Origin of the sequence: Leptospira ainazelensis, from assembly GCF_016918785.1 — a bacterium.
Taxonomy (GTDB): domain Bacteria; phylum Spirochaetota; class Leptospiria; order Leptospirales; family Leptospiraceae; genus Leptospira; species Leptospira ainazelensis.
Genome location: NZ_JAFFPT010000072.1, coordinates 115,344 through 340,916 on the forward strand (window position 1 = coordinate 115,344; position 225,573 = coordinate 340,916).

Sequence of the window (225,573 nt, forward strand, 5' to 3'; positions counted from 1 at the left end):
TCCGCATCTGGATCAGGTCGGGGCGGATCGCCTTCCAAAAGGTGTTTTTCATAACTTCTCGAAACGGCTTTGGAAACGAAGATGGGATCTCTAATCGAGTCGTTACTTTCTTGTTTTCGTTTTTGATCCTCCTGCGGTGACGTCGAATAAATTTTGATCGCGATGAACGAAATCTAAAAATCTTTGGTAATCCTAAGAGCAGATTTTAGAATTTCCGATTTTGGATCCAATGAACAATATGCAATTTAAAAGATTTTCTATCGAAGGCCCCGTTCTTATCGAACCGAAGGTCTACGGAGACGAAAGAGGTTTTTTCTTCGAGTCCTTCAAAAAATCGGCCTTCGAAAACGAAAACATTCCTACCGATTTCCAACAGGACAATCACTCTCGATCCGCTCGCGGGGTCTTGAGAGGGATGCACTTTCAAATTCCTCCATTCGAACAAGGAAAACTCGTACGTGTGGTTCGAGGTAGAGTCATCGACGTCATCATAGACATTCGCAAAGGTTCTCCCACTTTCGGTCAGTGGATTTCAGCGGATCTATCCGAAGAAAATAAGAATATCTTTTGGGTTCCGCCCGGATTCGCCCACGGATTCATCACGTTGGAAGACAACTCCGATTTTCTCTATAAGGTAACTCAAGAATACAACCCTCAAAAGGAAATCGGAATCCGATGGGACGACCCGGATATCGGAGTTCCTTGGAGGAATTGGCTTCCGAACGTGGATCTTATCATTTCGAAAAGGGATCAGGAAACTCCTTTGCTCGCCGATTTTCAGACTCCATTCGTATATTAGAATATGATATTTTACTCAGGTAAGAACGGCCAGTTGGGTTGGGAATTGGCGAAACGTCTCGAAACGAACGGGTTTCCATCGAAAGGATTCGGAAGGGAAGAATGGGATCTTTCCGATTTGGACGCGATCGATCCGATTCTTTCTCAAAATCCAAAGATACTCGTTCATTGCGGCGCTTATACCGCCGTTGACAAGGCGGAAACCGAGAAGGAAGCCGCGTTTCGGATCAATTCTTTAGCGGTTAAAAAAATTGCGGAAGAATGTTTTAAAAGAAAGATTCATTTGATTCATATCTCCACCGATTTTGTTTTCGATGCAAACTCGGAAACCGTCGATGATTCGATTCGATTTTGGAAAACGAATTCTCCTCTTTCACCGAAGGGAGTTTACGGAGTTTCTAAGGCGGAAGGGGAGAGCTGGATTCGTCGGGTGTTTCAGGATTCTTCTTTTGCAAATATCGTTCGAACGAGTTGGGTTTATTCGGCTCACGGGAGCAATTTTCCGAAAACCATTTTGCGGCTTTTGGGAGATTCCAATCGTCCCGAATTGAAGGTGATCGAGGATCAGCTTGGTAGGCCGACCTGGGCCGGAAGACTTGCGGACTTTATAATATTCTTAATTGAGGAAAAGTTGAAAGGAAACACCTTTCCTCAAACCTTGCATTTTTCCAATTCCGGAATTGCTAGCTGGTTTGATTTTGCGGTTTCCGTGAGAGATTTGGGACTTTCACTTTCCCTTATCGACACGGTCAAACCGGTCCTTCCGATTCCGACTGAAAACTATCCGACTCCGGCGCCTAGACCGCGTTATTCGATTTTGGATTTAGAAGAAACAAGAAATCTGTTCGGACCGATTCCCCACTGGAGAGAAGACCTGGAACTTTGTCTCAAAGAGATTGTTTCGAGTTCTGGAAATAAAACATGAAAAATATTTTAGTCACGGGCGGAGCCGGTTTTATCGGCTCCAATTTTGTTCATCAGATTTTGGATGAAACGAAAAATTACCGCGTTTTCGTTTTGGATAAACTGACCTATGCGGGTAATCTAAAAAGTTTGGATCGTTGGAAGAACGATCCAAGATTTACCTTTATCAAAGCGGATATCGCCGTTAAGGAAGAAGTCTTCTCCATCTTCGAAAAACACAGTTTCGATTACGTTGCTCACTTTGCGGCGGAAAGTCATGTGGATCGTTCGATCTTAGGTCCGGAGGAGTTTATCAAAACTAACGTCCTCGGAACGTTTTATCTTTTGGACGCCGCCAGATTACAATGGAAAGATCGATTTGAAGGTAAGAAATTTCTCCACGTCTCAACGGACGAAGTCTTTGGGACGTTAGGCGAAACCGGTTTTTTTACGGAAGAAACCCCGTATGCTCCCAATTCTCCTTACTCCGCTTCCAAGGCCGGTTCCGATCATATAGTTCGATCCTATTTCCACACCTATCATATGCCCGTGGTCACGACGAATTGTTCCAATAACTACGGTCCTTATCATTTTCCTGAAAAATTAATTCCTCTTATGATTCTAAACTGCCTTCATTCCAAACCTTTGCCGGTTTATGGAGATGGAAAAAATATTCGAGATTGGTTATATGTTAAGGATCACTGCTCCGCTCTGAGCGCCGCGCTTTTTAACGGAGTTCCCGGCGAAACTTATAACATCGGGACGCGGAACGAGAAAAAAAATATCGATATCGTTCAGTCCATTTGTTCGATTATGGACGAGTTGCATCCTTCAGGGGCGCCTCATTCCCAATTGATTCAGTATGTAAAGGATAGACCCGGGCACGATTTTCGTTATGCGATCGATCCTTCAAAGATCGAAAAGGAACTCGGATGGAAACCAAAGTCTAGCTTTGAATCCGCACTTCGGGAGACGATTCAATGGTATTTGGGCAATGAATCTTGGTGGAAGGAGATTCTTTCCGGCGAGTATAAAGAATATTATCAAAATCAATACGAGACACGTTAAATGAAATCTAGAAAAGGGATCATTCTTGCCGGCGGATCCGGCACAAGACTTTATCCGGTGACTCACGTCATTTCCAAACAACTTCTTCCGGTTTATGATAAACCGATGATCTATTATCCGCTCACAACTTTGATGTTGGCGGGTATAAGAGAAATTTTAATCATATCAACTCCGCAAGCGACTCCGATGTATAAAGAACTTTTGGGCGACGGAAAACGCTGGGGTCTTGAAATCGAATACGCAGTTCAACCGGATCCGGGCGGACTTGCACAAGCCTATCTCATCGGAGAGAATTTTGTAAAGGGTCATCCTTCAGTTTTGATCCTGGGAGATAATATTTATTTCGGTCACGAACTCTCCGAACTCTTAGGGGACGCTTCCAAAAAAGAATCCGGGTCTACCGTTTTTGCGTATCCGGTTCATGATCCTGAAAGATACGGAGTGGTTGAATTTGATTCCGATCGACGCGCGATTTCCATCGAAGAAAAGCCGGTAAAACCTAAGTCAAGTTATGCGGTCACAGGATTATATTTTTACGACGAACAAGCGGTCGATATCGCAAAATCCATCAAACCTTCTCCGAGGGGAGAATTGGAAATCACCGATGTCAATCGAGTTTATCTAGAAAGAGGGACGTTAAACGTTCAAGTGATGGGTCGGGGATATGCGTGGCTCGACACGGGAACTCACGAATCGCTTTTAGAGGCGTCCGTTTTTATCGAGACGATCGAAAAACGTCAAGGTCTAAAGGTTGCTTGTCCCGAAGAAATCGCCTTTCGGAAAGGTTTTATCAACGCTTCCCAATTGGAAGAACTGATTTCTCCATTAAAGAAAAACGCATACGGACAATATTTGATCAAAATTCTCAGCGAAAAGTTTTACTAAACGATTCTCAAAATAGAGTAAAACAAAAAGTTTTCGAATGTGTCCGTGAATTTTTTCTAAAATTCAGTTTGTTCGGTTTTTTCGTTTTACGTTATTCTTTCTATGACATATTACAAGATTCTAACAATCACATACAATTCTGAAAAGTATATCGAAGCTCTGGATCGATCCATGCAGCTTCCGCCTAACTGGAACTGGGTGATTTGGGACAATGATTCTCAGGATTATACCGCGCGAATTCTTTCCAACATAACAAAGAGACAACAAAGATACGTTCATATACACGATCAGAATCTCGGATTTGCGGGAGGAAATAACGAAGCGAGTAAGATTGCTCCTAGATCGGAATGGATTCTTCTGATCAATCCGGATTCAAGATTGGATTCGGATTTTTTTAAACAGTGTGAAAGTACCTTAGAAACCAAAGGAAAGGAATACTCGATTTTTTCTTTTCTAATGTTACAAGAAAAACAAGGGGATCTTGTGGACGGAGCGGGGGATGTTTATCACGTTTCAGGCGCGGCTTGGAGACGAGGTTATAAACAAAAACTTTCCGAAGAGTATTTAAAAGAACAGGAAATTTTTTCGGCCTGCGGCGGTGCGATGGCGATCAAAACGGATCTCTGGGAAAAACTCGGAGGTTTTGATTCCGACTTTTTTTGTTATATGGAGGACGTCGATCTCAGTTTTCGAGCGAGGCTTCTCGGAGAACGTGTTCTTTTTACTCCCAACATAAAGGTTTTTCATCACGGTTTCGGTTCCACAAAGGAAAAAAGTTCCTTTTCGTTGTATTTCGGATTACGCAACGCGTTGATCGTCTTTTGGAAGAATATGCCTTTATCCTTTTTGTTTCGTTTTGCGTTTCATCACTTTCTTTTTTTTTCCGTCAGTATCGTCTTTCATTCCTTCTTTACGAGTCCGAAAATTTTGTTAGTTCCTTTTGGTTTTTTGCGATTGATTCCGGGTTTGATTCTAAAACGAATTCGATTTCGGAAGAATCGTAACGTTCCATCGAGCGATCTTCTTCAGTGGATGAGCCGGGATCTATTGGCGCCTTTTCGAAAAAAATAAATATGCCAAAATCCTTTGCGCCGCTCGCGATCATCGTAACCTTCAATCCGGAAATCCCATCCACTTTTGAAAATATTCGAAATCTAAATTCCAACGCCGTACCGGTTTTGGTAGTAGACAACGGATCAAAAAATATCTCGGAGATTCGTTCCAAAATTCAAAAGCCGAATTCTATTTTTTCGAATGAAAAGAATTTGGGACTCGCTCTTGCCCTCAACAAGGGGATCGATTTTGCAAAGGAAAACTTTTACTCTCACGTTTGGTTGTTCGATCAGGATAGTCTTCTAAAAAGCGAGGCGATCGACTTTTTTCTCAGAGCCGTAAAAAAGGAAGAAAATCAAACGGTGCGGGGAAAAAAGGTCGGATCCTTTGGACCTAATATCTTTGATACAATCAAAAATCGTAATATATACGGAATTGAAGACGATAGAATAGGACTTGTAGAAACTTCGGTTATCATCACTTCCGGAAGTTTTTATCCGCTCGATGTTTTAAACGACGTGGGTTCGATCGACGAATCTTTTTTTATCGATTACTTGGATTACGAATGGTGTTTTAGGGCCGCGGACAAGGGTTATATTCATTGTGTAGTCTGTAACGCGAATATGCGTCATTCGATCGGAAACCGATCCAAAAGAATTTTCGGTTTGTTCTCAGTTTCCGTTCATTCTCCCTTTCGCTGGTATTTTTTATTTCGAAACGGAATTCTTATCTGCAGAATGTCGCATATTCCACTTCGGTTTAAATTTGAGGTCTTGTTCAAAACGGGTTTTCGTTTTTGGATTCTTCCATTTTTGTCCGATTCGATATTTCAAACGTATCGTCATATTCTTTGGGGAATTTTCGACGGAATCACCGGCAAAAAATCTTCTTTTTATAAGAATCTCGTATCAAAGAATTAATGAATGAGGATCGTATTTTGATTTCCGGACTTACCGTTTCCATCGTAATTTATAAACCGAATTTGAACGTATTAAAGGAATCTTTGGATTCTCTTATACAATCGATTCTCTATCAGAGTTTGGAAGGATCCGAAAGATTGGAATTTTATCTGGATCTCATTGATAATTCCCCTTTGCGTGTGGACGGAGCGGCGAAAATTTTAGAAGAGCTTCAGTCAAAAAAAGAATTAAAAAAGACAAAACTCCATTTTCGATATCTGCATTTTCCGGAAAACCTAGGTTACGGAGCCGCTAACAATCGTTCTATTTTAGAATCGAAAACAAAGTTTCATCTTGTTTTAAATCCGGACATCAAGATGATTCCCGAGACGATCGAACTTTGTGTTCGTTATCTGAAAGAAAATCCGAGCTGCGACGCGGTGGTCCCTGCGGTTTTGAATTGGGAAAGTTTCGGGAAAGAACCCGATTTCGGCGATTTACAATTTTTAGTGAAATCCTATCCGACGGTTTTTGTCTTGTTTTTGAGGTCGTTTGCTCCCCGTTTTTTAAGAAGAATTTTTTACAAAAGTTTGGATTCTTATGATCTGAGAGAAAAGGATTGGCGGTTGACACAACGTTCGGTTCCGTTGGTGAGCGGTTGTTTTATCTTTGCAAAAACGGATTCGCTTCAGAAGATTCACGGGTTTGACGAGACATTCTTTTTGTATTTCGAAGATTTCGATTTATCTATGCGTTTAAATAGAAAAGACTATTTTCCGGAAGTGAGGATATACCACAAAGGCGGGAACTCTTCTAAAAAAGGTTTTTTGCATATTCGGCTTTTTGCAACTTCTGCGTTTCGTTTTTTTCGGAAGTTCGGTTGGAAGTGGATCTGAAGTTGTTCGGACTTTCCCTTTTTAAAATCGTCAGGAATCATTTGTGAAACAGAAACCGCTCCCGATTCTTATGATGCTCCTTAGTATGGGAGCGTTATTTTTTGTTCAGCTGCAGCTTGGAATTCCGTTTCCGGTTTCCGTGATGATCAGCATCTTTACTCTTGCGGCTCTTTTTTGGGTTACGGAACCGATTCCCGGGTATGCGACTTCTATTCTCATTTTATTTTTAGAAATCATCTTCTTTGCAAACCCGCTCGGTCTTCCGCTTTTCAAATTTACTCAAGGTAAGAATCCGGCTCCCTCCGTCTTTTTGTCCGCGATCGCCGATTCATCGATCATTCTTTTTTTAGGCGGCTTTGTACTCGCGAAAGCTTGTGTAAAAACATGTTTGGATCGTTTTCTTGCCAATCGAGTGATTCGAAGGTTCGGGACGAAGAGTAGTCAGGTTCTCCTCGGTTTTATGTTTACTACCGGTTTTATTTCGATGTGGATGAGCAACACCGCGACTACGTCGATGATGATTGCGTTGTCTTTTCCTCTCTTTCAAATTTTGCCGGAAAAGGAGCCCTTTCGTAAAGCGCTCCTTTTGGGAATTCCTTTTGCCGCGAACATAGGAGGTGTGGGAACTCCCATCGGTTCTCCTCCGAATATCATCGCGATGAGCCTTTTGAAACAGCAAGGGATTTCGGTTTCCTTCGGCGTCTGGATGTTGTTCGCCGTCCCGTTAGTCGTCATTCTCATTCTTTTTGCATGGTTTCTCCTTTTGAAACTTTTTCCGGAAAAGGGATCCTTGGACTTGGTCGTCGAGTTTCCGGAACCGGAGGGCGGCTCGGGTTCCTATTCTTTTAGGACTACCGCGCTTATCTTTTTGGGAACCGTGATCCTTTGGTTTACCGAAAATTTACACGGGATCCCGGCCGGCGTAGTAGCGCTTTTGCCCTTAATTCTTTTTCCAACCTTCGGGATTTTAAACGAGAAAGATATAAACTCTTTGGAATGGTCAGTCCTTCTTTTAATCGCGGGAGGAATCGCGATCGGAGTCGGTTTACAACAGAGCGGAATGAGTTTTTGGTTTTCGGAGATTCTGAAACCAATTACAAAACCTGAATATGCGATTAGCGTATTGTTTCTTCTTTGTATTCTTTCGCTTCTTCTCAGCACCTTTATGTCGAATACTGCGGCGACCAATCTTCTGGTACCGTTTGCATTCCCTCTTTCGGTCATAATTCTTCCCGGATCGCAGGCTTATCTTTTGGAAGTCTGTCTTGGGATCGCTTTATCCGCTTCCCTTGCGATGTCGCTTCCCGTGAGCACTCCTCCCAATGCGATCGCTTACGCGGTAGGCGGTTTTGAAATCAGGGATATGATCAAGGCGGGATTACCCGTAGGTCTTTTCGGATTAGCGCTGACTCTGATCGGATATTTTATATTTCTCTAATATAGTCTTCGGTCCTCATTCTTCTCCCGCAGCAAGGGACTTTCGTCGTCCCCGGTTAACACTTTTTACTTCAAAGTATTTTTTTTAAAGAATCTTATTTTTTTGCTTGCGGAAAGCCATATTTATGGCACCGTAAATATGTGAAAACGACATTGGAAATTCCGGACTCTCTTTATAAACAGGCAAAAATCAAAGCCGCGGAACGAGGAGTTTCGATGAGGGTCTTAATCATTACCGCATTGGAGCACAACTTAAAAATGGAAGAAGAATACGCTAAGATCAAAGCCGCCGAAAAATTCGAATCCAATCGTTATGGATGGCCCGTTCTCCCAAAACAAAAAGGAATCAAGGTCACAAACGAATTGATCAATCAGCTCAAAGAAGAGGAGGGTTAGAATGGCTTATCTTTTGGATGTGAACGTTTTGATCGCTCTCAGCGACGCCAATCATACGTTCCATGGCGCGGCCTGGGATTGGTTCGACCGGAAATCGAGGACGGGTTGGGCCACTTGTCCCATCACTCAGAACGCGCTTGTAAGAATTTTGAGCAACACTTCTTATCCTGGAAGTCCGGGCGGAGTCGAGATCGTTTCGGAAATTCTTCATTCTCTCTTAAAAGTAAAAGGTCATAAATTTGTTCCCGATAGTATCTCGATCAATTCTCCTTTATTGTTTTTAAAATTCGGCTTTGTAAGTTCCAAACAGCTCACCGACGTTTATCTATTGGCTCTGTGCGTGCATCATAAGTTAAAGTTCGCAACCTTTGATTCTAAGATTCCTTTTCGCGCCGTAGAAAGCGGAAAGGATCATCTCGAAGTCATTGCAGCTTAAGCGATCAATGGAAGAATCCTTTAAGGATCTCCCGGTTCTGCATTTCAAGAATCAGAGAGAGTGGGATCGGTGGTTAAGGAAAAATCATACGAGAGGAACCGGGATCTGGATCCAACTCGCAAAGAAAGAATCTAAAATTCCTTCTTTGACGTATGCGGAGGCGCTGGATGTTGCGCTTTGTTACGGGTGGATCGACAGTCAAAAACAAAAATACGACGACTCTTATTGGCTTCAAAAGTTTAGCATACGCGGTCCGAAAAGCATCTGGTCTAAAATCAATCGAGAAAAGGCGGAAACTCTGATTTTAGAAAAAAGAATGAAAGCCTCCGGTCTTCAGGCCGTCGAATCCGCGAAAAAGGACGGTCGTTGGGAAGCGGCCTATGATTCTCAGAGTAAGATCGAGGTTCCGAAGGATTTTGAAAAACTTCTGAAAAAGAATCCGGACGCAAAGAAATTTTTTGAAAGTTTAGATTCGGCGAATCGATACGCGATTTTGTTTCGACTTCATCATACAAAAAAAGAAGACACAAGAATCAAGAAGATGGAGCAGTGGATCGAGATGTTCAAGCGGAAAGAGACGATTCACAATCCGACGAAAAAATAAATTTTCCTTTGGATCCTCTTTGAATCCCATCTCATCCCGAGTTGATTCTCAAAAAAAGATCTTTCCAAACTCGAGTCAGGAGAATATTTTACCTTCAGTGTCCTTTTTCATTCTTCAGATTCGAAAACTATTTATTTCCACGCTCCTCTTGATTTTTTCTTCCTGTCTTCTTCCGGAAACGATGGATTCCATTTCCAAAGAGGAAACTTCGGAAACACCTTCCGCGCTCGCGCTTCTCCAAGACAAACTCGATTCCGTCCTGCATCCGGAACACAACCGAGATCCGGAACTTCTTAAGGTTCTTGCGGGCGGCGACGTTATGTTCAATTGGGGAATTCGGGATACGATCGCCAAACACGGGGAGATCGCTCCGGTGGAAGGTTTGAAAACTCTTTTTGGTGAAGCCGATTTCAGAATGGTGAATCTTGAAACCCCTGTCGTTGCCTCCAAAACCGAAGAATCAAAAAAAGCATACGTCTTTACGGCGCATGAAAAGGATATGGAGTCTCTCAAATTCTTAGGTGTGGACCTGGTCTTTTTAGGAAACAATCATTCCTTTGACCACGGAAGTCAGGGGATGACGGAAACACTCGATATATTAAAGAAAAATCATATTCTAAACATCGGCGCAGGGAAAAAAATTCCTGAAGTTTTCGGACCCTTGAGTTTGAGTCAAAAAGGAACCGATCTTCGAATTCACTCCGTCACTGCAATCGCCGAACCGGCTCACTACGCAACGGTTTCAAAGGTCGGGGTCGCGCCGTTTTCGCTTCCTTCTCTACAAGCATCCTTTTTTGAAAGAAGAGGTCGATCGGGAGCGACTGTCCCTCCCGTAAGAATCGTTTCTCTTCACTGGGGAGTGGAATATTCTCCCTTTCCAACCGTCGATCAAAGAAAGATCGCTCACGCACTCATCGATTCGGGGGTAAAGATTGTCATCGGACATCATCCTCATATCCCGCAAGGAATCGAGCTTTACAGAGGAGGGGTGATTCTTTATTCTCTGGGCAATCTCATTTTTGGAAGTAGGAACTCTTACCTTAACCACAATCTGATCGCGATTCTCCATATCCGGAAGAATGTCCTGGAAATGGTCGAACTCGTTCCGATCTTCGGGAAATTCCAAAAAGAGGATCATAAAATTCGTCCCGTAACCGGGAAGGAAGCAAAAGAATTCCTCCAAGAGATCGCGGTTCTTTCGGGCGAACTCGGGACTGAACTCCGTGTGGAAGAAGAAAGAGCATTTCTGGACCTCCGACCCAATTCTCCCTTGACCCCTGGCTTTAAACGCAAAAAATAGGATAAATTATCGGTTCTTCTGCTCGTCGCGTTCCGCAGGCGGGCTTTAACCATAGGGGAAACAATTGAGAAACTACGAACTCACCACCATCACACGTGTGAGCTCTCGGGAAGCCGCAAAAACTGAGGTTCAAGAAACCTTGGGCAAACATTCCGTGAGCATCACTTCCGACGAAGATTGGGGCCAAAGAAAACTCTGGCATCCGATCAAACACGAAGAGCAGGGCATCTTCCATCACTACAAGTGTAGCGCTTCCCCGGAAGCGATCGCAAAAGTGGAAAAGGATTTTCTAATCAACCAGAACATTCTTCGTTCCATGGTTGTCCGTCTCAATGGCTAATGATATCAATAGAGTGACTCTGGTCGGCCGCCTAACGCGGGACCCTGAGTTCAAATCGATCAACGGGACTTCTCTCGTAAACTTCTCCCTGGCCAACGGCCGGACCTATGTGTCTAACGGTGAGAAGAGAGAAGAGTCTCATTTTTTCGATTGTGAAGTCTGGGGAAAACCGGCAGATATCATTCAACAGTATTGCAAAAAAGGCAAACAGATAGCGATTGAAGGACGACTGAAGCAGGACACTTGGGAAACTCCCGAAGGAAAAAAAGCGTCTCGGATTCGAATCGTAGTGGAGAATTTCCAACTACTCGGTTCCAGAGACGATTCTTCTTCCTCTCCGAGAGAATCATCCCCTTCTTCCGGAGGAAATTCTTATCCATCCTCTCCGGAATACTACAGCCCTGCACCGGATGGTGACGACGACATACCGTTTTAATGAGGAACACTTATGAGTGAGAATGATATAAAAGAAGAACGATCTGAAAGATCGGAACCGAGTAGCGAATCTTCCGGAGAAATGGAAGGAAAGCCGCAGAGAAAACAGAATAAATACAAGAAGAAGGTTTGCCGTTTTACTGCGGACCCGGAACTTGCAAAACAAATCAATTATAAGAATATCGAACTCTTAGAAAGATTTATCACCAACCGTGGTAAAATCATTCCAAGAAGAATCACAGGAACCAGCGCTCGTTACCAAAGAGTTCTCGCGCGTGAAATCCGCAAAGCAAGAAGCATCGGTCTTCTTCCTTACAAGGTTAACTGAGGTACCAACATGAGAGTGATCTTACAAAAAGACGTTATCAATCTCGGGGACGCAGGCGACCTGAAAGAAGTTGCTGACGGTTACGCAAGAAATTTCCTTTTCCCGAAAAAACTCGCGGTTCGCGCGAACGAAGGAAATACAAAGGCGGCTCTTCACCAGAAAAAACTGGGAGAGCTCAAACGTGAAAAACGCAAAAAAGCGATGGAAGGTTATTCCTCCAACATCAACGGTAAGGAATACGATATCGTAGTCAAAACCGGCGGCGGAGACAAACTTTTCGGAGCGGTGACTCCTATGGACATTGCTTCCCTTTTGAAAAAAGACGGAATCGAACTCGATAAAAGAAAAATCGAGATCGCGGAGCCTATCCGCAGTCTGGGATCTTATAAGATCAAAATTCGCCTTGCAGAAGGAATCCAGCCTGTCATTACGCTTCACGTAAAAAAAGAAGAAGTGTAATTCTTCTTTAAAAGGGACGATGCAGTCCGACTCTTTATACGAACCGGAATCCGAAAGAGCCTTCTTAGGATTCCTTCTTCTCAAAGGAGCGGACAACCTCATCGATGTTCCCGTGGCTCCGGAAGACTTTTATGTGGATCTCCACAGACGAGTCTACCGGGCGATTACGGATCTGGTTGATAAACGAATCACGATCGATCCCGTTTCAGTCCTCAACTTTCTCAAAGAAAATTCACTTCTCAAAGACGAAGAAAAAGAATTCAATTATATCTATTCTCTCTATCGGGATACGGTCGTCACTCAACCGCTTCCATACTATGCGACTCGGATCAAACGATTCTCAGAGCGGAGAATGTATGCGAAGATTCTCCAGGATTCTTTGGAACTCATCCGAAAAGAACCCGGAGACAACGAATCCGTCTTCAACACGGTCGAGAAAAATCTCACAGAAATTTCCAGAAGTATAGACGCGAAGGGTTTATTGCCCGTGTCTTCGGACAAGGTAGCTCTTTCCGATTATATCATGGAGATCATGAAGAATCGGGGACAGATCACCGGTCTTCGAACCAACTTCACGAAGTTAGACGAGGCGACCTCAGGTCTTAAGGAACACGAGCTCATGATTCTCGCGGCTCGTCCCGGTAACGGCAAAACGACGTTCGCGCTCAACATCGCGTCTAACGTTGCGCTCGTCTACAATCAGCCCGTCGTCATCTTCTCTTTGGAGATGAGCCGGATCGAACTTCTTCTCAAAATGGTCTGCGCGGATTCTCAAGTGGAATCCATGAAACTCAAAAAATCCGAGCTCACTCGTGCGGACGCTCCCAAACTTTTGGAATCGATCGTGCGTGTTACTTCGGCTCCGATTTATATCGACGATTCCGGCGGTCTGACCATCGACGACTTTAAAGGCCGAGTGCGGAAACTTCTGACAACCGAAAAAATCGGCCTGATCGTCGTGGATTATCTCCAGCTCATGAGTGATCCGAAAAGTAAGGACGGAGGCCGTCAACAAGAGGTCTCCTCGATTTCCCGTTCCCTCAAACAGATGGCGAAAGAAGCGAGATGTCCGATCATAGCCCTTTCTCAGATGTCGCGGGCGGTGGAACAAAGATCCAAGGATCAAAAGCCCCAGCTTTCCGACTTACGGGAATCGGGCGCCATCGAGCAGGATGCCGACATCGTTTCCTTTATCTATCGTGAAGAAAAGGTAAAGGCCGACGACGAGATCACTCCCGAGATGCGAGGCAAGGCTGAGATCATCATCGCAAAAAACCGTTCCGGTCCTATCGGTTCTTTTCATCTTGCTTTCCGACCCGAGCTCAGCAGATTTGATAATATAGATTAGTTCTTATCTCATTCGATCAATACAACAGGAAATAGAAATCATTGGAACACTGGATTCAGGAAAATTATAACAAACGCTCTTGGGCGGGAGAATTGAACGAGTCTCTGGAAGGAAAAAAAATCGTTCTCTACGGTTGGTCGTTTCGATTCCGCGATCAGGGCGGCGTGATCTTTATCGATCTTCGGGATAGAACCGGAATCATTCAGGTTGTTGCTCGCAAAGAACTCTTAGGAGACGCTTTTACTCTGGCGGAAAGGGTCCGTTCTGAATACGTGATCGCCGTGGAAGGAACTCTCAAAAAAAGGGACTCAGAATCCATCAATCCAAGAATGCCGACCGGGACCATTGAAGTAGTTCTGGATAAATTATCGATTTTGAATGCGGCCAAAACTCCTCCGTTTTCTTTGGATGAGTTTGACGATATCTCCGAAGAACTCCGACTCAAATATCGTTATCTGGATTTTAGAAGAGAAGAATTGAAAAATCGCATGCTCAAACGTCACGAGTTCGTATTCGCAATTCGTAATTATCTCAACAAACGCAAGTTTGTCGAAATTGAAACCCCGATTCTAAACAAATCCACTCCGGAAGGTGCGAGGGACTTTCTTGTTCCTTCCCGTCTCAATCCGAATCAATTTTATGCGCTTCCTCAGTCTCCTCAGATCTTCAAACAGATTTTGATGGTGGGGGGAATGGAGCGTTACTTTCAGATCGTGAAATGTTTTCGAGACGAAGACTTGCGCGCGGACAGACAACCCGAGTTTACGCAGTTGGATATGGAATTCTCCTTTGTAAGTCAGGAAGAAATTCTCGCGGAGATGGAAGGCCTGATCTCGAACGTTTATAAAGAAGTTTTTAATATTCCACTTTCGACTCCTTTTGCAAGAATGACTTATAAAACCGCGATGGAAGAATACGGTTCCGATAAACCCGATCTTCGTTTTGGTATGAAACTCGTGAACGTTTCCGAAATCGTAAAGGACTGCGACTTCAACGTATTCTCCGGAGCCGTTAAAGGCGGAGGAACCGTTAAGGTGGTTTGTGTTCCGGGAGGCTCTACGATTTCCAGAAAAGAAATCGAAGACTATACCGCGTGGCTGAACCGGGATTACAAAGCCAAAGGCCTCGCGTATATGAAACACGGCGCAGAAGGTCTCGAATCCACGATCACAAAACGTTTTAAAAAAGAAGAATTGGAAGCAATTTCCAAAGCCTGCGGTTCGAAAGAAGGGGATATGCTCTTTTTCGGAGCCGACGAATCGGATATCGTCAATCATTCGTTAGGCGCTCTTCGTCTCAAACTTTCCGAAAGATTTGAAACTCCGAAAGAAGGGGATATCAACATCACTTGGATCGTGGACTTTCCTATGTTCGAATGGAACAAAGACCACAAACGTTGGGACGCATTGCATCACCCGTTTACTTCTCCATCGGACGAAAGTATTCCGTTTTTTGAATCTATGGAAAGTCTCCAAAAAAACGCGGGCAACGCGACGGCAAAAGCATACGACCTCGTCATGAACGGAGTCGAAATCGGTGGAGGTTCGATCCGGATCCATTCCCGAGATATTCAAAATCAGGTCTTTCGAGTTCTCGGAATCGAAGAAGAAGAGGCGAAGGAAAAATTCGGATTTTTACTCGAAGCGCTCGAATACGGGGCCCCACCTCACGGCGGTTTGGCGTTCGGAATCGATCGTATTATGATGCTTCTCACCGGTGGAAAATCGATCCGAGACGTGATTGCATTCCCAAAAACCCAAAAAGGACTTTGTTTGATGAGCGAATGCCCTTCTCCTGTGGAAGAAAAACAACTCCAGGAACTAAAAATCAAACTGGTTAAGGTATAAATTTATTTCCTCGCGCAAAGAACAGTTTAATTTCGAAAACCAAGACTTATACCGTAAGATCTGCGGGATCAACGACGAAGGGGTTAGGATTCTTGAAAAACAACTCGAGATGGATATCATTCCCAGAGGGAACGGTTTTCAGATAGAAGGTGATTCCGCAAAGGTGGATTTTGCGCTCGATTTTTTTAAAAAACTCGAGGCGAATTACCGCGAACGCCCGGATAGAGATTTTACCGATTCATTCGATTTTGCTTATATTCTAAAAGACGCAGGTAAGGAACTCCGCAAAAAAAAAGTCTGGGAAACCGACACCGATCGGACGATGCCTTGGAAACCGTCCGAAAAAATTCTCACCACATATCGCGGAAAACATATCTTCCCGAGAACCAGAAATCAGGAAAATTATTTCCGTTCCTTTCAAGACAATCTGATCACGTTTGCACTCGGTCCTGCGGGAACGGGGAAGACGTTTCTTTCCGTGGCGACCGCGTGTAGATTCTTACAAAGCGGAACGATCGATAAGATCATTCTTACAAGACCTGCGGTCGAAGCGGGGGAGAATCTCGGATTCTTACCCGGAGATCTGAACCAAAAGGTGGACCCTTATCTTCGTCCGGTCTACGACGCCTTGAACGAATGTATCGGCGCCGAAAAAACACAGGAATACATCTCTCTTACAAAGATCGAAATCGCTCCCGTCGCGTTTATGCGCGGAAGAACTCTTTCCAATGCGTTTATCATTTTGGACGAGGCTCAAAACTGCACACTCGCACAGTTGAAGATGATTATGACTCGTCTGGGCCGTAATTCCCGCATGTGTATCTCCGGAGATTCCACTCAGATCGACTTGGATCACGGTCGTTCGGGACTCGAAAAAGTAGTGACTTTATTCAAAAACACGGATCAAATTGGAATGGTGTTTTTCGGGAAAGAAGATATTACCAGACACCCGCTCGTGGAAGTAATCGTTCGCAAGTTCGAGGAGTTGTAATCGTATGCCCAGTCCGGGAAATCTGATCGAGTCCGCTATGGCTTGGATAACGGACACTTTGACTCGGGTCCGTCCGATTCTTTTTGTTCGAAGGCTTCAGGTTGTTTTGGTTGTTATCACCTTATTTATGGTGACCTGGATGCTCGCGATTCCTTTTTTTGGTCAGGACAAGATGGATCTTTCTCCGGACGGTCTTTATTCGGAAGGAAAAACCGCTCCCGAAAAAATCGTTTCCGCAAAAGACATCGTCTACGAAGACGAAGACAAGACCAAGGCTAAAAAACTCGCCGCTTATCAATCCGCACCTTTTGTTTTTGATCGCGACTACGGAGCGCTTCAAGAATTTATCAACAAAGCCATCCAAGAGGATATGGAGAATTTTCGTTCCTTTAAACCGAGCGTGGAAGGAAAAGCTTATCCCGAACTCTTAAACGTAATTCCAAGATGGAAGAATCGTTCCAAAGAAGAGATCGAACTTCTGTACAAAACTCCGGGCAAGGGAAAACTCAAGGATCTTGTTCAACAGTATTCTAATTTAGTATTTTCTTCTTTTTGTATATTGAGGGACTTGCCTCCGGACTACGCTACTTTGAAGTCTTCGGGCGCGAGGGTCCGTAATCAGGGAATCAAAGAACAAATCTCGAATTTGGAAGGAGCTTATATCATTCCGAGATCGTATTTGTATCGGGATCCGGATACGGTGAACGTTCTGACGAGGATGGCTCAGGAAAAACTCTCCCGGATGGATTCTGCGGTGCTTCCTGTGGTTCAAAAAATTTCACTGAGTTATATCTATTCCAATCCTTCCTGTTCGTACAACGAAGAGGAAACTCTCGCTCTTAAAAAATTCGCTTCGGATCGCGCGGAACCGATCAATTCGAGAATTCTCGGGGGAGACGTTATCGTAAAGTCCGGAGAAATCATCACACCGGAAATATTCAAAAAACTGCAGATTGTAAACACGTATGCGACGCGCGCGAATATCGCCTCGATCATTTCGATTCTTCTGATACAGACGGTGTTCGTAGTTATCATTTATTTTTTCTTAAAAAAATACAATCCAAAACGACTCAACGACGTTTCGAGTAACGTGATCGTTTTCTCCCTGATCTGGTTTTTGGTTTTGAGTTGTACGATCGCTTCGAGAATTTTCTTTAACTTCGAGACAAAATACGACACGATCTTTTATTTCGCATTGTTTGTTCCGGTCGGAATGGTTTGCCTGATTATAAGTTTTATCTACGACGAACAACTTTCGATCGCGATCGGATTTTATCTTTCCTTCTTTGTTTTTATGGCTTCGCATTACAATCCGACTTCGTTTATGCTCGGTTTTGTTTCTTGTATCGTTTCCGCGAGTTACGGGAGAAACCTAAAAAAACGAATCGATTTTATCAAGGCGGGTTTGTACATCGCGGGCGTTCAGATTATCATCGCTTCGAGCGGTTATCTTTTTGATTCCAGAAACTATTGGGTTGCGATTCCGAGCGGTTCTTGGCTCAAGGATTTGGTTGAATCCAATATTTTTAAGTTATACGTTCTATGTTTGATCAACGGGTTTGCTTGTTCCACCGCGGCGCAGTTTTTACTTCCGATCTACGAATACCTTTTTAACGTTCCGACCCGTTTTAAATTGTTGGAATTGGCGGATACGGGACATCCGCTTTTGCAGGACCTTCTTACAAAAGCCCCCTCGACTTACACGCATACGTTTATGGTAGCCGCGCTTTCCGAAAGGGCTTGTCAGAATTTGGATCTGGATTGGCTTCTTACAAGAGTGGGGGTTTACTTCCACGATATCGGCAAAATTCCGAACGCGGGCTTTTTTGTGGAGAATCAACACTTGATTCCCAAAAAGGAGAATATCGATAAGAATAATCCGGCGCTCGCCGCAAAAATCGTCATCGATCACGTGTTAGACGGAATCGAGATGGCCAAAAAAGCTAGACTTCCCAGAGAGGTGATCGACTTTATTCCGGAACACCACGGGACTTCTACGATGGCGTTCTTTTATCACAAAGCTCTTTCGGAACTTTCTCCGACTCAAAAGAAAAAACTCCGGAAAGAGGATTTTCAATATCCGGGTCCAAAGCCTCAGAGAAAGGAAACCGCGATCGTGATGATTGCGGATTCTTTGGAAGCGGCGTCTCGCTCCTTAGATGAGATTACTCCGGAATCATTGGATAATTTGATCACAAAGATCATCAGTATCAAACTCGCGGAAAATCAATTGGACGAATGCGGACTGACGCTCGGAGATCTCGAGGTCATCAAAGCTTCTTTCAAAGAAGTGCTTTTATCGAGCCTACATTCGAGACCGAAGTATCCGAGTATGGAAGCGACCAAAGCGTTGGAAAAGAAAAATCCTCTGAGTGCGTCCTCAAATGGTCATAAGAATTCGAAAACCACGGTTCCGGGGAAAGGAAACTGATCACCGACCTTATTTCCGTATCGAACGACTACGGATTGATTTCTTGGTGGAACGAAGAAGAAGTCCTTCAGAACTGTAAAATTCTATTTCGAAAAGAACTCGGAAATTCTTCCTGTGAAATGAGTCTTTTGATGATCAACGATTCCGACATGAAGGAAATCAATCTTCTTCGAAGGGGAAAGGACAAAACCACGGACGTTCTTTCGTTTCCTTTGGAATTCGATTTTTCTCCTCTGAGCGCGGTTTTGCAACAAAGGAAGAAAAAACCCCATTCTTCTCTACCTCCGATTGCGTTAGGCGAAATCGTGATCTCGTTTGACACCCTTAAAAAACAGGCCGAGGAAATCGGACATTCTGAAAAGGACGAATTCTATCGGCTGCTCGTTCACGGTTTTTTACATCTCCTCGGATACGATCACGAAAGAGGAGAGGAAGAAGAAAAAATCATGAAGGAAAAGGAAGACGAATGTCTGGACATTCTCCAGGATCTCTAAGAAAAATGCGAGGGATCGTCCTGGAATCCAGAGAGATTCCGGGGGGAGACGCGGTCATTCGTTTGTTACCGGAAGAAGGGATGGTGGAAAACTTTCGCGTTCGAGGAATTCGAAAAAGCAAAACGAGACCGATCGCTTCGGTGGAACCCGGTTCTTTTACGAGTGTGGATTATTACAACGCAAGAAATCAGCAAGAGACACATAACGTAAAAGAGATCGCGCTCTTAAATCGTTTCGATCGAGCCAAAGCGGGTTATCTCGGAATGGTTCTCGTTTCTTATCTTGTGGAACTCGCTTCTTCTTTTACTCCGGACGGCGCCGAACATCCCGGTGAGTTTCGCCTTCTTTCGGGGGCTCTGGAAGAATTGGAGGAGAATGGTCCTTCGATCCTGATTCTTCCGTTTGTAAAACTTCGCCTTCTCGTTTCGGGCGGTTTTCTTTCCAAGGAACTTCTCTGTCATTCTTGTGGAACTCCTTTGAAGGAGATGACTTCGGTCACTCTTCAGGCTTCTCCTTTGGAACTCGTCTGCGGGAATTGTCTTCATTCGAACGAAAACGATCTAGGACTTGTGCAATGGATTCAAACTTTTTTGATGCTTCGTTTCCGAGATTTGAAGGAAAGAAAAATCGCTGTTGAAACAATCCTCGACCTCGACAGAATTTGCAATCGGATGTTGGAACCGATCCTTCGAAGGAAACTCAAATCGACCGCCACACTTTACGAAGCTTTGGGAGAGAATCTTGGAAAATTTAATTAAGACAGTTTTGTTGTTCTTCTATTTTTCGATCCTTTTGTTCCTCGTGGTCTTGGATATTCGCTGGGATCAAAAAAGCCCGGTTTCGATTCCGGTTCGGGCGGAAAGAGAGGAGGGAGGAAAACGATCAATACTTGTTTCCATGCTGGAAGTCAAAAAGATGGTATTTCAGGAACTGGAAATCAGTTGGGAAAATTCTAAAAAGAAGAATGTTTTTTACGAAAGGAAATGATTGTAACCGATTCTTTTCAAATTATGTTTTAAACAAAAAAATGGATGCGAAGAATACGATGAGAACGAGGAATTATTGTCGGAGTTCCGACAATCTTCAGGGGAGACTTGTACTTGCAAAGATTTGGTTTTTCTGATAGAGAAAAGTCCTTCGATTTTTTCCCGCGAGCCCACCTCCTCCACCCGATGAGGGCGGGGGCGCGCGACCTTCACGGAGGTTTGTCGTTGTTACGACAGTTTTTTTTAAAGATCCGGTTCACTTTTGCGTAAAGATATGGAAAAGCGGGTGGGGCAGATTTTTACAAGAAGATTGTCGTATTTCCGACTAATCGATTCTCAAATCGAAAGCGTGCTGACGAATAGAGTAAACCTTCTCTTTACAAAGAGAACGACAACGATCGCCCTTTTACAATGGACTTTTCGAATCATTCTTAACGCTTCCGTTTCGTTCCGGAAGAACTATCCGAGCCGGCTTCCTACCTCTGTCATATACTTTACGGATCACTCTTAAATGAAAGAAAATGAAACTCTAAAACAAATCGTATTAAAAGTTCTGGAGGAAGGGGTAAACGAAGTCACGGCTTCGTTTGCGGATCTCGACCGGAGCTCACTAAAAATCAAGATCGAGTATTCCAGAGACGAAAAGTTCGGAGATTATTCCACCTCATTCGCATTAGAAAATTCTAAAATACTCAAGAAGAATCCGGTTCAGGTTTCACAGGACCTCGTCTCCGCTCTTCAAAAAAGAACGGACCTCTTTGAAACGGTCGACTTTACACCCCCCGGATTTGTAAATTTTAGAATCCTTCCATCCTTTCTTTTGAGGTTTGTCGAATCTTCGATTCTTTCCGGAAATTATTATCCGCAGGTAAATCATCCTCTCAAGATCAACTTAGAGTTTGTTTCCGCCAATCCTACCGGACCTTTGAACATCGTTTCCGCGAGGGCCGCCGCCATGGGAGACGCGATGGCGTCCCTTTTAAAAGCGATCGGTCACAAGGTAGATAAAGAATTTTATATCAACGACTACGGAAATCAGGTTTTTTTACTCGGCGTTTCGACTCTCGTTCGGATTCGGGAACTCAAAGGAGAATCTTCCTCGATACAAGAGGCGGAAGATACGACACCCATCGAAACGATTCTGGAAAAGAATATTCTTCCCGCAGAAGGATATCGTGGAGAATACATTAAGGATATTGCAAGTTCTCTTTTGCAGGACGCGACTAAATCCCCTCGGATAGAATCTCTTTTAAAAGAAAAGAAATACCGAGAACTCGCGGAACTTTGTTCCGTTTGGACCGTCGAAAACAATCTTATCTGGCAAAGAAAGGATTTGGACGCCTTTGGCGTAGAGTTTGACAACTATTTCAGCGAAAAAACCCTCCACGACGCGAACAAGGTTTTAACCGTGATGAAAGATCTGGAGAATTCAGGAAAGATCTTTGAAGAAGACGGTAAAAAAGTCTTTCGTTCCACGGAATACGGAGACGACAAAGATCGTGTCGTGGTCCGAGATGATGGTCGACCGACTTATCTGCTCGCAGATATCGCTTATCATAAAAATAAGATCGAAAGAGGATACGATCGTATCATCGATATCTGGGGACCGGATCATCACGGATATATCGCAAGACTTTCCGGTGCGATTCAATCTTTAAACTATCCGAAGGAAAATTTCAAAGTAATCATCGCGCAACAAGTCAATCTTCTTGAATCCGGTCAAAAGGTGAAGATGAGTAAACGTGCGGGCTCCTTTCAAACGATGAGCGATCTCATCGGCTTTCTGGGTAAACACGGCAAAGACGTCGGACGTTACTTTTTTGTGATGCGTTCTCTTGACGCTCCTCTGGATTTTGATCTGGATCTCGCAAAAGATGAATCGGATAAGAACCCTGTTTTCTATCTTCAATATGCGCACGCGAGAATCTGTTCCATCTTTCGAGAAGTAGGAAACGAAACCTCGGCTGAAGAGGCTATGAAACTCGAAATGTCCGAAGAAAGAAAAAGGCTTCTTTTTTGGATCGCAAGATATCCCGAAGAAATATTAGATTCTGCGAATGCAATGGAGCCTCATCGTGTGACCAATTATCTCCAGAGTTTTGCGAAAGCTTTTACGAGTTTTTACCTCGGAAAGAATAATCGTTTAAAGGATGCAACTCCGGAGGTGCGTTTGGGACTCGCGAGAATCTGTTTAGCGTCTAAAAATATTCTTTTTCAAGGACTTTCTCTCATCGGAGTTTCGGCCCCGGAGAGAATGGATAAGGAATCCTAATTGTCCGAACCGAAAATCATAGTTCTTTCCACGGGTTCCGAATTGACGAGCGGCAGGAGTCAAGATACGAATTCTTCCTGGATCGCAAACGAACTCTTTGGGATCGGTTTTTCCGTCTTTAAGTTCGTCGTTCTTCCCGACGACCCGATTGTCTTACAAGAAGAGATCGGAAATCTCGCGAAAGAAGCGACAAAAGAAAGACCCGTATTGATGATTATGACCGGCGGACTTGGGCCCACCGACGACGATTATACATTAGAAATTGCTTGTAAACTCGCGGGGGTGACTTCCGTCGAGAGTCCCGTCGCGAGGCAAAGAATTGAAGCCTTCTACCGCCTTAGAGGAAGAAATTTTGAGGAAGCGATGCAAACTTCGATCCGTCAGATCTCGGTTCCTGAAACTTCAATCGTCTTAAACAACAAGGTCGGAATTGCTCCCGGTTTTATTTTAAAACTCGGCGAGCATACGACCTTGTCTTGTATGCCCGGCGTTCCGGGTGAGATGACCGAAATGTTTCGGGAAGAGTTGTCCCCTTGGATTTCGAAAACTTTTTCCGCGAAGAAACTTCATTCAGGTTTTCGTTTTCTCTGGTGGATGAGCGAATCTCTCTTTCAAAAAGAATTTATTTCTAAGGAAGAATCGATCACAAACGGATCGGTAGTTTGGGGGGTTGCCGCAAAACGCGGTTATATCCGGGTGAGTTTTCAGTCCGGGAATCGAAGTTTCGTGGATTCTCTTTTAGAAAAACTCGATCAAGTATACGGAGCCAAGTCGACCCCCGACGTATTCGAGGAACTTCCGAATATTCTCAGCGAAAAAAAAATCACAGTCGGCACTGCGGAAAGTTGTACGGGAGGTTTGATCGCAAAAACTTTTACGGATCGAGCCGGCGCTTCGGCCTATTTTATGGGCGGAGTTGTCTCCTACGACAACAGCGTCAAAGCGGGAATTCTCGGAGTGCAACAAAGAACGTTAGACAACTTTGGCGCCGTGAGCCGGGAAACCGCCAAAGAAATGGCGGAAGGCGCTCTAAAAGCATTGAACACTGATTATACGATCAGCGTCACCGGAATCGCCGGGCCGGGAGGCGGAACCGCACAAAAAAAAGTAGGACTGGTTTATTTCGGAATCGCTCAAAAAAACGGAGAGACTGAAATTTACGAACACTACTTTCCGTTTCCAAGGGCGTCGTTTCGCGAATACGCAGCCCATACCGGATTGTATTTATTATACGACTTATTGAAGAGGAAAGGATGAAACTTCTACCGATTGCAGGATTTAGCGTTTTCTTTACGATATTATTCTTTTACGGATTCGGAAATCAGTATCAGGGCGCGGTGGGAATTCAGAAAGTCTGGGCTTTTTCAAAATCGGCTCACGCGGGAATGGCTCCCGATTCCCGCTTTGAGTGGAATCCTGACGAAAGTCTGAACGGCTATAAATACGAGAATTCTTATTATACCATTCAAAGTTCGAACGGGATCGCGTTAGACGACACAAAGAGAATCGAGTATCCTCTGAACACGAAAGGATATCTGGAATATAAAAAGATCGGCGCTGAAGTGAATTTTTATTCCCCTTCGGGAGAGATCCTCTGGACAAAGGAGTACAGAAGTTATCCGAGAATTTCCCCTTCCGGAAATCTGGTTTTACTCGTCGCGGGAGATCACAATCAGGTGATTCTTTCCGATATCAACGGAAACGAAACCGGCGTTAAAAAAATCGACGGTAGGTTTTTGACCGACTATTCTTTTGCTCCGGATTCTAAGATCAGCGGCGTTCTTTTTTCCGGCGGTGAGTTGTTTGTACTGGATTCCAAGGGTGGAATCCTTTTTAAAAAGGAATTGGGTTCCGAAAAAAATCCTGTCTTCGCGAAAAGTTTTTCTCTTTCTCCTGACGGAAAAAAGACCGCGATTCATCTTTTAAAAGCTAACAAGGACTGGATTCTTGTTTTGGATGCGAAAGGGGAGGAAGAAACCTCTTACGAATTGGATTCTATCTATCCTCATAAGATCTATTTGGCGATTTCGAATACGGGCGAAGTTTTGGTTTCCGCACCGGATAAAGTTTCCTTTTACGATGCAAGCGGTGAGAAGGGATTGGAAGTAAAACGAACTTCCGGCACGGGCGTCTATCAATCCGTTTTTCACAACGGCAACTGGTTCGCCGCTGAATTGAATTCCGAAATTCTTTTTTTGGATGATCGAGGGAAAATTTTAAAAAAGGAAAAAATCAAATCTTCCGATCTTCCTGGACGATTTTTTCCCTCCGGCAAAAACGGCTCCGTAGTTTTGGAAACAGGAAAAGAGCTCTTTCTTTATAGAAATTTATAATATTCTTATGTTCTGAATTTTTTTATCTCTTCCGAAATAACGCCGTTTGTAAAAATGATTTACGGGGAACTTCCGGTCCGTTTTGAGATAACGTCGTCGCTGTGAATTCTAATTTTTGGGTCGTTGTCGTTTTTATCGGTTCAGAAAACCTTTGAGGTTTAAAAAGAGGCGAAAGGTTTTTTAGTAAGATCCGCAATCTTCCCGGAAGAACTTTTTGACTTCAGACCTCGTAAATCGATAAAGACTTGTAACTTTTGTTTCCTTGTTTATCCAAAAGCGCGATGATCTCGGTCCTTTTGTCCTTTTCGATGTTAAAAATCAACTGATCAGAAATTTCACGACAGATATAAAGACCTCTTCCATGCGAATCCGCGAGACCCGGGGGAAAACCGGTGGTTTCATCCACGGTAATATGACGATCGAGTCTTTTTAAAATTTCCTTTTTATCCAGAGAACCGAAATGATCCCGGATCACGATGATAAACGTGTTGTCCGCGATTCCGTATCCGATTTCAAAAAAATCGGATTCCGCGAGTTGAATGTTCTCCAAAGGAATCACGAGATCCCGGGAAGGGAGTTCGTATTGATATTTATAATTTCCCTTGGAATCTCTCGGTGCGCGAATCATCGCGTTAGACGTAAGCTCTTCTAAGATCTGATTGATCGCGTTCGGAGCTCCCTTTTCCACGAGAAATTTCGCGATCCGGTTGCAGAGAAAATTTCTCTGTTCGTCCGAATAGATTCTTTTGTAGACGATACTTTCCAGTTGTGGCACCGAAAATTCCCTGTCTTCCGTTTCGGATTCTTGAATGATAAAATCGGGGCCGAAGTATTTTTCCACTCCGAAGATGTCTTTTGTGAGAAGTTTGTGGACCATCACCGAGATCAGTTTGATATCCAGAAAAGAATATTTCGGAATGATGTTCCAGATTCCGTGTTTGTATGCGAAGTTGATGTAGTCGTTGATATTGTATGCGGTCATCAACGTATAAAGAACCTGAGGGAATTCATGTTGGATCGTTTTGATCAGATCGAGTCCAGTTTTGCCGGGCATCCGTATATCGGTGATCACGAGATGAATTTCTTCGTTTTTAAGAATTCGGACCGCTTCGTCGTAGTTCTCCGCGTCAAAAACCCGGTATTTTCCGGTAAGAAGATCTTTGATCGCTTCTCGAATCGAATGTATGTCTTCTACGATTAGGATATTGTGCATCAGGAAGAATATCCGTTGTTCTGAGTGAAGGGTAGTGAGACCCGGAAACGGGTTTTCCTTTCGAACGATCGTACCGACAATTCACCGCCGTGTTCTCTTACGATCGAATGACAGATGGAAAGTCCGAGTCCGGTTCCGATCCCGGTCTTATTCTTCGTAAAAAACGGAGAAAAGATCTTATCGATGAGATTGTCCGGAATTCCACCGGCGTTGTCTTCCACGATGATGTGGACCATGTTTCTGGTCTTTCTTACTTCCACGCGGATTTTTCCTTCTCCATAATCAAAGGCTTGGAGAGAATTCTTAAAAAGATTGATAAAGAGGCGTTCCATCTTGACCGGATTGAACTGAAACGTAGTCCCCGGCTCGCAGAGAATTTCCCAAGTGATGTTTTTTGACAAAACCGGATATACCCAGACCACGTTTTCTTTTGCTTTTTGGATCGTCTCGTAAATGTCCGCTGTCGTCGTTACGAGTTTGTCGGGTTTTGCAAAGCTGATGATGTCCGAAACGATCATTGCGGCCCGCGTTAGATCCTCTTTCATCATATCCAGACGTTTTTTGAAAAAGTCAGGATCGATGGAAGTGAGATTGTTTAGGAGACTTTGTAACGTTAGACTCATTCCCGTAAGAGGATTGTTGAGTTCGTGTGCGACCCCCGAGATAAAGATCCCTAAGGAAGCAAGGTTTCGAATTCTAAGATTCTCCTCTTCCTTTTCTTTGATTCTCGTGATATTGCTTACCTTTTCCAAAACGGAACCGATGATTCCGTCTTTCTCGATCGGATAAAAATCCAGATAAAGAGTTTCCTTTTGTCCTCTTACCGAATGAAAGATCTCCCGATTGACGTCGGATTTCGGATATTCAAAGTATGGATTGAAGTTTTCTTCACCCGTCTTCATGTCTTTCATCGGACAGTAAGGACAGACCTCGTTTCGACTGTAGAGAACCTCGTAGCATTTTTTCCCTATAATGGAGGAAAACGACGATTGACCGGAAAATTCGAGCGTGGATCGATTGACCCTCCGAATACGAAAACCCGGATCGATCAATACCAATGGCTCGGTAATCCCATCCAGAATGGACTGTAGTTCACCGGCTCTTTCTAAGAGATTTTCCTGCAACGAGGACATGAAGATTCAATATTGTAGAGAATCTTTAAAAGTTTGCAGTAACTTTTTTTTATTTTTTGCAGATTCTTGGTTCTGCATTTCATGAAGCCTCAGAACTTGTACGAGAAAATCTTCCAGGAGCTTTAAATAAAATTCCTGTTTAAATGCCGATCGTTCTCGGTTGTTTCCTTCATCGGGTAGGAATTGAATCGGGTAACGCATCTCTTTGCCGTTCCGATTGGATTCCACAAGAATGTCGTCCACGTTCTGATCCAGAGGAGTTTCGTCGACGAGGCGTATGACGGTAATGTCGGATCCGTCCGCATTCTCCGCTCTGACTTCCGTTATGACTCGGGAAAGAGTGGTCCCCGTAAATTCCAGAAGAATCGATTTGCTTTCCGCTCTTTCGATTCCACTTCTTCCTTCCGAGATGGAATGTTTTGTGACCTTGATTCCCTTTCGATTTGGAAAGTTTCCTAAAAAAGAGATGAAGGTCCCGTTGGGAACGGAATCGATTCTTTCCAATTTGATGAGTTCTCTCGCGACTCCGAGGTCTTCGTAGATTCGTAAGATTCTTCGATTGAGAATCGATGCGGTATCGGAGGTGCCCGCCTTTTTGTGATCGTCCGCTTCAGAGAATAGAGAGAACGTTACAATGAAATTGAGAAGGAATAGGAGGAAGGGTAAGAAAAAATTTCCGCTCAGAGAAGAATGAACTTTCGTTCCGGATTCTTCTCTGATTGAATTTTGTTTAAAATTAAGGAGTAGTTGCAGGCGCTGAAGGAGCCGCGTTCGGAGCTGGAGTCGTAGTAGGTGTATTGTTTTCACTTTTGGTCTCCTCTGGAGGTGCGGTCAGAGTCGGTGCGGTTTCCGGCATCAGCTTATCTTCTTTTTTCGCAAAGAGAAAGGAAAGAAAAAGAGAAAGAATGATAAAGAGGATCGCCGTAACTCGGGTAGCCTTTGTAAGAACGTCGGCGGTCGAAGAACCGAAAACGGATTGGCTGGAGCCTCCGCCTAACAGTCCTCCGCCCTTGCCGGTTTGAATCATAACGAGTAAAACCAGAAAGAGAGAAACAACAACGAATAATGTAAGAATGACTCCGTTTAACATATCAGTTCCTGAAAAAAAATTGAATCCTTTGCCAGATTATGAAGCCGCAGAGGAGTGACAATTAAAATACTCTTCTCTGGCCGCTTCTCAATGCGGTTTCAGCCGGTTTTAGAAAAGTCCCGCGTAAGACTCGATCTTCTGGCTGGCCCCGCCCACGAGTCCTCCGTCGATATCTTTTTCCTTTAAGAGCGCGGTTACGTTGTCCGGCTTAACGGATCCGCCATAGAGAATCGAAAGGGATTCTGCAACTCCGGAAGCTCCCACAAAAAGGCCCGCGACTTCTTTGCGGATAAACGCGTGCACTTCCTGAGCCTGAGCCGGAGTCGCGACTTTTCCGGTTCCGATCGCCCAAACCGGTTCGTAGGCAAGAATCAGATTCGAGAAGGAGTTGCTTTCGATTCCTTTTAAGCCTTCTTTCACTTGAGAAGAGATGACCTCAAAGGTTTTTCCGGATTCTCTTTCGGCCAAGGTTTCCCCGACACAGTAGAGGGCCGTAAATCCGTTCTTTAAGAGAAAGTGAATCTTTTCGTTACAGAAGGAACTGGATTCTCCCAAAAACTGTCTTCTTTCGGAATGTCCGATCATAACGACCTTGATTCCCAGTTCGCGAAGTTGTTCCGGAGAAGTTTCTCCCGTAAACGCGGCGAGTCCGGATGGATAGGCGTTCTGAGCTCCTACGACGACTCCGGTTCCTTCGAGAATTCTTGCTACTCCCGCCAAGTGAAGTGTGGAAGGGAATACCATCGGGATTCTATCCTTTGCGACGGTCGGAATTTTTTCCTTGATCGATTGTGCTAAAGTTGTGGCTTCCTTTTCGGAAAGATTCATTTTCCAATTTCCGGCGATCACTGTCTTGCGCATGGTTTCCTCATTGATGATGATTTCGTGAAAGATGGGAAGAGTTTGTACGAAAGCCGATTGGCTTCAAGGACTTTTTAGGAGAATGGAAAACGTCCTCGGGTGCTGTCGCCAACGAATCCGTTTCTCGTCAATGATCGGCCTCCGCAGACTTCGCCTCCGCTTTCTACGGTAGCGAATGAAAGATCATCACTTCCAGTAAAGGGTTATATAAAGTTTCCAGTCTTCATTCGGAGGCGGCCATATCCGTACCCACAAGTGAACTGAATCTTTATAAGAATTTGTCGTAACAACGACAATCTTCCGTGAAACGAAATCCCCGCCCGATTTTCGGGTGGAGGGGCGGGTGGTGGAAAACTCCGGGCGACTTTTCTCTATCAGAAAATTCTACTTTTTGCAAGTAAAAAGTCTCGAATGTAGGAACTCCTAGATTTGGGACCCTCCTTGATTCTAAATAGTTTGTTTAACTTGGGATATCCTCCCGAGCTCGGGGTGCTTTCGGGATATTCGATCCAAGGTGGTAGTATTTCAAACTGAGATCGACTTTCGTTCATCGAGGTTTTGGGTGATTTGTGCGGTTGTGGAATATTAGCTGAAAATAAAAAAAAACCGGAACAGGTTTTACGATCTGCATCCGGTTTTTGTGCGAAGGTTTTTGAAATTTATTCGGATTCTTTTTTCTTGAGAGCTTCTACGCCTGGAAGTTTTCTTCCTTCCATAAATTCAAGAGAGGCGCCGCCGCCGGTCGAGATATGAGTGATCTTATCCGCAACCCCGGCTTTGTTGATCGCCGCGATGGAATCTCCTCCGCCCACAACGGTCTTCGCTTTAGACTTTGCGATCGCTTTGGCAAGGGCCATTGTGCCGTTCGCAAATTTATCCATTTCAAAAACTCCCATAGGGCCGTTCCAGAAAATGGTTCCCGCGTTTTTGATGATCTTTTCGTAATTGGAGACGGTTTTAGAACCGATGTCCATTCCCATCCATCCGTCCAAGATTCCCATCTTATCCACGGACTTCGTCTTCGCTTTGTCGCTGAACGAATCCGCGATGATATGATCCACCGGAAGTTGAAGATCGACTCCGGCCACTCCAGCTTTTTCGATCAGTTGAAACGCCTGCACTTCGAATTCTTTTTCCACGAGTGAGTTTCCTACGGGAACCGCTCTGGATTTTAAAAATGTGTAAGCCATTCCTCCTCCGATCAGAAGGTGATTGACCTTATCAAAAAGATTCGTAAGAACCTTGATCTTGGAAGAAACCTTAGATCCTCCGATGATCGCGACAAAGGGTCGAGCCGGTCTCGAAAGAAGGGCCGAAAGTTCTACGATTTCTTTGTGCATCAAAAGTCCCGCATAAGAAGGGAGAAGATGTGCAATTCCTTCCGTGGAAGCGTGAGCTCTGTGAGCCGCGCCGAATGCGTCGTTTACATAGACGTCAGCGAGGAGCGCGAGTTTTTTGGAAAAACCCGATTCGTTCTCTTCCTCTTCTTTGTGAAAACGGACGTTCTCTATGACGAGGATTTCCCCGTCTTTTAATTCTTTGGATAACTTTACGACGTCGTCTCCGATCACGTTCTTAGAAAAAAGGACGTTCGTCTTTACGAGTTCTTTGAAAGTTTCCACAACGGGAGCCATGGAGAATTCGGGATTCACTTGGCCTTTGGGTCTTCCTAAGTGACTCGCGATGATGACACGGGCTCCTTTTTTGAGGAGGAGCTCGATGGTCGGGAGGGTTTTTTCAATTCTGGTTTTGTCGGTGACTTTTCCGTTCTCGATCGGAACGTTGAAGTCCACTCGCAAGAAAACACGTTTTCCGGCGAGGTCGACGTTTTCGAGTCTTGGCAATTCCATGAATTAACCTTTCTTCGCCATGAAGCGGATAAGATCGAGAACTCGGTTCGCATATCCCATCTCGTTGTCATACCAAGAAACCAATTTGAAAAATCTAGAATTCAATTCGATACAAGCGTCCATGTCGAAGATGGAAGAAAGTGTGGAACTTACGAAGTCGTTGGAAACCACCATGTCTTCGGTATAACCGAGAATTCCTTTCATAGGGCCTTCGGAAGCCGCTTTCATCTTCGCGGAAATTTCTTTCAATGAAGTTTCTTTTGTGGTTCTTACGGTTAAGTCCACGACGGAAACGTCCGGAGTCGGAACCCGGAAAGACATTCCTGTGAGTTTTCCGTTTACTTCCGGAATACAAAGTCCTACCGCTTTTGCGGCTCCGGTGGAAGCTGGAATGATGTTTTGCATCGCTCCTCTTCCTCCGCGGAAGTCCTTTTTAGAAGGTCCGTCTACGGTCGGTTGAGTCGCGGTCGTTGCGTGAATCGTGGTCATCAGACCTTCTTCGATTCCGAAGTTGTCGAGCACCACCTTTGTGATCGGAGCGAGACAGTTTGTAGTACAGGACGCGTTAGACACGATGTGATCCGTAGCCGCGTTGTATTTGTCGTTGTTTACTCCCATTACGAAAGTAGGAATGTCCTTGTCCTTAGCGGGAGCGGAGATCACCACTTTTTTTGCTCCGGCCTTGAGGTGTTTTTCGGATCCGACTCTGTCGGTAAAAAGGCCGGTGGATTCGATCACAAAGTCCACTTTCAAATCTTTCCACGGAAGTTTTTCGGGATCTCTTTCCGAAACGCAGAGAATTTTTTTTCCGTCGACGATGAGTTCTTTGTCTGTATGTTCTACGGTTCCTTGAAATCTTCCGTGAGTGGAATCGTATTTGAGTAGATAGGCGAGGTTATCAGGAGTAACTAAATCATTGATTGCGACAAATTCCAGATTCGGGTCTTTGATTCCTGCACGGAAAGCAAGTCTTCCGATTCTTCCAAATCCGTTGATGGCTATTCTTGTCATTTTCTTCCCTTTGTTGTTTAGATTTATTCAAGATCTCCCGCTTCCGACAAACGTCGGATGGGAGAATTTTTAAGATTTGATTACAGTATTTTCCCGGAACATTCTCTTGAAAATCCGTTTTTTCAAGAGAAAACGGAGGGATTTTTAAAAATAAGCGTCCAGAATTTCCTGAAGCATCGTTTCGGTGAGCGGTTTGGTTTTGAAGTCGGAGAGAATTCCGAACTCCCTCGCTTTTGCCCGATCATCCGGATTGTCCGAGGTTGTGAGCATAACAACGACGATCTTTCCCTGGAGTTCTTCGGGAAGAAGATCGTATTCCTCGAGGAATTCCCAGCCGTTCATTCCGGGCATGTTGATGTCTAAAAAAACCAGATCGGGTCGAGGATCGTGATTCGTAGCCCTTTCTTTGAGATACTGAAGAGCGGATTCTCCCGATTGTTTTGCGATCACTTGGTCGGCAAAGTTTCCCTTTCGGATGACCCGCTCGTGAAAGAAATTATCCGAATTGTTGTCGTCGATGAGAAGGATACAACTGACTTTTTTGTTCATATTCTTAAATTAGGAATCGTAAAATAAAAAGTGCTCCCGAGATTTGGAGTCGATTCGACCCAGATCGTTCCCCCGTGCAATTCCACGATTTTTTTGCAATTGGCAAGACCGATCCCATGACCGTCGTATTCGGAATCGCCGTGAAGTCTCTGAAATATAAAGAATATACGATCAAAGTATTTGGAGTCGATCCCAATTCCGTTGTCTTGGAATGAAAATTGCCAGAGTTCACCTTTCTGCGCGACTCGAATTCGAATTTCGGGTGTAGAATCCTTTTTTGCAAATTTGATAGCATTGACGATTAGGTTCTGCAGAAGTTGTCTGAATTCTACTTCGTAGACCTTGAGAGAAGGGAGATTGTCTTTTACGATCTTGGCTTTAGTCTGGAGAATCAAACTTTCCAGATCCATTCTGACTTCTTCGAACAAAACGTTGCAATCCACTTCGATGAGTTTTCTATCTCTTCCGATTCTGGAATACATCAAAAGAGCTTTTACAAGGGCGCTCATTCTTTTTGTGGCGAAGTCGATCGTTTTGAGATGATCGTGCGCTGAAGCGTCTAACGTTTTTCCGTAGTCTTCCTGGAGAATCTGGATATAATTCGATACGGTGCGGAGAGGTTCCTGTAAATCGTGGGAGGCCAGATAAGCAAATTGTTCCAATTCCTTGTTTTTTGCTTCGAGCTCGTTCTTTCGGATGAGTGTGGTTTCCTGGATCTTCCGTTCGGTGATATCGATGATCGATGCAAGAACCATCAAACCTTCGTCGGTGTCGATCGGATTGAGTCCGATTTCGACTTGGATTTCGGTTCCATCCTTTCTCAGGGCAAAAAGATCTCTTCCCACGCCCATAGAACGAACCGAAGGTTCCGAAAAAAATCGTTTTCTATGATCCGGGTGTTCGATTCGAAAACGTTTTGGGAGAAGAATTTCGAGTTTTTGTCCGATCAATTCCTTTCTTTGGTAGTCGAAAAGTCTTTCGGCTTGTTCGTTGACCAACGAGATCGTTCCTTCCTGATTTACAAGAACCATCGCGTTGGGAGCCGATTCTACGACGAGGCGAAATCGGTCTTCGGCTTTTTTACGTTCCGTGATGTCGATGATGGAGGCAAGGACCAAGGTTCCGTCCGCAGTCGCGACCGGATTGAGTCCGATTTCGATCGGGAATTCGGCGCCGTCCTTTTTCAAACCGAAAAGATCTCTTCCGGCTCCCATCGGTCGGACTTGCGGCGAATGAAAGAAAGAATTTCTGAAATCGGGATGTCGACTCCGATAACGGGAAGGAATCAGTTCTTCCACGATTCTTCCGATGAGTTCGGTCCTGGGATAACCGAAAAGTTTTTCCGTCTGCCCGTTGATAAAAACGATCTTTCCTTCTTTGTTTACAAGTAGAATCGCGTTCGGTGTGGATTCCACCATCATTTGAAAGGTAAGCTCGGAAAGTTTCATCATTTATAATGTGCAAGGGAGAAAGTATTTTGATTCGCTTTTGAATTTTTGCATATAACAAAAAAGAAAAGAATGTACAATTCCACAGACGAAAAAAATCGTTTATCAAAAAAAGATAAAATACCAGAAATTTCCGAAGTCAAATCTTAAAATAGAAAGGATCCATATATTCAAGAATTCTACATTAGAATTTAAAGTTTCTTCCGATTTGTTCGAATTGAGATCGTAAATTCGGGGAAAAGGTCTTGTAAAAAAGGCTTGATAACCGGGCTTTGTCCGCCTGCCGTCGGGATTTTATACGATTTTTATTTTTTTAGAAAAACGAAAACTGGCTTTTTTAGAGGGTTTTTTCCCGAAGAGAATTTTTTTTTTGCAGATAAAAAGTCTCGGGTGTAGGAGCTCTTACAAAAATTTTGATTGGGATCCTTGTCGATTCCAAAGCCTTTTTTCAACTCGTGGATAAGGTTATGCCACTCTGGGAATCGTTTGAGAGAAATGGAAAGATCCTCGGGTTCCGGTATTGGGGGGAAATACATCCGGCTTTAGTTGGGATGTTTTCAGAGAAAAATTTTTGAAGAAGAAAAATCGCGGGAAAAAGGAGTTCCCACATTTCTTGTCTTAGGAGGCGTTAGAACGCTTTTCCCAGAATATTTTCGATCGGGATCGGGCCGAAGTCTCTGGAATCGGAGCAAGAATCCCGGTTGTCGCAGAGGAGAAAGTAGTCTCTGTCTTTGAGAATGAGAGGTTCCGAGTTGTCTCTTCCTGAAAAACTGGAAGGGAAAGGTCCGCGTTTGTCCTCAAATTGAAGAGTATATCCCGAACCGGATCCTAAATTCTCCTCCGGATTGTTGTTTCTGAGAAGAATCTTATTTTTCATTTGAACTGTTTCTCCCGGTTTTCCCGCGATCCGAGAGAAGACAACCTTTCCTTCTTGTGTAGGATGTCTTACAAGAACCAGATCTCCGAGGTAGAGATTGGAACGATCCACAAAACGGGAAAAATACTTTCGAGTACCGGGAGGATGGCCGGGGAGCATGTCTCGATTCTCCAGAACAAATGGAAAGATAAAGAAGAATCGAATGAGGAAGGCGATCGTTGCTCCTAAAAAAAGACCGATCCCCGCTTGTTTGAGGAGGGACTTTATCTTTTCTCTTCTTTCTTTTTCCTGATTCGAGGAACTGCGGCTCATGCGTGCATTCTTTTCTTTCGAAGAATGGGGTCAAAAGAAAATCTTTTTTTTAGACTTGTTTTGAAGACTTCCGAAGAAAGTCCTGGAAAAGGGAAGAAAAAAAAGAGAGGAAGTCGATGAAGTCAAACTATCAGATTTTAGAATACATGGGAAAAAAACCGCAGATCGACGAGTCTGTTTTTTTGGCGCCGGGTTCCCAGGTAGTCGGAGACGTTGTGATAGGAAAGAATTCTTCGATCTGGTTTCAGACATTGGTGAGAGGGGATGTGAATTATATTCGGATTGGGGAGAATGTGAACATTCAAGATCTCACCGTGATTCACGTTGCGAGGGATGTTTATCCGGTGGAGATCGGAAACAACGTCTCGATCGGACATAGGGCGACGATTCACGGCTGCAAACTGAAAGACAATTCCTTTGTGGGGATGTGCGCAACGTTGATGGACGATGTTGAAGTCGGTGAATTCGCTTTTATCGGCGCCGGCGCTCTTGTGACGCCCGGAAAAAAAATTCCTCCCGGAGTTTTGGTGATGGGTTCTCCCGGAAAGATCATCCGAGATATCACTGAAAAAGAAAGAGAAATCATCACGAGAACAACCGGAAATTATATCAAATACAAAGAGAACTATCTTCAAGATCCTTATTATTCAAGAGCTTAAAAAAAAGAATAAGAAAGAGGATAGAGAATGTTTAAGAATGAAGAGGCTCTTAAAAAGGAATTTGTCGGAACTCCGACGATCTCCTGTGAACGCCGGGGGCCCCACCCTGATTGGGTGGAGGAGGCGGGCTCGTGGGAAAAAATCGGGCGACTTCCTTCTACCACAAAATCTCCCTTTTTTCAAGAAGAATTCTCCACCTCCATTCTTGTCGGAACACCGACGATCTCCTGTGAACGCCGAGGCCCCCACCCTGATTGGGTGGAGGAGGCGGGCTCGCGGGAAAAAATCGGGCGACATCTCTCTACCACCAAATCTCCCTTTTTTCAAGAAGAATTCTCCACCTCCATTCTTGTCGGAACTCCGACAAAACCTTCTTTAAAAGAAAGGAACCTCCCATGAATACAAATCAACTTCCCGGAGTTTATATCCGAGGAACCGGGGTCATCGGATGGCCTCTCTCTTCACTTCTCTTGATTCTTCAGGAAAAACTAAAACGATTCCGAGTTTATATCGAACCCTTTCGGCTAAAAGAATCGGAAATACCTGCAATTCTTTCCCTTGTAGAAAAGGGAGCGTTTGTCGTCGAAACTAGCGAAAACAACGTCTCAAAGTATTTCCCGGATTTTATCAAAAGGGAAGAGGCGCTTTCCCGATCTCTTGTTCTCTGCGACTGCTCGCCCTCGGGAGTGGCCGATTCTAGAATTCAGGAATACAATACATCAGAATATTCTAATATTAGAATGTTTATAGCACAGGGAAGCGAACACAAGTTCGGCCCTCAGTTTATGTATCCCGATACAAGGGAATCTCTGGAAAGAAAACTTCCAAAGATGATTCACGTCTCGACCTGCAACACACACACGCTCGCTGGCTCTCTTCGTTTATTAACGGAAGAGTCTCCGAAAGAATTGGAGTCGATCCTGGAGGAAGCTGACTTTCTCGTCATTCGTCGAGACGCTGATATGGCAAAGGACGATCCGCACGTTACGGGACCACTCTTCGTAAAACCGGAGGCGGAATGGGGAACTCATCACAGCCGATTGTTAAACGAACTCTATTCTCAAATCGGAATCAAGGTTCCTCTGACGTCGTCTTCCGTAACGATCAATTCTCCTTATATGCATTTGGTTCGTTTTCGTTTTCGTCTCAAAAAAAGTCTGAAAAAAGAGATCGTCCTAAAAAGATTGCGGAACGATCCCTATCTTTCTACAACGAATCTAATTTCCACCAATTCGATTTTTTCTTCCGGAAGGGACCGGGGACTTTATGGAAGAATTTTCTCTCACGCGGTGATTCCTCTCGGATCCCTGGAGATTCTGGAGAAAGAAATTCGAGGATACGCCGCAACACCGGGCGATTCAAACGTCCACATTTCGACAATCTATGCCGTATTCAAAGCCCTCGAGATAGAATTTGGACCGACTGCGGAATCCTTTCTCCAGAGCGTTGTTCTTCAAGAAATCTGAGATTTTCCGAGAAAAGTAGGAACTCATACTTTTCCCGAAACGAGAATGTCAAAAATCCCGTCCTTTTGTAAAAGGAATCCTCTGAAAAGGATTTTTTTACTTGAATACATTTGTTATATTGAAATAAATGTCTAATATAACAACATCTAAACTCAAAGAACCCTTGGAAGAGGCAGGAAAACAGAAATGAAAGCTAAGAGTATTTTAGAAACAATCGGAAACACACCACACGTAAAAATCAATCGCTTGTATGACACAAAAAGCGAAATCTATGTAAAATTAGAAAGATCGAATCCAGGCGGATCCATCAAAGATCGTATCGCACTTTCGATGATCGAAGACGCGGAAAAAACCGGAAAACTCACAAAAGACAGTATCATCGTAGAACCAACCTCCGGAAACACCGGAATCGGATTGGCGCTTGTCGCAGCCGTTAAGGGATATAAACTTCTTTTAGTAATGCCCGAATCGATGAGCATCGAAAGAAGAAGAATCATGGCGGCTTACGGAGCTGAGTTCGAACTTACTCCGAGAGAAAAAGGAATGCCGGGTGCGATCGAAAAAGCAAAACAAATCGTTGCGGAAAATCCAAAAGCTTGGATGCCTCAGCAGTTTGAAAACGACGCCAACATCCAAGTGCACGTGGAAACCACCGCGCAAGAAATCTTAAAAGACTTTCCGGAAGGATTGGATTTCGTGATCACCGGGGTGGGAACCGGAGGACATATCACAGGTGTTGCTCAAGTTCTAAAACAAAAATTCCCAAAACTAAAAGTATTCGCAGTAGAACCCGAAGCGTCTCCCGTAATCTCCGGAGGAAAGCCCGGGCCGCACCCGATTCAAGGGATCGGAGCGGGATTCATTCCTAAAAATCTTCACACGGATCTTTTGGACGGAGTCATTCAAGTCAGCAAAGACGAAGCCTTCCAATACGCGCAAAGAGCCGCCAAAGAAGAAGGGATTTTTATCGGGGTTTCTTCCGGAGCATCACTGGCTGCGGTTGCAAAAAAACTTCCTGAAATTCCGGAAGGTTCTAAGGTTCTGACTTTCTCTTATGATACGGGAGAAAGATATCTTTCGATCGAAGGATTATTCCCGGTTCCATCCAACGCCTAAGAATTTTCGGCTTCAGTTTTTTTAGTTTTATAAACCCCGAGTCGTTAAGACCCGGGGTTTTTTATTTCTCTTGGATTCGATTTTTGGAATACGATATTTTGAAAGAATTTGTTTTCAAAAAAAAACTTCTTATCGGAATTTCCATTTTTAGAATTTCGAAAAACCTTCCCTCAATCGATTGGATGCGACTCAGAAATCCGTCTGAAACTTTTTTTTAACGGAACCCAGGCCGGTATTTTCGAATCCCTTCCCTTTTTTTGTTTTGGAATCATCATCGAATGGATGTCAAAAGGATCTCTTGAGAGATGCTTTTGAACCGTTCTGTTTTTTTTCTACTTCGGATTAAAAATAAATTTTTTAAAGGGAAGATAGAATCTTCTCTGAACAAGCGTTTATGAGAGATTCAAAAGGTTTGATAGCAAAGGAATTAAGAAGAATTCTTCTTGCCTCATGTTCTCGATTCCACAAATTGCGGCTATGTGGAACCGATATGCGATATACGACCGGATTCAAAAATTAGATCCGGAAAAGGATTCTCATAAAATCTCTTTTCTTTCCGGGAGTTATGATTTTCCAAGGGACATCGAAATCTCTTTAGCATTAGCATTTTTTAAAACGTTTGCGATTCCTTCTATTGCAAAGATTTTGGATGAGACAAAACAATTCGAAAAATTCGGACAAAAAAGATACGACGACACCGCGATTCTTTTGGGAGAATTTTTAGAAAACGGAACCGAGTCTGAAAACGGAAGAGCCGCAATTCGAAGACTCAATCAAATCCATAAAAAGTATCCGATTTCCAATCAGGACTTTCTCTATACACTGAGCACCTTTATCTATGAACCGGTCCGTTGGAATTTTCGTTTTGGATGGAGAAGGGGCTCTGAAAAAGAGAAACTCGCGAACTTCCATATGTGGAAGAACGTGGGAAGACTTATGAATATCAAGGATCTTCCGGATGACTACGAACGGTTCGAAATCTGGAATCGCAAATTTGAAAACGAACACTTCAAACGAACTCCCGAAAGCGAACGTCTCGGTCGGGCTACGCTTCAGATCCTTGCGGGAAGGATTCCAAAAGTTCCGGGGATTCGTATGATTCTTTTTCATGGTTTATTCAGTCTGATGGAAGCTCCTCTTCGAGACGCGATGGGATTTCCAAAACCGATTCGATGGATCGAACTCGTCACGATCGCGGTATTTAAGACGCGCGCCTTGATTTTGAGAACGATTTGGCCTCCTAGAAAAAAACCGTTTCTTGTGACGAAGCGGAAAAACCCGACTTACAAAAACGGATATTTGATTGAAAACCTCGGACCGGGTTAGAATCTAAAACTCCGTGTCCTATCTCCTTATCGTCGAATCTCCCTCAAAAGCGAAAACTATCTCCGGTTATTTGGGAAAAGAATATAAGATTCTCGCGACGCTCGGTCACGTCGCGGATCTTCCCAAGACCACGCTCGGAGTCGATCTCAAAAATCGTTTTGAACCGGAATATACGATTCTTCCCGGGAAAAAAAAGGTAGTCTCGGAAATTATCAAGGCGGCTAAAGATTCGGACAAGATCTTTCTTGCAACGGATCCGGATCGGGAAGGCGAGTTTATCAGCTCTTATATCCGAGATCGTCTCAAAAAAAAATCGAACGTCTTTCGGATTCGATTTTCCGAAATTACTAAAAATTCGATTCTCACCGCTATCGAACATCCGGCTCAGGTCCAAGAATCTCTCGTTAACGCTCAAAAAACTAGAAGAATCGGAGATCGTCTGATCGGATATTTTATCAGTCCGGTTCTCTGGAAAGAAATCGGTCCCGGACTTTCCGCCGGAAGGGTTCAATCCGTCGCGTTAAAATGGATTTGCGATCGGGAAGAGGAAATTCGAAACTTTAAAACGGAAGTATATTATAATATTCTGATTCATGCAGAGGATAAAAAAGGACTGGAAGCCACTTTTCAAAGAACGGGAGAACGGATTTTTTCAAAGGAAAAGGCGGATTCTATTCTTTCCCGAATTCAAAATGAGAAGAATCTAAAGATCTCCGATAAAAAAGAATCCAAGGGTAAAAATTTCCCGCCCCCTCCGTTTCAGACGGCGAGTCTGCAACAGGAAGCGTTTCGAAGATTTCAGTTTTCCTCCAAAAAAACGATGAGTATCGCGCAGAAATTATACGAGGGGATCGACCTTGGAAACGGAAAAAGAGAAGGGCTTATCACGTATATGCGAAGCGACTCCACGCGTCTGGGGCCCGAGTTTGTTTCTCAAACCCAAAGTTGGATTTTTTCCAATTTAGGAAAGGAATTTCAAGATTCCACGGTTAAGATCCGCAAATCAACGCGCAAAATTCAGGATGCTCACGAAGCCGTCCGAATCACTAACGTCTCTCTGACACCGGAGAACGCAAAAAGAATTCTTACCAAAGAAGAATCCTCGCTTTACGAACTCATCTGGAAACGAAGCGTAGGATCGCTTCTTCCTCCGGAAGAGTTTATAAAAACTGAATATTCTATTCTTTCCGCGGGCGAGACGTTTCGACTTGAAACAAAAAAAACGATTTTTCCGGGGTTTAAAATTCTCGGCGAATCGGAAACAAAACCGATTCCGGTTTGGGAAAAGGGGGAAAAAGTTTTAGTACTGAAGGCGGAGGCGGAAATAAAACAGACAGAACCTCCTCCTCGTTATTCGGAAGGTTCCTTAGTCGCCAAACTCGAAAAAGAGGGAATAGGACGTCCTTCCACGTATGCGACCGTCGCTGAAACATTGCTCAAAAGAAAGTATATCGATCAGGATAAAAAATTCTTCCTTCCTCTTCCTTTGGGTGATAAGGTGAATTTTTTTCTTCAATCGAGTTTTGGAGAACTTTTCCGCGAAAAATTCACCGCCGAACTCGAGTCGGATCTGGATAAGATCGAACAAAACGAATCGGATTCTTTCGAAATATTAAACCGACTTTGGTCGGCGCTTCAAACTCAGATTGAAAGTAGTAAAAAAACTTCCGGTGTAGTCCGCAATGGTTGGAAAGAAATTCGGGAAAAGAAAAAGGAAACCGGCTGGGGAATTTGTCCGCTCTGTAAGAAAGGGGTTCTTCAAAAAAGGAAAACTTCAAAAAAAAAGGAATTCTATCAGTGTAATCGATTTCCGGAATGTGAGTATGTAAGTTACGAGCTTCCAAATCCAGCGGATACTTCTTTTTGAGATCGTTTTTTTAAATAAAACATTAAGTTTTTATAAAATTCTTTTGAAAGAGCCGTGTTCGTTATTCTTTTAGTCCGAACTTTTTTTCCATCAAATTCTTGAGTTCGTTTAAATCCTTTAGAACCCAGCTTGTGTCCTCTTCGAATTTTTCAGAGCTCATCTCCGGAGTTTTGAAAAGAGAAAATAGAACTTCGCTTCCGTCCGCGTTCGGAAGAATTCTCATAGGATTGCGGATCCGTTCTCCCGTCGGAAAGATCACGGTGTGATCCAGGATTCCGAATTCATTCGATGGCGTAAAAGCAGCTTTGAGTTTTCCCTGGGGAGCTTCTATGATCCATTCTCCATCGTTTCCGGGTGAAATGGATTTGCAGAGTCCCGAGGCCCATTCCGGGAAGTTTCGCGGATCGGAAAGATATTTGTAAACGTTCTCCCAAGAAGCTTGGATAGAGACGCCGATATGTTTTGTTTCTAAAAGCCGGGACATCTTGGTTTTTCCTCGTTTTGTTTTTTGATAAGAATTTGAATTCGAATCCCAAAAACGCGAAAGCAAATTCCAAGATTTGAAATCGAAATGAATCGTTTTTATCCGTTCCTTTGCGGTATGACCGACCAGGTTCCGTTGATTCTTCTTACTTGTAAGGACAGGTCGTAGAGTTCTTTCAAATGTATTTCACTGAAGGTTTCTTCGATTTTTCCGAATGTCAAAACTTTTCCTTCTTTTAATAAGACCGCTTGTGTATAGAATTCCGGAATTTCCTCCGGTCTGTGTGTGATGTAGAGAGAAGTGAATTTTCTCCGAGAATGATAACGTTTTAGAAATCTTAAAAAATCCTCTCGCGCGGTCAGATCCAAAGAGGAGCAGGGTTCGTCCAGAATCAAAAGATCAGGCTCGCTTACAAGACTTCTTAAAAATAGAATCTTTTTCTTTTCACCCGATGAGAGCGTAACGTAGAGCTGATCTTTTTTTGCGATTAGGTCCGATTCCTCAAGAATCCGAAGCGCTTTTGTTTCTTCCTCGGGACTCGGATCTCTGTAGTATCCGATGGTATGAAAGAGTCCGGTCAATACTACGTCAAAGACGGTAAGTTTTCTTTGAAGCGCGTTCTCTTGTTGGGAAGCGTCCAAAATCCCGATTCTTTTTCTCAACTCCTGGACGATCGTCTCTCCGTAGGTTTCGTGAAAAAGTCGAATGTTTCCGGAACTGGCCCAGATCATTCCGTAGATGAGATTTACAAGCGTACTTTTTCCGGCTCCGTTTCTTCCCAGAAGAACACAGTGTTCGTTTTCAAAAATTTGAAAACTGACTTTGTCTAAGATCGTCTTTCCGGCGGGTTTATAACTGACTTCTTCGACTGAAAGTAAAGGATCCGATTTCAAACGTCCTTAGTTCTCCATTCTCGCGATGTTGTAGAGCTTTCGGAGTTTTTCGCAAGTTTCTTCGAAGATCTTTTTATCGGTCAGATCGTATTTCTGAAGTATGGTTTCGTCTATCGTGAAAAAGGAAGCCTTCTTATCGATACAATCCACCATCATGTTCGCGAGATAGACGAGTTCGACTAAGTCGTGATAGACGCTTCCCATCGCCATAAAGGGTCTGTGATGAAATTCTATCATCTGCACGAGATCGGGAGGGAAATCCCATTTTTTTGCGAGAAGTCCTCCCAAGGTCGGATGGGAAATTCCGATCGAGATTTCTTCCAAGATCGTCGAACTTCCGAAGTCCCTGTCTTTTTGATAATTGGATAATTTGATAAATAGTTTTTGGTCCAAGGAAAGAAGAATGAACTTTCCGAGATCGTGCAAAAGAGCGCCTGCCGCGGCAATATCGGCGACTCTGGTCATTCCTCCTCTGCCCGCGATATGACGGATAAAAAAACTGCACATGTTGGAATGATTCCAAACCTCTTGCAGTTTCGCATAACGTCCATCCATGATCTTTCGAACTCCGGAAACATAAAGAAGATTGCGGACGTTTTTGAGTCCTACGACCTTGACCGCTTGTACGATCGTGTTGACCTTGTTTCTACTCGCAAATCCCGCGGAATTGGAAAGTTTTAGAAGATCCACGCTCAAGGCCGGATTTTTTTCGATCTCGTTTGCAATGATGGAAAGATCCGAATCCGGATTGTTGCAGAGAGAGATGATACGGGTAAGAGTATTGGGAAGAGGAGGGAGCCCTTCGATTTCCGCTAAAATTCTTTCTTTGAGTTTGGTTGTGATATCGATAGGAACGATCTGCTGCGGAACTACGAGGGTCGCTCTAGTGAGTTTTCCGTCGGTGTCCACTTTGAATTTATCCGATCCGATTCCTGAGTTTTTTAAAAGCAGTTGGATGAGAACCAGACCAAGTCCTGCGCTTTCCTGAGAATCGGAGATATCCATAAAAGCGTCGGAAAGATCGTTGTATTTTTTTGCGGACTCGATTCTTTTTTTGATCCTTTCGGTTTCTTGAGGAAGAAGCGCGGCGTCGTTCTCCACGAGAATCGCGAGGCTGTTGTTGATCATTTTTGCGCGGAGATGAATCTGAAAATTACTGTTGATCAGACTTTCCTTTTGGTCGTCCCAATGATGTGTGATCTCCTGTTGAAATGTTCTCATTCCCTTTGCATATTGATCCGCGTTGTGAATATCCAGATTTTTTTTTAGGAAAAAAATTCTTTTGGCGTTCGCTTTGTTCGCGTTCATTAGAATTTCTTTTAGAATCGTAGAAATAACTTCGGTTAAAAAAAGCCTGTCGATCTTTCCGAGAATATTAAGCAATAAATTATAGAGCTGTTGATGGTCCTCTTCCGATACGAATTTGTATTCGATATCTATGTCCTTTCCGTTGAGAAGAGTGTCTGTGAGTTCCGGTATATTGAGCATCGATTGGCCTTTCTCTTTGCAATTTTTTGACGAATCCGAAATAAATCCAGTCTTTCCGGAAAACATTGTCCGGGGTCGGATTTATTCTTTCCTTCGTATCCGAGGAAAGTTGGGGGATAGAAATGGTGTTGATCCGAGAAACAGAAAACGAAATCGAGCAACAATTGCGTTATTTTTTAGAGGAGAAATTGGAAGGAATCTTAGAAGAAGCCAGAAAGGTGAAAAAACGGCGTCAGGAGGTCCTACATGGAGAAAAATCGGGGGACTTGGCTGTAAGGAAGTCCCCTTTCGAAGAAAACGCGGAAAAGGGACAATTGATGCTTTGGGAAGAGGAAGTCGCCCAATCAATGCGAACATAATAAAAAGAATGGACATTGGAAATGCATATTCTTAGAATTGAACCAATGGACAATAGCTTCTTTTCAGAAAGCGAAAACGGCCAGGGTTTCCCCGTAAAAAGGGACATTCTCGATATCATGGACTCGTACCGGTACATGAATTCTTCGTACTTCTTCGATTTTCTTTCAGACGGGCGCTGGGATCACGGAACTGGTTGGATTGAAAAGAATATGAGCGGAGCGGATTGGTCTACCAGATATGTCCCAGAGAGCATCGAACGTTATAAGAAGCAGACAAAACGTTCCAGAAAATCCCTCTAAAGAGGGTTCTTTCGTTTTCGGAGTCATTTAAGATCGGGTTTGTCCGCGTCCTTTTTCCAAGAAGGCCGAAATTTTTAAGGTGATTTCCATTCTTTTTATTTGAACCCGTTTTCTAAAAATGCCTATATAGAGTGACCAACAGTTATTTGTCGTAGCTCCGACAACTCTTCCGTGAAAGTCTCGCGCCCCGCCCTGAACTTGGGTGGAGGGGAGCGGTGGCGGGAAAAATCGGGAGATTTTGCTCTATCAGAAAATTACGCTTTTTGCAAGTAACAAATCTCCGTTCCCAATTGTCGGAACTCCTACAACTCTTCCGTGAAAGTCGCGCGCCCCGCCCTGAACTTGGGTGGAGGGGAGCGGTGGCGGGAAAAATCGGGAGATTTTCCTATATCGCAGAATTATAATTTTGCAAGAAATATTCTCTCTCGCGGTTGTAGGAGTTCATACAAAAAGTCATACGGGGATCCTTCTTCATTCTAAATTACTTTTAAACTTGTGGGTAAGGTTATGCTGAATTTGGGTGGATTAACTCAATGCAACGCTCTCTAAGGATCGCGTTGCAGGGAAAACTTCGGGAGACTTTTCTCTATCACAAAATCACTTTTTTTGCAAGTAACAAATCTCCGTTCCCAATTGTCGGAACTCCGACAGCCCTTCTTCAGATAATACAATTTTCATTCTCAGCCGCATGATAAATCGAAAGAATGGACGCCGTTTTAGTAGTGCTTTATCGATTGTTTTTGATTTCGATTTTTTTTTGAATCTTCTCATGGAACCAACGGAAACAAAATAAGAGCACGCCGGGGTTACCATAGATTTTAGCGGTTTATAAACTTTCTAACGACACCTCTTTGCTACATTTTGATTGGAGTTCCTACACTCTTCTGAAATTCAACGCTTCCATTGGCGCTCGACAGCTTTTGGAACCAAACTCTCCGTACAAAAGTTTTCCGAATTCTGTACGGGACTATAAGTCCGTTTAGAATTTTTTCTTTTTACTAATTTGTCGGAAGGGTGGAAAAAAGATTTTTAAGAAGGATGAAAATTTGGGTTTGGGAAACGAGCTTTCGGGCGGCGACTTCCGCCCGAAAAGAAATTCTCAATTGAGGAGTTTGATTCCGCTTACGTCCATAAATCTTCTATAGACGAGCTTGTTTTTCTCTTTTAAAGGATTGAAGATCAAAATCACTACTTTGTTGTAACTTACGTAACCGGGTCTGTATTCGGTATAGTGGTGAGACATCAGAGTCGTTTTGTATTTCGCGTTGTAAATCGTGTATGTGTGTTTGTTCAAAGAATCGTGAGATTGTTTCTTTTTTTCCTCTTCGGTCTGATCCACAAAATTGCTGAGTAAGACTTGATCCTTTTTCGGACCTTGTTCTCCAAAGATCGTAAACTCCAAAGCGTTTTCCGGATGATTGGTAAGATACGTGACGATTTCCGTAAGAGCAGGGATTCCCATCTTTACGGTTTCTCCTTTCGCGATCTTATCATCGTATTCTTTTTTAACCTTATTGAATCTTTCTTCTCCCCAAACCGCTTTTGGTTCGAGTTTCTGAGGCATTAGGTTTTGGAAATTGATCACCAAGGTGTTGTTTTCGGAATCGTATCCTCTCCATTTTGGAAAAGGAACAAGTTCTCTTTTTTCTGCGCTTACGGAAGAGGTTTCGTTTACCGCAATGATATAAGCTGAAAACTTTGCGGGTTCAAAGTCCCGGTTTTCCAGTTCTACCATCACGTCCAGAAATTCTCCCTTTCCGTTATCGGAATGTCTGCGGAAGAAAGAGATATTCTTCACGGCGAGACGTTCGTCGTAGAAGGAGAGGGGATAGTAGTCTGTTCCTCCGTCCTTTTTGTTCGGATCGGGTTTTTCTGCGTTCTGGCTATAGGATGACTGACCAAGGAAAAGAAGTAGCAGGCAAACAGAGATTCTCAAAAAAGATTTCATAGTTATTCTGGTCCGATGGAATTCTTACTAATTTATATCGGTCTCTACGAGCCGGAAATTAGGTTCGGAAAGTCGTTTTTTGCAAAAATTACCGTTTCCGGTTATTTTCGTCAACGTGAACTACTTTTGGGGAGTAATTAGAGGGAAGTTCTTTCTCTTCCACTTGAGCGTAGGTGATGATGATGACCTTGTCACCCTTCATTCCGAGTCTGGCGGCCGCTCCATTCAGACAAATATCGCCCGAACCGCGTTTTCCTTCGATGATGTAAGTCTCGAAGCGGGCTCCGTTGTTTACGTTTACGACGGAAACCTTCTCATAGACCCGCATTCCAGCCGCGTCCACAAGATCCATATCCACGGTCAGACTTCCCTCATAGTTCAGGTCCGCGTCTGTTACCGTAGCCCGGTGGATTTTACCTTTCATTACGGTTATTTGCATCTTAGGGTCCCGTTATTCACTAAATAGTACCTTAAAAATTTTACCGGAGATATTTAAAAGCGTTTTCCGCTTAAAAAAGTGAATTTTGGTATTCAAGGTATCCATGCTAAATGGAATTTCCGCAAAAAGTGGGGAAATGATGTAGTTTTCGTAGAGATTGGGATAGACCCGATTCTCATCGTAGACCGCATTCTTAAAATTCTCCAAAATCTTGCGAATGATTCGTTTTTCCTGTCGATTCAAATCTACCGCTTCCTCTCCGGGTTCTCCCGTCCAAACGATCTGAAATCCTGAGATTCCCTTTTCCGTCAGTCTGGGTTTGATATCTATTAGACCGTTTTTTCTCAAATGAAGCAACGCAGATTGAAAATCTAAGGCGCAGGGAGAATCCTCCAAATGGATATAAGTCTGGTTTGTGATCAACTTTGCGTTTTTTTGAAAGTAAACCCCATCCGCGTAGTAGATGAGCTTGGAAAGGGACAAACGATCCCTTCCATTCTGGGATTTTTGGAGGATAAAAGAGATGACTTCTAAAAGTTTTTCCATATAAAGAATCTTGTGAGAATGATCGAACTGAAAGGAGAATTTCCATACCTTCGTTATGTGGAATTGCAGGAAAAATTTCGCCGATTTCGGAAAGAATGTGTTCTGTTTTTAGAACACGGTCCCACGATCACCGGCGGAATCAATTATAATCTTGAGAATCTCCTCTTAGGAAAAGAATTTCTGGAATCCCAAGGGATCGCGGTTCATTTTATCCAGAGGGGCGGGGATTTTACCGCCCACGAACCCGGTCAACTCGTGATCTATTCCCATGTGGATTTGAAAAAACGAAATCTTTCCATCCGTTCCTTTCTGGAGAATTTTTTGGGCGCTCTCCAGGACGCCGCGCTGAAAACCTGGGACTTGGCTCTTGTCTCCGATCCGGATTCTCCCGGGCTCTATCTTCAATCCGATCCTTCGAAAAAGATCTGTTCGATCGGTGTAAACTTTAAGTCCTTTTTTACGAGTTACGGAGTCGCCTTTAACTTGAACAACGATTTTCGGGCGTTTCGTTGTATCCATCCTTGCGGTCGAAACTGGATGGACATGACGAGCGTCGAAACGTTGGGTTTGGACTCGGGAATTTCGAAACGGAGTCAATTTCTTTCCGAGGTTCGAAAAAATCTGAATTCCTTTCTTCTTTCTTCAGAAAACGCGGTTTCTCTCTGAAAAACGCCCGTTCTCCTATTTTATCCTCAAGAGAATGCCTCTTTTCTTCCGATTGATGAAAGAGAGGTCGGAAGCGTGAAGATTTTCAAAAGTATATTCTATTTTCTTTTATTGCTGATCGTCTGCGAAGCGGTCGCGCTCGGCGCCGTGGCCTGGTCGTTTTTAGAATCTTCCCTGGCTTCTTTCGAACTCTTAAAGATCGGCTCCGATAACAGAGCCCGCGATACGTTAGGCACTCTTGCAAAGGCCGCGGAAAACTCGGGCGTGGATCGTAACTACGAAGATATGAATTTCGTTTTTAATAGAATGACGAAGTTGTCCGAAAAAGACACCGACGGTTATACGATCAAAGAACTTTTTTTAACCACCGATTCCGGAATCGTCCTCGCTCATTCCAATCCGGAATATCTCCAGGAAGATCTGAAAAAGAGAAAACCCGTGACTCTTTATCAAGACGCGCTCTATACAAGGGCCTTTCGTCTTCGCAAATGGCAGATCGGAATTCCGGTCCTTATGGGTGAAAAAAAAGAAGTCGTCGCAAAGAGCGGATTCTTTTCCAAACTCGGTGGATACTTTCCCGAGATCAACGAACCCGAAATTCTTCTTTCCGCTGCCGTATATCATCCCATCAAACTCGATCGGGTCGCCGCGATTCATATGGTATATGACCGCGGAAACTTCCGGACCTTTGTTTCCAAACAAACCGAACTTTTGGAATGGTTGGTTCGAAACTATTCTCTCATTGCGCTCGGCGCGGCTTTATTCTTAGAATTTGTTTATCTTCTTTTGACCTTGGGCAATTCCACAAGACAATCGGTTCCCGATTTGAGTTCGAGACCCCTCGTGGAAAAGGTCTCTCATTCTTCCGAGATCAACGTTCCGGTTCTTGCGAGAAAGTCCAGTCCTCTGGATTCTCTTCCGATTCCCGGAAGTCTGGGAAATACGACCGCGAGAATTGAAGAAGTCGCGTCCGTTCCGATTTCCGAAACTCCCGTTTTAACCGCGTCTCCGATTTCGAACACGCAGGTTGCTTCCGTTGTCTCAGAACCGGCCTCTGCACCGCAGGTAGCTTCCGTTGTCTCGGAGTCGATTTCCTCACCTCAGGTTGCTTCCGCAGTCGCACAACCGATCGAACCTTCGCCCGTTACAAACGCTCCGCTTTCTCACTCGGAACCCGCGATTACGACGGTTCAACCGACCATCGTCGCTTCCAAAGAGGAAGTTTTGGACGCGATCTACCTAGGATAAGATAAAAACGTGGAAATCCGATCCAGACTTTCCGGGAACATTCTCAAACTCAAACTGAAGGGAAAACTCGACGTTTCGAGCGCGGAGGATTTTTATTCTTATCTAAAATCGAAATGGGAAGAAGGAATCCGGAAATTTTTATTTTCCTGCGAAGAACTCGAATATATCGAAGCCGAAGGAATCAGCGTTCTTGCTCGTTTCGAGAATTTTTTAAAAAACAGGGGAGCTTCCTCCGCCTATTGCGCGTTTAACGAAGAATGCAAAACGTTACTCAGCTTTCTGGGTTTTGGTAAGACGATTTCCTTTTTCGAAGATCCTTCCCGTGCGGAAGAATATCTTTCCCTGATCAAAATCCAAGATCAGAGAACTTCAAAAAAAGAATCTTCTCCGATTTCCCGGATCAAAAGAAACGAAACGATTCAGTTTTATTCTTCGGCCTCTCCCGGGTCTTCCCGTTCCGGTTTTGGCGGTTCTCATTCCGTCTATATTCCCGAAATTCAGACCGTTCCCGAATTGGAGGTTTCTTCTTCCGAGATTCCGGAGACCGAGCCGAAAGAAGTTTTGACTTCGGGTTCGACGAAACAAGATCCGTCTCAAGCGGTGGCGCATTCTTCTTCTAAACCTTCTCCGATCCTTTCCAAGACGGAAGAATCGAACGTTGTTTCGGAGTCCTTATCTTCGCCTTATTCCGCGAAATCGGCTTTGGATAAAGCCATTGAAACCGAGAAACGTTTTCCAAAACGGATCATCTATTGCGGAGCTTGTAGCAGCAGGATTCGGGTTTCCAAGCCGGGAAGATACCAATGTCCGGCCTGTCAGATTCAGTTTGACCTAAATGCCATGGGCGGAGTTCGATACCTAGAAAAACTTCTAGGAAATCTTTAGTTGTCCAACGCCGCCTCGCGAAGTATCGCGCTTTCGTTTTATACGTTTTTATCCAGAATCCTCGGTCTTGTGAGAGATCATTTTATGGCCGTTTCTTTCGGAACCGGTATGGTCGCCTCCGCGTTTTCGGTCGCTTATCGTTTGCCCAACATGTTTCGGAATCTTTTGGCGGAAGGAACCCTTTCCCAATCTTTTATGCCGCTTTACGCCGAGTCCGGAAAAATCAGCGAAGAAGAAGCCAAGTTTATGAGCGGCGCCGTTCTTTCGTTTTTATTCTTTATTCTTTCGCTTCTTGTAGGAGTGATGTTTTTTTTCTCGCCTATTTTTCTTCCGTTTCTCGTGGGAGGAACTCCAGAATATTCTAATTTAGTAATAGAGCTGACCTATATCCTCTTTTTTCTGATCGTCACAGCCAGTCTTTCCGCGATCTTTATGGCGATTTCGAATTCCAAAAACCGTTTTTTTGTTCCTTCCCTTTCTCCGATCATTTTGAACCTGAGTTATCTTTTTGTATTTATCGGTTTGTTTCCTTTTATCAACGATCTTCACGACCGAGTGATTGTTCTTTGTTCGGCGATCGTTACGGGTGGGCTTTTGCAGTTTCTCGTTCAGGCCTGGTTTGTCTGGAAAAAAGGGGATATGCCGAAGATCAACTGGAACTGGAAACATCCCGCGATCCGAAAGATTTTTCGTTTGATGCTGCCCGCGGCCCTCGGAGGAGGTTTTTATCAACTGAGTCTTCTCGTGGATATCTTTCTCGCCAATTGGGTTCAGAACCACAACCCGGGTTTGGGTGCGGTCGTGAGTTTGGATTACGCGCAGAGACTCGTTCAACTTCCTACTGGGATCATAGGAGTCGCTTTGGCGACGACAATTCTTCCCGCGCTTCTTCAATCCTTGAAAAACGAACAGTGGTCCGAGGTGGGAACGGAATTGTCGGCGGCGCTTGAGTTTGCGATCTTTCTTACGGTTCCTGCGGCGATCGGAATGTCTCTTTTATCCGGATCCATTTTGGATTCCATTTACTTCGGCGGGAAGTGGGATCATCTCGCGACCCACACGGCCGTGTTGCCATTGATTTTTTATTCGATCGCGATTCCTTTTTTTAGCATCAATAAGATTTTAATTTCTTCCTATTATGCGTTCCAAGACACAAAAACCCCTTTGAAGATTCAGTCCGCATCCTTTACGATCAATATCGTATTGAATCTTTCTCTTGTCTGGTTTTTAAAACACTCGGCGATCGCACTCGCATCGGCGATATCGGCATCGATCACCTTTATTTTATTGGGATCCCTTCTCAAAAAACACAGGGTCGAATTTCCTTGGCTTTCACTTTTGAAAAAAATTTCCAAGATGGTCGTGCCGTTTTTTCTTTTGGGAACTTATCTGATCTTTCACAATTTATTCTTATATTCTTCCATTCTAAACTATTTGGAAGAAGGGGGAGTGAGTTACGCGCAGGCTTCCAGGATCAATCTTTGTATCGTAATTATTCCTGCTATGGCGCTTTTTTTTATTTCGAGTCTCGTTTTTAGAGTGGAAGGGATATACCTCTTGGTGGGAAGGTTTCGTAAAAAACACAGGATCGCCTAACAAAGTTGGAATGAAGTTTACGATTCACGTAAAACCGAACTCAAAAAAAGTCTTTCTTAGAAAAGAGGAGGACGGTTCCATAACGATTGCGGTTCGTGAACCGGCTTTGGAAGGAAAAGCAAATCAAGCCGTCATCGAAGCGCTTTCGGAAGAATGGAAAGTTCCGAAAAAAAAGATTCGAATTCTCTCGGGTGAAAAAGGCAAACGAAAGACGGTAGAAATTGATCTGTAAAACGTCGATCCGACTCAATACAATGAGAAATTATTTACGGCACGTCCAAAATCTCTATTATACTCTATCAGAAAGATCAATCTGCAAGAACCCGTTCCAGTTTTGGTACAGGTTTGTATTTCTTCTATTCCTATTTTTAGCCCCGTCCTTTCTTTGGTCCCAAACGGAAGATCCTTTCGACGAACTGGTCCGCGAGAAAAAGGAGATTTTCGGAAGTGAAAAGGAAGAAAAATATCCGTTGCGCGCCGGATTTGTGGATTGGGAGCGCTGGGAAGGACACAGTTCGATTCACTTTTTCTGGTTTGTTCGATATACTGATTACCCGAAATTTAAACAATTTAGAATATTCCCTTTTTATAATTCTCTGGAAGCGAAAGCGGGTAACGCCTCTAAAAGTTATCTTTTTCCGTTTTATAGTTATCGGAGCGTAAATCTGGAAGGGGTCGAAGAGAACACTTTTTTTTCTCCGCTTTACTACCGGCATAGGGTCGAACCGTCCGGAGGAGGTTCCGGGTATCGAGAGTCCACGAGATTTTTTTGGGTAGGATTTAACTCAAGTTCATCGGGACCGGGGTTTGAAAAAAGTTTTTCGATGTTTCCCGGTTTTTTTCCCTTGATCGCGAGGGAGAATGAATTGATCAACGGAGTCAGATCGACTTCGACGGTGATTCTTCCCTTGCTCTTTTTCAACAAGGAGTCTTCGGAAGAATCCAAAACGACTCTGACCCTGTTTCAGTGGGGGCACGATTTGGAAAAAAGATTTTTCCGATTTTTACCTTTGATTTATTATTCGACCCAAAAAGTAAGAGAGGACTATTCGTTTACTTTTTTTCCCTTTTATCATCAATCCAGATCGAATCGCGAATCCAAGAAGTTCTCGATCTATTCTCCGATTTGGTTTCAAGACGAGGAAAAAACGAGCGACTCATATTTTGAATATTCTTTTAGTCCGATCGGTTGGTACAAATCAAAGTCGATTTCTCTACGTTCGGAAACTACGAAGTTTTTATTTCTTCCTTTGGCTTTGTACTTACAGGAAGACGGCGAAAATTACAAAATCAGAAACTTTCTTATCTTTCAGTGGGGAAAGGATAAGGACTGGAGTTATTTTCGGGTTTTGCCCTTGGTCTATTGGTCCGGAAGTAAAAATCAACCCGATTCCAGTTTCACCGTTTTTCCGATCGTCTTTTACAAAGAAAATTCTCATTTCAGCATATTTCCCTTGTATCACCACAACTACAACGGAGAAGAGTTTACACAGTTTATTTTTCCTCTGCTCTATTATCGCAAGGACGCAAAGGAATATTCCGAAAATTTTTTGATCAATACGTATTGGAAGACTGACAAAGAGGGATTGTCCGCACTTACGGTCTTTCCGTTTTACTTTTCCTGGATGGATCGCGACAAGTCCGTAAGCCGGGCCGGACCTCTTTTTTATCAGTATCGATCCGAAGAAGTCTATCACGATTACTATTTGAATACGTATTTCAAACGAGAACGGGGAAAAGGTTTGACCGAGTTGATCAGCGCTCCTTTTCTTTTTTACAAAAAGAATTCTTATCTTACCGTTTTACCTTTGTATCATCACAGCTATGACGGAGATAATTTTACGCAGCTCTCACTTTTACCCGTTCCGATATATCGACATACTCGCGGAAAAGAATCGGAGACATTGGTTTTAAATACTTATTGGAGTAAGGATACAAAGGGAGAATACCTTTCGTCCTTTGTCTTTCCGTTTTACTTTCATAAAAAGAATTCTTATCTTGCGATGCCATTACTTCTTTTTTTCCAGAACGGATCCCAAACTGAAAAAATAACCATTGCCCCTTTTTATTATAAATACTATTCCGCGACCGAAGACGAATTGTTTATACTCGGCTACCACGAATACGGTTCGAAAGATTCTTCCTTTCAAAGGTTTTATCCGTTCTATTATTCTTCGGAATCGAAAACCGGGGATTCCTTTTTGGGTCTAGCGGGTTTGTATTATCGCTGGAAGGATCCTACGGGTGAGACGACTACAAGAACCATTCTTCCGTTACACTACTATCAAAAAAATGAATATAATCTCTGGTTGCCTTTTTATGCTCGATTCGGCGGGGAAGATCGGGATTACGTTTCCTTGAGTCCGATTCACTTTCGACTTCGTTCTCCGAACGTGGATCGAGACTGGATTTTGCTCTATTATTCTTCCGAAAACAGAGAGGAAAAAACAAGTTCGAATTTTGTCGCACCGTTTTATTGGCAATGGAAGAATCCGGATTCGAGAGGAGATATTTTTCTTCCCGCCTATCTCAAATACTACGAGAAGAATAAAAATCTGGAACTCTACTTTGGCGGCGTTTCGATCTCCCAAACTGGAGGTAAGTTTGACGCTTCTTTGAAATCTGGCGAATCGGGAAAAGAATTCTACGTCGATTTGGATTACGCGTTTATTTATAATCTTTTTAGCGTTTCCCTGCGTAAGGAACTTTCCAATCCTCTTACGTTTTTTGGCGATGAAAAAAAAGAGGAACCGGTTCCGGTTTCTCCGCAGGTGAAGAATCAAAAAGGTCGCGATACAAAAAAGGAAGTTCGAATCGCGGTCGTGGGGGAAGAGAAAGAACCGAATTCGCCGAAAGAAACTTCGAACTTTGTTTCTTATAAAAAATTAGCGAGAGAAAATTCAAGAAATTATTTCGGTTGGGAAGCGTTATTCGGAATCGCGAGCTATCAATCCGGAGACGATAAAAAACACTTTCGAATTCTTCCGCTCGGTTGGTTTACTTGGGGAAAAAACAATGAAGACAAAATTTTCGCGTTTCCGCTTCCTTTGCCGACTTTTTGGGGAACCATCGGGGACGAATCCTATCGGGTTGTGTTTCCTCTTTACGCCGAACAAAAAAAAGGGGCGGACTTTGTCCGTTCTTTCGGAATTTTTCTTTTTGTTACGGAACAGGATAAGGATCGAAAGGAATATTCAGTTCTCTGGCCTCTGATCCGTTATTCAAAGTCGAAAGAGGAAGTCGCTTATCGTTTTTTTCCGTTCTTTGCTCATAAGGAATCGGCCTCCTCTTTGGAAACAAAAAGTATCTTCTTTTACCGTTCGAAGGAAAAGACGGGAACTTATGAACATTCTTCCTTTCACGGGATTTTATTTCCTTTCTATCAGGCTTCCGAAGATTACAACCATTCGAACGGGAACAACAACGGCTCCGGTTACAGTTTGTTCTTTCCGTTCTATTTTAGAAACTACGAAGATCGTTCGGTCTCCGGAAATCCCGTTTTGACCGAGAGAAATCTTTATACTCCTCTTTTTCTATATTCTTCCAGCGAAGACGTCTCCTTAAAAAGAAAAAGTTCCTCTTTTTTAAGCCCTTTATATTACAGCCGATCAAACGAAGAAATCGTATTCGATAAACCGAATGTTTCCGAACTGAACTTTTTGCTTCCGGTTCCTTTTGTTTTGTGGGGGAGGGAGAATGACGAAAGATATCGTTTTGTTTTGGGTCATTACAGTTCTTCCTCGTTAGACGCTTCTTCCTGGAATTTTCTTCTCCTCACGGGGGCATCGAAGCTGAAACAAGGAGAGAAAGAAGAAGTCTCCTCTTTTTATGTCTTTCCTTTTTATTTCGGCAAAAGAATCAACGAAGGCGAGGATTGGAAGTTTAAGTCGGATACAGTACCTTTCTTTTATTCCGCGAAACGGACTCCGGATTCTTACGACGCGACGTTCGCGTTGATCTTTCATTATAGAAAGAATTCTCTGACTCAAGAGGAAAGGCTTCTTCTTCCTCCGTTTATTTATTACGAAAAGGAAAGAACCCCTTTCGGGCAGATCGATTCCACCGTGTATTCGCTTTTGTATGTTCACAAGAGTTTGAAGCAGGGAAGTTCAAAACTCATAGATTCTAACGATAATACCTTCTATACGATCTTTCCGATCCCTCTTTTTTATACCTATGAAAATGTGAAGGAAAACGGAACCAGGACCGAGACAAACGGTTGGACTTGGATGTTTTTGGCGAACGTAGAACAGAAAAATTTTCCGATTCTTAAAAAGCAAACTTTCGAATTTAAGATGTTTCTCGGTCTTTTAGGAGGTTATTCTTCGGAAGTCGAACCGAACAAAAGCAAACGTTCTTGGAATGTCTCCTTATTCTTTTTTCGAAAGACGGAACAGGAAAACGGAAATCAAATCTATTCTTCCAGTATGATTCCGATTCTTTATTCGAACGAAGTGACTCCGACTTCCTCCGAAACGAATTTTTTGCTTATCGCCGGAAGTAGAACCGATCAAAAAAACGGGCTCAAACGTTTTATGTTTCTTCCTTTTTGGTATCAAAAAGAAGAGGTCACTCGAAAGGGTTACGTGGATTACACAACTTTTACTCCCGTTTTCTTTCAGACAAAATCCGTTCAGGAAGGTAATGGCTCAAATCTTTACGTGAATCGATTTTATCCGATTCTTCCTTTGCCCTTGCTCCATACGTTTGAGGAACGTATTCGCGAGGACAAAGTAAAAAAGGACGTTTGGGGTTTTGACTGGTTGTTTTTAGCGAACTATAAAAACACACAGTATCTTCATAACGGATCCGAATCCGTTTCTTTTAAAGCGGCGCTTGCACTTTTCGGATATGAGAAAAATGGAATGGAGGAAGAACACGAAACGAGCTCGTATCTGTTTCCTCTTTTCTTTTACAAAAGTTCCGATCACAAGGACTACGATTATTACCGTTGGATCGTTCCGATCGTAAGTTATCGGAGTTTTAACGAAAGACAGGGAAAAATCCGTTCCCACACAAATCTGTTCGGAATTCTTCTGAATTACAAACGCGACGACGAGGTCGGAAGCAAAAGTTTGTATCTATTTCCCTCGTTTTATTATTCCAGCGAAAGAAACGGAGGTGAAAAAACGTTTCTTTTGTTTCCTCTTGTTTACACTTCCTTTAACGAAGGAAATGAATATTCATTTTTCTTAATGGGATACTATCAGGGAAGAAACACTACGAGCAATCGTTATAATTTTCTTTATCTTGTGGACATTGAATCCTCGTTGTCGGAACAAAGAAGAGAGTTGTCCTTGTTTTTAGGCGCATTTCATTCCGAATTTAAAAAAGATAGAACCCGCTGGTCCGTACTCGGCGGGATTTTAGCGGGATACGAGTCGACTCCTCAGCTGACGGATTGGAACTTTCTTTGGATTCATTATCTCAATTCTCCCCAGGAAAGAATTCAGAACTTTCTTCCGATCTATCGATACAGCGAAACCGAAGAAGGTTATTCCTTTTTACTTCCGCCGGCTCTTACCTATCATTCGAAAGATAGGGACGGCTCTCTCACGTTAGGCGGCTTTGGACTCGTTTATTACAACAACCGTTCCGAAATTTACAAAGAGGAATCGACAAAGGTTTTGGGAGGACTTTTTTACTTTTCCGAAACGAAAGCGGAACGGGGTTTTAGAAATCGGGGAATCTTCGGTTTTCCGGCGATCGGGGGCCTTATCTGGAATCATGAATACGAGACCCAGACCGGATATGAGAAAACTTCCTTTTTTAAATTTATTTATAGCAGAACTAGGACGGCGAAGGGAGTGACCTACAGCCGAGTTCTCGGAGTAGATTGGGTTCGAGTATTTGGGGGAGGAAGTAGTCCGGAAAAAACGGATTAGACCGCCGGGAAAGGGGCATGACCTTACCCACAAAGTGAACTGAACCTTTAAATGAATTTGTCGTAACTACGACAATCCTCCGTGAAACGAAATCCCCGCCCAAATTTCGGGTGGAGGGGCGGGATGGTGGAAAACTCGGACGACTTTGCTCTATCAGAAAATCATTATTTTGCAAGTAAAAAATCTCAATTGTAGGAACTCCTACAAAAATTAAAATTGGGATCCCCTGATTCGAATTCGCTTTCTTAACTTGTGGGTAAGGTTATGGGAAACAGGAATCCGCTATTCAAACTCCGTTTTGTTTCCAATTGATTCCGATGATCGAGATATCGTCCTGTTTTGCGACTCCGGATAAGAATTTTTCCTGTTCGCTTAACAAAGAGTCGATTCCTTCTCGAAGCGGTTTGGAATCCATAGAGTGAATGATTTTTTCGACTCTGTCTTCGCCGAATTCCTCTTTCTCACTGTTCCACTGTTCAACAAGTCCGTCCGTAAAAAGTACAAGTTTGGAATCCGGTCTGATTTTGATTTCGTTTGACGTGTATTCCGTTTTAGAGATGGCTCCGACGATTCGTCCCGTTTTTTCCAGTTTTACGATTTTGTCCCCGAAAATCAGATATTGAGGAATATGACCTGCGGACGCGTAACGAACGTTTCCGGAATTCGTATCGATATCGAGCACGATACAAGTGAAGAATTGATTCAAATTTTTGAATGTATTTAGAAATTCGTTGTTTAGGTGATACAAAATTTCAGTGACGCTGTAAATTCCCCGTTTGAGGGATTCGTAGATGGCTTTAATCGCCATAGTGATTAGGGCGGCTTGTATTCCGTGACCGGTCGCGTCCGCAAGGAAAAATCGGGTCAGTCCGGGACGTAGTTCCATGATGTCGAAAAAATCCCCTCCGACTTCGCTCAGTGGCAGATAACGTATGATAATCTCAAGTTCCCCGATGGTTCTATCTTTTTGAGAGATGATTCCCGACTGGATTTTTTTTGCCGTCGAAAGATCGTTTTGAATCAGATTGAGGTTCTCTTCGAGTTGTTTTGTGAGCATCTCCTTTTCTTTGATGTTCATCCGGATTCTTCCCAAAACGGAGTTGTATCGTTCGGCGATCTGACCGACTTCAGTGAAAGGTTCGATGGAAAGATCCTTGCTGAGATCACCCGTTCTTTTTTGATACTCCATCTCGAGAAAAAGATCTATGAGTTCGGTAGTGGCCCTGTGTTCGGTATAGTTCAGACCTTTTTGTTCGTTCAGTTCGGAAACTCGAAACTTAAAAAAACGATTGGTCAAACCGAGGATGAGATAACTCAATCCGAAGGCAAGAGCGCAACAAGTTAGAATTCCGATACCTTGCACTTGGATCTGTTCCCACCGTGTGAGGCCGGTTCCCAAAACTTCCAGATTTCCAAACAAACCGACAGCGATCGTTCCCCAAACCCCTGCGGCGAGATGTACGGGGATGGCTCCGACCGCGTCGTCGATTTGCAGTCTATCCAAAAGAGTTCTCGTTTCATACATGATGATACCCGCGACAAAACCGATAAAGACCGAATCTATGGAATTGACCGCGTGACAGGATGCGGTGATCGCGACAAGACCGGCTAACGCTCCGTTTAGGGGAAGAGTCGCCTCCGCATACTGAAGCCGGATCCATCCATAGATAAGGGAAGCCGCCATACCGCTCGCGGCGGCGAACATCGTGTTGACGATGATCTTGGGTACGGAGGCAGTGAACGCTAACGTGCTTCCTCCGTTAAAGCCGATCCATCCGAGCCAAAGAATCAGAGTTCCAAGCATCGCAAGAGGAAGGTTGTGTCCCGTGATATAACGAACCGATCCGTCGGCTCCGTATCTTCCGGAACGATTGCCTAGGAGGAGCATCGCCGCGAGTCCCACCCAACCCCCGACGCTGTGAACGACCGTCGAACCGGCGAAATCGACAAAACCCATTTTACCGAGCCAACCCGTTGCGGTTTCCCAGTTGAGTAGATCCTTTCCCCAAACCCAATGACCGAAGATCGGATAAATAATTGCCGAGATAACAATCGTGACTACTATATAAGCGCCGAATTTCATACGTTCGGCGACGGCTCCCGAAACGATTGTCGCCGCCGTACCGCAAAACATGAGTTGAAACAAAAAGAAGACCGCTATTTCAGGATGCGCCGTTGAAAATTCGGGAAAGAAAGAATCGGATCCGATAAAACCTAAGGAACTCGTTCCAAACATAAGACCGAATCCTACGGAGTAGAAGATGAGAGTCGCGATTCCGAAATCGGTGATGTTTTTGATGGCGACATTGATCGAGTTTTTAGTCCGCGTAAGTCCGGATTCAAGACAAAGAAAACCCGCCTGCATAAAAAAAACAAGTCCGGATGAAAGGATGATCCAAAGTATGTCGAAATTTGTCTTAGGCATCTGCGTCTTTTGTCTTTCAGACGAATAAAGTTTGCAAGAATCATTTTATGATTTTCGTTTTTACTAATAATTCTTAACTTTTTAAAGTTTGTAAGAACGTTATGCTATGCTTATAAATGAGGCATTCTGATTTTTATAGAATCAGAAACGTCAGTTTTAGGGCTGTTATTCCTACGGCCCTAAAAGGCTCGGTGGATTGAAGAGCCTGCCGGTTTTCGGAGAGATAAACGGACGAAAGTTTCAAATTTGAGAAAAGAATATTCATAAATTGTGAAATAGAAAATTAAACTGTCGATTTTTCAGTTTTTGTTTTTTGCAAAACTGAGATTATTTTTATTCGGAAATACTCGTTTTTAATAAAAGCAATTGCAGAACCGGAATAAAGGGGCGATTCTTAGGCGATTTAAGGCCAACGTAAAAAAAGAAAAAAGCGGGAGATACAATGAAGATCGGAATCCTAAAAGAAATCAAAATCGCGGAAAATCGGGTGAGTATGATCCCTGCGGGTGTTGAAATTCTAAAACACCATGGACATACGGTTTTTGTGGAGAAAGACGCGGGTTTGAACAGCGGATTTCCCGATTCGGAATATGTAGAACACGGGGCTGAGATTCTTTCCGATCGAACCGATATATTCGAAAAATCGGATATGCTCCTTCACGTAAAAGAACCTCAGCCTTCCGAATATTCCCTCCTAAGAGAGAATCAAATTTTATTTACCTATTTACATTTAGCAGCTTCCAAAGAACTGACTCTCGCGCTTATGAAAACGAATTCGATCTTTGTTGCTTATGAAACGATTCAGAAACAAGACGGCTCTCTACCGCTTTTGATTCCAATGAGCGAGATCGCGGGAAGAATGGCGGCACAGGAAGGAGCTAAATATTTGGAGATGATCCACGGAGGGAGCGGGGTTCTTTTGGGTGGAGTTCCCGGCGTAGAACCGGGAGTTGTACTTGTGATCGGAGGAGGGATCGTGGGCGCCAACGCAGCCAAGATCGCGGCCGGCCTGGGGGCGCGGGTTTATATTTTGGATACGAGCGCGGATAGACTTCGATATCTTTCCGAGATCATGCCGAGCAATTGTATTCCTCTTGCTTCTAGTCCTTCCAAAATCCGAGAGCTTTTAAGAATTGCGGACGTAGTCATCGGTTCCGTTTTGTATCCCGGCGCAAAAGCGCCGAGACTTGTCACCCGAGAACATCTTAAAACGATGAAGAAGGGATCAGTTTTGATCGACGTCGCAATCGATCAAGGAGGATGTTTTGAAACTTCGGTTCCGACCACTCACGAAGATCCGATTTATCTCGTGGACGGAATCATCCATTATTCCGTCGCGAATATGCCGGGGGCCGTTCCAAAAACTTCGACCCTCGCTCTTACAAGTGCGACACTTCCTTATGTATTAGAAATTGCGAATTTAGGATGGAAGCAGGCCGCGATCGACTCCGAAGCGATTCGAAAGGGGCTTAATATTGTTTTGGGTAGAATCACCTATCGGGCGGTTTCGGAAGCGTTCGGAATGGAATATACCGAAGTCGATTCCATACTTGGATCTTAGTCTTGATTCTCTCCTAATGTGGAACCCGTCATCGGAAGAAGGCCGAAATCGGTTGCTTTTTTGACCAACTCGGCTCGATTGTGAACATTCAATTTTTTGTATATATTCTTAACGTGGTGTTGGATCGTATATTTGCTTACTCTTAAAAATTCCGCGACACGATTGATCGTTTTTCCCGTCACCATGTGATCTAAAATTTCCTTTTCCTTTTTGGTCAACTTGACTCCGTCGGCCGCTTTTTTGAGTTTAAAACTGTTTAGAACGCGGAACGCGATCGTGGGAGTGATGATGGCCCCGCCGCGTAACACGGTATCGATGACTTCTATAATATCTTTTAACTCGGATTTTAGAATGTAACCGATCGCTCCGTATCGAAGGGAATTGTAGATGAGTTCGTCGGAGTTCATGTTACTCAGCATAATTTTGTTGATACCGGGATCTCTTTCGGAAAGTTTTGCCGCGAGATCGACCCCTGTCATTCCAGGAAGAAGAATGTCTAAGAAGATGATGTCTAACGTTCTTCCTTTGGGATCCTTCCAATAGGTTTCCGCCGATTCCCAGTGAAGGATTTCATCCACATGGGGGACGGATTCTAACACTTTTAGAATTTGGTCTTTATAATTTTCGTCGTTTTCTACGATTCCGATTTTGATATTCTTAGCTTCCATGTTCTTCCTTAATTCTACGTTTGAAATCAGATCGTTAAAAAACGATTCGCGCTGATTCGGAGTCCGATCGAATATATGTTTTGTAAAAGCGCCATTTCCATTTTACCCTCGAGTTTGGCGATTCTTTCGATCAGGTTTTCGGTCCCGCGACCGGATCGATTGTTGGCGAGTTTGTAGCCTGATGCCGAACTCATATTCATAAGGATCTCCTTATCCTTGAGTGAAAAATTCCAATTAGAGATTCCTTTTCCGTATTTGAGATCGTTATTCGTCACTTCGTTTATAATTCCAAAAAACTCCATCAAACTCGCTTCGTCCTTATGCGAATCGAAAACCGCCAGGAGTTCGTCTTCGCATTGAAAATCGATTTCTCTACCTGCGTCGGAATAACGTCTGAGAAGAACGAGGTTTACACCCGTGATAAAATTTTCGGAAACAAGATTGAGATCCTCTATCTTCAGCATCTGTTCGCGTAACATTCCGATGGATTGATTTACGGTTCCGTGAATTTTCTCAAAAAGATGCCGATCCGGTTCGATCGATCCGCTTAGAAGTTCTTCGGAAAGAAATTTCAAATCGATCAACTTGGCTCCGAGGTGGTCGTGAAGATCGATATTAATCTTTTGTCTTACCTGCTGGATTGCTTCCCGTTTTTCGTTTTCCTGTTCGATTCGATCCTTGTGTGCCTGGACCAATTGGAGAAGATTGTTTACACGATTCATCAGCTGTTCAAAGTCGAAGGGTTTTACTAAATAGTCGTTCGCGCCGGCGTTTAAGGCAGCAATGAGATCGCTGTCCCTGTTTTTCGCCGAAACCATAAGGATCGGCAATTCGATCGGACTCCATCTTGCGCGGATTTTTCTCGCGACTTCCAACCCCGAAAGTCGCGGCATCATCACGTCCAAGATCACCGCTTGAAAATCGGAATCTTGATTCAAAAGTTCTAATGCGTCTATTCCGCTCTGAACCACGTGGCATTCCATATTTCGGAGAGATAGATAGTTCTGAATCACTTCCAAGTTTACCGGTTCGTCGTCTACTACTAGAATTCTGATCTTATCGTTTTGATCCTTTTTTTTCCATGGAGATTCTTCGGTTAAAGCCGCCTCCGGTTGTAAAGGCAGATTAGGGTTCTGATTTATTTCCTTTTTTTGAGAAAGGGGAGCGTCCTTACAAATCGGAATCGTAAAGTAAAATCGGGAACCTTTGTCGATCGTGGATTCCACCTCCAATTCCCCTCCGTGTAAGGCGACAAGGGCTCGGCTGATCGTAAGTCCTAAACCGGTCCCTCCGGCGTTACCTACGTCCCCGGATTGAACTCTTTCAAAAAATTCGAATATTCGTTTTTGTTGATTTTCCGGAATTCCGATTCCGGTGTCGCTTACGCTGATTTGGGCCGTATTGTCGTCGAGCTGTACTGCGCTTATGGTGATCGTTCCCGATTCCGTAAACTTGATCGCGTTTCCGATCAAGTTCTGTAGAATTTGCTGGAGTCGATTTTCATCCGCAAAAAGCGGAGGAAAATCCGGTTCTATTTCGTTTAACAAAAGTATCTTGGAAACATCCACGTTGACACGATTTAAGTCCAAAGTGAAGTCGGCGGCTTGTTTACCGTCCACGGGGATTTTTCTGAGATTAAGATCGCTGTGTTTGAGTTTGGAAAAATCCTGTATGTCGTTTACCAAACTGGAAAGTCTTTCTCCGCTGGAGACGATCATTCCGAGTTGTCTTTCCACAAAGACGGAAAGTTCGCCGCCTGCACCTCTTTTTAAGGAATCCGCGATTCCTATGATACCTTGGAGGGGAGTTCTAAGTTCGTGTGATGTGGTCGCTAAAAATTCGTCTTTGAGTTTGTCCAAGGATATCAATCGATCGTTGGACGTTTGTAGATCGGCGCTCAGTTTTTGAGAAAGATAATAAGAAATCGCGAACTGTTTGGAAATGATAAATGCTTGTGCGATAAAAAAGATCGAGATCCCGTAAGAGATAAAATAGGAAGTGTTGATGACCATATTCGCATAAAGAAGATCATTGATGATGATGAGAAAGAGTAGAATACAAATTAAAAAACCGATCCACGCCCCGACACGTTTGTTTCTAATCGCTCGGATCAACACATAGACCATGTAAACGCATTCTATAAACACGAAAAAACTAAAGAAGGGTAAGGTTTTGGAATAAAACGCCAAATCCGTAACGAGGACGATTCCCGATAAAAAGGAAAAGACCGCGACAAAGGTGTAAGCCGCTTTTTTATGAAACTCGTTTGGAAACATGGATCGTAAAAAAAGAGCTAAGATAAAGCCGCCGATATAAACGGATAACAATTCCAATCGATAGCTGAGAGTAAAATCAAAGTTTGGAAGAAGTTTAAATAAAAGACGTTCTCCGGTTAATACGATCCTTACGATCGCAACAAGTCCGATTAGAGTGAAATAAAAATGTGAAAGTTCTCGGCGTAAAAGGGAAAAAAGACTGAAGTGATAGAGGACTCCGATAAAAAGCCCACCCGTAATAAAAAGGTCCAACCAGATCGTTCTTTCTCGAAGCGTGGATAACTCTTCGTGTTTTCCGATCAAGACCTTTGCCCAAACCCCGCCTTTAGAATGCGCAAAGTTGGAAACCTCGATGACGATTTCGTTTTTTTTACCCAAGTTGATCGGAGCGCTGACTGCGGGACGATATAAAGGATGGCTCTTCTCTGCGGTAACTCCCACGGTTCCGCTGGAAAGCACTTTAACTCCGTTCACATAAAGATTGTAAGCCGTTGCGGCCTCGAGCATCTTAATCGCAATATCGGTTTGCGGGTTTTCTAAAAGGATACACATCCGGTATGTCGCATAACCGAAGCCGGAATAATTTTTTCCATCCTTGGAGTAGCTTGTCCAAGAATCCGGAACGTTGACTAATTCGGGCGGTTGTATTTTTTTCCCGTCTTTAGAGTCTTCTGAATCTTTGATTTCCGAATAGAGTCGATTCCAATAAAATTCCCATTCTCCGTCCAAACTCAGACGACCCTTGGAGCCGAAATTCCAATCCGATTTTAGATCCAAAACTCCTTTGGATACTTTCGGCGGTTTATTCGTAAATAGAATTCTATCGCAGGATACAAAGAATACAAAGAATAGAATCAAAGATCGAAGTAATTGGCGCATTCTATTCCTGATAGGAAACATACGGAATGTCTTAAAGAAAGAATCGAATTCAGGAAACCATTTTCTTGGTTTCGCTCGTAATTCCGAATCCGAAAGGCTTCATTCTCTCGAGTTCGTTTTAGCATAATAAACCGAATTACAATTTTGGAAAGTGTATCCGATCTCAAAAACCACACGTTTGAGGGATAAGAGAGCTAAGACGGTTTCAAAAGTAGGCAAAAAGAAGGGAGAATTTTCGGTTATAAAAGAAGCGGTGCGACTTCGGATCGGAAGAATTGAGATCGTAAAAAGGTTTTTTCACTTCCTTCCGGATTGCAATTCTAAGGGATCCATGTTCCACTGGAAACAGGATGCCAAAAGTAGATCCGCCCGTTCTCCATCTTTCCGACGTCATCGAAGAAAAGATAGAACCGCTTTTTTACGCGGGACGTTTGGAAGATTTACCTCCCAGCTTTCGGGAGTATGATAGCTCGCATCGACATACATACTTCGCGCTTTTCTTTTTTTTGGAAGGGAGCGGATTTCATACGATCGACTTTCAAGAATATACGATCGATGCCGACTCGCTTTTCTTTTTAAAACCGGGCCAGGTGCATTCTTGGAAATTTACGAAACCGGTAAGAGGGTTTGCATTTAAGGTTTCTCCCGAGTTTTTCGCGGATCAAGGGGAGAATGTTTCCTTACTTCGAGAATATCCCTTTTTTCAATTTGCACAAAGTTCTCCAAAAATTAGAATTAACGATTCATTACGATTGAGGTCGGATTTTGAAAGACTCATCGAAGAAAAAGATTCACGTTCGGAGAAAAAAATGCTTTTGATTCTTTCGCAAGTGATTCTTCTCCAAACCAAAAAGGAATACGATTCTCAACAGGCCGATGAGATTCTTCCCGATTCCACGATCATACTTTTTCAAAAACTTTTAGAAGAGAATTTCTTAAAGGAAAGAAATACTTCCTATTATTCCGGAAAGATCGGAATCGCTTCTAACACATTGAATCGAATCTGTCACGAAGAACTGGGTAAGTCCGCGAAGTCTGTGATCCACGAACGGATTTTACTCGAGATCAAACGTCTTCTCTTACATTCGAATTTGAATATTACACAAATCTCATGGGAATTGGGTTTTGCGGATAACTCATATTTCAGCCGGTATTTCAAATTGCAAACCGGGATTTCTCCGGAAAAATTTAGAGACTCAGGACGAAAAACACAATAGAATATCGAATCCGTCCATTTACATTTTCGTTTTCATTTTTTATAGTTTCCGTATCTTAAAGGAGATGGAAATGATCGAAAAATTTTTTCAGACGGATTCGAGTTGGATCCTTACTTTCGTGAGAATTGCGCTTGGAGTCGTGATACTTCCGCACGGTCTTCAAAAATTGTTAGGATGGTTCGGCGGATTCGGATTCGGCGCGACGATGGCTTTTTTTCAGTCGCAAGGAATTCCTTCCGCGATCGCGTTACTCGTCATCTTAGCGGAATCCTTCGGCGCGCTCGGATTGATCCTCGGATTTGCGACCAAACTTTCGGCTTTCGGAATCGGACTTACGATGATAGGCGCCGCAGTTTTTGTTAGAGCCAACGGATTTTTTATGAATTGGTTCAATACACAAGCCGGAGAAGGATTTGAATATCATATTCTTGCAGCCGCGATGGCGTTCGTTCTTCTGATCGGAGGCGGAGGAGCGTTGTCCTTGGATGCTCTGATCGGCGAAAAAATTAGATGAGAGCGAAAGTTTAAAAAAACGATTCCGGGCGGAGCGATTCTACCCGGAATACGGGTTTGATACGATCTCTTTTTTTCTGGACTGGCTTTAGCGTGTTCCCCGTTATCTTTCGGAAGGAATCATTGAAGGAAGATTTTGAATTGAAACCTACAAAATAACAGATGGAAAGAATATCCTGCCCGGAAGAGATAGGAACCAAACAGCCGATCGGAATGCCGGTCGCACCCCATCCTTGGTGTGCGAAAAACGCTTCGGAAGTTGACGACTTGGTCGAGTATATTCTAACTCTCTAAAGTATTTAAAAAGGATTCGATCGAACCCAAGGTCTCGGTTGAATCCTTTTTTCCGTAAATAGGTTGAAATCGATTTTTTAAAGAGGTCGGTTTTGGATTTCTATTCTTGTCTCGCCAAATTGACGATATCGGAGACCTCGATCGTATTCTTCTTATATCCTTTTTTAACTACGCCTAACATCGCCTGTCCTAATTCCGCAAGGGTTGTGACTTGTTTTGGAAAAAAAAGTCGAAGCGCAGGATAAGCCCAGCTAAAATATTTATAGTATGGGAGAGTATTTTTTAATCCAGGGGTGGGGTGCATATATCCCGGTCTAAAATTAAAAACCGCTTTAAAGCCGACTTTCAAAAGGTCGTTTTCAGTTTTTCCTTTCACCCTCGCCCACATAACCTTTCCCTTTTCGGTGGTGTCGGTTCCGGCTCCGGATACGTAACAAAACGTCAGATCGGAACTTTGTTTTAAAAGAGTCTTTGCAAAGTGTAAAGTCAGATCGTGCGAAATTTTATGATACTGTTCCTCATTGAGTCCGATCGAACTTACTCCAAGACAAAAAAAACAGGCATCGTATCCTTTTAGTCGAGGTTCAATGGGAGAAAGATCAAAGAAGTCTTCAAGAACGATCTCTTGGATCTTAGGATGTGTAAAACCTCCGGGTTTTCTTTGGATCAAAAGTATGGATTCTACGTCGTCGTCTTGGAGGCATTCGTGCAAAACGCCTTCTCCCACCATTCCGGTCGCGCCGGTGATGATCGTTTTTATTTTCATGTTCAATCCTTTGAATATTCCATTTTATCAATCTAGTTGAGTAGAACGTATCGGATCTTGCGCCGCCGTTTTCCAGGGAAGATTCGGCCACCAACGGGAAAGATCTTTGTTTGTATCGGGTTCAAAACTTTGGCCGGGTTTCGGAGTAAGAACGTTTACGTTCAATTCCTTTGCCTTAACGAGAACTCTTTCGATCGGCTCCGTCCATCCGTGGGCCGCGAGTTCGAAAAGGGCCCAATGAACCGGCAACAAATTTTTTCCTTTGACCATCCGGTGAGCGATAACGGCTTGTTCCGGTCCGATATGCCAGTCGGGCCACGCCCGGTTGTATTGTCCTACTTCGATCATCGTAAGATCAAAGGGACCGCATGTATCGCCGATCTCTTTCATCGCGGGAAATAAACCAGTATCTCCCGAATAATATAATCGATGTTTGGCGCCTATAAGAGCATAACCCGCCCAAAGGTGTTTGTCCTTGTCGAAAAGAATTCTGCCGGAAGCGTGTCTTGCGGGGGTCGCGACGATTCTCAGGTCTCGGATTTGAACGGATTCCCACCAGTCCAGTTCTATAATCTTAGAATCTTCGATTCCCCAACGTAAAAGATGTTGTCCGACTCCGAGCGGGACGATAAACGTCGTACCTTTTTCGTTCAATGCAAGAATTGTTTTGTAATCCAGGTGGTCATAGTGATCGTGCGAAATCACCACGGCGTCGATTTTCGGAAGATTTTCGAAAGCCAAGGGAGGAGCATACCAGCGTTTCGGACCCGCCCAAGTCAACGGAGAAGGGCGGTCCGACCAAATCGGATCCGTAAGAATTTTATAACCGTCTATTTCGACTAACGTGGAAGAGTGTCCGAACCAGGTGACCCTAAGTCCGCTGGCAGGTTCGATTTGATAAAGATCGGGATCCGGTTTGTCTATATTAAGATTTTCGAACGGACTTGAAAATTCACTTTTACGAAATAGGGTAAGTAGACTTTCGGAGATATGGTTTACCAACGGCTGAGGATTTACAAACTGACCGTCCCTCCAGTGGGGAGAGGTTTTTTCCCTCTCGTTTGAGGCGGTCAAACTCATACAAGTGTAAACGCTAAAGACAAAGGTTGAGGAAATTGTAACGATGGAAATCCACCGGATCGCTTTTAGAATTTTGATCACTTTTTTATTTTTTTTCATAACGATTCCCCAGTGGTGTACATAAAATTCGAACGGCGACGTTGATTCCTTCTTTGAATTCGGCGCGGGAACCGGAAGAGTGTTTTAATCCGATCGAAGTCCGGTTGAGAGTTTCTACGAGATCCTTAACTTTCAAACCCGCCGCTGAATAGAAAGATTTTAAGTCCGATTCCTGGATTGTTTTCCCGATCCCTTTTAAAAACCTTTCTTCGTATTCGTAGATCGTAGGGCCGACCAGATTTTTACCGGCTTCCACAAGATCGGAAGCGCCCGAAGCGAGCATTCCTACGTATTGTCCCATCCAAGCGTCGAAGGCCGAGGCGATCCTTTCTTCTATCGAAAGCTCGTTGTCGTTTAATATTTTTTTCGCCGCATCCAAGGAGTTTTGCAGAGTATTTTGAACTACGGCCCGAAAGAGATCTTCTTTTGTCGCGAAGTGGAGATAGAGACCTTGTCTGGATACATCCGCCGCTCTCGCCACCTCGTCCATAGAGGTTTTACGAAACCCGTATTTAAAAAATACCAGTAGCGCGGAATTGAGTATTTCAGTTTTTCTATCGATCGATTCGGTCGGCTTTGGGCCCATTTGTCAAACTTTACAAAATAGACATTAGTTGTCAAGTTGATTTCAGGATTCTACCCGAAGTATCCTGGTTCGATTTTGAAAAGCCGGTTTTCTAAAATAAAAGGTTTCACCGCAATTTTATCAGCGGTGCGCCATCATTCGATTTTTTTTAGCCCATCTTTCCGGAATCAGAAGAAGGCGGTCTTGTTTTGGGATCTCGTTTTTTTTTCGAGCTTCGAATTCTCACAAAAGGAAGGGACCGAATACAATACCTCTTTTAGGGAATGGAAGAAATCGGGGGAAGGAAGGAACGCGACCACAAAGGCGGTCGCTACGAATTCCAAGTTATCGAGAGAATTTTTTCTTTTTGGAAGATTTGTTTTTTGTAATTTGACGGGTCGCAGGTTTGACGAGTTTTTTATCCGAAGGAGATTTTTTTTGAATCGTTTGTTTTTTACTAAACCGTTTCAAAAGAAAGGCGCCGATCTCTTCTCCCTTTTTCATTCCTAAGTCCACGGTTTCCTTGAGTTTGGATCCGTTTGTTGTGACGAGCGTCACGGGCAATTGATTCTCCGGAGAGATCATGTGAATCTGAATTCCTTTCGGAGGTTTTTGTGCGACTTCGCGGGCGATATTAAAATGGTGATGATGCCAACGGCTCATCAAACGCGCCATCTTCCAATCCTTCGGGAAGGACAAAAAACTCGTAAGAAATCCGAATGGAGGAGACACTTTTTCAACGGGAGAATTTAAGACAATCGTAATGTCTGTATAACCGGCTTCGATCAAGTCTTCCAAGGGAAGAGGATTGAGAACTGCCGCGTCCGAATAGAGGGTTCCGTCCACTCTGTGTTTTCCTCTGGTGGCTATCGGAAGAGAAGTAGCCGCTTTCAAAAGATCGAATATGTTTGAAGTCGTGGCCCTCACGTATTCGATACTTCTCGTGTGAAGGTTGCTCACTGCGATTCTGAATTCAGGAAGACCGAATTTTTCAAAGTTCTCGGCGGGAAGGGGATACTTTTGTCCGAAAAGATCGTCCACAAGATATTCCTGATCCAAAAACGTTTTTCCTCGAAAAGGATGAAACGGAGAGATGAGTTTACGGCCGGCCAATTCGAAATACCAAATCGCGAGAGTTTTTAAACTTTTTTCAGGCTCCGGTTTCGGCATCGTAACGTAGTAGGCCGCGGAACACGCTCCCGAGGAAACTGCGACAACGAGGTCGAAATACTTAGGGGAAAGAATCGTATGCAAAGAATGTAATGCTCCTCCTGCGAAAGCGCCTTTCATACCTCCGCCTTCGACGAGGAGGGCCCGTTTGTTACCTTTTGCGAGAGGGATTCTCATACTGCGGAACCTACCGCGACGGATTCCGATTCTTCGTCGTTTTCGCTCGCACCTTTTTTGTAAATGAAAGGATAGGTCAGATTGGTAAGAGTTGCGATGTCGTGCATACGTTCGTGTAAGAATTCTTCCGGATCCTGATTGGGATGGAGATGTTTTAATTCTCCGATTCGAATCGTAAGTTTTGTTCTTCTTAAAAAACCTCTCGGTTCGTAGTCCAAACCCAGACATAGAACCGGAAGCGGGGCTTCCGGTTTTCCGACGATAAATCGAAACGCGCCCGCTCTTCCTCTTCCCATTTTGTAAGGTACGGTCGTCTGTTCCGGAAAGATCACTAACATATTACCGTTATATAATACTTTTCGAGCGAAGAGAAGATCCTTTTTGCTCTTACGGGGTTCCAGTCGGTTTAACGGAATTCCTCCGCATTTTAGAAAGAAATCAAAGAAGATAGGAGCGGCCATAGAATCTTTCATAACCGCCCAGATACTCCAGCGGACCTTATAGAGGGCTTTGGAAAGACCCAAGGGAATATCGTCGTTTCTCTGGTGTTTGGCGAGGACCAAAACGGTTCCGTCTTTGGGAACGTTATGAAGTCCGTGGACTTCGGCTTTGTAAAAAAGACTTCCGTAGAATCTACCGAACCAATCTAAAATTCTTCGAACCCGATACGAACTTCCCGGGTGCAAACCCGGTTCCGCATCGGGGGCCTTGTATTTTTTATGCGATCGTTTTTCGTTTGGTGAGGAATTTGCTGATTTCATACTTTAAATAAGAGCCACACTGTCAGAGTAGGTTGCAAAAAAAAGAACATTGTTCGTTACGAATCCGAGATTTTTACGGAACGGAAGACTCGTATTTTTACGGTCCTTCCGTTCGAGGCATATCCTTACCCGCAAAGTTCTTTGAATCTTAAGAAAAATCTGTCGTAACAACGACAGTCCTCCGTAAAAGGAAAGCCCCGCGCTTGAGTTTTTTGGGCGGGGGGTCCGGGAGATTTTCCTATATCAGAGAATTATAACGTTGCAAGGAATATTCTCTCTCAGAGCTTTTGTAGGAACTCTTACAGAAAGTAATACTGGGATCCTTCTTCATTCGAAATCGCTTTTTTAACTTGTGGGTAAGGATATGGTTAGAGGTCGTGAATTTGAGCAAAAAGGGCGAGGATCTTTCCTTTTCTATCAGTTTGCGGATCTAAAAGAAAAGATCGCGGCCTCTTGGGAATTTTCGAAAAAACGATGACTTTCGGTTTTAACGATCGAACGTATATACGGCTCCGGAATTCACGGCAGCGTCGTCGTCTGTTGCGGCGTTAGGTGGAGTATTCGGAGCGAAGAAGTTGAGAACCTGCGAACTGTCTTCCCCGCTCGCGCCGATTACGATACATTCGTTCGAGACTCCGACTGCGGTCCCAAATGAGTCCCCGGTTCCACCCACATTCTCCGCGTTAGGCGCTTTGAGAAAGGAGCGTAAATTCCAGCCGGAATCCGATCTGTGAAAAACATACGCGGCTCCGGCATTCGTAACGGTGTCATCATCGGTCGCAGACGTCGGAAAGGCGGAGGGCGAGTTTAGAACCGAAGAAGACGCGCCGTCTTCTCCCCCGGCTCCTACGACGATGATATCTCCCAAGATCGCGACGTTGAGTCCAAAACCATCCCCAACGCCGGCGAAATTTTCCGCGTTAGGCGCCTTTAAATAACTTTCCCAAGACCAAGTCGAACCGGAACGGACAAAGACATAGGCCGCGCCGGCGCCGGTTGCTCCGTCGTTGTCACCCGCTGGAGTCAGACTTGGACCTAACACATTGACCACACTTCCTTGGTTGCTGTCTTCTCCGCTGGCGCCGACTACGATACGATTTCCCGAGATCGCAACGCTGACTCCAAATTGATCATTACTTTCCGTGTTCGGAGCTTTTAAGTAAGCCTCCCAGGCCCAGTTTCCTCCGTTTTTGCGGAAAACATAAACAGCCCCTGCTCCAGTGGCAGAATCATTGTCGCCTGCAGGTGTGAGACCAGGACTAGGCGCGTTGGAAACGGAAGTCTGATTGCTCCTTTCTGATTTAGCAGCGACGGCAATCGTATTTGAATCTTCTGATATAGAAACGCTCGAACCGAAATTATCCCCGGCTTCCGCATTGGGAGCTTTGAGATAGGCCTCAAAAGCCCAGGTGGTTCCCGTCCTCGCGAATACATAAGCCGCTCCTGAATCCGAGGCATTGGTATTACTCACCGGAACCGCAGGAGCATTTGTGACGGAAGTCTGATCGTTATCTTCAAAGATGGCGCCGACAACCGCTGTGTCACCTGAGACGGCCACGCTGATTCCAAATTGAATCGTGCTACCGGACGTTGGGGCCTTTAGATACGCTTCCAATCCCCAAGTGTTTCCCGTTCTACGGAAAATATAGGCGGCTCCGCTGTTTGCCGCGCTGTCATTGTCGCCGGCCGGAGTGAGACCTGTAAAAGGTGCATTCGTGACCGTTGTTTGATTGCTATCCTCTGCGATGGCTCCGACGATAATCGTATCTCCGGAAATGGCGACACTCGTTCCAAAAGCGTCGCTTATTTCTGGATTGGGGGCTTTGAGATACGCCTCGAGAACCCAAGAAGTCCCAACACGACGAAAAACATAAGCCGCTCCGGAACTCGAAGTTCCGTCGTTGTCGGTTGCGGAATCCAAAACAGGGCCTGGAAAGTTGGTGACCGTTGTCTGATTGCTATCCTCACTTTGCGCTCCTATCACCATCGTGTCTCCGGAAATTGCCACCCTGGATCCAAAACCATCCCCATTCCCTCCGAAGTTTTCCGCATTGGGAGATTTGAGATACGAACCCCAAAAAGAATTCAAGGCTTGGATCGTGATATCGATGGACGTACTCGTAGAACCGTTTTCGTTTGCCGCGGTGAGTGTATAAGAAGTGGAACCTTGTGCGGTTGTCGGAATTCCTGAAATTTCTCCGGTGTTTGGATTCAAAGATAAACCGTTCGGAAGCGCCGGGCTGATGGAGAATGTTGTAGGATTTCCAGTAGAAGTAGGTTGAAGCGCGGTGATCGAAACATTCTTTACAAACGTGAGAGAAGAGTTTGAAAAACTTAAACTTGGAAGAAGCGGGTCTTCCGTCGGCAATGGACGCGAACCCGAGATCGGATTTCCCAGTAAAACAAGAGTATCGTTTGTGGATTGATCGGGAAGACAAGCGGAAGTAAGGATTCCGAAAACACAACCGACCAAAAAAAAAGATAAGAATGACGAACCACAAACTCTTTCTTTCATCCGATTCCCTTCCTTAATTTTAAACAAGAACATTTCTTATGGAAAGATTTGGCTCTTGTTGTTTGCATAGAATACGAAATTCGAGACAAAATTACAGCCTGAGTTATAATCTATAAATTCCTTCCTTATAAGCCTTCCCGATGTTTGGCAAAATTCTGCGGTTTTCCATAAATTTTAACACAAAGCCTTGAATAAAGGCATCCTTTGAGGAATAGGAAGAAACTTGGATGTGGAATGGAAATAGGAAAAATCAATTCCAAAAAAACGATCGAGTTCAAAAAAGAAAACAAGAACTAAAAATACGATCTAAAAACGTTCTGATATATAAATAAAATATAATATACTTCCGTAGACGATTGCGAGAATATTCAATAGGACAAAAAGAAGAATCACTTTGAATTTTAGCAATGGATTGAACGCTCAGGACAATCAACGTACAAAACCCGAATTCTTTACAGCAAATTTTGATTCTTCCCAATCACATTTTTTGATTCGATACGATGTTTTGAAGGTAATAAGGTTCTTTTCCCAAAACCGGGACAGAACCTTGCAGTTTGATCTTTCTAATAAAGTAAAATTGAGTTTTGAGACGGCTGAAAGATTTTGAATTGTGATTCTCATCTTTGAAACGTTCAAAGATTCAAAAATCGATTCAGAGCAAATCGATTCCGAATTTTTTTAAAAGAAGCGCAAAACTCCAATAGAGGAGCAGGGTTGATACGATCGAGGTTTGGAGCGCGGACCGGAAACCGATCGATTGGTGGATTTTCGGAAAGAAAAGGCGGATAGATTTCGAGAACCCGGGATACCATCCATCCAATCTTTCCGTTATAAAAAATAATCCTTATATTCAAAAAATCTGTTGATTTTGAAACGGAGTAAGCGTTTAGTCTTTGGCTCCGCTCTTTTATGAGAGCGGGTTTTGAACAAAACGGTTCTTGTCCAAGCGTAATCGCGCTGAGACAAACTGAAATCCTATTCACCGAGAGTAATTATGGACTTACGAGAATTGATTCATTCCAAGGTTTCACCTGGAAGAAGAATGCGGGCGGTTATCGTAATCGTCGCGATCTCTTTTTTGATCATCCTTGTCGACTTGATCGGGAGGAGTGATTGGATCCAAGACCTAAGGGCGAAAGTGGAATTGTATGATCTAACTCAGAGAAAGATCGAATTCTGTAAAACTTCCTTTTTGATCACCGACGAATCTAGATATACGTTTCATTCTTCCGTTTTAAAATCCTTCCCTGAAACTACGTTTCAAAATCTGGAAAAAGTCGAAGGACTCGATTCGAAAACGATCGATTCGTTTCTTACCTGTCTCGAAGCGCAGTTCGTCAACGTGATGAGTTTGAGTTCCGATCAGAGAGTTTATTCCGCAGAAACAAAACTTTCCAGCTTTGTCTGCGATCGATTTTTTTGCTCCGAAGAGCAGAAATTCTCACCAACAAGAAGGTCTTTTCTTGCGGAACTCTGCAAACTCGAACAGGGAAAATGCGAAGAATGGAAAGAAAATTTACATTCTTTTCAAAAAGGAAACGGAAGAGAATATAAGGTTTCTTCCTCCGTCGCATATCTTTATCTCAACGACTATTACAACTACGACAATTGGATCGTAAAGTTATGGAATGCGATTCTCAATTCTTCGAATCTTTTTAGAGTTCTTTGGAACGATATCTTTCTTTTTGCATTGATCGGAGCTTTTGTGGTTTGTATTCTCGCGTCGATCATCTTACTTTTGGGTTTTTTAAAACTGATTTTTTCCTTTCTTTTCGGAGAACACGGGATCTTGGATTTGGATCTTATGTTTATAGAATGGATCAACACCAGTATCAAAAAGATCGCGGGAGGAGATACGGAGATCAGCAAGTATTTTCAAATCGTTTCGCTTCTTCTTGCGATCGGCGTAGGAGGTTATCGGATCAACGAGGGGGTCAGTCAAACCGACCAAGAACACACAAAGTTAAACAACGACGCGCGTCTATTCGAGGTACAGAGAAAGTTGTATTTGGAACATCGATTTCTTTTGGGTTGCAGATCCTTTCTTTCGGATAAGAATTCTTCCATCGTCGATAAGTTGTATGATAAGATCGTCTTTACTAACGATTCTTACAATGACTCTCGGGAACTCTTTCAAAACGGCGCAGAGTTTGCAAAGGATCTAAAGGAAATTCAAGAACCGGAAATCGCAAAGGATCTAAAAGAATCCGGCGTTCATCTCGCAAACGGGGAATGTTCGGTAAACGCGCTTCGCGCTTCCTTTCAAAAACTTAGAACAATCATCGAATACGAAAACAACGTCCTCAATCTAAAAGTTAACGTGGATTCTCAAAACGACAAAAACGGAAACATACTCAAAGGAACGATCCGCAAAGGTTTGGAAGGTGCGAACAAGATCGCGGAAGAAGGATGAGATTTTTTTGCATGTTTTGGAAAGGACGCGGGTTCGAAAGGAAAAGGAACTCCGAATCGGTTTCATGACAAATGTCAGTTTTTTCTTTTGAAATAACGATTTGTTTTCGTATCCGGTTTATCCTTTGTGGAATACAATGAGTTGGAATCGTTTCCAAGTTTGAAAAGGTGTGTGATTCATCAAAATGAACAAAACATTGGTTTTTATAAAATTGATTTTGACTTCTCGCTGGGGAAGAACGGCTTCGATCGGAGTTTTTGCGGCCATTCTTATTTTTGGATCCTATCTCGTTTTTCGGGAAAAAAGAACTGAAATCGCTCCGAAGATCGGCCCGATCGTAGAACTTGTTTATTCTTTAGGAACTGTAAAATCCGATCGGGTGTATCATCTCAAACTCGGAGTTACGTCTTCGATTCGTAAGATCTTTGTAAAGGAAGGGGAAGTGGTGCGGGAAGGGCAGGAACTTTTGATTTCGGATTCCGGAACCGGTTTTCGCGCTCCCTTTTCCGGTACGGTTACTTCGCTTCCGTTTCAAGAGGGAGAAGTTGTGATGCCGGGAGCTCCGGTTCTTACGATGATGGATTTAAAAAAGATTTATATCCTTTTGTCCTTGGATCAGGATTCGGTGCTTAGAATTCGCCCGGGTCAAAGAGCGGAATTGAGTTTTGAAACGATTCGTGGAAATAAAGTCCTTGGAAAGGTAGAAAGGGTCTATCCTTCCGACGGACAATTTTACGTAAGAGTGGACGTAGATTCTATGCCCGAGGGGACGCTTCCCGAAATGACCGCAGACGTGGCCGTAGAAGTCGCGAGAAAAGAAAACGCGCTTTTGATTCCGGTGAAAGCCGTGGAAAAAGGAAAGATACGCGTTAGACGAAACGGAAAGGTTCTCTACGTAGAAGCCAAGGTCGGCGCGGTCGACGGAGAATGGTGCGAAGTCCTGGAGAATTCCGTCTTGGAAACCGATACAGTTTTTTTAAACGGGGGACGTTAGTCCACTCGTATGTTCTTTTTAGCAATCAGACAACTGATCAGTAGACCTCAACAGACGTTTCTTACGTTTTTAGGAATTCTTTTGGGAACGGCGGGTTACGTAGTTTTTTCCGGTATGATGCTCGGGTTTCAGGAATACATTACGGATCAACTCGTCAACAACGACGCTCAGATTCGTATTTCACCTAGGGACGAGGTTTTAAAAGAGGAAAGTTTCAAAGGTGTTTTTTTCGACGGCGACTTTGTACGTTGGATCAAACCTCCTTCCGGCAAAACCGATTCCACACAGTTGACAAACGTAAAGGGTTGGTTTTTAAAATTGGATCAGGACGAAAGAGTGGAAGCATACGCGCCGCAGCTCAATCGACAGTTGATTTTCAAATTCGGAAAACAGACCCTACCCGGAAAATTGCAGGGAATCGATCCTGTAAGACAGATGAAAGTGACCACGATCGGTAAATACGTGGAGAAGGGAAATCTGAAAGACCTCGATCGCGGCGGAGACATCATCTTTGCGGGCGCTGGGCTGTTGGAACGTCTCGGTGCGGAAGCGGGGGATATCGTCCAAGTAGTTTCTCCTAACGGTACGATATCCAACGTAAAGGTCGGCGGGATCGTAAGGGTGGGAAATCGGATGATCGACGAGGTTTCAGTATACGCATCCCTTCGCACCGTACAAAGAATCACGCAGGCGAACGGGATCGTTTCCGAGATCGCGGTCCGTTTGAAGGACGTTTCTTTTGCCGCGGAAGTCGCGACCGAATGGTCCTTTTTTACGAGGGACAAGGTTCAGAGTTGGGACCAGGCCTATGAAAGTATATTATCCGTATTCAAAACTCAGAATATAGTTCGGGATACCACGACGTTCACGATCATTCTGGTCGTCGCCTTCGGTATCTACAACGTACTAAACATGGTGGTGAATCACAAAAAGAAGGAGATCGCGATCCTGCGTTCGGTTGGTTTTGACGAAGGGGATACGATTCGATTGTTTATCATTCAAGGACTTCTTTTGGGTTTGATCGGTGCGATTTTCGGATTGATTCTCGGAGCCTTGGCCTGTTATTCCCTGGACGGATATCCTTTGGGAGGGGCGAATCAAAAAGGACCGATGATCAACGTGATGAAGATATCCTGGAATTATACGATCTACATAAACGCGTTTCTTCTTTCCGTCGTAACGAGCGGGATCGCCGCCTATATACCGGCTCGTTCCGCTTCCAAGTTGTCTCCGGTGGAAATCATTCGAGGTAGTACGTGAACCAAAAACAACATTCAAAGACCGTTCACACGGAAACAAAACATCCGGAAGCATCTTACGCGTTGAGCTGCGAGTCCCTGGTAAAATCCTTCGGAGAACCGCCGACGCAGGTAGTAAGAGGGGTTTCGTTTCAACTTAAAAAAGGGGAATTCGTTTCTCTTACGGGAAGATCGGGTTCCGGAAAGTCGACTCTATTGTATATGTTGAGTGGATTGGATCGTCCAAGTTCCGGAAAAGTGTTTTTAGACGGAAGGGATCTATTTGAGTTAGAGAGTAAGGAGACCCATACGTTTCGAAATCAACACATCGGATTTGTGTTTCAGTTTCATTATCTTCTTCCCGAACTCACGGCGATAGAAAATATTCTTATGCCCGCGAGGAAAACCGGAACCGAAGGAATCAAAAAAGAATATGCAAGAAATCTGTTAAATCAGTTCGACCTGGAGCACTGCAGAGATAAATATCCTTCGCAGATGTCCGGAGGAGAACAACAAAGAGCCGCGATAGCAAGGGCTCTCATCATGAATCCCACATTTATCTTTGCGGACGAACCGACGGGAAATTTGGATACGGCGAACGGCGATAAGGCGATGGAAATTTTAAAACATACCAATACGGAGAATGGAACGACGGTGCTTTACGTAACTCACGATCCGGAATACGCCGCCTTGGCGGAAAGAAGGATTCACATGGTGGATGGAAGTATAGAAACCGATCGTTCTCAAAATCACAAACGGGAAAAGAGCCATCCATAAAATTAAAAACGATCCTTGGATCCCGAACGGATCAGAGTCGAATATGTCGTTTTTCGTAGTATTTTTTGGCCGCGGCGATGATTTCGGGATCGGAGCTCTGATCCAGAACGATTTCAGCAAGAACCATTTTGGAAATAGCTGGATGATGTTTTTCCAAAAAAGTAAGAAAATGAGTCTTAGCCAGTCCGGGGCCTGAAATCAGGAGATCTTCGTTCGGTGAAAGGTTTGCGGCCACTTCTTCAAAAAAACGTTTGAGATCCTCGTTTTGAATCAGGTTGAAACGATCCGGATGATGGTCGTGGTGTTCCGGTTTCCCCTTATGGTGAATGATCTGAGTGTCCACGGTGTCTTTGCTCAAAACAAACTTCTTCGCAACCGACTGATCTAACCAGAGAATACAATGAGGCATGGTTCTTCCTTATCTTTCCTGCGGCGAGGCCGACATTCGGATCGATCTATTAAAATGGAAAAAAAAAATACTTCAAGTTGTATTCGATTCATTTCGGAAAATATGAACTCAATAAACGACGCTCTTAGGTAATATTTCGACGAAAGGAGTTCTATTCGAAAGAAAGACAATCCTCATGAAATCCTAAACCGATTTAAGAACTAAGGAAAAAAGGAGCGCCCGTAAACCTTTGCTGAAAAAAAATAATCGCATATGAAATTCAATTCGGGCGTGCCCATTTCCCATTCTAGAATTCGTTCAAGGTTCAAAAAAAGGATTCGAAAAATCGAATGGGAAATGGTCGCGTCCCTCCAGGCTCGGGCGTTCGCCCTCGTCCTCTTAAGAGGACGCTTCGCGCCTTACGGACCGCTCACGCGGAAAAAACAAAACTAAAACTTAAAAAAGCTATTTCTTTGTCATTCCTTTGACAAAGACGAAAGGAACTTAAAAAAGGATTCGAAGCGTTTTCCTTTTTAAGACACTACATTATAAGTAAGTTCTTTCTCGAAAATTGTCCGGAGAAAAATCGATTGAAATAAATTATTTTGCATGGATACTTCTTCGAAAAATTGGGATCCGTTCCCAATCAATAAGGAACCGGGTTTAAGAACGGAGAAACGGTAAAACGGATCTGCGTTTTTTTTCTAAGACATTTCGCGATTCTTATCCTAAAGGAAGCAGGAAAAGGGAAATGGAATCGGATCGAAAAAAAGAGAATAGAAAAAGTTAGAGGAGAATGGGAAAGTATGCGACTGTTTCCAATAAATTTACTGATTCGAACGTTGGCGATTGCCTCATTATTTTGGATCGCTTCGTATCCGAGCGCGCAAGGACTTGATTTACAGAATTTGGTCAGCGGCGCTGATTACCCCGTCGAGAACGTGGACTACTTTTTACAAAATGTAGGAACTGCAACAATAGGTTCGGACCAGAACGGATGTCATTCTCAAGGGATTAAGTTTGACGGAAATTTCTTCTACACCTCTTGTATGGATACTAACGGAAACGATACGGCTTATTTATTCGTTCATGATAAGTATGGAAGGTTGATAAAAAAATTCAGCGCAGGTTCTTCTTACGATCATCCGAGCGGGATTTTTTATTACAAAGGTTGGGCCTATGTCGGATTTACGAGTAACGGGATCGACATGAAATCACAACTGTATCGTTTTAACGGATCCGGGACGGTTCAGAACCAGGGATTTTTTGACCATTCCGTCGGTTTTGTGGGACAATCTATACCTTATCCGAACGACTTGAATTTTACCGCTAAAACCCGATACTATTCCTACGATCAATACTACGAAAGACAGTGTAATTATACGGACGGGAGTTGCGGAAGTTATTCCAACGTAACCACAGGAAACAATATCAATAGCGCGGGACAAGACGGGGTCCAGGACTGCGACGTATATTACAAAAATGGAGGATGGTACAAGGCCTGCATTTTGTTTTCTTCCAGTCCGAATCGAATTCGAGTTTGGAAGGGAAACCAGTCCAAGTTAGGTCCCGATAATTCCCTGACTACATATACGATGGCATATCAACCGGGGCATTCGGGCGGGTTTTCTTTTTACACGGATCCAAACGGAAAAAAATGGATCGTCACAACTCCGGCTCCCGACACAAACAGAAGGTATTGTCAAGGTTGTGCACTTGTGGGTGGAAATAATTGCGCCTGCACGGACAAGAACAATCGTCAAAGAGTTCGATTCTACGCTTATGATCGTTTTCTCTGGCCTTCCGGTCCGAATTGAGTTTTTTCTTTCTTTCAATCGGATAAAAAACTTCGGATAGAAAGGTCGGGGGCTTTTTTAGAGGAGTTCCCACGTCTTTCTATCCTTCCCATTTCACCGGAGGAAAATTCTTTTTCCCATTCTAAAATTTACTTCGCTTCCCAATTCGTTGGAAGTTCCCTTTTTTGAAAGGGAACGGGTTTTCCAGAAGCGGTCTTTGAGAACAAACGATTCTTAAGAATGGTTTGTTTAGACACAAGAACCACGATTGCCAGGATCAGGATCCGAAGTTTTAGAGCCGACTCCAAAAAATTGCAGGATACAAATCGTTTTTCGGAAGAATTCGGATTTTTCACAAATCCTTAAAACTGTGGGAACTCCTCCGGTTTTCAACCGAAGGGGTCAAACTCGTAAAAATCGAAATACCAAAGGAAGATCTTTTGAAAAAAAAACTCTGATTTCTTCTTCTTTGTGATTCGCGGTGATGGCGATCCATTCTCCATAAATCCGGATTGGGAATAGAATGAGGACGAAAGCTTTGATTGGATCTTTGCTGTTTTTTAGAAAATTGCATCACAAGGAATCGATTATAAACTAGCCTTTCGCCTCTTATAATCGAGGAAGAATATAAAACTTCTTTCTCGTATCTTCTTTCTATGCTTTCCTTTTGAAATTTTCTTCCTCTGAGAGAAGTCCGGAAAAGAAAACGAATATCAAAAAGAAAAAGAACGGGAGAGGAACCGATGCAAAAAAGAAAAATCATAGTATCCGTCTCTTCCATCCTACTCTTTTTATTCTCTTTAACCGGTTGTCTCACCGAAAATCGGGATGGAAACGATTGGATCATTCCGCTCGGGAACTTAAACCTCGGGAATTCATCCAACGGCGATCCAAGCGTCGATCTCCGCTTTAGCTATCCTTCTTCTTCCTATCAGTTTGTAAAAAACGAATCCATACCGATCTTTAAACCCACCAGCGTCGAACCCGTGGATCACTATTCGATCTCTCCTTCGATTCCGAGCGGCTTGTCATTTGATCCGATGACCGGTGAAATTTCAGGAACTCCGACTTCGGATTTTCCACCGACTTCCTTTTATGTTACTGCCTTTGATTTGCAAGGTCGCTCTTCACAAATCAGCATCTCCTTGGAATCCAAGGCTCTCGATTGGGAGAATCAGTCTTTTCTCAAAGGTTCGAATCTACTCGCCAATCATTACCTCGGTGTGAGCGTTTCCTTGTCCGGAAACACGGTTGTCTCCGGCGCGTACGGGGACTCAGCTTTTACGGGCGCCGCTTATGTTTTTACAAGAAGCGGAAACAACTGGACGCAAGAGGCTTATCTTACGCCGCCTTTTCCAACGAACACAGATATTTACGGAATCAGTGTTTCCATCTCGGGAGACACGATCGTCGTGGGGGCGCCGCTCGAAGACGGAAATCAAAATTTTATTTCCACAAACGGAATCAACGACGAGTCTCTCATGGCCTCGGGAGCCGCCTACGTCTATCGAAGAAACGGAGCGACTTGGAATTTAGAGGCCTTTCTCAAACCGAGCAACCTGGACGCGGGAGATAATTTCGGGAGATTTGTTGCGATCAACGGAGATACGATCGCCATCGGATCTCCAAGGGAAAAAAGCACGGACCCAACTCTTTTGTTCGGTACGAACGCAAGCGCGGACAACACCGGAACAAATACCGGCGCGGTGTATGTATTCAAAAGAACCGGAACCACATGGGCGCAGGAAGCTTATTTAAAATCGAATAACCCAACGGCAAACGATCAGTTCGGATCTGAGATCGCGATCTCAGGCGATACCTTGATCGTAGGCGTAAGCCAGGATGATACCGTCGCAGTGAATTCGGGAGCCGCTCACGTATTCAAACGAAACGGAAACGTTTGGTCGAGAGAGGCTTATTTGAAAGCCTCCAATCCGCTCGCAAATGCGATATTCGGCGTATCAGTAGGTTTATCCGGAGATACGGCCATCATCGGAGCTTCCGGTCAAACCGGAGGAGGAGCCTCCTATATTTTTAAAAGGACCGCTAACGTGTGGGCGGAGGAAGCCGTTTTGATTGCGCCTAACGCGGATGCCAGCGATCAATTCGGAAAGGCGGTTGCTGTCTCGGGGGATACGGTTGCGATTGCGGCTCCGAACGAATCGAATTCCATTACTACGATCCTCAATCGTGGAACGTTGCCGAACTTATTGGACAACGGCTCTTTGAATTCGGGTGCGGTTTACGTTTTTCAAAAGGAGAACAACGCCTGGGTTTATCGATCATTTATCAAAACCTGGAACGCGGATCCTAACGATCGAGTTTCCAATACGATCGGAGGTCCGGCCGGAGAATACGGAAGTCTTTCGATCGAAGGCAATTCGATCGTCCTGGGAGCTACTGAAGAAAAAAGCGGTACGACCGCGCCTTCTCCGTTGCCTCCGATCGGAGACAATACAAGAACAAGAGCGGGTGCCGTCTACGTATTTGTTCGGTAAGAATCAGAACGTTCTTATTAGATTTTTAGAATGAAGTAATGTACGGTCTTTTTTCAAAGGATTCTCTAAAATTTCGAAAACCTCTTCGATACAAAAAATCCATCGGGTAGATCGGAAATCCGCGGTCGACTAGATCCAGATCCTTTCCGTTTTTTTTCGGTCCGAAAGTATGGATAGGAATGTACAAACAAAAGTCCGTCCGATCGCAGCGGAAACGTTTCCGGAGACCGGTTTTTTTTTGTGAGTTCTTTTTTTGAAAAATTCTATCGTATCAAGGGAAATCTTTTAGGCGGACGATTTGTGGACAACGGCCCAATCCCCTCTGATACGATTTTGTATCCTCTTTCACTTTCCAGCAGAACTGATTCTTCCAAAAGAATTCGAAAGGCTCGGCTGACGGACTCCGGAGTCGTTCCGAGTAAGGAAGCTAACTGCTGTTTGGTGATCGGCAGGAAGATGAAATCTTCGGCGGCGCCGGCTTCCATAAGAAAAATGAGAATCCTCTCCTTTACTGAATATAACTGATTTTCCAGAACCTTGCTCCGAAAGTAGCTAACGTGTTCGATCGCGAGTGCGGAAAAAGAGAAAAGCGCGTCTATATTCTTAAATAAAAAGGATTTGAATTCTTTTTTCGGAAAGTGAATCAATTCCCCTCCGTTCAAGGCCTCACAAAACAAAGGATAAACACAAGGTTCCTCCGTTTGAAAGACGAGTTGTGTCGCGATAAATTCTCCTGGATAAAAGATCTTTAATATCATCTCCCGTCCTTCCGAATTCAAAGAATAAACTTTAAAAATTCCGGAGACTACTTCAAAAAAACCTAAATAAGGATCCTTTGCGCTGTAGACTCGATCCGTTTTTTGATAATTTTTTCGAACCCCGAGCAATTCGAGTTCGTTTCTGAATTTTTTTTGAATCTCCGCCCAGTGTTTATTTCGAATGGCCTTGAGGATCGGTTTTGTGGTTCGCATAACAATTCCCTAAGTATCGGCTTTTGCGGATTCTCAGGTAAGTATAGTAAAATACTATAAAGTTGATATAGATCAAGGACAAAAAATAAATTTCTGTTATTCTACCGGCCTGAAGATTTCCTTCCGAGGAATTTTGAGGATCTATATACTTTGGTAAAAGGAATGAAACATGCTTACTAAGTTCCAGGCAAAATTATTTTTTCTTCTCGGAACCGCTTTGTTTTCCGCCGTATTTTTATTTCTCACTTTCGATTCCATGAGATACGTCTATTCGCACGAATCGAATCGAAACCTTTCTCCAAGCGTACTCCGAGGTAAGGAAATCTGGGAAAAGAATAATTGTATGGGTTGTCATACGATTTTGGGAGAGGGGGCTTATTACGCTCCTGAACTCACAAAGGTTTATGAAAGAAGGGGAGCGGAATGGATTCGCGTTTTTTTAAAAGATCCCGAAGCGATGTATCCGGGTGAAAGAAAGATGGTAAAATATAATTTTACCGAATCTGAGATCGAAGACGTAATCGCATTCTTAAAATGGAATGGAGAATTGGATCTGAAAGGTTTCCCTCCAAAGCCGGACTTTAAACAGGAAACAAAAACGGTCAATCTTCAGTCCGCGAGTATCTCACCACCCGAAAAATTCAAACAGATCTGCACCGCTTGTCACGCGGTTGGAGGCGTAGGCGGTAACGTCGGTCCCGCCTTGGACGCAGTAGGCAACAAATACGACGTCGCTTATCTGGAAAATTGGCTAAAGGATCCTCAGAAGATCAAACCTGGAACCGCTATGCCTAAGTTGCCTCTGAGCGACTTGGAAATCAAAGATCTTACGAAATATTTATCTCAGTTAAGATGACGACGAAAAGGATTCAAAAGTGGAGCGATCATGAAATATAAATCTCAAAAAATAGCCTACTGGTTTTTTGCAACTTGTATGTTACTTTTATCTTTACAATTAGTTTACGGATTTCTAATGGCTTTTGCTCGGATGGGTTTTGACGGATTACACGAATGGATTCCGTTTAACACCGCAAGGGCGACACACACCAATCTTCTGGTAGTATGGCTTCTTACTGGTTTTATGGGAGCCGCGCATTATATCATTCCGGAAGAATCGGGTAGGGAACTCTATTCCGAAAAATTGGCTTACGCACAACTCATTTCGCTTATCATTGTGGGAGTCGTTTCGATCATCGGATTCCATTTTAATATCTGGGAAGGACGAAAATTTTTGGAAATACCGAGACCTCTCGATTATCTTGTCGTGATAAACGTTCTTACGTTTCTTTTCAACATAGGGATGACCGTTTGGAAAGGAACAAAAAGTTCCACAACGGGACTCGTTTTGTATTTCGGTTTATTTTCTGCGGCGCTTTTGTATTTACCCGGTATGATTCAGTTTAACAGCCAGACCGTGGATTCTTATTTTCGCTGGTGGGTAGTTCATCTTTGGGTGGAAGGTGTTTGGGAACTCATCATGGGAGGTATCCTTTCTTTTCTTCTTATCAAATTGACCGGAGTGGATCGTGAAGTGATCGAAAAATGGCTCTATGTCATCGTAGGTTTGACTTTTCTTTCGGGAATCTTAGGGACCGGGCATCACTATTATTTTATCGGAGTTCCCGAATACTGGAAATGGATCGGAGGATTTTTTTCGATGCTCGAACCTCTTGCGTTTTTGGCGATGGCAATGTTTGCGATTTCCATGTATCGTAAGAGCGGCAGAAATCATCCGAATGCGATCTCGCTCTATTGGACCATCGGAAGTGCGATCATGTCCTGCGTGGGAGCCGGGTTTTTAGGATTTGCACATACCCTACCACAAGTGAATTTATACACGCACGGAACTTTGATTACCGCGATGCACGGACATCTCGCGTTCTGGGGGGCTTATGCGATGATCGTACTTGCGATCGTGACTTATGCGATGCCTCTTCTCACGGGAAGAAAACTCTGGAACAACCCGATGGGGTTGTATGCGTTCTGGGCGTCCAATATCGGTATGTTGGGAATGACCGGAGCCTTCGCCGTCGCGGGGATCGCGCAGGTTTACTTGGAAAGAAAATTCGGATTGGACTTTCTGGTAGTTCAGAAAGAGATTCAAGTTCATTTTTTGGGACTCACGTTAGCCGCCACTCTTTTCACTTCGGGGATCATAGCCTTTATAGTCAATTTTATTCGTTTTGGTCGACCGACGGACGAGGCGTTGAACGCGGAAGATACATCGGGGGATATCGTTCTTAAATTGAAATGAAGAATTCTCCGAATAACGAAGACACAATTCAACTGCGGGAAGCGGTTGAATTGCCCTTTTACAAAGAGACCGGTCACGAGGTCGTCACATTCGAACACGCTCATAAAAACAAACTCCCGCTCTTGATCAAAGGGCCTACCGGTTCCGGCAAATCTCGGTTTGTGGAATACATGGCCGCAAGAATGAAACTTCCTTTGCTGATCGTTTCTTGTCATGAGGAGACGTCAGCAGTGGATCTGTTGGGTCGTTATCTCATCCAAGGAACTGAAACGATCTGGCAGGACGGCCCCCTAACAAGAAGTATACGAATGGGCGCGATCCTTTATATCGATGAAATCGCCGAAGCCAGACCCGATACGATCGTTGCGATCCATCCTCTTACGGATTATAGAAGGGAAATTTATCTGGATCGTAGAAACGAATCGATCAAAGCTCCCGATTCTTTTATGCTCGTTGCGTCGTACAATCCGGGATATCAAAAGGGCTGGAAAGAATTGAAACCTTCCACAAGACAAAGGTTTGTCTCTTTACAATTTGATTATCCGAAGTCCGATGTCGAAGAAACGATCGTAAAGGGTGAAACCGGAATTTCGCCGGAGTTTGCAGGAAAACTCGTCAGACTCGGCGGGAAAATTCGCAACCTAACCGAGCTAGGACTCACGGAATCCTGCTCTACACGTTTGCTCGTGGACGCCGCGAAGATGATAGTAAGCGGACTACCTCCGCGTTTGTCCTGCGAAGTTGCGATCGTACAACCTTTGTCTGACGATCGGGATATCGTGAACGGCCTCAAAGACTTGGTTTCTTTGTTGATGTAACGTTGCAGTGGGTTGGGAAGAATTTACATTCAAACATCTCTATGGATTCGCACAAGGATGGTTCGGAAACCGGGTAAAATTCGATTCGACCGAAAATCGTATAACTCTTTCGCAGATAAAAGATCGTCTTTCGGTTCTTGCAAAAGCTCTCACAGGAGAAAATATAGAAATCCTGACCGCGGAAAAAGTCGGAGGTTATCAGAAAAATCGATTCTTTCTTCCAAACGAGTATTTTCACGGACCTAATAAAATTAAAAACATTGAATTTTATATTTTTAGAATATTATATCTTTTTATTCAGAAAAAACTGAGCTTAAACTGGACGGACGGGCTCGACAAGGGAAAGGAAGAGTCGCTACAAAAAGCGAAGGAGAATCATTCTTTTGTCCTGGAAAATCTCCGTAGAGTGTATCCGGATTCTTGGGACACGATCTCTTCCGTAATCGAAACTGAAATTGAATTCCAAAAAAAGAATATTCAAAATTCTAAAATCGAAACCGATCTTTCTTACCTGCACGGAATGTGGATGTCCGCGCCATCGGATAAGAATATCCTGAAAAACACGGCTCCTCCGGATCCAGGGTCGATACTAAATGATTTGATCGAAACCGAGATCGAAGGAATTGCGAGGGAAAGGATCGAATCCATTGAAATCGATAAAAAGTCGCAAGCGGACTACACCCTTCAACATCATTTTGAAAAGGTGGATACGATCGAGGAGTTTAATGGCAATTGGAGAGACTTCGACGGTTCGGACGAACTTTCGGAACAAAAGGACGCGCTTCAAGAATTGGATTTGAGGAATACGGTTCGATCCGAAGATCCGACTCATTCCATCTTTCGAACGGAATTCTTATTCGGATCGATTCTTCCCGAGATTCAAGACACTAAGTCGAGTGAAAAGTCGATTCCTTACGACGAATGGGACGCCTCCAAAAAAAAATACAAAAAAGGATACTGTAGGGTTTTTCCCCGGGAACTGATCGAGGAGGATTCCGTTTTTTGCGGTAAAACTCTTTCGGAAAACAATTCCGTCTTAAATACTCTACGGTCCCGGTTCAACCGATTTGTGAACGAACGAACGGCAGTCAAACGCCAGTTAGACGGAGAAGATTTGGATTTGGATTCGATCGTCGATTATTTTACCGATATTCTTTCCGATCGAACTCCCTCGGAGAGAATTTATATCTCCGGAAGAAAGACGTTAAGGGATATATCGATTTTAGTTTTGATGGATACGAGTCTTTCCACGGATTCCTTCGTGGAAAACCGGCGAATCTTAGACGTGGAAAAAATTTCTTTACTTTTATTCGGTCAACTCTGTTCGGAATTCGGAGATCGATTTCAGATCGATTCTTTTTCCTCCAGAACCAGAAATCATTGCGACTATTTCTCGATCAAAAAATTCGAAGACCCTTGGGCGAAGGCAAAAAATAGAATCGGAGCCGTTCAAGCCAGCGGTTACACGAGAATCGGTCCCGCGATTCGTCACGCTTTGACGGGAATCAGAAAAGAGACGAGCGCTAAACGTTGGATTCTTCTTTTATCAGACGGTAAACCGAACGACTACGATCGATACGAAGGTAGTTACGGAATCGAAGACGTTAAACAGGCGATTCGGGAATGCGAAAAATACAAAGTAGGTTTTTACGCGCTCGCGATAGACAAACAGGCAAAACAGTATCTTCCGGCAATGTTGGGACATAGCTCGTATCGAATTCTTCCGAATCCGTCGCATTTACCGGACGCTCTCACGGACTTTTATATGAAACTTTTAAGATAGATTTTTGGATCCGAGACGTCCGATTTATGACAAGAATTGAATTTTAGAATATTTTAAAAATTGAATCCTTTGGGAAACGTGATAGAATTGCCGCCGTCGCTTAAGAAATAGAATGGAAAAAAAATTACTCAGAAAAACGGCTTCCATCAACGAAGACGTAAAGGCCATTTCCTCTCTTGCCTTTGGAATTCGTGTAAAGGCGTTAAACTCTATTATTTTATCGGTTCACGCCGGGAGCGCCGCGAAAGGTTTTGGAGTGGTTGCTCAAGAAATTATTTCTTTTAGCAAGGCGACCACGAGGATCACTGAGGAGCTTACTAAAGTTATGTATTTTTTGAGCCGAGAAGCGAGTCATCAGGTTAAAAATAGAATCGCTTTTGAAAAGGCGAAAAAAATAGAAAATTACGGAAATAAATCCGGAGCCCTAAAACAGATGATACGTTCTTTCGAATCAAAGGAAGTCGATTTTCAAAAAAATACTTTTTCAATTCAGAATTCGATGTTGATTCGAACTAAAAATTTAATACGACAATGTCTGGATGGGAAGGTGATCAGTCTTCAGGCGAAAATCGAAAGTGAATACATCGGAGCGGATAAAACGAAGGCAGGGGCCGTCGCCGAAAAATTCTCCGCGTCGATCGATTCGATAGAAAATTTAGCAAAAAAAATCTTGGATGGATGGAAAAATGAAAAGAATGGAAACGATTTATTCCAGTCAAGATTATAGTTGGTCTGTAATCGCGAGAGATCCCGATAAACCGGGTTATATCATAGATACGAACGAGTATCTTATCGTTTCTTCCGGTCAAGGTTTGCTCACTGATCCGGGAGGAAGCGAAATTTTCCCGGAAGTTTTTTCGGCAATCTGTGAAAAATTCGATCCGACTCAAATCACGAAGATTTTTTCAAGTCATCAGGATCCGGACATCATTTCCTCTCTTTCACTTTGGCTCGAGGTAAATCCGGAAATCAAATGTTATCTGAGTTGGCTCTGGTCCAGTTTTGTTCCTCACTTCGGAGGTAAGGAGGATACATTTATTCAGATTCCGGATCCCGGAATGGACGTCGTAATCGGCGATCATACGTTACGCGCAATACCGGCTCACTATTTACATTCTTCCGGAAATTTCAATTTGTATGATCCGAGCGCGAGAATCCTGTTTAGCGGGGATATAGGCGCGTCTCTTTTGCCTCCCGAATTTACGGATCTATTCGTTACTGATTTCGATAAACACACTCGATATATGAAGAAGTTCCATCAAAGATGGATGGGATCCAACGAGGCGAAAAAAAAATGGATAAAGGAAATTCGAAATTTAAAAGTCGATATGATGGTTCCACAACACGGCGCGCTTTTTCAAAAGGAAGAGGTTCAAAATTTTTTAGATTGGTTCGACGAATTGGAAGTGGGAATTACGGAAAACTGATCCGATGATCCACTGAGAAAAATCATCGGATCGAATCCTTGCCGTTTGAAAACTCTTCTTGCCAAAATCAAAAAAGGAGAAAGTTTTTGAGAAGTGGACTTTTATTCTTATCTCGTTTTCCTGTTCTTTCATATTTTCGCCGCGATCTTTTGGATCGGCGGGATGTTGTCTTATGTGTTCGTTTTTCGGCCCGTTTTGAAAAATCCGGATTACACGAATATAAAACTCGATTTGTTTTATGAGCTCGCATTACAGTTTAGAAAAATAGCATATTATCTATTTACGGTCTCCTTTGCGAGCGGATCCGCGATTCTCTACTGGAAAGGATACCGTCCGACTGATATCGAATTCTTATTTCAAAATCCGTTTTCGGTGATCGCCTGTAAAATATTTCTTTTTTGCGTTTTGGTTTTCAGCTCCGTGTTTCACGACTTCTTCTTAGGTCCGTTGACTCAAAGTTTGATCCACGAAAACCCGACCCTTTGGGAAAAATACCGCCGAAAGGCGGCCTTTTTCGGAAGAGTAAATCTTCTTCTTTCCATTCTGATTGCGATATTAGGAATTCTATTTTCGAGAGGTCAAAATTCCTTTTTGTAAACGTGTATTCCTTCTCACCGGAGTTCGAGTAAAAATCGAACGATTTGCCTTTTAAGAAATTTTTCATTTCTTTTGTGAATCGATTCTGGGTCCGAGAAGTATATTCCAATATTTGAATATTATTACGGAGAATGAAAAAATCCAAAGTATTCCCGAAATCCCGTATCCTATACTAGATAGACCGAAAAGCGGAAATAAAACCCGGACAAAAACTGCAAGTGTGATGCTCGCATATCCGAAGCGGATCGTTTTGGACGCCGCTATCGTTCTACCCGTATGACCCAGAGATACTCGTGTGATCATTCCGTAGATAAAACCTCCGATCGCTCCTACGGTAAGAATGTGAAAAGAAGCGGATAGAGGAAACAAACCCAAATGGGAAAGTCCGTACGAAAAAAATCCGAGAATCAGCCAAAAATAGGATAAGAATAAGATCCACAAAATCGGTGTTTTGCGAGATTTCCAAGGTTCCCATAAACACCAGCGATAGGCTTGTAAGCCCGTAAATGCGAGCGCAAAAAATCCGGCTCCGACTTGCAGCTTCGGAAACCAAAAAAGCAATGATTCGATTCCGATCAAAAGAAAAGAGCCGTAATTGGTTAGGGTCTCGATTTTTTGATTTCTTTTAGGATTGGAACCGGCCACGGCCACCGTCGTAAAAAAAGGCAAAATTCTCCCCGCGATCAAAATGATAAAGATCAAGATCACAAAGATGGAAATATGAATCCAATGGAGCGAGAGAGCCGAAGGAATGATCTCCAATATCGAAAGAATCGCAAGTCCGTGACCAATCCCGAATAAGGTATAACATAAAACGATCATACGATTGTGTTCCTGTCCTTTTTGCATCAGCTTAGGTGCGAGCAAATACAACACAAATAAGTCGCAGATAAAATCGCTCAGAAACGCGGAGTAGGAAACGGCGGGGAGGTCGATCCAACAGAATCTTCCCAAAACCCAAAGAAAGAATAAAAGAAAAAGTGATCTTTCCCGGATCAGTATCGTCTTTGTCCAATTCTGAGCGGCGGTAAATAGAAATCCTAAGATGGCGGCTCTCGCAAAACCGAATACCATTTCATAGGAATGAAACGGAACCAACCCGGTTATCAGCGGAGGTTTTAAGAATGAAAAAAGAATTAGGATCCAGATAAAAATCGATCCGAGCGCGTGGAGGGAAGCCGCGAGAAAAAAAGGGCGAAACGCATTTGTCCACAGGTGAGTTCTGAAATTCGAAAGTAAATTCATGATTTCATTCTAAGATGGAATTTTAAATTTCTCCTTGATTTGTATCAACAGCCTTTCAGAGAAATTGTTTGAGTCCTTCTCTGTTTAGAATTTTAATCTGTCCTCTTTCCGGATCGATGATCTGAAGATCTTTCAATTGTCTTAGGATTCTGGAAAACGTTTCCGCTCTAAGAATCAGCATCGAAGCGATTTGACCGTGATTGAGAGGGGGGCAATCGGCGGGAAGGTGATATAAAAAATGAGCCACTCTCTGCATTGAATCCATAGTAAGCCCCCGATTGATCGTCATGTTTAAGGACTGCATTTTTTGAAATAAGGACTGTAAGAGCAGATGATTGAGGGCGATATTATTTTTGATTTCGTTTATTAACTGGGAGAGGGGCAGACGAATTATCTTGGAGTCGGAGATAAATCTTCCAGAGGCGGGATAAGGTATTCCTGTGATGATTGCGAACTCGGCGATAAGAGAAATGGGTGAGAAGAAGTTCATCGTGATCTCGTTAGAATTTCCGTCGTATTTAAAGATCTGAACCGTCCCGTCCGTCAGCAGATCCAATGAATTCGGTTTATCTCCTTCGTGAAAAAGAAATTCTCCCTTCTTATAGTGTTCCACCTTTCCATTGGAAAAAATGGAAAGAATTTCTTGGTCCCCGATCTCTTCGAATATATTCAGTAACACAATCTGTATCCCTCGTTATCTTTTGATAATACCATTCGTTCCCGGAATCTTTTTAAACTTACGGAATATTCTCCTCCAATTTAGTTTCATTTCATTCTATTTTTTAATAGGAACGATGACAATTGTCAATGGAATCTTTTGTCTCCACTTGATTTGGATCAATTGAGAAAATCAAATTTAGACTATAATCGGATCACAATTCTGCGGCCTGCGGCCTGCGGATCGGATGTTTTAGTCTGCGGAATGGATTCAAGTTAGGGTGAGGAATCAAAATGGGTATTCGATTTTCTAAAGGGCATTTTGGACTTAGATGGAATAAAACAGCGATCGTGATCGCAATTTCTTTAATATTAGGAGTTTATTGTGGAAAAGAAAAGACTGAAGAAGGTTCGACGTCTACCGAAAACTCCAAAGGGATAGGCCCGGTGGCCTCGGTCGTACTGGCCGCCTTGGATGAAACTCTTGCAAATAAAGGAAAAAAACAATTCGAGGCAAAGTGCAGCGCCTGTCACAAGTTTGAAGAGAAGGTTGTGGGGCCCGCGTTATCGGGTGTCACTCTTCGGAGAACTCCGGAATGGATCATGAACATGATTCTAAATCCCGTTGAAATGACTCAAAAAGATCCGATCGCCCAAGGTCTTCTTGCGGAACACCTAACTCAGATGACCTTTCAGAACGTTCAGGAAAGTGAAGCTCGGGAGATCCTCGAGTATTTTAGAAAAATGGACAGTAAGAAATAGGAGGAATTTATATGAAGATAAGATTGATATCCTTTAGATGTTTTTATTTATTCTTATTCGCCGTAATCTTGGCGACGAATTGTAAAGGGGGAGCTTCCACTGCGACGCTTGCGTCCGACGCGGCGAAACGAGTTTACGTAGCTCCCGGAGATAAGGACGAAGTCTACGCATTTTTATCGGGAGGGTTTAGCGGGCAGATGTCGGTCTACGGAGTTCCATCGACTCGTTTGTTTAAAATCATTCCGGTTTTTTCGGTCTTCCCTGAAAACGGATACGGTTATGACGAAGAAACTAAGAACATGTTAAAAACTTCTTACGGTTACGTTCCTTGGGATGACAGTCATCACATCGAAGCTTCCATGACCGATGGAAAACAGGACGGCAGATGGTTGTTTATGAACGCAAACAACACTCCCAGATTGGCGAGGATCGATCTGAAATCCTTCGAAACCAAGGAGATCATCGAAATTCCCAATACCGCGGGAAATCACGCGTCTCCGTTTGCGACTGAGAATACCGAATACTTGATGGCCGCCACCAGATTCTCCATACCGATACCACAAAGCAGCGTTAAGGTGGAAGAATTTTCCAAAGGAGCGTTCAAAGGTACTATCACCATGGTAAAGGTCGATCCGAAGTCGGGAAGACTTTCGATCGAATTACAGGTGTTAGTTCCCGGATTCAATTACGATCTTTCGCATTGTGGAAAGAATAAATCGCACGACTGGTGTTTTTTTACGAGCTATAACTCCGAACAGGCTCACAAGATGTTGGAAGTGGGAGCTTCTAAAAACGATAAGGATTATATCTTGGCCTTTAACTGGGTGCGTGCAAAACAATGTCTGGATCAGGGAAAGGCGAGCAATTTCGGCGGAGAATACTATAGAAATTTTCTTCCTGAAAATCAACCCGCCGTGTCCGAAAAGTTGAGCGGAGTTAAGATGCTCCAACCGAAGGATTGTCCCGGTATTATGTATTACATGCCGACGCCCAAAAGTCCGCACGGAACGGATGTGGATCCAAGCGGAGAATATATCGTTGGCGGAGGTAAACTGGCGACGGTGATTCCGGTGCATTCTTTTTCAAAACTGATGGAAGTAAAGGATAAACCGGATCATAGATCGGGAGAAATTTCGAATATTCCGGTTTTGAAATATGAATCCACTTTGGCCGGAGAGGTTAAGAAACCGTGTTTAGGACCGTTGCACACCGAGTTTGACGGAAAAGGTTTTGCATATACTTCCTGTTTTGTGAGTTCGGAAGTGATCAAATGGGAATTGGGCACTTGGGAAGTGGTTCAACATCTTCCGGCTTATTACAGCGTAGGTCACTTGTCTATCGTAGGCGGCAGCTCCAAGGATCCTTATGGAAAGTATCTCATCGCGTTGAATAAGATCACTAAGGACAGATATCTTCCAGTAGGAATGGAACTTCCTCAAAGCGCTCAACTCTACGATATCTCGGGAGGAAAGGCTGAACTCTTATCCGATTTTCCGACCGTGGGAGAACCACACTATTCACAGATGATTCCCGCAAAACTTTTGATGGATAAGGCGGTAAAGATCTATCCTTTGGAAGAGAACAAACATCCTTACGCGGTTAAGAATGAAAAAGACGCTCGGGTAGTGAGAGAGGGAAACACGGTGAGAGTGTATATGACTCAGATCCGGTCACACTTCAAACCCGATATCATCGAAGTAAAAAGAGGAGACACGGTTTACTTTCACGTCACCAACTTGGAACAGGACTTCGATATTCCCCACGGTTTTGCGATCGGAGGAGCTCCGGATATGCCGAACCTTCTGATCATGCCGGGTCAAACAAGAACCTTCAAGTGGCAGGCTTCTAAACCGGGGATCTTTCCTTTCTACTGCACTGATTTCTGTTCAGCTCTTCACCAAGAGATGCAACAATACATCAGGGTCAGTCAGTAAATAGGCCGCGCAATGAAAGGTCTATTCTTCAACAAGCTAACGAACGTTCACCGACTCCTAATCTTAGGGGTCGGTCTCGTTTTAATATCGGTGTTCTTTATTCCGGTATGGTATATCTCCTTAGCGGCTCCTCAATATCCGGAAGGACTCGGGATGCGGATCTGGATTCATAAGGTAACCGGCGCGACTCCTTACGATTTACAAAACATTAATTTACTAAATCATTACATTGGAATGCACGAGATCGTATCGGATTCGATTCCTGAATTATTGTTTATGCCGTATGTCCTGGGTTATTTGATCGTAGGAGCCTTTTTTACCGCGCTTTTTCCAAGGGTTTATATGGTTTTATTGGGAATTTTCAATTTTGTACTGCTCGGTATCGTGGGTTTGGCGGATTTTTGGCGTTGGGAATACAACTACGGCCACAATCTCAATCCGGAAGCGCCGATCATCGTTCCAGGCATGGCGTATCAACCGCCTCTACTCGGTTGTAAGGAAATGTTAAACATCACGGCTTGTAGTTTTCCTTCCTGGGGGGGAATCGTTTTGTTGAGCGCGATTTCGATTCTTATCCTGATTTTTGTTCGGGAAAGGAACCGCTCCAAAAATGAAGTTTAGAATTTCCTTATGGACGTTTACTTTCGTTCTTTGGAGTTTTGTCTTCTGCGGAACGAAAGAACCCGTGATTCCGGAACGTGGAAAGGAGAAGTGTTCCCATTGTTCTATGTCCATAGTGGATATGAGGTTCCACTCCCAGCTGCTTACTGATAAGGGAAGACGGTATTATTTTGATTCCATAGAATGTCTACGATCTTATAAGGAAAATTTGAGGGATAAAAAAATCCATTCCTGGGTAACGGATTATGAAAATTCAACTCGAATGTTAAGCGAAGAGGAGGCGGCCATCGTTCAGTCCGCAGAAATTCATTCTCCTATGGGAATGGGATTGGTTGCGTTTTCATCTTTGGAAAAAGCTCGCGAGTATCTGAAAAATCACAAAGGTTCCATCATTAGGCCCGAGACAAAAAATAAAGAATAGAATGAGAAAGGATTCAAAACAAAAATATTTTGCAAATCGGAGAATTCTCTCCGGATTCTTTTTTTTATTTTGTTTGAGCGGATTCGCGGAGGATCTGCACTCAAAGGAAATTCAAGTTTGTCTCCGTTGCCCCATAAATTCGATACAGAAGGCGATCGATTCCGCAAGTCCGGGAGATAAAATCCGGATCGAAACGGGGCTTTACGAAGAGTCTTCGATCATCGTAAACAAACCCGTCGCTATAGAAGGTTCATCGGACGCGGTGATCGACGGAAAAAAAAACAAACACGTGATCGACGTTCAGTCCAATCAAGTCACGATCAAAAATCTAAAAATCAGGGGAAGCGAAATCTCCGATACGAAAGAATTCGCGGGAGTTCACGCGGAAAAAGTGCAAGGATGTTTATTCGAGAATTTGGTTTTTGAAGACAATACCTATGCGCTTTATCTTGCGGAAGTGGACGGATGTAGCCTACTAAACAATCGCTCGAACGGAAACGCTGAAAACGAAGTTTCGGGAGGAAATGGAATCCATCTCTGGTCCTCCAAAAACGTTCGAATCGAAGGTAACAAATTGGAACGTCATCGAGACGGAATCTATTTGGAATTTTCATCGAATCTCAAAATTGAAAAGAATATTTCCAAAAACAATATACGTTACGGAATGCACTTTATGTTTTCTTCGGATAACGATTTTAGAAAGAATAGGTTCGAACAAAACTCCGCGGGTGTTGCCGTAATGTATAGTAAAAATATTCTCATCGAGGATAACGTCTTCGCAAACAACTGGGGAGAAAGTTCCTACGGATTACTTCTGAAGGAAATTTCGGACAGCATTCTCGTAAAAAATACGTTTCAGAACAATACGATCGCCATCTTTGCCGACGGTTCTAACCGAAATTATTTTACATACAATGAGATCATAAATAACGGATGGGGAATCCGGGTTTTGGGAAACAGCGATCGGAATATCTTTGCCAAAAACGATTTCAAAGAGAACGTCTTTGATATCAGCACGAATACAAAGAAGACTACAAATACGTTTCAAGAAAACTATTGGGACGGTTACAAAGGTTATGATTTGAATCGGGATCGATACGGAGATGTTTCACACAAGCCGATTCATTTTTTCGGCTACTGGGTGGCTGTGTATCCGTTTTTGATGGTTCTATATCAATCGCCGGTCGTGATTTTTTTACAGGGAATCGAAAACGCGTTTCCGATCGTGACTCCGATCGATTTTGAAGATCCAAGACCGAGTATGGGAGCGAATCTATGATTCAGGTGAAGAACTTAGAAGTCGTTTACGGATCTACCGTAGCGGTCCGCGATCTTTCTTTTGTCGCGGAAGGCGGTTCCATTCTTTCCGTCATCGGTCCGAATGGATCGGGAAAAAGTTCCTTACTAAAAAGTTTGATCGGACTCGTTACGCCGAAGAAGGGAAAAATCGAGATAGAAAAAAATACGATCCTCAATACGGATCCGGACGTTTCCGCGATCGGGTATATGCCTCAGTCTCCGTTCTTCCCAAAAAATCTGAAGGTAAAAGAATTGATCGAATTTTTCAAAAGACTAGAAGCGGTAGACACGAGCGATTTTCCCGCGTTATACGAAATCTTGGGTCTAAAAGAATACGAAGATCAGAGGTTTGGGTCGTTGTCCGGCGGCACTAAACAAAAAGTGAATATACTCCAGTGTTTTTCTACAAAAAAATCGATCTATATCGTGGACGAACCTACCGCGAGTTTGGATCCGTATATCTCGCATCTGTTAAAAGATCTGTTAAAGCGAAAAAAAGAAGAGGGCGCCCTGGTGATTTTTTCGACTCATATTTTAAACGAGGTCGAAGAGGTTTCGGATCGTTTTTTGCTGATGGCGGAAGGGCGATTGTTGCTCGACGAATCTCCCAAAACGTTTATAGAGAAGAATCAAAAAGAAAATCTACAATCCACACTGATGGAATTTTGGAACAAAGAATTTTTAAAAACACAATGATAGAAATCCTAATATTCGAATTGAGAGAGAACTTCCGAAGCCGTTGGTTGTTTGTATATACCGGTTTTCTGGCTCTGTCTGTTTCCGCGCTCAATTATTTCGGAGACGAAAACGGAACAAGGCTGATCACCAGTCTTATGAACATAGTTTTACTCATCGTTCCTTTGTTTGCGATTTCCTTTGCGGGGTTGTCCTTTTTAGAGTCGATTCCGTTTGCGGAAGTGTTGCTTTCCAAGTCGGTAACGAGAACCGAATATTTTTTCGGAAAATACTTAGGGGTTTCCCTTTCCCTTTCTTTGGGTCTTGTAGTCGGAGTCGGAGTCCCCGGGGTTTTATCTTTTTACTCGGATCTAACATTTTTGATTCTATTTCTCGAATTGATCGTTTTCGGTTTAACATTGGTATTTATCTTCGTTTCACTCGCGTTTTTATTGTCCTCTTTTTTCAAAAAAGGGGAATTGATCATTTCCGGCGCTCTCCTTATCTGGTTGTACTTTTTTATATTCTTTGATTCCATCGTATTTATGTTAAGCGTTTATTTGGGAGAATATCCGGTGGAAATTCCTTCCTTGATCATCATCCTATTCAATCCGATCGATTTGGTTCGCATCGTTATGGTTCTTCAGACAAAGGCCTCGGTTCTTCTCGGTTTTTCCGGTGCGTTTTTGCTAAAGACGATCGGACTGAAATCGGTGATTCTTCTTTCGATTCTATTTCTTTCGGGATGGATTACGGTTCCGCTCTGGATTTCCTATAAGAAATTTATCAAACGGAACTTTTAATAAATTCAATCTTTAAAAAATTCAAATATTCTAAAAAATAGATATATCCTGGAGAATCGGACACGGCATTTTTATTCGAGTTGAAATTGCACAAACAGATTGATTGTGGATTGAACCGCAATCTGCGGTCCGTTTAGGTGTTGATAAAAAGGTCTTCCCGCCTCGACGCCGAACTTTGTTCCCCGAAAGGGGCCTTCGTGAATCAAAAAATTCAGTCCCACGAACGCGTCTGATCGATTGCCGCCTTGACGATTTGGATCATTCTGTGGATCCATTTTCGGGTCCAAGGAAGAATCCCTTCCTCGAAGATTCTCCCATTGATTCGATTGTACTCTTACGGAAAAACTCATCCACTGCAATATCGAATACGCGATCCAAGCAGTGGATTCGTATCGATTTCCAAAGCGATAGTTGTTTTGATTTTTGGAACTTCTTAGATTCGCAGACGAATTGATTCCCCAAGAAAATCGATCCGACTTTCCCGTATAAGTAATACCCGGTTGATAGTTGATCGTTCCTGTTCCCGGTTGCATGTTGTATGGAACTTTTTGTTTTCCCATCATCGGCATCCAATCGCTTTCATCGACGGATCCCGTCGGAAGCGAAACTCCGAAGTTTAAAAAGAAATCATGATCTTCTCTTTTGAAAAAACGGTGAGCGATCGAGAAGGAGATATCTCCGATTCCTCCCGAGGACATATCGGAGCGATCAAAATTGCTAGTTTCCATCACCATCTTGTTCTTCACGATCGGAAGCATAAACATAAACATCGTATCGTCGGTAAGACCATACATAACGTTTGCCATATACATTTCCATCGTCATCGATTTAGGAATCGACATGTATCGATATTCGTTCAAAGAAGTTTGAGGAACACTCTCGCCTCCAGTAAGAATGCTTCCGGAAGGCATCGCCACGGACGGATCGAATTGGGGAAACCAAAGCGTTTCCAGATCGCCGATGGGTTTGTTTCCCATGGATAAACCCGACATCCGCATCGTCATCGATCGAAAATCAATAATCCAAGTTTCTTTTTTATGAAGATGAGGAGCCATAACTCCGGCGGGTGCGACTTGGTCGGCTCGTTCCTGGTGTATATGCTGAGTTTCGTCATTCTTTTGTTTGGAATCATCGTCGAGATGATGTTCGTGGAATTCCTTTACCGCTTTGTCTTTATCCGCAAGTAGCGGATAAACGTAAGAAGACAATAAAAGAAATGTAAGAATTTTTAAAGCATAAGACATTTTGAATTACCATTGGATTTGTTTAAAACGGCCTCCAGTGTGAAGGTTAATCGATTTGGGAAACGATTCCGCCGATCGTGAACGAAGTTACCGTGGCTCCGTTGAGAACAAAACCTACCTTGTTACCTGAAAAAGTAGGCACGTTCATCATTTGCATGACGGGGAACATCATCATCGAATTTCTTTCGGTAAGGCTGACTTCGTTACAGGCTTTGGGCCAGGCGTTGATCCATTGCTGAGATTCGGCAAACTGAAAGTCTATGCAGTAAATATAATTCACTTGCGGATTCAGCGCGGCTGTTCCCTTGTTTGTTGTCGTAAAGCCGCCCAACAGACTCGAATAGAATTCCTCTTTTTTAGATTCGCTGAGCCGAACCGCCGGACCGCTCAGTGTGAAATCGGATCCGATTCCGTAGGAATAAATTTCGAGACTTCCACCCGTTTTAAGGGAGAATGAAACTTCGATATTGGTCCCACCTTCCGAAATCGGGAGAGAATGGGCGGAGCTTGTAGCAAACATACTCGCGCCGGATTGACCTGAAAGTCCGGGACTCAACTTCGAAGAATTTGCAATCAAACCTAATTTAGAAAGTTCCTCGACGTTACAAGAGTTGATTTCGAACTTGGTTCTTTTGCTCTTCACGTAGGTCAGAGTATTCGGGATCGGCGCGGCAGAATTTACCGAACAGCCCACTTTTTGAGGAGCGCCTCCCAATAAAACCAATTGGAATAATTGTTGTTCGATTTGATTTCCGCTCCGAGCGGATTGGAATTGAGAACATCCTATCGAAAGGATAAAAGATAAGATAATTATAAAATTCTTAAAAACATAATACATGGAAACATCCTTAAAATGATCGTAGAAAACTTATTTTAAATTCCTATTTTCGGGTTCTGTTTTAAAAATCTTATTCCTTTTGCGAGTCTTTCTCATTGATCCGGATCAAGGAAAGTCAGTTCGGAAAGATTCTTCACGTTGATTTAGATCAATGCTAAAAGATGGAAACGATGGTATATTGTTTGTGAATCATTGAGTTTGAATCTGTTAGACCTTCGGCAAGGCCAACGGGAGGCGAGTATGACTCACGATGTTTGTTATATCCAAAACGAATTGGAAAAGGCGGAAGAACGTCTATTAAAACGGTTAAGGACTAATCAGAATAAAAATCAGAATTTTTTTGAAATCGAATGCGGTTTGGATTCTGAGGGTTTGATTTTAGAAATGAGTTCTCAATCTTTGCAGCTCCTGCAATTCGGTCCTTCTGAAATGATCGGAATGAATTTGGAAATTTTTATCCGCGACGGCGATCTTCCAAAATGGAGAAATATTTTAATCCGAATTTTGGACCGGAATTCGGTGATTCACACGGAACTCAGTCATAAAAGAAAATACGACGGAATTGTTGTGTTTCGTTGGTCTTTTTTTATGGACGACGACGGAGTTATTCATTGTAAGGCGAAAGACGAAGCCGGATTTTTAAAAAGCATCCTGGAGGAATTGATTCTTACGAAAGAGATCAATCAAATCCGATGCCTTCTGTAACGAACAAATTTATAAATAGGTTAGAATTATAAAAATTATGTTTTTATGTTTTATAAAACTTTAATGATCCTGATTGTCAGAGTCATTCTTAAAATTTCACTTCTTTTCATTCGGACGAGTCTTAGATTTCCGAGAATTCTAAAAATTCTACTCTTATTTATTTTGCTCGGTTTCGGCTCAATATACGGTTTTCAGGGAATTCTCCAGACTTCCTTTGGAGCGAGGCAAGCGGGTATGGGAGGGGCGTTTCAAGCGGTCGGAGGTTCTATTATGGATTTGGAATCGAATCCGTCCCATTTGTCCCGTTTTCAAAAGTCGAAATCGGAATTCGGATCCGCCTTTCACTTTGCACAAATTGAATATTCCGATTCCTTTATGGATCTTCGACCGGATTACGCTTATTCCAACCAAATCACACAATATCCGAAGGCCATTCTTCCTTATCTCGGATACGTTTCCAAGGTTACGGACCGTCTGGGAATCGGAGTGGCTCTTTATTCTCAAGGCGGGGGTGGGGGAACATTTTCAAAGATCACTCGTTTGGCGCCGGAGAAAAAGACCTTAAACGAAACTTTAGGTTTGGAAATTCCAGTGATAGGAGGAGAAAGAAAAATTCAGGAAGACATGGTTTTTAAATTTATGGTCACAAAGGCAACGATCGGTTTTGGCTATAAGTTCGATCGTTTTGCGATCGGCGCGGGCGTGGACCTGGTTTATTCTTTTATGCAGATGAAAAAGGTTTATCGGGATGAGACTCGCAGCTTGGAGTTGCCCGGAAGTATTCGATATTCGAGCGATCCTTCTTATACTTACGGAGGAAAATTAGGAATATCTTATGAACTAACTGAGCGGATCCGGATCGCATATTCATACACGTTGCGTAACGTCTTACATTTAGACGGAAGAATGAACGTGGAAAGTTTGGATCCGGGCAAGTCTTTCGATGCGCGGGTTTCTCGTTTTATGTCCTGGCCCGATCGGCATATCTTCGGGATCTCTTATCGAAACAATGCGTGGATACTGGATTTCGACGTTAAGTTTGTTCCATGGTCCGAACATTTTAAAACAAGTAAGTTTGTTTTAGAACATTCTTGGATTGAAACTCCGCTGGGTACGGAGACCAATACGATGCAGATGAATTTTCGTTGGAGAGATCAATATTCGTTCGCTTTAGGCGCTGAATACATCTGGAGCCGAATTTTGAGAATTCGAACGGGTTATAGTTACGGTAAATCTCCAGTGACCGATCGAGGTTTAAGTCCGATGTTAGGAAGTACGAACGAACATCATATAGCGGGAGGAATCGGATACTATTGGAAGGATTGTGCGTTTCAGTTGGCAATGGAATACGGATTCCCAAAACGTATGAATGGAAGTTTATCTTCGGATTGGAGTTTGTCCCATTCCGTATTTTCGATAAACGATGTTTCGTTACAATCTTTTCAATTTGAGAAGTCGATGAGTGTTTTTAGTCTTTATTTCGGTTTTGAATTGAATACGTAAAAGGTAGAATTATGAATTTTAGAAGAATTCCATGGGGTTTTATTTCGTTGTTTTTGTGGATGGGAACAACCGGACTTTTGTTATTGTTTTTTATAAGAGGTAATACAGGAACTTCGAAAGACGGGAGAACTTCCATTCGCCTAACGGAAGAGGAACGAATTTTGGTGTTAACGGAAATGAGAGGACTTCTTACATCGGTAAACGGAATTATGGGAGGTCTTTCCGAAAACGATTTAGAAAGAGCGGCTCGGGCGGCGTCAAATTCCGGGATGGGACTCGTTAAGAGTTTGGAAAACGAAGAAAAGAAAATCCTGTTAAAACTTCCTCTGGAATTTAAACGTCTCGGTTTCGGAACTCACGAACAATTCGACAAAATCTCGATCCAGATTCGAAAGAAACAAGATATCAAAATCATACTCGGAGAAATGGACGAGCTCACTAAAAAATGTGTAGCTTGTCACGCGGCTTATAAGATAGAAGAGATCGAAAGATGAGATCCTTATTCTTTATACGCTTCCGTCTGCCACCAACGTATTCCCATAAATGCGATTCCAAACGCAATGAGATAGAGCGCAATCGGTAATGTAAGCGTAGGCTTTACGGCTCTTTCTTGGGTAACGATCACTTGGACCTTGGCTCCGAGGTCGTCGGAATTGGCGTTCTCTACTTCGCCAAATTGAATTCTGTTATCATAAGTCCAGAATCCATTGCAGATTTCCGCACGACGAATTTTCGTACAGGCGGTTACGCTCGCGGTTGAAACGGTTCCCGTTTTTTGATTATAAATAAGATAGGTTCCGCCCAAGAGGAAGGAAATACTAAAGAGGCTGATGAGGCCTATTGTGACAAGGTTTTGATTTTTGTGGTTCATGTTTAAAATGGAGATCTTTTTTTATTTAAAAAATTCTTAAATTAAAAAGATCAAAGGTTCCTTATATACAATTCTTCGATAAGTAACCGCTCAGCTTTAATGGCTTTGCACAAATTTAAATAAAAAGGGAAACGTTTTCGGATTTTGATTTTTTATACGAATTCGGGAGAGAAGAGTCGAATCGTGATTCCAAAGAAATTCTGCGGTTTGTTCCGATCTTTGTATTGTACATTTCTTTCGATCATTTCTTGCGGCCTTCCGGTCCGAAGCGACATTCAAGATTCTAATCGATTATTATCGAATTCTCTAAAATAAAAAAAGGTCAACGATAACCCTTTGTATCAGCGGCTAAGCCAGGATCTTGGACTTCGACCATATACCTCCAAGCATCCGGTTGACTTCCGTCAAGATCGGTGAAGCCGTAAATGGCTGCGAGTTCCCCACTTGATAACGATTTTCCGTTCCAACGAGATCGATCCGAATCTTCGGCGAGAGCGACGACTGCGCGACCGACAAAGGCGGGACTTTCTGAAATCGCAAAGTGGGGAGTTATTTTTATCGCGTCGCGCCAGTTCGATTCTTTCACTTGATAGGCGTCGAGCATTGCCTCGGATCTCAACCAACCCGGCGTCAAAGAAACTGCGGTTGCATGATACGATTTTAACTCATGAGCTAAAGAAAATGCCATTCGATTCACCGCCGCTTTTGCCAAATCATAAAAGAAGGATACTCTATAGTTACTCGCGTTGTATTCGTTTGTTCCATCGGTCATCTCAACAACGAGACCGCCCGGAGTTTTAATGAGAAGTGGAAGCGCGAAATGACTTGTGATCGCGTGGGTCTCCACGCCTAAACGGAAGGTCCTAAGTCCGATTTCCAAAGAAGATTCCCAAACGGTTTTGTTCCATTCCATTACCGTTGCACCCCAAATATCATTCACTAAAATGTGAAGCGAACCTTCTTCTTTTTCGATACGTGTGATGAGATTACGAACCTCGTTGGGGACTAGATGATCCACTAACACAGCGATTCCGCGACCACCGGCTTGATCGACGAGAACCGCCGTCTCTTCGATCGTTTCCGGGCGATTCATTTCCGACCTTTGTGTTTTACTGCTTCGACCCGTGACGTATACGGTTGCACCTGCTGCGCCTAACTGAATCGCGATGCCTCTGCCTGCGCCTCTTGTGCCGCCGGCAACCAATGCAACTTTTCCTGTTAACGATTTGCTCATATATGATCGCTCCTTTCCTGCTCCATACTAAGAGTCGATTTATTAAAGAATGATACTGGATCCGTTTTTTCCTTTTGGATTATAGCAAAGAAACTTGTATAAGGATCTAAAAAAATCTCCAAATCTGTTCACTTTTTCATATTTCAAACATACTCGTAGAAACTCAAAAATTTTAGAACCGACAAAAGAGAAGAAAAATAAAGTTACATTCGTCCTGAGAACTCTACTCGTTACTTGAATGAGTTCTCCTTTCTCAAGAATGCTCACGTGTTTGGTTTGGATGTGATTTGTGAAAATGGAGGGATGCTTGCTGGGGAAGTTGATGATGGAAGAGGGGTGAGTAAAGTATCCTTTGGTTCCGATCCCCGAGGGTCGTTCGGTCCAGCAGTTGGGATCGGAAGGAAGGGATTATTATCTCAGAACTTCATTGATGAGCTTGCCAAGTAAGCTATCCTGAGTTTGGACCGTTTTCTGGTTGGCCTCGTAAGAACGGTTGACCTCGATCATTTCTACCATTTCAGTAACGACGCTCACGTTAGACGCTTCGAGATAACCTTGGAGAACCGAAGGTTCGTCTTTGAGTTCGAAAGGAACGGGTTCCCCGGATTCCGGAGTATCTGCGTAAAATGAGTCGCCTTCTTTATCCAAGTGTCGAGGGTTTTCCACGGTTCTAATTTTTAGTTTATCGAGGAGAACGGGAGTTTCAAAGCGATTTTTTTCAAGGGAGGTTCCATTTACGGGATCGTTTCCGATTTCTCCGTTGATCCAGACTTCGCCGTTCTCTTTGATTAAAAAGTTTCCTCTTGCGACTCGAATCGGTCCGTTTTCTCCCATCAAGGGAAATCCTTGCGGCGAAACTAAATAACCGTTCGTGTCCATTACAAAGGCGCCGCTCCGGGAGAGTCTTTCTCCTCGATTTGTCATGACGCTGAAAAAAGCGGGATGTTCGTTTCCGGGTTTATCCTGGAGCATGATGTCGAACGGATTTTCGGTCTTTTTTACGGCTCCCTGTTCAAAACGAGTATAGACCTCGTTGACTTCTCCGCCTAATCCAAGTTTGCCGACCACCGGCGCCGTATCAAAGGATCCCATAGGGACCTTTCCGACTCCGTCTTCGTCGAAACGATGGAGTAGAAGTTCAGGAAATGTCTTAAATATGGTGGTATCTCTTTTAAAAGCGGTCTTATCGACGTTTGCCAGGTTGTTTGAAATCACATCCATTCTTGTCTGTTGGATGATCATCCCGTTCGCGCCTGTGTACATTCCTCTAAGCATTTGCCTTTCTCCTCTACCTTCTTAGGATCGGAGAATTTAGAAATTCTCATTAGGTTTTTGAGGACATAAAGAGGAAAAGAATCCGGTATTTTTCTCTGCTCGAAACCCTTTTTTTTTGAGAAAATACGCGAGTTTTGAACTTCGAGAGGGGTCCCTAAAAATAAATCCCGATAGAATTTTGGGTATTGCGACCGTTTCGTTTACAAAGAGAGAAGGAAGATTGGAGACAACAATCTCGGAGAAGAATTTTAAAATAAGAATATTCTAAAAATTGAATTTATCAACGGAAGAATTCGGACCAAAGCCGAATTCGAATCATTTTTTTCTTCCCTTGAGGGTAATTAGAAGATTGCAGTTTTCAAAAGAATTTCCGGTCTTCTCTTCGAAGTCTCTCTTGAGTTCGGAAAGGATTTTCTCTTGAAGTTTAGAATCCAACTCGAGATCAAAAATTTCCCCGGTTTCTTCGTCGAGGGCATGGTGGTGACTTTTCACGTTCGAATCATAAAGAGTGATTCCGGACTTGAGTTCCAGAAGATTCACGATTCCTTTTTCCGCAAAAAGTTTGAGATTGTTGAAAATGGTCGCGCGAGAAGCGCTTGGAAAGTGTTCGTTTATCAGTTGAAACACTTGATCCGCAGTCAAATGTTGAGGTTCGGAAAGCAGAAGATTTGCCATCTGTAACCTCTGAACGGTCACGTTGATCCCTGCGTCCTCCAGAATCTTTTTGCTTCTCTCGAAAGAATCCTTCATAAAAACAACCTCTCAGATCTCGTTCTTTTTGTCATTAATTTAGACTGATTCTAAAAAAAGACTTGCGCTAATTTTTTCCTATTTTATACTAAGTCTAAATTTATAATAAATCTCAAAATTTAAAAAACAAAGCGTTTTCTCAGTTTTGGAACTGATTTCTTCCGGAGGGAAAAATGGACACGATGGAAAAGAATTCAAATTATAAGAATTTATCAAATTCTTCCCAGAGAAATTCGAAGGCTTGGGAAGAATTTAGAAAGAGCATAAGTTCGGAAAACCCTTGTTTTGATCTCTCAAGAAAAGGGAATCTCCAAGAGCTATCTTCTCGTCTTCAGACTTTCGGAAATCTTGAAACGAGAAATCAAAAGGGTTACACCTTACTTATGTTAGCCGCCTACAACGGTAGGGAAGAGACGGTTCGTTTCCTAATTTCACAGGGAGCCGACGTCAATGCCACGGATGATTCCGGAAATTCGATTCTTATGGGGGCCGCTTTTAAAGGGTTTGAGAACATCGTTGAAATTCTTATGAAGTCCGGAGCGGATAAGAATTACAAAAACTCCAAAGGTCAAAACGCATTCCAATTTTCTGAAATGTTCGGACGCAAACGAGTCGGCGAACTTCTTTCCGAAAAAAAACGAAGTCGATCCTCTCGAGTCATTTCGTTTATCAATTCTTGGTTTCAATATTTCACTCAAAACGCGCTTAAAGGAGGCAGACAATGGGTAAAAAAATTCTAACAACGTCCGGAGGACATCCGGTTCCTCAGAACCAACATTCTCTCACGGCAGGGCCGAGGGGGCCGATCCTGATTCAGGACACACACCTCATCGAGAAGTTGGCGAACTTCAATCGGGAAAGAATTCCGGAAAGGGTCGTTCACGCAAAAGGAGCGGGAGCCTATGGAACTCTTACGATTACTCAAGATCTTTCCAAGTATTCCAGAGCCTCCGTTTTTTCAAAGGTTGGAAAACAAACTCCTCTTTTTTTACGATTCTCGACGGTCGCGGGTGAAAAGGGTTCCGCCGATACGGAAAGAGATCCTAGAGGATTTGCGATCAAGTTTTATACAGAAGAAGGAATTTGGGATTTGGTCGGGAACAACACTCCCGTCTTTTTTGAAAGAGATCCTTTGAAGTTTCCGGATTTTATCCATTCTCAAAAAAGAGATCCGGTTACGGGTTATAAGAATCCGTATCGTATGTGGGATTATTGGGCAAAATCACCCGAGGCCTTACATCAGATGACGATTCTTTTTGGGGATCGCGGGATTCCTGACGGTTATCGTTTTATGAACGGTTATGGAAGTCATACATTCGCTCTTTGGAATACAAAGGAAGAACGTTTCTGGGTGAAGTTTCACTTTAAGTCTTTGCAGGGGATCAAAAATCTCAGCGGAGAAAAAGCGACCGCGTTAGCCGGAACAGACCCGGATTACTCAACGAGAGATTTGTTTGAAGCGATCGAAAGAAAAGAATTTCCGAAATGGAAATTTTGCGTTCAGATAATGCCCGAAAAAGAAGCGGAGAATTACAGATTCAATCCCTTCGATCTCACAAAGGTCTGGTCGCATAAGGATTACCCTCTGATCGAAGTCGGGGTTTTGGAGCTGAATGCGAATCCCAAAAACTACTTTGAAGAAGTGGAGCAGGTCGCGTTTTCTCCGGCAAATATGCCTCCGGGTATCGGAGCTTCTCCGGACAAAATGTTGCAAGGAAGGTTGTTTGCCTATCCTGACGCACAGAGATATCGTCTTGGTGTTCAGTATCAACAACTTCCGGTCAATCGACCTAAAAACCAAGTCAACGTCTATCACAGGGACGGAAGTGTTAAGTTTCAATCCGACGGAAACTACGACAACTACGAACCGAACGGATTCGAAGGACCTTCTCAAGATTCTTCCTTTGCAGAACCTCCCTTGAGAATTTCCGGAGACGCGGATCGTTATGACGCGCACGCGGATAACGACGATTATACGCAAGCCGGCGATCTTTATCGGATGTTAAAACAGGACGAGAGAGAACGCCTCACTTCTACGATCGCATCTACGATGAAGGGTCTTCCCAAAGGTTTGCTCGTCGCGAACTTAAAACATTTCTATCGTTGTGATCCGGCATACGGGACTCAACTCGGGGAAAAAGTTGGAGTCAGCGTAAACGAAATAACAAAGGACTAAGGATCCTGGGTTCCATTGGAACCGAAGGTTTGAGCGAGAAAAGAGGAGCTTTCTGATAAACGTTCTCTTTTCTCGTTTTTTTTTTTCGAAATTCTCCTCAAAAACCACAAAAATGGTTGCATTATTAAACTAGAGTAAGTCCAACAAAAGTAGTTGCTTAATTAAACTAGAATTTACGAGGATCGATATATGAAATTTAAGAATAAAGTCGTTTTGATTACGGGTGGAAACGGCGGGATCGGATTTGCTACCGCGAAATTATTTGTGGACGAAGGTGCGAACGTGATCATTACCGGACGGGACCAAAATACTTTGGATTCTGCGGTAAAAATCTTGGGCAATCAAGCCCGAGCTTATAGGGCTGACGTTTTAAACAAGGAGGAACGGGAATTGCTTTTTAAAGGAATTCGGGAAGAATTCGGAACGTTAGACGTCGTTTTTGCAAACGCGGGAATTATGAAACCGACTCCCGCCGCGAACACAACTGAAGAGATCTTCGACGAAGTTCTTCGAGTGAATGTGACCGGAGTTTTTATGACGATCCAAGCCGCTCTTCCTTTGCTCAAAAAAGGATCTTCGGTGGTCCTCAACGGTTCGATCATAAACACGATCGGAGCGCCGGGAACTTCCGCGTATGCAGCGAGTAAGGCGGGTGTTCGTTCCATGACAAGAGTTCTTGCGGCGGAATTGAGTCCGAAAGGAATTCGTATTAACATCGTGGTTCCCGGTGCGACCAGAACTTCCATCTGGGGTACTACTGAAGCCGCAAACGAAAGATTGGATAAGATCAGCGCTTCGATTCCGCTTCGAAGAATCGGAGATCCGGATGAAATTGCTAAGGTAGTTTTGTTTCTCGCATCGGATGATTCTTCTTATGTGCAAGGAGCGGAGATCATTGTCGACGGAGGTTCCAGCAGTTTACCGGCGGGGGCTCCAATTTATCTTGCCAGTTAAGTAGAATCTTTCAGATCTATATTAAACTCGAGGAGGAAGGGGGACTTACTAGTGAAGCGCAAAAATCTGGATGAAGACGAATGCCCTATAGCAAGATCCCTTTCCGTGATCGGAGAATGGTGGTCTCTTTTGATTTTAAGAGACGCCTTCTTGGGGAAAAGAAGATTTGGAGAATTTGAAAAAAGCCTCGGGCTTGCAAAAAATATTCTTACCTCCCGGCTTCAAAAATTGGTCTCCCAAGGAATTTTGGAAATCGTTCCCGCATCCGATGGAAGCGCCTATCAAGAATACGTTCTTACACAAAAAGGAAAAGATCTTTTTCCGATCCTTGTTTCTCTCAGACAGTGGGGAGAGAAATATCTTTTCGATTCTAAAGGGACAAATCAGATTCTCGTGGACGAACTTTACAAAAAGCCGGTGCGTAGGATCGAAATTAGATCTCAGGACGGAAGGGAACTCAAATCCAAAGACGTGAAACTCCTTTTTACAGAAACAAAACAAAAAACAAAACCCGCAAAAAAGAGAAACTGACCGATTTAGCGCGGGAAGACCGTGTTTCTCGAAAGGGAGAAATTTTAGAAAGGAAAAATATTCAAAAACTGTAAAGTATCTAAGTTTATTCGGATTCCGTGATCCTTCCAATGAAAATTGAAGTTTTCTAAGGAAGGATCTCGCAAAAAAGGGATTCTCCGGACTTTTAAGCTTGACCGATTCTTTCTTTGATTCGAAGATCTACGGCGGTTTCTTCCTTCCTTTCCGAAATGGGATCCGAAATTCTAAGATTGAGTGAAGCGATGATTCACATTCTCCAAACCATTCTCGAACAAGCTCACGCCGGTTACTGGGAAAAAAATTTTTTACAAAATACAAGTTATCTTTCTCCCGCCTGGAAAGCCATGCTCGGTTATGAAGACCACGAATTGAAAGATTCGATTCGAACATGGCAGTCTCATATTTTACCCGAGGACCTGGTAAAAATCCGGGACGAATTCGAAGAATATCTCAAGACGTCCAAACGTCAACTCTATGAAACCGACATCCGATTTCTCCATCGTGACGGAAGTATCGTCTGGTTTCGATGTACCTGCAAACTTGTCGAAGTAGATCTTAACGGAAAACCGGTTCTTATGCTCGGGACTTACTTCAACGTTACCGAATCGAAAAGGATCGAGTCCGAATTAAAACTGACAGTCGACCGTCTCGCTCTCGCGACAAAAGCGGCCAAGGTCGGAATCTGGGATTTGGATCTGATTAAGGACCGTCTTTCTTGGGACGAAGCTATGTATGAGTTATACGGAGTGAAAGCCGATACTTTTTCAGGAGCCTATGCAGCTTGGGAGGCGGGTCTTCATCAGGAAGATTTGGAACGTTGTAGAATCGAACACAAAAACGCCGTGGAAGGAATCAAAGACTTCGATATGGAATTCCGAGTGATCTGGCCGAACGGATCCATTCGGCATATCAAAGCGATCGCAATCGTTCAGAGAACCTCTTCCGGAAGAGCGTTTCGAATGGTGGGGACAAACTGGGATATCACCGAACACAAAAATGCGGAGACCGCTCTCAAAGAAAGTTACGAGCTGACGAAAGTTTTTATCGAAAAAGCTCCTTCGGCTATCGCGATGTTTGATACTAACATGTGTTATATGGCAGCGTCTCAACAATGGCTCGCCGATTACGGTCTGGTTGAAACCGAAATTTTAGGACATTCCCATTACGAGATTTTTCCGGAGATCGGAGAAGAGTGGAAACAAATCCACAGGGAATGTCTGAACGGTAAGGTTCAAAGAAGAGACGAAGAATTATTCGTTCGTAAAGACGGAAGTTCTCAGTGGATCATCTGGGAAGTGCGTCCTTGGTACCGCTCTCAGAACGAAGTGGGCGGCATTCTGATGTATACGGAAGATATCAGCGCCCTCAAACGCAAAGAATTTGAAAGAAGTAAATTGGAAGAAATTCTTACACGAACCAACGAAGCCGCGCGGATAGGTTCCTGGGAATTGGATCTCGAAACGAACACAAGAGTCTGGAGTAAGGTGACGAAGGCGATCTTCGAATTACCGGAAGACTACATTCCCACCGGTCAAGAGGGTGCACGTTTTTTTAAAAGTGAATTGGAAAGAAAACGTTCGGCGGACATTCTTGAGGATTCGATCGTGTCCGGAAAACATTTCGATTTCGAGGTGGAGATCGTAACGGCAAAAGGGAATTTCGTTTGGACGCGGACGATCGGAAAACCGGAGTATCTAAACGGAAAGTGTATTCGTGTTTCCGGAACGTTTCAGAATATTCAGGAACAGAAAGAAAGAGAACTTGCTCTGCAAGGAACCCTAAATATCGTCAACGATCAGAACGAAAGATTATTAAATTTCGCTCATATAGTTTCCCACAACCTCCGTTCGCACGCGGGGAATATCGCGATGCTTCTTAAAATTTTGGAGGAGGCGACGGCCGATTCCGAAAAGGAAGAGAAGATGATCCGTTATATCCAAAAAGCTTCGGACAGTCTAATGGAGACCGTTCTAAACTTAAACGAAGTAGTTTCCATTCAAACAAATAAGAATATTCAAAATACCGAAATCTCCCTGAGGGAATACATCGAAAAGGTGTCTCAGACGATTAGCGGCGAAATACAAAGGAACAACGTTCAAATTCACAATTTGGTTTCGGAATCGGTAAGAGTAAAATGTAATACCTCCTACATGGAAAGTATTCTATTGAATTTTTTGACAAACGCTGTCAAATACAGACATCCTCAAAGAGACCCGGAGATCACTCTCAGCGCCGAGTATCAAAAAAAAAGACTCGTTTTAAGCATTCAGGATAACGGTCTCGGAATCGATCTGAATAAAAACGGAGATAAACTTTTTGGAATGTATAAGACCTTTCACAATAACCGGGATTCCAAAGGAATCGGATTGTTTATCACAAAAAATCAGGTGGAGTCGATGGGTGGAAGAATAGAAGTGGAAAGTGTTTTGAATCAAGGGACGATATTTAGAATCGTATTCTCTGAAAGTATATTTTGAAATCGGAATATAAGGAAAAATAAGAATGAATCTGGAAGACAATAAACGGGTTGTCCTGAATTATTTTCAAGGGATGAACGAAAAACGATTTTCCGATGCGGCGGAATTGTTAAGCGACGAACTCGTTTGGTGGATCATCGGTAAAACCAAAGTTTCCGGGAAAAACGACAAAAGAACCGTCCTTCTCGGGTTTAAACTTTTGCACAGAACTTTCTCCGATTTTAATTTTATCCTTCACGATTTTACAGCGGAAGACAACCGCGTTTCTCTCACGGCGGAATCCAAGGGAAAACATTCGAACGGAAAACTCTACAACAATCACTATCATTTTCTTTTTACGATCGAAAACGGCAAAATTCAAAGTGTGAAGGAATACCTGGACACGGAACACGCGATTTGGATCGAACAAATGGATTCACAGACGACTGCTTGAGGAATGGATTTTTCTCCTTTCTCCTGAAATTTATTTCTAACGGGTAAGAATCTTTTTAGAAAAAATTTTTTAACCCGATTTCAGTTTTTAACGATCTAAATTCTACACTATGAAAGTTCTTGCGATCTCTGGAAGTCTTCGTTCCCAATCTACAAATTCCTCCTTACTACGGGCTATTACTAAGACGGCTCCTCCGGAAATGGAAATTATCACCTATGAAGAATTAGGCGAACTCCCTCATTTTTCTCCTGACATAGACGGCGAAAATTCTCCCGAAGTCGTTTTACGTTACCGGAAAGCGTTAAACAATGCGGACGGGGTTTTGATCTGCACTCCGGAATACGCTCACGGAATTCCGGGAGTTCTTAAGAATTCTTTAGACTGGGTGGTAGGTTCGGGAGAATACGTTGACAAACCGGTAATGGCTCTCAGCGCTTCCCCTTCCTATATGGGAGGAGACAAGGCCCACGCTTCTTTGTTGCAGACCCTGAAAGTAATGAACGTAACCGTAGTTGAACCGGCTTCGTTTTGTGTCACTCTCGCTCGTAAAAAAATGAACGATCAGGAAGAACTTGTCGACTTCGAAACCAAGGAAACGTTTCGAAAAGCGTTCGAGGAATTCTCGAAAGTGATTTCTTCTTCTTTAAAATCCTCCATCGAATAGACCCGTAAAGAACGTATAACGTATATCCGGCTTTTCGAAAAAGGTAATTTTATCGATGCTGCCTTTTTACGGACTAAAAAAGACTCGATCGATGAAAAATATAAAATCGATGTACTGAATTTCTAATCCCGTACGGTAAGAATCAAAACGAACGGAAATTTCTATTTTTTCTTTTTCTGGTGTTTTGCCTTTTTCTTAGGAGCCGGCTTTGTTTTTTTAGAAGAGATTTTCGTTTTGGAAACCGCCTCCGGCGAAAGATAAGAGTCGATCCTTTTTGCTACATTCTCCCATCCTTCGTCGAGCATGAGATTGTGACCCATATTCGGGAAAATTTCAGGTTCCACTCCATACGTCTTTGCCGTTAGCGTCACTTCCCAAGGAGGAAAAAATCTGTCCTTTTCTCCTCCGATCACGAGAAGAGGAGTTTTTATTTTTTTTGTTTTGGGAAGGGAAAGAACCAACATTCCGAGAAAGGCAAAAAAGGATTCATCCTGAAGACGCGAAGCGTAGTGAAAAGCCTTTGTGTCGCTTAACAATTTCGAAAAAAAAAGTTCCTGGCTCAGTTTCGGATCTTCCACGAGAGGAAACAGGGAAAGGGTTCCGAGCACCCTCAGAAAACGGATCGGATGTTTGAGTAGTAATTCCAAAGTGATTCTAAAAACGCCGTAAGGAGGAACACTCGCGAGTAATACCGCTTTTGGAATATGAGCGGTTTCTAATATCTTTTGCACGACCAATCCGCCCATGGAATGTCCGACCAAAACGGTGGATTCGGGCAGTTGAGCCAGCACTTTTCGAACGTCTTGAACGTAGTTCCCGATCGATGTCCAACGAAACGAACCTATACTCAGGCTTTTGCCGTGACCTCTGAGATCCAGGGTATAAACCTCGTATCCCGCTTTTTGAAAGTAAGGTACAAAATTCTCATTCCAACACCATCCTCCATGCCAAGCCCCGTGAACAAAGAGGATCGGAGGTTTACCGGAGCTGGACGATTTGGCTGACTTGAGAGCAGGTTTGTGTTCGTAGTGGACCATAGGCGGATGAAATCTCTTCGATCCTTCAGAGACTGCAACGAAAAAACGAGTCGAGTTTTTTAAGAATTTAAAAAGTCACAATGATTAGAGGACCAAACGCGTGTTTGTCGAAAAGGCGATCCCCCTTTCGGGTTAGAAAGGAAAACGCAGGATAGAATCCAATCGTTTGTCGGATTCGTTTTCTCAATCTATGGAATCTTAAAACTAAAGAAAATCGGCATAGGTTTTTTCCGTATGCCGTCTCATTGGATTGAGATCTGAGTGTGAGGGGAAGATTGTATAGATTCAACGACTAAAGGACGTAAGAATTGTCCTTAGAGAGGGCATCTTTTGGTATAGGATCCTTGGATCAGTTTTTCACCCTTTTGCGCCAAATCCGGGAACAAACGAATGTTGACTCCGTATATTTTTTGAGCGTCTTCCAGTTTTCGAAGACAAATCGAAACTTCTTCGGACTCCGCTCCTTCGGCTCTTTCGATTTTTTCACATTCACATTTTGTTTCCCCGAGAACCGTCGCGTATTCAACGAGGGCTGTGATACCCGAATCCGATTTCGTTTTACAATTTCCGGAAGCTGCGATTGAAAAAATGAAACAGCAGAAAAATAGAAATTTTCCCATTCTCGAGTTTTTATCAAATTTCGGATTCATATCGATTTTCCAAAAGATCGGATCGGTCTTTTTTAGAACTGATAAAAAAGCATTCCATCCGAACGTCTTTAGACGATATACTTTTTTAGAAATGAGTCAAGGAAGAATCCGATCCAACTGCCGTTTCAGAGTGGAATGCCATAGGGCCTTTCACCCTATGGAGGAATGCAGCGTCTATCTATATTCTAAAATTAGAATATAGAATTAAAAGACAAGTCTGTATGCCTTTGGAGTTCCGGCGGGGGCTTCGGGCAATTCTTCAAATCGAAGGTGTTTTTCACGGACCTGTTCAAAGACGGACTGTGTGACTAAAATTTCTCCGGCTTCCGCGGTGTCTTCTCCGAGTTTGCTCGCGGTGTTGACTTCGGAACCGAAAACGTCAGTGTCGCCGATTTTTAAAACCTTTCCAAAGCCGAGTCCCACACAAAGAAGAATTTTTTCCTCCGGGATCTTGTCCTGGTTGTAGTTTATTAAAATTTGCTGCATCTTGATCGCGGACTCGATTCCCTTTCCTACGTTTCGAAAGATCACGAGAAAACTATCTCCTTCCGATTTTAAGAGGATTCCGTCGTGGTCTTCGATGATCGGAATGAGAATTCTTTCGGACTCGTGGATGGTTTGTAAAAAATGTATAATCCCGAATTTTTCGACTCCTCTCGAAAAACCGGAAAGATCGGTAAACATCACGCACCATTCTTCGCCGAAAAGATCCCAGATTCTTTGGTCGACTAATGTTTTGTCGGCTCCGGGTTGTAATCGATCTTGAATCAATTTTTCCAATCTGTCTTCGGACGCGCTTGCTCCGATCGTTCTACGAAATGCCATAAGACCTCTTAGGAGAATTTAGAAATGTATTCCAGTGGATTTTAGAATCCAAACGTTTTATCCAGAATTCCCTTTCTGTCAACGGGAATCCAAGATCGACGTCGAAAAATGAAATCGTTCCTTTGAACATACGAAGTTCGGGCTTTATGGATCGTGCTTTCGCAAATAACAAAAGATTTTCGGGTTCAAATTTAGATCGATGGAAAATCCGGGAAGGATTTGATTGTTCCTTTCGTAAGGAAGAAGGGTGGTATTATGTTTTTAATTCGTCTTCTATGGATCGTTTTGTGTCTCGGAGTTCTGGGATGTTTTTATTCTTCTCCGATCCGAACGATTTCTCTCAAACCCAATCCGGTTTTAGTAAACTGGGACGAAAGAACAAAGGAAGCCGTCCAAATTTTGCAGGACCTCATTCGGATTCGTACTGAAAGAAAAAACGAGATCGAAGTTGTTCGTTATCTCCAAAACCTTCTGCAAAAGGAAGGAATTCCTTCCAAGATCTACGCTTCCAAAGAACATCCCGAACACGCAAACTTAGTCGCGATTCTGGAGCCTAAAAAACCGAATTCACTCAAAGGAATCATTTTGGGAAATCATAGCGACGTCGTGGAAGCGGACGCGTCCGAGTGGAGTGTTCCTCCTTATTCCGGTCAAATCGTAGACGGGAAAATCTACGGAAGAGGGGCGTTGGATATGAAGGGCCTCGCCGTGATGCAACTCATCGCGTTTTTGGAATTAAAACGTTCCAACGTGGAACTCAAAAGAAAGGTGATGTTTTTATCCCTCGCAGACGAAGAAAGCGGAAGTCTCTGGGGCGCTCGTTATATGGCGAAAGAACACAAACGTATATTCGAAGATTATGATACGATGTTAAACGAAGGAGGGGTCGCAACGAAGGATATCGGAATTCCGGGTTCTACTATATTCAACATTCAATACGCCGAAAAGGGAAATCTATGGTTAAAACTCAAGGCGAAAGGACAAAGCGGACACGGGAGCGCTCCCACCTCCGATTACGCGACCTTAAATCTTCTTCGTTTTTACGAGGAAGTTCTGCGTTACGACGTCGGCGTAAGAATCACCGAAGAGACGAGGGCTTATTTTTATCAGTTGGGAAGGGTGGCTTCGTTTCCGACCTCTTTCTTTTTGAAAAACGCCTCAAACCCTTTGATCAAACCGTTTCTCACCGGAACTCTCAAAAAAAGCAAACATCTCTCGGCGATGACCAGCAATACGAAGGCGATCACCGGAATCGAATCTCTGGAAGGGGACGGTTACAACGTCCTTTCGGGAGAAACATTAGGAAAACTGGATATTCGGGTGCTTCCCGGTTTTGATACGAAAGAATATTTCGAAAGGATAAAGGAAATCGCAAAACCGTACGGAGTGGAAGTGGAGATCGTCGACGAGATCGGGCCGGATGATTCTCCTCTTGAAGACGAACTCTTTCAGATTCTTGCCAACGTAAGCGTTTCCAAAATTCAAGGAAGTGTCGCAGCTCCGTTTATGTCCTCAGGAAAGACGGATAACGCTAGATTTAGAAGAATCGGAATTCGTTGTTACGGGCTCAATCCTGCGATCCTGACCTCGAAGGATACGGAGACTCTTCACGGAAAGGACGAGAACATCAGCATAGAAAACTTAAAACTTGGATCCACGATCCTTTTTGAAACCGTCTATCAGTACGCGACTCCGTAACTAAAAAATCCGAGTTTGTTTTTACCGATAGAAGACTACAAACTCAGAGCGATTTTAAAAAGTTGAGGAGATGGTTTCTTTGACGGATATCCAGTTGTAAATAGTAGTTTTTGCTTTTTTCCGCCTCGCCTCCGTGCCAAAGAACCGCTTCGTTTAGATCTCGGGCCCTTCCGTCGTGCAGATAACGGGTGTGTCCGTTTACTTCCTCAAAAAGTCCTATTCCCCAGAGAGGAGGGGTTCTCCATTCTCTTCCGTCAGCTTCTTCATCCGGTCTTTGATCGGCGAGTCCGTCCCCCATGTCGTGTAACAAAAGATCCGTATAAGGTCGGATCGTCTGATTGGAGAGTTCCGGAAAAGCTGCGTCGGAACGAGTTAACATTTTTGGAATATGACAATTTTTGCAACCTGCTTTGAAAAAGAGCTCCTTACCGGAGAGAACGCTTGCGTTTGAAGGTTTTCTTCGGACCGGTACTGCGACGAGTTTCATATAATTTGTGATCGCGTCAATCTTCGACTGAGGAACCTCGGGAGCTCCTCCGTTTGCCGCGGCTTGGCATTGGGTTTGGTTTGTAGTGCAATTTTCATTCGGAAAAAGAGGCGAAGTGATTCCCAAATCTCCCAAAAAAGCCGCGGAATTTTGGCGGATCAGACTCGGATTGTTAGCTTTCCAACCGAATCTTCCCAAGGACGAACCGGAGCCGTTGAGGTTCGGAATATAATTTGTTCTGCCTGAAATTCCGTCTCCGTCGAGATCGCTCGGATCCGCAAAGGAAAGGATCGTATTTTCGGGGACGGCTTCCAAAAGACCGAGTCCGATCACTTGTTGAGGAACTCGGAGAGAAGTTTTAACGTCTCCGGGCAGGGCTCCGTATCCTAAATTCGAAAAATTGAATATAGGGGACCGAAGACTATAACCCGAACCGTCCGCGAATTTTCCTTCGATTTCCTGGTAGGTTAGAATCACGGTTCCCTCTTTGGTAACTCCCGCGACGGAGTTGGGTTGAAACTGGCCTCCGTATTGAGGATCGGGAGAATGGGAATTCAAACCTGAACTCAAACGGACTAAACTAAAGGTAAGAACGTCTCCGTCCTCCTCCAAGGCCCTTCCGTTTCCGAGGTGACAGCTAACGCAGGAATTGGAATGAAAGAAAGGACCTAGTCCGTCCCGATCCGGGAGAGCTGCCGAAAAACCGGGAATCCAAGGAACTTCGAAGACGGTTTGTCCCACGGTAAACTCCGAAATCGCATTGAGAGAAAAATCAGGAGCAAATTGACGAAAGGCAGTCGCCCCGGTTTGAAAACTAGTCATCCTAGTTCCTCCTTGGTATTCTTCTCCCTCCTCGTAATCCCAAGGATTGACGGAAGGAAGATTGGAAAGAATTAGAAGAATCGCGCCGAGTTCCGGACAGGAAGTAACGGAAGAGCAGGTTTTATTCTTCGGAATTTGGCATCCCGTAAAAGAGAGAAAAAATAAAACAACAAAAAGAAAACGGATTCTCCCTAAAACCTCCGCTTTAGAGAGAATAAAACAAAACGTGTGAATCTGTTTTTTAAAATACATTCTAAAAACTAAATATTACGGAAGAGTGATGGATACCGGGGTCGCTGCTCCCCAGTTTGTCTGAAGATCCGGTCTTCCCAGGGATCCTTTGAAATTCCAACCCCAACCGTACACGGAACCGTCTCCCAAAAGGGCGAAGTTGTGGGTTGCGCCGCATCCGAAATGGATGAGCCCTTTGATACCGATCACCGCGCTGTTGGGAGCGTAGAGTTTCGTAGTGGTAGTTTCCCCGATCCCGAGATTGGCGGTGGTTCCGTTTGCTCCCCAGCCCTTGACGCTTCCGTCGTTTAACACGGCGAAACTCTGGGTTCCACCGGCCCAAACGGATACCGCATTTTGAATATTCAAAACTTCTGTTGGAGTCGGGGTGGGAGTCGGAGATCCGCTTCCTCCGATTCCGAGTTGTCCGCTGGCATTCAACCCCCAGGAGTAAACCTTACCGTCGGATTTAAGCGCGAGAATATGATCTCTCCCGTTTGCGATCTGTTTGATTCCGGATAGAGCCGCGACTTTCAGAGGAGTGGAATGAATTGTTGTACTCGTGTCGACGGCTCCGTTTCCAAGATTCCCGTATTGATTTCTTCCCCAGACATAAACGTCGCCGTTGGATGTGAGCGCTGCGGAATGTTGAGAACCTGCGACGATCTGGACGACGTCGCTCAGCCCGACAACCGAGACCGGAGTAGAGGAGATGGTGGTCGCGGTCATACCAGTCGCACCGTTTCCGAGTTGGCCCACATTGTTCAAACCGAAAGAAACAACGGTGCCGTTCGATTTTAGAATGAGACCGTGATCAAAACCATAAGCCCCCATAACGGCGTCGTTGATCCCCGGAACCTCGGAAGGAGGTAAGCGAGGTCCGGCTGCGGACGGTGTCGCGGGATCGGTGTTGTTGCTTCCGATTCCCAGTTGGCCGTTTGCGTTGGTTCCCCAGGTAAAGACCTTTCCGTTTTTAAGAATCGCCATTGAGCTGTTCTGGGTAAAATGAATGCTCGAAATATCGCTGAACGAATTCAACTTTGTGATAGCATCGTTGATTCCGTCTCCCGTGGAAGTTCCGGTTCCAAGCTGACCGAAATTATTTCTTCCAACCGTATAGACGTTTCCGTCTTTTAAAAAACCGGAGTGAGCGGCCCCGGCGGTGAGTCTGGTTCCGAAGTAAACACGAATTTCCTTTTGTAGGATCTCCCCGTCTGGACGTTTCCAGCGAAATTGGAGCGTATTTTCTCCGTTAGTCGGTTTGAAGGCCGTGACCTTCGTTAAATTCTTTCCGTCTGCGTTTGTAGAATCCGCGTTTACGGAAAAAACCTTTTCCCCATTTCGAAAAACTTCTAAGGTTCCGTTTTCATTCGCGGAAACCGTAGGTTCGAGTTGATAAACGGAGACGACGTCTCCGTCCTTAGGAGAAACGACTTCAAAAACCCCGGCGGAAGACGAATTCGACTGGGCTAATGCCAGACCAATGGACGCGAGTGTATTGGGGTCGGAAGCCTTTTCACCGCAATCCAGAACCCAGAGAAGGCTGAAAAGGAAGAGTAGTTTGGATTTCATGATTTCCTCTTTTTAATTGATAATGAGAGTAATTCTCATTATCAATGTAGCCATCCAAAAGAAGCCACGACTAACGTCAAGAAATTCTTCTCCAACCGAGAGAAATCGCTAAAACCTTTCTCAAAGGAGCTTTTAGCCTTCACAAAATCGCGTTCGGAATTTTGTAAGAGTTCCTACAAAAGCTCCGAGAAGAATGTTCCTTGCAAAATTATGATTCTGTGATCGAGCAACGAGCAAAATCTCCCGGAGTTTTCGCCCCGCCACCGAAAAAACTCAAACGCGCCGCTCTCTACGGATCGCGTCAACTCAATGCTCCGCTCTCTGAGGATCGCGTGGCGGAGCGGGGATTTCGTTTACGGAGGATTCTCGTTGTTACGACAGATTTTTCTTAAGATTCAGTTCCCTTGTGGATGAAGGTATGGAGAAATGGGGTGAGTAGTTTTTGGGCTCCGAGTTCTTTGCATTTGACACAATCTGGAATATCCATAAACTCGTGAAAATTCTTTCCTGGAGAATTCTTTGATGAATCGTAATAAGAGTATTTTTATCCTAATCCTTCTTTTGGCATGGAGTTCTTGGAATTGTAAAAAAGAACTGAGTGTTTCGATGGCGACTTCGACTTCATTAAGCGACAAACTCGCTTTTGCCGCGTTAGGCGGAGGTTCCTGGAAACCCGAAGCGGGCGCTGAATTTGTAAAGATGCATTTTTATCCGGACGAAGGCTTTCAATTAAAAAAAGTCGAGGTCGATTCCTGTAAGGGAGAATTTAGCGACGCGGTCTCGGCCTATATCAATTTCGACGAACTCAGCGCTTCCGCCACGTTAAGCGGAACCAAAGCCATCGTATCTTTTGAAAAACCCGTCTATGCCCGATCGGTGACGATCAACTTTCGAAAAAATAAGGATCTGTGTATCGGAGAAATCCGTTTTTACGACGAGCGGGAGAAACCGTTTTCTCTCAAACTTCCTAAAATCGTGGAAGGTTCCGCCAAAGCCTCCGAAACCGCAAACCCGGTTTTATCCTACGACGTGATGAATCTTTTCGATTCCCGTTACGAGTATGCTTGGGCCTCCGATAAAAAGGGAAAGGGTGTTACTTTGGATTTTAGATTTAAAGAACCTCAAACGATCAACTCCATCAAGATCTGGAACGGTTATCAAAGATCCGATCAACACTGTTATTCCAACGGAAGATTGAAGACCGCGACCCTAACGGGAGACAACGGTTATGTTCAGAAGATTCAGGTGCAGGACGTCCTCGGGCCTCAGGAAATCGCCTTGGAAAAAACCTTCGAAGGTTCCACTCTTCGTTTGACCGTGGATGATATCTACGCGGGAAATATGTACAAGGGATTGGTCCTTAGCGAGATTCGATTTGGAAAGGATAAGAATTGGATTCTTATCAACCCGATTTCGAGATCGCAGAGTATAGCGCGGCAAAATCATCTTCAATTTACGCCTCCCGATTTGGATACGATTCTCAATCACGGGCTTCGAGGTTCCGAAGTTTCCTCAGTTCCGGAAGAAATTCAAAGCACGGAAACGATCGCAAATTCGGAATCCGCTGTTTCCTCGGAAGACACAAACGGAGTCAGGATCGAATCCAATTGGACTTTGAGAATGCGTTCCGACGGTTCCTTTTTTATGGAAGGAAATACGCAGGATCAGAAAAGCGGAGATTCGAGTGTCGTACACAAGACGAGTAAGTTCTACGCGATCGGAAACTACGAGGTCAAAGAATCCTCGGCCGATTCTTTAAAGTTGAGAGTATTCGGGTATATGCGAAAATACTCATCTTCTTTCGAGGAAGCTTACGGAGGAGAAGACATGGACTGCAACGGTTGTGGAAGGGATTGTAATATGGGTGAAACCGATCCCGATAAAAAGGAAATCATCTTCCAGGATTTTATCACGATCAAAAAATTAAACGGAAACGTCTATGTTCAAAACACAAGCCCGAGCCGAAAACTCGACTTCAAAACTTTGGAGATGGCTTTAGAGTGAAGTCGTTTTTAGTTTCGATCGCGATTTTTGTTTTTTTCCTTTTAAGCTTAGAATGTAAAAAAGAATCCTCCGGTTCCGATTCGCAAACGGGACCGCTGGAGAGCGATCCCGATCGACAGATCCAAGTATCCGTTCTCTGGGAGAAAAAACAATTTCCGTTCGAGATGGAACTTTTCGAAGGAGCTTCTCAAAGACCGGTGGATCTTTGGGCGACAGGCACGGTGAAAATAATCTCCGAGGCTCCCGTTTCTTCCCCGATCGAAGGAAACGATCTTTATCTCAAACCCGGTTCCAAAAAGAAATTTGTTCTCGTGGTTCGCAACACAAGCGACCAAAACTTTTATTTTTTTGCGGCCCCTCACTCTATGGAACCCGCCGAAAGTTCCTTGGGTTTTAAGTTCAAATGTCTTTGTATCAATCACGCGTTTTATATTCCTCCGGGAGAAATCTGGTATCGAGTCGTGGAACTCAGAACCGGAGGAGAGGCGCTTGGAAAAGAATTAAAGATCACTCATACGCTCGTGGGGATGGACGAAAAAAGGATTCAACTCTATCAAAAAAGAGTGGGGTCGGGGAGTTCTTCCTCGAGCGGGGATTGAGATTTTGTTAAGCGAAGTCGTGTAAAAATCAAAAACCGGCAATAAAGTCAGTTTTTGATTTTTACGGTAAAATTTCCATTTTCGGCGTTTTAATTTTTTGGAAATTAATTTTTTCCGTAAGGGGATTCCGCGCCGCGTCCTCCGCCGCAAAGAACGATTTTGTTTTGAATTCTACAATTTTGTTTGGATCCGTCAAAAGAAGAACTCATAGTTCCTTCCGCGGAGTTTCTTTCGTCTTGAAAGTCTCCTTCATAGACGCTCGTATCCGGGAAACGAACCTTCCCCGGACCCATCATGGAACCTGCCTGAAACGTTCCTTCCAAAAGGGCTCCGTTTTTAAAGATATAAGTTCCTTTGCCTTCCTTCAGATCGTCTTTGAAACCTCCGTCAAATCTGTCTCCGTTTGCATATTTGATTCTTCCCGGACCGTTTCTTAAGCCGTTTTGAAAGGAACCTCTGTATTCATCGCCGTTATCGTAGACATAAGTTCCGGATCCCGAATTACACTCTCCTTGAATACAACCCTGCGTAGGTTTTGCGTCCGGGTCCGCATTTGCGGAACGGTCGGACGCGCCCGAAGGAGCCGCTTCCTCCTCTTGGTTTATTTGAGGTTCGTCTGCGGAATAGGCCGATCTTCCCGCGCCGCTTGCGGATTCGTTCGGAGCGATTTTTTTATCCCCCGAGGAACACTGAGCGAAAAGAATCAAAAATAAGAACGCGCTTACGGACGTTTTAAGCTTAGAATTTTTGAAAGAGACAAAACGAGTCTCAAAGGCGCTAAAGAGAATCATAATTTTCGAATACTGAATCGAAAGGTTTCTATCGGAGTTCATAGTCAAAATATTATTAAGTTAGCGAAAATCTGTCAAACCGATTTCTACTTTAAGAGTTCGGAGACAGGCATCGCTTGCTGATTTATAAACGAGGGAAGTTTGGAACGTATCTTTTGATATAAGAATAGATAAAAATGTCTCATAAGAGGAGAAAAAAGAATTCGATCCAGGATTCTCATGTCTTTATTTCTTCGAATGAATAATTTCAGTAAAAGTTTAGACATAAATCCGGGAGTTCTTTTGCGGGAAAGAATTCTGAATTTGTAAGCATTCGGATAATTTTCGGCGTAGATCTTTGTAAGATGAATCGTCTCTTCTAAAAGATAGTTCTGTCTTTCCGGATCCGGAATATAAAGAAGTTCGCGGCAAAACGCAAAGATCTGAAACGTATCGTATTGAAAACGAAAGTCATACGGTAGAGAAATTCTTTTTGCGATCCTACCCATCTCCTTCAAACTTTCTATTGCGGCGTATCCCATACGAACAGAGGTTTCCTTGTCTTTGCAGAAAGAATCGTAAAGAATTCTAAAATGATCGCTGATCGTGACCCGATCCCAGGTGATATGAAGCAAAGGAGGAATCCTGACTCTGTGGATATAAAGTTGTCGATCGGCGAATTCCGGATCATAGAGAAGATTTAAGATTACCCCGTCCGAAAGTCTTAAAAATCGGATCAGCTCCCGAAGGTCTTTTTTACCGTAGAACTTGCGAAGACTTTTTTTAACGGTCCAATTCTTTTTAAAAAGACCGATACAAACAAAGGTGTTGAGTTCGTTCCAATAGGAAGTATTTTTTAAAAACGTAATATTCTTAAAAGAGGACCAGCCGCCCGTCTGACACCAAACGCTGAATCCCACCAGGTTTTTCGCCTTTTTTAGTTCTTCCCGAAAGGAGGCATATTGCCAACCGACAAAGGAAGGGAATTCTCCAAATCCTTCGTATTCCCTTCTTGCCTGAAATTCTATCAGTTTTGGTCTCTCGTCTTGGAAGAAGAGTGAGTTGAGTTTTAGATAACGAAAAAAATCTCCCTCTCCGTATTTCATGGAAATGATCAGATTCTCATGAGGAATGTTTTGGAAAACCTTCTCATAAGTTTTTGGATTCCAGATAAGATCTCCGATCGGATACGCGCCGATCGTCCACGTTCGAAATATTAAGGATTTAGAATGTTTTTTGAATAAAGGCAGAATTTCCCTGAGAAGCAGATTGGCGTCTTCCGGAGTTTTTAAAAAAAGTCTGCTTCGAAAGTCGCCTTTTACGTCGACCCCGTCGGACTCTCCGATTCTTAAAATGATTCCGTCTATGGTTTCAAAATCGGAGAAAAGTTTTTCCAGAGCGGAATAGAACAGGGAAACTACCCGATCAAAATCTCCTTTTGTTTCAGTTTCGATATAAGAATTGGAAAAGAGAAAGTCGCTCGTAATAAAAACTTTCATTCTATTCTTCTTAGCCGTTCTAAAAAGTTTGCGATAGGACTTTTGATACGATTGAATTTTTGAACGAAGATCGTCCGGATAAAACGAAAAATCCGTAAGAAAGGAAAGTTCGTCGATGGAGATCGCGTTGTATCCCATCGTACTCACTCTTTTAACGTAAGAATCGAAATTCTCCCTTATCTTTTTATGAGTTTTTTTTCTAAACTTTTGGTTCTTTTCCAAAAGTCCGATCGGCGCTTTCGACCAGTTCTGCGATTCCCCGGGGGCCTTTACAAAAAAAGGGGCGCTGGAATCGATCAGAGCCAGATTTAAATTCATCTTATGGAACGTCCTTTTTATAACGAATCGTTTCCAAGGTTCCGGCCACAAGAATCAAAACTCCGCCGGTGATTTCGCGATAACCCGGAATATCGCCTAATATGATCCAGGCGAGAAGAATGGAATACACGGGTTGAATGCTGGAAAGAATTCCTGCGGTTTTGAGTTTTAACTGGAACATGGATTTTACATACAGTGTGTGAGCAAAGGCGGTGAAAAATGTTCCGAGAAGAATCATAAGACCTAAAGAACGAACGTTAGACGGAATCGGATCCCAATAACAAACCGGAGCGAGAAAAAAAGCGGCGGTGAGAGATTGTAAAAACATCACCTGAGCGCTTCCGTGATGGGAAAGGAATCTTTTTGTGATCAGATTTCGATACGAAAAGGCGAAGGCCGAAAAAAGCCCCGAAAGAATTCCTAAAAAAAGATCGTTTCCCGGTTTTAATTCCGGAATGAGAATTCCCACTCCCAAAAGAACCAAAAGTGCGAGGAGTAGATCCGTCTTTTTCGGGCGTGTCGCAAAGTAGATCGGTTCGATAAAAACCGTGATCACCGGATGTGTAAACAAGGTGAGAACCGCGATGGCCGGTGAAGCGAGTCGCGCCGAAGCAAAAAATGCGATCCAATGAACCGCCAAAAGAACCCCGCTTCCAAGAGATGCGAGATTCTCCGTTTTGGCGGTAAAAAAAACGGGTTTACCTCTCCATTTCAAAAAGAGATAGAGTCCGGCGCTTGCAAAAACCGTTCGGCTGAAAGTGATCATCCAGACGCTTTCGTCGATCAATTTTGCAAAAAGAATGTTTCCGCTGATGAGAAGCATCGCGAATTGAAATTCGAGGAATGTTTTGGTTTTGGATTCGGAGGACATGGAAGACTCTTCAACCAAAAGACGAGAAAGCCTTCTCCTGGAAAACAAAATTGATTTTTTTAGAACGAAAGAAAAACGAAAAAGAGAAGAAACTGTTTTGATTTTGTAAAACGGACTTTCCCGGCCGGGAAAGTCCGATCTTGTTAAACGACCTGGGATTCCACCGGGAAGTAACGATTGGCGCGAAGCATACTTTCAAAATCGTTAAAACGAATTCCGTAACGTTTCAGCGCGGGATGAACAAAAGGAGCAACCATCTGTCTGAGATAAAACGGCTGATTCACGACGAAGTGGTGAATTCCGTGTGTACTTCCAAAGTTAAGACAGAAGAGATGCAGAGGCGCGAGGAACCAAACGTTCAAAACTTGAGTCTGTTGATTGATGTTTTTCACGTCGCCATAGTAGTGCATATTGGAAGAAATTATCTGGATGCTCGATTGACGGATCCAATTGGGAATCAGATAGACCACCGCGGAGGCGTTTAGAAAAGAACGAGCCGATTCTAAAATTTCAGGATAGGGAATGGAAAGGGAAAAACCTAAGAATTGGCTTCCGTAATAGATTAGATTGATTCCTAAAAAATTGTACCAAAGAGTATAATAGACTACGAGCCAAGGCCAACTTTCTTTTACGATTTCGTTTCTTTTAAACTTCGGAGCGTCTTTGACCAATTTTTTAAAGTTAAGAATCGCGGAAATGTTTCCGTCTATCATCGCGAAAAATCGAACAAGACCGGGCTTCATTCCGTTGCCGATCAATCTTTCTTCGATATCGTCCTTGTTTCCGGAAACCTTGTGATGCAAAGTATGAATCATTCTTCGATACCAAGGACTGATCGTGTTTCCGCGAAAGATCCAGACAGTCCAGAAGATCAGATTCTGCATCGTTTCGTTGTCTTTGAAATAGAGGTTGTGAATCGTATCGTGTTCGATTTCGTGCAGGAGAGAAGCAAAGATCGCGTTGGCGACGATGGCGGCCCAAGCGGGGATAACGTTTGCGAGGTAAAACCCTGCGGTGAGGACCATCATCGCCGCGGATCCGAATGTGATAAAGGCGCCTAAAAAATCCTGGTGTTTTAAAATGGAGAATTTTTTTCTCAGGTTTTTATCTCGAAATCGGATCCAACGCATAATTCTAATATTCTTATCTCTTAGTTCTAGGGTTTCCCATTTTTTTGGTTTTCTTTTTGGAAGAATTTCGTTTTTCGCTAGTGTCAGAGTGTTCATCCGGACCTCTTTTCGTATTGGAGTTAGGAGGAATCATACGTTTTTTTCCGGAGGACGTCGTCCTATTCTATCGATTCGGTCGAGAGAGCGGGTAAGAATCGATAGATCGCGCCTCGAATGCTCGGGGTGGATCACGTTTGGCAGTGGGGAGGTCTTGTGAGAGTTCCCTCAATGGAGGGTTTGTAGGAGGTTCTACAAAGGATCATTTTTACTTGCAAAATTAGGAGTTTTTGATATAGAAAAGTCCCTCGAAGATTTTCCCACCCGCCTCTCCATATCTACCCCATAACCTTACCCACAAGCTGGAATGACGATTGAAAATCAAAAAGATCCCTATCGGAATCGTTGTCGGAGTTCCGACATTGGGCAGTGAAATTTGTTACTTGCAAAATTACGATTTTGTGATATAGGAAAGTTTCCGGAATTTTTCCGCCTCCCTCTCCTCCACCCAAAAATCAGCATAACCTTACCCACAAGTTAAAAAAGCGATTTCGAATCAGGGCGATCCAATCAAAATTTTTGTAGGATTTCCTACATTCGAGACTTTTTACTTGCAAAATATTGATTTTATGATAGAGCAAAGTCGCCAGGAGCCCTTCCACCTCCCGCCCCGCCACCCAAAAATCAGGGTGGGGCGCGCGACTTTTCACAGAGGATTGTCGTAGTTACGACGGATACATCTTAAAAAAATTTCTGATTTCAGAATTCTAAGATTGAATGTTTTCACTTTTAAAAAATCAATTTTCTTTTTTAAGCCAAAGATTGCAGACGATATTCGCTCGGTGTCACGCCGGTATGTTTTTGAAAGGCGCGATTGAAGGAAGACTTTGTGCGAAAACCTACCGAATAGGCGATGTCTAGGATGCTCTTATCCGGTTCTTCTTTGAGCAGGCTACAAGCCTCGGAGACTCGGAAGTCGTTTACAAAGACGGAAAAATTCTTTCCTAATTCTTGATTTAAGAATTCGGAAACCTGATGTGAGGAAAGGGCGAGTTCGTCCGCGAGATCGCCGAGTCCGAGGTCTTCTTCCCGATACAAACGATCTCTTTCCATCAACTGCATTAGATTTTCCTTTAATACTTCCCGGTCGATTCCCACAAGAAGGGAACGCGCATACTTTTCCTTTGTCGCCTTTGTGATTTCTTCGAGTTTTTGAAAGAATCCGGGATTTCTATGACCGATCAAATACGCCGCACAAAGCGCAAATCCCATTCCACCCGTGGTTAAGATCAGAAAGTCAGGAATTTTTGTGATAAAAAAGAAGGCACCTAAAGTAAGATGAAAAATGGAAGCGACTACGAGAAAACTCAGAATTCTCGCGGTAGGTTCCGATTTCCAAACTTCCCATCTCCAGAGATCCTTCGAACTTTTCAAAACAAGAGAAACATAAAGTCCGATTCCAAGGACGGCCGGAAGTAAAGCCCAATCCAATGCGCTTGGAAAAATTCTTTCCACAAAGGCTCGGTGGATAACCGAATGGATGTCCGGATAAAAAAATAAAACCGTAATATAGATTAGGATTCCCGAGACCGGAAGAATGGAGTGGAGTGCGGTTTCTTTTTTGGAAGAAGGAAACGATTCTCCCGTACTCACTTTGTAAATTCCATACAACACCGGACCCACTGAGTAAAGAGCGGGAATATGCAGAAGAATCAGCCAAGAAAGAGATTCTTCTTTGGAAGAAAGAATGGAAATCGAACTTCCTTGAAGCACTGACATTCCTAAGAAAAGAAATCCCAAAAGGTAGTTGAGGCGATTTTTATGAGGAAGGACGATTTGCCCCAGAAACATCAGACAACCAAGCGAGGTTCCGAATATTCCCATCCAATGAAAGATAGAATGAAAAATCTTGGGGAGAAAGTGAACGGACTGAAGGAAGGAGAAGTCAAACTCGGACACAATAGCGAACGCTACGGTCTTGAGTTACTTCTGTCAAGGGAGAAAAGCGAAAGCTTCTCCCCCTTGAAAAAGATCAATATCTAGATCGAGATTTTTCCGGAAAAGGTTTTTTAGGAAGCGCTTCGTTGACTTTGATTTCTCTTCCACGGATTTGAGTTCCGTTTAAGCCGTCAATCGCCGCGTTTCCTTCGTCTTTGTTCGCCATTTCCACGAAAGCCAGTCCCCGGGATTTTCCGGAAAGTTTATCAGTGATGATGCGTACAGAGGTTACTTCTCCAAAAGATTCAAAAGCTTTACGGAGATCGTCTTCGGTTGCCTGATAGGCGAGGTTGCCTATGTAAATGTTCATGAGAAAGGGTCCTTACAAAAAATTACTGGCTTTTAAATCTGAATCAGATACTAGGTGAGACCAATCAATCAGCGGGGTTCGAGAGTGAGGTGACCTTTCCTGGTTGCTTACATAGTTCAAAAGTTCTCAACTGACCCGGGAAAAGGCAGCTAAAAATTCCAGTCGCGCTCACAGTAGTCATAGTCAAAAAAATGTCAAGAAAATCTCATATTTTGTGTGGGGAACTGTGAAAAATCAAATTCAAATCGATTCTTTTTTTCGATTTGGAGAGTGAAACCGGTCCTATGTCTCTCATACGCGAGTCTTTGCTCTGATTTTTTTTCGGTTTTGAAAACAAGAATCGTGGAAACTTCTTTTTTTAGAATTTTGAATTCTGTTTTCCTCCGCCTTCCAAAATTCTTTTTTCGAGTTTGATAAGAATCGAATTTCAACCTTTGGATTTTTTTCATTTTTTAAGAACGAGGGAAATGAACTTTTATTCTGCGTAATCGAAAAGCCGCCCTTTTCTAATGGATGGTATTTATTAAGATTCGATTTTCTAGATTCAAAAAATGGAATCTGATTTTTTCCCCTTTCTTGCCGATCCGATTCTTTCTAAATCCTTTTGTTTGATTATAAAATATCAATTGTTATATTAAGAGCTGTTCCCGTTTTCATACGTCGGTATTTATATTTTTTTTTCGGAATCCATCGGAATATAAGCCTGAAATAAGGGAACTGTATCCGGTCTTCGTATTCTTTCCCATGCGATTTGAAACGGAGATTTGAAAATGAAATTCTTGCCTTGGAAATACACGGCGGTCCTCTGCATCTTCTGCGGACTTCTTTCCTGCAAAGCGGAGAATAAGAAATTCGATGCGCTTTCCTTCTATGACAATATAACCGACGACGGAGGATTGAAACTTTTCAATCTTTTGAACGAGTATCCTTCCTTAAAGGCCGGATTTCAGAGTCTTCAACCCGAGCAGTTCAACGTGAGATTGGACAGTTCTATGAGAAAGCCATCTCGCAAAGACATCACGGGTTTTTTGAGAGTTTCTTCGGATATGCTTTTGAAACCGGAAGCTCGCGTTAGAGAATCTCTTCTGAAAGTTAACACTCTCCTTCACCGTTTCAAAGACGCCCCTTCCGGCGCTTTCGAAGGTGTCGTTCCTTGGTTGGAAAGAATTCGGAGATATCCGGGGCAGGTCGTCCGTAATCTTTCTCCAATCAGCCAAAAGGCTCTGATCTATCTTTACAATACGTTTAACACGAGTGACACGGAAACAAAATACAGGGAACTTGCTTCCGCGCTCTCCGATCCGGACATGATCGAGTTGTTTCAGGATTTGGAAACGGTTCTCCACAAGGCATTGGTTCAAAATACAAACGCTAGAATCGGCGTGGAATCGATTCTCAAAGGAATGATCGATCCTACCTTAAGCGCGGACAAGGTTCTCAAAAATCAGATGATCCGTCTGATCGCCGAAATCGGAAATACATTTCAGCAAAGAGGCGGTTTTAGTGATTTCAAATCCTCCGATACGACCCTCAAAGACCTGATCGTAAATTTAGAAAAATTTTATACGATCGGAGGAGCGGTTCATGATTCTCCCGGAATCAACGACTATCGAGATCCGGATTATCCTTCGGACTTTTCCGTCGTTCTTACCGAAGTTTTTCGTCATCTGCGTCCGATGCTGACTAACGGGGGAATTTACACAAAGGACCCTAACGTTCTTTTGGGGAAAGAATTGAGTAAGACCCTTTTTCATCTCGGATTTTTGACTTCGATCGAGGATGTGGATTTTTCTCTAAAAGAATTGATCCGTATGGACTATCTAGGAAGAGACCGCGCCTATGGAGGATTTGAATATAAGGTTTCCGCATTGGAGCATCTGATGTTTCTCCTAACGTTAGCCGATACCTACGGTTTTCGATGGGAAAATCCTACGGACACTACGATCATGAGTCTGGAGCCGAGCGCCGTTAACGGAGGTCCGATGACGGGAGGAGTTCTTACGGTTGGAGATAGTATCTACGCGTTGGGTTCCGCAATGACGGGAAACCTCGGTGTCAAAGCATTCTTAAATCAAAGCGCGAACGATCAAGCCGTCTTTCGGAATGGAGACGCGAATTCTCCAACTCCTTTTACGATGGGAATCAACACTCCTACGTTGGCCCTTCTGGAAGCTCCCGATCCTTCCACCGTTCCTTCAGCGACCGATCCGGTATTTACAAAAACAATTCCGTTTATGATGAAACTCATCGCAAACGTCGTTCTATCCGGCGGCGGTCCTTATTATAACAAAAATCGAAAGGACGCTAACGGAAATATCTACAGTCTCGACGGAAATCTTTATATGGATTCCTCGGGAAACGATCTGATCTATAAGTCCTCTTGGTACAGTTCCGAGTTTCGAATCAAGGTTTCCGATACCGGATCCGGAGTTTGTACGAACGGAAGTTTGTGTCGTTGGGTCGGTCCGGGGGGAAGAGAAACTAACGCGAGTTATCTGAACAACCAATTTACTCCGGTGGCTTCCGGAGTGAATGCGAGCGGGTCCAAGGGTTGGAGCATTCCCATTTGGGAAATCACAAAGTCAGGTTCAGAAAGAGCTCTGGAAACCGACGAAGAAGTGATCTATAAGAATTTTCAGTGGCTTCTTTCCGAAAAAAGAATGGTCGCTGTAATTCCGCTTCGCGCTTCTTTAGGGCCCGGAGTTCCGTATAAGATGGCGGCTTTTGTCACAGTGATTGCAAACGGACTCAAAGGATTGATGGGAGCAAAACCTCAGTTTCAAGACGGAGCTAACTGCGGTTCCAAGATCAACGGGAAGTGGAATCAGCTCGGATCTCTTTGGAAACCGGGCTGCGCTTCCTCCACCCAACCTAATTTTAGAGTGGCCGGACGTCCGGTTCTAGAAGAGAATTTTTCAAGTCTTCCCGGGGACAGTATGTTTTTTTTGGAAGCCTGGGACTACGGAACGAGCGGAAGTAATCCTATCACTTTTAATAGTTTAGGAGATTCTAATGTTTACAATATCTTCTATCCTCCGAGTTCCCAATACGGAGTTTTGCCTCCCGTATTCGCATTCAATTTTCCCGTTATGGAAAGACTTTCCTTTCTTTCCCAGGACTCCGTTACACCTTCTCAAGTGAATTCGTACTGGGATCGGAGAAACAAACTTCTTCCTTTGATCGTCTCTCTCGCAAAAGTTCTCGCGGATCAAAGCGATTCGTTAAACGATAAAAATCCGTTTCAGCTTCTGACCGGACTGAGCGCGGCCCTGACACGTCCTCTTCTTACAAAGACCGTCGATTTGGAGACAAACTCCGGCGGCACAACGATTACGATCGTAAAGACCGCCTTGCCAAACGGAAGGTTTCGAAACAGACTCGCCGGTCCCGAAGAATACCTTTTTCGTCAGAGTGATCCGATCACCGAAGAACCGATCCGGAGTCCGCTTTCCGTGCTCATCGAAAAGGAAAGGGGATTTCAAGACGGTATTTTGAACCTGGTCTCCAAAACAAAACTTTTGACCAATCTGGTTCAGATGCTCGCAGAAATGGGAAGACCGAGCAGACAGAGCGGGGCCGATTTGTTTTTCGCGGGGCTCGCATCGTTTGTCGGAGAGATTAAGATTACATCCGAGACTCCCTCTGCGGTTCAGTTTAATCTTCAGGCTTATCTTGAAAGATTAGGAAACGACTTAGCGGTTTATCCCGATACAAGACCGACTAACGTGTATGATCCTCTCTGGGACGATATGGGAGTTGTCGCAGTTCGTTTGAGGGATTATCTCTCGCGGGATTCGGTTTATTCTTTGATCCCGATGTTGGACTTTTCGATGGATTTGGTTTTGGAAGTGACGCCGAGCCGGGAGGAGATCAAACATCTTCTCAATCTTTTGGGATCGATCTTTCAGGATCAATCCGGTAACAGAGACTTTCTTGTAACGGGTCTTTTGACTTCGGATACTCCGGCGCTTGTCCAGATTTCGGCGCCCTACGGAAGAAGTATCAACGGAGTTCTGATGGGTCTTTCCCTGACTGGAGAATTTTTTAGTTATCTGGAAACGGACATGAGCACTCCTTATACGATTCGGGATATCTTTGACGATTTGGAAAGACTTACCGTTTCGGATATGGTGCAGAGCAGATCCGGCAATCATTCTCTTCTTTACAGCGCGGGAGTTTTGATGAATCTTTTTGCGGACATTACGGAGAAGGGAAGGAAACCCTTTCCGGATGGAGCCGTCTTCTGGGATCGATTCAATAAGAATGAAGATTCCACTACATACTGGGATAATTTGACCAGTATCTTTACACGATAAGTGCCTCATTCTAAATCTCTAAAAGCAGAACAGATTTGCCGGTCTTTCAAAAAAGGGGCCGGCTCTTTTTTTGAGAATGCGATTTCGGATTCAAATTCATGAACGTGAGTTAGGCGAAACGTCGGATTTGGACAGGAAGTTTTTTGGAGTAATTTTTGATTTTCTCTCCGGATTCTTAATACGATCGGAAGTTTTTAAAACGTGAAGATTGATAAAAAAGTCCAATCGGATCCGCCGGAAGAATCTAAAAAGTCGCTCGTTGAAGGCAGAGGATTGGAATCAGTCGCGCGAATCGATTTCGAAAGATTTTGGATTCCGCATTCGAATTCTAACCTCCATCGAAATAGGGCCTTTTGTAAGAAATCGAGGAGTTCCTACGTTTTATAAAAAACGACTGTTATAAATAATCTTTTTTATTCGAACATTCGAAAAAAAAACCAGAATATAAGTACTAGATAAGTCTGAAATCGATCCTTCCGGTATTCTTGCCCTTGTTTTGAAGAGAAATATAGAACAAGACAGGACGGAGTTTCAGATGCGAATTCAGAAAAGTAAGTTCATCGGAATCTTAATCTTTTTGAGTATCCTTTGGGTCAATTGCACGGATCAGAAGAAGGACTCGGGCTTTGATCTATTGGCCCTTTTTGATCTTGGGAGCACAAGCGGAGGACAAAACACGAACGCCTCCGTTATTCCTGCTTACAATAACGTGGACAATAACGTCGCTACTCTTCCGGCGAACTTCGGACAAACCGGACCCCAGGCTCACCTTTTTATCAATTCTTATGAAAACGTAAACCGTTATAAGGATCTGGAAATTCAATTTTCAAAACCGATGAACCGCGCGCTTACCGAAGCGAGCATAACGTTACAGGGAACTTCGGGACCATTGGCCGGGCCCGGCATCGGTGTGGAGTTTTATTGGGCAAGCGAACAAAGGTTGATCCTCAATCCTTATAGAGAATTGAAACCCGGAGAGAAATACACGATTTCGATCAACCAAGACGCATTGACCGTTTCCAACAAACCTCTGATTCCGTATTCTCAAGAATTTAAAACTACATTCAATTATTCTCTCAACAACTCGATCGTTCAAGGTGAAATGACGCGTAACCTCAACGGAGCCGACGATATTTCGCTGGATACTTCTTCGGCGATAACGGTCAATTCTACGTTTCAAAATCCGGTCAACGGTGAAAACTATATCGAATCCGTTTATCTTAGGAAAAGCGGAAGCGGCGGTTCGATTCAGATTTGTCCGAGCAGTGCGCCTGGTTCCACTTGTTCTATGGATCCGATCAGCTTGAATCTTTCGAGTTCGACGCTTCCTCCGGTGATCGGTGGAAACACATACTATTATGAAATTCAGACAAAGTTCGGTCCGAGTTATAAAAAATATTTCAGTTTTAATTACGGAAATCTTACAAACGCGAACACACTTCTCGCAAACATTTCGAACGGAGTAATGGACGAGGCTCAGATGCTTCCTTTTCTCGGAAAGGTGATTCAAAAGTTTACTACGGGCGCTTTTAAGGTGCAGGACAACAACGGAACTCCTCGAACGTTTCAAGAATTTCTGATCGGACTTCCGGATCGTTCCAAAAAGAAATTTTATGACAACGGCCAATGGAATATAGGAGAGGCTTGTATTCGTCCCGGGCAAGCGGGCTCCGGCGGAACCAACAAGATAGACGATTTTAGGAATCAAGAATTTATTTCCGTGTTGGGCGCGAAACCCGGCGCCGAAGGAAGAGGGTATTGTTGGGTTCCATCTCCGACTTATCCGACGTATCCTACATCGATCGTAGGACCAAAGGGGGCCGAGGATCAAGGAGAATGGGCTTTTGACAAATGGCCGAAAGCCGCCGCTCCCTTTAGCCGATACAATGCTCCTTTGGAAGATTCTTTGGGAGCGGCGAGTATGACGATGGACGTTTATGTTACGGACATGAGACTCCCGTCCTTTGTAAAAAATTCTTCCGGAACTCAATTGGGGAATATCGCGGCGGATCTGAAAGTCAATCCGGGAACGGCAAACACGGCTCCAGGTCTTGGACTGGATCTGAGTTCGCGTTATGTGGAAGTTGATCTTTTTATAGTTTCCCGTTACGAGGACTGGTATACGATTTTTATTTCCCCCGGAACTCTTATGTATTTTAAAACGACGGCCCGTTTGAATTGGGATCCAAGCGTGGACCCGAATCTAAACGGAGGAAACAACGTTCTTCCGAATATCTATCTCACAACCCCTTCTTTAAGAATGGCGAGAGCCAGAAATTCTCTTTCCGTGGATTCTACGGGAACGGTTTCCATGGCGGTGAGAGCCCCGTTTGCAGTAAACAATTCCATCTTTCCCAACAATCCGAATAACTCGGACATCGATTCCGTAACGAATAACTTTTTCGTCTTGCCTTGGTCCAATCCGACCTTTCTTCCGATGGGAATTTATTCCGGCGCGGAGGATACAAAAGATTTTATGTATACCGCGCCGATGGAATACATCGCTTCCAACGAAGGAGGGGTGGACAACATCCTTGTCCCTCTCATCGGAAGAGGAACGGTTCAGAACTTGGCGGGCGGAACGGTTCCTTACGTAAAAGGAATCATCACTCAGTATATGCTCAAGGATATAGTACAAAGGATTGCGCCTAACGTTTTGAATTCTGTCGTCGGGGCTCTGAGGGACGACGGAGTGACGATTCAACTTCCAAGCTATTTGCCCGCTCCTTTGAAGGACTTTCCTCTCACGGTAAAAATGAAACTCAGAGAGGAGAGTTTAATCAAACACGACGGCGTCAATAAAGGTCTCGTGAGTAATCTGGATCTTTCCTTTTCCAGCAATTACGTGGATCCGCAGGGAAGGGGACTTCGGACTCAGGCCGCAAAATCGGGAATGATCTTGACCCGAAATTCCGCGACTCCGTTTCCTTCGACGTATCAGTTTACTCAGAGCAACTCAAATCCGGGCTTTTTACTTTCCTTACATTCGGATACGATTTCACAGGCTGCGTTTCATCTCTGGCAGAGAAGAGGTCTCGACATCAATATGAACAAGACCTTTATCGATACGATCAACGCTTATTCCGGAGGGAATCCGCTCTTTCAGTTGACTACAACTCTGCTCAAGGCCTCGCCGATCATTACGATCTTGGCGCCGGGAAGAGAAAAACTGCAAGGGCTGAACGGATCCAATGCTTTGGCGCCGGCCGCCAAACCGTACGATGATATCGAGATGGTGATGGAGCCCGTCCTTGCACCGAGCGTAAAATTCAAACCGATGACCGGGGCGGGAATTCCGAAATTACGTCTGTATTTTACGGAAATGCAGTTGAAGATCCTCGCAAAAAAACCGGCGAGTTGTACGGGTCTTGCGGGAGCGGAGTTGGCGGATTGCGGAAACGATACTCGACCTAACGGTTATTCATACACGTTAGGCGCCGTTCGGATCAGCCTTTCTGCGGACGCGGACTTTAAGTTTATCACATTCTCCAATCCAAACAACGATCCTAATTTACAGAATTTGAATGCGCTTCAGGTGGTTCTTTCCACCTCGAATTTGGATTATACCGTCGAGGTATTGGAAGGACAAACATACAATCCGTTCGGATTAGACCCTGACGGAATCTACAGCGTGATCGAACCTTTGGTGACTTCCCTTGTGGTTCCGTTGATCAACAGCATTCTGAAGGAAGTTCCTCTTCCGCCGCAAATTAACTTTCCGAAATTAAGACATCCTACGAACAATACGGCTTGTGCGATCAATGCAAGGAGCAACGTGATACAGTTTTTCACACTCGCGACGGAAAACACTTCCGATCCGTATATGTTGGGCGGGATGAGATTTGTAGGAGCAGCCGCGAGTGATCCGAGTTCCTTGATCATTTGTCCGTAAGAATAAACCCCGATTCTGTCGGGTTTATCACAGATTTCGATACGGAGGATCAGAAGAGTTGGTCCTTTTTTCTACGATATGAAAGCTTGCTAGTTTGCAGGAAGTCCTACCTTTACACTGACTGGGAAGAACAACGTTTATTTTGTTCCACTCTCTTTTAAAAAAACGTAAGTTTCTCTAAAAAACTAATTCCAAAATCAGAATTCTCTGCATTCTAATACTGGCGAAAGAATTTTGATTGATAAAAAGATCATGAGCATTTATTCACAATTTAACTGAACGGTTGTAAGATAAAAAAGGTATTTGAAAATCAATGAATATAACGCTCTATCAAATCTCGTGCTACTTGGTTGCTACAATTCTAGCGTATAGGACACTCCACAATTTATTCCTATTTTATAAGAACAGAAAGCAAATCTATCTTCTCCACTTTGCATTTTTACAAGTTGCATACGGATTTTATCTGTTATTTTTTACAAGAACAATCAATGCGGTCAACCCTCAGGATGCTCTGATTTGGGAACGTTTTGAAAACGCGTGTATTCCGATCTTTGGAATGAGCTTGGTTCTTTTTGTAAACAGCTATCGCAGAATTTTCAGCAAAGACTTTGTTTATCTCTACATTCTTCTCAATCTACTTTTATCGGCGGTGATCCTCGTGGACCCGAATTCCTATCATATCGGACTCGCGCACGAAAGAAAATTTCCCGCTCTGGGAATCGTGATTTATGAAACCGATCAACCGCTTCTTGTTCAGTATTTTTATCTTTCCGGAATTCTTATGATCATCTGGACCTTGTTTAAGGTCATCACTCAATTTCTAAGAAATCTTTTTCGAAATCTATTTCTTTTGATCGGCTTGGTGATTTTTTGTTCGAACGTTTTTTTAGATATTTTGGTTGCGATGGATCTGCTTCCGATTCCATACACTTCCCATTTTAGTTTTTTGATTTTGATGTTTTCCGTGGATTCTTTTTTAACTCTGAATAAATCGGGGAGAGAGATTCGAGAAGAATTAAAACAGGCCTTGGTTTCCCCGGAAGAATTCGAACTCAATTCGAACAAGGCGACGGATCCATCCAAGTTAAAAGAAGAAAACGTAAAGGTCGCGTATGCGAAGATCGGTTCTCCACAAGGAGAAAAAGATCTGATATTTATCAGAGCGCTCGGAAGTTTAGAATTGGAAAAGGGCGGAGTTCGGATTCCACAGACCGAAATCTCCAGTAAAAAGAAGATGCTCAAACTTGTGAAAATTCTTCTGATACGATTTGAGAAGGGGATTCATAGAGAGGAACTTTTGGAACTTCTGTGGCCGGGTATGACGGATAAAAATGCGCTGAACAGTCTTCACGCCCTTTGTTTTCGTTTGCGGAGAATTATCGGTAATCCGGAGGCTCTTGTGTTTTCCGAGGATCGACTTTTTTTTAGACAGGATCTTGTTCAGACCGACTTTCAGATGTTCGAAAAACACTACGAAGGTGGAGCAAAAGCGTTTCGAAAGGGCGACACCGAATCGGCGATCCAGGAGTTTCGTTTTGCAAGAGCCTTTTATCGAGGAGATTTTTTTGATTTCGACCTTTACTTTCCTGAATCGGAAATTCGGAGAGAATACATTCGAAAGAGTTTGATTGAGATCTTTCGTTTTCTTTGCGAGAAGGACGCGGAAAAAAAAGAGATGGAAGGTCTTTTGGAAGATTCCGCGAGTTGGATTCGTTTGGATGACTTGGACGAGCGCGCTTGGAGATTTCACTTTGAAGCCCTTCTACAACTCGATCGTAAGAATGAAGCTCTTCGGAAATACGAAGAGTTTCGAAAATCTCTCAGGAAAGAATTGGGTGTGGATCCGGAATCTGAGACTCTCAGTTTGATCGAGAAAATTCGCTCGGGGGCAGTGAGTCGGGCGTAAGCAATTCAGTCGGTTTGGAACCGCGGATCCTAATTCGGTTGTAAAGTTGAATCTTCTTTTTTCTATGTAGGAGCTTCTACATTTGAGAATCTCGTTTTGTTTGTTCTGATTTAGTTCCCGCTCAAAACTGGTTCCTCTCTTCGAATCATCGCTTTTTTGCTTTCGATTCGGAAATCGACTCTTGTTCGTTCAAGCCTTACGGTAACGGCGACAAGACCGTCCGCAGTCGCAAACGCGACCTCAGAAGTTCTGCAGATTTCAGCGGAGTGTAGGATGTCTTACAAATTCCCATTCTTTTGGAAGGAATCTAGTAAAACTCGGAAGACTCGTTCCAATCGGGAGGGTTTTATTCTTCCTGATTCCAAAATCGGAATGCGGTCGTATGAAACTTTTATAAGTTGCTTTTCTTTTTTAGTTTTTAGAATTTTGCGGTTCTTCGGATAAAATAAAACGACCATTCTATAAAAAAATCATGGACGGATCCGAAGCCGTGATTAAGTTTCATAAAAATCTCTTAAGCGATAAATGTGCCCGAATGAAAATTCAAAAGTTAAAAGTTGGTTTTTTCTTATTTGTAACGATTGTTACAATAAACGCTCCCTCCTGTTCCTTGGTTTACAATGTCACGGGAAGAACGATTTCTTCTTACGCAGAAGATCATTTGATTCCTTTTATGCTTGAGTCCAAGGATTTGGATTCGGTCTGCAGCGCCGGAGTCAGCTTGGCTCCTCTCATTGCCTCTTTTGAAAGAGTGAGCAAAAGCCCCGATCTTCCGGTCCTCGTTGCGATGCTCGGAGCAGGGATGTGCGCGGAAAAGAACGCGCAAGAAGCCGAGCTTCATTATCTTGCGGCGGTTCGAAAAGGAAAAGGCGACGAAGCCACGGATCATCAAGCCGTCGAGATTCGGAATCACGGTCTCGCTGCAAAACGTTACGGAGAAGCGTACCGAAGATTCAATCTTTATTTTGGAGAATGGAACGGCAAATGTCCTTCTCTATCGAAAGACGATCAGTTCTTCTATTTGATCGGACTTTCCGCGAGCCTACTTGCGATTCTTCACGACCGTGCCGCCCAAGGAGTTGGCGACGTTTCCACGGATATTCCTTCGATCGTGTCTAACGCTTCCAAGTGTCTGGTTCCGGAAGAATGGTGGGGAGTTCCCCTCGCTCTTGAAGCGATCATCTGGCTTTCAATTCCGGGTGCGACTCCGCCGGGAAAGGATCCCTTTCAACAACTCGATCGTGCAGTCGCGTTAGGCGACAAAGCAGGGGTGAGTCTTTCCCGGGCTTTTCAGATCCAGGCTCTGGCCGGGAGAGGAAATCAAGATGCGATCAAAAAAGCCGTAAAAGAACACGCGAAACTTTTGGAGAAAGGTCAATCGCAAAAAGAATATCAACTTTTGGAAGCCTACGCCGAACAACTTTCGAGACACGAATCCGATAAAATCTGGATCAAGGAAAAAGGACACAGAGGCCCATTGCTTCTTGGAAGTTTTCCACAGGGAAAAAGGGACATGAAAGAAGACGACGATCTTCTGAAAGGACTCTGATTTTTTACGCCATTCTAATTTGAATTCAATTGATAGGAGAATATCCATGAAAAGAATCCGTATCTTTTTAATCGCGACCTTAGCTCTTCTGCTAACGTCATCCGTCTTTGCGGCAGATCCGATCAACAAAACGATCTGCGTTTTTGATCCTTCCGGAACTCACGGAGATATTTATAAGTCCGCTCTTCGTTACCAAACACAGGCGCTCAACTGGGGAATCCGATTGGAACCGAAGGCTTATACGGACGAGGTCGTTGCGAATTCCGATTTCAAAGCCGGTAAATGTAACCTTGCCTTTTTAACAAGTCTTCGTGTTCGGGGATATGTTCCTCAGTCGGGTTCTTTAGAAGCGATCGGTGCCCTTCCATCTTACGATCTTTTGAAAAGAACGATCGACGTATTGTCCAATCCGAAAGCGAGACAGCTTAACGTTTCCGGAGAATACGAAACGATGGCGATGTTTCCGGGCGGAGCCGTTTATCTTCTTTTGAGAGATAAGAAACTCCGTTCCATCAAAGATCTCGCCGGTAAAAAAATCGCAACTCTCACTTACGATCAAGCCGCGACGACGATGGTCGACGTGGTTGGTTCCTCTATGGTTCCAGCGGAAATCGCCACCTTCGCCGGAATTTTTAACAACGGAAGAGCGGACGCGTGTTATTCTCCCGCGGTCGGTTTTAAACCGTTGGAACTTATGAAAGGTGTTGTGCCTAACGGAGGAATCGTAAAGTTTCCGATCGGACAACTTACGTTTCAGATCGTAGGAAAAACTTCGGATTTTCCCGCCGATTATGGAAATCAGTCCAGACAATGGGCCGCCACTCAGTTTGAGACTATGTTAGAACTCACAAGAAAAGCGGAGAAGGAAGTTCCCGCAAAATACTGGTTGGAAGTACCGAAGGAAGAAATCAAAGGTTATTTCGAGAAATTCAGAGAGGTCCGTATCAAACTCAGGGATAAGGGCGTGTATCACGCATCGATCCTAAAATTGATGAAAGGTGTTCGTTGTAAGGCCGATGCGAATGCGGAAGAATGTTCCGATTCCTTAGAATAAAAAACAAAGATAACATGGCAAAAAAAATCGTATCTTGGGCAGTACTGCTCTTTCTTTTCGTTCCTCTGGTGCAAAGTTTCGGTCAGTTGGTTCAGGCTCGGATGCTCGAACTGGGAGAGAACATCTGGCCGCGTTATGCGGAAATTCGGATCAGTTGTATCGCTTCCGATATCAATTCCTTAGAAAAAGTCGAAGTGAGCGCGTCCGATTCGGCTCTTTTGGAAGAATTGGATTTGGGATCCAGTGATACCAAAACTTCCCCGAAAAAAGAAAATGTTCCGGCTGCTGTTTTTACTCCGATGGAATTGACCTTTGGGCAAAAACTTTATTGTGGAACTGAAAGAAAACTATCCACGATTACCATTTTTGCAATCGACTATATTCCGATGACGATGGTGGTTCTTTTACTTGTAGCGGGGATCGTTTCCACCACGAGACGTTATCATATCGCTCTGAAAAACCCGGAGAATCGAAAAGAGGAACTCGCTTCCGAGATCAGTCAGATCGCGGCGAATCTCATTCTGGTATTTTCCGCTTCTTATATGCTTCCATTTAGCAAGGGCGTGGAGGCGCAGATTCAGATCCTATGGATCGGAGGTCTACTTTTTCTTACGGCGCTCAACTTGAACAATATTCGAAATTCTGAATTTAAACAACTTTCGGAAGGACAGGCTACGAGTCGGTTCTCCGAAATTCTTCTCGCGATTCCTTTGTATTGTTGGATGGCCTTTATTTGCGGAATCTATTTTACTCTGATCGAACACCATCCGGCAGGGCTCGCTATTTATCTTCAGAAATTGACGGCTCACGCGACTCTTTATATTCAGATCGGTCTTTATGTATGGACCGGGATTCTACTCAGAGATACTTCTTTGGGAAGAAGATTTTTCGATCTTTTGAAACCTTGGAAACTTCCGGCGGAACTCCTGGCGGTGATCGTCGTAATCGCGGCCGCGTTGCCGACCGCTTACAGCGGAGCCTCCGGAATCGTTGTGCTTGCGTTAGGCGCTACGATTTTCGTGGAACTCAGAAGGGCGGGGGCGTCCCAGGAAAGAGCGTTAGCCGCAACAGCGATGAGCGGAAGTTTGGGGGTAGTGCTTCCTCCTTGTCTTCTTGTCGTCATTGTCGCTTCCTTGAACTTGGATGTGACCACCGATGAACTCTTTCATTGGGGTTGGAGAGTTTTTGCTATTTCCACGACTCTTTTTTTAGTAGTAAGTTGGTTTTTGAGAAAAGGCTCTTGGAAGATTCAACCTGAAAACGGCGCTCTTGGGAAAACCTGGACGGTTTTTAAACCGTTTAGTCTTTATATTCTGATCGCGATCGTGATAGTTTTTATCCTTGTCTTCGGTTTGAACACACATTTTGACGAACACACCGCACCCTATATGCTTCCGATCGCGATGCTTGCTCTGATCTACTGGGATCACAAACAAAGTCTGAAGGAACACCATCCGGCATCGGGCGCAAGAGACGTGATCAAAATTTCGAGAACTTCTTATGATACTGGTTCCCATTTGGGAGCGCTTCTGATGTTGATGGGACTTTCGGCTTGTATGGGAGGAGTGTTCGAGAGATCGAACGTGATCAATCTTTTTCCGACCCAGTTGGGTTCTCCGCTTTCCGCGATGATCGTTCTTACCTTTGTTTTAGTGATCATCGGAATGCTGATGGATCCGTATGGAGCCGTGATCTTGGTTTCAGTGACTCTTTATCCGATCGCGAAAGCGAATGGAATTCATCCTCTCAACTTTTGGATGACGGCCCTCGTTTCCTTTGAACTCGGATATTTGACTCCCCCGGTTGCTTTAAATCATCTTTTGACGAAACACGTGGTCAGGGAATATCTGGAAAGGGAGCCCGAGATTCATCACGCGAGCTTTTTTTCAAGATATGAAAGAGTGATCGTTCCGATCATCGTGTTGTTTCTGACTTTGATTGTGACGGCGTTTGGTCCGATTTTGTATCAGAGTTGGAATTCTTAAGGGAGAATTTCTGAAAACGTTTTCAATTTTTTCCTGGAGAGAGAGGAGCCCGGAAATCATTCCGGATTTTGATTCTATCGAAACGGTGAATTGGCAGGTCTGATTTCTTTATTTTTTGAGATCATCCCTGGTCGTTTCGAATCGGGATCTTATTGCGGAAGGATCTTTTTGTAGGAGTTTCTACAAAAAACTGAATGTCAGAATTGTGCTTGCATATATGCATTTTTTCTGATAGAGGAAAGTCTCTCGATTTATTTCCTGCGACGCGATTCGTAAAAAGCGTCGTATTGAGTTCTTCCACCCAATCAGCCTATCCACCCACAAAGTTGTTTGAATCTTAAGAAAAATCTGTCGGAACAACGACAATCCTCCGTGAAACGAAAGCCCCGCCCTGAGTTTTTTGGGTGGAGGGGCGGGTGGCGGAAAAATCCGGGACATTTTCCTATATCACAGAATTATAATTTTGCAAGGAAAATTCTCTTTCATAGCTTTTGTAGGAACTCCTACAAAACGATCGGGTTGATCCTAAATCGTGTGGGTAAGGTTATGACCCAATCAGGGCGGGGTCGCGCGAGTTTCACGGAAAAACCGTCGGACCTACGATAGGAAGATTAAGAAATCGATTCTGCTTAATAAAAATAATTCTTATAATTGCCTAAAGAGAGTTTTGTAGGAGTTCCTACAAAAAACTGAATGTCAGAATTGTGCTTGCATATATGCATTTTTTATGATATAGGAAAGTCTCTCGATTTTTTCCCGCCACCTCACCACCTCCACCCAATCAGGGCGGGGCCCGCGTCGTTTACGGAAAAACCGTCGGAACTACGACAAAAAAGTTACTGCTTTCGGGTTACTGCTAAAATTGCGGAGGTTTCCAGAACATTTTTCCCGTAACGTTTTTCAATGATCCTTCCACAGTCTAAAAGTAAGTCTCTGGAGTTCGGAAATTTTTTTCCAGCAAGAGAGGTCTGAAACTGTTTTGTAAATTCGGAAGAGGGGATTCCGATCGCTGAATAAATTCGATCCGAAGTAAGGATCCAATATTCGCCCAGCTTCAGGGTAATTTTTTTGAGATCCAACTCGACGGCTTTATAATCAAAATAACGCATCTTTGATTTTTCGAGAGGAATCAATTCTTCATTTTTATAAGTAAACGCGGGCATCTCTTGAAAAGAAATATAACCGAGCTCTCCGGTTTTGGTTTCAAGATAAAAGAGAGAAAGATTTAAGAATGGAATCGGCATCTTGGAAAGAATTTTTCCGATCTTAAAAATCCATTCTTCACCTCTTATACCGTTTCCTTCGTTGGCTAAGGAAAAAATCCCTTCCAGCCTCGCTTTAAAAGCGGATTCTAAAACTCCGGGGCTCGGGAAACCCGCGAGAACGCCGATACAACCGTCGGCGGTCGGAATCACGTTCACATAATCGCAGTTAGAGTCTCCGCTCATCCTCGGAAAAAGAGAAATATCCAAGTTCCGAATTTTAGGCAGCTGAATCCGATAGAACGCTCTTTGGATCGAGTCCGCGATTTCTCTCGTCCTTTCGTTCATTGTATCCTGAGCAGGATTAGCCTCCAATTCTTTCTGTTGAAAGAATTTTAGACGAAACGCTCGAACGAGTTCTCCTATTTCGTCGTCTCTTTCCGCCACCGGATTTTCTTCATAGACGTCGCTCCCCCAATCCTGCACCAAAGTAACGAGAGAACGCATCGAAGCGTAGATCAACTTCACCGAATAAAAAACGAGAGAAGCAAGAAGTGTGGAAAATGAAAGAGAGATCGCAAGTCGAATCGACAACGAGATCGCCTTGTTTTGTCCCAGAGGAGATTTAAGAATGATGTCGTCCGTCACAGTATAAACAAGGAAGAATAAAAAACTTAAGACAAAAACGGCGACGGGTAGTTTTAGTTTGGAAGGAATTCTAATAAACAATTTATTCTCTCTCTATCACCTTCATCAGCACGATCGAAACGGCAAACAAAACGGTCAAAGGAACAAACAAGAACAACATGGAAATCAAATCCGGTCCCGGCGAAAGAACCGCAGCCGCCACCGCGAGACCTATGATCGCTTCTCTCCATTTGGAAATGAGAAACGAAGCTCTTATGATTCCTAAACTTCCAAGAAGAATGAGTACAATAGGAAGCTGAAAAGATAAACCGAAAATCAAATGAATGTTAAAAAAAATTTCGTAGTATTCGTCGATCGGAAGTTTCGACTCGATATCGGGAGGACGAAAGTTGACGAGAAAAATTCTCAAAAGATTCTCAAACGCCTCCGTCCAACAAAGCCAAACCCCGAACCAAAAAAGAAGAGTGCTAAAAAAGATCAGAAATTTTCCATACCGATCCGTTTTGGGGTCCAGAGCCGGAGAAACAAAACCCCAGAGAAAAAACAAAACAAAGGGAAGACCCAGAAGAATCGAGATCATAAAAGAACTCTTTAAGTAGATCATAAACGGAGCCATCAGTTTGATCTGATAAAACGTCGCTTGGGGACCGAGAACGTTCTTATACGGCTGAGCCAGAATTCTGTGGATTTCTTCTCCGAAAAAAAGGGAGATTCCCATGATCACCGCAACCACCAGAAGAGATCGAATGAGAACCATCCGGAGTTCTTCCAGATGATCTCCTAAGGTCATAAACTTTTCTCGATCTCGAACGAGAGACTCGTTTGAACGTTCCGGGATAGGAAGGGGAGTTGGTTTGGACTTTTTTTTAGTTCCGGCCATTCCGCGGATGGTCAGGCAGATTTCGATTTTTTGGACTTGGAAGTTTTCGCCTGAACTTCTTCTTTGGGAGTTTGCTCTTCGCTGATTTGCTGAGAAGGCTCATCCGATTCTCCCGTTAAGGATTTACGAAACGAACGGATTCCATCCCCAAGATCTTTTGCGAGAGAAGGAAGTCTCTTTCCTCCGAAGAGTAAAAGCGCTATAAAAAGAATCAGAAGAATTTCAGTCCATCCAAGTGATCCGAAGACTGCCAGTGGTGCAAACATAGTAATACCTCAAAAATTGGCCCTTGAAAGCCATACATCCGAAAGCCGGATTTTTAGACTTTGGAAAGTCCGATAATTGGACTTTTTAGGTCGGACCCTTATCTGTCAAATAGTTAGTAATTCGTCCAAGCGGGCTCAAAAAATCCATTTCTTCCTTTTCAAAAGCCAACGGAAAAGGTTTTCTTTTTTGGGAATTCCTGATAAAGCTGACTTTATGGAATTATCTTCGATCGGTCCGTCCTCAAGCGCTTCTCTCTCCGAGCTTCCTTCGATTCAAAATTCGTCTTCTTCTCAGAATGTGATCAGCCAAGGAGCGCCCGAAAAACAGGAAGGAATCGTGGTTTCCGATCCGATTGCTTCTACGGGAAGTTTTGTAAACGTCGAGGTTTGAATCGTCTTCGTTTTTTGAGAAAAGAATCCGAATTTGTTTCCGAAAGAAACCGTGCAAAATTCTTTGAAAATGGGCCGTTTCCTGGCGGTTGTATTCTTTGAACTTTGGAAGTTACCGATACTTTAAATATACCAGGTTTGGAAAAAGACTGATTTTAGTATGGCATTAACCAAAGAGCAAAAACAGGAATTCGCGGAAAAGCTGACGGACTTCAAAGTCTACTTAGACGATCTAAAAAAAGAAAGTAATCTTTTCAAGTCTCAGTTGAGAAAAGATCCAAGGCTCGAACCTTACTATCAAGTCGCTCTTTCGATCAATGCGATCAAAACGATCAACACCTGTCTTTTGGTCAACGACTTGAGTGTGGCGATCTTAGACATCAAAAGTGATACCTATTTAAACACGGGCCGAAAGGAAGTCTACAACGCGATCTCTTATATGGAGAAGATCGTGGGAGTGGACTACGAATCCGGGCTCGCCGAAAACAAAGACCTTCTTGCCAAAATCCCGGAATTTACTCCGGTCCAAAGGCTGAATTTTATAAAAGCGATTCGTCAAGTAACAAACAAAACGATCGAAGCGTTTGGGACAAACAGCAAATGGAAATGGAGTTTTCCCGAAATTCATTTCAAAATCGGAGTCCTTTGTAAAAATCTTTTTGACTTTCGTGCCTTCGAAAAGGAACGAGATTTGGAAAATCCGAACTATTACATCCGCCAGGAACACTATAATTTGGTCTTAGAACTTTGTAACTACGCCGCTCAGGAATACAGGGCTAAGTTTGATCTTTCCACCCAGGACGTCGGGGATCTCAAAAAATCCATCGGTATGCTCGAAGTAAACCGAAAGATTCTCCAGACAACCGGGGACGCGACCGAGGATCTCGAAAAAACAAAAACATTGATCGAATCCTTAAAAGAGAAAGTCGAATCATTAGAAGCGGATAAAGAGAAAAAGAAAAAGAAAAAATAGACCGAACGAGTCTGATATATATTATAGGAAAAAAGGAGACTGAATCAAAGATGGCATTGGCAGAAGTCAACGATTCAAATTTTAAGACGGAAACATCCGGGGGACTCGTCCTCGTGGATTGTTGGGCAGAATGGTGTGGCCCTTGTAGAATGGTTGGACCCGTATTGGAAGAACTCTCAGGAGAAATGTCCGGTGTGGTGAAGATCAAAAAACTCAACGTGGACGATAATCAAGATACGGCTCAGAGCTTAGGAATTTCTTCTATCCCGACGTTGCTCCTTTACAAAGACGGACAATTGGTGGACAAAGTGATCGGAGCTCTTCCAAAAGCGCAAATTAAGAATTTTATCGAAAGACATAAATAATTCTTTTTCCTCTCACAACTTATGCTGAAAGAAACATACAAAGGTTATACGGAATTGCCTAGAGGAGGGTATCTTATCGATACCACCGAGGGATACCTTCAAATCGGCTCTCCGCCGGAAACGATCAAAGATACGATGGGGTTTGAAAAAAAATCCCCATTGGTCTTTATTCTTCCGAACAAATTCTTTCACGTAGAAAAGGGAATCAGTACCGCCGAACTCGAATTCCCGATTTATTATAATTTCTTTCTCAGACAAAAAAAAACCTTCATCGTTTGTACGGAAGAACAGAGAAAACAGCTCATCACCGTACTCAAAGAATCCTTGATGGGGCCTGAGAATATCAACTTAAAGAGTGAATTCTTAAACGGAGAAGAATCTTTCGGCTTTCCCGATATGAAAGCCGAGATGGCTTACTTTCGAGGATACAAAGGACTCGACGATGTAGTCGACTTCAAAGTGTTCGATTCGGAAAACTCGGTTCACTTCGGAGACGTAGCGATCGTAAAATTAGAATCCGGAGACTTTCTCATCGAAGACGGAGATCGAAAGATCGAAGTTCCGGGAGAAGTCGGATTCAATATCAAATATGACATCGGAGAAAGACCGACCGAACCCTTTCAAGCCCCGATCATAGGAATCACTTGTCTCGGACCTTCTCACGGATTCGATCCCGAGGACAATACATCGGGGTTTATCATTTGGCTCAATCACCAAGGAATTATGGTGGATCCTCCGGTGAATTCTACGGAGTGGTTACGCCAGTCGAACGTAAATCCGAAACTCATCAACCACGTCATCCTGACTCATTGCCACGCCGATCATGACGCGGGCACCTTTCAAAAAATCTTAGAAGAAAATAAAATCACGATTCACGCGACCGAAACCGTGATGGACAGTTTTTTACGAAAGTATTCCGCGCTTACGAAAATTCCGAAAAAGGAATTGCAGGAACTCTTTCACTTCCAACCGATCATCATCGGAAAAGCTACGATGATCAACGGCGGAGAATTCAGTTTTCATTATGCGCTTCATTCGATTCCTTCGGTCGGTTTCGAATTTTTCTTTCAAGACCAATCCTTTATGTACACTTCCGATCATTTAAACGAACCGGAAATTCACGATAAGATGTATGCTCAGGGAATTCTTCCAGAATCCAGATGGAAGTTTTTTAAGGAATTTCCCTGGGATCGAAGGATCATCTATCACGAAGCGGGGATTCCCCCGTTGCACACACGAGTGAGTTATCTTGCTTCTCTTCCGGAAGAGATTCAGGAAAAGATCACGGTCTATCATATCGCAAGAAAGGATATGCCGAGCGGCACCAAACTCAAACTCGCCCGTTTTGGAATCGAAAATACCCTGTATCCGGAAATCACACCTCCGAAACATATCGAAGCCTACAACCTTTTGGACGTGATGACTCAGATCGATATCTTTCACGGATTCCCGATCGAAAAGGCGAAAGAATTCTTACTCATCGTCAATGAAGAAAGATACAAACGCGGAGATCATATCATCCGCAAAGGAACCCCCGGTGATAAGTTTTATATCATCGCCTCCGGAAACGTAAAATTTGAAGGACTCAACCAAGACGGCTCGGAAGGAGTTCCCGTCAAAAGATACGGAACCTACGAATACTTTGGAGAGGCTTCCCTCGTGTTGGATCTTCCGAGAGCCGCGGATGTGTACGCGGAAACCGACGTCCTCGCCCTGACGATCGAAAAAAATAAGTTTTTACAGTTTATCCGAAATTCGGACTTAAAGAACAACCTAACACGTCTGAACGAAATTCGGGATTCTAATTCCTGGAAGGCGCTTGCAGAATCCAGACACTTTCGAGGACTGACCAGTCACCAGATAACGCAGTTGGAACTGATCATGACCTTGCATAAAGTGAACGCAGGTTCAATACTTGTGAAAGAAAAAGAATTTTACGGTGATGCCTATATCATTCGAAATGGAAAAGTAAACGTCTATCAGAACGCCAATTTATTGGCCGAACTTACCGACGGGGACTTCGTTGGAGAAATTTATAATATCTCCAAAAATTTTGTTTCGAATTATACATTTCGAGCTGAAGTAGATACCGAACTTTACTCCATTCAGCAGAATGACCTGATCGATTACGTAAAGAAGAATCCCGGCGTTTACATGAGAATGAACACAGTCTATTCGTAGACGTTAGGGAGATTAGAATGGAAAGAGTCCTACAATTTACGGAAGAACACGAAGCCTTCCGTGAAATGGTGAAAAAGTTTTTTGAAACTGAAGTCGCTCCGCATCACGAATCCTGGGAAAAAGCAGGAATCGTTCCAAAAGAAGTTTGGAAAAAAGCCGGTGCGAGCGGTCTGCTTTGTCCGAACATCCCCGTTGAATACGGTGGATCCGACGCCGATTTTCTATACAATGTAATCATAATAGAGGAATCCGCAAAAGTTGGGAATAGCGGTTTTTTTATTTCCTTACACAACGACGTAATCGCTCCTTATATTTCGACTTACGCAAACGACGAACAAAAAGCGCGTTGGCTGCCCGGTTGTGCGTCGGGGGACAGCATTCTTGCCATCGCTATGACCGAACCCGGAGCGGGTTCCGACCTCAAAAGTATCCGAACCACAGCTATAGAAAAGAGCGATCATTTCGTAGTAAACGGTCAAAAAACATTTATTTCCAACGGACAGTTGGCAAATTTAGTGATCACGGCTGTTAAACATGATAGTGGCGCGATGTCCCTTCTGATGGTGGAAGAGGGAATGAACGGCTTTGAAAGAGGAAGAAGACTCGAAAAAATTGGTTTAAAGGCCCAGGATACTTCCGAACTCTATTACAATGATGTAATCGTTCCGAAGGAAAATCTGATCGGCAAACAAGGACAAGGTTTTCGATATTTGATGCAGAAGTTGGCTACGGAGCGTTTAGTCCTTGGACTCGCCGCCGTGGAAGCTACAGCCCTCGTTCAGAAAATGACCCTTCAATACATCAAAGAAAGACAAGCGTTCGGTAAAAAGATCGGCTCCTTTCAGCACATTAAGTTTAAGATGGCTGAGATGGCGACGGAACTGGAGATGTGCCGGGCTTTTGCCGATAAGGTTACTTTGGAAACCATGGCCGGAAAATCGGATACCGCACAAGCCTCGATGGTAAAATGGTATTCGACCGAGATGCAAAAACGTCACACGGATGAATGTTTGCAGTTTTTCGGCGGTTATGGATATATGATGGAGTATCCGATCGCCAGAGCGTATCTGGACGCAAGGATCCAGACAATTTACGCGGGAACAACGGAAATCATGAAGGAGATTATAGGAAGAAGCCTAGGTCTCTGAAATTAATTTCCAAAAGTTCCCGTCGAATAAAACGGGATAAAAATGAATACCTGCCGCAAATCAGTTTTAGGAAGAATACTTCCAATTTTAATTCTATCCATTGCCGGACTGGTTCCGGCGGGTTCTCTTTTCTCACAAGTGACTTGTACGGGACAGGCTTGCAGCGTAATTCCTGTAAGTATCACATCTCAGTTCAACGGCTTGGAAAACGAGGTTCGGACAAAATACCTCAATGAAGTCGTCAAGTCGATGGCCGATTCGGCACTTTTAACCAATATCAACTCTTCGATGATGGGGCCGGGAACCATCAATCGATTCCAAGTGGGCGCGGGAATTTCCGCCGCAGGAATTAAGAACGAGGACATTCAGATTCAATACGCGGGAATCAACCTTCCGAATCTTCCGAACGGAGGGGCTTCGATCAGTCCTTCCTTTATGGCGGGAGTCAATTTAGGATGGTTGACGATGAACGGACCTTCCGATCAGGAAGAAGAAAAGAGAAGTTTTCTGCATAGAATCAATATCTATGTTCACGGATTTCAGGGGAGTTTGGGACAGGGCGATCTGCGAACTGCGAATGCTTCCGCTGCGGAGGATTTTAAACTTGCGGGGAACTTTAATTCCTTTGGAGCAACGGTTCGGTTTCAACTTTTAAAAGAACGTTATACTCGTTTAGACTTTTTCGGTTTTACGGGACTCAGCTTAGGACTCGGATTTCACAACAAAACCGAGGAACTTTCGATGGGCTATTCTCCAACCTCCATTCCTAAGGTTTCTTTTGGCCCCGCTAGCGGACGTTGGGACGCCGACTTTAGTATGGATTACAGAGCGAAATCGCAGTCTCTTCCGATCGACATTCGGACCGGAGTTCGACTTTTTTATTTTCTCACCATCTTTGGAGGAGCGGGAATCAGCCAGAATACGGGAAGTTCGAATTTGAACCTCCTTGTTTCCGGACCTTTGACCCTGACCTTGGAAGCGGCGGCTGCCGGTTTACCCCTTGAATTCTTAAAAGGATATTCCGCATCCTCCACGGGGACACTTTCCATTCGAACCTCTGGAGAGGCAAAAGCTAAGGATTCGGTGAACTATTTGATCGGCGGTGTGGAACTCAATCTTGCAGTTTTCAAACTTCTTGTGGAAGGAGTCGTTTCCGAGAAATTTTATTCCGCAAATGTGGGTGTGAAATTCGCTCTTTAATTTCTACGGCACGTTTTTTGCATTCTTTTCTATAGAACCTATCGAAGGGAAAGAAGAGAATTTTTCCTTTTTTTTGAAAAGAATCCGGATTCTTCATAAAAAAGGATTTTTTTGCGGTTCTCAAACACTTTCGAGGAGGTTCTACTCCGAATCTGGGGAAAATTTTAGTTTTAGTTCTGCATTCCGAAATCGAAACCGAAATTTTTTCCGCCTCTTGAATATACGATTTAAGAGAAGATTGCTTTAGAAATAAACAGAATGCGCCTGAGGAAACCGTTATGATTCAAACAACTACAGAGTCTTCCATTCATATCTCTTGTATTCCGAGAGACGGATCCTATGCCCTCAAGGTAAACATTTCCAATAACGAGATCGGAATTATCTATCGTGTTACCGCCGCTCTTTTTGTAAGGGGTTGGACCATCGAAGAAGCTGTGGCCGAAACTTCCCAGGACGGTTATATCAGCGATATCTTTATCATCAAGAATGTGGAAAATCTTCCGATGACGGACGAGATGCTCCAGATCATCCATTCCGATTTGAAGGAGATGTTTTTTCAGGGAGTTTCGGTTCTTAACTATCTCGAAAAATTTCCGGAGAAAGCCGAATATCTGAAGAACAAGGAAAGATCACAGATCGAACTTTTCTTATTCAATTCTCACGGGAGCGATTGTACCGTGATGGATTTGAGAATGAAGGATCGTCCCGGGATCATTTTCGAAGTGTCTCAGCTTCTCTTTTTGTATGGAATCGATATTCTTTCTTTCAAAGCCGTGACCGATTCCGGTTCGGTTCGAGACACGTTTCTCCTAAGACTCGAGAACGGAAGTAAGTTGGATGAGACGCTTCACTTTGAACGATTGAGCGCCGCTTTAAAAACGATTCTTTAAGATTCTTTTTGAAGAATCGGTTTTCTTTGCAAACATCGCCTGCATCTGCATACGTGCAAATGTTCAGTCATCGTATCGATCGGTTTTGAATGGCTTGCCTGGACGTTCGCCGATTTCTTTTCGGAAAAATGTCTGGACATTTGATTCTTACTTAAATTTGAAAACTCGACAATTTCGCCCCATAACGACTCAAATTCCATAAATCGGTAAAATGAAATCGATTTTGATTCTTCAAAAAAGAATTAGATAATTTGCGGATTCAAAATCCATTCGGTGTTGTTCGAAAGAAAACGAAGGATTCTATGAAAAAATTTTACTCGCTTGTGTGTGAATGCGCGTGGACGGGTTGTTTTAATTTCCAGATCAGAAGCAGAAATCCAAAACAGATGATTCCCGATGTTAAAAAAGAAATCGCCGGGCCTTTGCTAAAATAAATCAGACAAAACGCGAAAGGAGCGAGTCCTCTCCCCAAGGACGCGAGACTTCGAAACATTCCTAGATTCGTTCCTTGTTCTTCTTTTCCAGAAACCAAAGAGACTAACGTGGAAAAGGAAGGGTGTAAAAGAGCGCTTCCCGAGGCTAAAAAAGTCAGAGCAATAAAAAGCTGATAAGAATTGGATACAAAGTAGAGAAGGGCAAATCCTAACAAAAGTGAGATGGAACCCGCTCTCACAAGACGGGTTTCCTTTACCTTTCCGGAAAGTCTTCTAAAAACCCCGCCCTGTATCAAAACTATGATCAAACCGATATAAACAAAAGTAAAACCGATCTCGCTCGGAGAATAATTCAAAAATTGACTCAGATAAAAATTGATGGAGAATTCAAATCCTGAAAAAGCGAAAACGAAGATAAAGTAGAGAAGCGAATACAAAACCACTTCTCTATTTTTGGATGTGAACACTCCCAAAATCGGATGTGTTTTTTTATGAGAAACCGCATTTGGATCCGCTTGCAGGGTTTCCCGGAACCAGAAAAGAATCATCATAAGATTGAGAAAGGCGACAAAGGTTGCTGCGAGCGCGGAAGCGGGGAAAGCGGTGAGGGTGATTTCGGGAAATTGGAGTTCTAAAAAGCTCAAGTCCACTTTTGCAAAAAGTCCTCCGATGGGAGGTCCGGCGATAAAACCCAAACCCACTCCGGCTCCGATAAGGCCCATTCCTTTGGCACGATCTTTTTCGCTCGTGATGTCCGCCATTGCAGCGGAAGCCACGGAAATATTTCCGCCCATCATACCGGTGATCACTCTGGAAAAAACAAAAAGGGAAAAACTTCCGGAAAAAAGCCAAACCGCGTATCCAAAAAAACTACCAAGACTTGTAAAAACAAGAATCGGCTTTCTACCGACTCGATCCGAAATTCTTCCCCAGATCGGCGCAAATGCAAATTGTAAAAGAGAGTAAAGGCTCGCAACGATTCCACCGAAGAGCGCAACGAATAAGGACCAGTCTCCTCCCGAAGCTTCCATAAGAATTCTGGTAAGGTCGGTGAATTTATCGAGGACCGGGTCGCCCGATTTTGCGAGGAAGATTTTGAGAGTTTCCGGAAAGATGGGAAAGATCACCGAAAATCCCATCATGTCGATAAAGACTGTAAAAAAGAGTACGAAGGATAGTTTATTCATGCTTAGGAAGAATGGCCTGATAACAATAGTCTTTCAAGCCATCCGCCTTGTCTCAACATTTTCAAAAAAAGGGAAGTTATTGTTTTCTACTCAAGAGCTGTTTGAGTTCGTCCAGAGTGGTTCTCGCCGCGGCCTTGAATTGTTCGGGAATGGAAGATTCGATTTCTGCGGAAAGACGGATGAAATTCTCCTGAAGTTTTGCAAGGGCTTCTTGTCTTCCTTCTCCGCCTTTCGAAAGAATATCGGCGGCGTCCTGAACGGTTTTGTTGAGAAGTTCACGAACCTGATTCGCTTTGAAACTTTGGTTCGCTTCCCCTTTTTCCCTGAGTTCTTGGTAGATTTTATCCAACTCGGCTAAGGATTGTTTGATTCTTCCTTCCCCGTTTTGAAACAACGCGATTCCCGCGTTGAGTATGTCCATCAGTAATTTTTCCAATCTAATTCTCCTCTCCATCGGAATTCAAAAAACGAATTCGATCGATTTTTCTTTCGAAGTCTGCACCGATTGTATTGATCTATTTCTATTCTTTCGAGTAAATTATGAATTTTCGATCAGCTTTTTGATCTGGTCTCGGATTCTCGCCGCGCTTTCGTAATCCTCGGTTTTGAGTGCGTTGTTTAAGGATTCTTGAAGAATTTCGAGCTGAGTTTTCGGGAGCTGGGAAATCTTTTCTCTGGCGATGGATTCTCCGGGAATTTCTTCGTCTTTCATTTCGATTCCCGCTTCTTCGATTACTTTTTTTGCGAGATAGATCGGAGCGTTTGCGCGGAGGGCGAGGGCGATGGAGTCGCTCGGTCTTGCGTCTAAGATGATCACGTCCTCGTCTTTTCGGAGCGTGATCTTTGCGTAAAACGTATTGTCTATGATTTCTTCGATCGAAATTTTAACGATGCTTACGTTCAGAGTCGTGAGGAGAACTGTCATCAGATCGTGAGTCATGGGTCTCGGAGGTTTGGTCCCGTCCAAAACGGAAGTGATCGAATGTGTTTCCAAGGGACCGATAAAAATAGGAACCACTCTGGAATCGGAATCGTCCTTCGTTTTTAAAAAAACCGCGAACCCAACGTTGGTCAGGGAAATGTCTGAAATTTTTGCTTCTACGAGATCCATTCCCTTTGGAGGCTATCTTTGCAAACCTTTGGTGTCAAATGCTTTCCCGCAGAATTTAATCCAGTTTCTGAATCCAATCGTGAAAGCCGGAGCACATTTCTCGAACCGTAGGCATATGAAATAGAATTCCCAAATGTCCCTGATCGAATTTTACGATTTGATTGTTTTTGGAAGGAAGGGCCCTCAATTCTTCTTCCACGGAATCCACGGGAACGATTTTGTCCAAAGTTCCTAAAACCGAGTAGATCGGAAGTTCGAAGTTTTTCTGCAATTCGGTGTAGTTGATCGATCCGTCAAAGGAAAAAAAAGCGTGGTCCTTGCTCAACTGAGAACGAATGAATTGCAGAATTACTTTTGTGGATTCTTCGCAAAAAATATCTTCGATGAGAAAATACCATTCCGGAGGAGAGATTTGTCTGTAACCGACGAAGTCTCGGAGGTTTACAACCTTGGTGCTGAGTTCGAAAGAAACCGTTCTCAAAGAAGAATGAAGTCCCAAGAGAAATTTAAAAAACTTATTTAGGTCCACGGTCGGAAGTGTGGATTGAAGGGAGAATGTAGTGAGATCAAAGATAAAATCGGAAATCGATTTTGTGGGAAGAAGGCTGAGTCCCGTTTTGATCGCGTTCATTCCGGGGATGTTAGTCCCTACGGAGACGAAGTTCGGCGAAGTGACCGAGATGATTCCGGAGATCGCATCCTTCGGATCCGGAAGAGGAACCTTGGTCTGAGGATATTTTGCGACAAATGTTTCGTACGCAGAAGCGTAGTAACGAGGAATCATTCCTCCCATACTGTGTCCCATTACTACGATCTTTTCTTTGGGAAAACTTTCTCGGATCCAATTGAGGACGGCGGGAAAATCCTCTTGGATGAAATCGTCGATCGTCCAACCTTCTTTGATTCCGTTGTAGGGAAGCGTTTGTCTGGAACGTCCGCGCATGTCCATGGAGAAAACACGATAGCCGTATTTGAGGGCCATCTCTCTCGCCACCTTGTCCATGACGGATCTTCTGCAAAAAAAGCCGGGGATCAAAAGAAGAATTTTTCCGGTGTCGTTCGTCTTTTCCGGTTCAAACCGTTTGAGACTCACCGAAAAACCGTTGCTGGACGGAATGATATAACTCGCATCCAGACGATAGGAACAGTTGTAAGTATGACAGTCGAAGATGATCGAAGTAACGGGATGAACCTGACCCGAAGTTCTCGTGTAGTAGAGATGTTTCGCATAGGAATGAAGATCCGCTTTTTCGATGTTCTTCTTTGCGATATAAGGATCGGCTTTGTTGTCCATCTCTCTTGCGACGACAAAGTCGACTACGTCGTAGAGAGAACTGAGTTGTTCTCGGACTTCTTCTCTCTGTTCGTCCGTCATTCTGTCTCGGCGGATTCCCCAGATCATTCCGATCGGATTTCCTTTTACAAAGAGCGGAATTCCCGCCGCATAGTTCATAGTTCCTGAAAGAAGATGTCTGAGATTCGGGTGAATCTTCTCGTCCTTCAAACTGCTAAAAACCACTTCGGGGCGTTTTTTGGTTTCCACGGCGATGATCGCTTCCCGAATAAAATTCGCGGAGAGGTTATCCTGGTCTTGGATCGAAACGGGAAGGGCGCGGTTAATAAATTCTTGAATATCTTTGAGTCCGATTCGGGTCGCGATTTCCTTCATTTTGAAATGGGTCGCGGAACTTACGATCTTTAGATTCTTATCTTGGATCGCCTCAAAGACCGCGTAGTTGAACATCGGTTGGTTGTTTGTGAAAGTAAGCGCGACGATCTTATTCACGAACGCGGACCAGACCTTTTCTAAAAACTTATAGGTATAATCCGGGACGGGGAAAATAAAAATATCGTCGGGAGAAACGTTAAGTCCGCTTTTCCCTCTTCTCTTACGAGCGGCAGGTTTTTTTTCCAAGAGTTCAGCCATACTGGAGCCAGAATCGCGGGCAAAATCTCCACTGCCAACCTGGATTTAAACCTTTTTGGATCTTTTTTAAGGGAAATATTTTGTTAAAATATGCGGGTTCAAATTGTTACCTGCGAAAATTCTGCGTCTGAGTTTCAATGAGATTTCGGAAGGAGAAAGAAAGTCGCTTTAATATTTTCTAAAATTGAATAAAACTATCATATACGGATCCGGAAAAAAATTTCGGGCGTGCCCCGGACGGCGTATCCATTTTCTCTTGGTTCCTATTTTTTTGAAAATAGGAAACGCCGCCGGGTCGCGTCTCTCCAAGCTCGCGCATTCGCGCTCGTCTCTGCGAGACGCTTCGCGCTTTCCGAACCGCTCACGCAGGATTGTTAAACGAAGTTATTTTTTGTGAGATTGAAGGTTCTTGGTATTTGATAAGAGAAATTTTTTAAAAGGAAATAAGAATCGGTTCCTTCCACATTCAATAATTCCGTTTGGTGGTTGGAGAAAAAATTGCTCCGAAATTCAGGATAGGCGGTGTTTAAGAGTTTCGATCCAGAACGAAAAGGAATCGTAAAGATTTATTTTTTCAAATTCCTCTTTTTTCTTTGGAGAAGTTTTTTCCAGGCAATTTCTTTTTTTAGAAACATCTCAGGTGTCTCAGGAAGGGGAAAGCCGAGATTTTCTTCGTTGAGCCAGGTAAGCTTTCCAGGATTGATTCTTTGATAGTGAAGTCGGAGGATGGAACCGATCATCTCCATCGCCAATTGAAGGGCTTGGATCGAATCGATTCCAAAGGATACTTTGATTTCGTCGAGGCCTAAACCTTGGATTTGAAACGGACAGTACCAATCCATTTTTTTGTCTTCGGAAGGTTTCGGTTTTCCGATTTTAACAATTACCTTTTGTTTCGTTTTTCCCTGAGAGAGATCCAATTCTCTCTTTGCAATGACGGTTCCTAATTTGAATTTTTCTCTCAAGCGTTTCACCTTTTCTATAATAGGATGGGGAATTCATTTTTTGAAGAAGATCTTGTTTTTTTTATTCACGCAGAATGTCGTACATCCCACTTCAGCCGTGTGAAACGGCGGCCCCACCCTCGTTGGGTTATAACCTTACCCACAAAGTGGACTGAATCTTTAAAAGAATTTGTCGTAACAACGACAGTTCTCCGTGAAACGAAATCCCCGCCCTGAAATTTTGGGTGGAGGGGCGGGAGGCGGAAGACTCCCGGCGATTTTCCTATATCACAGGATTAAAACTTTGCAAGGAATATTCTCTCTCAGAGCTTTTGTAGGAACTCCTACAAAAAGTCATACTGGGATCCTTCTTCATTCGAAATCGTTTTTTTAACTTGTGGGTAAGGTTATGCTTGTTGGGTGGAGGAGGCGGGCTCGTGGGAAAAAATGGGACGAGTTTTCTTTATCAGAAAAAGAATCATTCTTCAACTCGAAATTATCTCCCACAGTTGTCGGAACTCCGACAGCGAAATTCAGTAAGCAACTCGGGAGACGAACTCGAAGTTCTTCTTCGCAAGAAAAAGATTTTCGTTTGCCTGAGGCTTACAAGTCCCAAACTTTTTGAAGAATTTTGACTTGCCGTTACGCAGTTTTCCATCCTGGAAAACTCGGCTCCACGGCGTCTTTTTCGTGCTCTTCGCCATCATGGCTCGAGTCGCATTTGCGACGCTCTCTATGGATCGCTGCAAACGCTCTCACGAAAAAGCTTCAAGTCCTTCTGGGAGATTAGTTTGTTTAGGGATTTTTATTCTTGAAAAAGAAGGGGACTACTCTTGGGCCCAGAAGGACTTGAACCTTCGACCCGCAGATTATGAGTCTGCCGCTCTAACCAACTGAGCTATAGGCCCGGAGTAAATCCAATTTTTCAGAGAAGTCTCATTCTTCAAGTGAATTTCTACAAGAAGTTACATTCGGCGATTTGAATATAAGTAGAGGGAAGCTTTACTTTCTTGGGCCCAGAAGATGGATGCCGATCCATAGAGAGGCATCCGCTGAGTTTTTCTGAACCTTCGACCCGCAGATTATGAGTCTGCCGCTCTAACCAACTGAGCTATAGGCCCGGAGTGATTCCAATTTTTCTGAGAAGTCTGATTCTTCAAGTGAATTTCTACAAGAAGTTACATTCAGCGATTTGGATTTTTAAGTAGAGGGAAGTTTTACTTTCTTGGGCCCAGAAGATGGATGCCGATCTATCTTGCGACCCATAGGGAGCAAGATTTGAGTTTAGAGAGGCATCCGCTGAGTTTCCTTGAACCTTCGACCCGCAGATTATGAGTCCGCTGCTTGAACCAACTGAGCTATAGGCTCGGAGTGATTCCAATTTTTTTGGGAAGTCTCATTCTTCCAGTGAATTTCTTTTGCGAGGATTTAAAAAGAATCTTTGGAAATCGGTTCGAGAAAGTTTTTGGGTAAATCGAAAAAATCCGAGATCGTTTTGTTTTCAGAATCGAAAGCGAGATATACGGAGACAATTTTTTCTTGTTTCCGGAAGAGAAAGTAACGGATCGTAAGCGGATTTCCGGAAACGATTTCCTTTCTTTCGGCTCCAACGGCGGTCATTCCTCCGAGTTTCGGAACTGAGAATTCTTTCGAATTTGGGAACAATTCTTTTAAGAGAGTTATCAAGGATTCTTCCCGAAAAGGGCCTTCCCATTCCCGAAGAATCAACATCCAAGCCCTTCCATGAGTGGGAATTGCCTTCCAGTGATTTCCGTTTCCGTCGGTTTTTACTTCCGTTTTTTCCGGAAATCGAATTTTCAAAAGGTTGAGGACAAAAGGAGAAGAGGGAGGGTAATAGGCGAGGTTCGGATCCAACGGATCTAAGGCATACAGTGACACGAAGTGAAACTGAAAAAAGAAACAAATCAGAATCGAAAAAACGAAAGGGTTCTTCTTTTTAGAATTTCGTATTAGAATTTTCTTAATAGATGATTTCATCCAGAGCAAGTTCCCGAAAATTCTCCAAGTCAAAAACCGGAATCGAGAATCTTCCTTTTTTGTCTTCTAAGGTGACTTCAGCGGCCCTTTTAAAAAGCGGAATCGTGGAAACCTGATATACGATCATTCCTTCCCATCTTCCCTTTACTTCGTACGCCGCGCCTTCCGCGAGTTTTCGAACCATTCTTGCTCGCGACTTGTCGAACTTATTGATTCTATATCTGTAATATACGGTTTCTCCGTTCCAATCGTAAAAAACCGCGTAGTTCCCCTTGAGTTCCTGGAAGAATAACTTGATCGTCTCTGGGAAGTTAGGCGATTCGGCGGTTAAGGATTCCTTAATGTCCGCGATTCTTTTTTCCTCGAAGGAAATCGAACTTCGATACGTCGCGGCGGCTCTGTGCACTTCTTGGGCGGAGACGTCGCCGTAAATACAAACAAAAAAGAGGATCAAAACGATCCCCTTTTTTACGTTCGGAAAACGAGAATTCAAATCCCGTCCTCTAATTCTTCGGTTTCTCCTTTTCCTCCCGGAGAAGCGCCTCCGGAAGAGGGCGGACTTTCGGAAGAAGGGGGATTGGAAGTCCCGGGAATCGGAGAAGGATCTCCCGATCGAATCGGTCTTTCCCTGTTTCCCGCTTTGTATTTGGGAGAATCGGAATCTTTCAAATCGAGATCGTTTCCGGATTCTCCCTTTTTTAATTTTTCAATGGCTATCTTCGCGGCCTTTTTAACTTTTTCGCTAGGATCTCTCTGAGCCTTGTATTCTAAAATTTCCAAAACCGACATATCGCCTGTATCGGTCAGATGTTTGATCGCTCTGAGTCTTACGACCGGATCGTCGTCTCTCGCATAAGCATACAATTCTTCTAATATGTCTTTGTCTCCCATGGAAACAAGAGCCGTGATCGAATGGATCTTCAGAGGCTGATAGTCTTTGACTTCGTTCTTACTTTTGATGTTTCGGATCTTATCCAATTCTTCTTTGATCGTAGGCATGGAGGAGACGGATTTCATTTTACCGAGAGCGCTTACGGAAAAACTTCTTAGAGTGATCGGTTCTTTTGAGTCCTTGTAGATCTCCAGAAGAGCGCCTTCCGCTTTTTTATCCTTATTCTTTCCAAAGAAGAGGGCGATCTGCGCGCGGATTTCAGGATCATTGAAATTTTCGTTCAACCTCGCGAGAAGAAACGTGGTCGCCTCGTCCCTGGGGGGAAATTCTCCGAGGGCGTCTAAAACTCCGACGGTGAGATTTGAATTTTTTGTAAAGTCCTGAGTTTTTAGAATCTCAAAAAGAATCGGAGCCGCTTTTTCAAGTTTGAGTTTTTTCGTAGCGTAGATCGATTCTCTTTGAATGTCGGGTTGTTCGCTTTTTAAAAGTTTTAGAATGTGATCGCTAAATTGCGAAAGTTTGAGTTCGGAAACGGTCCGTATTCCATAGACCTTCATCATCCAGTCAGGATCTTTTTCCAAAATTTTCCCGAGCTGTTCGATCAAAACTCCGGAATGTTCGGGAGGAAAGTCTTCCAATTCCCGAAGGGCCATCGCCCTTTCCTTTGTGGTTCCGAACTTCAAAACTTGAAGTAGGATGTCCTTCTTTTTTAGGATTTGTTCCTCGGAAAGTTGTTTTGCGGGTTTGGATTGAGGAGCGGAGAAGGCGGCCCGATTCGCAAAACAAATCAGAAGAATAGTTGCAAAAAATGGAATGTATTTCACGAGTTTTCGAACGGTCTTTTTCGAATTATTTTTGGAGTTTGGAATTTTGTTCTTCCAGTTCTTGGATTTTTCTGTTGAGTTCATTGATTAAGTGTTGGTTCTCTAAATTTTGGCGGAATTTTTCGATTAGAAATCGAATGTCTCCCGTGAGTTCTTCGATATTCCAAGGTTTCTCCACATATCGGCTGAGTCCCCCGTAATTGATCGCGTGAATCGCGGAATCCAAGCCGGCCTGACCCGTGAGCATGATCTTGATGGAATCGGGAAGTCTTCTATGGACTTCCTCTAAAAACTGAGACCCTTTCATACCCGGCATTACCTGATCGGCGATGATCACTTCGATCACGTATCCGGATTGTTGAATCTCTTCCATCAGAGCCAAACCTTCTTCCGCGCTGCTCGCGGTTTCGATTTCGTGGCTTTCTCCAAACTCGTTTCGGAGCTGCTGTTGGATCGTTTCCAATACCGATACTTCATCATCGACACAAATGATATAACCTTTATTCATAATCCCGTTCCCATACCGGAAAGTCTCTTTAGAAAGAGAATTGCGTCGGTTTCTCCGGAAATGTCAAGAGGTTATATCGATCGGCGCAAGAATTACTAAAAAAGGAAATTGGACTTACTGAGAAACGATCCTTTGGATCCGAGAAGAAAAATAGTTCTTTCCCTCTAGTTCAGGATGTGCGATGCAAAATCGAATCCATTCTTGGATCCGGATTTGATTCGGATTCTCCAGGATCAAACCCGAACTAACTTCTTTTTTTTCGGTTTTCGAAAGGTCTGATCCGAGATCGGTTTGAAAAAGTTCCGGAGCTTCCCGTTTTAGGATTTCTAAAATCGAGAATCTGCGATCCCATAGATTTGCTTTTTGAAAACGACTCCCGAAAAGGCTATTTTTACGCGTGATCTGGGGGAGGTCGTAGGATTCGTAACCGGTGGAACGACAGTGAGTTCGGCCTCCGTTTCTCTGAAAGTCCACACCTTTGAAAATGATTCTTCCGTATGAGAGTTGTTTGGCGAACGAAACCGCGATCCCGGCCATATTGAGGGACGGATTCTCCAGAATCGGAGTTTTGGGGAAGAAGAGGGTGCGTAACGTTTGATCCAAAGGATGGGTCGAAAAGTAGATCCATTTCGGATTTGGAAGATCGAAAAGAAACGAAGAACCTCCAAACCAAGTCACGATCGGAACTTCGGGCGGGAGAATGTTTCGAAAGTGAAATAACGTTCCTCGGGAAGAATCGATACTCAAGACCATATCGGGAAGAATTCCCGAATATAAAAGCCAACCCAGAGAAGTGTCCGAAGCCAACAGATGAAAGCGCGTTCGGTTTTTAAGAATCCAATCCGTGTCCTGTTCCAAAGAAGGGCTCGCGCCGGTAAAAAGTAAGGTCTGGTCTTGAAAAAAATTCTTCTTAGCTCCCGAAATGATTCCGGAAGAATTCGAATTCTTGCATATACTCGAAACGTTTTTGACCTCGTTTCGAGTCCAGATTTTTTGAAAGTATTCTTTTGCGGTTTGATTCTGAGAAGTTTGGGAATTCTGTTTGAGAGAATCCAAAAAGTTCACGGTAAGATCCGGGAACTTCCGGGTATAAACGGGATGAAGAAAAGGAACTACCTTGTTTGTATCTTCCGAAAGCCAGTGGGTGAGCGGATGTTCTAAAAAAGAATCCAATCCAAAGATCATCCGAATTTGATGTCCTTTTTCGGAATAAGAACCTAAGAGCCTCTGGAAGAATTTTTGGCCGATCGGTTTGAGAGAGGAGATCGGTTCCACGATAAGAAGTCGTACCGGTGTTTCCCTTTTTTTGAGATAGGATTCCACGTGATAACCCAAACCGAAACCGAATATGAGGATCGTTTCTTTGGGAGATTCGGGAATCGGAATTTGTTCGGAGAGTCTTTCTCCTTCGGTTGTCGGGTTGAATCTAGAATGAAAAAGGAAACCCGATTGGGTTTCCTCTAAGTTCAGGGTTCCGTTTGGATTGGAAATGAGACGGTAGATAAGCGAAAGACCTCTTAGTCCTCTTTTTTCTCGGCTACTTCTTCCTCTTCGTCGTCATCGTCGAGTTTTTCCTCGTCTTCATCCTCGTCTTCGTCGTCATCATCATCCTCGTCTTCCTCTTCCTCTTCCTCATCGTCTTCCTCCTCATCTTCGTCGGAGTCCAGAGCATCTTCGTCTTCGTCACCATCGAGGATCGGGCGGGGCGCTTCTTCGGGGATAAAATCTTCTTCGGTATCTTCTTCTGCGATCGGAGCTTGAGGAGCTTCGAAAAGTCCGTTGAATTTAGAATAGGACGCGTTTGTAATATTTGCTTCTTGATCGAGTACGATTCTTTCTTCTTTTGAGAAATAGCCGTATTGAACTTCTTCGCTGGAAAGGGCGTACATCGCCTGAACGGCTAATTTTCTGGCTTTGATTTTTTTGGGGAGTTCTAATCTTTCGATTCGGTCCAACGTGTGGAATCCGGCAACGGCCTTTTCGTATTTGTTGCGTTTGGCGAGTTCGATGAGAGTTACAATGTCAAATTCAGGATTAAGTTGGTTCATTCGGATTCCCTGGTAGATTCGAAAGGACGTTCAAAATACCATGAAATCAAGGGTAGAGGACTTGTCAAACCCTTATCGTCCTCATTTCAGAGAAAACTCTTTTTTGGGAACCTCCAAAAAAAACTTTGGAAAGCGCAAAATTATGTCGCATTAGGATGAACAAAGTCGCTATTTTTTTCGCCAAAGCATTTTGGGAGATCCCACTTGTTCCTCGTTGAATCTTACTCATCATTTGAATCAACGCGAGTTCAATCAGAGATTTTGTAAGAGTTCCTACATTTGGGCTTTTTGCTTGCGAAGATTCGATTTTTCTGATAAAGAAAAGTTTCCCGAGTTTTCCCGCCCCCTCACCCCACCACCCGAAATCAGGGCGGGGCGCGCGACTTTCACGGAAGGATCGTCGGAACTCCGACAGATTCAGTGAAAAATTCAGTTCGATTAGGTTATCTATGGGCCTTGGTTTATTCCTTGAATTTAGAGCCCGAACGCTTTCCTCTGGTATTATCCATGAATCCGGAACCAGATTTCCGCCTTTTCTTTCCCCCTTTGTTTGGAAGTTATGTAGCATTGATGAACCGATTTGCCCTTTTTATACTTTTTATCCTTCTGGTATTCCAATGTGCCCCCTCCGAACAGCCCAATTTGGGAGTTCAAAGTTTCCAGGGAGTCACTTTAGATGGAAAAGAAATCAAACTTTCCGAGGTCACGGCTCCACGTTTGGTCCTGAACGTCTATGGTCCCAATTGTGTTCCTTGTATCAAAGAACTTCCGGCTCTCAATTATCTCTACCGGGAAATACAAAAGGATCCCAAGATCCAATTTTATATGGTGGTAGATCCGGCGCTTTTTTTCGACGATCCGGAGACGATGTCGGAAGAGGAGCTTCTCACAAAGGCAAAACCTTTGGTGCAAGAAGAGGCTCGTAAGTTTGGAATCCAAGTCCCGATTCTTCTGATGAAAAAGCCGTTTCGAGTAAGTCGATCCAATTCGATCGTTACGGGAACACCGGAAACACTTCTTTTTAAAACAAAACCTTTTGTTCTCTATTATAATTTTATCGGACCGATCAGTGAGGAAGCGAATCCGGCAAAACTTTCCACGGATCAAAAGGTTCTCTTTTTTAAAAGGATGGCCGGATCTTCATGAGAAGTTTGATCGTTCGTTTTAAGGACTGTGAAGGTCCGGGAATCCTCTTGGATTCTTTGAAGGAAAGAAATTATAGAATCTCGTATCACAACGCTTACGATACGAGAATCCAACCTATTCCCGACGCGCATCTGATCTTTGATCTGATCGTTTTGTTGGGCGGTCCTCAATCCGTCGCGGATCCGGCTCTCTTTTCTTTTTTCGAACCCTGGTTCAATTTGGTGCGTTATGCGTCTTTGATGCCCAGTCGAAAAGTAATCGGAATCTGTCTCGGTTCCCAGATCATAGCAAAAGCGTTAGGCGGAGAAGTGAGCGTGGGTGAGAAGGGGCCCGAGGTCGGTTTTTCGGATGTGAGCATTCAGGAATCCCATCCGGTCTTAAACGGTATTCCTTCTTTTCCGGCGTTTCATCTTCACGAGGACGTCTTTTCGATTCCGAAGGACGGAAAACATCTTTTAAAAAGCGAGATGTATCCCAATCAGATGTTTGCGGTTCATGATAGAATTTTCGGCATTCAGTGTCACCTCGAAGTGACCGCGCCTATGCTCCACGTTTGGAAAGGGGTTCACGCCGATTTTATGAGTTCCGCCGGTTGGGTTCCTGGACCCGATACGGAGTCCCTGAGGTCTCAAATGGAGACGTCAGGACGTAAGATATTCAACGCAATTCTCGATCTATGAAGTCCGAGATTCCACAAGCAACATTTCAATAACGTAATACGGAAAACTGATATGATTCAAAGCATTCTCCGGGTAATCCTTGGAAGCAAATTCGAAAGAGATATAAAAAAACTCATCCCGATCGTTCAACTGATCAATTCTCTGGAAGAAAAGATGAAAGTGATGAGCGATTCGGAACTTTCTTCTCAGACGGTTCGTTTTCGCGAACGATTGGCAAAGGGAGAATCCCTGGACTCCATTCTTCCCGAAGCGTTCGCTACGGTGAGAGAAGCCTCTCTTCGGACGATGGGAATGCGGCATTTCGACGTTCAGATGATGGGCGGGATCGCTCTTCACGGCGGTAATATCGCGGAGATGAAAACGGGAGAGGGAAAAACCTTAACTTCCACTCTTTCGGTTTATCTCAACGCTCTCGCGGGTTTTGGAGTTCACGTTGTCACGGTGAACGACTATCTCGCAAAACGGGACGCAAACTGGATGAAACCGATCTACGATTTTTTGGGAATTTCCGTCGGTGTGATTCAACACGATATGGATCACGAACAGAGAAAGATCGCTTATTCCGCGGACATCACATACGGAACCAACAACGAATTCGGATTTGATTATCTCAGAGACAACATGGTTTCCCACAGAGATCACAAGGTTCAGAGATCCCATTTTTACGCGATCGTCGACGAAGTGGACTCGATCCTCATCGACGAAGCGAGAACTCCTCTGATCATCTCCGGTTCTTCGGACGAGACTACCGACAAATACGTTCGTATCAATAAAATCATTCCTAAGCTGATCGTAGGCGAGGACTTCGAAGTGGATGAGAAAGCGCGTAACGTGCTTCTTTCGGAAAGAGGAGTTTCCCACGTGGAAGAGATCCTCGGGATCGATAATCTCTACGCTCCCGAAAACGTAGATTTGGTTCACCACGTTCATCAATCTCTCAAGGCGCACAAGATCTTTCAAAAAGACGTGGATTACGTCGTTCAAGGCGGAGAGGTCATCATCGTGGACGAGTTTACCGGTCGTCTGATGGCGGGAAGAAGATACTCCGACGGTCTTCACCAATCCCTCGAAGCGAAAGAAGGTGTGACGATCGCAAAAGAATCCCAGACTCTCGCCTCCATCACGTTTCAGAACTATTTTAGAATGTATGACAAACTCGCCGGGATGACGGGGACCGCCGACACCGAAGCCGAAGAGTTTAGAAAAATCTACAACCTCGACGTGATCGTGATTCCGCCTAACGTGACCGTGAAAAGAAAGGACTTTCCGGATCGGGTCTATAGAACCGAAAAGGAAAAGTTCGACGCGATCCTCGGAGAAATTCGAGATCTTCAGAGTAACAAACAACCGGTTCTCGTGGGAACGATCTCCATCGAAAAGTCCGAGGTTCTTTCCCGAATGCTCGCGTCCGCCGGAATTCAACACAACGTCTTAAACGCAAAGTTTCACGAAAGAGAAGCCGAGATTGTTGCAAACGCGGGAAAGCCCGGCGCCGTCACCATCGCTACCAACATGGCGGGAAGGGGAACGGATATCGTTCTGGGTGGGGCTCAACTCTACAAAGAAAACCTCGAAACCTGGAAGGACGAAGACGATCTTGTCAGACAATTTAAGGAAGCCATTTTAAAACAAGATTTAGAAAACGCTGAAACTCTGGCTCAGAAAATGGACTCGGGTGCAAAACAGAAACGAGCCTCCGAAATTCTTCAATCGATTCAAATTTGGAAAAAGAATCACGAAGAAGTTTTGAACGCGGGCGGTCTTCATATTCTCGGAACGGAAAGACACGAAGCGAGACGGATCGACAACCAGCTCCGGGGACGTTCGGGTCGTCAAGGAGATCCGGGTTCCAGTAGATTCTACTTATCGCTTCAAGACGATCTTATGAGAATTTTCGGTTCGGATCGTATTTCGGGCTTAATGAAATGGGCGAATATGCCGGAAGGTCAAGAGATCGAGAGTAAGATGGTGAGTAACGCGATCGCCAGAGCTCAGAAACGAGTGGAAGGCCATAACTTCGACATCAGAAAACATCTTCTCGAATACGACGACGTCATGAATCGTCAGAGAATCGTGATCTACAAAATGAGAAACGAAGTCCTTGAAAACGAAGACATAGCTCCTCTTATCCTCGGGTTTATAGAAGAATCGGTCGAGAACCAAGTTGTCACTCACTGCGAAGGGAGTAATCCTTCCGCTTGGAATCTGGAAACTCTCAACGAATGGTTGGAAGGTCTGGATCTCGACGTCAAAATCCAAGAGGAAGATTTCAAAAAAACCAAAAATCCTCAGCTCGCTCTTTTTGATACGATCAACGCCGCCGCTAAAAAACGTTACGAAACAAGAACTGAAAGTATCGGAAAAGACATTTGGAAACTCTTGGAAAGAAATATTTTCCTGGATATCCTCGATCACCGTTGGAAAGAACACCTCTATTCCATGGATCATCTGAGAGAAGGAATCTGGACCGTCGGCTACAGCGAAAGAAATCCGCTCGTGGAATACAAACTGCAAGGATTTAGAATGTTCGACGTCGCGATCGAAAATCTGAAAAACGAAGTCGTCAACTTTCTGTTCCGTGTTGAAGTAACAGAAAATTCTAAACTACCCGAAGAGAAAAAGGAATATAAAAAAGTGGGTCAGGAAGTGACCGGAGGATTTCCGACTCTGCAAGGCGGGAATCCGAATTCTTCTCGATCCAATGGGTCGACGGTTACTGTAACCACGAGCTCCGGCGGTGGAACGGAAAGAAAAACGAGCCGGAGAAGAAAGAGGTGAGAACCTCGGCGCTCATTCTTACCTTATTTTTCGGAACGGGACTTTTTGTTTCCTGCGTAACTCCGCCTCCGCCCAAAGGATCGGCAAAACAAATCTTTGCGGATTGTATGGAAACCTTTGGAGACAAAGAGAAATGCGAGAAGCTGGTTCTCAAACAGCTTCTCGGGTCCGGTCAGACGACCAATCCGGAAACCGGAGTAGCTGAAAATCAAACCGCAGTGGAACCCGCGTTGGATCCTGAGATTGAAAAGAATCTTCGGCTTCGTTCCGAAATCAAGGACACGCTCCAGGGACAAAATCGAATCTTCGTAAAAGAATTTTTAGGAAACCCGGATCAGGTTCAATTTAGAACGAACAGTATCGAAGCTTTTATTTACACAAGACCGATCAGCCGTTTTAAACCTGGGGCCAAACCCGACCTCGAAATCCGAGTTCTGATGCGCAATGGAACCGTGGTTCGTGTGGAGCATGTGGCCCCTTAAGCTTAGTTTGACCTCATCCTATCACTCATAACCTTACCCACAAGTTGGAAAAGCGATTTCGAATGAAGAAGTATCCCAGTATGACTTTTTGTAGGAGTTCATACAAAAGCTATGAGAGAGAATATTCCTTGCAAAATTATAATTCTGTGATATAGGAAAATCTCCCGGAGTTTTCCCGCCACCGCTCCCCTCCACCCGAAATCAGGGCGGGGCGCGCGTTTCACAGAGGACTGTCGTAGCTCCGACAGATTCTCTGAAAGATTCAGTTCACTTGTGCGTAAGGTTATTCTACGCACTAGATGCCCTCTTTTTAAGCAAAATTGCTGAAAAACGTTTGTAGGCCTAACCCTACCTAAGAAATGTGGATTGGAATGCAGGTCCACTGGCTTCACAGACTTCTAATTCTGGCTCTTACAGCGGTAATCGTATTACCCTGTGAAGAAGACGGAACGTTTGATCTCGCATTTGTGGATGCAAAAGGATCGGAGATTCATTCCGCTCTTGCAAAACGTCTTGATAAAAAAGAAACAAAAGCCCGTTTGCAGTGTGAACTTGATTCTCAAGATTTTGCGATTCCGCTTCGAAGCCGTTACGACTTTTTAGATCTCGTTTTCTCCGATTTTTTTGAACTTTCAAAAACTGAGATCGAATTCTTTCAAAAAAACTTTTTCGCTCCGAAAACTCAATACAACTACCTCCTTTCCTCCTTACTCCTCAATCTTCCTCCGCCGATTGCTTAATTATAAATTTATAATATTCTATCGTTAGAATTTTGTCGAACGATAGATCTTGGCTTAGTGCGCCGCACTATTTCGTGATCGTATGCCCTTTTTAGGGGAAGATGAAATCTCGGAGAACCGTATCACTTGATCCGTAAACATACAAAACTGGAAAACTTATGAGAAAGATTTTCACGCTCTTAATTCTGCTCTCGCTGCAACCCATTCTTCCAGAAGAATCCAAATCAGCGTCTTCCTCTTCGAACGGCGAGACGCCGAGTCTTGGGATTCCGGCCAGTTCGACCCAATCGGAAGGTCCGATTCAAGCCGAGATTCCGAACGGAACTCCCGTCGAGTTCAATTTGGATCTCAAAAGCGCGGAAGAAAAACTCTGGAGAAACAACCTTCTTTTGTTGGCTTCGCGTTTTAACATCGACGCTCGTAAGGCGGGAATTGAACAGGCCGGACTCTACGCAAACCCGAACATCTTTATCGATCAGAGTATTTTCGCCGAACCGACTCAGAGATATTTCGACTTTACCCGCTCGGGGCAAACCGTCGTCCAGATCCAACAGTTGTTTTTGCTCGGAGGTAAGATCGGAAAACGGGTTCGTGTCGCGGAATTGAACGCGCGTATGAGCGAACAGGAATTCTACGATCTCGCTCGCGGTCTTGTCACCAAACTTCGCAAACTTTTTTACGCGATCTACTACTACCGTCAGGCGATCACTTTCTACGATCAAAGTTTGGAAGCCCTCGGTAGAACCGTTTCCTCGGCGGAAATGGGTTACAAAAGAAGGGCGATTCTCCAAGCCGAAGTGCTACGTCTCAAAGCCCTCTATTTCTTTCTTAAAAAAGAAAGAGAAGATTTGAATATTCGAATTTTGGAAAGGGAAGCCGATCTAAGAGTTTTGTTAAACGACGATTCTTTGAGAAATTCGGACGTCAAAATCGTTCCCCGGATCAACGAAGAACATCTGGACTTTTTGGAACCCGCGAAGTTAAAAAGAGACGAACTTCTCGAACTCGCAAGAAACAAAAGACCCGATCTCAAAAAAGCGATCCAGGCCCTTCGTTACGAAGAGGCCAACTTGGATCTACAACACGCAAACGCGATTCCCGATCTTGCTTTCGGCCCTATGTACAACCGGGGCGGAACCGCCTTTCAAAACTACTGGGGAGTCACCGCTCAGTTGAACATTCCTATCTTTGATCGAAATCAGGGAAATATCAAAGCTTCTGAAAAGGCCATTCTTTCCAAAAAACAGGAACTCAAAAATACACTTTTGGAAGTGGAGAATGAAGTCGCGGTCTCCATCGAAACCGCGAGAGTCAAAGACAATCTTTACAGAAAATTCAGAAATACCTATACCAAGGAATATTTGGACCTTTCGAAGGATATGATTCTTAGTTACGAAAAACGTTATATTACGATTTTGGAATTTGCCGATTTTTTTGAAACCTATCGCTCCAGCGTCGTAGAAATGCTAAAACTGCAGACGGATCGTATGGACGCGATCGAGGGGATCAACTTCTCGGTCGGTCAGGGAATTCTCATTCCGAAACTGGCGGAACCCGCAACGAATCCAAAGAAGGAAGACTGATCATGAAATTACCTTTTAACAAACGTACCACATTCATTTTTGGACTCGCAGCCGTAGTGGCTATCGTTTCCCTTGCCGTTCTCGGACTTTCCAAACGAGGAAAACCGAACATTCAATTGCCCAACAAAGCGATCGTTCACGATAAGGGAGAATGGATCGAATTTAAAGAGAACAGTCCCGGTTTGGAAATCATCAAAACGGCTCAGATCGGTAAGGAAGGAGAATTTGTGGAAGTGGAAGCGCCGGCCCGTTTGATAGCTTCTTCTTCTCCTTCGATGAGCGGAGATGAAAAGATCATTCTTTTCGAATCTGCGGATCTAAACGATCTCTACGTGGGTTACATTCATTCTAAAAACAGCCTGAACCGTTCCCGCAAAAACTTGGAACGGATCAAGGACATGTTCAAACACAGGGTCGCGACCGAAAAAGATCTTATCGAAGCGGAGACGGAAGCTGAAAACGACGAGGCCGAACTCGCGGAATTTGAAGGTAAGTTAAGAGCCGTGGGTTTAAATCCGGCACAACTCAGAAACGCGAGCGCCCTGAGCGCTTGGATCATCTGCGACGTTCCTGAATCGCAGCTTCAGAGTTTGAAAAAAGGCAAAAAAGTAAAACTCAAATTTTCCAGCTTTCCGGAAACCGCATGGATCGGAACCGCTGAGGCTCTGGGTGACAACGTGGATCCCACGACTCGTACTGTTAAGGTAAGAATCGCGGTTAGAAACGAAGGTTACGTTTTGAAACCGGGGATGTTTGCTACGGTTCGTTTTCCGGAAGATAGAAAGGGAGATACTGTGGTCATTCCGTTTACTTCCGTCGTTACGGTGGAAAGCAGAAGTTATGTTTTTGTGGAAGAATCACCTCGTGAATTTTACAGAAGAGAAGTGATTTTGGGTACTTCCGGCGAAGAAAGAGTCACCGTCGTGGAAGGTCTCACCAAAGGTGATAAAGTAGTCGTGGAAGGAACGATTTTACTCAAGGGACTCAGCTTCGGCTTTTAATATGAAAGAATTTAGAATCATATCCATACTTATAATATCAGTTTTTTTGAATGTTTCTCTTCTGGGGCAAAGTCAAAAAAACGACTCCAAATCCGATCCTTCGCCGGAATGGATCGAAGAACCGGACGGAAAAACTCGAATCGGTAAAGAAGGCGCGGATGAAAACTCTCTCAAAGGAAAAACGCTCCCGAATTCCACGAACTTTCTTGTCTACGGCGCGAGCGTCGGTTCTCCGGGAAGTATAAATCTCAACATAGGTTATTATTATAAGGACGTCGTTCTGAGAGCTTCCGGCGGCAAATGGAATCCTCACTGGTGGGGAGGTCAGGTCGATATCGGTTATAGTTTTTGGAAAACTCCGGTCGTGGCACATAGTATTTCTCTTGTATTCGGAAAGTTTCAAGTGGATCCGTTTCAACCGGAAGTGGGCAGGGGAGGACAGAATTCTTATCCTTCGGGTTCCTCGTTTCCCGGTTATCAGCACAGGGATCCGACCTACGAGGATTTGATTCTCCGTTCTTTTGTGACCGAACAAAATCCGACCTTGGCCTTATATCTCGAACATGAAAGCAGGGACCGTCAAAAGGTTCATCTCAATCAACAATACGTGGGTTTGACCTACGATTTTCTTTTGGGAAATTTTTTCCTGCAATTGGGAGGAGGAATCGGAAAAGGCGATTATAAGAATCCGCAACTTCTGATCCAAATCGGTTATCTTTTTGATACGAGGTCTTCGCAATGATTCGAAATCTAATCGAAGTTGTACTTCGTTATCGTATCGCCACTCTCGCAGCTACGATCGCATCGGTCGTTTTTGGAACCTGGGCTTGGATCGATATTAGAAAAGAAGCATATTCCGATATAGCCGATACTCAAGTGCGTTTGATCGCTAAGTTTCCCGGAAAAGCCGCTGTGGAAGTGGAAGAACGCGTCACGATTCCGATCGAAAGGGTCTTAAATGCGATCCCGAAGGTTGCGGTGAGAAGATCCAGAACGATCAACGGTTTAGTCGTATTTCAGTTTGTTTTCGAAGACGGAACCGACGATTATTTTGCAAGAACCAGACTTCTGGAAAGGGTGAGAGACGCCGATATTCCCGCAGAAGTGGAACCTTCTCTCGGACCGATGAGTTCTCCGGTCGGCGAAATTTTCAGATACGTTGTGGAATCGAACGCAAACCACACCCAGATGGAACTGAGAACGATCCAAGATTGGGTGATCATGCCGAAGATGTTGCAGATTCCGGGGATCGCGGACGTGGTTACGTTCGGGGGGTTGCCGAAACAATATCACGTCGTGACAACTCCGGATAAGTTGATCCGTTATAAACTTACGATCAACGACGTGATCAAGGCCATTCAGGAAAATAACCTGAACACCGGTGGAAATCTTCTTTTACAAGGGGAACAAGGATTTCCGATCCGATCTTTGGGTGCAATCCGTGATCCGAAACATATCGAAAACATCGTGGTAAAAACGGTAAACGGGGTTCCGGTTTTTATCCGCGATTTGGGAACCGTGGAAATTTCACATCCGATTCCGAGCGGTGTACTTGGTTATTCGGTTCAGAACGACCAAGAAGGTCTGATCGACGTCGATTCTTCCGTACAGGGTTTGGTCGCAATCCGTAGATGGGGCGATCCGAATATCATGGGAGAAAGAATCAAAGCTCGGGTCAAGGAGATCAACGAAAACTATCTCCCCGACGGAGTTCAGATGAGAACCACCTATGATAGAACGGATCTCGTAAACTATACGTTACGCACCATCGGTAAAACCCTTGTGGAAGGGGTTGTAGTCGTAAGTTTGGTTTTGATCTTTTTTATCGGGAGCGTCAAGGCGTCGATGGTCGTGGTGGCTACGATTCCTTTTGCGATGCTTTTTGCGTTTTTGATGATGAATCTTACCGGGATCCCCGCCAGCTTATTATCGTTAGGCGCCATAGACTTCGGGATCATCGTCGACGGCGCCGTCATTATGGTAGAGAACATCATGCGTCGTTATCGGGACGCTTCCCCTTCGGATAAAACAAAAGGAATCATTCGATTTACGGTCGACGCGGCTTCGGAAGTTGGGACCGAGATCATCTTCTCCATTTTGATCATCGTACTCGCATATCTTCCGATTTTTTCGTTTGAAAGAATCGAAGGACGACTTTTTAAACCGATGGCGTTTACGATTTCTTTCGCGATCCTCGGGGCTTTGATTTTTGCGATGACGGCGATCCCGGTGATGATGTCGTATATCTATCGAAATTATTTCGAGTCCGCCAATCCTGGCCCGATCGAATGGCACAACCCGATCTACGAATGGGTGGAAAGAAAATACGAAAGACTCATCGAATATCTTGTGGAAAGATCGAAAAGGGTCGTGACGATTTGTTTCTCCGTGGTGGGAACGTTACTCGTCATTGGTGGCCTTTCTCTGGGTACCGAATTCTTACCCGAGATGGACGAGGGCGGTTTTAATTTAAGAATTTTCTTTCCCGTGGGAATCTCGCTTCCCGAATCCAGAAAGTTCATTCCAAAAATCAGACAGATGATTTATAAGAATGAACAAGTGAACGTCGTAATCTCACAGTTGGGAAGAAACGACGACGGAACCGATCCTCTTCCGCCGAACCGACTGGAAGTCCTCGTCGGATTGAAAGACTACGACGATTGGAAGGAAAAGATCACCAAACAAGAGTTATTGTTGCGTATGAGAAACGATCTGGAAGCCGGTCTTCCCGGCGCGAGGGTGAGTTTTTCGCAACCGATCATGGATAACCTCTCCGAAGCGATCATGGGAACGATCGCCGATCTTGCGGTTTTTGTCTCCGGAAACGACCTCAAAGTAATGAGGGAAATCGGAGGAGAGGTTCTTGATATCGTAAAAGAAATGAAGGGAGCCAGTGAATTCGGTATCGAACAAGAAGGGGACAGTTCTCAGCTTACGATTCGGATCGACCGAGAGGCAGCAGCTCGTTTCGGGATCAACGTCGTCGACATTCAACAGATGGTGGAAGCCGCGATCGGAATGCAGAGAATCGATACTCTCTACGAAGGTCCGTCTGATATTCCACCGAAAACACCGGCTCGTTTTGGAATTGTGGTTCGTTTTTCAAAGGACTACAGAACCTCGCAGAGAGCCATCGAAAATATGCCGATCATCTCTCCCAAAGGAGAAAGAATTCCTCTTTCCGAAGTGGCGCAGGTAACGCTGGAAGAGGGGCCTACGATGATCTTTCGTCAGGAAGGAAGAAGAACCGTTACCGTTAGGACTAACATCCGAGGAAGGGATCAGGGCGGTTTTGTCGCGGAATTGCAAAAACGCATAAAACAAAAAGTAAAACTTCCCGACGGCTATGAGATTCGTTACGGAGGACAATACGAGAACCTTTCCCGGGTCGGAACCAGGCTTATGATGGTGATTCCCGTGACGATCGCGATCATCTTTGCGGTTCTTTATCTACTTTATAAAAACTTTAAGTATGTCTATGTCGCTCTCGCTTGTTTGCCGCTTTCTCTTGTGGGAGGAATTTACGCGCTTTTACTTCGAGGTTATTACTTTAACGTTTCCGGAGGTGTGGGTTTTATTTCTCTTTTCGGAATTGCGACGATGTCCGGGGTTCTTTTTGTCTCGAGGACTAATCTGATTCTGACGGAAGACGAGGATCTGACCGTTCGGGAAGCCGTAAAAAAAGCCGCGGTGATTCAGCTTCGACCGATGCTCATGACGATGCTTTTGGCCCTTCTTGGTTTGATTCCTGCGACGCTTGCGTCCGGAGTCGGATCCGATGTACAAAGACCGCTGGCAACGGTGATCGTCGGGGGTCTTTTTTCAGCGCTTTTGTTGGTTCTTACCGTGTTGCCTTCTCTCTATCTGATCCTGGTCGGCGAAAGAAAAACCTTCGGGATTCCAAAGAAAAAAACGGACTTAGAACCGTATTCTTATCTGGATCAGTACACGATGGAAGAATACGAAGCCGAAGAGATTCCTTCTTTGCCAAAGAACAACGGTAAAAAGAAAAGTTCTTCTTCCACGACGAAGGATAAGAAGACCAAATCCGGTCCGACGAACAAGTCGAAGAAGTAAAATCTAAGTGTAGAATTCTTCTTATCTTCTTAAGGGCAGTAAAAGGGAAGGAGCGACTTTTTTAGATCGGGTGAAAAAACTTCTTTTACGATCGAAAAAGAATGTCCCGAAGAGAATCAATCGGCTTCTAAAAAGAGGAAGCCGAATTGTTTTAGCGAAGGGCGAGATAATACTCGGAAATGTATAAGAGCTGTTGTTCCGTCAGAAGATTTTCGGCAAAGGGAAGGGGACTTACATCCATTCCTTTGTAAGAGGTGTTGTTTTTTGGAATTTTGATTCCGGACGAGGTTTGCGAGGAAGAAGAAAATCCTCTCCAGGAAGTTTTTGATTTGTGTAAGATTTCTCTGAATTTCATGCTGCTTTCTCTTTTTTAAAAAAGGCGCTTCCGTAAAGAAGCGCCTTTTTATTACTAAAACTTGAGATCCTTTGCCTAAGTATTAGAACTTGGCAACAACACCTAAAGTCAGACCGTTTTGGTAGTCTTGTTTGTCACCTTTCTGATCTACGAATTGTTTACCCGCAGCCCAGTCTCTACGAAGATCCAATTTGATTATGAGGTTCTCGGTAAAGTTCCACACAGGAGTAATTGTAAGAGTTTTATACTGTCCTGCGTTTCTGGTTCCGCCGTAGTTTTTGTAATCGTCGCTCATCGCTTCCAATACTTGTTCTTTTGTGATCGCAAAACCACCAAGAGTCGGATCGGCAGCTAAGGCGGTCGCAACGGTTTCGGCGATCGCTAAGTCGGTAGCCTTTTTGTATTCGCTCACATAAGTGTTAACACCCATGAAAGGATTAAAAGTAGTCAGCGCACCGTTGTTGTGTTTGTCGTCGATATACTCACCACGAACGTTTATACCCCATGCTTCGTTGATTTTGAACTTAGCCCAAACTCCGTAAGCTTTGTAAGTGGTTTTTGCGTCGCGTTTGTTGTTCAAACCGTAGAAAAGGGTATCCTTGTTGAAAACTTCCGCACCGGTTGCATCCACGTTGTAACGTTTTTGATCCAAGCTGTTGTTTGCAAGAGCTCCGGACTTTTCGCTCCAAGTGTAATCCAAGTCGATCGTGATCTTGTCCGTCGGAGTGATGGAGAGGATCGCGTGGTTCATGAACCAGTAGTCTTTGTTGTATTTCGCTCTTTGAGGATTCGCAACATTGTATTTACCGATGTTCGCATCACCCATCGCAGTGGCCATTTCGGTCGCCAATGCAGCTTTCATTGGATCGACACGAGAAGCCGCTCCGTCGCTGGAATACAAAGTGTTCCAAGTGATGGAAAGTTTGTCTTCAATCAAAGTTCCTTTGATTTGAGTTCCAACCGCTTTTCTTTCGGACTGACCTTCTACGAAGTAGCTCTTTCCTGCAGCGCTACCGCTATAAGTCGGATCGGTAATGATCTGTGTTGGAGCGGTAGTAAAGTTTGCAGGAGAGTTGTAACCAGTACCAGCTCCACTGTTGTAGATATAAAAGGTTCCAGCCCATTTATCCGTAAACTGAGTTGTCAAACGAGCACCGGTGTGAATGAAAGGGATCGTGTTTTGGAAGATGGCCCCTATCGAGTAGTTCGGGTTACTCATCGATTCGAGAAGTTCGTAACCGATATGTGTAGCCATCTTACCGACGTCCAAAGTCATCCCTTTCATAACCGGAAAATACATACTGACATATGCTTGTTTTAGCATATTGTAGTTGTAGATACTGTTGCTCTGAGAATACGGAGCTTCCTGAAACGCGTTGTTTTGACCGTTTTGGAAGTCGATTCTAAAACCCCAAGGAGAACTTTTTTCAGCGGCTTTCTGAATCGTAAGCGCTACTGCGTTTACGGCAAAGTTCTTGTTGCTGGTTTCGAAAGCACGGGTTGCATCAACGTCGTTTCCTTGTTTCGGGTTGAGGTTGTACATGTAATACACGTCCGCAAACCCTGAAAATTCAACCTGATCATACCATTTCTTATCTTCTGGCTCGGCCGCTTTAGCCGGCGCGGGTGCAACTGCCGCTTCTGCTGCAGGTTTTTTTCCAGTCTGGGCAAAGACTTGGGAAGTTCCTACAAGACAGAGGACAGAAGCAACGAGGCTTAATGTTTTTATTCTCATCATTCTCCTAAATCTCCTATGCCCTTTATATGCAAAATGTGTGCCAGCGTTCAAATTAGGGAATTTAGCTGAAAAAAGTGCAGATTTTCGTAGATCTAAAGGATTATGGTGCTTATAGATTGAAGCAAGAGTGAATGACGGGGCGTTTTATTGGGACAAATGCTTATAAAATGAACACTATTGGAGAGAGAATTCAGAAGGGATCAAGCCGAGGAGGAGTTCTTTTTGGTTTTCGGAAGGATTTTCCAGGACATGAGACAGAAGTTTGGAAAGGACAGTTCCCATTTCCTTCGGAGGAAGTTTCGGTCTGTGTTTGAGAATGTCCTCTCCCCGAAGCGCGAGTTCGGTTACAAGAAGGGCTTGAGGCTCCTTCGCCAAACCAAGAACACGAGAAGAATCCAAGATGGCTTGAAGAGAAGGCTCATAAACGTAGCAGAGTCTGAGGATATGTTCGAGAACTGCCAAAAGATTTTCTCTCCCAGCGTGAACACAGGTCGGATGTAAAAGAATCTTTCTGAGTTCCGTATCGGAGATTTCCATTTGATCCTTCCAAGGGAGAATCTCGTGAAGAATTCCCGCAAAAAAAAGGGAATCCTTTGTGTTGTGATTGGAATAGCGCAGATCCTTTAGGAATTGTTTGGAGTGAGGTCCGACCGCAAACGAACCGAATAGCCAGGAGTGGAGAAATGTTAAACGAAGACTCAAGGGAAACGAAGGAATTTCCTTCATTTTTTCCGCCGCGATTTTGTTCTCGTTTGGATAGAGAGAGATGTTTGTAAACAATTCTAAGATCTGAAATTCTCTGAAGAGTTGGAGAGAGGGAAAGGGATCTTTGCTCTTCAAGGTTTTATTGAGTTCGTCGTGGACTCGTTCCCGGGAAACCTTGGCCGTGATATTTCTACAGGCGCGGATCGCTTCCGCCGTATGAGGATCCAAGGAGAATCCAAGACTACTCACAAAACGAAGGGCGCGGATGGGTCTGAGTCCGTCTTCGGTAAATCTTCCGATCGGATCTCCGATCGTTCGTATGATTTGATTCTGAATGTCCTTGAGTCCATCGTGTTCGTCGATCAATCGTTTTCTTTCTAGATCGAGTGCGAGTGAGTTCATCGTAAAGTCTCTTCGTTTGAGATCTTCACTCAAGGAAACTCCGAATTCTACGCTCTCGGGTCTCCGTCCGTCCACATAGTCCGCGTCCTTTCGAAACGTAGTGACTTCATAGGCTCGATCGTGAACGAGGACCGTAACGGTTCCGTGTTTGAGTCCGGTCGGGACCGTCCTTTTAAAAAGCGAAAGAATTTGTTCGGGTAAGAGAGAAGTCGTGAGATCGAATTCTTCCGGTTCGCGATTGAGAACTAAGTCGCGGACGGAGCCGCCTACGACGTAACATTCTCCGCCTGCGCCGAGGATCGTTTGTGTGAGAGAAAGGATATCGGAGCGAAAGGGTTCGGGGATTTTCCCGATCAAAACGGAGGGATCCAATTCAGTCATTTTGAATCATTTTTTTCCAGAGATTTCCGTATCGATTTCGAAGGGTTGTGTTGTTCTCCAAAATCCGATCGATCTTTTGTTTCCATTCCGGGTCGACCGTGATTTGACTAAAGGGAAGTTCCGTTTTTTCGGAAAGAATTTTGTCGATTCCGAGGGCGGTCTTTTCGGCGGCAAAGTCGCAGAGTTCCTTGGTTTCGGGCGTTTCTTTTTCGGAAAGACAAAGAAGAAGCATCTCCTCGAACTTTTCTTCCTTTTGAAGAGAAAGAAGTTTGTTTTTGAGGGAGTTCCCACATTCTAAAAAGAATCCAAATGCGAAGAGTAGAATCCAGATTCTTCTCAAAGATAGAAATCCGTCTGTGTTCGAGGAATTCGTTTTACTTTGTAAAGGCTTCGTTGGCGAGTCGATCGGCGAGTGAGTTTTTTTCACGGGGAACATGGGTGATCTGGAAAGATTGTAACGTGGAAACGAGTTTGTCCACTTCCTTTTTGTATTCCAAAAGATTGGGATGTTTTACCTTATATCTTCCCGTCACTTGTCGGACTACGAGTTCGGAATCCATAAACGCATGGACGGAATCAAACTTTCTTCGGATACATTCTTCCAGACCTCGTTTGAGGGCCGTCCATTCCGCGACGTTGTTCGTAGCTTCTCCGATTTTTTCGGAAAGGGTGAATTCTTCTTTGCCGTCCATCAGTCCGGCGACCCCGATCGAGGAAGGCCCTGGGTTTCCCTTGGAAGCTCCGTCGCAATAGATCTCAATCAAGAATTCTTATCTCCGCGAAAGAGATCCGTCACGAACAAAACCGGTTTCCAGATAAGAATGTAGAACAACAGAAGTCCTCCCTTTACAAACATGCTCAAGAAGTTTAGAATGAATTCCAAACCCCAGCTCGTAAAAGAATAGGCAGTTTCGGGTAAAAAAAGAGTAAATCCAAACAGAAGAATTCCGATTCCCAGAAGAATGAATTGTAAGACCGCGTTTCCGAGGAGAAAGGATACAAGACTCGCAAGAGTGAAAATTAATGCGATGCGAAGTCCGCGTTTTTTGATTTCGAAGTTCATAAAAAGACTGTGCATTTCCGAGTTTTTTGATCCTTGCACGAAATTGAGTTTCTTTGCCATGTTGAAAACAACCGCGTCTTTCGTCGAGTTTTCCCTAAAAAACTTTACGAGTCTCGTCCTTTGTGACATTCTTTTCCAAAGATGATCCAACAAAAACTGCAAGACCTCGTGGATTCTCTTCCGATCAGTCCGGAAAAAAATTGCTCCTACTATCCCGATCGTCCGAGCCAGATTCAATACCTTCCGTTTCAGGGTGAGATCGCCCAAGAAGCCCTTCAGTTTTTTTTCGATTCCGGTTTTCGAAGAACGGGAAACATTCTTTATAGAGCGGCTTGTAACGGTTGTCAGGATTGTCTGAGTTATCGAATGCCCTTGGATCTTTTTGTTCCGAGCCGCAACCGCCGAAGACTTTTGAAAACGAATGCGGATTTGAGGATTCGTTTTGGCCGGCCCGAACTCACTGCAGAAAAAGAAATTCTCTATCTTCGTTATCAAAGATCCCGCTATGAAAATTTTGTGAAGGAAGAATCCGATCAGGAACTTTTAGAAGGGATGCGCTGGAATCTTTTCGGTTATCCAGAGAATTCTTTGGAGATGACTCTATGGTTTGAGGAACGGATCGTCGGTTTTCTCATTCTGGACGTCGCGTCCGATTCTCTTTCGGCCGTATATTCGGTCTATGATCCCGATTTTCCGGAGAGAAGTCTGGGGAGTTTTGCCATTCTCTGTTCCATTCTTCACGCGCAGAAACTGGGGATGAAGTTCTACCACCTCGGTTATTTTCTTCCCGGACATCCGGATATGGATTACAAAAAATATTGGACTCCTTCGGAAATTCGCGAACCGGACTCGAATCTTTGGATCCAATCGGAAGCCTTTCAAAAAAAGCATCCGGACTTCCCTTGGAGTTAGAGTTCCTACTCTAAATCATACTTGTCAGTTCCGTTTCTTCCCGTAAAACGGATGAATATGGCAAAAAAAATCATCGTCGTCGGTGCATCGAGCGGAATCGGAAAAGAACTTTCACTCCTTCTTTTGGAACAAGGACATACGGTGACCCTGGTCGCCCGTCGGGATAAGGAATTAAAATCCATCGCGGCTCCTTTTAACACTTCCAAGGAAACAAAAGCATTTATTATCAAACAGGATGTTACCAATTTCGATCAAGTGGATTCTGCGTTTCAAAAAGCTGTAAAATCCATGAAGGGTCTCGACGAGATCTATTACGCATCCGGAATCATGTATGATATCAAACCGGATGAATTCGATACTACAAAAGATATCGAGATGTTGAATACAAATCTTCTCGGTTGTGTGGCTTGGTTGAATCCGGCCGCGTTCTACTTTCAAAATCAGAAAAGCGGAAAGATCATCGGAATCTCTTCGATCGCTGGAGACCGCGGAAGAAGAGGGAACCCCGTTTACAATACTTCGAAGGCCGGGATGAATACGTATCTCGAAGCTCTTCGCAATCGTCTCGGAGTTTTGGGAATCCAAGTGCTCACGGTAAAACCGGGTTTTATCGATACGGCGATGACACAAGGAATGAAAGGACTTTTCTGGCTGATCACCGCAAAAGAAGCGGCTTCCATCATTCTCAAAGCGGCGGACTCCGGCAAGGAATGTATCTATGTTCCGGCTCGTTGGGGACTTGTGGGGCTGATCATTCGAATGATTCCTTCTTTTATCTTCAAACGTCTTTCTATCTAAAACCTGAATCGATTGAAAGGGTAAAAACACTATGGCAACCGCATCCAAAGCTTCTCCTAAGAAGAAGTCGGCTTCTTCTAAAACCGCAAATGTAAAACCGGCGAAGACAAAAAAGTCTTTTGTTGAAATTCATCTTCCTGAAGCGACAAAGGTGGAAGCCTGGGGAATGAATCATCATTCGATTTCGCCGGTTGTTTTTCCGGAAAAGGAAGAGGACTTTAAAAATCTATTCGCCTATGCGGATCAGAAAAAACTCAAGCTGACGTTTCGAGGCGGCGGATGCAGTTACGGAGACGCGGCGACCAACACAAAAGGTGTTGTGATTGATATCTCGAAATACAATCGGATCTTAGAATTCAACGCAAAGACCGGAATTCTTAAAGCCGAATCCGGGGTTACGATCAAACAACTCTGGGAATTCGGAATCGAAAAAGGATACTGGCCTCCCGTCGTAAGCGGGACCATGTTTCCGACGTTAGGCGGGGCTCTTTCGATGAATATTCACGGGAAAAACAATTTTGCCGTGGGTCCGATCGGAGATCACGTTCAAGAATTCACTTTTATGACCCCGGACGGAAAGGTCCTCACCTGTTCCAGAAAAAAAAATCAGGATCTATTTTTCGGAGCGATTTCCGGCTTTGGAATGCTCGGCGCCTTTTTGACCGTAACGATCCAGTTAAAACATATCTACGCTGGAAAGATGAAAGTATGGCCCGTGGTCAGTAAAAATCTTCAGGACATGTACGACTATTTCGAAAGGGAATATAAGAATTCGGATTATCTCGTAGGTTGGGTGGACGCCTTTGCTTCCGGAAGTTCTCTTGGAAGAGGGCAGATTCACAAAGCGGTTCATTTGAAAAAGGGAGAAGACCCCGAGTTTCCCGAGAATTGTAAATTAGAAAACCAGAATCTACCAACTACGTTTTTGGGAATCATTCCTAAGTCTTGGATGTGGATCTTTATGCTTCCGTTTTCCAATAATTTGGGAATGCGCCTAGTGAATTTTGCAAAGTTCATTTCGGGTTATCTTACGAACAACAAACCTTATATGCAAGGTCACGCGGAATACGCCTTTCTTTTGGATTACGTTCCGAATTGGAAGTTTATGTACAAACCGGGATCGATGATTCAGTATCAGAGTTTTATACCGAAAGAGAACGCGGTCGACGCGTTTTCCGAAATTTTAAGAATCTGTCAAAAACGAGGAATTATCACCTGGCTCGCGGTGTTTAAAAAACACAGACCCGATCCTTTTTTACTCACACACGCGTTGGACGGATATTCGATGGCGATGGATTTTCCTGTTACCTCCGGAAACAAAAAGAAACTCTGGGAACTCGCGGGTGAGTTAGACGAAACCGTATTGAAATTCGGCGGTAAGTTTTACTTTGCAAAAGACAGCACTCTTCGACCCGAAATCGTTCAAAGAGCCTTCCCGAAAAAGAATTTGGAAACTTTTCATTCTTTAAAAAAGAAATACGATCCAAAAGGAATTCTCGAAACAGATCTCTACAGAAGAATTATGGGAATCTGGTGATCGAATGAGTCGTGTGAAGGGCTATATCGAGGAATTAAAACGAAATTCGGATCTCAGAGTATTTCTTATTATCTTTGCGTTAGGCGCCTTCTTTCGTCTTTTTCGTTTGGATTTGCAGAGTCCCTGGGAGGACGAACTTTTCTCGATTCGAGCTTCGTCTGAATCTTCACTGGTTGCACTCTGGGATTGGATGAAAAACGATCCACACCCGCCTCTTTATCAGACACTTTTGTTTTTTTGGTTTCAGACGTTTTCTCCTACTGTATTTTTTGGAAGATTGCTCAGCGCGATCGCGGGTCTTTTGGTCCCGCTTGCGTTTTACGCCTTTTCGCCAAAGGGTTTGAGCGGAAGAATTAAGATTTCAGTATCCGCGTTACTCGCTCTTTCAACCGGGCTTATCTATTATTCGCAGGAACTCAGATCGTATAGTCTTCTAGTTTTGTTTTGTACGATACAACTCGCATTCGTACTTCGATCCGTGTATGAAACTGAAAAAGAAAGTCGGACCCAAGTTTATCTCTGGATCCTGATCGTTTCTCTGCTCGCTTCGTATACTCATTTTTTCGGATTTATCTGGTCGGCTTCCGTTTTTCTCGGAATTTTTATTTCTCGTTGGATCTTTACAAAAAAATTTCCGAAAACGGAATTTTTATCCGGAATTCTTTTTGCCGTTCTATTTCTTCCGGCTTTGTATCTTCTTTTTAATTCGGATAAGATCGGGATTGCCTCTTGGATTCCGGAGGCGGGATTGACCGCGTTTGTGGTCTTCTTCGATTTGATCTTTCATTCCGGAATTTTTAAAAAGTTTATACCGGGAATTGTCGCTTCCTTGGCATTGTTCGTAGGTTTTGCCTCGCTTTACTTTCGTAAAAAAGAAGGCGGGATCGATTCCGCGAGTTTGGAAGAAGAACATAAGAAATCCGTAATTCTTCTTTTGATTACCTTTTTGGTTTTTTCGGCGGTTCTTGGGATTCTTTCCTCGATTCAACCGTTGATTACTGCGAGAAATCTTTTGGTCACGGCTCCGGCGTTGTATTTTTTAATCGCGAGCGGATTTTCCCTTTTTCCCATCTACAAAGGAAAACGACTGGAGACGATTCTTATTATCATTTCTCTTGTTTCTCTTTATTACTTCACCCGGCATTTTTACAAACCTTACAAAGAGCAGTGGAGAGAGAGTTCTCAGTATATTCTATCGGCGATCCAGGATCATCCGGAGGAATATACGCTTCTCTGTTCATCTCATTCCTACAATATGGAATACTTTTTGAAAACGGGCGGTATTACAGGGATGACACCTAAAATATACAGCAAGGAAGAGGCCGAACTTTTTATAAAGGATTCAAAAAGGAAGAATCTTGTGATCTTGGAAACTTCCTGGAAATATCTGGACTTGCAAGAGATCGACTCGCTTTTTTCAAAGAAAATATTCGATCGAAAAGATCAGTTGTTTTACGGAATGAGAGTGATCATCCTCCGTAAGTAGAAAATCCGGAATTTTAAACTATGAAGAAAAAAAACATCACCTATGTAATCCCTTGTTTAAACGAAGAGAAAACGCTTCCTCTTGTTTTGGAAAAGCTCGTAAAACTTAAAAAAGATCTAAAACAGTACAATGTTGAAATTCTTGTCTCCGACAACGGTAGCGAGGATAAGTCGATTGTGATCGCAAAAAAGTTCGGAGCTAGGGTCGTAAACTGCAAAGAACGAGGATACGGAGCCGCGTTAAACTTCGGAATCACAAACGCCGTCGGTGAGATCATACTTTTCGCGGACGCGGATAATACTTATGACTTTTTGGAATCACCGGCTCTTCTCGCAGAAATGGAAAAGGGGGCCGAATTTGTGATCGGATCCCGTTTGAGCGGGAAAATCCATAAAGGGGCGATGCCTTTTTTACACCGTTATCTTGGAACGCCGGTCATCAATTGGATTATCAATCTCTTATATTCGAAAAAAGGAAATCGTGTTCAAGACGCTAATTCCGGGTTCCGTTGTTTTCTAAAAAAGAAATACCTCGAATGGGAGATCGAAAGTACTGGAATGGAGTTCGCTTCCGAAATGCTCGTAAAGGCATTGAGGAGCGGTGTGAAACTTTCGCACGTTCCGATCAGTTTGTATCCGGACGTTGCGGGAAGAATTCCGCACCTGAGAACTTGGAGAGACGGGATGAGACACCTTTTGCAGATTCTCATCCATTCCCAGCAATTATTTTACTATTCCGGTTTTGGGCTTTTTTTTATCGGTTGGACGATAACGATCGTGGGTTATACAACCGGAATCATAACGATAGGACCGTTTCATATTTTTGGAATTCATTCCCTTACCGTTTCGCTTTTGGTGGCTACTCTTGGACAAACGGTCTGGGCCATCGGCCTATTTTTAGGAGCGAGAAAAAATTCGGAGCTGAGTCTATATTCGAAGTTGAATCATCTTTCGGAAGACCTTTTGTTTTGGTATTCGGCGCGGATGATTCTGTTTGTCGGCCTATTATTCGGCTTTATCCTTTTTCGTTGGTGGAAAAATTCCTTTCAGGTCTTGGATCTCGAAAAAGAAATTTTGATGATCAGCTTTTTGAGCGTTCAGATCCTCAACTTGATCGGGCAAACGATCACCGCACATTTACTAAAAAGAACATAAAGAGCGACCCGTATGAGCCATATTTCCATACCCACAAGTTGGAAAACTATGTGGACCTCAATGGGAATGTTTGCAGGAGTTCCTACATTCGAGACTTTTTTCTTGCAAAATTATGATTTTCTGATATAGCAAAGTTTCCGGAGTCTTTCCCGCCCCCCGCGCCCCCCTCCACCCGAAATTTGGGCGGGGCGCGCGATTTTTCACAGAGGATTGTCGTAGTTCCGACAAACTCTTTGAAAGATTCAGTTCACTTGTGGGTGTTTGGGAGCGAGATAGCACGAAAACGTGCAGCGCGGTTGTTTTTGGCCCTTAACGTAGTCAAGAAATGTCGCGACGAGTTTCTCTTTCGATGGCACAACAAAGGTTTAAATCTTCGCAACGTCCAGTGATCGTTTTATCTAAGAGTCAAATTTCAAACTCGCGCTTATCAAATAATGGAACTGAAAAAATTTTAAAAAAAAGAATCCATTCTTCTCCGAAAGTAAACGCGAGTAAAAGTTCCTTTGAAGAATCTTGAAAGAACGTGAGCCGAATTCGAAAAAGAAGAGTAAAAATTCTTATCGTAGCGAATAAGTTTTTAAGGTAAAATCCAAAACTTTCTTTTGATCTTTTAAACTGTAAAATCGATTTGGATCCGGAAAACGAACAGCGATCTTTTCCCGGTATTGTTTTTCCGGAAGATTCGGATCCTTGGGAGGTTCGAGGCCGTATTCTAAAATTGAGTAGGATTCTATATTCTGTTTTTTTAAAATTTCTTCGAGATCAAAAGCGTCTTTCGAGTTTGTGACGGAAAGATGGATCGCTGTGAGATAAGAATAGCCGATTAAATAATTGGTGAACTGTCCTTTGTGGACTATGATCTTTCTCTTTTGAAATTCGGTTTGGATTTCATTGTAGGGTGTGACGGCGCCGAAAAGAATCTTAAATCCTTCTCTCGTGAACTTGTAATTGTAATACAAACTTACAAACGCCAAAAGGACGAGAATAATTCCCGCTTTTGGAAATTCTACGCTTCTCTGATATAAAAAGATAAGAATTCCCGCCGACAGAAAGATAAAACCCGATTCTAAATACCGCAAACCGAAATGATGAACGCCTGCGGTATAAGGACTTAAAAACGAGATGGAAAAGATTGTTCCGAGTCCAACGATTCCAAACAAGGATTCTCCGGTTATTTTTTTCTTCCGAACAAGATTGGATAAAATTCCTAAAATTAATACCGCATACGGCGCCGCTTTTAAAAGTCCGGTTTTTGTTTCGTCTCCGAAAAGATAACCCCGAAAAATGCCGACCTGTTTGGAAAGGGAAAATTGGCTGACTGCGTCTCCGGAACTCACGAGAAATCGAATTCCCATCGGATGGCCCGAATAGACAAAATTTAAAAATCCGATCGTTACAAAGGCAATACCTGCTCCGATCGCGGCAAAGAATAGATATTCTTTGATTTTTTTTCTGGTTTCATTCTGAAAAAAAGAAAGAAGTCCGAAAAGAAAGATCGGAAATGCGGATTCAGTTCTGAGAAAAAAAGCGGTGACTGCGAGAAGGCCGGTAACACATGAGAATATTCTAAAATTAGAATGTTCCGAATGTGTTTCCTCGACTATAGTATCTCTAAAAAGCGATCTTATCGCAAAAAATCCGAAGGAAAGAAGGAGAAGATTGTTTAAAGGAACCTCTGAAAATTCTTCCGAAGATAGGACCGGAAAACTGAGAGCAAACGGAATTAAGGTTCCGATTAAAATTACCCAAGACGGTTTTATATAAAGGGAAAGAATAAGATCGAAAACGATCATACAAACAAACAGACAAAGAAGTGGTAAAAAAGTGATGATCTTAGGACCGAAAATATAAGCGGGAAGGCCGTTTACCAAGGCAAAAAGCGGAGGATATTGAAATAAACAATGTCCTTTCGAGTTCACTTTGAGAAATGCCCACGGATAATCGAAAGGGAAAAAACGAAACTCGGGATCGAGGTTTTTTCCGGGATAGGCGCATTCTGATTTTGAAATCGCCTCCAATCCGTTTTGGGCAAATGCTATCGTCTGATAGTATTTGATTTCGGAATCGCTCGAAACAAATGGAATCACACGATCCAGTTTAGAACGATTGAATATTAGAAATCCAAAAATAAGAAAATAGATCGAATATCGAAAGTAGCGTTGGGTCAGTCGGTTTAACATTTTGGGGTTTATTCCGTAAAAATGATGTGGAACGGATCCGTCTTTTTTGCTTCTTCGATTTCCTTTCGTATATCCAAAAGCGGATCGTTTTTTCTAAGAAGGTCCGCCTTTTCTTTTCTGCAAACGGAAGAATACGGATTTCGACGGATACATCTTGAAAGTAGCGACAAGGAGAGAGGTTCGTATTCCTTTTTTTTTCTCAGAATAAAGGACGCCAAAACAAGGCTTTCCTCGGAACGAATCCATTTTTCGTTTTTGGCGATTTCTTCCATCGGATAGGAAACTTTTTTTCGATTTCCTAAGACGTTTTTCTCTTTGTATATTAGGAAATTATCAAGTTCGATCTCGTTCTGAACGGATGCGAGGATCAGGTTTCTCAGTCTTTGTTCCCAAATCAACTGAAAACAAACCAAACCAATCGCGAGCAAAGCCCCGTAGAAAGAGAGCTGAAAAAAACGTTTTTCAGTTTGAATCGTTCCGTTTTTAAGACCGTCCCTGATCCGTAACAAGGAAACGCAGAGAGCGCCGGGTATTAGAAAGTGTTGTTCCCCAAGATTAAAATCGAAAAATTCGTGAAAGGCGACAAAGACAAGAATACAGGAGATAAACGTTCCTAAATTCTCAATCGCGCGACTTTTGGAACTCAACATTTTCCAGGAAAGATAGGCAAGATGAAAAGACGTCCAAAGAAAAACGATCGATCCTATAATTCCGAAACTAGTGTAAGCCTCGACGTAGAGATTATGAGCCTGTGGATAAGAACGAAACGAATGTAAAAAAAGATAAAAATCCGAGTAACCAACGGTTGTCGATTGAACGCCCGGAAGATGTGCAAGAAGAGAATCCGCATCCGGACCAAGTCCGAAAAAAGGCGCGTTTTGAAACACCGATTGAAAATGAAATGTCCAGAGAGAAAAACGAATCCAAAGAGTTTCCGGACTTAAATAGTGTGTGAGCGATTCTTTTGCGACAAAAAAATAGATTCCCAAACCGATGAGTAAAAAACCGAAAACGGTGGGCAAGACTACCTTCGTAAAAGACTTCCTTTTTCCCAAACGTAAAAGAATAAAACAAATCCCCGCAAAAAGAAAGGCCAGCATACTCGCTCTCGAATGGTTCAAAAAAGTAAGATAGATCGATAGGATCCCGCCGGGAACGAGAAGCCAAGAATAGGAAGGAAACTGGGAAGCGGCGTATAAGACGACGAGTCCGGTCAAAGCCGAAATCACCGCAATCGCCGAAACGGGAAAACCCGCATAAGTCAATAGAAGAGGAGGTTCCAAAATCGAAAAAGGCCACATCGTATGAATCGCTGAAAAAAGATTTACGGTGTTTAAGAGAAGATCAAAGGAAAGAATCAAAAGAAGACCCTTTTTGATCGCTCGGCTTGGGTATGCGGAGATTAGAAAGAAAATTCCGATCCCCGAAAGGAGAAGAGAAAGTTGTAAGAATCCGGCCTGGGATTTGTAAGAGAAATACGCCGAAATCAAAACCAAGAGAAAAAAGGAAGAAAGAATCCAGTGAATCCTTTGAAAACGAATTCGTTTCGGAACTAGATACAAAAACGAGGCCAACACAAAGATCAAAACCGGAATCGATTTGATGCTGGAAAAAAGAGGCGGAGACGAAGCAAACGCGATCGTGTGAATAAAAAGAAAGATCGGAGGAACGTTTTTTAAAAAAAGAAAAATGGAAAACGAAAACGCCGCGACATACAGAAGTTTCAGATTTAATTTTTGGGGAAAGTAAACAACCGGCGCTCGATTGATCCCGTTGATCGTGGAAATTCCTATGAGAAAAAGACAGGCAAGAAAAAAGAAAGGATGAATTCGGTTTAATTTTTTCTTCCAGGCGATCGCAAAACAAACGCTCCAAACGAAGAGGGTGAACACCAAAGTGTCTCTCGAAAGAGCCGGATTGGAAGGATCAAAAAAAAACAAAAAGCCGAAGCAAAAACAAAGAAGGATGAGCGGTAAAATTTTTAAATTGAGAAACTGACTCATTTAAGTTCTTGTTTGGTCAATGAACGGAAGATATATGCAGACTATCTTCGATCCCCGTTTTTAGCAATCAAGATTCTCCCGATTGAAAAAGACCGATTTTGTAAAAAATCACAAATTCTTTCGATACCAATCTTGTCTATTTTTATCTTTCGAATTTTGGAAGTAGTATTCCTCAAAAATCTGATACTTCTCTTTTCGAAGATTTGGGGATAGTAAACGGTAAGTCTTTTGATAGCGGTCGAGATAATTTTCAAAACGTAAAAAGGAGAAGGAAGGAATTTTTCCAAGTTCATTCATCGTCGACGGGGAATAGTTTAGAATTTTCCAAGTCACACCAAGATCTTCAACCTTTAACGAATCGAAGTCATTGGTATAAATCTCCGAATTGGTAAAAAGAAGAAGTTGTATGTTTCTTTTTTTTAAATATTCTAAAGAAACCGGTTTTTCGTGTCCGATTCTTCCTCGTTTTTTAGATTGTAGTCGAGCGATAAACGGATCGGTAAGTCCTGCTTCCGTTTCAATCGCCAAAACCGGGTTGAGATAATAGATAAAGATACATTCCGACCCCGCAAAAGCGACTTTTACTTGGGAAGTTTCAAAGTGTTTTTTCCAGGGAGAAATCAGGTTTTTGACCCTTTCGGTAGTTTCCCTTTTGTAGATTTGGTTTTCATCCGCGACGTTGAACAAAATGGGAAGAGGTTCGCCTTTGTAAACGTCCCAGCGGAGAAGGATGAAAATCGGAAGAAGATAAACGGCGCTGTTCCAAAATTTTCTTAGGAAAGAATTTTCAAACTTCTCGGAGAAAAGACCGGATTCCACCCAAACAAAGACTAAGGGAAGAATCGGGAGATAAAATCGGGAGAACATAAAATCTCCGCCGATCCAAGTATAATACGCGGCATACAAAGAGGGGAATAAAAAGAGCAGAATCCAACGGTAGTCGCGAATCGGATTTGTTTTACGAAATCGTTTTTGTAAAGTTCGGACAAAAAGAAAAAGGGAAATGCCGAATATTGGAACCAAGGCGTAATACATTTTCAAAAATAGAAAAAAATAAACAAGTCCTTGCGCGAGATAAAAATCGCCTCCCGATTTGGCGTAAAACGTATTCGGCAACAGATTTCCGTAATATTCCAATTTCCATATATAAAACAGTGAAGGGCTCGCGAAAACGAAAAGAAGAAATGTGAAAGAACTCCGACACACCACGTTCTTCCAGGAAGAATTTCGATTTTCCTGAAATATCGTTAAACAAACGTAAACCCCGGCTAATGTATGAAATAAAAGTCCGTCCGGACGGTTGAGACAACTCAAAGCCGATAGAAGAATTCCGGGAACCCAATCGTAAAACGTTACTCTTCTTGCAAAGATCAGATGATAGGAAGCCGTCAGGAACAAAAGACCGTGCAAAGAAGTTTCGAGACCTCCTGTGGCAAAAACGCGGTTGTGATAGAGGAGAATAAAACAGGAAAGGGCGAATGGAAACCGAAACAACGGGGAAGAATTTTTGAAATTCCATCTTAATAAATAGATACAAATACCAAAAAAGGAAAGAATTCCCAAGACATAGGTAACAACTATAGGATCGATCTTTTCAAAAAGGTGAGAGAAGGAGAGAAGAAGGGTCCATAGAAAATTTGTATAACCTTCGACTTTCTCCCCTTCGTTAAAAACCAAACCTTTTCCTTCGGCGAGATTCTTCGCATAACGTAAGGAAATGAACGCGTCATCCGAAATCCAACGCATTTGATAGGCGGAGTAGAGACCGAATAAAATCAGCAGAATGCTGAATGTGAAATACAAAATGCGTTTCAAAGTTACATCCCTTTACCGAATCGAGTTTTTGGAAACGGTCCTAATATACTCATGTTTTTTTATACGGGTCGGATTTTCCTTGTAGGAATGGGAGAGGCGAAAAACCTGTAACTGAATGATCAGGCCACTTGGCACGCTTCCGAAGACGAAAGTAGAATGGGATAATTGGTTCCAGTCCGGGGAGATCATTCCTTATTTTCAACCGATCCTTTCCGTGGAAAGGGATTCTATCTTCGGATATGAAACCTTGGGAAGGTTTAGGGATCAATCCGGAAATGTTCATTCTCTCGGTCCGTTTTTTTTGGACGCAGAAACCGGAGTTCTGGATCCTCAGGAACGGAAAGAAATTTACAATCTCAAAAGGGAAGTGGATCGAGATCTTCGAAAGAAGGCGATCCTACATCTTCTCAAAAAACAACATCTGTTTCCGGACGCCAAACTTTTTCTCAATATTTCTCCGGCTTATATGAGGGATCATATCGAAGAGGAAACGGAGGATTCTTTTACGATTCGTCTCGTAAAGGAACTCGGTTTGGATCCTTCCAAAATCGTAATCGAAATCGTGGAAGAACATTTTGACGGAAGTCTGGAAAGTCTTCGGCCTCTGATTTCTCGTTACAAGAAGGAAGGTTTTTTGGTTGCGATCGACGATCTCGGTTCTCGTTCTTCCAATTTGGATCGGATCGGAATCTTTCATCCCGACATCTTGAAAGTGGATCTTCAGATGTTAAGAAATTCAGTGACCTCCAGAAATTTTCAGGAAATTCTTTTCACGATCTCCCGTCTTTCGGAATCGTTAGGTTGTTCTCTTCTTTTCGAAGGAATCGAAAACGAAAAAGAACTCTTTCAATCTCTTACCTACAGCGCTCGTTTTTTACAGGGATTCTACTTTGCGGAAGCTCTTCCCGATATGATCGGGCAAGAAGAATTAAAGCTCAGATTCTCCACCTTGCACGAACTCTTTTTTAATTATAAACGTTATCAGTTGATGAAGCAGATCAAACGAGAGAATGAACTGGAAGAAAAACTGAATCTTTCCGGAATCACGGTCCATGAAGAAGGGGATCTGCACGGGGTTCAGATTCAGAATCCGAGCGTTCTCAGCGATTTCGTTTTTAGAATCTACGTCACAAGTCTGATCGGAAGTCAGGTTTCTCCCAATTATATGAGAATCGGAGAAGTGTCGATGGATACCGACGATTCCTTTATCGGAAGAAATTGGAGTTGGAGACCGTATTTTCTGGAACAGTTCTACAAATCGATGAAAGATACGCGAGCGGAATGGATCATCAGCAATCCATACTACGATATCAGTTACGGTATTCTTTTGATCACCTACAGCAAACGTCTTCCGGACGGGCACGTCCTTTTTGTGGACGTGCAAGTTCCTGAATATTAGAAAATTTTAAAATTTCTCTTCAACGACTCAGGCCTGAGCTTGGTTGGCTTCCGCAAGAAGACGATTGACGTTGTCGATGTATTTTTTTCTTTCACCGGGGCGGGACGAGTTCCCTTCGATCGAAAGACCGACGAATAAATTCCCATCGGGATCCTTTGTCACCGATCGAATCACGCCGAAAGCGGTGAGGGGGGCCTGCATTTTAAAAAAGATATCGAACGTAAATCCCGCTCTTTTTGTGAGGTCTTGGTTGAGATCGGGATGGTTGATCTTGGCTTTTAACCCTCCCGTAGAAATGTTGACGATCGGAAATCTTTCTTTTACCAGAACCGTGTTCGATTCCCGGATGCGGTCCACCATTTCAAAGGTTAGGGTTTTTATTTCCATCACGTCCAGGATGTCGATCGCTCGGTTTCGGTTCTGAGCGTGGACGTAGCCGATCGGGATCGCTTGTTCCTCGTGGTTGAGATAAATCACGGGAACGATCAGTTCGGAGCGGATCTTTTGGTTGGCATACTCGATGATCTTTTTACGGATATCGTCCTTGTCTCCGATTTCGGCTTCGTAGTCGATAAAACCTTCCCGATCAAAAGGCGCATAACTTGCAGGCTTTTGTGTATCCGGAATAAAAAGGATCTTCCGGGTTTTTTTGACCATATCGAACTTGTCTCCGATAGTGCTAAAAACGTCGATTTTAAGAATGTCGAATTTCGACTTTAACTTTGTTTCATAGTCCGCAAAGTTGACTTTGACCGAAGTCGGAATGTTAAAAAGATTTGCGTCGATCGTCGTTTTGCTCGTGCGGATATTTGTGATCCAAACGGCGCCTTCCTGAGGAGCGATTCGATTGAGACTTCGCTCCTTGCTCGCGATCGAAATATCGGATACGGCAAGAATCAACTGGTTTCCCGGTTTTTCATCCAATACTTCACACTCCAATTCCACATATTTTGCGAGGAGTTTTGTAAGTGTTACATGACTGTTGAGCGGAAACGCATTTGGTGTTCGGGTTTGTATAAGAATTTTTGTGGCGTCTTTGGAAACCTGCAAAATTTTAACGATCTGTTTTACGACGCCCGGAGACTGCGCGACGATGTCCGTTTTAACGAGAAATTTCGAAATAATGTGAAACTTTTTTGCAGGGTCCGCGACCCTTTCTTTATCTCTTTTTTTTCTCTGAATGGTTTCCATAGTTTTTCAAAGCAAAGGAGGGGAAATTCTCTTGATCTCAGTTCTCTGTTTACCTTTTATGTACTAGGTAAGGAATAAGAATGTCAAACCAAACTTACCGCGACTCCGAATATTTAGACGGACTATCCGGAGACGAACTTTTCAGTCTTCAGATCGGCCTAACCTACAGAGATTTTCTCGTCCTCCCTGGATTTATCGACTTCCATCCCTCCGAAGTTGAGCTTGAAACCAGACTGACTCGAAATATAAAACTAAAACGACCTTTTATAAGTTCACCGATGGATACAGTAACCGAATCTGCGATGGCCATCGCGCAGGCGTTGATGGGCGGAATCGGAATCGTTCATTACAACAACACGATCGAAGAGCAGGTTGCTCTTGTAGAGAAAGTAAAACGTTTTGAAAACGGATTCATCACAGATCCCGTGATCCTCGGACCAAAGAACGTAATCAAAGATTTGGATTGGATCAAAGAACACAAAGGTTTCACTGGAATCCCAGTCACCGAAGACGGAACCAGAAATTCTAAACTTGTAGGAATTGTTACCAACAGAGATATCGATTTTGAAAAGAACAGAGACATCACACTCGATAAAGTGATGACCACAAATGTGATCACCGGCAAAGCGGGTATCACTTTACAAGAAGCGAATGATATCATCAAAAAATCAAAGATCGGAAAGTTGCCGATTTTGGATTCCAATGGAAAGTTGGTGTCACTTGTAAGTCGATCCGACTTAAAGAAGAACAAAGAATTTCCGGATGCCTCAAAAGACGAAAGTAAAAGACTTCGTTGTGGGGCTGCGGTATCGACGTTGATGGAATCGAGAGAAAGAGTCGCGGCTCTTTACGAAGCTGGAGTCGATGTGATCATCATCGATTCGGCGCAGGGAAATTCGAACTATCAAATCGAGATGATTCAGTTTATCAAAAAAGAATTTAAGAATTTGGACGTGATCGCGGGAAACGTAGTGACACGTGGACAAGCCGAAAATCTTATCCAAGCGGGCGCCGACGGTCTTCGGATCGGAATGGGTCCGGGGTCCATTTGTATCACTCAGGATACGATGGCCGTAGGAAGAGCCCAGGCTACTGCCGTCTTCCAGACCGCGAAACATGCCGCAAAATATGACGTTCCTGTCATTGCGGACGGCGGAATCTCAAATATCGGAGATATCGCGAACTCCCTTGCGATCGGCGCGTCTACCTGTATGATGGGATTTATGTTTGCAGGAACCACCGAAGCTCCCGGAGAGTATTTTTATGAGAATGGAATCCGTCTCAAAAAATACCGAGGAATGGCGTCGATCGAGGCCATGAAAGCCGGCGGGGACAAACGTTATTTTAACGAAGGCCAAAAGGTAAAAGTGGCCCAGGGTGTGAGCGGATCGGTAGTGGATCGCGGGTCCATTCTCAACTTTATTCCTTATTTATCCCAGGGGCTCAGACTTTCTTTCCAAGACATGGGATACAAATCCATTCCTGAAATTCATAAAGCGCTAAGAAACGGAGCGATTCGTTTTGAAAGACGATCCGAATCCGCGCAGGCGCAGGGATCAGTTCATGGGCTTTATTCTTTCAGCGCGCCCACGATGAGGGCGGAGTAAGTTTGATTCGGATTCTTGCGTTGCTCATAAGTTTTTTGGCGTTTACCGTTCCTAGCCAAGAAACAAACCCGCAAGGATCCGCCGGTCCGAGAGTCGCGCAGGAATTGGTAGCGCGACTCGATCAAGCCTTGGTAAAGTCGAACCAAGGATTGATCAAAGGAAACCTAATTCTTATCCGAAGATCCGGAGAAACCTGGAGCTGGGACGTAAATATCTTTCGAAAGGACGAGGACACACTTTATCTTTTTGAAAGCAGGGGACGGGGATTGGAATACAAAATTCTCATCAAAGACGAAGGCGAGCAGATCTACGCCTTCAACGTGTTTTCGAAAAAGATCTTTCGAAAAGTGGACGAGGAAAAATACGAACAACATCTTTCCACCGGTTTTAGTTTTATGGATCTCTCCGGAGTTTCCTATCAGGCCAACTACAACCCGATCGTACAGAGCGATCTAAAAACTTCGGATCATTCTTTTAAGAGGGTGTCTCTCAAACCCATCATTCCTTATTTTTATTCCAAACTCATTCTTTTGTTGGATTTGGATTCTCTCAAACCCACACGTCTCGATTTTCACGACAAAGACGGGGTTCTTTTTAAGACGATGAATATCAAATACGGGCCCGTAAAAGTAAAACAAAACCAAAAAATCGGAAAAGAAGAACTTGCGAATCGATTGGAAATGTTGGATTTAAATACCGGGTCCATCAGCGTATTAGAATATACTGAAATAGATAAGGAAGTAAAGCCGGACGCTTCCTTGTTCGAACTCGCAAATTTAAACAGATAGGAATTTCGTTTTGGAAGAAACGATATTATTTCGAAGAGGCTGGGATCCTGAAAGGGAATTTTTTTTAACTCGGGAAGATATTTCTCATCTCAAAGCGCTTCGGATTTATTCCGAAAAAAAACTTCTTCGCGTTTTGAACGGAATCGGATCCGAGTGGATCTATGAGGTCGAGTCCAACACAAACCGCGGAATTCTCAAAGAAACAAAAACACATTCGAAACTGGACGGAATTTCCGGAATAGCGACCGCGATCCCGAAAGGAAATCGTCTGGAATGGCTTTTGCAAAAGGGAACCGAACTTGGTCTTACTCATTTTTATTTTCTAAACTTCGAACAATCTGATCGAAAGGACTTTAGTTTAGAAAGAGCTCGGAAGATCACGGAAGAGGCGGCCGCTCAATCCAAAAGAATCTTTCTTCCGGAAGTGTTATCCCCGGTTTCCCTCAAGGATTTTCTTAAAACACCCCGAGACAAAGTTCATTCTTATTATCTTATGGATCCGAGGGGGGAATTGAAATTGGAACCCGAATACTTTCGGAATTCGATATGGATTATCGGACCCGAAGGAGGATTTCGAGAAAAGGAAACCGATCTTTTAAAAGAGAAGGACGTTTTGGGCGTAAGAGCAGGAGATTCGATTTTGAGAATCGAGACCGCCGGAATTTTTGCGGCCTCGCTATTTCGATACTTTACTTGTTGAGAGCGCTGTATTGCAGAAACAAACTCACGATATTGCAGTTTGTAGTACAAGCGCTTGTGCATGTGTTGAGATTTTGCAGATTGGCGCTGGTTGCCGTCGCACCCCAACGTTCCGCACACACGGCGTTGCAGGAATCGATCGTTCCACCCGGACCACAAGCGAGGATATAATTGAAAACGGCCTTATCGGTGGTTTCATCTTTTCTGGAATTACAACCACTTAGAACAAGGAAGAACAGAAGGAAAATAAAAAAGATCGAAGACAGTTTCTTCATACGGTTAGGTTCCCTACCAAGGAATTCCTCGTAAATCAAAAAAGATTGGACAGAGACGGAAACCGACGCAAACTTTTTTTGTTGTCCTTATGAAAGTGAACGGAAAAAAACTTCCCCTTTCCGAATTGAAATCGTCCCAAATTTCAGATTTATTAGAATACCTAAAGATTAAACCGGAGATGGTCGCGATCCAAAGAAATGGAATGATTCTTAAGAGAGAGTTTTGGAATCAAACTGAATTATTGGAAGAAGACCAACTCGAAATTCTAAGGTTTGTCGGCGGTGGTTGATCGTAACGTTTGGAAGAATTCAGGTTTGTATCCGATTTTGGATTTAGACTTTTGCAAAAAGAAAAATCTGAACTTTTTTGAACTTCCGAAACTTTGGATGGAATATCCGGATCTTGTTCCTTGGATTCAGATTCGGGCGAAGAATATAAACTCCGAAGAATTGGATTCTCTCGTAAAAACTCTATTAGATAAATATCCTTCGATTCCGTGGATTTTAAACGACTATTGGAAGGACGCGATCCGGCTGGATTGTTTTGGGGCCCATGTTGGAAAGGAAGATTACGAATCTTTGAACGAAGAGGAAAAAGTATCTCTTCGAGAATCGAATTTATTTTTAGGAACCTCGTCTCATACCGTGGAAGAAGTGCAGGCGTTGGATTCTTCTTTTTGGAATTATACCGGCCTGGGCCCGATCTTCGCAACGGAAAATAAAGAAGACGCCAAAGCCGCAGTGGGGCTTCAAACTTTGGGGAAACTTTCTCAGACCGTCTCTCTACCGGTAACTTTGATCGGAGGAATCCAAGTGTCCAATTTGGATTCGATTTTAGAACAGGGTTCCTTCTTACTCTCCAGCATTTCCATGGTTTGTTTGGAGGAAGAATTTCGAGCTGCGGCTGAAAAAATCCGCGCTGGAAAGCGGTAACTTTCAATTGACTCTGAACTTATGTCGTATAGGATGCCTTTAGGATGAAAAAGCCTGGTGAAATCATACACCTCTCCGCGAAAGACGATCGGGATTACCTCCTGGATTACCAAGTCATTCAGACGGAAACATTAGGAAAAACGGATATTCTCGGGGTTCCCTTTGATAACGTCTCCCAAGACGAGGCCGTTGCGAAGATCTACCGTTTATTAGAAGAAAAAGAAAGATTTCATCACGTTCTCTTTTTGGATCCGATCAAGATCATGTCGGTAAGAAAGGGGAAAAAACTTCATAGGATCACGGAAAAAGCGACCTTGATTCTTGCGGAAGGGGCGGGTCTACAGTGGGCAGCGACCAGGCTCGGAAAAAATCTCAAGGAAAGAATTTCTCCCATCGCGTTGATGATGGACTTGGTTCGTCTTTGCGAACTCAGAAATTATTCTATCTTTATGCTCGGCGGAAAAGAGGACGTAATCGAAAAAGTTTACTTTACACTTTCCAGACATTTTCCGGGTGTAAGAATCGTAGGACGTCACGCGGGTTATATGAATCCGCAGAGAGAATTGATGGTCAAGGAATCGATTCGTAAAACGAGTCCGAATATTATCTTTCTTGCAATGGATTTTCCGGAACAGGAAATCTGGATCGAAAACAACACAGCATTTTTCGGTCATTCCGTGATCATCGGAGTGAGCGGCTCGCTCGACATTCTTTCCGGAAAAGTAAGAAAAGCTCCGAACTTTTTCAAACTTAGAGGACTGATCTGGGTCTGGAGAATTATCAGTAAACCTTGGAGATTGTTTCGTCTTTTTAGAATGTTTCAGTTTTTTACGGTAGTGTTCTTTAAATCTCTCTTTCGTAAAAAATCCTCGGATCATTTGATTTCATAATCATACGATCGATGCGTCGCGTTTCTTGTCGGAAAATTGAGATTCCGTATATTCTTTTTTTTTAATATTTTTTTAAAATGCTTGCGGATTCGTGTTTTCAAAGTAAAATTTCTGCTATGACTGATTATAGCTTTCTAACTTTATTTTTAACTACCCTATTAGGTTTTGGTTCACTTTTCGGTTTTTTACATTTGGTTTGGAAACAGCTTTTTTCCCAGTTGGACGAATCCAAAAAGGAGATAAAGTCCGATCTTTTGCACTTAAGAAACGAGTTGAAAACGGACTTCAGGTCTGAAATCCACCGAGCAGAATCTCGCTTGGATCGTTCGATTTCCAATCTTGGAGAAAGAATCGATATTTTAGTGGATCACTTTGCGCTCCGACTCGTAACCGAAACCCCTAAAAAGAGAAGACGACTTCAGGGGTAACATCTTTCAGATAATGACTAAACCGGCGAATCGATCCTAAAAAAGAAAAGCTCTTGGAATTCTTCAGGAGCTTTTTTGCGTATGAATCAGACCCGAAGACAAAATCGGTTTTAAACGTTTTGGTCCGTTTATTCGGGCCGCATCAAAGGAAATAAAATCGTATCTCGAATCGAATGTGAGTTTGTAAGAAGCATTACCAAACGATCGATTCCGATTCCAAGTCCTCCGGTCGGAGGCATTCCGTATTCCAAAGCTCGAATATAATCATCGTCCATCATAAAAGCTTCGTCGTCTCCGGCTTCTCTTTGTTTTACTTGTTCTTCGAATCTCTCTTTTTGATCAAAAGGATCGTTCAATTCTGTAAACGCGTTTCCGATTTCTCTTCCCGCTACGTAAGGTTCGAAACGTTCCACAAAACCGGGTTTTTCCGGATTGGATTTTGCAAGAGGGGAAAGTTCGGTCGGGTAGTCCGTGATAAAAACGGGTTGGATGAGGTTCGGTTCGGCCTTATCGGAAAAAACTTCGTCCGCGACTTTCCAGATACTCTGGCATTTGGAAACGTCGACTTTTAACTCGGATGCCTTCTTCTTAGCTTCTTCCAACGTCGTAATCAGGCTAAAATCGATTCCGCTGTATTCTTTGATGATATCTACGTAAGTAACTCTTCTCCAAGGCGGAGAAAGATCGATCAAGTCCTTTCCGTATTGAATCTTTAAGGTTCCACAGATTTTTTGCGCCAGATACGTGATCAACCTTTCGGTAAGATCCAACATCGAAGCCATGTCTCCAAAAGCCATATAGGCTTCCAACATCGTAAATTCAGGATTGTGTTTTGTGGAAATCCCTTCGTTTCTAAAATTTCGGTTGAGTTCGAAAACACGATCCATTCCTCCTACGATGAGTCGTTTGAGATAGAGTTCCGGCGCAATTCTTAAAAATAACTGCATATCGAGAGTATTGTGATGTGTAACAAAGGGTCTTGCCGCGGCGCCCCCCGCGATCGGCTGCATCATCGGTGTTTCCACTTCTAAAAAACCTTCGTTTGTGAGAAAACTTCTGATTTCGGAGACGATTCTGCTTCGTGTGATAAAGGTTTCCCTTACCGCGTCGTTGACGACCAAGTCCACATAACGCATTCTATATCTTTGTTCGACGTCGGCGAATGCGTCGTAGATAACCCCGTCCTTTTCCTTTACGACGGGAAGGGGACGAATACATTTTGCAAGCAATTGAACGCCTGTTAGGTGTAAGGTGATTTCCCCTTTTTGAGTCGTAAAAAGATAACCTTCCAGTCCGATAATATCTCCCAAGTCCAAGGATTTGAAAATCGAATACGTCGTTTCCCCGAGATCGTCTCTTGTGGCATAGAGTTGAATGATCCCCGCGCTATCTTTGAGATGTGCAAAACTCGCTTTTCCCATCACTCTTTTGGAATGAAGTCTTCCACCGAGTTTGTAGATCGTTTCGGTTCCGGTCGGAGTTTTTTCGTATCTTTCTACGATGTCTTTAGATTTAGAATCGGGGAAAAAGCGAACCGGATAAGGATTGATTCCTTGTTTTTTTAATTCTTCGATTTTCTGAATTCTTTGCTGAATGAGCTCGTTTGATTCTTTTGCGTCTAACATTACGATTCTATTTTCCTGGGAGTATTTGATAAAACGTTCTGGCTAAGTTTGTAAAAACGAGTTCAAATCCTTCTTCGGTCAAAAACCAATTGGAAAGACTCGTCCGATCTGCAAGAGGAACGATATGGACTTTGAGTCCGGCCGGTCCTAATACGGATTCGTAAATTTTTTGATTGAGCGCCGACTCGAATCTTTTGGAAAGAATGAGGATATTCTTGAGTTGCCGGTCCAGACAGATTTTCAAAAGGGACTTTGAAAAATTCTTTGCACCCGCCGGATAAGGTTCGAGTTTATAGATGAGAATTTTGGATTCTTCCACGCCCAATCCCACGAGAGAATTTTGAATCTCTTGAGTGAGATCGAGCCCGATTCCTAAATCGGAATTCGGAGTCGCCGGTGAATAGAGAATGATGATCATTCCGGCGTATCCTTTTTTGAAACCGTCCGCTGCGTTTTTTAAAATATCCCTGGGAAGCGTTTCTTTTACTTCCAAAACGAGCGCGTCGCTTTTTGGAAACGGACTGTCTTTGATCAAAAAAAGCGGAGAAAGAAAGACCAATCCTAAGATCAGAATCAAACAGAGGAAAAATCCGGAAAGGAATAACCGCGTTTTGTACAAAACTTCCTGTACGGATACCGGTCCTGGATTTGCAGACATATAGAACGAGAGTTTTTCCCAGGAACCAAATTACAAGAGGAATTTAGAGGCGCTCAAGTCGCCGTTTCGAGGATTCCGTTTTCATTCAAGTTCGAGAGATCAAAGTCTCGGTTCGAAAAAAAGTCGGAATCAATGAATCGGATCTTTTTGAGTGGTGTCGTTTGTGTAGAGCATCGCGGCTTCGAGTTCGATCGTGACCCTTGGTTCCACCAACTGCGCGACGGAGATCTCTTCGGGAGGTTTGTTCAAAGATAGCGTCAAATCTTCCCAGCTTGCTCGGAGTCCGATAAACTTCACGATCGCATAACCCAACATCATCGCGTTAGCCAGATTGTAGAAAGAATAGGCCCAGTTTTTGTGAACGTAGTTCGTAAAAAAACCGAAGAGCAGCTGAGCTAAAAGAGAATATGCGGCTATGACGTAAAGAGCCGGCATCGCCGTTCTTCCGGTGATCTTGGGAGTTCTACTAAAAGGAATTTGTTTTCCTGTGACCGCTTGGTTCAAAGACATGAATACACCCGCAAGATTGACGGGAATCAGAAGAAGATTGAGGGCGTAGACCCGAAAAACATCCATCCAGCGATAACCCATCTCCACAAGATCCATTCCATAGAGAAAAAAATAAGGGAGAGATGAAATCGCAATCCAATAGGTTTCCATTCCTTCTCCGAGAGGACTTCCCATCAAGATCACCAATCCGATATTTACGGCGGCTATCGAACCGAGATAGTGAACTCGAAAGAATGCCTCTACAAATTTGGAAAGGCTCCAAGGCCGTTGAAAGACATGGCGGAGAAGTTTGGGAAGAATGATCAATCCGCCGTTGGCCCATCTTCTTCTTTGGATGAGAAGGGAACCGAAATCTGCGGGTGTCGCGCTATACGCGAGACGTTCGGGGTAATTGTAGAGACTCCAATCTACGTCCAAAAGATCGATACTTGATTCCGTGTCTTCGATGACGGTATTGTCTTGAATATAACGATGGATCGTGTGACCTCGTTCTTCGTAAACGGTGCAGATATCAAGGAGGGCTTTGTAACGAAGCATCGCGTTAGCGCCGACCCAAAACGTAGCGCCAAAATGGGTAAACCCTTGATGAATCTGATACTGAATGTCGGTGGTTGCTCCTGCCATCTTTTCCAAAAGATTAGGAGCTCCTGGAATCGCGCTGTAGGGAGTCTGAGCGACGGCGACTCTTTCGTTCCGAGGAGAAGTCATAACGTGGGATAACTTTAGAACGTATTCTGGAAGAAGGGCGCTGTCCGCGTCTAAAGTGATCAAAAATTCCGCCGAAGGAATTTCAAAGGAAGGATTTGTGTCTTCGGTTTTTTCGAGAATGGTTCCGTGCGATTCTTCTCTCTCTTTCCATTTTTTTCCCAAAAGATAGATGTAACTGTTTAGATTCATCGCTTTGTTGGGAAGATGAGATAGATTGAGATATTTTTTTCTTTCAAAACTCGTAAAATTTACGGAAAAAAGACCGGCAAGACGATTGAATTCTCTTTCGATTCTTTCCAAAGAAGCGCCGCCTTGAGAAAGAAGATTCTCCAATTCTAAAATTCTCTCGGAATGTAATTCCTCCCATTTCCCAAAAAAACGATCCCGCATAAAAACGCGGGTATGTTCCGGAAGTTCCCGTTTGATCGTAGGATCGTCATAACGTAGAATCCGATTCCGAAACCAGAGAGTTACACTTTTGTAGAGACGAATCAATTCTTCGGTTTCAAAAGACGCGTTTAGAGATCCTGAAAGTTTGCGTTTTAAAAATTCTTCTTTGGCGAGAGAGAAAGGAACGTTTGTTTCCTCGAATTCTTTTTGAAGAGATTCCGGAAGATTTCTCATCTTCTGGAGAGCTTCGAAATCGGAATAATTTTTCGGCTGAGGCGGATCGTCGATCAACAAAACCACTCTTCTGTTCGGATAATCCTGAAGAGCGGCGGATAAGAGGGTTTCTCGGACGATGTCCAATTCTTCCTTATAGGATGGGACCAGTATTGTTAGGGAAGGAGAATCCGTTCCGTAGATGTTTTCCAATTCCTCACGCTCGGGAGGATTGTGCTTAAGGAGTCTCTTAAAATAACCGAGACGGGTAAATTGATAAACGAAGTTCCCGTATGTGAGAAGTGTAATGATTACGATAAAGGCCATTTGCCCGATGGCCGCAAAAGGCCTTTGATCGAGGATTTCCTCTACGAGGATTTGAAACATTTCTATACAGGCGAAAACGCAGGAGACAATCGTCAAAAAAAGGAAAATGCGGGTGATCCAGATCTGGTTGTTGTAATACCGATTTGTCTTTAAATATGTGGATTCTGCTACAAGAGCCGGATTCTTTATCATCTAAGTTGTACTGAATCTACTATAACAAAAATTACCCTTCGTTATGTAATTCATAATTATCTTCGATAAACGGAAATTTTATTCCGTTTATCAAATTTAGAGAATTCTAATAAGTGTAAGGTGAGTTTCCTTGTGTGGATTTCTGTGTCTTCTGACACACGGTGTATTTTGGGTTTTCCAACTGTTCAATAAAGGTCGCAAGATCGCATTTCCCGTCGATAAAAATTCGTTTGATGCGCATGGGATCCGCTCCCGGAAGGTTAGCGCCTTGTTCGGTGGTTAAAAGCGCTTTGTAGCCGGAAAGTTTGGCTAACCGAATTAAAGGTTTGTTGTACCAGCCGCAAGGCCAGGCGAGATAATCGATTGGAATTCCTAACTTTTCCTCTAAGATTCTTTTGGATTCTTTGAGTTCAAAAAGGGCTTCTTTTTTTCCCTTTCCGGGAACTCTATTGTCTACCCAGGTCACGAGGTTGTCCTTTGGATTCCAGGGATGACTATAGGTATGAGATCCAATTTCGAAAAGCGGGTTTTGGGAAAGTTCTTTGATCTCGGACCATTCCATATATTCTCCCTTTCCGATTCCTTTGGGTCCGGCGATGATCCAGAAGGAAGCGGGAAAAGAATATTTCTTAAGTGTGGGAACCGCGTTTAGAACATTCTTCCATCCGTCGTCAAAGTTGAGAACGATGGAACGATCGGGAAGGGGATGGCCTCCTTTTAAATAAAGGAGAAGTTGTTTCATCGAGATCGGATGATATCCATGAGAAGAAAGATATTTCATCTGTTCTTGGAATTTTTCCAAAAAGATTACGGTTTCTCCGGGGTCTCGATCCGACTCCGTTACGATTTCGTGATAGATAAGAACGGGGATTCCTTTGGGATTGGGAACGTTCGAGGTTTTGAATTCTTTTTCCGTAATACTGCAGAGATTAAAAGATAGTAATATAAAAACCGATCCGAGTCCGGAGAAGTTTAGAATTTTGGATCCGATCGATTTCAATGGTTTCCTCGTTTTCGATGATTCTAAGATTAACTCTTAAAAGGCATATCACCCAAATAATTCTTCTTACCGAGATCCACTCCGTTATGACGCAGAATAGAATAGGCGGTCGTGATATGAAAATAGAAATTCGGAATCGCGTGTTGGATCGCAAATTCCTTTCCGGTGAGATATTTACCTTCCCAGCGCGGTTGTGAAATCTTACGATCCAAAGAGTTTTGAAAATCTTCTTCCGTAAAAGTTCCGAGATATTTCAGGACCGACTGAATTCTTGTTTGGAGTTCGGAGAGAGTCTTTTCTTGGTCTTCGTGTTTTGGTGAGTCTTTCCCTGTGAGACGGGAGACGCCCAACTTCGCGGTATCACAAGCGATTTGAACCTGTTTGATGAGGTGAAACTGATCCGGAGCAAGTCTGGAATTTAAAAGAATCTCGACGTCGAACTTTTTGGTTTCCGCGTAGGAGGCTCCCTTTTCCAAAAGAATACTGAGATTTTTTAGCATTTTTGAGAATTGAAGAATTGTGATTTCGTAGAGCATCTTTTTTTTCCTGATCGGGTGTGGGTGAAGTTTGTTCCAGCTTTTGAGATACGTGTGATTCAGATAGAATTTTTCGGGAAAGAAATGGATGGAATCTTGTAGAAGAAGAAAAGCAAGCGGTCGTAGATACGGCGAGCTTAGGTAAGAAATTTTTTCGTTAAAAAAGAGCGATTTCCTGGTAGAGGAAAGTTTCGCCTATTTTTCCTGCGGCGCGACCCGTAGAGAGCGACGCATTGAGTTCTTCCACCCAATCAGCATATCCCCCTACAAAGTTAAAAAAGCGATTTCGAATGAAGAAGGAACCCAGTATGACTTTTTGTAGGAGTTCCTACAAAAGCTCTGAGAGAGAATATTCCTTGCAAAGTTATGATTTTGTGATATAGGAAAATCTCCCGGAGTCTTCCGCCTCCCGCCCCTCCACCCAAAATTTCAGGGCGGGGCTTTCGTTTTACGGAGGACTGTCGTTATTACGACAGATTTTTCTTAAGAGTCAAAGAACTTTGTGGGTAAGGTAAATGCAATGAGATTGGGGTGCGGCCGTTTTTTTGTGAGACTGTCGTAGTTACGACAAGACAAGAAGGATCTATCGGAACGATTCGCTTCGAGTCCCAGTTTTGCTGAAGTTGGTTGTATAATTTTAAAAAAAGGAAAGATTTTTGCTCGAGTTCAACTCAGTAAATTTCTCCCTATTGGTCGAAATTTAGGGGACTCGCCGTTACGCAAGCCACCATCCTGGTGCCTTAAGCTCCACGGCGTCTCGCTTTGGCCTCGGAACAAAAAACTCAGCAGGTTTCTCCCTAAGGGTCGAAACCTATCTGTTCCTCGGAAGCATTTCTTCACTCTCTACGGATCGTTCGAAATGCTTTACCAAAGCTCGCTTCGAGTCCCAGTTTTGCTGAAGTTGGTTGTATAATTTTAAAAAAAGGAAAGATTTTTGCTCGAGTTCAACTCAGTAAATTTCTCCCTATTGGTCGAAATTTAGGGGACTCGCCGTTACGCAAGCCACCATCCTGGTGCCTTAAGCTCCACGGCGTCTCGCTTTGGCCTCGGAACAAAAAACTCAGCAGGTTTCTCCCTAAGGGTCGAAACCTATCTGTTCCTCGGAAGCATTTCTTCACTCTCTACGGATCGTTCGAAATGCTTTACCAAAGCTCGCTTCGAGTCCCAGTTTTGCTGAAGTTGATTGTCTAATTTTAAAAAAAGGAAAGATTCTTGCTCGAGAGGGGACTCGAACCCCTACACCTAATCGGCACAAGCACCTCAAGCTTGCGTGTCTACCAATTCCACCACCCGAGCGGTTGCAATGGACAGGATGTGAGAGGAGCCTAGGGAGTCAAGGAATTACGATCAAACGAGTTCGTATTTCTTCCGAGTCTTTTTGTCTTCTGGGTCGATCTGAATTTTTTCCGGATGAAAGACGATATTCCAATAACGTTTGGAGTAAGCGAAAATTCCGATGCTGAGAATGAGAACCAAGACGTAGCCGGAATATTCGGGGTGTTTTAGAAAACTCTCCCCGGCGATCTGCATCTCGATGAGAGGAATGCACATATACCAGAGAACCGCGACGGCGACAAGGCCCACTCCAAATTTTCCCCACCAATTCGGTTTTCCTTGAATCCCCCTCTTGAGATAGAGAAAACTTCCTAGCCAAACTCCAAGGATTTCTCGAATCACGTAAGCGATCAGAATCCAGGAAGGAAAACGAAAGTAATGCACGATCACCGAAAGTCCGCCTACAGTGACGATCTTATCACAGACAGGATCCAAATATCTCCCCAAAACCGATTCCTGATTGAGGAGACGCGCTAAAAAACCGTCCAAGTAATCCGTGATTACCGCAACGATACAGGTAAAAACCGCGTAAATTAGGAATTCCGTTTTCTCCGGATCTTCCATATAGGTTTTTGTGAAGGTGATAAAAAAAGGCAAAAGAAAAACTCTGCTCACGGAGAGAAAATTGGAAACCGTAAAGATTCGATCTTCTAAGAGTTCCTTTGGTTTTTTTTCCTGTACGATCATTCTTGTTCCGTTCCAATATTTATATCAGAAGAATTTTGTATTCCAGTAAATGAAAGAATAGATTTCCGGAACAGAATTTTTCGACCTAATTTGTTTGAAATCGGTTGACCGGATACCTTCGTTTGAAAAAGTATCAAAGGAACAAGGAGCTGTAGCTCAGCTGGTTAGAGTGCCTGCCTGTCACGCAGGATGTCGCGGGTTCGAGTCCCGTCAGCTCCGAGATTCTTCTTTTCTCAACTTAATCTTTAAACAATGTAGAATTTGGACTCGAAGCTTTCGAGCGAGAGTGTTTTTCGTTTGAAATGCGACCCATAGGGAGCATTGCGCTGAGTTGTAAGAAACGAAAAATACGATGCGAATTTTTCCAACTTTGTTGGAAGCCACCGCTTTCGCTTCGCGGCTTTTGGCTATCTCGCTCTTTATGAGTCGCTCAATAGATGGATGAGCACGCGAGGAAGACGCCGTGATAGATTCTGACCCATAGGGAAGAATCTGTTGAGTTTAAATAGGCGAGTCCTGTGCATTGCGACCCATAGAGAGCGATGCGCTGAGTTTTGAGCTCCGAAGATTCTTCTTTTCTTAACTCAATCTTTAAACAATATAGAATTTGGACTCGAAGCTCTTTCGAGTGAGAGTCTGCCTAAATGTATTCTTCCCCGTCTTTTTTCACAAAGATGGTTCCTTCTTCTTCCAATTCCCGAACCAAGTTGAGAACGATATTTCTTGCGTCGTTGATTTCGCGTAAGGTGAGTTTTCCCCGGATGTCCATCATATCCATAATTTCCGCGGCTCGATTGCGCGACATAGCGTTTAAAAAATGGTTTCGAAGCTCGTCTCCGGAGCCTCGGAGCGACATACTCAGAGTTTCATCGTCGTTTAGGCGATTGATGAGAATCCGCATTTCTTTCTGATCCAGACCCAAGACGTCTTCAAAGGTGTATAACTTCTCTTTGACTTGTTTCGCGAGTTCCGGAGAATTCGCTTCGAGTTCCTTGAGTATATTCTCCTCTTGAGACTTGTCCATGTGATTGAGAATATTCGCCAAAGCCTCGGCTCCGCCGGCTTCGCTGTATTCGGAACGATCTCTCTGTTCGTATTTTTTCTTTAATACTCTCGCGATTTCTTTGATTGCGTCCGGATGAGTTTTTGTAGTGTTTGCAAGACGATAGGCGACACTGGCCTGCAATTCTCCCGGAAAAAATTTCAAGATGTCCGCCGCCTTTTTCGGAGTCATAAACGCAAGCGTAACGGCGATGGTTTGAGGAGATTCATGCTGGAGAAGACCCGCGAGAACGCCGGGTTCGGCTTCGCTTAAAAAGGAAAAGTCGTCTTCGATGTCTTTTCTGGAAAGTTTTCCTAGGATATTCTCCGCTTTTTCCTTTCCCATGGAATGTTGGAGAATCTCTCTCGCCGCGTCCATTCCACCCTTGATCTCTCCTTCTCCGGGAAGCACCGAATTCTTAAACTCTAATAGAACGTCTTCTTTTTCTTTTTTGGAGATCGTTTTGATCTGAGCCATCTCGAGGATGATCTCTTCGATCATAGAATCGTCTAGTTTGGAAAGAACCTTGGCGGCGTCTTCTTTGTTAAGCGACAAAAGGAGGAGGGCCGATTTTCTGATTTTTTCTTTTCTTGCACCGGAAGTTGATTCTTTATCCACAAAAATAAAATCCTTAACCTGTTAGTAGGCGAAGGGGATGCTCCGTATATTCTCGAAATGCGGAAAGAAATCCGGCTCCGGTGGCGCCGTCGACAACTCTATGATCGCAGGAAAGAGTTACCGTTAAGGTTTTTCCGGCGACGAGACTTCCGTCGCGAATCACCGCCTTTTCCATAAGAGCGCCCACAGCGAGGATGGCCGCTTCCGGTTCGTTGATAACCGCAGTAAAGGAAGAGATTCCGAACATTCCGAGGTTGGAAACGGTAAAGGTTCCGTCCGTGTATTCCCCCGGTTTGAGTTTTCTCTCTCTAGCTCGGGAAGCAAGTTCTTTTATCTCGCGACTGATCGTCGTTACGTTTTTCTGATCCGCGTTTCGAACATAAGGAGTGATGAGTCCGCCTTCGATGGAAACCGCGACACCGATATCGATTCTTCCGTGTTCGAGAACGTGATCTTCTCTCCAGGAAGAATTGACTTCGGGAACTTCTTTCAGACACAAAGAACAAGCCTTGAGAATCAGATCGTTCACGCTTACTCTATCATGGCCTTCTAATTTGAGATCCTTGTTGATGGAGTTTCGGAGGTCGTCGATCGGTTCCGCGTCAACTTCCATCGTAAGATAAAAATGAGGAATGGTGGATGTGGAATGAGCCAGTCTTGTGGCGATCGTCTTTCTCATCCCGGTCAGTTCGATCTTTCGATCCTGACGTTTTACAAAACCGATTCCTTTTCCACCTCCCGTTTCTTGAAAGGAAAGAATGTCTCTTTTGATGATTCTTCCGCTGGGACCCGAGCCTACGACCTCGTCTAAGTTCACTCCGTTTTGAAGCGCGAGATTTTTGGCAAGAGGAGAGGCCTTTATCGTTCCTCCGTAAGAATGAGATTCTCTCCGAGAATTCGGTTTTTCAGAAATTTCGGTTTCGGATTCTTTTAGAGGAACAGGTTGGGCAGGTTTTGAAGATTCTACTTTTGTCTCGGGAGCCGGAATCGAAGAAGGGGCCGAGGAAGTTTGGGGCGGAGGTGTTGTTTCTTTTTTGGAAGGAATCGATTTCTTAGCGGTTTCGACTAACGCGGAAACGTCCTCTCCCGCCTTTCCTATGATCGCTACGGGAGAACCTACGGGAAGAAGTGTTCCTTCGGGTGCGAGAATTTCGAGGAGAACCCCGCTTTCAAAGGCTTCCATTTCCATCACAGCCTTATCCGTTTCCACTTCGGCCAGGATTTCACCGGGAGAAACCGAATCGCCGTTTTTTTTGAGCCAACGAACGATTTTTCCCTCGGACATCGTAGGACTGAGTTGAGTCATTTCAGCAATTTTAGCCATTTTGAATATTTCCTCGCTCTTCTATTCGAGCATTTCTCGGACTTTGGCGATGATCTTTTCTTCGCTCGGAAGAGAAGCCTTTTCCAAATTGGCGGCGTAGGGCATAGGAACGTCTTCCTGAGTGATTCTTTCCACCGGTGCGTCGAGATGATCAAACGCGTTTTTTTGTATCAAATAAGCAATTTGAGAACCGAAACCCGCAACTTCCCAACCTTCTTCCACGATCAGAGCTCGATTCGTTTTTGCCACCGAAGTATAGATGGCTTCTTCGTCCAAAGGACGAATGGAACGAAGATCCAAAACTTCCACTGAAATTCCTTCCTTCGCGAGTTTTTCGGCGGCGGGAAGAACATACATCAGAGCGCGTGACCAGCTTACAATCGTTATGTGAGAGCCTTCGCGTTTGATGTCCGCTTTTCCGAACGGAATCGAGTATTCCTGTTCGGGCACTTCTCCTCGACTTCCGTATAAAACCTCGCTTTCGATAAAGATCGTAGGATTGTTGTCTCGAATCGAGGTTTTCAAAAGTCCGTAAGCGTCCGCCGGAGAATACGGAGCGATGACCTTCAAACCGGGAATATGCGCATACCAACTTTCGAACGATTGAGAATGTTGTGCTGCGAGTCTTCCTCCAGCGCCGCCGGCTCCTCGAAACACGATCGGAATCGGAAACTGCCCCGCGCTCATGTAGTTCATCTTGGCCGCAGAGTTGATGATCTGATCGATCGCTACGAGCGAAAAGTTCCAGGTCATAAATTCGATGATGGGACGAAGACCGATCATCGCTGCTCCGATTCCGACACCCGCAAAACCGTTTTCCGAAATCGGAGTGTCGATCACCCTTTTTTCTCCGTATTTTGCGAGCATTCCCTGCGAAACCTTGTAAGCTCCGTCGTAGTGTCCGACTTCCTCTCCCATGAGAAAGATATTCGGATCCTTGTCCATTTCTTCGCACATCGCGCGGTTGAGCGCCTCTCTGTAAGTTAGGATCGCCATCAGACATTCTCCGCGTAGACGTTTTTATAAAGCCAGCCTAAGGGCGGCTCTTCACTTTTTTCCGCAAAAAGGATCGCTTCTTCCACTTTTGTTTGGAGATCTATATCTAGTTTTTCTAATTCTTCTTCCTTCCATTCCGAACGAAGAAGATCGTCTTTAGCTTTTAAGAGCGGATCGCTCTGTTTGTAACGGTCCAATTCTTCTTTGGTTCTGTATTTTGCGGGGTCGGACATCGAATGACCTCGAAAACGATATGTAGAAATTTCCATGAGAGTAGGGCCTTCTCCGCGTCTTGCGCGTTCCACCGCGACGCTTACGTGATCCCGCACCTTTCGAACCTCGTCTCCTTCGATATGATCTCTTGCGATGTCGTATGCGCCCGCTCGAACCGAAACGTCTTTGACCGAAAGTGCGCGGTATTCTGGAGTTCCCATCGCGTAGTGGTTGTTTTCGCAGATCATCACGAGAGGAAGTTTCCAGATCGCAGCGAGGTTCATTCCTTCGTGAAAGGATCCGATATTGGCGGCGCCTTCTCCAAAAAAACAAATCGTGACCGCGTCCGTTCCTTTGAATTTCGAGGCGTATGCGATTCCGGCGGCGAGAGAGATATGACCTCCCACGATTCCGTGTCCGCCCATAAAGTGTTTTTCTTTATCGAAAAAGTGCATCGAACCCCCGTAACCTTTGGAGATTCCCGTTTTTTTTCCAAAGAGTTCCGCCATGAGTGCATTTGGATCCAAACCTCTCGCGAGCGCGTGTCCGTGATCTCGATAGGTAGAAACGATATAATCTTTTTCTTGGAGCGCGGCGATGGAACCGACCCCAACCGCTTCCTGTCCGATATAGAGGTGACAGAATCCGCCGATCTTACCGGTGCTGTACGATTTGGCGGCTCCTTCTTCGAATCTTCGGATGAGAAGCATTTGTTTGTAGAGTTCGTAAAGGTCTTGGGTTTCTTTTTTGGTTTTTGGTTGGCTCATAATATACTGTGGATCGCTAAAACAATCGCAAAGTATCCTTGCGGAAGGAGGAGATGCAAACGGATTTCCTCTCAATTTGAAAAAAATGCGAAAGCGGCGAATCGAACAAAAATATCCTTTTCCTAAGGAGAGCCGTTCCTTTTTCTTTTCTGGAATGCATTCAGTTCGGACAATCCTACTCACAGAAGACGAACCGGGAATCACCGATACGATTCGAATCGTTTTAGAATCGGAAGGATTTCGGATGCTCTCAGCGATGACCGGTAAAGAGTGTCTTTCTCTCTTAAAAGAATCGCCGGACTTATTGGTATTAGACGTAGGTCTTCCAGATTTAAGCGGATTTGAAATTCTAAAAGAATTAAGAAAAAAACATTCGATTCCGGTCATTTTACTTACGGCAAGAGAATCCGAATTGGATCGTGTTCTCGGTTTGGAATTAGGCGCAGACGATTATATGGTAAAACCGTTTAGCCCGAGGGAGTTGATCGCAAGAATTCGAGCCGTACTCCGGAGATACGATGGAAATTCGGAAGAAAAAAGAACCGAATTTTTTACCGACGAGGATCGGAAGGTAATTTACTATTACGGCAAGTCCTTAACTCTCACCCCTTACGAATACAAAACTCTCCTCTTATTTTTAAAACGGCCCGGTAAAATTTTCACGCGAGAGGAAATTATGGACATGGTCTGGACGGAACCGGAGGATAGTTTCGATCGAGCGGTCGATACGGTGATAAAAAACATTCGCACTAGATTGAAGGAAGTTCGCAGCGACTTGGATCCGATCGAAACCAGACGAGGTTTGGGTTACGGATGGAAGGTCACGTTATGAGTCTTTGGATCCGAATCGTAATCGGTTTTTTTTTGCCTTTTCCGCAGGATATTATTATTTCGTAGATAAACTCGAAAGATCGATTCGACCTCGTTATATGGAAACGGTGGAAGAATCAATGAACGATACCGCCCACCTTTTCGCCTCCTTATTAGAAGGGGAGCTTTCAAATCAAGAAGCAACTTTGAAAGAGGTCAGCGAACGAATTCTTTCTCCCATGTTCCGAACCGCGAAAGAACACAATCTAAACTCTAAAATTTTCGAAGTAACGAAGACGAAAGTAGATCTGCAACTCTATGTTACCGACGAACAAGGAATCGTGGTCTACGATGGTGAAGGATATCGGAAAGGATCGGATTATTCAAAAAAGAACGACGTATATCTCACGTTAAGGGGGAAATACGGAGCGAGGTCGAGTTTGTTAAACGCTTCGGATCAGGAGGGCGCTTTATTTGTCGCGGCGCCGATTCGAAAGTCAGGAAAAACGATCGGAATTCTCACGGTGATCAAACCCAAAAGTAGTGTGATTCCTTTTATAGAATCTGCAGAGAAGAAATTTTGGACTCTCAGTCTTTACGTCGCCTTGTCGATCGTCGTTTTGTTTCTTTTCAGCGTTTATCTTATATTCTCACCGATTCGAAAATTATCCGAATATGTTTCCGCGCTTAGATCTAAAAAACGGATTCCATTTCCAAAAATAAACGTTCCTGAAATTCGAGGTTTGGGAGAGGAAATGGATCAATTATTTCGGGAACTCGCGGGGAAGGAATATATCGAAAATTACGTTCAATCGATGACTCACGAAATCAAAAGTCCTCTTTCCTCGCTGCTTGCTTCGGCGGAGTTGATCGCGGAGAATCCGGATCGTCTGAATTCTCTGATCTCTAACATCCAACTGGAAGGAAAAAGAATTCAAACGATTTTAGAAAAACTATTGGAATTCAGCGCATTGGAGAATCTATCCCGATTGGAAAAAGTTCCGAATCTGAATTTGCAGGCGATCGTCCGAGAAACGGTTTTTTCCGTAAGACCCGAATCGATCCGAAAAAAAGTAAACATTCAAGAGTCGACCGAAACCGTATTTGTGGAAGGGAATTCCTTCTTTTTGGGAATGGCTCTGAGGAATCTCGTACAGAACTCTTTGGATTTTTCAAGCCCCGGTTCTCAGATTACGGTTCGCTGTGGAAAAAAGAACGATCTTCCTTTTTTGGAAGTCGAGGATTCCGGAGTGGGAATTCCCGGATACGCCTCGGAAAGAATTTTTGAAAAATTCTATTCTCTCCCGCGTCCCGATACCGGTCGCAAAAGTTCAGGATTGGGACTTGCCTTTGTAAGGGAAATCGCTAAATTGCACGATGCGGAAGTGGAAGTCAAAAACGGAAATTCTCACGGTGTAACCGCTCGAATCGAATTCAAAAATAATAAAAAGTAACAACCTCACACGATCCTCACATTTCGCTCATTTATCTCTCACTCCTATCATTCATACTCTTCGATCAGGAGAACGTATGTTTAACAAATTGTCAGTAAATTTTAGAATTTTAATTCTCGCGATCCTGTTCGTCGGATTTTTGATTCCTACCTTTGCGCTCAGCGCGTGGGAAAAAAAAGAAAAAGTCGGAACTGGATGGGATCGCAAGTCTCTGTCCGCGCTGCATCTTCGTTTTCGAAAGCAGACACGGTCCGCCGATCGTGAAAAGATATCGCGGAAGTCAGTTTCCACACAGGAAAAAAAAAGAAAATGGTGGAAGGAGTTTTATGAAAAAACGGAGCCGGAAGGATGTGCGGGGGAGTAATGTATGTTTAAAATTCAATCGTCTATCAATCTTAGAATTTTCATTCTTGCGATTTTGTTAGCAGGGTTTTTGATCCCGATTCAGATGGTTCATTCCTTGATTTCGGAAAGACAACAAAGAGCCGTAGAAGCAGCAGAAGAGGTGAGTTCAAAATGGGGATCTTCCCAAACCGTGGCGGGTCCGTTTTTGGCGATTCCTTATAAAGTGCATAAGGAAAAAGTAATAGGGCAAAACGGAGAAGAAATACTCATCGGAGAAGACGGAGAAATGTATTTTCTGCCGGAAGAATTGAATTTGGAAACGGATCTAAAGACTGAAAAGAGAAAGCGGGGAATTTATGAGGTTATCTTATATGGAGGGAATTTGAAAATTCAAGGAAACTTCAAACAACCTTCAGTTTCCGATTTTCCTGAAAATACGAAAAATATTCTTTGGAACAACGCCCGTATGATCGTTTCGGTAAGCGATCCAAAAGGAATCGGAAGCGATATCGAATTTTTTTTAAACAGAAAGGAAAAAAAATTTCAGCCGGGTTCTTCCGCTCAGATTTTTAATTCCGGTTTGCATTCCGAACTCAAACTTTCAGAATCAAAAGCGCCTCTTGACTTCCAAATCAAAATTCCGATCCAAGGTTCGAATTCGATTCATTTAGCTCCTCTTGGAAAAAGAAGCAGGATTCAAATCGTTTCGGACTGGAAGGATCCGTCTTTTGAGGGAAACCTTTTGCCCAAGGAAAGGAGGGTTTCCGAAACCGGATTTCAAGCGATATGGGAATCTTCTTATTTTTCAAGAGATTATCCGCAGGTAATTTCATCAAACGGAGAAACGAGTTTCGGGACGATTTTATCTTCCTGTTACGGAGTTCGATTGATCATTCGAGCGGATCAGTATCTAAAACTGGAACGGTCCTTGAAATATGCGATTTTGTTTCTTGGCGCCAGTTTTACTCTTTTTTTTCTATTGGAAATTTTCGGAGGAAAAATTCTTCACCCTTTTCAATATCTTATGATCGGATTTGCGATGATGGTTTTTTACATTCTGAACTTGTCCTTATCCGAGCATTTGGGTTTCGCCATTTCTTATATAGCGGCCTCTCTCGCGGTATCTTGTTTGATCGGATACTATTCCGGAGCGGTTTTGGAGAATAAAATAAAAGGAATCGTCGCGGGAGGATATTACCTGGGATTGTATTCGTTTCTTTATGTCGTATTATCTTCCGAGGATAATTCTCTCTTGTTAGGTTCCATTGCGGTCTTTCTATTTTTGGCGTTATTGATGCACCTGACCCGCAAGATCGATTGGTATTCCTTTGGGGTACAGAAAGAAACGGAGTAGCTCAAAAGGTCATTTTTTGCCCTGTCCCTAATAAAAAAGCATATCCTTACCCACAAGTTTTTTGAATCTTAAAAAATCTGTCGTAACAACGACAGTCCTCCGTAAAACGAAAGCCCCGCCCTGTTTTTGGGAGCCTGTTGAAAAAGAAAATCAGAGAATCTCTCGTGATTCCGCCCTAAATTGCATTGGGTTCCTTTTTCT

General features: G+C 43.7%; 197 protein-coding genes, 4 tRNA genes and 6 pseudogenes (1 of these 207 cut by a window edge). 121 read left to right on the forward strand and 86 right to left on the reverse strand.

Translation table 11 applies throughout. The features are described from left to right. From JWG44_RS17250 to JWG44_RS17380, 27 genes are all read left to right on the forward strand, one after another. Positions 1-94: the final stretch of a glycosyltransferase family 2 protein gene (locus JWG44_RS17250; RefSeq protein ID WP_205276423.1), read on the forward strand. It extends 1,664 nt beyond the left edge of the window; 94 of the gene's 1,758 nt are visible here — the last part of the coding sequence; its start codon lies off the left edge, out of view; its stop codon occupies positions 92-94. Positions 95-238: 144 nt separating this feature from the next. Continuing rightward, on the forward strand, positions 239-799 hold the full coding sequence (gene rfbC / locus JWG44_RS17255; protein WP_205276243.1) for a dTDP-4-dehydrorhamnose 3,5-epimerase: 561 nt from the start codon (positions 239-241) through the stop codon (positions 797-799). Between the two features lie 3 nt (positions 800-802). Further along, positions 803-1,723 carry a dTDP-4-dehydrorhamnose reductase gene (gene rfbD, locus JWG44_RS17260; protein ID WP_205276244.1) on the forward strand — a complete coding sequence of 307 codons (921 nt, stop codon included), beginning with the start codon at positions 803-805 and terminating at the stop codon, positions 1,721-1,723. Further along, a complete protein-coding gene (gene rfbB, locus JWG44_RS17265; protein ID WP_205276245.1) occupies positions 1,720-2,769 on the forward strand; it encodes a dTDP-glucose 4,6-dehydratase in 1,050 nt (349 codons plus the stop codon). The genes rfbD and rfbB overlap by 4 nt, the downstream gene beginning before the upstream one ends. Beyond that, positions 2,770-3,654 (forward strand): glucose-1-phosphate thymidylyltransferase RfbA, encoded by an 885-nt coding sequence (gene rfbA / locus JWG44_RS17270; protein WP_205276246.1) that lies wholly within the window; start codon positions 2,770-2,772, stop codon positions 3,652-3,654. A 102-nt stretch (positions 3,655-3,756) separates the two neighbouring features. Then, positions 3,757-4,725: a glycosyltransferase family 2 protein gene (locus JWG44_RS17275; protein WP_205276247.1), complete on the forward strand. Its 969-nt coding sequence runs from the start codon at positions 3,757-3,759 to the stop codon at positions 4,723-4,725. Between the two features lie 2 nt (positions 4,726-4,727). Beyond that, positions 4,728-5,627, forward strand: coding sequence for a glycosyltransferase family 2 protein (locus JWG44_RS17280; protein WP_205276248.1), 900 nt, complete (start codon positions 4,728-4,730; stop codon positions 5,625-5,627). Continuing rightward, entirely contained in the window at positions 5,627-6,502 is an 876-nt protein-coding gene (locus tag JWG44_RS17285; protein ID WP_408612011.1) for a glycosyltransferase, read from the forward strand. The genes JWG44_RS17280 and JWG44_RS17285 overlap by 1 nt, the downstream gene beginning before the upstream one ends. A gap of 70 nt (positions 6,503-6,572) precedes the next feature. Further along, positions 6,573-7,940, forward strand: a complete 1,368-nt coding sequence (locus tag JWG44_RS17290; protein ID WP_232371722.1) for a DASS family sodium-coupled anion symporter — start codon at positions 6,573-6,575, stop codon at positions 7,938-7,940. 140 nt (positions 7,941-8,080) lie between these two features. After that, positions 8,081-8,335, forward strand: coding sequence for an antitoxin (locus JWG44_RS17295; RefSeq protein ID WP_205276250.1), 255 nt, complete (start codon positions 8,081-8,083; stop codon positions 8,333-8,335). Between the two features lies 1 nt (position 8,336). Beyond that, entirely contained in the window at positions 8,337-8,771 is a 435-nt protein-coding gene (locus tag JWG44_RS17300; protein WP_205276251.1) for a TA system VapC family ribonuclease toxin, read from the forward strand. Then, positions 8,761-9,375, forward strand: a complete 615-nt coding sequence (locus JWG44_RS17305) for a YdeI/OmpD-associated family protein (protein ID WP_332460802.1) — start codon at positions 8,761-8,763, stop codon at positions 9,373-9,375. The genes JWG44_RS17300 and JWG44_RS17305 overlap by 11 nt, the downstream gene beginning before the upstream one ends. Before the next feature lie 19 nt (positions 9,376-9,394). Next, positions 9,395-10,675: a CapA family protein gene (locus tag JWG44_RS17310; RefSeq protein WP_205276252.1), complete on the forward strand. Its 1,281-nt coding sequence runs from the start codon at positions 9,395-9,397 to the stop codon at positions 10,673-10,675. Positions 10,676-10,739: 64 nt separating this feature from the next. Continuing rightward, complete coding sequence (rpsF, locus tag JWG44_RS17315; protein ID WP_205276253.1) at positions 10,740-11,015, forward strand: 30S ribosomal protein S6; 276 nt, start codon at positions 10,740-10,742, stop codon at positions 11,013-11,015. Next, positions 11,008-11,451, forward strand: coding sequence for a single-stranded DNA-binding protein (gene ssb / locus JWG44_RS17320; protein WP_205276254.1), 444 nt, complete (start codon positions 11,008-11,010; stop codon positions 11,449-11,451). The genes rpsF and ssb overlap by 8 nt, the downstream gene beginning before the upstream one ends. A gap of 12 nt (positions 11,452-11,463) precedes the next feature. Further along, the gene (rpsR, locus tag JWG44_RS17325) at positions 11,464-11,778 is read left to right on the forward strand and encodes a 30S ribosomal protein S18 (protein WP_205276255.1); all 315 of its coding nucleotides are present in this window, start codon (positions 11,464-11,466) and stop codon (positions 11,776-11,778) included. A gap of 9 nt (positions 11,779-11,787) precedes the next feature. Next, on the forward strand, positions 11,788-12,237 hold the full coding sequence (rplI, locus tag JWG44_RS17330) for a 50S ribosomal protein L9 (RefSeq protein WP_205276256.1): 450 nt from the start codon (positions 11,788-11,790) through the stop codon (positions 12,235-12,237). A gap of 19 nt (positions 12,238-12,256) precedes the next feature. Further along, positions 12,257-13,585, forward strand: coding sequence for a replicative DNA helicase (dnaB, locus tag JWG44_RS17335; protein ID WP_069606971.1), 1,329 nt, complete (start codon positions 12,257-12,259; stop codon positions 13,583-13,585). A gap of 41 nt (positions 13,586-13,626) precedes the next feature. Next, positions 13,627-15,432: an aspartate--tRNA ligase gene (aspS, locus tag JWG44_RS17340; RefSeq protein WP_205276257.1), complete on the forward strand. Its 1,806-nt coding sequence runs from the start codon at positions 13,627-13,629 to the stop codon at positions 15,430-15,432. A 109-nt stretch (positions 15,433-15,541) separates the two neighbouring features. Further along, on the forward strand, positions 15,542-16,423 hold the full coding sequence (locus tag JWG44_RS17345; RefSeq protein ID WP_205276258.1) for a PhoH family protein: 882 nt from the start codon (positions 15,542-15,544) through the stop codon (positions 16,421-16,423). A 4-nt stretch (positions 16,424-16,427) separates the two neighbouring features. Beyond that, a complete protein-coding gene (locus JWG44_RS17350; RefSeq protein ID WP_205276259.1) occupies positions 16,428-18,854 on the forward strand; it encodes an HD family phosphohydrolase in 2,427 nt (808 codons plus the stop codon). A 38-nt stretch (positions 18,855-18,892) separates the two neighbouring features. Continuing rightward, positions 18,893-19,348, forward strand: coding sequence for an rRNA maturation RNase YbeY (ybeY, locus tag JWG44_RS17355; protein WP_332460804.1), 456 nt, complete (start codon positions 18,893-18,895; stop codon positions 19,346-19,348). Further along, positions 19,321-20,106: a DNA repair protein RecO gene (recO, locus tag JWG44_RS17360; protein WP_205276260.1), complete on the forward strand. Its 786-nt coding sequence runs from the start codon at positions 19,321-19,323 to the stop codon at positions 20,104-20,106. Before ybeY ends, recO begins: the two co-directional genes overlap by 28 nt. Beyond that, complete coding sequence (locus JWG44_RS17365) at positions 20,090-20,335, forward strand: hypothetical protein (RefSeq protein ID WP_205276261.1); 246 nt, start codon at positions 20,090-20,092, stop codon at positions 20,333-20,335. Before recO ends, JWG44_RS17365 begins: the two co-directional genes overlap by 17 nt. A 510-nt stretch (positions 20,336-20,845) precedes the next feature. Further along, the gene (argS, locus tag JWG44_RS17370; RefSeq protein ID WP_205276262.1) at positions 20,846-22,606 is read left to right on the forward strand and encodes an arginine--tRNA ligase; all 1,761 of its coding nucleotides are present in this window, start codon (positions 20,846-20,848) and stop codon (positions 22,604-22,606) included. Further along, on the forward strand, positions 22,607-23,863 hold the full coding sequence (locus JWG44_RS17375) for a nicotinamide-nucleotide amidohydrolase family protein (RefSeq protein ID WP_205276263.1): 1,257 nt from the start codon (positions 22,607-22,609) through the stop codon (positions 23,861-23,863). Further along, positions 23,860-24,939 (forward strand): hypothetical protein, encoded by a 1,080-nt coding sequence (locus JWG44_RS17380; RefSeq protein WP_205276264.1) that lies wholly within the window; start codon positions 23,860-23,862, stop codon positions 24,937-24,939. The genes JWG44_RS17375 and JWG44_RS17380 overlap by 4 nt, the downstream gene beginning before the upstream one ends. 220 nt (positions 24,940-25,159) lie before the next feature. On the opposite strand, the gene JWG44_RS17385 is transcribed toward JWG44_RS17380, so the two are convergent. The 10 genes from JWG44_RS17385 to lepB all read right to left on the reverse strand — a co-directional run bounded on the left by JWG44_RS17385 (position 25,160) and on the right by lepB (position 35,283). Then, positions 25,160-26,152: a response regulator transcription factor gene (locus JWG44_RS17385; RefSeq protein ID WP_205276265.1), complete on the reverse strand. Its 993-nt coding sequence runs from the start codon at positions 26,150-26,152 to the stop codon at positions 25,160-25,162. Next, positions 26,152-27,285: an LIC_12097 family sensor histidine kinase gene (locus JWG44_RS17390; protein WP_205276266.1), complete on the reverse strand. Its 1,134-nt coding sequence runs from the start codon at positions 27,283-27,285 to the stop codon at positions 26,152-26,154. The genes JWG44_RS17385 and JWG44_RS17390 overlap by 1 nt, the downstream gene beginning before the upstream one ends. Positions 27,286-27,291: 6 nt before the next feature. Beyond that, positions 27,292-27,969, reverse strand: a complete 678-nt coding sequence (gene lenA / locus JWG44_RS17395; protein ID WP_205276427.1) for an endostatin-like outer membrane lipoprotein LenA — start codon at positions 27,967-27,969, stop codon at positions 27,292-27,294. 52 nt (positions 27,970-28,021) lie between these two features. Further along, a complete protein-coding gene (gene secG / locus JWG44_RS17400; protein WP_205276267.1) occupies positions 28,022-28,375 on the reverse strand; it encodes a preprotein translocase subunit SecG in 354 nt (117 codons plus the stop codon). A 108-nt stretch (positions 28,376-28,483) separates the two neighbouring features. Then, positions 28,484-29,236 carry a triose-phosphate isomerase gene (gene tpiA, locus JWG44_RS17405; protein ID WP_205276268.1) on the reverse strand — a complete coding sequence of 251 codons (753 nt, stop codon included), beginning with the start codon at positions 29,234-29,236 and terminating at the stop codon, positions 28,484-28,486. Between the two features lie 659 nt (positions 29,237-29,895). Next, a complete protein-coding gene (locus tag JWG44_RS17410; protein ID WP_205276269.1) occupies positions 29,896-31,086 on the reverse strand; it encodes a phosphoglycerate kinase in 1,191 nt (396 codons plus the stop codon). Between the two features lie 3 nt (positions 31,087-31,089). Further along, positions 31,090-32,097 (reverse strand): type I glyceraldehyde-3-phosphate dehydrogenase, encoded by a 1,008-nt coding sequence (gene gap / locus JWG44_RS17415; protein WP_205276270.1) that lies wholly within the window; start codon positions 32,095-32,097, stop codon positions 31,090-31,092. A 144-nt stretch (positions 32,098-32,241) separates the two neighbouring features. Continuing rightward, positions 32,242-32,646, reverse strand: a complete 405-nt coding sequence (locus JWG44_RS17420) for a response regulator (protein WP_205276271.1) — start codon at positions 32,644-32,646, stop codon at positions 32,242-32,244. Beyond that, positions 32,643-34,064: a PAS domain-containing sensor histidine kinase gene (locus JWG44_RS17425; RefSeq protein ID WP_232371724.1), complete on the reverse strand. Its 1,422-nt coding sequence runs from the start codon at positions 34,062-34,064 to the stop codon at positions 32,643-32,645. The genes JWG44_RS17420 and JWG44_RS17425 overlap by 4 nt, the downstream gene beginning before the upstream one ends. A 658-nt stretch (positions 34,065-34,722) precedes the next feature. Further along, complete coding sequence (gene lepB, locus JWG44_RS17430) at positions 34,723-35,283, reverse strand: signal peptidase I (protein ID WP_205276273.1); 561 nt, start codon at positions 35,281-35,283, stop codon at positions 34,723-34,725. A 116-nt stretch (positions 35,284-35,399) separates the two neighbouring features. Between lepB and JWG44_RS17435 the strand changes: the two genes are divergently transcribed. The 6 genes from JWG44_RS17435 to topA all read left to right on the forward strand — a co-directional run bounded on the left by JWG44_RS17435 (position 35,400) and on the right by topA (position 41,717). After that, the gene (locus JWG44_RS17435; protein WP_205276274.1) at positions 35,400-35,942 is read left to right on the forward strand and encodes a gamma carbonic anhydrase family protein; all 543 of its coding nucleotides are present in this window, start codon (positions 35,400-35,402) and stop codon (positions 35,940-35,942) included. Positions 35,943-35,969: 27 nt separating this feature from the next. Continuing rightward, the gene (locus JWG44_RS17440; RefSeq protein ID WP_205276275.1) at positions 35,970-36,341 is read left to right on the forward strand and encodes a hypothetical protein; all 372 of its coding nucleotides are present in this window, start codon (positions 35,970-35,972) and stop codon (positions 36,339-36,341) included. Next, positions 36,338-37,408, forward strand: coding sequence for a hypothetical protein (locus JWG44_RS17445; RefSeq protein ID WP_205276276.1), 1,071 nt, complete (start codon positions 36,338-36,340; stop codon positions 37,406-37,408). Before JWG44_RS17440 ends, JWG44_RS17445 begins: the two co-directional genes overlap by 4 nt. 186 nt (positions 37,409-37,594) lie before the next feature. Next, the gene (gene cysK / locus JWG44_RS17450) at positions 37,595-38,524 is read left to right on the forward strand and encodes a cysteine synthase A (RefSeq protein WP_205276277.1); all 930 of its coding nucleotides are present in this window, start codon (positions 37,595-37,597) and stop codon (positions 38,522-38,524) included. Between the two features lie 450 nt (positions 38,525-38,974). Further along, positions 38,975-39,850 (forward strand): oxygenase MpaB family protein, encoded by an 876-nt coding sequence (locus tag JWG44_RS17455; RefSeq protein ID WP_232371709.1) that lies wholly within the window; start codon positions 38,975-38,977, stop codon positions 39,848-39,850. A gap of 13 nt (positions 39,851-39,863) precedes the next feature. Continuing rightward, positions 39,864-41,717, forward strand: coding sequence for a type I DNA topoisomerase (gene topA / locus JWG44_RS17460; RefSeq protein WP_205276278.1), 1,854 nt, complete (start codon positions 39,864-39,866; stop codon positions 41,715-41,717). Between the two features lie 61 nt (positions 41,718-41,778). Here the strand turns inward: topA and JWG44_RS17465 are convergent, their stop codons facing one another. From JWG44_RS17465 to JWG44_RS17475, 3 genes are all read right to left on the reverse strand, one after another. Further along, positions 41,779-42,201 (reverse strand): SRPBCC family protein, encoded by a 423-nt coding sequence (locus JWG44_RS17465; RefSeq protein ID WP_205276279.1) that lies wholly within the window; start codon positions 42,199-42,201, stop codon positions 41,779-41,781. Positions 42,202-42,299: 98 nt separating this feature from the next. After that, complete coding sequence (locus JWG44_RS17470) at positions 42,300-43,094, reverse strand: ABC transporter ATP-binding protein (RefSeq protein ID WP_205276280.1); 795 nt, start codon at positions 43,092-43,094, stop codon at positions 42,300-42,302. Between the two features lie 6 nt (positions 43,095-43,100). After that, positions 43,101-44,582, reverse strand: coding sequence for an HDOD domain-containing protein (locus JWG44_RS17475; RefSeq protein WP_205276281.1), 1,482 nt, complete (start codon positions 44,580-44,582; stop codon positions 43,101-43,103). 122 nt (positions 44,583-44,704) lie between these two features. Here JWG44_RS17475 and JWG44_RS17480 point away from each other — a divergent pair. Beyond that, a pseudogene (locus JWG44_RS17480) lies at positions 44,705-44,948 on the forward strand (LIC12077 family protein); the annotation flags it as partial. Positions 44,949-44,986: 38 nt separating this feature from the next. Further along, complete coding sequence (locus tag JWG44_RS17485; protein ID WP_118957283.1) at positions 44,987-45,241, forward strand: hypothetical protein; 255 nt, start codon at positions 44,987-44,989, stop codon at positions 45,239-45,241. 1,099 nt (positions 45,242-46,340) lie between these two features. Here the strand turns inward: JWG44_RS17485 and JWG44_RS17490 are convergent. The 3 genes from JWG44_RS17490 to JWG44_RS17500 form a co-directional block, all read right to left on the reverse strand. Then, positions 46,341-47,189 (reverse strand): hypothetical protein, encoded by an 849-nt coding sequence (locus JWG44_RS17490; protein ID WP_205276282.1) that lies wholly within the window; start codon positions 47,187-47,189, stop codon positions 46,341-46,343. Between the two features lie 88 nt (positions 47,190-47,277). Next, positions 47,278-47,613: an aspartate 1-decarboxylase gene (panD, locus tag JWG44_RS17495; RefSeq protein ID WP_003009844.1), complete on the reverse strand. Its 336-nt coding sequence runs from the start codon at positions 47,611-47,613 to the stop codon at positions 47,278-47,280. A 27-nt stretch (positions 47,614-47,640) separates the two neighbouring features. Continuing rightward, a complete protein-coding gene (locus JWG44_RS17500; protein ID WP_205276283.1) occupies positions 47,641-48,174 on the reverse strand; it encodes a type II toxin-antitoxin system antitoxin SocA domain-containing protein in 534 nt (177 codons plus the stop codon). Between the two features lie 18 nt (positions 48,175-48,192). Between JWG44_RS17500 and lipB the strand changes: the two genes are divergently transcribed. The 6 genes from lipB to JWG44_RS17530 are packed head-to-tail and all read left to right on the forward strand — an operon-like array spanning position 48,193 to position 58,454. Then, entirely contained in the window at positions 48,193-48,840 is a 648-nt protein-coding gene (gene lipB / locus JWG44_RS17505; RefSeq protein ID WP_205276284.1) for a lipoyl(octanoyl) transferase LipB, read from the forward strand. Between the two features lie 51 nt (positions 48,841-48,891). Next, a complete protein-coding gene (locus tag JWG44_RS17510) occupies positions 48,892-50,088 on the forward strand; it encodes an LIC_12071 family protein (protein ID WP_205276429.1) in 1,197 nt (398 codons plus the stop codon). Between the two features lie 9 nt (positions 50,089-50,097). Further along, complete coding sequence (locus JWG44_RS17515) at positions 50,098-50,973, forward strand: STAS domain-containing protein (RefSeq protein ID WP_205276285.1); 876 nt, start codon at positions 50,098-50,100, stop codon at positions 50,971-50,973. Continuing rightward, positions 50,974-52,569 (forward strand): murein biosynthesis integral membrane protein MurJ, encoded by a 1,596-nt coding sequence (gene murJ / locus JWG44_RS17520; protein WP_205276286.1) that lies wholly within the window; start codon positions 50,974-50,976, stop codon positions 52,567-52,569. A 10-nt stretch (positions 52,570-52,579) separates the two neighbouring features. Continuing rightward, positions 52,580-52,801 carry a DUF167 domain-containing protein gene (locus tag JWG44_RS17525; RefSeq protein ID WP_205276287.1) on the forward strand — a complete coding sequence of 74 codons (222 nt, stop codon included), beginning with the start codon at positions 52,580-52,582 and terminating at the stop codon, positions 52,799-52,801. 22 nt (positions 52,802-52,823) lie between these two features. After that, positions 52,824-58,454, forward strand: a complete 5,631-nt coding sequence (locus JWG44_RS17530; protein ID WP_205276288.1) for an LA_1737 family protein — start codon at positions 52,824-52,826, stop codon at positions 58,452-58,454. 286 nt (positions 58,455-58,740) lie between these two features. Here the strand turns inward: JWG44_RS17530 and amt are convergent, their stop codons facing one another. Then, positions 58,741-60,879 (reverse strand): ammonium transporter, encoded by a 2,139-nt coding sequence (gene amt / locus JWG44_RS17535; RefSeq protein ID WP_205276289.1) that lies wholly within the window; start codon positions 60,877-60,879, stop codon positions 58,741-58,743. 442 nt (positions 60,880-61,321) lie between these two features. On the opposite strand from amt, the gene ald reads away from it, so the two are divergent. Beyond that, positions 61,322-62,440 carry an alanine dehydrogenase gene (gene ald / locus JWG44_RS17540; protein WP_205276290.1) on the forward strand — a complete coding sequence of 373 codons (1,119 nt, stop codon included), beginning with the start codon at positions 61,322-61,324 and terminating at the stop codon, positions 62,438-62,440. Here the strand turns inward: ald and JWG44_RS17545 are convergent. Both JWG44_RS17545 and JWG44_RS17550 read right to left on the reverse strand, forming a co-directional pair. Then, positions 62,437-63,108: a LuxR C-terminal-related transcriptional regulator gene (locus JWG44_RS17545; protein WP_205276291.1), complete on the reverse strand. Its 672-nt coding sequence runs from the start codon at positions 63,106-63,108 to the stop codon at positions 62,437-62,439. The two genes, ald and JWG44_RS17545, sit on opposite strands and share 4 nt — an antisense overlap. 26 nt (positions 63,109-63,134) lie before the next feature. Next, entirely contained in the window at positions 63,135-66,263 is a 3,129-nt protein-coding gene (locus JWG44_RS17550) for an ATP-binding protein (RefSeq protein WP_232371710.1), read from the reverse strand. Positions 66,264-66,613: 350 nt separating this feature from the next. On the opposite strand from JWG44_RS17550, the gene JWG44_RS17555 reads away from it, so the two are divergent. The 3 genes from JWG44_RS17555 to JWG44_RS22490 all read left to right on the forward strand — a co-directional run bounded on the left by JWG44_RS17555 (position 66,614) and on the right by JWG44_RS22490 (position 68,287). Then, positions 66,614-67,480, forward strand: a complete 867-nt coding sequence (locus tag JWG44_RS17555) for a helix-turn-helix domain-containing protein (RefSeq protein ID WP_205276292.1) — start codon at positions 66,614-66,616, stop codon at positions 67,478-67,480. A gap of 70 nt (positions 67,481-67,550) precedes the next feature. Beyond that, positions 67,551-67,994, forward strand: coding sequence for a DoxX family protein (locus JWG44_RS17560; protein ID WP_205276293.1), 444 nt, complete (start codon positions 67,551-67,553; stop codon positions 67,992-67,994). Positions 67,995-68,155: 161 nt separating this feature from the next. After that, positions 68,156-68,287, forward strand: a complete 132-nt coding sequence (locus JWG44_RS22490) for a hypothetical protein (RefSeq protein WP_269752219.1) — start codon at positions 68,156-68,158, stop codon at positions 68,285-68,287. A gap of 100 nt (positions 68,288-68,387) precedes the next feature. Here the strand turns inward: JWG44_RS22490 and JWG44_RS17565 are convergent, their stop codons facing one another. From JWG44_RS17565 to JWG44_RS17590, 6 genes are all read right to left on the reverse strand, one after another. Beyond that, entirely contained in the window at positions 68,388-69,053 is a 666-nt protein-coding gene (locus tag JWG44_RS17565) for a Rossmann-fold NAD(P)-binding domain-containing protein (protein WP_205276294.1), read from the reverse strand. A 27-nt stretch (positions 69,054-69,080) separates the two neighbouring features. After that, positions 69,081-70,232 (reverse strand): MBL fold metallo-hydrolase, encoded by a 1,152-nt coding sequence (locus JWG44_RS17570; RefSeq protein WP_232371711.1) that lies wholly within the window; start codon positions 70,230-70,232, stop codon positions 69,081-69,083. Next, on the reverse strand, positions 70,219-70,818 hold the full coding sequence (locus JWG44_RS17575; RefSeq protein WP_205276295.1) for a TetR/AcrR family transcriptional regulator: 600 nt from the start codon (positions 70,816-70,818) through the stop codon (positions 70,219-70,221). The genes JWG44_RS17570 and JWG44_RS17575 overlap by 14 nt, the downstream gene beginning before the upstream one ends. Positions 70,819-71,142: 324 nt before the next feature. After that, positions 71,143-72,144, reverse strand: a complete 1,002-nt coding sequence (locus tag JWG44_RS17580; protein WP_205276296.1) for a patatin-like phospholipase family protein — start codon at positions 72,142-72,144, stop codon at positions 71,143-71,145. Next, complete coding sequence (locus JWG44_RS17585; protein WP_205276297.1) at positions 72,141-72,905, reverse strand: lysophospholipid acyltransferase family protein; 765 nt, start codon at positions 72,903-72,905, stop codon at positions 72,141-72,143. The genes JWG44_RS17580 and JWG44_RS17585 overlap by 4 nt, the downstream gene beginning before the upstream one ends. A gap of 487 nt (positions 72,906-73,392) precedes the next feature. Next, entirely contained in the window at positions 73,393-75,420 is a 2,028-nt protein-coding gene (locus JWG44_RS17590; RefSeq protein WP_205276298.1) for a putative Ig domain-containing protein, read from the reverse strand. 994 nt (positions 75,421-76,414) lie between these two features. On the opposite strand from JWG44_RS17590, the gene JWG44_RS17595 reads away from it, so the two are divergent. The 4 genes from JWG44_RS17595 to JWG44_RS17610 all read left to right on the forward strand — a co-directional run bounded on the left by JWG44_RS17595 (position 76,415) and on the right by JWG44_RS17610 (position 80,842). Further along, entirely contained in the window at positions 76,415-77,833 is a 1,419-nt protein-coding gene (locus JWG44_RS17595; protein WP_205276299.1) for a hypothetical protein, read from the forward strand. A gap of 184 nt (positions 77,834-78,017) precedes the next feature. Further along, entirely contained in the window at positions 78,018-78,827 is an 810-nt protein-coding gene (locus tag JWG44_RS17600) for an efflux RND transporter periplasmic adaptor subunit (protein ID WP_205276300.1), read from the forward strand. Between the two features lie 9 nt (positions 78,828-78,836). Further along, positions 78,837-80,087 (forward strand): ABC transporter permease, encoded by a 1,251-nt coding sequence (locus tag JWG44_RS17605; protein ID WP_205276301.1) that lies wholly within the window; start codon positions 78,837-78,839, stop codon positions 80,085-80,087. A 62-nt stretch (positions 80,088-80,149) separates the two neighbouring features. Beyond that, the gene (locus JWG44_RS17610; RefSeq protein WP_232371729.1) at positions 80,150-80,842 is read left to right on the forward strand and encodes an ABC transporter ATP-binding protein; all 693 of its coding nucleotides are present in this window, start codon (positions 80,150-80,152) and stop codon (positions 80,840-80,842) included. A gap of 31 nt (positions 80,843-80,873) precedes the next feature. On the opposite strand, the gene JWG44_RS17615 is transcribed toward JWG44_RS17610, so the two are convergent. Then, positions 80,874-81,251, reverse strand: a complete 378-nt coding sequence (locus JWG44_RS17615; protein ID WP_205276303.1) for an eRF1 domain 2 — start codon at positions 81,249-81,251, stop codon at positions 80,874-80,876. A gap of 785 nt (positions 81,252-82,036) precedes the next feature. Here JWG44_RS17615 and JWG44_RS17620 point away from each other — a divergent pair. Beyond that, positions 82,037-83,047, forward strand: coding sequence for a hypothetical protein (locus JWG44_RS17620; RefSeq protein ID WP_205276304.1), 1,011 nt, complete (start codon positions 82,037-82,039; stop codon positions 83,045-83,047). Positions 83,048-83,175: 128 nt separating this feature from the next. Here the strand turns inward: JWG44_RS17620 and JWG44_RS17625 are convergent, their stop codons facing one another. Next, entirely contained in the window at positions 83,176-83,382 is a 207-nt protein-coding gene (locus JWG44_RS17625; RefSeq protein WP_205276305.1) for a hypothetical protein, read from the reverse strand. 387 nt (positions 83,383-83,769) lie between these two features. Here JWG44_RS17625 and JWG44_RS17630 point away from each other — a divergent pair, with 387 nt between their 5' ends. Next, the gene (locus JWG44_RS17630; protein WP_205276306.1) at positions 83,770-85,524 is read left to right on the forward strand and encodes a putative Ig domain-containing protein; all 1,755 of its coding nucleotides are present in this window, start codon (positions 83,770-83,772) and stop codon (positions 85,522-85,524) included. Positions 85,525-85,787: 263 nt separating this feature from the next. Here the strand turns inward: JWG44_RS17630 and JWG44_RS17635 are convergent, their stop codons facing one another. Further along, complete coding sequence (locus tag JWG44_RS17635; RefSeq protein WP_205276307.1) at positions 85,788-86,495, reverse strand: Crp/Fnr family transcriptional regulator; 708 nt, start codon at positions 86,493-86,495, stop codon at positions 85,788-85,790. A gap of 169 nt (positions 86,496-86,664) precedes the next feature. On the opposite strand from JWG44_RS17635, the gene JWG44_RS17640 reads away from it, so the two are divergent. From JWG44_RS17640 to JWG44_RS17670, 7 genes are all read left to right on the forward strand, one after another. Then, complete coding sequence (locus tag JWG44_RS17640; protein ID WP_205276308.1) at positions 86,665-87,351, forward strand: c-type cytochrome; 687 nt, start codon at positions 86,665-86,667, stop codon at positions 87,349-87,351. Between the two features lie 30 nt (positions 87,352-87,381). Then, positions 87,382-88,749: a cbb3-type cytochrome c oxidase subunit I gene (locus JWG44_RS17645; RefSeq protein WP_205276309.1), complete on the forward strand. Its 1,368-nt coding sequence runs from the start codon at positions 87,382-87,384 to the stop codon at positions 88,747-88,749. Continuing rightward, the gene (locus JWG44_RS17650; RefSeq protein ID WP_205276310.1) at positions 88,746-89,567 is read left to right on the forward strand and encodes a CbbQ/NirQ/NorQ/GpvN family protein; all 822 of its coding nucleotides are present in this window, start codon (positions 88,746-88,748) and stop codon (positions 89,565-89,567) included. The genes JWG44_RS17645 and JWG44_RS17650 overlap by 4 nt, the downstream gene beginning before the upstream one ends. A 7-nt stretch (positions 89,568-89,574) precedes the next feature. Then, complete coding sequence (locus tag JWG44_RS22565; RefSeq protein WP_205276311.1) at positions 89,575-91,350, forward strand: nitric oxide reductase activation protein NorD; 1,776 nt, start codon at positions 89,575-89,577, stop codon at positions 91,348-91,350. A gap of 112 nt (positions 91,351-91,462) precedes the next feature. Then, complete coding sequence (locus JWG44_RS17660; RefSeq protein ID WP_205276312.1) at positions 91,463-92,077, forward strand: hypothetical protein; 615 nt, start codon at positions 91,463-91,465, stop codon at positions 92,075-92,077. Further along, positions 92,037-92,777, forward strand: a complete 741-nt coding sequence (locus tag JWG44_RS17665) for an oxygen-binding di-iron domain-containing protein (protein ID WP_205276313.1) — start codon at positions 92,037-92,039, stop codon at positions 92,775-92,777. The genes JWG44_RS17660 and JWG44_RS17665 overlap by 41 nt, the downstream gene beginning before the upstream one ends. 93 nt (positions 92,778-92,870) lie before the next feature. Beyond that, positions 92,871-93,374, forward strand: a complete 504-nt coding sequence (locus JWG44_RS17670; protein WP_205276314.1) for a hypothetical protein — start codon at positions 92,871-92,873, stop codon at positions 93,372-93,374. 63 nt (positions 93,375-93,437) lie between these two features. Here the strand turns inward: JWG44_RS17670 and JWG44_RS17675 are convergent, their stop codons facing one another. Both JWG44_RS17675 and JWG44_RS17680 read right to left on the reverse strand, forming a co-directional pair. Continuing rightward, entirely contained in the window at positions 93,438-94,619 is a 1,182-nt protein-coding gene (locus tag JWG44_RS17675) for an NnrS family protein (protein ID WP_205276315.1), read from the reverse strand. 55 nt (positions 94,620-94,674) lie between these two features. Beyond that, a complete protein-coding gene (locus JWG44_RS17680; protein ID WP_205276316.1) occupies positions 94,675-95,298 on the reverse strand; it encodes a Crp/Fnr family transcriptional regulator in 624 nt (207 codons plus the stop codon). Between the two features lie 272 nt (positions 95,299-95,570). Between JWG44_RS17680 and JWG44_RS17685 the strand changes: the two genes are divergently transcribed. From JWG44_RS17685 to JWG44_RS17715, 7 genes are read left to right on the forward strand one after another with little or no spacing between them, the layout of a single operon-like run. Further along, the gene (locus tag JWG44_RS17685) at positions 95,571-96,038 is read left to right on the forward strand and encodes a c-type cytochrome (RefSeq protein ID WP_205276317.1); all 468 of its coding nucleotides are present in this window, start codon (positions 95,571-95,573) and stop codon (positions 96,036-96,038) included. Between the two features lie 11 nt (positions 96,039-96,049). Next, entirely contained in the window at positions 96,050-97,972 is a 1,923-nt protein-coding gene (gene nosZ, locus JWG44_RS17690) for a Sec-dependent nitrous-oxide reductase (RefSeq protein ID WP_205276318.1), read from the forward strand. Positions 97,973-97,984: 12 nt separating this feature from the next. Then, positions 97,985-98,593: a hypothetical protein gene (locus tag JWG44_RS17695; protein WP_205276319.1), complete on the forward strand. Its 609-nt coding sequence runs from the start codon at positions 97,985-97,987 to the stop codon at positions 98,591-98,593. Further along, on the forward strand, positions 98,583-99,014 hold the full coding sequence (locus JWG44_RS17700) for a nitrous oxide reductase accessory protein NosL (RefSeq protein WP_205276320.1): 432 nt from the start codon (positions 98,583-98,585) through the stop codon (positions 99,012-99,014). The genes JWG44_RS17695 and JWG44_RS17700 overlap by 11 nt, the downstream gene beginning before the upstream one ends. Before the next feature lies 1 nt (position 99,015). Further along, positions 99,016-100,293, forward strand: a complete 1,278-nt coding sequence (gene nosD / locus JWG44_RS17705; RefSeq protein WP_205276321.1) for a nitrous oxide reductase family maturation protein NosD — start codon at positions 99,016-99,018, stop codon at positions 100,291-100,293. Then, positions 100,290-101,009: an ABC transporter ATP-binding protein gene (locus tag JWG44_RS17710; protein WP_205276322.1), complete on the forward strand. Its 720-nt coding sequence runs from the start codon at positions 100,290-100,292 to the stop codon at positions 101,007-101,009. Before nosD ends, JWG44_RS17710 begins: the two co-directional genes overlap by 4 nt. Continuing rightward, positions 101,006-101,791 carry an ABC transporter permease subunit gene (locus JWG44_RS17715; RefSeq protein ID WP_205276323.1) on the forward strand — a complete coding sequence of 262 codons (786 nt, stop codon included), beginning with the start codon at positions 101,006-101,008 and terminating at the stop codon, positions 101,789-101,791. The genes JWG44_RS17710 and JWG44_RS17715 overlap by 4 nt, the downstream gene beginning before the upstream one ends. A gap of 71 nt (positions 101,792-101,862) precedes the next feature. Here JWG44_RS17715 and JWG44_RS17720 read toward each other — a convergent pair whose 3' ends face one another. Continuing rightward, positions 101,863-103,035, reverse strand: a complete 1,173-nt coding sequence (locus tag JWG44_RS17720) for a transporter (protein ID WP_205276324.1) — start codon at positions 103,033-103,035, stop codon at positions 101,863-101,865. A gap of 46 nt (positions 103,036-103,081) precedes the next feature. After that, entirely contained in the window at positions 103,082-103,873 is a 792-nt protein-coding gene (locus JWG44_RS17725) for a hypothetical protein (protein WP_205276325.1), read from the reverse strand. A 240-nt stretch (positions 103,874-104,113) separates the two neighbouring features. On the opposite strand from JWG44_RS17725, the gene JWG44_RS17730 reads away from it, so the two are divergent. From JWG44_RS17730 to JWG44_RS17740, 3 genes are all read left to right on the forward strand, one after another. Beyond that, positions 104,114-104,578, forward strand: coding sequence for a PAS domain-containing protein (locus JWG44_RS17730; protein ID WP_205276326.1), 465 nt, complete (start codon positions 104,114-104,116; stop codon positions 104,576-104,578). Positions 104,579-104,641: 63 nt separating this feature from the next. Next, on the forward strand, positions 104,642-106,081 hold the full coding sequence (locus JWG44_RS17735) for an OmpP1/FadL family transporter (RefSeq protein WP_205276327.1): 1,440 nt from the start codon (positions 104,642-104,644) through the stop codon (positions 106,079-106,081). 11 nt (positions 106,082-106,092) lie between these two features. Then, positions 106,093-106,575: a hypothetical protein gene (locus JWG44_RS17740; protein WP_205276328.1), complete on the forward strand. Its 483-nt coding sequence runs from the start codon at positions 106,093-106,095 to the stop codon at positions 106,573-106,575. Positions 106,576-106,580: 5 nt separating this feature from the next. Here JWG44_RS17740 and JWG44_RS17745 read toward each other — a convergent pair whose 3' ends face one another. Both JWG44_RS17745 and JWG44_RS17750 read right to left on the reverse strand, forming a co-directional pair. Then, positions 106,581-106,952, reverse strand: a complete 372-nt coding sequence (locus JWG44_RS17745; RefSeq protein WP_205276329.1) for a hypothetical protein — start codon at positions 106,950-106,952, stop codon at positions 106,581-106,583. A gap of 322 nt (positions 106,953-107,274) precedes the next feature. Then, the gene (locus JWG44_RS17750) at positions 107,275-108,186 is read right to left on the reverse strand and encodes an SDR family oxidoreductase (protein ID WP_205276330.1); all 912 of its coding nucleotides are present in this window, start codon (positions 108,184-108,186) and stop codon (positions 107,275-107,277) included. A 204-nt stretch (positions 108,187-108,390) separates the two neighbouring features. Between JWG44_RS17750 and JWG44_RS22570 the strand changes: the two are divergent. Beyond that, positions 108,391-108,633: pseudogene (locus JWG44_RS22570) on the forward strand (transposase); the annotation flags it as partial. On the opposite strand, the gene JWG44_RS17755 reads toward JWG44_RS22570, so the two are convergent. Next, a complete protein-coding gene (locus tag JWG44_RS17755) occupies positions 108,598-109,461 on the reverse strand; it encodes a flagellar hook-basal body protein (RefSeq protein ID WP_205276331.1) in 864 nt (287 codons plus the stop codon). The pseudogene JWG44_RS22570 and the gene JWG44_RS17755 sit on opposite strands and share 36 nt — an antisense overlap. Positions 109,462-109,776: 315 nt before the next feature. Continuing rightward, positions 109,777-110,211, reverse strand: coding sequence for a peroxide-responsive transcriptional repressor PerRA (perRA, locus tag JWG44_RS17760; RefSeq protein WP_205276332.1), 435 nt, complete (start codon positions 110,209-110,211; stop codon positions 109,777-109,779). A gap of 173 nt (positions 110,212-110,384) precedes the next feature. Here perRA and JWG44_RS17765 point away from each other — a divergent pair, with 173 nt between their 5' ends. The 7 genes from JWG44_RS17765 to JWG44_RS17795 all read left to right on the forward strand — a co-directional run bounded on the left by JWG44_RS17765 (position 110,385) and on the right by JWG44_RS17795 (position 117,467). Continuing rightward, positions 110,385-110,951, forward strand: a complete 567-nt coding sequence (locus tag JWG44_RS17765; RefSeq protein WP_232371712.1) for an ankyrin repeat domain-containing protein — start codon at positions 110,385-110,387, stop codon at positions 110,949-110,951. Continuing rightward, positions 110,933-112,387: a catalase gene (locus JWG44_RS17770; protein ID WP_205276333.1), complete on the forward strand. Its 1,455-nt coding sequence runs from the start codon at positions 110,933-110,935 to the stop codon at positions 112,385-112,387. Before JWG44_RS17765 ends, JWG44_RS17770 begins: the two co-directional genes overlap by 19 nt. Positions 112,388-112,576: 189 nt before the next feature. Continuing rightward, positions 112,577-113,341, forward strand: a complete 765-nt coding sequence (locus JWG44_RS17775; protein WP_205276334.1) for an SDR family NAD(P)-dependent oxidoreductase — start codon at positions 112,577-112,579, stop codon at positions 113,339-113,341. Between the two features lie 51 nt (positions 113,342-113,392). Continuing rightward, positions 113,393-113,872: a winged helix-turn-helix transcriptional regulator gene (locus JWG44_RS17780; RefSeq protein ID WP_205276335.1), complete on the forward strand. Its 480-nt coding sequence runs from the start codon at positions 113,393-113,395 to the stop codon at positions 113,870-113,872. A 263-nt stretch (positions 113,873-114,135) separates the two neighbouring features. After that, positions 114,136-116,370 carry a PAS domain-containing sensor histidine kinase gene (locus JWG44_RS17785; RefSeq protein WP_205276433.1) on the forward strand — a complete coding sequence of 745 codons (2,235 nt, stop codon included), beginning with the start codon at positions 114,136-114,138 and terminating at the stop codon, positions 116,368-116,370. A 25-nt stretch (positions 116,371-116,395) separates the two neighbouring features. Further along, a complete protein-coding gene (locus JWG44_RS17790; protein WP_205276336.1) occupies positions 116,396-116,803 on the forward strand; it encodes a nuclear transport factor 2 family protein in 408 nt (135 codons plus the stop codon). Positions 116,804-116,912: 109 nt separating this feature from the next. Beyond that, a complete protein-coding gene (locus tag JWG44_RS17795; protein ID WP_205276337.1) occupies positions 116,913-117,467 on the forward strand; it encodes an NADPH-dependent FMN reductase in 555 nt (184 codons plus the stop codon). Between the two features lie 161 nt (positions 117,468-117,628). On the opposite strand, the gene JWG44_RS17800 is transcribed toward JWG44_RS17795, so the two are convergent. From JWG44_RS17800 to JWG44_RS17810, 3 genes are all read right to left on the reverse strand, one after another. Continuing rightward, positions 117,629-118,504, reverse strand: a complete 876-nt coding sequence (locus tag JWG44_RS17800) for an alpha/beta hydrolase (protein WP_205276338.1) — start codon at positions 118,502-118,504, stop codon at positions 117,629-117,631. A gap of 314 nt (positions 118,505-118,818) precedes the next feature. Then, complete coding sequence (locus JWG44_RS17805) at positions 118,819-119,154, reverse strand: hypothetical protein (protein ID WP_205276339.1); 336 nt, start codon at positions 119,152-119,154, stop codon at positions 118,819-118,821. A 204-nt stretch (positions 119,155-119,358) separates the two neighbouring features. Continuing rightward, entirely contained in the window at positions 119,359-119,979 is a 621-nt protein-coding gene (locus tag JWG44_RS17810; protein WP_205276340.1) for an adenylate/guanylate cyclase domain-containing protein, read from the reverse strand. A gap of 255 nt (positions 119,980-120,234) precedes the next feature. Here JWG44_RS17810 and JWG44_RS17815 point away from each other — a divergent pair, with 255 nt between their 5' ends. After that, positions 120,235-121,677 carry a M20/M25/M40 family metallo-hydrolase gene (locus tag JWG44_RS17815; protein WP_205276341.1) on the forward strand — a complete coding sequence of 481 codons (1,443 nt, stop codon included), beginning with the start codon at positions 120,235-120,237 and terminating at the stop codon, positions 121,675-121,677. A 43-nt stretch (positions 121,678-121,720) separates the two neighbouring features. Here JWG44_RS17815 and JWG44_RS17820 read toward each other — a convergent pair whose 3' ends face one another. Together JWG44_RS17820 and JWG44_RS17825 are read right to left on the reverse strand one after the other, a co-directional pair. After that, positions 121,721-123,238: a di-heme oxidoreductase family protein gene (locus tag JWG44_RS17820; protein ID WP_205276342.1), complete on the reverse strand. Its 1,518-nt coding sequence runs from the start codon at positions 123,236-123,238 to the stop codon at positions 121,721-121,723. Between the two features lie 15 nt (positions 123,239-123,253). Beyond that, on the reverse strand, positions 123,254-124,789 hold the full coding sequence (locus JWG44_RS17825) for an RCC1 domain-containing protein (RefSeq protein WP_205276343.1): 1,536 nt from the start codon (positions 124,787-124,789) through the stop codon (positions 123,254-123,256). Positions 124,790-125,311: 522 nt separating this feature from the next. Here JWG44_RS17825 and JWG44_RS17830 point away from each other — a divergent pair. Continuing rightward, positions 125,312-126,793 (forward strand): NADase-type glycan-binding domain-containing protein, encoded by a 1,482-nt coding sequence (locus JWG44_RS17830; RefSeq protein ID WP_205276344.1) that lies wholly within the window; start codon positions 125,312-125,314, stop codon positions 126,791-126,793. After that, positions 126,790-127,392 (forward strand): LIC11469 family lipoprotein adhesin Lsa20, encoded by a 603-nt coding sequence (gene lsa20, locus JWG44_RS17835; RefSeq protein WP_205276345.1) that lies wholly within the window; start codon positions 126,790-126,792, stop codon positions 127,390-127,392. Before JWG44_RS17830 ends, lsa20 begins: the two co-directional genes overlap by 4 nt. Before the next feature lie 104 nt (positions 127,393-127,496). On the opposite strand, the gene JWG44_RS17840 is transcribed toward lsa20, so the two are convergent. The 6 genes from JWG44_RS17840 to JWG44_RS17865 form a co-directional block, all read right to left on the reverse strand. Next, the gene (locus JWG44_RS17840) at positions 127,497-128,225 is read right to left on the reverse strand and encodes an MORN repeat-containing protein (protein WP_205276346.1); all 729 of its coding nucleotides are present in this window, start codon (positions 128,223-128,225) and stop codon (positions 127,497-127,499) included. A 44-nt stretch (positions 128,226-128,269) separates the two neighbouring features. Beyond that, entirely contained in the window at positions 128,270-129,979 is a 1,710-nt protein-coding gene (locus JWG44_RS17845; RefSeq protein ID WP_205276347.1) for a glycosyl hydrolase family 67, read from the reverse strand. A 1-nt stretch (position 129,980) separates the two neighbouring features. Further along, complete coding sequence (locus tag JWG44_RS17850) at positions 129,981-130,850, reverse strand: DMT family transporter (protein ID WP_205276348.1); 870 nt, start codon at positions 130,848-130,850, stop codon at positions 129,981-129,983. Positions 130,851-130,993: 143 nt separating this feature from the next. After that, entirely contained in the window at positions 130,994-132,076 is a 1,083-nt protein-coding gene (locus JWG44_RS17855; RefSeq protein WP_205276349.1) for a fatty acid desaturase, read from the reverse strand. A 750-nt stretch (positions 132,077-132,826) separates the two neighbouring features. Further along, positions 132,827-133,900, reverse strand: a complete 1,074-nt coding sequence (locus JWG44_RS17860) for a helix-turn-helix domain-containing protein (RefSeq protein WP_205276350.1) — start codon at positions 133,898-133,900, stop codon at positions 132,827-132,829. 148 nt (positions 133,901-134,048) lie between these two features. Further along, positions 134,049-134,324, reverse strand: coding sequence for an RNA recognition motif domain-containing protein (locus tag JWG44_RS17865; RefSeq protein WP_002152104.1), 276 nt, complete (start codon positions 134,322-134,324; stop codon positions 134,049-134,051). A 47-nt stretch (positions 134,325-134,371) separates the two neighbouring features. On the opposite strand from JWG44_RS17865, the pseudogene JWG44_RS22575 reads away from it, so the two are divergent. From JWG44_RS22575 to JWG44_RS17895, 8 genes and pseudogenes are all read left to right on the forward strand, one after another. After that, positions 134,372-134,598 (forward strand): annotated as a pseudogene (locus tag JWG44_RS22575) (hypothetical protein). A 496-nt stretch (positions 134,599-135,094) separates the two neighbouring features. Next, positions 135,095-138,640: a hypothetical protein gene (locus tag JWG44_RS17870; RefSeq protein WP_205276351.1), complete on the forward strand. Its 3,546-nt coding sequence runs from the start codon at positions 135,095-135,097 to the stop codon at positions 138,638-138,640. A gap of 535 nt (positions 138,641-139,175) precedes the next feature. Beyond that, a complete protein-coding gene (locus JWG44_RS17875; RefSeq protein WP_205276352.1) occupies positions 139,176-142,532 on the forward strand; it encodes an Ig-like domain-containing protein in 3,357 nt (1,118 codons plus the stop codon). 313 nt (positions 142,533-142,845) lie between these two features. After that, a pseudogene (locus tag JWG44_RS22715) lies at positions 142,846-143,539 on the forward strand (7TM diverse intracellular signaling domain-containing protein); the annotation flags it as partial. A 134-nt stretch (positions 143,540-143,673) separates the two neighbouring features. Next, a pseudogene (locus JWG44_RS22720) lies at positions 143,674-144,438 on the forward strand (BTAD domain-containing putative transcriptional regulator); the annotation flags it as partial. Between the two features lie 535 nt (positions 144,439-144,973). Continuing rightward, the gene (locus tag JWG44_RS17885; protein WP_205276354.1) at positions 144,974-145,987 is read left to right on the forward strand and encodes a hypothetical protein; all 1,014 of its coding nucleotides are present in this window, start codon (positions 144,974-144,976) and stop codon (positions 145,985-145,987) included. Positions 145,988-146,033: 46 nt separating this feature from the next. After that, a complete protein-coding gene (locus JWG44_RS17890; protein WP_205276355.1) occupies positions 146,034-147,041 on the forward strand; it encodes a putative solute-binding protein in 1,008 nt (335 codons plus the stop codon). Between the two features lie 14 nt (positions 147,042-147,055). Beyond that, a complete protein-coding gene (locus tag JWG44_RS17895) occupies positions 147,056-149,026 on the forward strand; it encodes a TRAP transporter large permease subunit (RefSeq protein ID WP_205276356.1) in 1,971 nt (656 codons plus the stop codon). 836 nt (positions 149,027-149,862) lie between these two features. On the opposite strand, the gene rktP is transcribed toward JWG44_RS17895, so the two are convergent. From rktP to JWG44_RS17910, 3 genes are read right to left on the reverse strand one after another with little or no spacing between them, the layout of a single operon-like run. Next, entirely contained in the window at positions 149,863-150,957 is a 1,095-nt protein-coding gene (gene rktP, locus JWG44_RS17900; protein ID WP_205276357.1) for an Arg-Lys translocation region protein phosphatase RktP, read from the reverse strand. 1 nt (position 150,958) lies between these two features. Then, a complete protein-coding gene (tatC, locus tag JWG44_RS17905; protein WP_232371713.1) occupies positions 150,959-151,756 on the reverse strand; it encodes a twin-arginine translocase subunit TatC in 798 nt (265 codons plus the stop codon). Positions 151,757-151,767: 11 nt separating this feature from the next. Beyond that, positions 151,768-152,022 (reverse strand): Sec-independent protein translocase subunit TatA/TatB, encoded by a 255-nt coding sequence (locus JWG44_RS17910; protein WP_205276358.1) that lies wholly within the window; start codon positions 152,020-152,022, stop codon positions 151,768-151,770. A gap of 187 nt (positions 152,023-152,209) precedes the next feature. On the opposite strand from JWG44_RS17910, the gene JWG44_RS17915 reads away from it, so the two are divergent. The 7 genes from JWG44_RS17915 to JWG44_RS17945 all read left to right on the forward strand — a co-directional run bounded on the left by JWG44_RS17915 (position 152,210) and on the right by JWG44_RS17945 (position 159,169). Beyond that, positions 152,210-152,413, forward strand: a complete 204-nt coding sequence (locus tag JWG44_RS17915) for a hypothetical protein (RefSeq protein WP_205276359.1) — start codon at positions 152,210-152,212, stop codon at positions 152,411-152,413. A 159-nt stretch (positions 152,414-152,572) separates the two neighbouring features. Beyond that, a complete protein-coding gene (locus JWG44_RS17920; RefSeq protein WP_205276360.1) occupies positions 152,573-153,385 on the forward strand; it encodes a hypothetical protein in 813 nt (270 codons plus the stop codon). Between the two features lie 50 nt (positions 153,386-153,435). Then, a complete protein-coding gene (trxA, locus tag JWG44_RS17925) occupies positions 153,436-153,750 on the forward strand; it encodes a thioredoxin (RefSeq protein ID WP_100783939.1) in 315 nt (104 codons plus the stop codon). 21 nt (positions 153,751-153,771) lie between these two features. Further along, the gene (locus tag JWG44_RS17930; RefSeq protein WP_205276361.1) at positions 153,772-155,931 is read left to right on the forward strand and encodes a cAMP/cGMP-dependent 3',5'-cyclic-AMP/GMP phosphodiesterase; all 2,160 of its coding nucleotides are present in this window, start codon (positions 153,772-153,774) and stop codon (positions 155,929-155,931) included. A 17-nt stretch (positions 155,932-155,948) separates the two neighbouring features. Then, on the forward strand, positions 155,949-157,079 hold the full coding sequence (locus tag JWG44_RS17935) for an acyl-CoA dehydrogenase family protein (protein ID WP_205276362.1): 1,131 nt from the start codon (positions 155,949-155,951) through the stop codon (positions 157,077-157,079). 42 nt (positions 157,080-157,121) lie between these two features. Continuing rightward, a complete protein-coding gene (locus tag JWG44_RS17940) occupies positions 157,122-158,279 on the forward strand; it encodes an Lsa36 family surface (lipo)protein (protein WP_205276363.1) in 1,158 nt (385 codons plus the stop codon). A 278-nt stretch (positions 158,280-158,557) separates the two neighbouring features. Next, entirely contained in the window at positions 158,558-159,169 is a 612-nt protein-coding gene (locus tag JWG44_RS17945; protein WP_205276364.1) for a hypothetical protein, read from the forward strand. On the opposite strand, the gene JWG44_RS17950 is transcribed toward JWG44_RS17945, so the two are convergent. The 14 genes and pseudogenes from JWG44_RS17950 to JWG44_RS18015 form a co-directional block, all read right to left on the reverse strand. Further along, positions 159,166-159,309 (reverse strand): hypothetical protein, encoded by a 144-nt coding sequence (locus tag JWG44_RS17950; RefSeq protein WP_205276365.1) that lies wholly within the window; start codon positions 159,307-159,309, stop codon positions 159,166-159,168. The two genes, JWG44_RS17945 and JWG44_RS17950, sit on opposite strands and share 4 nt — an antisense overlap. Positions 159,310-159,482: 173 nt before the next feature. Beyond that, positions 159,483-160,790, reverse strand: coding sequence for an MFS transporter (locus JWG44_RS17955; protein ID WP_205276366.1), 1,308 nt, complete (start codon positions 160,788-160,790; stop codon positions 159,483-159,485). Positions 160,791-160,866: 76 nt separating this feature from the next. Beyond that, positions 160,867-161,226, reverse strand: a complete 360-nt coding sequence (locus JWG44_RS17960) for a phasin-related domain-containing protein (protein WP_408612014.1) — start codon at positions 161,224-161,226, stop codon at positions 160,867-160,869. 102 nt (positions 161,227-161,328) lie between these two features. Continuing rightward, positions 161,329-161,901, reverse strand: coding sequence for a bifunctional nuclease family protein (locus JWG44_RS17965; protein WP_118968341.1), 573 nt, complete (start codon positions 161,899-161,901; stop codon positions 161,329-161,331). Positions 161,902-161,956: 55 nt separating this feature from the next. After that, positions 161,957-163,828, reverse strand: coding sequence for an alpha/beta hydrolase (locus JWG44_RS17970; protein ID WP_205276367.1), 1,872 nt, complete (start codon positions 163,826-163,828; stop codon positions 161,957-161,959). Between the two features lie 566 nt (positions 163,829-164,394). Next, a complete protein-coding gene (locus tag JWG44_RS17975) occupies positions 164,395-164,802 on the reverse strand; it encodes a DUF6968 family protein (RefSeq protein WP_332460803.1) in 408 nt (135 codons plus the stop codon). An 804-nt stretch (positions 164,803-165,606) separates the two neighbouring features. Next, positions 165,607-165,680, reverse strand: a tRNA-Ile gene (locus JWG44_RS17980). Between the two features lie 103 nt (positions 165,681-165,783). Continuing rightward, positions 165,784-165,893, reverse strand: a tRNA-Met gene (locus JWG44_RS17985). 307 nt (positions 165,894-166,200) lie between these two features. Then, positions 166,201-166,770, reverse strand: coding sequence for an acyltransferase (locus tag JWG44_RS17990; protein ID WP_205276368.1), 570 nt, complete (start codon positions 166,768-166,770; stop codon positions 166,201-166,203). Then, positions 166,754-167,230 carry an LIC_11959 family protein gene (locus tag JWG44_RS17995; RefSeq protein WP_332460807.1) on the reverse strand — a complete coding sequence of 159 codons (477 nt, stop codon included), beginning with the start codon at positions 167,228-167,230 and terminating at the stop codon, positions 166,754-166,756. Before JWG44_RS17995 ends, JWG44_RS17990 begins: the two co-directional genes overlap by 17 nt. A 29-nt stretch (positions 167,231-167,259) precedes the next feature. Beyond that, positions 167,260-168,570: a HEAT repeat domain-containing protein gene (locus JWG44_RS18000; protein WP_205276370.1), complete on the reverse strand. Its 1,311-nt coding sequence runs from the start codon at positions 168,568-168,570 to the stop codon at positions 167,260-167,262. Further along, the gene (locus tag JWG44_RS18005; RefSeq protein WP_205276371.1) at positions 168,512-168,994 is read right to left on the reverse strand and encodes a response regulator; all 483 of its coding nucleotides are present in this window, start codon (positions 168,992-168,994) and stop codon (positions 168,512-168,514) included. Before JWG44_RS18005 ends, JWG44_RS18000 begins: the two co-directional genes overlap by 59 nt. 114 nt (positions 168,995-169,108) lie before the next feature. After that, complete coding sequence (locus JWG44_RS18010; protein ID WP_232371714.1) at positions 169,109-170,329, reverse strand: 6-hydroxymethylpterin diphosphokinase MptE-like protein; 1,221 nt, start codon at positions 170,327-170,329, stop codon at positions 169,109-169,111. A gap of 182 nt (positions 170,330-170,511) precedes the next feature. Beyond that, positions 170,512-171,110: pseudogene (locus tag JWG44_RS18015) on the reverse strand (DNA primase). A gap of 439 nt (positions 171,111-171,549) precedes the next feature. On the opposite strand from JWG44_RS18015, the gene JWG44_RS18020 reads away from it, so the two are divergent. The 9 genes from JWG44_RS18020 (at position 171,550) to JWG44_RS18060 (ending at position 183,529) form a co-directional block, all read left to right on the forward strand. Continuing rightward, the gene (locus JWG44_RS18020; RefSeq protein ID WP_205276373.1) at positions 171,550-172,188 is read left to right on the forward strand and encodes a TlpA family protein disulfide reductase; all 639 of its coding nucleotides are present in this window, start codon (positions 171,550-171,552) and stop codon (positions 172,186-172,188) included. Beyond that, positions 172,185-172,868 (forward strand): type 1 glutamine amidotransferase, encoded by a 684-nt coding sequence (locus JWG44_RS18025; protein WP_205276374.1) that lies wholly within the window; start codon positions 172,185-172,187, stop codon positions 172,866-172,868. Before JWG44_RS18020 ends, JWG44_RS18025 begins: the two co-directional genes overlap by 4 nt. A gap of 51 nt (positions 172,869-172,919) precedes the next feature. Beyond that, positions 172,920-175,646 carry a preprotein translocase subunit SecA gene (secA, locus tag JWG44_RS18030; protein WP_205276375.1) on the forward strand — a complete coding sequence of 909 codons (2,727 nt, stop codon included), beginning with the start codon at positions 172,920-172,922 and terminating at the stop codon, positions 175,644-175,646. 14 nt (positions 175,647-175,660) lie between these two features. Then, entirely contained in the window at positions 175,661-176,128 is a 468-nt protein-coding gene (locus JWG44_RS18035) for a hypothetical protein (RefSeq protein WP_205276438.1), read from the forward strand. 371 nt (positions 176,129-176,499) lie between these two features. Continuing rightward, positions 176,500-176,868, forward strand: a complete 369-nt coding sequence (locus JWG44_RS18040; RefSeq protein ID WP_205276376.1) for a hypothetical protein — start codon at positions 176,500-176,502, stop codon at positions 176,866-176,868. Positions 176,869-177,026: 158 nt separating this feature from the next. Beyond that, positions 177,027-178,451 (forward strand): TolC family protein, encoded by a 1,425-nt coding sequence (locus JWG44_RS18045; protein WP_205276377.1) that lies wholly within the window; start codon positions 177,027-177,029, stop codon positions 178,449-178,451. Positions 178,452-178,453: 2 nt separating this feature from the next. Continuing rightward, the gene (locus tag JWG44_RS18050) at positions 178,454-179,452 is read left to right on the forward strand and encodes an efflux RND transporter periplasmic adaptor subunit (RefSeq protein ID WP_205276378.1); all 999 of its coding nucleotides are present in this window, start codon (positions 178,454-178,456) and stop codon (positions 179,450-179,452) included. 1 nt (position 179,453) lies between these two features. Further along, entirely contained in the window at positions 179,454-180,194 is a 741-nt protein-coding gene (locus JWG44_RS18055; protein WP_205276379.1) for a hypothetical protein, read from the forward strand. Next, positions 180,191-183,529: an efflux RND transporter permease subunit gene (locus JWG44_RS18060; protein WP_205276380.1), complete on the forward strand. Its 3,339-nt coding sequence runs from the start codon at positions 180,191-180,193 to the stop codon at positions 183,527-183,529. The genes JWG44_RS18055 and JWG44_RS18060 overlap by 4 nt, the downstream gene beginning before the upstream one ends. Positions 183,530-183,680: 151 nt before the next feature. On the opposite strand, the gene JWG44_RS18065 is transcribed toward JWG44_RS18060, so the two are convergent. The 6 genes from JWG44_RS18065 to JWG44_RS18090 form a co-directional block, all read right to left on the reverse strand. Then, complete coding sequence (locus tag JWG44_RS18065) at positions 183,681-183,884, reverse strand: hypothetical protein (protein WP_205276381.1); 204 nt, start codon at positions 183,882-183,884, stop codon at positions 183,681-183,683. A gap of 82 nt (positions 183,885-183,966) precedes the next feature. Then, positions 183,967-185,622, reverse strand: coding sequence for an outer membrane beta-barrel protein (locus tag JWG44_RS18070; RefSeq protein WP_205276382.1), 1,656 nt, complete (start codon positions 185,620-185,622; stop codon positions 183,967-183,969). A gap of 174 nt (positions 185,623-185,796) precedes the next feature. Then, complete coding sequence (locus JWG44_RS18075) at positions 185,797-187,110, reverse strand: CCA tRNA nucleotidyltransferase (RefSeq protein WP_205276383.1); 1,314 nt, start codon at positions 187,108-187,110, stop codon at positions 185,797-185,799. Further along, entirely contained in the window at positions 187,103-187,450 is a 348-nt protein-coding gene (locus JWG44_RS18080) for a hypothetical protein (RefSeq protein ID WP_205276384.1), read from the reverse strand. Before JWG44_RS18080 ends, JWG44_RS18075 begins: the two co-directional genes overlap by 8 nt. A gap of 34 nt (positions 187,451-187,484) precedes the next feature. Further along, positions 187,485-187,874 (reverse strand): ribonuclease HI family protein, encoded by a 390-nt coding sequence (locus JWG44_RS18085; protein WP_205276385.1) that lies wholly within the window; start codon positions 187,872-187,874, stop codon positions 187,485-187,487. Next, positions 187,871-188,188 (reverse strand): hypothetical protein, encoded by a 318-nt coding sequence (locus JWG44_RS18090; RefSeq protein WP_205276439.1) that lies wholly within the window; start codon positions 188,186-188,188, stop codon positions 187,871-187,873. The genes JWG44_RS18085 and JWG44_RS18090 overlap by 4 nt, the downstream gene beginning before the upstream one ends. A gap of 126 nt (positions 188,189-188,314) precedes the next feature. On the opposite strand from JWG44_RS18090, the gene JWG44_RS18095 reads away from it, so the two are divergent. The 5 genes from JWG44_RS18095 to JWG44_RS18115 are packed head-to-tail and all read left to right on the forward strand — an operon-like array spanning position 188,315 to position 194,060. Continuing rightward, entirely contained in the window at positions 188,315-189,085 is a 771-nt protein-coding gene (locus tag JWG44_RS18095; RefSeq protein ID WP_205276386.1) for an arginyltransferase, read from the forward strand. 57 nt (positions 189,086-189,142) lie between these two features. Further along, positions 189,143-189,883, forward strand: a complete 741-nt coding sequence (locus tag JWG44_RS18100) for an SDR family NAD(P)-dependent oxidoreductase (RefSeq protein WP_205276440.1) — start codon at positions 189,143-189,145, stop codon at positions 189,881-189,883. 31 nt (positions 189,884-189,914) lie between these two features. Next, positions 189,915-191,420: an FAD-binding oxidoreductase gene (locus JWG44_RS18105; RefSeq protein ID WP_205276387.1), complete on the forward strand. Its 1,506-nt coding sequence runs from the start codon at positions 189,915-189,917 to the stop codon at positions 191,418-191,420. Between the two features lie 4 nt (positions 191,421-191,424). Further along, entirely contained in the window at positions 191,425-192,906 is a 1,482-nt protein-coding gene (locus JWG44_RS18110) for a glycosyltransferase family 39 protein (protein WP_205276388.1), read from the forward strand. Between the two features lie 20 nt (positions 192,907-192,926). Beyond that, the gene (locus JWG44_RS18115) at positions 192,927-194,060 is read left to right on the forward strand and encodes a glycosyltransferase family 2 protein (RefSeq protein WP_205276389.1); all 1,134 of its coding nucleotides are present in this window, start codon (positions 192,927-192,929) and stop codon (positions 194,058-194,060) included. Between the two features lie 557 nt (positions 194,061-194,617). On the opposite strand, the gene JWG44_RS18120 is transcribed toward JWG44_RS18115, so the two are convergent. From JWG44_RS18120 to JWG44_RS18130, 3 genes are all read right to left on the reverse strand, one after another. Continuing rightward, positions 194,618-196,240, reverse strand: a complete 1,623-nt coding sequence (locus JWG44_RS18120) for an LA_3751/LA_3752 family putative glycosyltransferase (protein ID WP_205276390.1) — start codon at positions 196,238-196,240, stop codon at positions 194,618-194,620. An 8-nt stretch (positions 196,241-196,248) separates the two neighbouring features. After that, positions 196,249-198,243, reverse strand: coding sequence for an O-antigen ligase family protein (locus JWG44_RS18125; RefSeq protein ID WP_205276391.1), 1,995 nt, complete (start codon positions 198,241-198,243; stop codon positions 196,249-196,251). A 108-nt stretch (positions 198,244-198,351) separates the two neighbouring features. Then, positions 198,352-200,058 (reverse strand): hypothetical protein, encoded by a 1,707-nt coding sequence (locus JWG44_RS18130; RefSeq protein WP_205276392.1) that lies wholly within the window; start codon positions 200,056-200,058, stop codon positions 198,352-198,354. A gap of 115 nt (positions 200,059-200,173) precedes the next feature. Here JWG44_RS18130 and JWG44_RS18135 point away from each other — a divergent pair, with 115 nt between their 5' ends. Further along, a complete protein-coding gene (locus tag JWG44_RS18135; protein ID WP_205276393.1) occupies positions 200,174-201,457 on the forward strand; it encodes an EAL domain-containing protein in 1,284 nt (427 codons plus the stop codon). A gap of 27 nt (positions 201,458-201,484) precedes the next feature. On the opposite strand, the gene JWG44_RS18140 is transcribed toward JWG44_RS18135, so the two are convergent. Further along, the gene (locus JWG44_RS18140) at positions 201,485-202,648 is read right to left on the reverse strand and encodes a DUF1577 domain-containing protein (protein ID WP_205276394.1); all 1,164 of its coding nucleotides are present in this window, start codon (positions 202,646-202,648) and stop codon (positions 201,485-201,487) included. A gap of 80 nt (positions 202,649-202,728) precedes the next feature. Here JWG44_RS18140 and guaB point away from each other — a divergent pair, with 80 nt between their 5' ends. From guaB to JWG44_RS18155, 3 genes are read left to right on the forward strand one after another with little or no spacing between them, the layout of a single operon-like run. Beyond that, entirely contained in the window at positions 202,729-204,255 is a 1,527-nt protein-coding gene (guaB, locus tag JWG44_RS18145) for an IMP dehydrogenase (RefSeq protein ID WP_205276395.1), read from the forward strand. A gap of 2 nt (positions 204,256-204,257) precedes the next feature. Continuing rightward, positions 204,258-205,043 (forward strand): outer membrane lipoprotein-sorting protein, encoded by a 786-nt coding sequence (locus JWG44_RS18150; RefSeq protein ID WP_205276396.1) that lies wholly within the window; start codon positions 204,258-204,260, stop codon positions 205,041-205,043. Between the two features lie 10 nt (positions 205,044-205,053). Then, positions 205,054-205,743, forward strand: a complete 690-nt coding sequence (locus JWG44_RS18155; RefSeq protein WP_205276397.1) for a 16S rRNA (uracil(1498)-N(3))-methyltransferase — start codon at positions 205,054-205,056, stop codon at positions 205,741-205,743. Here JWG44_RS18155 and JWG44_RS18160 read toward each other — a convergent pair. Then, on the reverse strand, positions 205,733-206,017 hold the full coding sequence (locus JWG44_RS18160) for a hypothetical protein (protein WP_205276398.1): 285 nt from the start codon (positions 206,015-206,017) through the stop codon (positions 205,733-205,735). The two genes, JWG44_RS18155 and JWG44_RS18160, sit on opposite strands and share 11 nt — an antisense overlap. A gap of 89 nt (positions 206,018-206,106) precedes the next feature. Here JWG44_RS18160 and thiS point away from each other — a divergent pair, with 89 nt between their 5' ends. From thiS to JWG44_RS18180, 4 genes are all read left to right on the forward strand, one after another. Beyond that, entirely contained in the window at positions 206,107-206,307 is a 201-nt protein-coding gene (gene thiS, locus JWG44_RS18165; protein ID WP_205276399.1) for a sulfur carrier protein ThiS, read from the forward strand. Further along, positions 206,300-206,950, forward strand: coding sequence for a thiamine phosphate synthase (locus JWG44_RS18170; RefSeq protein WP_332460808.1), 651 nt, complete (start codon positions 206,300-206,302; stop codon positions 206,948-206,950). The genes thiS and JWG44_RS18170 overlap by 8 nt, the downstream gene beginning before the upstream one ends. A gap of 44 nt (positions 206,951-206,994) precedes the next feature. Beyond that, the gene (locus tag JWG44_RS18175) at positions 206,995-207,840 is read left to right on the forward strand and encodes a WecB/TagA/CpsF family glycosyltransferase (protein ID WP_205276400.1); all 846 of its coding nucleotides are present in this window, start codon (positions 206,995-206,997) and stop codon (positions 207,838-207,840) included. 116 nt (positions 207,841-207,956) lie between these two features. Next, complete coding sequence (locus JWG44_RS18180) at positions 207,957-208,268, forward strand: hypothetical protein (RefSeq protein ID WP_205276401.1); 312 nt, start codon at positions 207,957-207,959, stop codon at positions 208,266-208,268. Positions 208,269-208,396: 128 nt separating this feature from the next. Here JWG44_RS18180 and lysS read toward each other — a convergent pair whose 3' ends face one another. The 7 genes from lysS to JWG44_RS18215 form a co-directional block, all read right to left on the reverse strand. Further along, a complete protein-coding gene (gene lysS / locus JWG44_RS18185; protein ID WP_205276402.1) occupies positions 208,397-209,893 on the reverse strand; it encodes a lysine--tRNA ligase in 1,497 nt (498 codons plus the stop codon). Positions 209,894-209,900: 7 nt separating this feature from the next. Beyond that, entirely contained in the window at positions 209,901-210,551 is a 651-nt protein-coding gene (locus JWG44_RS18190) for a hypothetical protein (protein WP_205276403.1), read from the reverse strand. Positions 210,552-210,680: 129 nt separating this feature from the next. Further along, the gene (locus JWG44_RS18195; RefSeq protein WP_205276405.1) at positions 210,681-212,891 is read right to left on the reverse strand and encodes a glycosyltransferase family 2 protein; all 2,211 of its coding nucleotides are present in this window, start codon (positions 212,889-212,891) and stop codon (positions 210,681-210,683) included. 106 nt (positions 212,892-212,997) lie between these two features. Beyond that, positions 212,998-213,810, reverse strand: coding sequence for a polysaccharide deacetylase family protein (locus JWG44_RS18200; protein WP_332460809.1), 813 nt, complete (start codon positions 213,808-213,810; stop codon positions 212,998-213,000). A gap of 110 nt (positions 213,811-213,920) precedes the next feature. Then, a complete protein-coding gene (locus JWG44_RS18205) occupies positions 213,921-214,427 on the reverse strand; it encodes a DUF1993 domain-containing protein (RefSeq protein WP_205276406.1) in 507 nt (168 codons plus the stop codon). 1,213 nt (positions 214,428-215,640) lie between these two features. After that, positions 215,641-215,723: transfer RNA gene (locus tag JWG44_RS18210), tRNA-Leu, on the reverse strand. A gap of 51 nt (positions 215,724-215,774) precedes the next feature. After that, entirely contained in the window at positions 215,775-216,449 is a 675-nt protein-coding gene (locus JWG44_RS18215; protein ID WP_205276407.1) for a CDP-alcohol phosphatidyltransferase family protein, read from the reverse strand. Positions 216,450-216,594: 145 nt separating this feature from the next. Here JWG44_RS18215 and JWG44_RS18220 point away from each other — a divergent pair. Next, positions 216,595-216,668, forward strand: a tRNA-Asp gene (locus JWG44_RS18220). 421 nt (positions 216,669-217,089) lie between these two features. On the opposite strand, the gene fliG is transcribed toward JWG44_RS18220, so the two are convergent. From fliG to pdhA, 4 genes are read right to left on the reverse strand one after another with little or no spacing between them, the layout of a single operon-like run. After that, positions 217,090-218,109, reverse strand: a complete 1,020-nt coding sequence (gene fliG / locus JWG44_RS18225; RefSeq protein WP_205276408.1) for a flagellar motor switch protein FliG — start codon at positions 218,107-218,109, stop codon at positions 217,090-217,092. 13 nt (positions 218,110-218,122) lie between these two features. Then, a complete protein-coding gene (locus tag JWG44_RS18230; RefSeq protein ID WP_205276409.1) occupies positions 218,123-219,433 on the reverse strand; it encodes a pyruvate dehydrogenase complex dihydrolipoamide acetyltransferase in 1,311 nt (436 codons plus the stop codon). Between the two features lie 21 nt (positions 219,434-219,454). After that, positions 219,455-220,429: a pyruvate dehydrogenase complex E1 component subunit beta gene (locus JWG44_RS18235; RefSeq protein WP_205276410.1), complete on the reverse strand. Its 975-nt coding sequence runs from the start codon at positions 220,427-220,429 to the stop codon at positions 219,455-219,457. After that, entirely contained in the window at positions 220,429-221,412 is a 984-nt protein-coding gene (gene pdhA / locus JWG44_RS18240; protein WP_205276443.1) for a pyruvate dehydrogenase (acetyl-transferring) E1 component subunit alpha, read from the reverse strand. The genes JWG44_RS18235 and pdhA overlap by 1 nt, the downstream gene beginning before the upstream one ends. A 97-nt stretch (positions 221,413-221,509) precedes the next feature. On the opposite strand from pdhA, the gene JWG44_RS18245 reads away from it, so the two are divergent. The 4 genes from JWG44_RS18245 (at position 221,510) to creD (ending at position 225,372) form a co-directional block, all read left to right on the forward strand. Next, entirely contained in the window at positions 221,510-222,241 is a 732-nt protein-coding gene (locus tag JWG44_RS18245) for a response regulator (RefSeq protein WP_205276444.1), read from the forward strand. Positions 222,242-222,245: 4 nt separating this feature from the next. Further along, on the forward strand, positions 222,246-223,673 hold the full coding sequence (gene creC / locus JWG44_RS18250; protein ID WP_205276411.1) for a two-component system sensor histidine kinase CreC: 1,428 nt from the start codon (positions 222,246-222,248) through the stop codon (positions 223,671-223,673). Positions 223,674-223,749: 76 nt separating this feature from the next. Then, a complete protein-coding gene (locus JWG44_RS18255; RefSeq protein WP_205276412.1) occupies positions 223,750-224,037 on the forward strand; it encodes a hypothetical protein in 288 nt (95 codons plus the stop codon). 3 nt (positions 224,038-224,040) lie between these two features. Beyond that, positions 224,041-225,372, forward strand: coding sequence for a cell envelope integrity protein CreD (creD, locus tag JWG44_RS18260; RefSeq protein ID WP_205276413.1), 1,332 nt, complete (start codon positions 224,041-224,043; stop codon positions 225,370-225,372). The last annotated feature ends 201 nt before the right edge of the window (positions 225,373-225,573 follow it).

Bases quoted from the DNA above. Each gene is read 5' to 3' on its own strand.
- rfbC (WP_205276243.1), top strand. From the start codon at position 239: ATGCAATTTAAAAGATTTTCTATCGAAGGCCCCGTTCTTATCGAACCG.
- rfbD (WP_205276244.1), top strand. From the start codon at position 803: ATGATATTTTACTCAGGTAAGAACGGCCAGTTGGGTTGGGAATTGGCG.
- rfbB (WP_205276245.1), top strand. From the start codon at position 1,720: ATGAAAAATATTTTAGTCACGGGCGGAGCCGGTTTTATCGGCTCCAAT.
- rfbA (WP_205276246.1), top strand. From the start codon at position 2,770: ATGAAATCTAGAAAAGGGATCATTCTTGCCGGCGGATCCGGCACAAGA.
- JWG44_RS17275 (WP_205276247.1), top strand. From the start codon at position 3,757: ATGACATATTACAAGATTCTAACAATCACATACAATTCTGAAAAGTAT.
- JWG44_RS17280 (WP_205276248.1), top strand. From the start codon at position 4,728: ATGCCAAAATCCTTTGCGCCGCTCGCGATCATCGTAACCTTCAATCCG.
- JWG44_RS17285 (WP_408612011.1), top strand. From the start codon at position 5,627: ATGAATGAGGATCGTATTTTGATTTCCGGACTTACCGTTTCCATCGTA.
- JWG44_RS17290 (WP_232371722.1), top strand. From the start codon at position 6,573: ATGATGCTCCTTAGTATGGGAGCGTTATTTTTTGTTCAGCTGCAGCTT.
- JWG44_RS17300 (WP_205276251.1), top strand. From the start codon at position 8,337: ATGGCTTATCTTTTGGATGTGAACGTTTTGATCGCTCTCAGCGACGCC.
- ssb (WP_205276254.1), top strand. From the start codon at position 11,008: ATGGCTAATGATATCAATAGAGTGACTCTGGTCGGCCGCCTAACGCGG.
- rpsR (WP_205276255.1), top strand. From the start codon at position 11,464: ATGAGTGAGAATGATATAAAAGAAGAACGATCTGAAAGATCGGAACCG.
- rplI (WP_205276256.1), top strand. From the start codon at position 11,788: ATGAGAGTGATCTTACAAAAAGACGTTATCAATCTCGGGGACGCAGGC.
- dnaB (WP_069606971.1), top strand. From the start codon at position 12,257: ATGCAGTCCGACTCTTTATACGAACCGGAATCCGAAAGAGCCTTCTTA.
- JWG44_RS17345 (WP_205276258.1), top strand. From the start codon at position 15,542: ATGGATATCATTCCCAGAGGGAACGGTTTTCAGATAGAAGGTGATTCC.
- JWG44_RS17350 (WP_205276259.1), top strand. From the start codon at position 16,428: ATGCCCAGTCCGGGAAATCTGATCGAGTCCGCTATGGCTTGGATAACG.
- recO (WP_205276260.1), top strand. From the start codon at position 19,321: ATGTCTGGACATTCTCCAGGATCTCTAAGAAAAATGCGAGGGATCGTC.
- argS (WP_205276262.1), top strand. From the start codon at position 20,846: ATGAAAGAAAATGAAACTCTAAAACAAATCGTATTAAAAGTTCTGGAG.
- JWG44_RS17380 (WP_205276264.1), top strand. From the start codon at position 23,860: ATGAAACTTCTACCGATTGCAGGATTTAGCGTTTTCTTTACGATATTA.
- JWG44_RS17385 (WP_205276265.1), bottom strand. From the start codon at position 26,152: ATGCACAATATCCTAATCGTAGAAGACATACATTCGATTCGAGAAGCG.
- JWG44_RS17390 (WP_205276266.1), bottom strand. From the start codon at position 27,285: ATGTCCTCGTTGCAGGAAAATCTCTTAGAAAGAGCCGGTGAACTACAG.
- secG (WP_205276267.1), bottom strand. From the start codon at position 28,375: ATGTTAAACGGAGTCATTCTTACATTATTCGTTGTTGTTTCTCTCTTT.
- tpiA (WP_205276268.1), bottom strand. From the start codon at position 29,236: ATGCGCAAGACAGTGATCGCCGGAAATTGGAAAATGAATCTTTCCGAA.
- JWG44_RS17410 (WP_205276269.1), bottom strand. From the start codon at position 31,086: ATGGAATTGCCAAGACTCGAAAACGTCGACCTCGCCGGAAAACGTGTT.
- gap (WP_205276270.1), bottom strand. From the start codon at position 32,097: ATGACAAGAATAGCCATCAACGGATTTGGAAGAATCGGAAGACTTGCT.
- JWG44_RS17420 (WP_205276271.1), bottom strand. From the start codon at position 32,646: ATGAACAAAAAAGTCAGTTGTATCCTTCTCATCGACGACAACAATTCG.
- JWG44_RS17425 (WP_232371724.1), bottom strand. From the start codon at position 34,064: ATGGTGGAATCCACACCGAACGCGATTCTACTTGTAAACAAAGAAGGA.
- lepB (WP_205276273.1), bottom strand. From the start codon at position 35,283: ATGAGCCGCAGTTCCTCGAATCAGGAAAAAGAAAGAAGAGAAAAGATA.
- JWG44_RS17435 (WP_205276274.1), top strand. From the start codon at position 35,400: ATGAAGTCAAACTATCAGATTTTAGAATACATGGGAAAAAAACCGCAG.
- JWG44_RS17440 (WP_205276275.1), top strand. From the start codon at position 35,970: ATGTTTAAGAATGAAGAGGCTCTTAAAAAGGAATTTGTCGGAACTCCG.
- JWG44_RS17445 (WP_205276276.1), top strand. From the start codon at position 36,338: ATGAATACAAATCAACTTCCCGGAGTTTATATCCGAGGAACCGGGGTC.
- cysK (WP_205276277.1), top strand. From the start codon at position 37,595: ATGAAAGCTAAGAGTATTTTAGAAACAATCGGAAACACACCACACGTA.
- JWG44_RS17455 (WP_232371709.1), top strand. From the start codon at position 38,975: ATGTTCTCGATTCCACAAATTGCGGCTATGTGGAACCGATATGCGATA.
- JWG44_RS17465 (WP_205276279.1), bottom strand. From the start codon at position 42,201: ATGTCCCGGCTTTTAGAAACAAAACATATCGGCGTCTCTATCCAAGCT.
- JWG44_RS17475 (WP_205276281.1), bottom strand. From the start codon at position 44,582: ATGCTCAATATACCGGAACTCACAGACACTCTTCTCAACGGAAAGGAC.
- JWG44_RS17485 (WP_118957283.1), top strand. From the start codon at position 44,987: ATGGACAATAGCTTCTTTTCAGAAAGCGAAAACGGCCAGGGTTTCCCC.
- JWG44_RS17490 (WP_205276282.1), bottom strand. From the start codon at position 47,189: ATGAAATCTTTTTTGAGAATCTCTGTTTGCCTGCTACTTCTTTTCCTT.
- panD (WP_003009844.1), bottom strand. From the start codon at position 47,613: ATGAAAGGTAAAATCCACCGGGCTACGGTAACAGACGCGGACCTGAAC.
- JWG44_RS17500 (WP_205276283.1), bottom strand. From the start codon at position 48,174: ATGGAAAAACTTTTAGAAGTCATCTCTTTTATCCTCCAAAAATCCCAG.
- lipB (WP_205276284.1), top strand. From the start codon at position 48,193: ATGATCGAACTGAAAGGAGAATTTCCATACCTTCGTTATGTGGAATTG.
- JWG44_RS17525 (WP_205276287.1), top strand. From the start codon at position 52,580: ATGAAGTTTACGATTCACGTAAAACCGAACTCAAAAAAAGTCTTTCTT.
- JWG44_RS17530 (WP_205276288.1), top strand. From the start codon at position 52,824: ATGAGAAATTATTTACGGCACGTCCAAAATCTCTATTATACTCTATCA.
- amt (WP_205276289.1), bottom strand. From the start codon at position 60,879: ATGCCTAAGACAAATTTCGACATACTTTGGATCATCCTTTCATCCGGA.
- ald (WP_205276290.1), top strand. From the start codon at position 61,322: ATGAAGATCGGAATCCTAAAAGAAATCAAAATCGCGGAAAATCGGGTG.
- JWG44_RS17545 (WP_205276291.1), bottom strand. From the start codon at position 63,108: ATGGAAGCTAAGAATATCAAAATCGGAATCGTAGAAAACGACGAAAAT.
- JWG44_RS17550 (WP_232371710.1), bottom strand. From the start codon at position 66,263: ATGCGCCAATTACTTCGATCTTTGATTCTATTCTTTGTATTCTTTGTA.
- JWG44_RS17555 (WP_205276292.1), top strand. From the start codon at position 66,614: ATGCCAAAAGTAGATCCGCCCGTTCTCCATCTTTCCGACGTCATCGAA.
- JWG44_RS17560 (WP_205276293.1), top strand. From the start codon at position 67,551: ATGATCGAAAAATTTTTTCAGACGGATTCGAGTTGGATCCTTACTTTC.
- JWG44_RS22490 (WP_269752219.1), top strand. From the start codon at position 68,156: ATGGAAAGAATATCCTGCCCGGAAGAGATAGGAACCAAACAGCCGATC.
- JWG44_RS17565 (WP_205276294.1), bottom strand. From the start codon at position 69,053: ATGAAAATAAAAACGATCATCACCGGCGCGACCGGAATGGTGGGAGAA.
- JWG44_RS17570 (WP_232371711.1), bottom strand. From the start codon at position 70,232: ATGAAAAAAAATAAAAAAGTGATCAAAATTCTAAAAGCGATCCGGTGG.
- JWG44_RS17575 (WP_205276295.1), bottom strand. From the start codon at position 70,818: ATGGGCCCAAAGCCGACCGAATCGATCGATAGAAAAACTGAAATACTC.
- JWG44_RS17580 (WP_205276296.1), bottom strand. From the start codon at position 72,144: ATGAGAATCCCTCTCGCAAAAGGTAACAAACGGGCCCTCCTCGTCGAA.
- JWG44_RS17585 (WP_205276297.1), bottom strand. From the start codon at position 72,905: ATGAAATCAGCAAATTCCTCACCAAACGAAAAACGATCGCATAAAAAA.
- JWG44_RS17590 (WP_205276298.1), bottom strand. From the start codon at position 75,420: ATGAAAGAAAGAGTTTGTGGTTCGTCATTCTTATCTTTTTTTTTGGTC.
- JWG44_RS17595 (WP_205276299.1), top strand. From the start codon at position 76,415: ATGGACTTACGAGAATTGATTCATTCCAAGGTTTCACCTGGAAGAAGA.
- JWG44_RS17600 (WP_205276300.1), top strand. From the start codon at position 78,018: ATGAACAAAACATTGGTTTTTATAAAATTGATTTTGACTTCTCGCTGG.
- JWG44_RS17605 (WP_205276301.1), top strand. From the start codon at position 78,837: ATGTTCTTTTTAGCAATCAGACAACTGATCAGTAGACCTCAACAGACG.
- JWG44_RS17615 (WP_205276303.1), bottom strand. From the start codon at position 81,251: ATGCCTCATTGTATTCTCTGGTTAGATCAGTCGGTTGCGAAGAAGTTT.
- JWG44_RS17620 (WP_205276304.1), top strand. From the start codon at position 82,037: ATGCGACTGTTTCCAATAAATTTACTGATTCGAACGTTGGCGATTGCC.
- JWG44_RS17630 (WP_205276306.1), top strand. From the start codon at position 83,770: ATGCAAAAAAGAAAAATCATAGTATCCGTCTCTTCCATCCTACTCTTT.
- JWG44_RS17635 (WP_205276307.1), bottom strand. From the start codon at position 86,495: ATGCGAACCACAAAACCGATCCTCAAGGCCATTCGAAATAAACACTGG.
- JWG44_RS17640 (WP_205276308.1), top strand. From the start codon at position 86,665: ATGCTTACTAAGTTCCAGGCAAAATTATTTTTTCTTCTCGGAACCGCT.
- JWG44_RS17645 (WP_205276309.1), top strand. From the start codon at position 87,382: ATGAAATATAAATCTCAAAAAATAGCCTACTGGTTTTTTGCAACTTGT.
- JWG44_RS17650 (WP_205276310.1), top strand. From the start codon at position 88,746: ATGAAGAATTCTCCGAATAACGAAGACACAATTCAACTGCGGGAAGCG.
- JWG44_RS17660 (WP_205276312.1), top strand. From the start codon at position 91,463: ATGGAAAAAAAATTACTCAGAAAAACGGCTTCCATCAACGAAGACGTA.
- JWG44_RS17665 (WP_205276313.1), top strand. From the start codon at position 92,037: ATGAAAAGAATGGAAACGATTTATTCCAGTCAAGATTATAGTTGGTCT.
- JWG44_RS17675 (WP_205276315.1), bottom strand. From the start codon at position 94,619: ATGAATTTACTTTCGAATTTCAGAACTCACCTGTGGACAAATGCGTTT.
- JWG44_RS17685 (WP_205276317.1), top strand. From the start codon at position 95,571: ATGGGTATTCGATTTTCTAAAGGGCATTTTGGACTTAGATGGAATAAA.
- nosZ (WP_205276318.1), top strand. From the start codon at position 96,050: ATGAAGATAAGATTGATATCCTTTAGATGTTTTTATTTATTCTTATTC.
- JWG44_RS17695 (WP_205276319.1), top strand. From the start codon at position 97,985: ATGAAAGGTCTATTCTTCAACAAGCTAACGAACGTTCACCGACTCCTA.
- JWG44_RS17700 (WP_205276320.1), top strand. From the start codon at position 98,583: ATGAAGTTTAGAATTTCCTTATGGACGTTTACTTTCGTTCTTTGGAGT.
- nosD (WP_205276321.1), top strand. From the start codon at position 99,016: ATGAGAAAGGATTCAAAACAAAAATATTTTGCAAATCGGAGAATTCTC.
- JWG44_RS17710 (WP_205276322.1), top strand. From the start codon at position 100,290: ATGATTCAGGTGAAGAACTTAGAAGTCGTTTACGGATCTACCGTAGCG.
- JWG44_RS17715 (WP_205276323.1), top strand. From the start codon at position 101,006: ATGATAGAAATCCTAATATTCGAATTGAGAGAGAACTTCCGAAGCCGT.
- JWG44_RS17720 (WP_205276324.1), bottom strand. From the start codon at position 103,035: ATGTCTTATGCTTTAAAAATTCTTACATTTCTTTTATTGTCTTCTTAC.
- JWG44_RS17725 (WP_205276325.1), bottom strand. From the start codon at position 103,873: ATGTATTATGTTTTTAAGAATTTTATAATTATCTTATCTTTTATCCTT.
- JWG44_RS17730 (WP_205276326.1), top strand. From the start codon at position 104,114: ATGACTCACGATGTTTGTTATATCCAAAACGAATTGGAAAAGGCGGAA.
- JWG44_RS17735 (WP_205276327.1), top strand. From the start codon at position 104,642: ATGATCCTGATTGTCAGAGTCATTCTTAAAATTTCACTTCTTTTCATT.
- JWG44_RS17740 (WP_205276328.1), top strand. From the start codon at position 106,093: ATGAATTTTAGAAGAATTCCATGGGGTTTTATTTCGTTGTTTTTGTGG.
- JWG44_RS17745 (WP_205276329.1), bottom strand. From the start codon at position 106,952: ATGAACCACAAAAATCAAAACCTTGTCACAATAGGCCTCATCAGCCTC.
- JWG44_RS17750 (WP_205276330.1), bottom strand. From the start codon at position 108,186: ATGAGCAAATCGTTAACAGGAAAAGTTGCATTGGTTGCCGGCGGCACA.
- JWG44_RS17755 (WP_205276331.1), bottom strand. From the start codon at position 109,461: ATGCTTAGAGGAATGTACACAGGCGCGAACGGGATGATCATCCAACAG.
- perRA (WP_205276332.1), bottom strand. From the start codon at position 110,211: ATGAAGGATTCTTTCGAGAGAAGCAAAAAGATTCTGGAGGACGCAGGG.
- JWG44_RS17765 (WP_232371712.1), top strand. From the start codon at position 110,385: ATGGACACGATGGAAAAGAATTCAAATTATAAGAATTTATCAAATTCT.
- JWG44_RS17770 (WP_205276333.1), top strand. From the start codon at position 110,933: ATGGGTAAAAAAATTCTAACAACGTCCGGAGGACATCCGGTTCCTCAG.
- JWG44_RS17775 (WP_205276334.1), top strand. From the start codon at position 112,577: ATGAAATTTAAGAATAAAGTCGTTTTGATTACGGGTGGAAACGGCGGG.
- JWG44_RS17785 (WP_205276433.1), top strand. From the start codon at position 114,136: ATGATTCACATTCTCCAAACCATTCTCGAACAAGCTCACGCCGGTTAC.
- JWG44_RS17790 (WP_205276336.1), top strand. From the start codon at position 116,396: ATGAATCTGGAAGACAATAAACGGGTTGTCCTGAATTATTTTCAAGGG.
- JWG44_RS17795 (WP_205276337.1), top strand. From the start codon at position 116,913: ATGAAAGTTCTTGCGATCTCTGGAAGTCTTCGTTCCCAATCTACAAAT.
- JWG44_RS17800 (WP_205276338.1), bottom strand. From the start codon at position 118,504: ATGGTCCACTACGAACACAAACCTGCTCTCAAGTCAGCCAAATCGTCC.
- JWG44_RS17805 (WP_205276339.1), bottom strand. From the start codon at position 119,154: ATGAATCCGAAATTTGATAAAAACTCGAGAATGGGAAAATTTCTATTT.
- JWG44_RS17810 (WP_205276340.1), bottom strand. From the start codon at position 119,979: ATGGCATTTCGTAGAACGATCGGAGCAAGCGCGTCCGAAGACAGATTG.
- JWG44_RS17815 (WP_205276341.1), top strand. From the start codon at position 120,235: ATGTTTTTAATTCGTCTTCTATGGATCGTTTTGTGTCTCGGAGTTCTG.
- JWG44_RS17820 (WP_205276342.1), bottom strand. From the start codon at position 123,238: ATGTATTTTAAAAAACAGATTCACACGTTTTGTTTTATTCTCTCTAAA.
- JWG44_RS17825 (WP_205276343.1), bottom strand. From the start codon at position 124,789: ATGAAATCCAAACTACTCTTCCTTTTCAGCCTTCTCTGGGTTCTGGAT.
- JWG44_RS17830 (WP_205276344.1), top strand. From the start codon at position 125,312: ATGAATCGTAATAAGAGTATTTTTATCCTAATCCTTCTTTTGGCATGG.
- JWG44_RS17840 (WP_205276346.1), bottom strand. From the start codon at position 128,225: ATGAACTCCGATAGAAACCTTTCGATTCAGTATTCGAAAATTATGATT.
- JWG44_RS17845 (WP_205276347.1), bottom strand. From the start codon at position 129,979: ATGAATTTAAATCTGGCTCTGATCGATTCCAGCGCCCCTTTTTTTGTA.
- JWG44_RS17850 (WP_205276348.1), bottom strand. From the start codon at position 130,850: ATGTCCTCCGAATCCAAAACCAAAACATTCCTCGAATTTCAATTCGCG.
- JWG44_RS17855 (WP_205276349.1), bottom strand. From the start codon at position 132,076: ATGAACACTCTGACACTAGCGAAAAACGAAATTCTTCCAAAAAGAAAA.
- JWG44_RS17860 (WP_205276350.1), bottom strand. From the start codon at position 133,900: ATGGGAATATTCGGAACCTCGCTTGGTTGTCTGATGTTTCTGGGGCAA.
- JWG44_RS17865 (WP_002152104.1), bottom strand. From the start codon at position 134,324: ATGAACATTTACATAGGCAACCTCGCCTATCAGGCAACCGAAGACGAT.
- JWG44_RS17870 (WP_205276351.1), top strand. From the start codon at position 135,095: ATGAAATTCTTGCCTTGGAAATACACGGCGGTCCTCTGCATCTTCTGC.
- JWG44_RS17875 (WP_205276352.1), top strand. From the start codon at position 139,176: ATGCGAATTCAGAAAAGTAAGTTCATCGGAATCTTAATCTTTTTGAGT.
- JWG44_RS17885 (WP_205276354.1), top strand. From the start codon at position 144,974: ATGAAAATTCAAAAGTTAAAAGTTGGTTTTTTCTTATTTGTAACGATT.
- JWG44_RS17890 (WP_205276355.1), top strand. From the start codon at position 146,034: ATGAAAAGAATCCGTATCTTTTTAATCGCGACCTTAGCTCTTCTGCTA.
- JWG44_RS17895 (WP_205276356.1), top strand. From the start codon at position 147,056: ATGGCAAAAAAAATCGTATCTTGGGCAGTACTGCTCTTTCTTTTCGTT.
- tatC (WP_232371713.1), bottom strand. From the start codon at position 151,756: ATGGCCGGAACTAAAAAAAAGTCCAAACCAACTCCCCTTCCTATCCCG.
- JWG44_RS17910 (WP_205276358.1), bottom strand. From the start codon at position 152,022: ATGTTTGCACCACTGGCAGTCTTCGGATCACTTGGATGGACTGAAATT.
- JWG44_RS17920 (WP_205276360.1), top strand. From the start codon at position 152,573: ATGGCATTAACCAAAGAGCAAAAACAGGAATTCGCGGAAAAGCTGACG.
- trxA (WP_100783939.1), top strand. From the start codon at position 153,436: ATGGCATTGGCAGAAGTCAACGATTCAAATTTTAAGACGGAAACATCC.
- JWG44_RS17930 (WP_205276361.1), top strand. From the start codon at position 153,772: ATGCTGAAAGAAACATACAAAGGTTATACGGAATTGCCTAGAGGAGGG.
- JWG44_RS17935 (WP_205276362.1), top strand. From the start codon at position 155,949: ATGGAAAGAGTCCTACAATTTACGGAAGAACACGAAGCCTTCCGTGAA.
- JWG44_RS17940 (WP_205276363.1), top strand. From the start codon at position 157,122: ATGAATACCTGCCGCAAATCAGTTTTAGGAAGAATACTTCCAATTTTA.
- JWG44_RS17945 (WP_205276364.1), top strand. From the start codon at position 158,558: ATGATTCAAACAACTACAGAGTCTTCCATTCATATCTCTTGTATTCCG.
- JWG44_RS17950 (WP_205276365.1), bottom strand. From the start codon at position 159,309: ATGTCCAGACATTTTTCCGAAAAGAAATCGGCGAACGTCCAGGCAAGC.
- JWG44_RS17955 (WP_205276366.1), bottom strand. From the start codon at position 160,790: ATGAATAAACTATCCTTCGTACTCTTTTTTACAGTCTTTATCGACATG.
- JWG44_RS17965 (WP_118968341.1), bottom strand. From the start codon at position 161,901: ATGGATCTCGTAGAAGCAAAAATTTCAGACATTTCCCTGACCAACGTT.
- JWG44_RS17970 (WP_205276367.1), bottom strand. From the start codon at position 163,828: ATGGCTGAACTCTTGGAAAAAAAACCTGCCGCTCGTAAGAGAAGAGGG.
- JWG44_RS17990 (WP_205276368.1), bottom strand. From the start codon at position 166,770: ATGAAATCATCTATTAAGAAAATTCTAATACGAAATTCTAAAAAGAAG.
- JWG44_RS18000 (WP_205276370.1), bottom strand. From the start codon at position 168,570: ATGAACTCAACAGAAAAATCCAAGAACTGGAAGAACAAAATTCCAAAC.
- JWG44_RS18005 (WP_205276371.1), bottom strand. From the start codon at position 168,994: ATGAATAAAGGTTATATCATTTGTGTCGATGATGAAGTATCGGTATTG.
- JWG44_RS18020 (WP_205276373.1), top strand. From the start codon at position 171,550: ATGAATCCGGAACCAGATTTCCGCCTTTTCTTTCCCCCTTTGTTTGGA.
- JWG44_RS18025 (WP_205276374.1), top strand. From the start codon at position 172,185: ATGAGAAGTTTGATCGTTCGTTTTAAGGACTGTGAAGGTCCGGGAATC.
- secA (WP_205276375.1), top strand. From the start codon at position 172,920: ATGATTCAAAGCATTCTCCGGGTAATCCTTGGAAGCAAATTCGAAAGA.
- JWG44_RS18040 (WP_205276376.1), top strand. From the start codon at position 176,500: ATGCAGGTCCACTGGCTTCACAGACTTCTAATTCTGGCTCTTACAGCG.
- JWG44_RS18045 (WP_205276377.1), top strand. From the start codon at position 177,027: ATGAGAAAGATTTTCACGCTCTTAATTCTGCTCTCGCTGCAACCCATT.
- JWG44_RS18050 (WP_205276378.1), top strand. From the start codon at position 178,454: ATGAAATTACCTTTTAACAAACGTACCACATTCATTTTTGGACTCGCA.
- JWG44_RS18055 (WP_205276379.1), top strand. From the start codon at position 179,454: ATGAAAGAATTTAGAATCATATCCATACTTATAATATCAGTTTTTTTG.
- JWG44_RS18060 (WP_205276380.1), top strand. From the start codon at position 180,191: ATGATTCGAAATCTAATCGAAGTTGTACTTCGTTATCGTATCGCCACT.
- JWG44_RS18065 (WP_205276381.1), bottom strand. From the start codon at position 183,884: ATGAAATTCAGAGAAATCTTACACAAATCAAAAACTTCCTGGAGAGGA.
- JWG44_RS18070 (WP_205276382.1), bottom strand. From the start codon at position 185,622: ATGATGAGAATAAAAACATTAAGCCTCGTTGCTTCTGTCCTCTGTCTT.
- JWG44_RS18075 (WP_205276383.1), bottom strand. From the start codon at position 187,110: ATGACTGAATTGGATCCCTCCGTTTTGATCGGGAAAATCCCCGAACCC.
- JWG44_RS18090 (WP_205276439.1), bottom strand. From the start codon at position 188,188: ATGCACAGTCTTTTTATGAACTTCGAAATCAAAAAACGCGGACTTCGC.
- JWG44_RS18095 (WP_205276386.1), top strand. From the start codon at position 188,315: ATGATCCAACAAAAACTGCAAGACCTCGTGGATTCTCTTCCGATCAGT.
- JWG44_RS18100 (WP_205276440.1), top strand. From the start codon at position 189,143: ATGGCAAAAAAAATCATCGTCGTCGGTGCATCGAGCGGAATCGGAAAA.
- JWG44_RS18105 (WP_205276387.1), top strand. From the start codon at position 189,915: ATGGCAACCGCATCCAAAGCTTCTCCTAAGAAGAAGTCGGCTTCTTCT.
- JWG44_RS18110 (WP_205276388.1), top strand. From the start codon at position 191,425: ATGAGTCGTGTGAAGGGCTATATCGAGGAATTAAAACGAAATTCGGAT.
- JWG44_RS18115 (WP_205276389.1), top strand. From the start codon at position 192,927: ATGAAGAAAAAAAACATCACCTATGTAATCCCTTGTTTAAACGAAGAG.
- JWG44_RS18120 (WP_205276390.1), bottom strand. From the start codon at position 196,240: ATGTTAAACCGACTGACCCAACGCTACTTTCGATATTCGATCTATTTT.
- JWG44_RS18125 (WP_205276391.1), bottom strand. From the start codon at position 198,243: ATGAGTCAGTTTCTCAATTTAAAAATTTTACCGCTCATCCTTCTTTGT.
- JWG44_RS18135 (WP_205276393.1), top strand. From the start codon at position 200,174: ATGATCAGGCCACTTGGCACGCTTCCGAAGACGAAAGTAGAATGGGAT.
- JWG44_RS18140 (WP_205276394.1), bottom strand. From the start codon at position 202,648: ATGGAAACCATTCAGAGAAAAAAAAGAGATAAAGAAAGGGTCGCGGAC.
- guaB (WP_205276395.1), top strand. From the start codon at position 202,729: ATGTCAAACCAAACTTACCGCGACTCCGAATATTTAGACGGACTATCC.
- JWG44_RS18160 (WP_205276398.1), bottom strand. From the start codon at position 206,017: ATGAAGAAACTGTCTTCGATCTTTTTTATTTTCCTTCTGTTCTTCCTT.
- thiS (WP_205276399.1), top strand. From the start codon at position 206,107: ATGAAAGTGAACGGAAAAAAACTTCCCCTTTCCGAATTGAAATCGTCC.
- JWG44_RS18175 (WP_205276400.1), top strand. From the start codon at position 206,995: ATGAAAAAGCCTGGTGAAATCATACACCTCTCCGCGAAAGACGATCGG.
- JWG44_RS18180 (WP_205276401.1), top strand. From the start codon at position 207,957: ATGACTGATTATAGCTTTCTAACTTTATTTTTAACTACCCTATTAGGT.
- lysS (WP_205276402.1), bottom strand. From the start codon at position 209,893: ATGTTAGACGCAAAAGAATCAAACGAGCTCATTCAGCAAAGAATTCAG.
- JWG44_RS18190 (WP_205276403.1), bottom strand. From the start codon at position 210,551: ATGTCTGCAAATCCAGGACCGGTATCCGTACAGGAAGTTTTGTACAAA.
- JWG44_RS18195 (WP_205276405.1), bottom strand. From the start codon at position 212,891: ATGATAAAGAATCCGGCTCTTGTAGCAGAATCCACATATTTAAAGACA.
- JWG44_RS18205 (WP_205276406.1), bottom strand. From the start codon at position 214,427: ATGCTCTACGAAATCACAATTCTTCAATTCTCAAAAATGCTAAAAAAT.
- JWG44_RS18215 (WP_205276407.1), bottom strand. From the start codon at position 216,449: ATGATCGTACAGGAAAAAAAACCAAAGGAACTCTTAGAAGATCGAATC.
- JWG44_RS18230 (WP_205276409.1), bottom strand. From the start codon at position 219,433: ATGGCTAAAATTGCTGAAATGACTCAACTCAGTCCTACGATGTCCGAG.
- JWG44_RS18235 (WP_205276410.1), bottom strand. From the start codon at position 220,429: ATGGCGATCCTAACTTACAGAGAGGCGCTCAACCGCGCGATGTGCGAA.
- JWG44_RS18255 (WP_205276412.1), top strand. From the start codon at position 223,750: ATGTTTAACAAATTGTCAGTAAATTTTAGAATTTTAATTCTCGCGATC.
- creD (WP_205276413.1), top strand. From the start codon at position 224,041: ATGTTTAAAATTCAATCGTCTATCAATCTTAGAATTTTCATTCTTGCG.